Genomic DNA, 230,177 nt, shown 5'->3' on the forward strand with positions numbered 1-230,177 from the left:
AGACCTGTCAAACTACACCCCATGACTGAAGTAATTGAAAAGAAAATCCCGCGTATAGGTATGGTATCGCTAGGATGTCCCAAGGCCTTGACGGACTCCGAACTGATACTGACTCAGCTCAGTGCCGAGGGCTACCAAACATCCAAGACCTTCCAGGGTGCCGATCTGGTGATCGTCAACACCTGCGGCTTCATCGACGACGCCGTCAAGGAAAGCCTGGACACCATTGGTGAGGCGCTGGCCGAGAATGGCCGCGTCATCGTCACCGGGTGCCTGGGCGCCAAGACGGCCGATAACGGCGACAACATGGTGCGTCAGATGCACCCCAAGGTGTTGGCGGTAACCGGACCCCATGCGACACAAGAGGTCATGGATGCGGTGCACCTCAACCTGCCCAAGCCCCATGACCCGTTTGTCGATCTGATCCCCAATGCCTTTGGCGTGGCAGGCGTGAAGTTGACACCGCGCCACTACGCCTACCTGAAGATCAGCGAAGGCTGCAACCACCGCTGCACCTTCTGCATCATCCCGTCCATGCGGGGTGATTTGGTGTCGCGCCCCATTGGCGATGTGCTGACCGAAGCCCGTGCTTTGTTCGAAGGTGGCGTCAAAGAATTGCTGGTGATCAGCCAGGACACTTCAGCTTATGGTGTAGATGTGAAGTACCGCACAGGTTTTTGGGATGGCAAGCCCGTGAAGACGCGGATGCTGGAGTTGGTGCAGACCTTGGGCGAAATTGCTGAGCCCTATGGGGCCTGGGTGCGCTTGCACTATGTGTATCCCTACCCTAGCGTGAACGACATCGTGCCGCTGATGGCGACTGGGCGCGTATTGCCCTATCTGGATGTGCCTTTGCAGCACAGCCACCCCGATGTGCTTCGCCGCATGAAGCGGCCCGCCAGTGGCGAGAAAAATCTGGAACGCCTGCAGGCCTGGCGTGAAGTCTGTCCCGAGATCGTGGTGCGCAGTACCTTCATCGCGGGCTTCCCAGGCGAGACCGAAGAGGAGTTCTCGCATCTGCTGGATTTCATCCGAGAGGCGCAGATTGATCGCGCGGGTTGCTTTGCCTACAGCCCCGTCAATGGAGCCACTGCCAATGAGCTGCCGGGCATGTTGCCGGCAGAGGTTCGTGAGGAACGACGCGCGCGCTTCATGGCAGTAGCTGAGGAAGTGTCGATCGCCAAATTGCAGAAGCGTGTGGGCTCGACCATGCAGATTCTTGTGGATTCAGCGCCGGGCATGGGTAAAAAGGGCGGTGTAGGCAGAAGTTATGCCGATGCTCCCGAAATCGATGGTGTGGTGCGTTTGTTGCCACCCGAAAAAATCAGTAAGACATTGAAGGTGGGAGAGTTCACGAAGGCACGCATCGTGGCTGCACAAGGGCACGATCTGGTTGCCATGCCGATATGACACAGGGCTGCGGCCCTTTGTCTCGCGGGCAAAAAAAAGCCGCTGACATTCAGCGGCTTTTCATTAACTACATTGCTATAGTTGGTGCCCAGAAGAGGACTCGAACCTCCACGCCTCTCAGCGCTAGTACCTGAAACTAGTGCGTCTACCAATTCCGCCATCTGGGCATTTCAGGAAAGAGAGAAGTATATCAAAAATTTCAGCCAAAACAGCGGACTTCTTGATGAAGTTGAAGGAATTGTTCAAGGCCATCGCGATGGCCATGGATTTGTGTCCCGTGATGACGGGGCTCCAGACATCTATTTACCCCCGAATGAAATGCGCGCCGTTTTGCACAAGGACCGCGTCAAGGTTCGCATCGTGCGCAGTGATCGCAAGGGTAGGCCTGAGGGGCGTGTCGTAGAAATTCTTGAGCGATCAACCCAGCCCATCATTGGTCGACTGTTGCAAGAGAGCGGTGTCTGGTTGGTCGCACCAGAAGACAAGCGCTATGGGCACGATGTGCTCATTCCAAAAGGGGCTACCAGTGTGGCCAAGCCGGGGCAGGTGGTGGTTGTCGAACTGGTGGAACCACCGGCCCTCTTTGGGCAGCCAGTGGGGCGTATCAAGGAGGTGCTGGGCGAAGTGGATGACCCGGGCATGGAGATTGAAATTGCGGTGCGCAAGTTCAGCGTGCCCCACGAATTTTCCGAGGCCTGCATTGCGCTGGCGCGCACCTTGCCAGACAAAGTGCGCCCGCATGACAAGGTCGATCGCATTGACCTGACCGATGTGCCGTTGGTGACCATCGACGGTGAAGATGCGCGCGACTTCGATGATGCTGTGTACTGCGAGCCTACTAGCAAAGGGCGTGGCAAATCTGCGACCAAGGGTTGGCGTCTGTTGGTGGCCATTGCGGATGTCAGTCACTATGTAGAGACAGGATCTGCCATTGACGTGGATGCCTATGACCGTGCAACCAGCGTCTATTTCCCGCGGCGCGTCATTCCCATGTTGCCGGAGAAGCTGTCCAATGGGTTGTGCTCGTTAAACCCTGAGGCGGAGCGCCTGTGCATGGTGTGCGACATGTTTGTCAGCGCCGAAGGCGAGGTCAGTGCCTACCAGTTCTACCCTGCTGTGATGTGGAGCCATGCACGCTTCACGTATACCGAGGTAGCTGCTATTTTGGGTAACACCCGTGGCCCAGAGGCCATGAAACGCAAGGAGCGAGTAGGGGATCTGCTCAATCTGCATGGCGTTTACCAGGCGTTGCTCAAGTCTCGGCAAAAGCGTGGAGCGGTTGATTTTGAAACGACGGAGACTCAGATCGTGTGCGATGAAAACGGGCGCATCGAGAAGATCGTGCCCCGTACGCGCAATGTGGCGCACCGTGTCATTGAAGAGGCGATGCTGGCCGCCAATGTGTGCAGCGCAGACTTTATTGCCCAAAGCAAACACCCCGGTTTGTTCCGCGTGCACGAAGGGCCCACGCCCGAGAAGCGGGAGATCCTGCAGAACTATCTGAAGGTCACCGGCATTGGCATGACGATCAGTGACGATCCTGCGCCTGGCGAGTTTCAGGCTATTGCGGAAGCGACCAAGGACAGGCCAGATGCGCAGCAGATCCACTCCATGCTGTTGCGCTCCATGCAGCAGGCCATTTACACGCCGACCAATAGCGGGCATTTTGGTCTGGCCTATGGCGCCTATACCCATTTCACGAGTCCTATCCGCCGCTACCCGGATTTGTTGGTCCATAGAGTCATCAAATCCATTTTGGCCAAGACGCGTTACCAACTGCCGGCTCTGCCCACGCCAGGAGAGGCGCATGCCAAGCTTGCGCGCCGGTTGGAAAAAGGCGTGGCGTCTCGGGGTGCTCAAGCCAGTCAGCCGCCCAAGAAGACCAATGCCGAGAGCATGGCTTGGATAGCCGCGGGCTTGCATTGCAGTGCCAATGAACGCCGGGCCGATGAAGCGAGCCGCGATGTAGAAGCCTGGCTCAAGTGCAAATACATGAAGGAGCACTTGGGCGAGGAATATGGTGGTGTAGTCACTGCCGCCACCACGTTTGGTGTATTCGTCACCTTGGACGCCATGTACGTCGAAGGTTTGGTGCATATCACCGAGTTGGGTGGCGAGTACTTCCGCTTTGATGAAGCCCGCCAGGAACTGCGCGGTGAGCGCACTGGAACGCGCTACGCTATCGGCACACGGGTGCGCATCCAAGTCAGCCGCGTAGACCTGGACGGCCGAAAAATCGACTTCCGCTTGATACAGGATGGCGATGCTCTGGTATCCCGCGCGTTGGCGGACAAAGGTGCGGGGCGAGAAGCTAAGGCAAAGACCCGTGCGACCAAGAGCGATCGGTCGGAAGTGGTGGGCCAAATGCGCACCGCAAGTTTTATGGACGAACCGCGTAAACGTGCTGTTGGCAAATCCTCCAAGACATCCAAGTCCACTGGCAAGGGGGCTGTCTCCAACAAGAAGGCTCCTCGTAAGCGCCGTTGATGGTCGTGAGCCACTTGGCGGTGACCCCCAACTGAGGTTGCGCTATAGGGAGAGGGCTAAGGTTTGGGCAGTCAGGGTGTTCCTGGACGTCCATGTATCCGCGATTTGCCCATGTCGGTAGACGGATGCGCAGGCGCTATAAAAGGCGTCTGCGCCAACTGCCAGTTTTGCGCCAATCAGTCCAGCCAAGACATCACCACTGCCAGCCGTGGCGAGCCGAGGATTTCCGGTGGGGTTGATGCTTGGCAAAACGCTTGGTGCGGCTATGACGGTGCCGGAGCCTTTCAGTACCAGGGTGCAGTTCAATTGGTCTGCCAAGGTCTGGGCGGCGACCAGCCGATTGGCCTGGACTTCTGCGCTGCTACATTTCAGCAAGCGGGCGGCCTCCAAGGGGTGTGGCGTGAGGACCGTGCTGTGCGGCGCTCTTGTACGCAGTAGATGTTGCAGGGTATCGTCTCTGGCGATGGCATTCAGCGCATCGGCGTCCAGAACTAATTGGGCTGCCTGGCCGATGAGTCTTGCCAGATGCGCGGTGATGGCATCGCCACCACCACATCCGGCGACGATGGTCATGTTTTCGCAGACCAGCGCTGTTGGTGTGCGGAACATCAATTCCGTTTGGCAAATGTCCAATTGCGCTGCGGCTGAATCCAACAGCCCGACATACACGCGGCCGGCACCTCCTTGCAAAGCCGCCCGTGCAGCCAATAGGGCGGCCCCATGCATGCCGCTGCATCCTCCGACCACGCCGACGTCGCCGTAGCTGCCTTTGTGGGTGTTGTGCGCCCGTGCCGGAGCGTGGGGTTCGGCATTCAGTTGGGCGCAAGCGCCACTGGAATCGGTTGCCCCAAGCCTGTTGAGCCATATCTCGCCGCAGGCTGCACGCCCGTCCGCCGTGAACAAACCCGGTTTCAGTGTCAACAGGCTCAGCGTATGGCTTGCTCTTACATGGAGTGTTGGGGCCGCTCCAGTGTCTGCATCCAAGCCGGACGGCATGTCGACGGCCAGCACCGGAACTTGGCCTCCATTCATGCGCTCAATCCACTGCGCACATTGCTTTGACCAGGGGCGGATTCTGCCGATACCAAACAAAGCATCGATACACAAATCGTAGTCTTGGGGAATATCGGTGGCGAAATGCAATCCTGCCTCCGCAGCATTCTGTCTTGCAATGGCGGCATCCTGGGGTGGCTGGTTGGCGCTATCTAAGCAAGTAAGAATGGGATTTTTTCCCCACAGCTTGAGGTGCAGGGCTGCCTCGATACCATCGCCTCCGTTGTTTCCGGGGCCACAGGCGATCCATATGGTTCTGGCATGGGGTGCAACTGCCATCGCCAACTGTGCAACCGCAAGTCCAGCCCGTCGCATCAATGCATGGGGTGGCAAGTCTTGCGCGCAGGCCGCCTCGATGGCGCGCGATTGGGCGCTGGTAAACAGCGGGGCTTTGTTGGTGGTTCCTGCGCCAAGAGCCCCCAGTATGCACTCAGAATTCGTAGGTCTCTCCCTCGCGCGCCAAGCGAATGTCCATTCCATCCGTGATTGCAACGTTGGTCTTGAGTGCGTCTTGGAAGGCCTCCTCCAGTGCGTCGTCACTGCGGGTAGGCTCGTGGTGTGTGCAAAACAGCACTTTGGCATTGGCCTGTTTGGCTGTGGCGATGCTGGAGCTGAAAGTGCCATGCCCCCAGCCCACTTTGGAAGGGTACTCCGCGTCGGTATAAGAGCAATCGGCAATGAATACGTCCACGCCCCGAATGGCATCCAAGATGGTTGCGTTCTTGTCATCCACAAACTGCTGGTATTCGTCGTAGCCCTCGTCCCCGGGCTGGTAAATGTTGTACGGTGGTTCGTGGTCACCGGTAAAAAAAACCGATTTGCCATTGCTTTCGATTCGGTAGCCAAAGTCAATGACCGGATGATTGAGCATGCAGGGCGTGATCGTTGCGGAGCCGATTTGGTGCGACTCACCGGGGGTCAGGGTGACATATTCAATACGGGCCTTCATTTCCGCCTCCCGAACGGGGAAGAAGCTGTACTGCAGTTGCACGGACATCACCTGCTCAATGCCTTTGCCGGACACGGGGTCAAAGCCACCATGTAGGCGCAATGTATTGCCGGGGATGAAGTTCGGTATGAAGAAGGGCAAACCCTGGATATGGTCCCAATGGGAATGGGTGATCAGTACATTCGCGGTGACAGGAAGTTCGGCTAATAGGGTCTGCGACAAGGGAAAAATCCCGGTCCCGGCATCCAAAACAATGAGTTCGTTGTTGTCGGTGCGGATTTCTATGCAGGTCGTGTTGCCACCATAACGCACCGTTTTGGGGCCTGGCGAGGCGATGGATCCACGGACACCCCAAAATCTGACCTTCATGGTGACTCCTTCCTGCGCAAAAAATCTGGCCCCAGTCTAACAAGCACACCAGTGGCCTGGTGGACGTTTTGAGCTTCGTTCAGACACATTGTTAACGGAGCTTTACAGAGATTGGAGTCGGACAAGGGTGGATGCAAACTTACCGGCATGTTATACTCGACTGGCTTTGCTGATGGTGTTAGTACCGTTGGCGGGCAAATCGCAGATCCCGCCCCATCAAGGTGTTGCCCGTTCGGATAGCTTCTCTGTTATTCGTTTGGGTGATCAGTGGGCTGGGTCTTAGACCTAACCTTTGGAGTAATTTATGTCCGTAACTATGCGCGAAATGCTGGAAGCCGGCGTCCACTTTGGACACCAAACCCGCTTCTGGAACCCCAAGATGGCCCCGTTTATCTTCGGCCATCGCAACAAGATTCACATTATCAACCTGGAAAAGTCGCTGCCGATGTTCCAGGAGGCCGCCAAATTTGTGCGCCAACTGTCGGCCAAGCGTGGCACCATTTTGATGGTCGGTACCAAGCGCCAAGCCCGCGAAATCGTGGCAGAAGAAGCACAGCGCGCTGGCGTCCCCTTTGTGGACCAGCGTTGGTTGGGCGGTATGTTGACCAATTTCAAGACGGTCAAGACCTCCATCAAGCGTTTGAAGGAAATGAAGGCTCAGCAAGAAACTGGCCTGGACAGCATGAGCAAGAAAGAGCAGCTGATGTTTGCTCGCGAACTGCAAAAGCTGGAAAAAGACATCGGCGGTATCCAGGATATGGCTTCCTTGCCGGACGCAATTTTCGTCATCGACGTTGGCTATCACAAGATTGCCATCGCTGAAGCGCGCAAGCTGGGCATTCCTCTGATCGGTGTCGTGGACTCCAACCATTCGCCTGAAGGTATCGACTACGTGATCCCCGGCAATGACGACTCTTCCAAGGCCGTGACTTTGTACGCCCGTGGTATCGCCGACGCCATTTTGGAAGGCCGTGCCAACGCCGTTGACGATGTGGTCAAGGCTGTTTCCGCTGAGAGCGGCGACGAATTCGTTGAAGTGAGCGACGCTTCGGCCTGAAGTCGTCCCGCCTGAAAAAGGGGGGCTTCGTTGCCCCTTTTTTTTAGCCCTTTATTAAACTATTGAATTGATTACGGAGAAACAAAATGGCTGCTATTACCGCAAGCATGGTTGCTGAACTGCGTGGAAAAACCGATGCCCCCATGATGGAGTGCAAGAGGGCATTGACCGAAGCTGAAGGCGATATGGTCAAGGCGGAAGAGCTGTTGCGTGTGAAGCTGGGCACCAAGGCCGGTAAGGCTGCATCCCGCATCACAGCCGAAGGCGTGGTCGTGAGTTGCATGGAAGGCAACGTAGGCGCTCTGCTCGAAGTCAACTGCGAAACCGACTTCGTGACCAAGAATGACAGCTTCCTCGGAATGGCCAACGCGGCTGCCGCCTTGATTGCCAAGCACAACCCCGCTGATGTTGCGGCACTGGGTGCACTGGCTTACGAGCAAGATGGCTTCGGCCCCACACTGGAAGATGTGCGCAAAGGCCTGATCGGCAAGATCGGTGAAAACATGTCTTTCCGCCGCTTCAAGCGCTTTGCTAGCGGTGCGCAACTGGCGTCCTACCTGCACGGTACCCGCATTGGCGTGATGGTCGAGTTTGAAGGTGATGCAGTTGCAGCCAAAGACGTGGCAATGCACATTGCCGCCATGAAGCCTGTGGCGCTGACCAGCAACGATGTGCCTGCCGAGTTGGTGGATCGCGAGCGCTCGGTTGCTGCGGCCAAAGCTGCTGAAGATGCGGCTGTTGCCACCGCCGCCGGCAAGCCCGTGCAGTCTGCCGAGATCGTTGCCAAGCGCATCGAAGGTGGCGTGCAGAAGTACCTGAAGGAAGTTTCTCTGTTCAACCAGACTTTTGTCAAGAATGACAAGCTGACTGTTGAGCAAATGCTCAAGGCCGCCTCCACCAATGTCAAGGCGTTTACCATGTACGTGGTGGGTGAGGGCATTGAGAAGAAGGTGGATGACTTCGCCGCTGAAGTGGCTGCGCAAGTCGCGGCTGCGAAGCAAGCAGCTTAATCGGCTGCTGACCGCCCCCATCTGTCCATTCGCGAATACCGGAGTCACCCATGAGCCAAGAAAAGCCTGCTTACAAACGCATACTGCTGAAGTTGTCGGGCGAGGCCTTGATGGGTGATGACCAGTTTGGCATTAACCGCGACACGATTGTGCGCATGGTTGATGAAATCGCGGATGTGACGCGATTGGGTGTCGAGGTCGCCGTCGTGATCGGCGGCGGTAATATTTTTCGTGGCATTGCTGGCGGCTCGGTCGGTATGGATCGGGCCACGGCTGACTACATGGGCATGCTGGCCACGGTGATGAATGCCTTGGCTTTGGGTGACACCATGAACAAGGCGGGCTTGGTGGCCCGCGTGATGTCGGCCATCGGGATTGAACAAGTTGTTGAGCCCTATGTGCGCCCCAAGGCCTTGCAATATCTGGAAGAGGGCAAAGTTGTCATCTTTGCCGCAGGCACTGGCAATCCTTTTTTTACCACTGATACCGCAGCAGCACTGCGAGGCGCGGAAATAGGCGCCCAGATCGTGCTCAAGGCAACCAAGGTCGATGGCGTGTACACGGCCGATCCCAAAAAGGACCCCACGGCTACCCGTTATTCCAAGCTAACCTTCAACGATGCTATGTCGCAGAACCTGGGGATCATGGATGCGGCAGCCTTTGCACTGTGCCGTGATCAGAAGCTCCCCATCAAGGTGTTCTCGATATTCAAGCATGGTGCCCTGGAGCGTGTCGTGATGGGTGAGGACGAGGGCACTTTGGTACATGTCTGATGGTTTTTTGAACTTTGCAGTGGGTTTGACGATCTGAGGATGAACTATGGCAATTGACGAAATCAAAAAAACGCTAGATGGCAAGATGGACCAGTCCATCGCTGCACTGAAGAACAACCTGACAAAAATTCGTACTGGCCGCGCGAATCCTGCGTTGCTGGATACTGTGCAGGTGGACTATTACGGTTCCATGCTGCCCATTAGCCAAGTTGCCAACCTCTCTTTGCTGGATGCCCGCACCATTGGTGTTCAACCTTGGGAAAAGGGCATGGGCGCCAAGATTGAGAAGGCCATTCGCGAAAGCGACCTGGGCCTGAACCCCTCCAGCATGGGCGACCTGATTCGCGTGCCCATGCCCATGATGACCGAAGAGCGCCGCCGTGAGCTGACCAAAGTTGTTCGTGGTGAAGGCGAGAACGCCAAAATCGCCGTGCGCAACCTGCGACGCGATGCCAATGAAGCTGTGAAGAAACTGGTCAAAGACAAGCTGGCATCCGAGGATGACCAAAAGCGATCCGAGGCAGAAATCCAGAAGCTGACGGACCGGCACATTGCCGAAGTAGACCGTCTGGTGACATCCAAAGAAAACGACATCATGGCGGTTTAAACCCCATGGTGATGTAAACGATTGCCCCCATCCGTATGGCTGAACAGCTTAGCGTGCCACGCCATATTGCCATCGTGATGGACGGGAATGGGCGATGGGCATCCAAGCGTTTCATGCCGCGCATCGCGGGTCACAAGCAGGGGGTGGACGCGCTTAAACGCATCGTCAGCGCCTGCCCGAGTCGCAAGATTGAGACGCTGACGGTTTTCGCTTTCTCTTCGGAAAACTGGAATCGCCCTGCAGAAGAAGTCTCCGGCCTGATGGACATTTTGGCTCTAGCCATATCTCGGGAGGTCCCCAAGCTGCAGCGCGACGGCGTACGTTTACGCTTTGTGGGGGCTCGTGAGGGGCTGTCGGCTCGTGTCAAAGCCGGCCTGGAGCAGGCCGAAGCGGCAACCGCTGGCAATTCGGTGCTGTCTCTCAATGTCTGCTTCAACTATGGTGGCCGCTGGGACATTGCATCGGCTGCAGCGCGCTTGGCTGCAGAAGGAACTCCGATCACCGAAGCGTCCCTGTCTGCTGCGTTGTCCATGGCGCACTGTGCGGACCCCGACCTTGTGATCCGAACCGGCAACGAGAAGCGTTTGAGCAATTTCTTGCTGTGGCAGGCCGCCTATTCTGAGCTGTACTTCAGCGATGCCTTATGGCCAGACTTTGACGAGGCTGCCCTGGATGCTGCCTTGTCGGCCTACGCGTCGCGCGAACGTCGTTTCGGCAAGACCTCGGAACAGATCTCCGGCAATTCAGCCACGACTGCCTGAAAGGACAAGCCATGCTGAAGCAAAGAGTCATCACTGCGCTGCTGATGCTGGCCATCTTGTTGCCCGCCGTTTTCTACCCCATGCCACAAGCTTTCGCTGCGGTCACGGTCGTGTTGATCGCCGCCGCCGCGTGGGAATGGGCTCGTATGAACCAGATAGGGTCCGCGGCCTCGTTGGTTGTGGGCGGCCTCTGTGCCGCAGCCTGTCTGGCATCCTGGTACGGCGGGCTCCTGTACACCCCTCTGAAAACATTGTGGATCGTGGCAGGCGGCGCTTGGGTCATTCTCGGAGCCTGGCTTTTGTACCGCGGTGTCGGTGTGTGGGCTGGCGTGCCGCGCCTTTTGCGTTTGGTGGGCGGCGTGCTTGCGCTGTGGATCGCGTGGATGGCCGTGGTGCAGGCGCGCATCATGGGCATCAATTTTTTGTTTTCGGTGCTGGTATTGGTATGGGCCGCTGATATCTTCGCCTACTTCGCCGGCAGGGCCTTGGGCGGCCGCTTCTTCACTCGCAAGCTGGCGCCTTCCATCAGCCCTGGCAAGACTTGGGAAGGTGCCTGCGGTGGCATGCTGGGCGTGATCGTGTTTGCCCTGGTCTGGCGCTATTGCGACACAACGCTGTCGTTGGGAGCTGGAAGCCTCTACACACGACTGGGTACGGTTGGTCTCGCATTCATGGTGCTGGCCCTCTTGTTCTTGGCCACGATGAGCATCGTGGGGGATTTGGTGGAGTCCTTGTTCAAGCGCAGCGCCGGCATCAAGGACAGCAGCGGCTTGTTGCCTGGCCACGGCGGCGTGCTGGACCGCGTAGATGCTCTGTTGCCGATACTGCCACTGGCGATGATGTTCGCAAGTTTATGAAGTCTGAAAAAAGCAGAGTCGTTGTCTTGGGGTCTACCGGCTCCATCGGCGCCAATACGCTGGATGTCATCGAACGGCACCCGGAGCGGTTCGAAGTGTTTGCCCTGACGGCCTCGACCAGTGTCGATGTGATGCTGGCGCAATGCGTGCGGCACAAGCCTGCCTTCGCAGTCATGGCCAGTGAAGCCCATGGCAAGCAACTGCAGGACCGTTGCGCCGCCGAGGGTTTGGCGACTACCAAGGTACTGTGGGGGAGTGATGCCATTACCATGGTCGCGTCGCACGAAACGGCCGATGCGGTGATGGCGGCCATTGTCGGGGCCGCCGGATTGGCTTCTTGCCTCGCTGCAGCGCGGGCTGGCAAGCGTCTTCTATTGGCGAACAAAGAGGCGCTGGTGGTCGGTGGCCAGCTTTTCATGGATACGGTCGCGGCAGGTGGCGCCACCTTGCTGCCAATCGACAGTGAGCACTCTGCTGTATTCCAATCTCTGCCGCCCGATCCGCGCGACTGGGCTGCCCGCATTGACAAGATCATCTTGACTGCCTCGGGCGGGCCGTTCCGCACCCGCGATCCGTTGACGCTGCGCAGTGTGACGCCCGAAGAAGCCTGCGCCCATCCCAATTGGGTCATGGGGCGCAAGATATCGGTGGACTCCGCCACGATGATGAACAAGGCGCTGGAAGTCATCGAGGCCAAGTTCCTGTTCGGTGTGGCGCCCGATCAGATTCAGGTTGTGATCCACCCGCAAAGTGTGATCCATTCCATGGTGCAGTATGTCGACAATTCGGTCGTTGCCCAATTGGGCACACCAGACATGCGCGGACCCATTGCCTATGGCCTGTCTTGGCCGGAGCGTGTCACGTCGGGCGCTGCTGCATTGGATTTTTCCAATATGGTCGGCCTGAGCTTTGAGACCTTCGAATCCGTTGACCACAAAAAGCGGTATCCGGGGCTGGACCTTGCATGGCAAGTGTTGAAGGGGCCGGCAGGCAGTACTGCGGTTTTGAACGCCGCAAACGAAGTAGCCGTGGCCGCCTTTCTGGATCGCAAAATCCGCTTTGACCAAATCCACCACGTCAACCTGCATACATTGGAGGCGGTGACTCCGACAGCTCCGGCCTCATTGGATGACTTGTTGGCACTGGATCTGCAATCTCGGCATGCTGCCGAGCGGGTGATCGCGCAATTGCCGGCCTGAGTCCGGCGAACCTTGCCACTATGTCCTTTCTCGCTTTCATCGTCGCCATCGTTGTTTTGGTGGCTGTGCATGAGTTCGGACACTTTTCCGTTGCACGTTTGTGCGGCGTCAAGGTCATTCGATTCTCCATAGGGTTTGGTCCCCGTCTTTGGGGGTGGACTTCGCCAACCACGGGCACGGAATTCATCGTGGGAGCCTTGCCCCTGGGCGGGTATGTTCGGATGCTGGACGAGCGCGAGGGTGAAGTGGCGCTACACGAACGCGCACAGGCTTTCAACACCCAGCCCCTGCGCAGCAAGGCCGCCATCATTCTGGCTGGTCCCCTCGCCAATCTGGTGCTTGCAGTAGTCCTTTACTCCAGCGTCAACTGGACAGGCGTAGAGATGGCGCAGGCCATTGTTGGCAGGCCGCCCCAGGATTCCGTGATGGCGGTCGCGGGCTTTGCAGGTGGTGAGCACATCCAACGTGCGGGTTTCGAAGGCGAGGCACTCGAAGACATCGCTTCATTCGAAGGCTTTCGTTGGTGGCTGGCCCGCGCGGCCATAGAGCACCGCAATTTGCAGTTGGAGTTCACCGCAACGCAGAAAAGCAGCCCCCGTGCCGTGCTGCTGCCCTTGGCTGGCGTGGACGCCAGCAGCGCAGATGCCAAGTTGTTCCAAGCCATCGGCGCCATAGCGCCTTTGTCCCAGGCGCGCATTGGCAATCTGGTCCCCAATGGCGCGGCAGCGCAGGCGGAGTTGCGGGTCGGTGATGCGGTGTTGCGTGTGGATGAAGCTACCATTGTCGATAGCCTTCAGCTGTATGAACTGATCCGTGCCTCAGCCGCCCATGGAGCGCCGCGCCAACAGTCTTGGTTGGTTGAACGCAACGGTGCTCGCCTCAATATCCTGGTGACGCCCAAGCTGGAGCAAGACAAGGGCAAGCCCATTGGTCGCATCGGCGCCGCGATTGCCGCACCACCTGCAACGGCCATGGTGCGCTACGGATTGCTGGAGGGAGTGCAGCAGGCACTGGCCCGCACGTGGGAAACATCGACCCTGACATTGCGGGTCATGGGGCAGATCGTGATTGGGCAAGCGTCGCTCAGCAATGTCAGTGGCCCCATCGCGATTGCCGACTATGCGGGCAAATCGGCTGCCATGGGCTTTACACAGTTTCTCGTCTTTTTGGCCCTATTGAGCGTCAGTTTGGGCGTTCTCAATCTGCTGCCGGTGCCCGTCCTCGATGGGGGGCACCTGATGTATTATCTTTGGGAGGCACTTTCCGGCAAGCCGGTGTCGCAACTGTGGACCGAGCGCTTGCAAAAGTTGGGGTTGGTGGTCTTGCTGATGATGATGTCCGTCGCCGTTGTTAACGATGTGACGCGTTTGTTTCGGTGACCAACCGAAGCCAAGCTCAAATTTCCGGAATACTTAAATTGGTGAACATGCAATTCAATCGTACTTTTCTACGCCGCGCGTCTGCGGTAGCCGTTTCGCTTCTTTTTCTGCAAAACGCATGGGCAGTAGAGCCCTTCACCGTGAAAGACATCCGCGTGGAAGGCCTGCAGCGGGCCGAAGCCGGGACGATTTTCGCGTCCCTGCCGGTGCGTGTGGGCGACACTTACAGCGATGACAAGGCCGCGGCCTCGATCAAGGCCTTGTTTGGCCTGGGGCTGTTCAAGGACGTGCGCATCGACGTCAATGACGGCGTGCTGGTGGTGATTGTCGAAGAGCGCCCCACCATTGCGGATATCGATTTTGTGGGTACGAAGGAGTTCGACAAGGACGTTTTGAAGAAGGCTCTGCTGCAGATCGGCTTGGGCGATGGCCGACCTTTTGACAAAGCGCTGGTCGACAAGGCCGAGCAAGAACTCAAGCGCCAATACATCAACCGAAGCATGTATGCGTCCGAGGTGATCACCACGGTTACGCCGGTAGACCGCAACCGCGTGAACTTGAGCTTCTCGGTGCAAGAGGGCGAGCCTGCCCGCATCAGCGACATTCGTATCGTGGGCAACAAGGCTTTTTCGGAATCCACACTACGCGGCCTGTTTGATCTGGACACCGGTGGCTGGCTGAGCTGGTACACCAAGTCTGACCGTTATGCCCGCAACAAGCTGACGGCGGACATGGAAGCCTTGCGCTCCTACTACCTGGCTCGCGGCTATCTGGAGTTCAAAATTGACTCCACCCAAGTTGCCATTTCTCCGAACAAGCAAGACATCGCCATCACCATCAATGTGACCGAAGGCGAGCAATTTGTCGTGTCCAAGGTCAATCTGCTGGGCAATTTCCTTGGCAAGGAATCCGAGTTCAAATCGCTGATTGGCATCCAGGTCGGCCAGCCCTATAACGCCGACCAAGTGACACAAACCACCAAGGCGTTCACCGACTACTTTGGCAATTTCGGTTACGCGTTTTCGCGGGTGGAACCCCGTACCGTCATCGACCGTGCGACCAACCGCGTGGAAATCACCTTGCAGGTCGACCCCTCGCGCCGCGTCTACGTGCGCCGCGTCAATGTGGCGGGCAATGACCGCACCCGTGACGAAGTCATCCGCCGCGAGTTCCGGCAATTGGAGGCCTCGTGGTACGACGGTGAAAAGATCAAGCAGTCCCGCAACCGCGTCGACCGTTTGGGCTATTTCAAAGAAGTCACGATGGATACGGCAGAAGTCCCCGGCTCCTTTGACCAAGTGGATTTGACCGTCACCGTGACGGAAAAACCCACCGGCAGTATCAGCCTGGGTGCAGGTATTTCCAGCGCCGATGGTCTGGGCGTGTCCTTTGGTTTCAAGCAGGACAATGCCTTTGGTTCCGGCAATTCGCTGGGTATCGAGGTGAACACCAGCAAGCAGAACCGCACGCTGGTTTTCAACACCACCAACCCCTACTTCACCGAGGATGGCGTGTCCCGCACCATCGACGTGTACCAACGCAATTCCAAGCCCTATGTGGACATCGATAGCTACGCCATCGAAACCACGGGCGGCAGCATTCGCTTTGGTGTGCCCTTCACTGAATACGACACCGTGTACTTCGGCCTGGGCATAGACCAGACCACTATCGTCACCGGCAATCTGTTGCCCGTTGTGTACCAGGACTTTGCCAATAAATTCGGCTTTACCAGCTATGCGGTGCCGCTCACCGTGGGTTGGGGGCGCGACACCCGCGACAGCGCCTTGGTGCCAACCGTGGGCAAGGTCATTCGGACCTCGGCCGAGTGGTCTATCGCGGGTGAGTTGAAATACATCCGTGGAACAGCGGGCTACCAGCAGTACATCCCGGTCACCAACAAGATCACGGCCGCGCTGAATGCGGAACTCTCAGTCGGCTCAGCCACCGGTGAAGGCACTTACCCGATTTTCAAGAACTTCTATTCGGGTGGTCTGGGGACCGTGCGCGGTTTCGAGCAGGGCAGTTTGACGACGGCTACGCAACGGGCCCTGGGTCTGACGGCAACCGGGGGTACCAAGAAAATCAACTTCAATGCCGAGTTGTTGTCCCCTCTGCCGGGTGGCGGCAAAGACAGAACCTTGCGCGTATACGCCTTTGCGGATGCCGGTGGCATCTATGGCCCGGACGAGAACATCCAACTCGGCGACATGCGCGCCTCGGTTGGCGTTGGCCTGAGTTGGATATCACCGGTAGGCCCACTGCGGCTCGCCTATGCCAATCCCGTCAAACAATTCGAAGGCGATAGAATCCAAAGACTGCAATTCCAGATCGGAAGCTCTTTCTAATGAATACTTTTAAACTGCGCTGGTTGCTTTCAGCGCTGCTGGCGGTCAGTGCCACCTGTGCTACCGCGCAAGACTTCAAGGTTGGCTACGTCAATACGCAGCGCATCACCACTGAGTCCACGCCTGCCAAGACGGCACAGTCCAAATTGGAGCAAGAGTTTTCCAAACGCCAAAAGGAATTGGTTGACCAGCAGGCTGCATTCAAGGCGTTTGGCGAGAAGTTTGAGCGCGACGCACCTACGCTGAGTGAAAGCCAGCGTGCGGCTCGGCAAAAAGAGGGCGCGGAGATGAGCCGTGACCTGCAGCGCCGCCAGCGCGAATTCCAGGAAGACTTGAATGGCCGCCGCAACGAGGAATTGCAACAGGTGCTTGACCGGGCGACCAAGGCAGTCAAACAAGTCGCAGATTCCGAGAAGTACGATGTCGTGGTTCAAGAAGTGGTTTATGTGAACACCAAACATGACATCACCGACAAGGTCCTCAAGATCCTCAACTCGGGTTCTAAATAAGACCCGGGCAACCGGGGCCGGGGTAGTATGAAGCTTGATCTGGCTTCCATCGTCGCCGCACTGGGCGGCGAATTGCATGGTGATGCGTCCGTCGAGATCACCGGCTTGGCTCCGCTGGAAACAGCGACGCCACAGCACTTAAGTTTTCTGAGCAATCCGCGTTACCAGCAGCAGTTGCTGGCTTCTCAGGCCGCCTGCGTGATTGTGGCGCCGGCCATGCAAGAGGCCGCGCGGTCGCGCGGCGCTTGCATCGTCACCGATAACCCCTACCTGTACTTCGCGAGGCTGACCCAGCTATGGAAGCGCGTGCGTGCTCCAGTTGCTGCCGCAGCAATCCACCCCAGTGCGGTCATCGACCCCGAGGCCCACGTCCACCCATCGGCTTCCATTGGCCCCTTGTGTGTCGTGGAGCGGGGTGCACGCATCGGTGCCGACACCGTGCTCAAGTCCCGCGTGACGGTAAGCGAGGATTGCGTGATCGGCGCACGCTGTATCCTGCACTCTGGCGTGGTCATCGGTGCGGACGGATTTGGCTTTGCCCCCAACGGCGACGCCTGGGAAAAGATTGAACAGCTGGGCGCCGTCGTCATCGGCAATGATGTGGAAATCGGTGCCAACACCTGCATAGACCGCGGTGCCTTGCAAGACACGGTGATTGAAGACGGCGTCAAGCTCGACAACCTGATCCAGATCGGCCACAACGTGCGCGTGGGGCGCAACACGGCCATGGCCGGCTGTGTGGGGGTGGCAGGCAGTGCCACCATTGGCGAGCATTGCACGGTGGGTGGTGGTGCCATCATCCTGGGCCATTTGACGCTGGCTGCCAACGTCAATATTTCCGCCGCAACCCTGGTCACCAAATCGATCCTGAAGCCAGGCCACTACACTGGCATCTTTCCGCTGGATGACAACGCAACCTGGGAGCGCAATGCCGCCGCCTTGAAGCAATTGCACAGCCTGCGCGATCGCATAAAAATTTTGGAAAAAGAGACAAAAAAATGATGGACATCCACCAAATTCTCAAAAAACTCCCGCACCGCTACCCGTTCCTGCTGGTTGATCGCGTGTTGGAGCTGGACAAGGGTAAAACCATCAAGGCTTTGAAAAACGTCACGATGAACGAGCCCTTCTTTGAGGGACACTTCCCGCACCGCCCAGTGATGCCTGGGGTGCTGATGCTCGAAGCCCTGGCCCAGGCCGCGGCCCTGCTGTCCTTTGACGCGCTGGACGTCGAACCCGATGCCAACATGATCTACTACTTCGCCGGCATTGACGGTGCCCGCTTCAAGCGCCCGGTGGAGCCTGGCGACCAGCTGATACTGGAAGCGGAATTGCTGCGCATGAAGGCCGGCATCTTCAAGTTCAAGACCCGTGCCACGGTGGACGGTGAGCTGGCAGTCGAGGCCGAGCTCACCTGCGCCGTGCGCAACATCGCCTGAACCCGCAAGCAAGGCAAGCTGCTGTGAGCTTCATCCACCACACCGCCATCGTCGACCCTGCGGCCCAACTGGACAGCAGCGTCACCGTAGGCCCCTACAGCATCATCGGGCCGCACGTGCGCATCGGTGCCGGCACCACGGTGGGGCCGCACTGCGTCATTGAGGGCCATACGACGATTGGCTGCGACAACCGCATCTTCCAGTTCAACTCGCTGGGTGCCATACCGCAAGACAAGAAATACGGTGGTGAGCCCTGTGAACTGCGCATTGGCGACCGCAACACCATCCGCGAGTTCTGCACTTTCAACATCGGCTCCCCCGGTGATGCCTTTGTGACCAGTATCGGCAACGACAACTGGATCATGGCCTACGTGCACATCGCACACGACTGCCAGCTGGGCAACCAGATCACCATGGCCAACAACACCACACTGGCGGGCCATGTGCATGTGGGCGACTGGGCCACGGTAGGCGGCCTGACCGGCGTGCTGCAGCGCATGCGCATTGGCGCCCATGCCATGGTCGGATTCGCCAGCCATGTGGGCAAGGATGTGCCGCCCTTCATGGTGGTGGATGGCAATCCGCTGGCCGTGCGCGCGGTGAACCTGGTCGGCCTGCGCCGCCGCGATTTCTCGGCCGAGCGCATTGCCGCCATCCGCGAAATGCACAAATTGATTTACCGCCAGGGCAAAACCCTGGACGAAGCGCGCACGGCTATCCAGGCCCTGGCGGCATCCACACCCGAGGCTGCCGCAGACGTGGCACTCATGGACGATTTCCTGGCCACGTCCGCCAGCGGCATCGCGCGTTGACCATGCCAGCCCCGCAAGTAGCCATGGTGGCCGGCGAGGCTTCCGGCGACTTGCTCGCCGGCTTGGTGCTGGACGGCTTGCGCGCCCGCTGGCCCGATCTGCAGTCCAGCGGCATCGGCGGCCCGCAGATGATCCATCGCGGCTTCCAGGCCCACTGGCCCAGCGAGCGTTTGGCCGTGCACGGTTACAGCATCGAAGTCTTCAAGCGTGTGGCCGGGCTGCTGCGCATCCGCAAGCAACTGCGCGAGCGCCTGCTGCAAGAACGTCCCGGCGTATTCATCGGCGTAGACGCGCCGGATTTCAACCTGGGCCTGGAAGCGGCGCTGAAGGCCCAAGGCGTGCCCACCGTGCACTTCGTCTGCCCGTCGATCTGGGCCTGGCGCGCCGAGCGGGTGGAGAAGATACGCCGCGCCGCCGACCATGTGCTGTGCATCTTCCCGTTCGAGCCGGAGCTACTGGCCCAGCATGGCATTGCCGCCACCTATGTAGGCCATCCGCTGGCCAATGTAATCCCGCTGGAGCCAGACCGTGCAGCGGCCCGCCAGAAGCTGGGTCTGGCGCAGGAGTCCCGCGTGGTGGCCATACTGCCGGGCAGCCGCAAGTCGGAGGTCGAGTACCTGGCCCTTAGGTTCTTTCAGGCTGCAGCCCTCATGCAGCAAGCGCATCCTGCTATGCAATTTGTAGTGCCTGCCGTGCCTACACTGCGCGCACGTATTGAAGCACTGGCGGCCGAGGCCGGCATGGCGGGCCGCATCCAGATCGTGGCTGGGCAGTCGCACACGGTGCTGGCGGCCTGCGACGCCACGCTGATCGCCAGCGGCACGGCTACGCTGGAAGCCGCGCTGTTCAAGCGGCCCATGGTCATCGCCTACAACATGCACTGGCTGTCGTGGAAGCTGATGAAGCGCAAGCAACTGCAGCCCTGGGTGGGGTTGCCCAATATCCTGAGCGGTGAGTTTGTGGTGCCGGAGCTGTTGCAGGACCAGGCTACCCCGCAAGCCCTGAGTGACGCCATGCTGCAGTGGTTTGACGCCATGGACCGCGAGCCTGCGAAAATCCAGGCTTTACAACACCGTTTCCTAACGCTGCACCAAACCCTGCAGCGCGACACCTCTACTTTGGCAACCGATGCGATCGAAAAAATTCTTGCACGCTGAGCAGGTTGCGCTCGCGTGGGACACACCGGGCCTGATGGCCGGCGTGGACGAGGCCGGGCGCGGCCCATTGGCCGGACCCGTGGTGGCCGCCGCCGTGATACTGGACGAGCGCAACCCGATCGAGGGCTTGGCCGACTCCAAGGTGCTGACCGCACGCCGGCGCGAGCAACTGTTTGACGAAATCCGCGCTAAGGCCCTGTGCTGTTCCATCGCCCAGGCCAGCGTTGACGAGATCGACCAGATCAATATCCTGCAGGCCACGATGCTGGCCATGCGCAGGGCGGTCGAAGGCCTGCGCCTCAAGCCCGTGCTGGTGCTGGTGGATGGCAACCGCCTGCCGGTGCTGAGCATGCGGGCTGAGGCCATTGTCAAGGGTGACAGCAAGGTGGCGGCTATCTCTGCCGCCTCCATCCTGGCCAAGGTCACGCGTGACCGCTGGTGCGCCGAACTGGATGCCCAGTACCCGCATTACGGCTTTGCCGGCCACAAGGGCTACGGCACGGCCGAGCACCTGCAAGCCCTGCAGGCCCATGGCGCCTGCCCGGAGCACCGCAAGACCTTCAGCCCGGTCGCCAAGGTGCTGGCGTGTGCCTGAAGGCCCCGTTGTGAGCCAGCCCACACCCATCACCTCACGCGAGAACCCGCTGCTCAAGGAGCTGCGCAAGGTCGCCCAGGACAACACCGCCTACCGCAAGGCCGGGCGCTTCTGGGTCGAGGGCGACCACCTGTGCAGCGCCGCGCTGCAACGGGGGTTGAAGCCTGCCGTGGCGGTGTTCACTGAAGAGTACTGGTCGCTAGCCCCCGTAAACTATGCGCAGGCAGCTATCAAAAGTATAGTAATTCCGACGCCACTCTTTCGGGAGCTGAGTGGTCTGGAGTCGCCCGCCGGCGTTGGCTTTGTGCTAGACCTGCCGGCCGAAGCCGCTGTTCTGCCCGCCGCGGCAAGCGTGATACTGGACCGCGTGCAGGATGCCGGCAACGTCGGCTCCATCCTGCGCAGCGCCGGTGCTTTCGGTTTCCGGCAAGTGCTGGCGCTCAAGGGCAGTGCCGCCCTGTGGTCGCCCAAGGTGCTGCGCGCCGGCATGGGTGCCCACTTTGGGCTGCACCTGGTGGAAGGTCTGGAGCTGCACGATCTGCAGGCCCTGCAAGTGCCCATCGTCGTCACCAGTTCCCACCAAGGGGACTTCATCCACGCGCTACGCCTGCCCAATGCCTGCGCCTGGGCCTTTGGCCACGAAGGCCAGGGCGTAGGTGCTGAGCTGATGGCGCAGGCCGCCCTGCACGCACGCATCGCCCAGCCCGGTGGTGAGGAGTCGCTCAATGTGGCTGCCGCTGCGGCCATTTGCCTGCATGCCAGCAGCTTGGCATCTGCCTGACCTGGCGACCGGGCCTACAGACCCGCAGTCAGCTTAGCCCAACGTCCGTCGGCCTTCATGGTTTTGACGGTTGCATCGATCCTGGGCACATAGGCTACCCACTTCTTGTTCAGCACATGCACCAATTGGGATGCAGCCAGGGGTTGATCCAGAGTCTTGAGCGTGCCCGCGAACTCGGGAAACCCGGACAACGGCGTGGCCGACGTAACCAGCGCCACGTCAAAGCGCCCCAAGGCCAGCATCTGGTACATCTGCACGGTGGAGTTTGCGGCGGCGGCCTCCAGGCCCAGCCTGGCGACCAGGCCTTCGGCGATCTTGGTGCCGCGGTACAGGCCCAGCCTATAAGTCTTCAGGTCGGCTGGTTTCAGTTTATTGACTTTGAAGTCTTGGCGGACCACGGCCAGCAACTGCAGTTCCAGCAGCGGTTCCTTGGTCTCTACGACGTTCTGGTAACCGGCCGTGCCGCCTACCACCCGGGCCAAATCTGCATCGATGATGCCGTTTTCCACGCTCTTGAGTGAGCGCTCGGGCGGCAGCAGCACAAACTCCACCTGTATGCCCATCTCTTTGTAGACCGCTGCGATGGCCGGCTCGAAACCCCTGGCGCCCTCCAGCGTACCCACGCGCATGACCTGCTGAGCCTGGGCCACACTGCTGGCGCCGGCCAACAGGCCTATGGCAATGCCCATGACGAGCCTGTGCATACCCACGTGTTCCCCCTGCGCTTGGTGAGCATCCAGCATAGGCCCAAGCCGGTCCTGCGTCAAAGGGGCAGCGCAGCCGCTAGTCCACCCACACCGGAAAATAGCCCAACTGGTCCTGCACCGCGGCGTCATGGGCTGGCACGATCTCCACCGCCGGTTCGGCGCGCACACAGGCCGCCAGCCGCTCGATCTGCTCCCCAACCTGCGCTGGCGCTTCGTCCGCGTTGCGCGAGACCAGTGGCTTGGCCAACTGTGCGTCGACCGCGCGCTTGAGCCACACCGTATCACCCACAAACAGCAGCTTGCGGCCCCTGCCGGTAGTAACCATCAGGCCCACCGATCCCGGCGTGTGGCCGGGCATGGCGATCAACACGGCGCTGCGGTCACCATACACATCATGGCTGTGCGCAAAGCCGCACATTGGCCGGGGACTGAATGCAATGTCTTTCCAGTGCGCCGCCTGCTCCCGCACCTGGGTAGGGAACACAGCCGGCGGCCGGGCCTGTGTGGCGAATGCGCGTTCGGCGGGGGCCACCCAGACCTCGGCCTCCGGGAAGTCGGCAATGCCACTGGCGTGGTCCCAATGGATGTGGGACAGCACGATGGCCTGCGGTCGCAAGGCTGCAGGCAATTGCCGGGCGGCAGGCCGCAGGTTCTGGTAGCCCAGCAGCGGCCATTGGCGAAACAACCAGTTCAGATTGGCTTGGCGCTCGGCCTCCACGGTGGCACTCAGTCCGGCATCGAACATCAGGCGCTTGGCCGGATGCAGCGGATGCTCGACCAGCACCGCCACATGGTTCAGCATCAGCAGGTTGGACCAGTCGCCGCCGGCCACCAGCATGGCCTCGCGCACGGGGGCCTCGGCTGTCTTGATGAGGGTGATTCGCACGCCGGTGCCCTCGGCATGGGCCGTGTCGCCGAGCAGGGCGCAGACCAGCAACGCGGTGGAAAACACCTTCATGGATTCACAGACTCCGGCAAGGCCTGGCGCGGGGCCTGCAGCGCCAGCGTGCGGGCCACTATCGCATCGCGCAACCGCACTGGCAAGGCCTGCATCAGCACCGCATCGCGCCAGAAGCTGTGGTGCAAGGCATAGCGGGCTTTGGGCTGGGGGTGTTGCAAGGCATGGGTGATGGTGTGCACCACACGCTCCAGCGGCACGCCCGTGCGCGTGGCTTCCTGGCTCAGCGCCAGGAACCGCCGCAGCGGCTCCTGGTACAGGGGCAGAGACGGCGGTTTTTGCAAATCGCGGTGGATGTGGGCTGCCATCGGCGTGTGCACCAGCCCGGGCGCGATGACGACCACGTCGATACCCAGCGGCTTGAACTCCATGCGCATGGCTGTGGACAGAGCCTCGACGCCAAACTTGCTGGCCGAGTAGGCGCCGGTAAACGGCATGGTGCGCCGTCCACTGGCGGAACTGATGTTGATGATGCGCCCGGGCGGTCCCTGGCGCTCAGGATCGCTGCCCAGCAGTGGAAGAAAGGCCTGTGTGCAGGCATGCAAGCCCACCAGATTGACCGCCAGCACGTCGCTGAAGATGCTGGCGCTCAGGTCCGCCAGCGGGCCATTGGTGATGATGCCGGCGCAGTTCAGCAGTCCGGCCAGGCGCTGCGTGCCCAATGCCTGCCCCAGTTGTGTGGCGGCATCGGCCAGGCTCTTCACGTCGCGCACGTCCATCAGCACGGGCGTAAAACCAGGCCCCAGTGCGGCTTGCAGTTGTACGGCCTCTTGGTCCAGCAGCACGCCGCCCCACACCTGGTAGCCCTGTGCCAGCAGGTGCTCGGTGGTGGCCCGGCCAATGCCAGAGGCCGCACCGGTGACCAGCACGGTGCGGGGGGCTGCAGCGCTTGCGGTCACACCCACTCCCGCGGCACGTGGCGGCCCAGGGCGCTCTTGGGCAAGGCCAAGAGCATCAGCAGCCCAGACAGCACCAGGGCGCCGCTCAGCAGATACAGGCTCAGCGTGAAGCCGCCGGTGGCTGTCTTGATGTAGCCCACCACGGCTGGTGCCACCACGCCTGCGCAGCCGCCCATCGTGGTGATCAGTGCAATGCCGGCTGCCGCGGCGCTCCTGGACAAAAACTGCCCCGGCACTGCCCACAGAATGGCAAAGGCGCTGGAGATGCCCGCTGCCGCCAGCGACAGGCAGGCCAGCGCCAGCCCTACGTCCCGCATGAACAAGGGCGTCAGCGACAGGCCTATGGCCCCGGCCACCGCACTGGCCGCAAAGTGCCAGCGCCGCTCTCCGCTGTTGTCCGAATGGTGGCCGACGATGATGGTGGCCATGATGCCCAGTGCGGCTGGAATCACCGAGTAGATGCCGATCTCCATCACCGAGAGCCCCATGGACTGCATCAACGTGGGCTGCCAGAACGACAGCGCGTAGATGCCCAGTATCACGAGGAAGGACATGAAACCCAGCAGCCAGACCCGGCCATCGCGCAGCGCGCTGCCCGACGTCTCAGTCAGGCCCGTGCCATTGGCCTGTTGCTCGGCCTGCAGCAACTGCTGTACACGTGCCTTCTCGGCATCGTTGAGCCAGGCGGCCTGCGCCGGCGCATTGGCCAGCCAGTAGTAGGCCGCCAACCCCAAGCCCACGCTGGGCAAGCCCTCTACCAAGAACAGCCATTGCCAACCTTTGAGTGACAAGAAGCCGTCCAGGTAAGTCATCGTCAAGCCCGCCACTGGCCCGGCCACGATGGGCGCCGCGCTGTAGCCCATGAAGAACAGGGCCGTCACCTGGGCCCGCCGTTGCGATGGAAACCACAGCGTCAGGTAGAACAGCACACCCGGCGCAAAGCCGGCCTCGAACACGCCGATCAGAAAGCGCACCACATAGAACTGCGTGGGCGTGCTGACAAACACCATCGACGCCGAGGCCAGGCCCCACAGGCCCATGATGCGCAGCAGCGTGGTGCGCACACCAATGCGGGCCAGCCACAAATTGCTGGGCACCTCGAACAGCGCATAGCCGATGAAGAAGATGCCCGCGCCTAGGCCAAACACGGCGTCCGAGAAGCCCAGCTGGCCTTTCATCTGCAGCTGCGCGTAGCCCACATTGGTGCGGTCCAGGTAGTTGAAGACGTAGCAGGCAAACAGCAGCGGAACCAGGCGCCAGGTGATCTTGCGGAATAACGCGTCGTCCGCCGCGGCGGTGGCCTGGGCGGTGATGGAGGATGTTTTCATGGTTGTGATGTCCTCGTTCAGCGGGGCGTGGGTGTGCCAGATGCGGTTCCAAAGGCGGTCTCGCCCCACAGCAGGCTGCTGGGCGCGCCGGGGAACAGCCAGTAGGGCGTGCATTCGGCCGATGGCACGACGTTGCTGAAGCCGTGGGTGGCAGAGGTGCCGGCAATGGTTTTTTCCAGCACCATGGACAGGTACTGGTCCACACTGCTTTCCTGCGTGTTGCCGTTCAATACGACCTCGGACCCGGTCGCCCTGGCATAACGGCGTATGCCGTTGTGGCGCGATTGCTCGGGCGACCAGCTGTCGGCCGACACACCGTTTTCGCTGCTGACGCGTATGCCGTCCGGCGTGCGGTAGACCAGCGAATGGTTGCCCTCGGTGTGGCCGGGCGTGTGCACCAGGGCCAGGCCAGGCCCCAGCTGGATGCTGCCGGCAAAGGGGATGACACGGCTGGGCGCCACGCCGTCCATGCCCTGCGGGCAGTACCAGTCGGCCTGGCTCGGTAGCAGACCCTGCACGCTGGCCATCTCCTGCTGGTGCACCAGCAGTTTGGCATTGGGCAGCAGGCCGGGTGTGCTGGCATTGCCCAGCCAGCGCCGCAGGTTTTGCGTGTGCAGGTGGTCGTAGCTGATGTAGTCCACGTGCTCCGGCGCTATGCCGCACTGCGCCAGCGCCTGCAGCACCGTGCCGTAGACCGGGGCAATGGTGTTGTGAAGGAACTTCGGCGTCTGGTCGCTCAGGCGCTTGAAATAGGGCGTCTCGCTGCCCGTCTCAAAGTCTGCAGGGGTGAACAGCAGCGTGCGCAGCTGGCCGGCAAAGTCGTCAAACTGGATGACGACCACGCGGGCCAGCAAATGCACCATGTGCGGCTTGAGTAGCTGCTGCGAATACACACCGGTGAACGCAAACCAGGCCGGGTAGGGGATGCGCAGCAGGTTGAAGCTGCGGGCAAAGCGCACCACCGGCTCATCCAGCAGACGTTCGTGGAATTGCTGGCCCTGGCGGCGCAGCGCGCGCAGCCGGTCTTGGGGGTAGGGCGCCGCACGGGCACCGTCAAAGTCGGTGATGGGCAAAAAGCCCAGCGCCGGGTGGGCAGCCGCGTTCATGCTTCAGGCCGCCTGGGCTTCGGGTGTTGGCTGTGCTGCTGTTTGCCCGCCCAGCAATCCACCCACGATGGCCGGCAGTGCCTGGGGTGGTACGCCGACCAGCAGTTGTTTGATCATCGTCAGCGAGTCGAAGTAGACGCGCTCGCAAACCAGGTTTTCTGCGCTGTCGAAGATGAACAGCGCAACCATGCGGGTGCGGAAGGTGTTGCCGGTTGGGGGCAGGTTCTTCAGCGGCCCCTTGTGCGTGCCCAGCAGCCAGAATTCCACGATGACGGAATCGGCCGCATGGCGCAACTGGATGATCTCGTGGCGCTGGTCGGGAAAGGCCTTGCGCGTCTCGGCGTAGTAGCCGCGTACGGTGTCGTTGCCGTCGTGCACCTCGCCGGTGGGGATCAGTTCGTAGTGCGGGTGGGGGAAGGTGCTGAGCACGGCGTCAAAATCTTGCCGGGTTTCGTCGGCAAAGTGGTCGAGCACGATTTTTTCGCGGCGGGCTTGTTGCGGTGTGGTGGCTGTGGTGGCGGTCATGGTCTGGGTTCCTTCGTCGGTTATTTGGAATCGGGGCTGGGCAGTGCACCAGTGGCTGTACTGTCCCGGAGACGGCGCGCGCAGACTGTCCACTGTTGGCAATTGCCACCCCGTGTAAACCCTTGGCGGTGTCTGCGTATGCTGTGGGCATGAGCCATCTGCAAGCCAGCCAAACACCGCCTGATGACCCCAGCGACCACCTGCGTCTGCCCCAGGGTGTGCAAGACCAACTGCTGGAAGTCGCCCACCGCCGTACGCTGGCGCCGGGCGACTCGCTGTTCCTCAAGGGCTCGTCACCCGACGCGCTGTTTGGCGTGGTGCGCGGCGCCCTGCGTGTCAGCGTGGTGGCGGCCAACGGGCGCGAGGCAGTGATCGCCATGCTGGAGGCCGGCCACTGGTTTGGCGAGGTGTCGCTGTTGGTGGGGCAGGAGCGCGTCTACGACACCTATGCGGTGGAGACCACCGATATGGCCGTGGTAGCCGCCAGCGATTTCCACCACCTCATCGCCACCCGGCCCGAGGTCCACATGGCCTTCACCAAGCTGGTCTGCCAGCGCCTGCGCCATGCGCTGGTGTGGATAGACGACGCCATCCTGATGCCGCTGCCCGTGCGCCTGGCCCACCGCCTGCTGACGCTGGATGCGCGTGCGGATGCTGCCAACGCCGGCCAGGCCAGCGCATTGGGCGTGTCGCAGGAGGATCTGGCCTTCATGCTGGGCGTGTCGCGCCAGAGCGTGAACCGCCAGCTCAAGATCTGGGAAGAGCAGGGCGCCCTGCGGGTGGACTACCGCCGCATCGTGCTGCTGAACCGGGCGCTGCTGCAGAACCAGGTGGCGCAGGGCGGGTGAGTCTATGTCGAGGTGCTATGGTATTGGTAGCGGTATGCGTAGATTTGACGGGGGCTAGGTGGATTTTTTCTTATGTCAATACACGCTCGTATCTTGGGCAGGCGGCATTGTCTCCGCGTATTGGAGATATTTGCATCGCACTTGCAATACAATAAATCCATGAAAACAGCCACACTTCCCCCCATCCGTGTAGCACCCGATTTCAGGACCGAACTGGAGGGCGTGCTTGAGCAAGGTGAATCGCTGTCGCAATTTGTCGAGAGCGCGGTTCGTGCGACGGTCGCCAAGCGCAAGAACCAGGCAGAGTTCGTCCGCCGTGGACTTGCCGCTATCGAAGCGACCCAGCGGGATGGCGGCGGGATTCCTGCTGCTGCGGTCGTTGGCCAGTTGGAAGCGAAGCTGGCCGCTGCCAAGCGGATCAAAGCCCAGCGGGGTGGATGACATACGCCGTTGTGTTCAGCCAAGAGGCTGCCGTTGACCTGGAGCAGCTGTTTGACTTTGCCATCCAACGCGAGCTGGACAGCGCTGCGGGAGACCTGGACATACCCGACGGGGCGCTGCAGGCGATCAAGGATGGCCTAGCCTTTCTGGAAACCTCGCCGTTTGCCTGCCGCAAGGCCGCCAATAATCCCTTTCTGCGCGAGCTGGTGATTCCGTTTGGCAGCACGGGCTATGTGGCGTTGTTTGAAATTGTCGACAGCCACACCGTCATCATTGGTGCCATCCGCCATCAACGCGAAGATGATTACCACTAACCCATCTTACAGACGGTGGTTCGCTAAATACTACCAATTCGATAGCGGTGTACGTATATTCCACGAGGGCTAACGTGAATTAGCCCTCGCAAGCTTCTCATAAAACCCCAAAAAGGGTATTTTTTGGGCTTCGTTAACCCCCGGCCCCTTCACCGGGCCACCGCCGCGCCCAGTGTTACTTTTGCACCGGCGCCTTCATCGCATCCAGCTTGGCCTGCAGATCGGCCAGTATCTTGGCGGCGGCTTCCTTGCGCCAGGGGTCGGTCTGCTTGGCTGCCACGGGCTGCATGGCCATGACCTGCGCGGTCAGCAGGGCCTGATCCGGGGGCACAGCCACGTCGGGGGTGACGCCCGTGCCTTCCCAGTTGGTCTTGGTGACGGGATTGATGGCGCGCCCGGTGGGGATGAAGATGCCCACGCGGTCGGCCAGCTTGAACACGCCGCCGGGGTTGGCACCACCGCCGGTGGTGGCGCCCACGATGGTGGCGCGCTTGAGCACCTTGAGGTTGTTGGTGAACTCCTCGCCCGCCGAGAAGGTGCGCTCGCTGGTCAGCACGTAAACCGGTTTGCTGGCACCGAAACGCTTGCCGGGCACCCAGGCATGCGTCCAGTACTGCTGGGTCTGGCCGCTCCAGCGGTAGTACAGGTCGTTCAGGTGCACGGGCTCGCCCGCGTCAAACAGGTAGCTGGTGACCAAGGCCACCGTGGCCGGGTCGCCACCCCGGTTGGCGCGCAGGTCGATGATCAACGCCTCGCTGTCGGCCACCAGCGTCATCGCCGCGGCCAGCGCCTCGCCGCTGTAGGCAATGTCCGCGAAGCCGTTCAGCGCCAGGTAAGCGATGTTGGCGGGCAGGCGCTCGAACTTCTCCACGCCGAAATTGAACAACCGGGCCGTGGCCAGCTCTTTTTCACGCTCGGCGGCGCTGGGCTTGGTCGTGGCCTGCTCGGCGAGCGGAACGTCCTCGGGCAGGGTGTCGGAAAAGAGGCGCACGCGGACGTGCTTGTCGTGGCTGACTTCCTGCAGATGCGCGGTCAGACGGTCGCAGAAGGCGTTGGCGGTGGTGTCGTTGTTGTATGCACCGCGTTTGTCATGCGCGAGCACTGCCGCCACCATCTTCTGTGCCACATCCGGGAATACGTAGCTGGCGTGCATCTTGGGTGCCAGCGCGGCGATGACCTGGGCGCGCAGCGCGGCGTCTATTGGCATGTCGGGGCGCGTCGGGGCGCTGCTGGCGGCCGGCTGTGTGGCCGGCGCCGTGGACGCAGGGGGCGCAGTCTGGGCCAACGCAGCGGCGGAACTGCACAGCAGCGCCACCAGGACGGCGCAGGCGCTTAAGGGATACAACGGATAAGGCATGGCGGATGCACCTTTCATGGGTATGTTTTTCCAGTGGCATTGTAGGGAGCGAGCTACCTATTTTTCCGCGTTTAGTTGCTATGATTTATCAATATGACATTGGAAAAATCGGCCATTGATAAAATTGACAGAGATATCGTCGATCTGCTGCGACGCGACGCCCGCTTGAGCTACCGCGAGCTGGGCGAAAAGGTGCACCTCAGCGCCAATAGCGTGGCCGAGCGGGTGCGCCGCTTGGTGCAAAGCCAGGTGCTGCAGGCCTTTTGCGCCAAGGTGGATTTGGCTGCCTTGGGCCTGCCCTTGCAGGCGCTGGTAGATGTGAAGATGGCGCGCGAAACCTCGGCCGCACGCTTTGAAGAGGCCATCGCCGCCATCCCCGGCATCCAGGAGGCCACGCTGATGACCGGCTCCTACGACTACATGCTGCGCGTAGCCTGCCGCGACCAGGCAGACCTGGTGCGGCTGATGGAGGCGCTGCGCGAAAAGGCGGGTGTGCAAGACACCACCAGCCGTGTCATCCTGCGCCAGGTGGATATGCACGCGCCCTTGTAGCGGCAGCTTGCAACAAGGTGCTGGCGCCGTGCAGATGTCGGTCGTGACGGACAGCACAAGCCCTTGATTTCATTGGGATTTTGGCGAAGGCGGTGCCGGGTGTCGGCAAACGCCGACTTGGGGCTGCCCGCGTTTGCACCTAAGTCCTTGATTTCATTGGGTTCTGTGGCTGGCACGCATCTTGGAAAGATGGTTGGGTCTGAGTACCGATTGCGCCAAGGCCTTCGCACTCCGCGTTGAACCGATCCCCTGCGCAGCCCGACTCAGCAAGGCATTTGATCCAAGCACCCCACACAACAGCATCTGACCAGGAGCAAGCCTATGAACACCCAGAAAGCCACCACCACCCTGCTGCACCTTGCCGCTGCATGCGCCACCCTGTGCGCTGCCATGGGCAACGCCCATGCCGCACAACCCGCGGCCGGCGGCGCCAACCAGGCTCCTGTGGGTGTGATCCAACGACCTATCAGCATGGCGCCGCCCCCCGGAATGCTGAGCACGCTGGCTGCGACCCCCAATACCGTGGACGTGAAGAAAACGGTGCAATTCAAACTGGGCGGCGCCGGCTTTTGCAAGGTGACGATTGCGTATGGAGACGGCAGCGCGAACGACAGGGAGGGCAGCCTGCCATTCACCATCGACTATGCCTACCAGACTTATACGATGCTGTCGTATGAAAGCATGAAGACCTATTCGGCCAAGGTGACACCGCACGGCAATTGCAAATCCAGCACGCCACTGCAAGTGGACGTGACGGTCAAAAACCCCGACGTCGGCCCCAATTCTGGCAACAACGGCCCTGTCATCAAGGCCACGCCGGTGGGCGTGAAGGGAGCCCTGGTAGACCCCGGCAACCGGGACGCCACCGGCAAGTAGACGACCATCACCTGCACAGGAGACACACCATGCTTCACAAGCCCTCGACAACCACACCATCAGCCCCCTCATCAACCCCCTTGCGCGTGCTCGGCACGTCCTTGCTCGCCTCCGTGATCGGCTGCACCGCAGCGCATGCGCAGACCCCACCCGCGCAGGGCGCGAGCGCGGCCGACAAGGACCGGGTTGCGCCTGCTTCAGCCACCATCAACAACCCGCTCGCCGGAAAGTCTGCGGAGGCCGATGCCAAATCGCCGGGCTGGATGCGGGCGCAAGAACAAGCGGGCAAGAATGACCTGTCCGGCAAGTCCATGGAGTCCAGCAAGAAGGCGCCCGGGGCAAACCGCTCCCAGGAGATGTCGGCCAAGAACCCCGGTTCGGGCAAATCGATGGAGTCTGCGCAAAAGCAACCAGGATCGGACAAGAGCCAGGAGCAGTTGAGCAAGGCCCCATTGCCCAACAAGGGTAGCCTGGATCAAAAGGTGCAAGCCGAACCCTCCCCGAGCGATGCCAAACGCCAATTGGCCCTGGCCCATCTGGCGTCCCGCGGCCAGGCCTAGCTAGGGTTGACCATGCGATTCTTCTGCATCAGCCAACCTTGGCTGGAGGCCACCAACGCGGTGCTGGCAAAAGCCTGCGCGGCGCGCGGCATCGAGATGGTTCTGGTGTCTCCCCAGACCTATTGCTGCGAGCCCGGCAGCGGGCCGGCCTGGGGCGATCTGCTGTACCGCGCCGCGACCGATGCGCCATCCGATCGGCTGGAGAAGCTGCTGTGGCACCCCGGCGTGGCCGCCTTCTATGAGCAGCCGCACTTTGAATGCCTGTACCAGGGCATCTTGTTCCAAAAGAACGGCATTGCCATGCCGCGCACCGTGCACGCTGTCTCGCGCGACCGGGCAACCCTGCTGCGCCAGCTTGCTCCGCTGGGCGAATTTCCACTCATTGTCAAAGCCGGCGGACACGAGGGCGGTAACGGGGTGATGCGGGTGGATAGCCAGGCGGCACTGTTTTCCCTCTTGGACCACATTGGCGACGCGCCCCAGGTCATGGCGTATTTCGAGCACGTGGTGGCCTACCGCCTGATCGTGGTGGGCGACCAGGTCATTGCCACCGAGGCCCGCTACAGCGGCCCCGGCGACTTCCGCACCAACAGCGCGGGCTGCGGTTCCTTGGGTGCCGTTACCGCGCCGCCGCAGGCCGTGCAGATGGCCTTGAAGGCGGCCCGGTTGATGCGTGTGGAGTTTGGCGGTGTCGACATCCTCGAAAACGAAAACCATGAGCTGGTTTTGGCGGAGCTGAACTTCCCCTGCTACTTTGCCGACCAGCAGCACGCATCGGGTATCGACATTGCCGGCGCGATGATCGACCACCTGATCGTCAAGGCGCACCGGCTTGGCGGTGGCAACATCGCCCAGGCCATGGCAGAACCCGATAGGTGTCTGGAGGCAGGCTAGGTTTCACACCCTGGGCTGGCGCTGGCGCGAGGCGTTCTATGGGTAGGATTTTTCTGCTGCAGAATGCTATAGATGTTGTAGCGTACTGTCTATATCCGACGAGGGCTAGTGGCTGATTTTACTGGAAGCCATCCGAAACAAACCCAAATAAGGTATTTTGAGGGGCTACCCACCTGCTTCCTGAGCCATCCACTCCGCCCAGTAGTCAATGCAGGCCCGTATCTTGGGCAGACGGTGCCGCTCTTGCAGGATCACGGCATAGATGGGGATGCGGGGGCTGACGAAGTATTCCTGCAGGATGGGCACCAGTCGGCCTTGGCGAATCAAGGGCAGGGCGGACAGGTCGTGGATGCGTGCTATGCCCACGCCCTGCAGTGCCAGGCTGACCAGGAAGGCGGTGTTGTCGGCCCGCGTATGGCCGTTGATCTGCCATTCGGCTGGGCCTTTGGCGTCTCTTTCCTGCGGATCGGTCCAGGCCCAACGGTTCAGCGTCGGGCTGGCGCTATTGCTTAGCAGGCGGTGGTTTTCCAAGTCGCGCGGGTGGCTGGGCGTGCCATAGGTGCGCAGGTAGTCGGGTGACGCACACACCGTGCGGCCAAAGAAGCCGATCTGGCGGGCCACCACGGTCTCGCTTTGGGGGTTGCCGCTGCGCAGCGCGATGTCAAAGCCGTCGCGCGCCATGTCGGCGATGCGGTCGTCCGCGCTGATGTCCAGGTGCAGATGGGGGTAGCGCTGGTACAGGCCGTTCAGGCTGGGCGCGATCATGCACTCGGCCATCAGCGGGCTGGCCGTGACGCGCACCCAGCCGCTGGGGCCGCTGAGCTTGCCGGTGAGCTCGCTGTCCAGCTCGGCCGTGGTGTCCAGCAAGCGACGGCCGTAGCCCAGAAAAGTATCGCCCTCGTCGGTCAGGCTCAGGCCGTGGGTGGTGCGGTGCAGCAGGCGCACGCCGCAGGCCGCCTCCAGCCGGGCCAGGGCGCGGGTCACCTGGCTGACCGGCACATTGCGCTCGCGGGCGGCGGCGGACAGGGTGCCCAGTTCGGCAATGCGGGCGAAGAGGGCGACGTCGTCTAGTTGGATTTGCATGGCGGCATTGTGGGTTGGTTTTGCAAAAAACGCAAAACCATAAGTGAATTTATGCCGTTTCCCAATGTTGGAATGATCAATAAAGTTCGTTCCATAGCAACCAACCAGGACATCACCATGTACCCCACCACCCAACTCAGCGCCGCCCAACGGGCCGATCTGCATTTGCAGGCGCGCCGCCGGGCCCAGCAACTGCGCCGCGAGGCCAGCACCGCCCTGTGGCAAGCCGTCTTCCGCCAAACCGCCGGTGTACTGCGGGCCATGCAGCAGCGCCTCTTCTACCTCGCTCGCCATCCCCACCGTCACCATTCATCAGGAGTCTGAACATGCCCACCTTGCAACTCCAAGTAGCCCCTTTGTTGAACCCTGCGCACTACCGCGCTCTGGCCCATGCGCTAACCCAATTGACTGCCCAGCACCTGGGCAAACGGCCGGATGTGACGGCAGTCGTCATCGACGACCTGCCCGCCGCCCGCTGGTACGTGGGCGGCCGCGATGTGGAGCGGGCCACGGCCTTGCTGGAAATCACCATCACCGCCGGCACCAATACAGCGGCTGAGAAAGAGGCCTTCATCGCCGCCGCCTACGCCGAGCTGGAGCGACAACTGGGCCATGGCCGCCCGCTGGAAGAGGCCAGCTATGTGCTTGTGCGCGAACTGCCCGCCTCCGATTGGGGCTATGGTGGCAGCACCCAGGCTGCGCGCAAACAGCAGAGGGCGCAGCAGGCCTTGGGCATCCTATAAAGTCGCGGTACGCGGTGGCTTCCGAACGGTGGCCACTTCTTGTTGAAGTGACTGCTGAGGGAGCACGATGGGCTTAGCCTTTTTTTCACGCATGGCATGTGTTGCCGGTCTGCTGGTCTCGGGGCTGGCCTGCGCCCAGGGTGCAGCCCAGACCATCTGGATACCGATGCAGGAGGCGAGCCCCTCTGGCCAACACGAGATCAAGCTGGAGGCCACGCTGTACAAACCGGCGGGAGACGGCCCCTTTGCCACGGTCGTTTTCAACCACGGCTCCAGCGGTGGCCCCATCCCCGCGGACTACACGGAAAAAGCCGCGGGTCTGGGCGGCTTTCTCAGTGCCAAGGGCGTTGCGCTGCTCGTCCCCATGCGCCGGGGCCGGGGCAAATCCGAAGGCCGCAACGCAGAAGAGCCTTCGCCCTGCACGGTGGAAGCCGCCAAGCAGGGCATCGCCTATGCCTCCGCCGCGCTGGATGCCGCCTTGGGTTACCTGCGCCAGCAGCCCTGGGCCGCGCCAGACAAGCTGGTGCTGGCCGGCCATTCTCGCGGTGGCATTTTGTCGCTGGCCTATGCGGCTGAGCACCCCGGGGTGGCGCTTGGTGCCATCAACTTCTCTGGTGGATGGAAGAACGACAACTGTGGCGCCGTGGACATCAACCTTGCTCTGTTCGAGGCGGCGGGCCGCGCTTCCTCCAACAAACCGCCCAGCCTCTTTCTCTATGCCCAGGGTGATGGCTTTTATGCCGACGCCTCCATGCAAAAGTATGCCGAGGTGTTTCGCTCAGCCGGCGGGAATGTCGATTTCAAGTTCTACCAGATCAGCCCATTGAACGGCCATCTGTTGTTCCAGCGGGCACGTTCTGTGTGGGAAGTGGATGTAGGCCGCTTCCTGGAGCAGGTCGGCGTGCTTTCACGCACGCAGCCGCAGTGAATGGCCTAGCCTGCAATATTGCCCTGTTTCAGTCGTCTTTTGCTCTGGATTTTGAACAATAATGGCCTCGACTATTCGGAGGCCATATGGGATTGCGTCTTAAATTTAATCTGGTGCTTATCGTGGTGTTCTTGGCTGGTTTTGCGGCCGCCGGCTTCATCTCGCGCCAGCTCTTGCAGGAGAACGCACGCGAGGAAGTGCTGCGCAATGCCCGGCTGATGATGGACACGGCGCTGGCCGTGCGCTCCTACACCGTGGAGCAGATCAAGCCGCACCTGGACCCGCGCCTGGAGGAGGTCTTCTTGCCGCAGACCGTACCCGCTTTCGCCGCCACCGAAACCCTGGCCCATATCCAGAAAAAATACCGCGACTACGCCTACAAAGAAGCCACGCTGAACCCCACCAACCCGCGTGACCGCAGCACCGACTGGGAAAGCGACCTGGTCCAGCAATTCCGCCAGAATCCCGAGACCAAGGAACTGATCTCCGAGCGTGACAGCGCCACCGGTCGCTTGCTCTACATCTCCAAGCCCATACAGATCAGCAACCCAGCCTGCCTGCGCTGCCACAGCGAGCCCTCGGCCGCGCCCGCGACCATGATCAAGATCTACGGCGAGGCCAACGGCTTTGGCTGGAAGCACAACGAAATCATCGGCGCCCAGGTGGTGACCGTGCCCATGAACATCCCGGTTGCCAATGCCGACCGCGCGCTGAAGACCTTCATGGCCTCGCTGGCGGCGGTGTTCGTCGTGTTCTTCATCGTGTTGAATGTGATGCTGAGCTGGTTCATCATCCGCCCCATCCGCCGCATGTCGCTGGCGGCCGATCAGGTGAGCACGGGCAATTTTGAAGTGCCCGAATTTGCCGAGGGTGGCAAGGACGAGGTCGCCATCCTGGGCAGCTCGTTCAACCGCCTGCGCCGCAGCATCGAGAAGGCCATGCAGATGATCGAGCGCGACGCCTGAGCCACTACCCAATGACGCAAACCCCAGACCCCAGTTCACCGCCGCCCAAGCGAAAGGCCGGATCGTCCTCCGACATGGCGGCGTTGCAGCCTGGGCAGACCATTCTGGAGTACCAGATCGAGAAGGTGTTGGGTGGTGGCGGCTTCGGCATCACCTATCTGGCGCACGACGTCAATCTGCAACTGCCGGTCGCTATCAAGGAGTATTTCCCGGCCGATCTGGCCGTGCGCGGTGCCGACCATTCGGTGCGTATGCGCTCCAGCGACAGCGCGCCCCAGTTTGAATGGGGGCTGGAGCGCTTCATCGACGAGGCGCGGGCCCTGGCCTCGTTTCGCCACCCCAACATCGTGCGGGTGCTGCGGTACTTCAAGGAGCACGGCACGGCCTATATCGTCATGGAGTACGAGTCGGGTGACCCGCTGAAGCACTGGCTGGCCGCCCACCCGGGCCTGAGCCAGCAAAGCCTGCTGCAAATCGTCTACCCGCTGCTCGACGGCCTGGAGGCCGTGCACAAGCTCAACTTCCTGCACCGCGACATCAAACCCGACAACATCTACATGCGGGCCGACGGCACGCCGGTGCTGCTGGACTTTGGCGCCGCGCGCCGTGTGACCGGCGGGCAGGATATGACCAATATCGTTAGCCCCGGCTTTGCTCCGTTTGAGCAGTACCACAGCAAGGGCAACCAAGGGCCGTGGACCGACCTGTATTCGCTGGGTGCGGTGATGTACTGGATGACCACGGGCCGCAAGCCGCTGGAGGCCGCATCGCGCGTGCGCGTAGACGACATGCCCAAGGCCTATGGCCATGCCAATGTCGAGGTGTTTGGCGATGCGCTCTTGCGCGCCATCGACTGGGCCTTGACGCCCGATGAGACCCAGCGCCCGCAAAATGTGGCCGCCTTCCGCAAGGTGCTGCAAGAGGCGCAGCGTGCCGGTTCGCACGAACTGCAAGCCGGCGCCACACAGCGCCTGGCCGTGGGCACAGCCCATTCCAGCGACTCCGTGCTGGCTTTTGTGGCCCATTCACAGTCGGTGCCGGTCAGCAATGCCGAGGCCATGCGCAAGAACGTGCTGGGCACCATCATGTTCATGGATCTGGTGTCGTATTCGACCTATTCGCTGGACCAGCAGGTACATATCAAGGCGCTGTTCAACGAACTCATCGGCAAGGCCATTGCGGGGGTCAAGGAGTCCTCGCGCATCATGCTCGACACGGGTGACGGTGCGGCCATCTGCTTTTTGGGCGACCCCGAAGAGGCGCTGCAGTCGGCGCTGCTGATGCGCGACCTGCTGGTGCAGAAGTACGGCAAGAAGCTGTCCATGCGTGTGGGCCTACACCTGGGGCCCATCCGCATGATGATGGACATCAACAACCGCGTGAATGTGGTGGGCGACGGTATCAACGTGGCGCAGCGGGTCATGGACTTCTCCAAGCCCAACGTCATCGTGGTGTCACGGGCCTATTACGATGTGATCTCGCAAATCAGTGACAACGCGGCCAGCCTGTTCAACTACCTGGGCCCGCATACCGACAAGCACCAACGTATCCACGAGCTTTATGTAGTGGTAGACCGCTCGGTGCAGGCAGCCCAGCCGGGTGCGCTGGCCGACATTGCGTTTGAACCCACGCGCACCGTGACACCGGCCGAGCTGATCACGCCCGACGCTGCGCTGGAGATTGAAACCGCCTTGGCCCGCACCATTGGCCCCTTGGCCCATGTGCTGGTGAAGAAGGCCTTGCCTCGCGCCACCGATGCCCAGAGCCTGCGCGATGCGCTGGCCGTGTCCATCCCTGACGCTCTGGCGCGCGACGCCTTTTTGCGTGCGCATTCGCTGAGCCGCCCGCTGTCGGTGCCGGTCAGCGGCACCTCGGGCTTTGCCCGCAGCGGTGTCAGCCGCCCGTCCGAATTGCGTTCGGAGCCGCGGTCCGAGCTTCGTTCTGAGCTACGCTCCGAAGTCCGGGCCGATGCCCGCTCCGAGTCCATGAAAGTGCTGGCCGTCAACGCCGAACAGCAGGCCGTGCTGGAGAAGGCCCTGGGCATGTACCTAGGTCCGCTGGCCAAGACCCTGGTGCGCCGCGAAGTGGCCCGCCAGCTCACGTTCAACACACTGCTGCAGGCCCTGGCCGACCATATCGACAAGCCGGACGAAAAGGCCAAGTTCATCGCCAACGCCAAGAAGCTGACGGGCGCGGGCTGACTGGCGGGGCGGCTACTGGCTCAGCGCCTCGGTTGCAATTTTCTGGAGTTGGCCCGTCTTCTTCATGGTGGCAATGATCTTGTTGAATTTGGCCAGCGTGTCGGTCTGGTGCGTGCTCTTGTTGAAGGCCAGATAGGTCGGGTTCTCAAACAGGTAGTGAGGGCTTTTCTGCACGTCAACCCATTTACCGGCTTTCAGCAATGCGGCGCCAGCTTCGTCAATGGCCAGCACCGCGTCTATGCGCCTAGCCGCCAGTTTCTGGAAATTTTGCGCATCGCCCGCCACCTCTTCCACGGTGACCTGCCCGTCCTTCACGGCCTTGTCAAAGGCGTCGCCATAGCTCCAGCCGCGCACGACCCCCACCCGCTTGCCGACCAGGGAATCCACACCGGCAAATTCCACGGGACTGGCCTTGTGGAAGTAGACCGCCATCTTTTCCACAAAGATGGCTTCGCTGAAATCGTACTTTTTGAGGCGCTCTTCGTTCTTGTAGATGCCGCCCACGCCGAGCTTGGCGTCGTCGATGTCTGCAATGCAGCGCTTCCATGGCCGGGCGTCTAAAGTGGCATGGACGTTTGCCGCGTGCAGGGCCGCCGCAATGAGGGCAGGGTACAGGCCGACTGCTTTGCCATCCACCAAGGACATGAAAGGCGGGTTGGCGGTGTCCACACAGACGATGGCCGGAGCGTCGGCACCGTGCGCCTGGAGCGATGCCGCAAGGGCCAGCAACGTTACACATTTTTTTACGTTGAACGGCATGGCTGCTTTCCGAATGGATTGAGAATCAGGCATTCACTTTCTTGGCGCTTGTGGTTTTAGTTCCATTGTGCGCCCAAGCCCACCCTTTGACATGCAAACCCACCGTTCCAACGGCCTCGACAATCTGCGCGCCCTGGCCATCGCGCTGGTCTTTATGTACCACTACATGGTCTTCGTGTCGCGTGAGGACACCTTTGGTTGGGCCAGCAGCGTGGGCTGGGTGGGGGTGGACTTGTTCTTTGTACTCAGCGGCTATTTGATTGGAAACCAGCTCTTTGCTGGCTTGAAAGGGCAGCGCGAGCTGTCGCTGTCCCGCTTCTATGCCCGCCGGGCCCTGCGGACCTGGCCGGTCTATTGGCTGGTGTTGGCGGCGTTCTTCATTTTTCCCGCTGCCATGGGGGGCAGGACGCCACCGCCGTTGTGGCAGTTTTTGACCTTTACACAGAACTACCAACTGCAGCCGGGCACCGCGTTTTCGCACGCCTGGTCATTGTGCATTGAAGAGCAGTTTTACCTAGTGCTGCCTTTGGTCGTGTTGATCGGCATGAAGGTGGGCAGTCGCAGGGTTCAGGCCTGGTTGCTGCTGCTGGCCCTGTTGGCGCTGGGTATTGGGGCGCGTTGGGTGCTGTGGAATGAATACGGGCTGGAGTCCACGGGCAAGATCAGCGGCTATTACCCCAATGTCTATTACGCAACCCTCGGGCGCTTTGACGAATTTTTGCCCGGTATCGCCGTTGCGTTACTGAAGAACTACCACCCCGTGCTGTGGCAGCGCCTGATGGCGCGTGGTGCGGCGCTGTTTGGAGTCGGCGTGGCGGCAACGCTGGCTGTTTTGTACGGCGTGCTGAACCACTACGAAATACAGGGCTATGGCTACCCCTTCTTCATGAGCGTGTTCGGGTACTCTCTGGTGGCGGGTGCGTTTTCATTGCTGGTGGCCTCGGCCTTGAGCGAGCATTCTCCGTTGCAGCGCGTCCGTATCCCCGGGGCGTACGCGATTGCGCTGTGGTCGTATTCCATCTACCTGACGCACAAGCCGGTTGGCTTTATTTTGAAGACCTATCTGGCGCCCTATGCTTTGCCGCAACCCGTGCTGGTATTTGTGATCACCGCTGCCAGCATTGCCGTCGGCGCCTTGCTGTATCGCCTGGTCGAACTGCCCTTCATGCAGTTGCGCGACCGCGGTGTGCCCAGCCTGTTCCGCCCGGCGCCGGTGTATCCGCATGCACAAAAGGCATAAGAGAGGGAAGGCCGCTCGGCATCACCCGCTATAATGAGAGGCTTTCCAGAAAACTGCCGTCCCAAGCGCATTTCAAGCACCTTTCCCAACCAACAAAAAGCCGCCAAGAATTGTTCTTGAGCTCGCTTGGGCGTACCCGTAACCCACTCGGAGAACCCAGTGCTTTTGTCTCTCAAGGGAACCACCCCCCCCGCCATCCTGGCGCTCGCAGACGGCACGGTCTATATTGGCAATTCCATTGGAGCCCCTGGCTCCACCGTCGGTGAGGTCGTGTTCAATACGTCCATGACCGGCTACCAGGAGATCCTGACCGATCCCAGCTATTGCCAGCAGATCGTTACCCTCACTTACCCCCACATCGGCAACTACGGCACCAACCCCGAAGACATCGAGTCCGACAAGGTCCATGCCGCCGGCCTGATCATCCGTGATCTGCCCATGGTAGCCTCCAACTTCCGCAGCACCGCGTCGTTGAGCGAATACCTGGTGCAAGCCGGTACGGTGGCCATTGCCAACATCGATAGCCGCCAGCTGACACGCCAACTGCGCACCCAGGGCGCGCAAAACGGCTGCATCCTGGCGCTGGCTGCCGGTGAGGTCGTCACCACCGCACTGGTGGACAAGGCGATTGCCGCGGCCAAGGCCGCACCGGCCATGTCGGGTCTGGACCTGGCCAAGGTCGTCTCCGCATCCGAAACCACACAATGGACCGAGGCTGAGTGGACACTGGGCAAGGGCTACGGCCAGCAGACGGCTCCGCGCTTCCACGTGGTCGCCTATGACTTTGGCGTCAAGAAAAATATCTTGCGCATGCTGGCCGAACGTGGCTGTAAGGTCACCGTGGTGCCTGCACAAACGCCGGCGGCTGAGGTACTGAAGCACCAGCCTGATGGCATTTTCTTGAGCAACGGCCCTGGCGACCCCGAGCCCTGCGACTACGCCATCGCGGCCACGCGCACGCTGATCGACTCCGGCATCCCCACCTTTGGCATTTGCCTGGGCCACCAGATACTGGCGCTGGCCTCGGGTGCCAAGACCTTCAAGATGAAATTTGGCCACCACGGTGCCAACCATCCGGTCAAGGACCTGGACAGCGGGCGCGTCTCCATCACCAGCCAGAACCACGGTTTTGCGGTCGATGAAAAGACGCTGCCTGCCAACCTGCGTGCCACCCACATTAGCCTGTTCGACAACACGCTGCAAGGGCTGGAGCGCACCGACAAGCCCGCGTTCTGCTTCCAGGGTCACCCCGAGGCATCGCCCGGACCGCACGACATCGGCTACTTGTTTGACCGCTTCATCACCATGATGGAAAAGGCGAAGGGCTAACTGGCATGAGCTTCTACGGTGTCACCGACTTGTGGACCTATGTGATGGGGGCCATCGGCATCATCTTGCTGCCCGGCCCTAATTCGCTGTTTGTCCTGTCGGTGGCAACCGTGCGCGGCGTCAAAGCCGGTTACCAGGGCGCTCTGGGCGTGTTTGTGGGCGACACCATTTTGCTGTTGCTGACGGCGTTGGGCGCTGCCAGCCTGCTGCGCGGCAACCCCACGGTGTTCATGGTCGTCAAATATGTCGGCGCGGCTTATCTGGCTTGGCTGGGCGTCAACCTGGTCTGGGCCGCTATTCAGAAATGGCGCAGTGCGGATGTACCGGCGGTGCAGGCCGTGGCCGAGACACCGGCCAATCTTGCAAACCCGTTCAAACGGGCGCTGGTCATCAGCCTGCTGAACCCCAAGGCGATCCTGTTCTTGCTGTCGTTCTTCGTGCAGTTCATTGACCCGGACTACGAGACGCCGGCCGTGCCGTTTTTGATACTGAGTGCCATCGTCATGGCCTTCAGTGCCCTGTATTTGTCCGCGCTGATTTTTGCCGGCGCCCGCCTGGCCCAACTGTTTCGCGCCCGCAAGCGCCTGTCTGGCGCGCTGTCCAGTTCGGTGGGCGGACTGTTTTTGTGGTTTGGGGCCAAGCTGGCCACAGCTAGCTTGAACTGATCGAGCCCGAATTGATTGAATGAAAAAGTAAAGAGCAGAGTAGAAAAATGCCAAAACGTACCGACATCCAAAGCATCCTTATCATCGGCGCCGGCCCCATCATCATTGGTCAGGCCTGTGAGTTCGACTACTCCGGCGTGCAGGCCTGCAAGGCCCTGCGCGAAGAGGGCTACCGCGTTATCCTGATCAACAGCAATCCTGCGACGATCATGACCGACCCGGCCACGGCGGATGTGACCTATATCGAGCCCATCACCTGGCAAACGGTCGAGAAAATCATCGCCAAGGAAAAACCCGACGCCATCCTGCCCACTATGGGCGGTCAGACCGCGCTGAACTGCGCGCTCGATTTGTGGCACAACGGCGTGCTGGCCAAGTACACGGGTGCTGCCACCGGCAAGCCGGTGGAGCTGATCGGCGCCACGCCCGAGGCCATCGACAAGGCCGAGGACCGTTTGAAGTTCAAGGACGCGATGACCAAGATCGGTCTGGGCTCCGCCCGCTCCGGCATTGCACACAGCATGGCCGAAGCCTGGGATGTGCAGAAGAGTGTGGGCTTTCCCACCGTCATCCGCCCCAGCTTCACATTGGGTGGCACCGGCGGCGGCATTGCCTACAACCCCGAAGAATTTGAAGTCATCTGCAAGCGCGGCCTGGAAGCCTCGCCGACCAACGAGCTGCTGATCGAAGAATCGCTGCTGGGCTGGAAAGAGTACGAGATGGAAGTGGTGCGCGACAAGGCGGACAACTGCATCATCGTGTGTTCCATCGAAAATCTGGACCCCATGGGCGTGCACACCGGCGACTCCATCACCGTGGCACCGGCGCAGACGCTGACGGACAAGGAGTACCAGATCCTGCGCAACGCCTCCCTGGCCGTGCTGCGTGAGATTGGTGTGGACACCGGTGGCTCGAACGTGCAGTTCTCCATCAACCCGGTCGACGGTCGCATGATCGTCATCGAGATGAATCCGCGTGTGTCGCGTTCGTCCGCTTTGGCCTCCAAGGCCACCGGTTTCCCCATCGCCAAGATTGCCGCCAAGCTGGCAGTCGGCTTCACGCTGGACGAACTGCGCAACGACATCACCGGCGGTGCAACGCCTGCGTCGTTCGAACCCAGCATCGACTACGTGGTCACCAAGATCCCACGTTTCGCATTCGAAAAATTCCCCGCCGCCGACAGCCGCCTGACCACGCAGATGAAGAGCGTGGGCGAGGTCATGGCCATGGGCCGCACCTTCCAGGAATCCTTCCAGAAAGCCCTGCGTGGCCTGGAAGTGGGCGTGGACGGCCTGAACGAAAAAACCCAAGACCGCGAAGTGCTGGAAAAGGAGCTGGGCGAGCCCGGCCCCGAGCGCATCTGGTACGTGGGCGACGCGTTTGCCCAGGGCATGAGCGTGGACGAAGTGTTTGCGCTGACCAAGATCGACCGTTGGTTCCTGGTGCAGATCGAACAGATCGTCAAGATCGAACTGGAAATCGAACGCCTGCCCCAGCCAGCCAGCGGCACGGCCTTCGACAAGATCGACGCCGCCACGCTGCGCAGCCTGAAGCAAAAGGGCTTCTCGGACCGCCGTCTGGCCAAGCAGTTCAAGACAACCGACAAGGTGGTGCGCGAGAAGCGCCGCGCCCTGGGCGTGCGCCCTGTCTACAAGCGTGTGGACACCTGCGCGGCCGAGTTTGGCACCAACACCGCCTACATGTACTCCACCTACGAGTCCGAAGGTGCAGAGTGCGAAGCCGAACCCACGAACAACAAGAAGATCATGGTATTGGGCGGTGGCCCCAACCGCATTGGCCAGGGCATCGAGTTTGACTACTGCTGCGTGCACGCCGCGCTGGCCATGCGCGAAGACGGTTACGAAACCATCATGGTCAACTGCAACCCCGAGACCGTGTCCACCGACTATGACACGTCGGACCGCCTCTACTTCGAGCCGCTGACGCTGGAAGACGTGCTGGAAATTGTCGACAAGGAAAAGCCGGTTGGCGTCATCGTGCAATACGGCGGCCAGACGCCGCTGAAGCTGGCACTGGGCCTGGAGGCCAATGGCGTGCCCATCATCGGCACCACACCCGACATGATCGACGCGGCCGAAGACCGTGAGCGCTTCCAGAAGCTGCTGCATGAACTGAAGCTGCGCCAGCCACCAAACGCCACAGCCCGTGCTGAACCCGAAGCGCTGGAGAAAGCCGCTGCGCTGGGCTATCCGCTGGTCGTGCGCCCCAGCTACGTGCTGGGCGGCCGCGCCATGGAGATCGTCCACGAGCAGCGCGACCTGGAGCGCTATATGCGCGAAGCGGTCAAGGTGTCCAACGACAGCCCGGTACTACTGGACCGCTTCCTGAACGATGCCATTGAATGCGATGTGGATTGCGTGCGCGATGCTTCCGGTGCCACCTTCATCGGCGGTGTCATGGAACACATCGAACAAGCTGGCGTGCACAGCGGCGACTCCGCATGCTCGCTGCCGCCGTACAGCCTGAGCGCGGCCACCGTGGCCGAGATCAAGCGCCAGACGGCTGCCATGGCCACCGCGCTGAACGTGGTGGGTCTGATGAACGTGCAGTTCGCCATCCAGCAGGTTGACGGCAAGGACATCATCTATGTGCTGGAAGTGAACCCCCGCGCATCGCGCACCGTGCCCTTTGTGTCCAAAGCCACTGGCATCCAGCTGGCCAAGGTCGCGGCACGCTGCATGGCCGGCCAGACTCTGGCTAGCCAGGGCATCACCAAGGAAGTCACGCCGCCGTATTTCAGCGTCAAGGAGGCCGTGTTCCCCTTCGTCAAGTTCCCCGGCGTGGACACCATCCTCGGCCCCGAGATGAAATCCACTGGAGAAGTGATGGGCGTGGGCAAGACGTTTGGGGAGGCCTTCGTCAAATCCCAACTGGGCGCTGGCGCCAAGCTGCCGCGTTCGGGAAAGGCCTTTATCTCGGTCAAGCAGAGCGACAAGCCCCGTGTTGTGGAGGTGGCGCGTAAGCTGACCGATATGGGTTTCTCGCTGGTGGCCACCAAGGGCACGGCTGCCGCTATCAACGCGGCCGGTGTCAGTTGCTCGGTCGTCAACAAGGTCGCCGAGGGCCGCCCTCACATCGTGGACATGATCAAGAATGAGCCCTTGGCGATGGTCATCAACACCGTGGAAGAGCGCCGCAACGCGATCGCCGATTCGCGCCAGATCCGTACTAGCGCACTGCTGGCCCGCATCACCACTTACACCACGATCGCGGGTGCCGAGGCCGCGGTGGAGGGTATGAAGTACCTGGACCAGTTGGATGTGATCTCGGTACAGGAAATGCACGCACAACTGCAGGACTAGTTTCTCTTAGCAAGAGTTGGCATAATCTCACTTAGTTCAAAAGGACAGTGCAGCGTAGAAGCGTTGCGCTGTCCTTGTCGCTTATAGGGGCCGGTTTCGGCCTTTGTTGTTTACCTAGCCCACAGATTTTTACCATGGCAACCTATCCCATCACCAAGCGCGGCGCTGAAATGCTCAAGGCCGAGCTGCACAAACTCAAGACTGTGGAGCGCCCCTCGGTCATTCAGGCCATTGCCGAAGCGCGTGCCCAGGGTGACCTGAGCGAAAACGCCGACTACGACGCTGCCAAGGAGCGTCAGGGTTTCATTGAAGGCCGTATCCAGGAGGTCGAGGGCAAGCTATCCGCAGCCCAGGTCATTGACCCATCATCCATCCATGCCGATGGCCGCGTAGTCTTTGGCGCCACCGTGGAGCTGGAAGATGAGGACACCGGCGACCGTGTCAAGTACCAGATCGTCGGTGAAGACGAGGCCGACCTCAAGCTGGGCCTGATCAACATCAGCAGCCCGATCGCCCGTGCACTGATCGGCAAGGAGGAGGGCGACACCGCCGTGGTGCAGGCCCCAGGTGGCGAACGCGCCTACGAGGTCATGGCCGTTCACTACATCTGACCTGTAGCGGGCCAACAAGCAAACATATGCGCCACTTGCCGGTTTGGGCTGCAGCCACCTGGTGGGGCAGCCTCAGCACCCTGGGCTTCTTCGTCGTGCCCATGCTGTTCATGCATCTGCCTACGCCCGCCATGGCCGGCGCGATGGCCGCTAAATTGTTTACCGCGCAGACCGTCATTTCCACTGTCTGTGGCTTGGTCCTGTTGATGCTCTTTCGATCCGATAAGGCGCTAGCCCCCGTGGAAATTGCACAGTCTGCTACGCTTTTTGTAGTGGGCGGGGTGCTGATGGCGCTACTGGTGGAGTTTGGCGTGGCCCCGCACATCATCGCCCGCGACAACCTGGCCCTGTGGCACGGGGTGGGCACGGGGATGTATGTGGTGCAGTGGCTATGCGCCGCCGTGGTGTTTGGCAAGCTGGCCAAACGATAGCTGCCAAGGGGAAGGCAGTTCTCGCAGCCCCTTCAATCAGTTGAGGACAGAGCTACGCTTCGCTCCGGTCTGTCCCGCAAGGTCTCAGGTCTGGCTGCGTTTCTTCACGCTGACCTGTGGCTTGGGCTTGGCCCGCTTCACATTGCCGCCGGCCGTCAGGCGCTGGTTGCCCAGCACGCGCAGTGTTTTGATCTCGGGCTTTTGACCTGCCCGCTTGCTGTACTTCAGCACCTTGAAATCACGGGGTCCGGCCATGCGGTCTTCGTCAACCACTTTTTCTTTTTCGACCTTGGGCCGCCACAGCACCAGCAGTTTGCCGATGTGCTGAATCGGCGCGGCGCTGAGTTCTTCGGCCAAGGACTGGAACATCTCCTCACGGGCGACGCGGTCGTCCGAGAAGACGCGGACCTTGATGAGGCCGTGCGCATTCAGCGCGGCGTTGATCTCTTTTTTGACATTGGCGGTCAAACCATCGTTACCCACCATGACCACAGGGTCCAAGTGGTGCGCATCGGCACGGTGATCTTTGCGCTGGGCAGGGGTCAGTTGAATTAGGGGCATACCTGTATTATCGGTTGAACGGAAACCCGGCGGTAGAGCCGTCGATTCAGAAAGCACCCATGAAAACCAAAGCCGGCAGCAAAAAGGTCAACAAGGCCTGGCTGCACGACCATATCAACGACCCCTACGTCAAGCTGGCGAACAAGGAAGGCTATCGCGCCCGCGCCGCCTACAAGCTCAAGGAAATCGACGAAACCCTGGGCCTGATCAAGCCGGGCTACCTCGTTGTCGACCTGGGCTGCACACCCGGTGCCTGGAGCCAGTATGTGCGCCGTCGCCTGTCACCCACCGGCGCGGCCGCAGGCGAGTTGAACGGCGCCATCATTGGCCTGGACCTGCTGCCTATGGAGCCTATCGAAGGTGTAACTTTCATCCAGGGCGACTTCCGCGAGGCGGAGGTTCTGAGCCAGCTGGAACAGGCCCTGCAGGGTCGCCAAGCGGATGTGGTGGTCTCCGACATGGCGCCCAATCTATCGGGCATCTCGTCGGCGGACGCCGCGCGGGTCGAGCATTTGATCGAATTGGCCATTGATTTTGCGCAAAACCACATGAAACCCCAGGGTGCGCTGGTGGCCAAAGTCTTCCATGGCGCCAGCTACAACGACGTGGTGCAGCACTTCAAGGCGGCCTTTGTGCAGGTCAAAACCCTCAAGCCCAAGGCCTCGCGTGACCGCTCGTCGGAAACTTTTTTGATCGGTATTGGTCTCAAAAAATAGGCGGGTTGGGTTCCAACCTACACCGGTCGCCTACGACACAAGCGTTACATAAGCTTGCGGTATCTAGGGCATAAAACGATGAAAATCCGCATTGCGCATCTTGAAACGCCTAAAATGCGACTCAGATACGCATAGTGTCCTTGTCTGTGCCCTATTGGAGCTTCGCTTGAATAATCAGTGGTTTTCGAAAATTGCAGTGTGGTTGGTGATTGGCCTGGTGCTATTCACCGTGTTCAAGAGCTTTGACAAGAGTGGTGTCGCCGGTGCCAGCGCGATCGGGTATTCCGATTTCCTGGAAGAAGTGCGTAACAAGCACATCAAGACGGCGCTGATCCAAGACAGCCCCGCCGGGACCGAAATCCTGGCCGTCACCACCGACGAACGCAAGGTCCGCACCACAGCTACCTATCTGGACAAGGGCCTGATTGGTGACCTGATCAACAACAATGTCAAGTTCGACGTCAAGCCCCGCGAAGAAAGCTCCCTGCTGACCACGCTTTTGGTGAGCTGGGGCCCCATGCTGCTGCTGGTGGGGGTCTGGATCTACTTCATGCGCCAGATGCAGGGCGGCGGCAAGGGTGGGGCGTTCAGCTTTGGCAAGAGCAAGGCCCGCTTGCTGGACGAGAACACCAACACCGTCACCTTTGCCGATGTGGCGGGCTGTGATGAGGCCAAGGAAGAAGTCAAGGAAGTTGTCGACTTCCTGAAAGACCCTGCCAAATTCCAGAAATTGGGTGGCCGCATTCCCCGCGGTTTGCTGCTGGTCGGCCCCCCGGGAACCGGTAAAACCCTGCTGGCCAAATCCATTGCCGGCGAAGCCAAAGTGCCGTTCTTCAGCATTTCGGGCTCCGATTTTGTGGAAATGTTTGTCGGTGTGGGCGCATCCCGTGTGCGCGACATGTTCGACAACGCCAAGAAAAACGCACCCTGCATCATCTTCATCGACGAAATCGACGCCGTGGGTCGCCAGCGTGGCGCCGGCCTGGGTGGCGGTAATGACGAACGTGAACAGACGCTGAACCAGATGCTGGTGGAGATGGATGGTTTCGAAACCAATCTGGGCGTCATCGTCGTGGCGGCTACCAACCGTCCCGATATCCTGGATTCCGCGCTGTTGCGTCCCGGCCGTTTCGACCGCCAGGTCTACGTGACCCTGCCCGATATCCGTGGCCGTGAGCAGATTCTGGCCGTGCACATGCGCAAGGTTCCGTTGGGCCAAGACGTCAGCGCCAATGTGATCGCCCGCGGCACGCCCGGCATGTCGGGTGCCGACCTGGCCAACCTGTGCAACGAAGCTGCGCTGATGGCCGCGCGCCGCAACGCCCGTGTGGTGGAGATGCAGGACTTTGAAAAGGCCAAGGACAAGATCTTCATGGGCCCTGAGCGCAAGAGCATGGTCATGCCGGAAGAAGAGCGCCGCAACACCGCCTACCACGAGTCCGGCCACGCGCTGATCGGCAAGATCCTGCCCAAGTGTGATCCCGTGCACAAGGTCACCATCATCCCCCGTGGCCGCGCCCTGGGCGTGACGATGAGCCTGCCCGAGCACGACCGCTACAGCCACGACAAGGAATTCATGCTCAACCAGATCAGCATGCTGTTTGGTGGCCGCATTGCGGAAGAGGTGTTCATGAAGCAGATGACCACCGGCGCCAGTAACGACTTCGAGCGTGCCACCCACATCGCCCGCGACATGGTGATGAAGTACGGCATGACCGACGCACTAGGCCCCATGGTCTATGCGGAGGACGAGGGCGAGGTCTTCCTGGGCCGCTCGGTGACGCGCACTAACAATGTGTCGGGCTCGACGATGCTGAAGATCGAAACCGAAATTCGCCGCATCATTGACGAACAGTACAGCTTGGCACGCCGCCTGATCGAAGAGCACAGCGACAAGATGCACGCCATGGCCAAGGCCCTGCTGGAATGGGAGACCATAGACGCTGAGCAGATCAACGACATCATGGCCGGCAAGGAGCCGCGTCCGCCCAAGGATTGGACGCCACGCACCCCCAACTCTGGCAGTGGCGGCAGTGGCGGTGCTCCAGCCGTGGCGGCAGACCCAACGCCTACCGCAGCCTGATGCACGACGGCAAAACCTAAGCAGAGACGGGGCCTTGTGCCCCGTTTTCGCATGGTTGAGATTCCCGCGAGAGAGAGTCGAGACGGAGTACAAGAACATCATGCAATGGCAAACCCGCCGCTTTCTGATCCATCTGGATACGCCCAAGGTCATGGGCATTGTCAATGTCACACCGGATTCGTTTTCTGATGGTGGCCAGCATGCCAGCCGCGACGCGGCCATGGCCCACTGTGAACGCTTGATCAGGGACGGCGCCGACATCCTGGATATAGGCGGTGAATCCACGCGTCCCGGCGCGCTGGAACTGCCGGCAGACGAAGAGCTGGAGCGGGTGCTGCCCATCATCGAGCATGCCGTCACGCTGGGCGTGCCGGTCTCGGTGGACACCTACAAGCCCCAGGTCATGCGGGCCGCGCTGGACCTGGGTGCCGACATCATCAACGATGTGTGGGCGCTGCGCTGGTCCGGCGATCCCGGTGGCCGCACCGGTGTCGACGTGATCCGCGAACAAACCCATTGCGGCGTCTGCCTGATGCACATGCACCGAGATCCGCAAACCATGCAGGTCGCTCCCATGGAAGGTGCAGTGATGCCGCAGGTGCTATCGTTTTTGGAGCAACGTGCGCAGCATCTACGAGGGCTGGGCGTTGATCCTTCTCGCATCTGCATCGATCCCGGTATCGGCTTTGGCAAGACCGTACAGCAGAACTTTGCATTGCTGGCGCAACAGGCCGCGTTACTGCCCATGGGCTATCCGGTGATGGCGGGCTGGTCGCGCAAGTCGTCGTTGGCGGCGGTAACCCAGCGCTCGCTGTCTGCCGTGGCCACGCTGGATGTCCGCGACCGCATGGTGCCCAGCGTGACGGCTGCGCTGCTGGCCGTGCAAAACGGCGCCCACATCGTACGCGTGCACGATGTCAAGGAGACGGTGCAGGCGCTCAAGGTATTCGATGCCATGCAGCAGCAATGCTGATGGTGGTTTGAGATTTCAGGAAATTCCCCAACATGACAAGAAAATATTTCGGCACCGACGGTATTCGCGGCACAGTCGGCCAAGCTCCCATAACCCCCGATTTTGTGATGCGCTTGGCCCACGCGGTGGGCCGCGTGCTCAAGCGCTCCGAAGCCCGCCCCACGGTGCTGATCGGCAAAGACACGCGCATTTCCGGTTACATGCTGGAGAGCGCCTTGGAAAGCGGCCTCAATTCCGCCGGTGTAGACGTGGTGCTGCTGGGCCCGCTGCCCACACCTGGCGTGGCGTATCTCACTCGCGCGCAGCGCGCCTCGCTGGGCGTGGTCATCAGCGCCAGCCACAACCCCTTCGCCGACAACGGCATCAAGTTCTTCAGCGCCCAGGGCACGAAACTGTCGGACGATTGGGAGCTTGCGGTCGAAGCCGCACTGGAAGAGCCGCCCGCCTGGGCCGACTCGGCTTCGCTGGGCAAGACCCGCCGCCTGGATGACGCGGCTGGCCGCTACATCGAGTTCTGCAAGAGCACCTTTGCCAATGACCTGACCTTGAAGGGCATGAAGATCGTCGTGGATGCAGCCCACGGCGCGGCCTACCATATCGCGCCCAAGGTCTTCCACGAACTGGGTGCTGAGGTGGTCGCTATCGGCTGCGCGCCCGATGGCCTTAACATCAACCACGAAGTGGGCGCCACGCATCCGCAGGCTCTGGTTGAAGCCGTCAAGGCCCACCATGCCCACTTTGGCGTGGCCTTGGATGGCGATGCGGATCGCCTGCAGGTCGTCGATGCCAATGGCCGCCTCTACAACGGCGACGAGTTGTTGTATTTGATGACCGATGAACGCCTGGGCCGGGACGAGCACGTGCCCGGCGTTGTCGGCACGCTGATGACCAATATGGCGGTGGAAGTAGCGCTCAAGGCCCGTGGTGTGCAGTTTGTGCGCGCCAAGGTGGGTGACCGCTACGTGCTCGAAGAACTGGAAAAGCACAAATGGATATTGGGCGGCGAGGGCTCCGGCCACTTGCTGGCGCTCGACAAGCACACTACCGGTGACGGCCTGATTTCGGCACTGCAAGTGTTGCAGGCCCTGCAGCGCAGCGGTAAGACCATGGCCCAGTTGTTGGCCCAGGTGACGCTGTTCCCGCAGACGCTGATCAATGTGCGCCTCAAGCCCGGCCAGGACTGGAGGGCCAATACCCGCATGGAGCAGGAAAGCCGCACTGTCGAAGCCGAATTGGGTGACACCGGCCGCGTGCTGATACGTGCCAGCGGTACCGAGCCCTTGGTGCGCGTCATGGTCGAGGCCCGCGACGCCGTGCAGGCCAAGGCCTGTGCCCAGCGCATTGCCGACACATTGGCCAGTTAAACCCCAGAAGTGAAGACATGTCCGACACGATGACGATGGCGACGACTGCCACCACTTCACCTGCACCCGGCGCGATCCGGGTGCTGCGTGCCGACTATGCCAACGCCGTCCACGCCCAGGCGCTGATGGAGATGATGGAGGCCTATGCCCACGACCCCGCAGGCGGTGGCCATGGCCTCAGCGACTTTGTGCGGGACAACCTCGTCACCGAGCTGGCGGCCCGCCCCCATGCCTATAGCGTGCTGGCCTTTGATGGCGAACAGGCCGTGGGCCTGGTCAATTGCCTGGAGGGCTTCTCCAGCTTCGCCTGCCGCCCCCTGGTCAATGTGCACGATGTGGCCGTGCGGGCCAGTCACCGGGGCCAGAAAATCGCCGAAAAGATGCTGGCCCTCGCTGAATCCCTGGCGCTGGAGCGCGGCGCCTGCAAACTGACGCTGGAAGTGCTCTCGGGCAATGGCGGCGCCATCAAACTCTACCAGCGCATCGGTTTTGCCAACTACCAGCTTGACCCCTCCATGGGCCACGCGCAGTTCATGCAGAAGTGGCTCCGCTAAGGCCCTAGCAATTACAGGGGGTAGCGTCTAGGTCTGGCACCCACATGACCGGCGCAAAGCCACCGCCTGCCGTGCGGAAGTTGGTGGTCTGGCCGCTGTAGGTGCGTGCCGCCAGCAGTTGCACACGCCCCGCATAGCTATAGGCCCGCAGGTCGAACTTGAGCTCGGTGGCGGCGTCGCCCACCTGCATTGCGCGCACGGGTGGTGGCACCAGGGCCTGGGCAATGTAGTCGCCTTGCAGAATTTGCTCCCACACCTTGTGGGCGAGCTTGTCACCGCGGTAGACGGCGCGGGCGCCAAAGCCCTCCAGCGGTTTGAAGAACAATTGTTTGCGCTGGGCCCACAGGGCGGCCGCGTTGTCGGCACCTACCCGTTCACAGCCTGGTACCGTGGCCAGCAGGGTCTGCAGGTCGACCGCACCCACACCCAAGGCCTGCAGCGCGGCAGGCTGTCCCAAAGTGACCAGGTGCTGTTTGTTGGCCCGCAGCGCATGCGCACGCGGGTGGGGGGTGACGGCCACCCGGTCTTCGGTGTAGGCCTGTGCTAGTGCGGCATGGGCGGGGGCTGACAGCGCGAAGTCGGTCAGCCGGTTGTAGACCAGGTCGATGGCCAGCGCGCCGCAGGTCAGCACGCCGTCACGCAGCACCAGCTGGGACCCGTCCGCTACCACGGCCTCAATGCCATGGCGTTGGAACAACTCGGCAAACAAGGCGAACTCGGGCGCAAGGTACTGGCTTTGCGGCGCCTCATCCACGATGGCCACGCTGCGCAAGGGGCTTGGGGCCTGGCCGCGCGCGCGGTTGAAGAGGTCCCACTCGGCCTGGAACATGGCCACAAAATCGTCCTCCAGCGTGGCCATGTCGCGGTAGGCGTTGAACAAGGGGTTCATCAGGCCGCAGCACACGGCCTGGGCACGCAGCAGTATGGCGTTGAGCATGGCGCCGCCCGCATTGGTATTGATCTCGATGAGCTGAGGGCCCTGTGGCGTGAGGTGAAAGTCGTAGCCCATGAAGACCCCCAGCGGACCGTGGTCCGCCTGCGCAATTGCACTGGCGGTGGGCAACACCTGCTCTGCCCAGGTGGACAGAGACAGTGTGCGCTCCAGTGCGGCCACGGCGTTCTGCACGGCCCGCACGGTGGCCTGTGCGGCAAATACGGCGGTGCCCGAGAACAGATGCGGGTGGCTCTCGGTCAGCGTGCTCGCAAACGCGCGTAGACCCGCGTCGCGCCCCAGTTCGCGGCGCAACTGCTCGGCGTCCAGCGTCTGGCAACGGCAGCCCTGGTTCAGCGCGTCGGCCAGCGTGCGAATGGGGGGTTCTGCGAGCAGCATGGGGTATGGCTCTCAGACACGCTGGCCCTGGGCGTTGATGACCACCTCGCCGTCTTCCTTGGTGAAGGGGCCTTGCTGGGCTTGGGGCAGGATGTCCAGCACCAGCTCGGACGGACGGCACAGGCGCGTGCCCAACGGGGTTTCCACGATGGGGCGGTTGATGAGGATCGGATGGGCCAGCATGAAGTCCAGCAGTTCCCCGTCTGTCCATTTGGGGTTGGCCAAGTCCAGCTCGGCATAGGGCGTGCCCTTCTCACGCAACAGCGCGCGTGGGCTGGTGCCCATGGCCGCCAGCAGTTGCTGCAGGCGCTCTTTGGTCGGCGGGCTCTGCAGGTATTCGATGACCAGGGGCTCTTCGCCGCTGTTGCGGATCAGGGCCAAGGTATTGCGTGAGGTGCCGCAGGCGGGGTTGTGGAAGATGGTGATGGTCATACAGCAGGAACTTTCTTGGTAGAGAGTGCATTCGCCAAGGCCACGCCCAGCACGGCACCCACGCATTGCGCCAACACAAAGCCGATGGCGCTGGCCGGCGCAATGCCGGCAAAGGTGTCGCTGAACATGCGGCCCATGACGGCAGCGGGGTTGGCAAACGAGGTGCTGGCGGTAAACCAGTAGGCTGCACCGATGTAGCAGGCCACCAGTGCCGAGGCCTTGCCCTCGGGTGCACGCAGGATGGTGAACAGCAGGCCGCCAGTGGCCACGGCTTCTGCGATCCACTGACCCCATCCGCCGCGCAGGTGTTGGCTGGCGTGCAGCAGCGGAAGCTCGAACATGGCATTGGCCAGCGCCGCACCCGCTACGGCACCCAGTAGTTGTGATGCTATGAAAAGCGTAGCTACCCGCGCAGCATTCTCGGGGGCTAGCTGCCGCTTTGACCACATGGTGAGTGTTACCAGCGGATTGAAATGCGCGCCGCTGACGGGGCCTAGCGTTTCAATCAGCACGAAGAGTGCAAAGACCGTGGCCAGGGTATTGGCCAGCAGGGCGACGCCATCGTTGCCGCCGCTGATGCGTTGGGCCATGGTGCCGGAGCCGATCACGGCGCATAGCAGGGCGGCGGTGCCGGCAAACTCGGCCAGCAGGCGCTTGGCCAATGGGGGCGGGGTTGTGTGATTCATGGGTTGTTAGCAGTTGCTGCAGCCAGAAGTAGCCGGGGTCACCGCACAGGCTTCACCCTGGCAGCAATGCTCGGTCAGATAGGCCAGCAGGCGGTTCATGTGGCCGAAGTCGGCGCGGTAGATCAGGTTGCGCCCGCGCGATTCGCTGGTGACCAGTTGTGCGTGGGCCAGCTCCTTCAGGTGAAACGACAGGGCGCTGGGCGCCAGGCCCAGGGCCTCGGCGATGGCGCCGGGGGTCAGGCCTTCGGGGCCAACTACTACCAGGGCGCGGAAGGCGCGCAGGCGTTGGGCCTGGGCCAGCGCGGCCAGCGCTTTCACAGCCAAGGCCTCATCCAAAGACTGGGCTTCAGGTGAAATGTCGATATTCATATTTCAATAATACTTGAAATATTGAAGTGATTCCAATTGCTGGCCTATTTTTCGCCAGAAGTGGTTAGACTGGTCGGTAAATCCTGGCTTGGGGTGCTGTGCAGAACCAAGCCCCCGCAGTCCCGAGGTCCAATGAAGACGCCTAGCGACACCCGGCAGCCTATCGCGCTCGTTGAAGACGATCCTTTGACGGGCTCGGTCATCGTGCAAATGCTGGCGCAATACGGACAGCCCGCCACCCTGTATGACGGTGGCCTGGGTCTGCTCAAAAGTGCAGCCCTACAAACCTATCGCGTCATCGTTCTGGACCTGTCCCTGCCCGACATCGACGGCTTCGAACTGGTACAAAAACTGGCAGACCGCGTGCCCCAGGCCTCGCTGGTGCTGATGACAGGCCGCGGTACTGCCACGCTGGAGAGCGCGCGCATGGTGGCTGAGGGATTTGGCATGCACGTCGTGGGCGCGCTGAACAAACCCTTCTCGCATCTGGAGCTGTGTCTGGCCCTGGGGCTGGACGAGCCCGGGGTGCCCTAGGGCCTGCTCACTCTAGTCGTACCAACCCTTCAGCGCATCTGCATGCAGCTTGGCGCGCAGATCGCCGGTAGGCATCCAGCGCGCATGGCTGCAGGCCGCACGCGACAGAAAGTCCAGCAGCGACAAATGGCGGCGCAGCACCCGGTGCTGGCGGTGCGCGATCAGTGGGTTGAAGATGCCCTTCAGCGAAAACATCTGGCGCGGATTCTTCTTGATCCACAGCCACGAGCCCATCTCCAAGGTCAAGGGCAAAAAAATGCGCTCCGGGTCGGCGCACGCTTCCAGGTACAGGTAGTCCCACACATCGCCATGGGCCAGGTACTGCAAGCTTTGCGGCTCAAAAACATAAGGGTGGTGGCTGTAGGTCTGCAGAAACACCTCTTTGAGCGCCTGCATCTCGGCCAGGTGGGCAATCGGTTTGTGGGTGTGGGCGTAGGGCAGCCAGATGCGGTCGCTGGCGCCAAAACCCGAATGGCAGTCCAGCGCCATGCTGAAGGGGCGTGCCATCAGTTCGCTGCGCACTGTGTCGCACAGCGCCATGTTCTCGGCCTCCATCGGCGCATCGGCCCGGCCGCGGTACCAGGGCAGGCTGGCACTGATGCGCTGGCCGCCCACCATGAAGGGCACCTTGTCCACGGCATCCACTGGCGCGTTGCGCATCAGGTCTATGCCCTGCGGGTTGGCCCGCGTGCCCATCAGCATGCCGCCGGGGTTGACGATGGGCATGAACAGCAGCCGTACCGATTCCAGTTGGCTGTGCAGCGTGGCGTCCCACTGCAGGCGCATTACCAGGCTGTGCAGGAAGGCGATCACCACCTCAGCGCCAATGCGCTCCAGGCCATGCACGCCGCCAAAAAAACCGATGGCCGGCACGTCCGTGCTGGGGTTGCCCAGGCCAATGGCGTACACCGGCAAGCTCGCTCCCGTCGGTAGGTTGACGCTGTGTGCCACCTTTACCTGCAGGTGGGGTGCGCCCAAGTCCAATATGCGCTCCAAGGCTTCCAGTTCGGGCAGATGGGTGGCTTGCACTTGGGCTAGGGTAGAGATGGGGGTAGGGGGGCAGGGCAGGCACCGAGCATAGCCCGCAAAAGCTGCGCTATTGGGATGGCACAGCAGAGCCCAGGGCTATGGCAGCCCTGACGTAAAACTGTCACACACCGACGGTAGCCTTGAGGCCTGCTTCAACACCGCAATAGAAGGAGGCCACCATGATCTGGAAACTCTTGGGCTTGCAGAAAAAGCTGGACGCTTTGTTTGACGACGGATGGGTCAACCTGGGGCTGCCCAATGCACGCCACAGCGCGCTGGCCGCCGCGGTCCTCGCCGCCACAGCCACACAGAAGGGCTGACGCCATGCGCCGCCTGGCCGTATGGAGCAGCCTCGCCTGGGGCATGGTCGAGCTGCTAGCCCTGCAGCGTTCGCGCTACCAGACCTGGAGGCAGCGCGGCTGAACCCCTTGCACCGCCGGTTCCGGGCCGGTGTAAACCCCAGTCGTCACCCGTGGTGCTTTTATTTTGATAGCACTATACGCATATTCCACGAGGGCTAGCGGCAAATTTTCCTTGCAGCTGTGGTGAATAACCCTATTTTGGGTATTAATTGGGCCTGCTACGGCAAAAGCCGTATCCCAAAGGCGCCGGGACGGCGTATATTGCGAGCCTATAGCCCTTGTTTTTAGGCCATCGTCCAAAGGTCCCGCCATGTTCTTGCCCGGCTTGCGCGCTGTGTGCTGGAGTCTGTGCTTGCTGCTGTTGGCAGGCACAGCCGCCCAGGCCGACACCCCCGCGGTGGTGCGCATAGGCTCCTGGGACCGCAAGACCGATCAGATGGTGCATGCGGCCGAGGCCATCCTGACCCAAGCCTATGCCGAACTCAAACAGCCCGTGGAATTTGTCGAACTGCCGGTGCGCCGTGCCCTGGCGCAGATGCTCAGCGGCGACATTGACGGCAACGCCTACCGCATCGCCAACCTGGCCGAGGAGCAGCCCACGCTGTTTCGCGTGGAGCCTGCGTTGGGCATGACCGAAATCCGCGCCTACGTGGTCAACCCCGAATTCAAGGCTGCCAACTGGAGCCAGCTCGCAGGTTTGCGGGTGGCCTACCAGCGCGGCGCGCTGATCGTGGAGCGCAACCTGCCGCCCAGCAGCCAGCGCCTGGAAGGCAGCAATATTGCGGAGCAGTTCCGCATGCTGGGCCGGGGCATGGCCGACGTGGTGCTGATCGTGGAGCCCGCGCAGAACAAGCCCCAGGCCTTGGCCAAACCGGTGGGTGCCTCGCGCACCGACACCGCGCTCGAGATCATCCCCTTGCACCACTACCTGCTGGGCAGCCACCGCGAGTTGGGCTTGCGCCTGAACGCCGTGCTGGCGCGCATGCTGGCCAGTGGCGAGCTGCAGGCCATACGCACCAAAGCCCTGAGCGCAGCGGAGTGATCCGGGCCACCCGTAAGGCTGGCCCATCGCATGTTTTGCATTAGCACAGCCGGAGTGCTTGGGCGCATAATTTATGGGAGTTGACGAAGATCAAGGCCAGCCTGCAGTGTGGGCCGGCACAATCGCGAAAAGACGTCGTTTGGAAGGTTGGCCCAGCCCATGCTCGGCTGAATGGATAACGGCCGGGTCGGGCACATCGACCAAGGAGCAGTCATGGCACCAGACAGGCCTGCAAGGATCTTGATCGTGGACGACGCGCCAGACAACCTGGCGCTTCTGGGCGACGTGCTGAGCCCAAGCTACCAAGTGATGGTCGCAAACTCCGGGGCACGTGCTTTGCAGCTCGCAGCCCAGGCGCCTGCCCCTGACCTGGTGCTGCTCGATGTGATGATGCCTGCCATGGACGGCTACGAGGTCTTTGCCCACCTGCGCGACAACCCGGCCACCAAGGGCATTCCTGTCATCTTCGTCACCGGCATGAACAGCATGGATGATGAATTGCACGGACTGGACAGCGGGGCCGTGGACTACATCACCAAACCTGTCGTACCCCCCGTTTTATTGGCCCGGGTGCGCACCCAACTGGAGCTCAAGCAGGCCCGTGACTGGCTGAGTGACCAAAACCTTTATCTCGAGAACGAAGTGGCCAAGCGCATGGCCGAGAACATGCTGATTCAAGAGGTCAGCATCCGTGCGTTGGCGCGCCTGGCCGAAACGCGCGACCCCGAAACCGGCAATCACATTCTGCGTACCCAGGGCTACGTCCTTGAATTGGCGCAGGCGCTGCGGTCGCACCCCCGGTTTGCCGCCATCCTGACGGATCGCTACATTGATCTGCTGGCTCGGTCAGCACCATTGCACGATATCGGCAAGGTGGGTGTCCCGGACCATGTGCTGCTCAAACCCGGCCCATTGACGGCGGATGAATGGGGCGTCATGAAGACCCACGCCCAGATTGGCAGAGAGGCCATTGCGCACGCCGAAGAAGATGCCACCCATACCGTGGAGTTTTTGTCATTGGCCAAAGAGATAGCCGGTGGCCACCACGAGAAGTGGGATGGGACCGGCTATCCGGCCGGCCTCAGCGGCGATGCCATTCCGGTGTCGGCACGCATCATGGCGGTGGCGGACGTGTTTGACGCGTTGATCTCCGTGCGGTGTTACAAGAAGGCCATGCCCTATGCGCAGGCGCGCACCATTATTGTTGAGGGGCGGGGGCTGCACTTTGATCCCGACATTGTGGACGCCTTTGTCGCCATTTTTGACCGTCTGTGCGCCATCGCCGACCGGCACAGCGACGCCGCCGAAGCGACGGTGCCATGAGCAGGCGATTTGCAATCGCACTCTCTTTGCCCTTGGTGGCCCTGGGCTTGCAGTGGATCTTGTGGCCGTGGTTGACGCCATTCGTGTGGTTCCTGTTTTTCCCAGCGGTCTTTTTTAGCGCCCGCATCGGTGGGCTGGCCGGTGGCATCGCCAGCACGCTGCTCAGCAGTGCACTGGCGTGGTACTTTTTCTTGCCGCCGCAACTGAGCTGGAAGCTGGCTCGGACTGAGTACCTCTACTCAGTGCTGCTTTTTTGGGTCATGGGATATCTGTTCAGCGTGGCCGAAGAACGTCTGCGCCGGGCCAAGCGATCGGCCAGCGCGGCCAGGGCAAATGCCCACGCTGCCAACTCGGCATCCGAGCAACTGCGTGCGGAGACGCAAGACCTGGAGCGGGCCAAAGCCGAATTGCAGCGGTTCGAGCACATAGTCTCCACCACGCGAGAGATGCTGTGTTTCATCGACCAGGAGAGGCGCTATGTGGTGGCCAATGCCGCGTATGCGGCGATGTTGGAGCGCGATTGCGCGGACCTGCCCGGCAAGCGGGTCGTAGATGTCATTGGGGAGGCGAGCTATGCGCTGATCGCAAGCCATCTGGACAAGGCGATGGCCGGTGAAGCGCAGCACTTCGTCGTGAAGCCCACGCTCCCCAATGGCAAAAGTCTGGTTGTGGAAGCCCAATACCAACCCTACCGCGACCAAAACGGGGTGCAGGGCGTGGTTGTTGCGTTGCGTGACATTACGGCAGTCAGGGATTCAGAGGCCGCCGTCAAACGTGATGAAGAGCGTCTGCGTCTGGCGCTGGATGCCAGCAACCATGGGCTGTGGGATTGGGACCTGGGCAGTGGGTTGGCCTACCTGTCACCACGCCACTACGAATTGACCGGCCACAGAGCGCAAGATGTGACGCCCAACCTCGATTTTTTTCTAAGCACGGTGCATCCAGACGACAGAGCGCATGTCATGCAAGAGGTGCAGGATCACTTGCAGGGAAAGACCCCGGCCTGTGATTCGGAGTACCGCATGGTCACTCCCCTGGGGCAGATTCGTTGGATCGTCGGGCGAAGCCAGGTGGTGGAGCGTGATGCGCGTGGTGCACCCCTGCGCATGGTCGGCACCATTGCCGACATCACCGAGCGCAAAGCCAATGAGACGGCTCTGCGCCAGCAGGCCGAAGAACTGGTACAGAGCAATGCCGAACTGCAACGCTTCAACCGGGCATCGGTAGGGCGGGAACTGGACATGATTGCGCTCAAGCAGCAGGTCAACACGTTGTCGCGGGAGCTTGGAAGATCGCCCCCGTACGCTTTGGCATTCATGACCCAAGCGGAAACTTCTGTTCCAGCAGACAGGCTGTGACTGAATCTGCCAGCATGTCCAAACCAGATGCACAGGGTGCTGCAGGAAAGCTCTCTCTCCACGCTTTTCTCACGCGTTTGATCTGGCTTTGTTTGGCCCCCTTGGTTGTGCTGGCGAGCTATCTGGCCGTCAAAGAGGTGCAGGAAATACAAGGCGAGCATGACCGCGATGCCAATATCCTGATGTCAAGCTTCGCGGTATCGATTGATCAGGATTTGCAAGCGCGTATCAATGGCCTGCAAATGCTGGCGGATCCACCCTCTGATAGTGAGCCCGCCCGGCGCAGCATCTTGTACAAGGAAGCGCAGGCATTTCTCAGAAGCTTTGGCAGCCATGTCGTCCTGGCGGACAAGGACATGCACATGTTGTTCAATACACGCCTGCCGCTAGGGACAGCGCTGCCGCCGCTACCCGTGCCCAAGGGCAGGGCTGCTGCGCCCCTGGCCCTGCAAACCGGCAAACCCGCGGTGGGTGATAGTTTCATAGGACCTGTAACAGCCCAACCACTCGTGGCCGTTGCCGTGCCGGTATTGCGCGATGGGCCCACCCAATACCTGATTCTGACCACTTTCGAGGCGGGTCAATTCGAACGGCATTTCAACGCGCTGAACCTTCCCAAAGACTGGACGATTACGCTGTTGGATGGCATGGGTGGGGTGATTGCAAGACGTGGCTCAGCCCAAGCCCCTCTGAGGACTGGTTCGCAGAGGGCGCTTGGCGTCAAACGCTTCCAGGTTCAATCCCAAGTCGCACCCTGGTCGGTGGAGTTGGATATTCCATCCAGCATTTACTACGCATCGATACGGGCCGCGAGTATGGAGGCCGCTTTTGCCGTGTTGTGCGTCACTCTGGCGGGCGCCATCGGTGGCATGCTGGCCAGCCGCCGTTTGGGGCATTCCCTGGCTTCGTTGGCACAACCTGCCAAGCCCGGTGCGCCTGCGCCACGTATTGTGGAGATCGCCGCGTTGCGTCAGTTGCTCGACCAAGAGGCAACGACGCGAGACAGAGCCGAATCCAAGCTTGTAGAAAGTGTTGCGCTTTACCAGCACACGCTGGATAGCATGTTTGAAGGCTGCCAAATCATTGGTCTCGATTGGCGCTACCAATACCTCAATGCAGCCGCCTTGCAGCAAAACAATCTGCCGAAAGAGGCCATGTTGGGACGCACCATGATGGAGGTCTATCCTGGTCTCGAGCAAACCGAAATATTTGCCGTCTTGCAGCGCTGCATGCAGGAGCGAACTGCACAACACACACAGACGGAATTCAAATTTCCCGATGGCAGGCAGCGGTGGTTTGATGTCAACATATTGCCGGCGCCTGATGGTATCGCCATCTACAGCATCGACATTACCGCGCACAGGCAGGCCGACAAAGCCTTGCGTGAAAGCCAGCATGCGGCCCTGCAGGAACAGCGGCGAGCCCAGTTGGCGGCGTTGAATTTGATGGAGGACGCCGTTGCGGCGCGCGCGCGGGCGGAGGCGGCCAATACCGCGCTGCGTGAGTTGTCGCTGGCGGTGGAGCAGAGCCCGGAGAGCATCATCATCAGCAATATCAAGGGCATGGTCGAGTACGTCAACCAGGCATTTGTCAACAACAGCGGCTATCAACGAGAAGAGGTTGTCGGCACGGAGTTCCACCTATTGCGGTCCCAAAAGACATCGGAGCAAAGCATGCTGGACATGCGTCGTGCTCTGGAGGCGGGGCAGACCTGGAAAGGCGAAATCGTCAACCTGCGCAAGGACGGCTCCGAATATGTGCAGTTCGCCATCGTCAGCCCTCTGCGCCAGGAAGATGGGCGCATCACCCACTACGTCGCGGTCAAGGAGGACATTACCGAGAAGAAGCGCGTGGGCCTGGAGCTGGACCAGTACCGCCACCACCTGGAAGAACTGGTGGCCAGCCGCACAACCGAGCTCGAAGCGGCCCGTGTGCAGGCAGACAGCGCAAACCGGGCCAAGAGCGCTTTCCTGGCCAATATGAGCCACGAAATCCGCACGCCGATGAATGCCATCATTGGCCTGACCTGGTTGTTGCGCCAGGACCAGCCCACCGCGGCCCAAAGCAGCCGCCTGGACAAGATCGACGACGCAGCGCAGCACTTGCTCAGCATCATCAATGACATTTTGGATCTTTCGAAGATCGAAGCCGGCCGTCTGGAATTGGAACAGTCCGATTTTGCGTTGGGCTCGGTGTTGGACAATGTGCACAGCCTGATTGCGGAGCAAGCCAGCGCCAAGGGGTTGGAGGTCTCCGTGGAAGGGGATGCGTTACCGCTGCGCCTACGCGGCGACCCGATGCGACTGCGCCAGGCGCTGCTGAACTTTGCCGGCAATGCGGTCAAATTTACCGAGCGAGGGCGCATTGCACTACGTGTTTGCCTGGAGAGTGAATCCACGGCCGGCTTGGTGATCCGCTTTGAGGTGCAAGACACGGGCATCGGTATTGCCGAGGACAAATTGCCAACACTGTTTGAATCGTTCACACAGCTCGATCCCTCCACCACCCGCCGTTTCGGCGGCACGGGCCTGGGCCTGGCGATCACCCGGCGCCTGGCGGAAAGGATGGGCGGGCAGGCGGGTGGCAGCAGCACCTTGGGGCAGGGCAGTACCTTCTGGTTCACCGCCCTGCTGCAGCGGGGGCAGGCTGCACCAGTCCAGCAGGCTATCTCCGCCCGTGAAGATGCCGCCGAAGCCTTGCGGCAAAACTTCAGTGGCGCGCGTATTTTGCTGGTGGAGGACAACCCCATCAACCGCGAGGTCGCGTTGGAGGTTTTGCAACTGGCCGGCCTGGCTGTCGACACGGCGGAAAACGGCCAGATTGCCGTGGACAAAGTGCAGGCACTGCGCTTTGATCTGGTCCTGATGGATGTGCAGATGCCGGTGATGGATGGCATGGCCGCCACGCGTGCGATCCGTGCGTTGCCAGCGCTGGATCGGCTTCCCATTCTGGCCATGACTGCCAATGCATTTGATGATGACCGCCGTGACTGCCTGGCAGCTGGCATGGATGACTTTGTAGCCAAGCCCGTGGTGCCGGCCGATTTGTACGGAGCCCTGCTGCGCTGGCTATCAGCCCGTACATCGGAAAGTGGGAATGCCGAACAGCCGGCGCAAGGGGGCACGCAGCACAACGGGCGAACCGAGTCTGCGCCAAGTCCTCCATCGCCAACATCATTGGCCGGCATACCGAGTCTGGATGCCGCCTTTGGGCTCAAGCTGATGGGGGGAGATGCGGCCAAGTACCAGAATCTGCTGCGTTTGTTTGTAGACACACATGGCGGGGATATGCAGCGCGCCATGCGGTGTCTGGAGCACGATCAAGCCGCCGATCTGCGTTATATCGCCCATGGTTTGAAAAGCGCCGCAGCCAGTGTGGGCGCGCGTGCCGTTGCCGATTTGGCAACCGAGTTGGACAGGCTATTGCATGCAGGTGCCCCATTGGCTGACTGCATGCCTGTCGTTGCACGCTGCGACAGTGAAATGCGCAGGCTGCTGAACGCCATTCAGTCTTTGCCGGAACCTGGGGGGGCGCCTGCGCGAGGGCCGGATGGCCAAGGCTTGCAGAAGATTCCCCTGGAGGAGTTGCTCGCGCAGCTCAGTGCAGGTCAGCTATCGGCGGCTCGCTTGGCGAGAGACTTCAAGGTGCCACTGCGTGCCCGCCTAGGCCCGCAGTATCCGGAGTTTGAACGCCGTATCAACCAGTTTGATTTCGAGGCTGCACTGGCCTTGCTCAAACCATTGCAATCGACCTGAAAAGGCCCTCAGTGCATGCCGGCAGGCAGTTGGCTCAGAAATTGGGCATACAAGCGCGCTGAGTCCTTTGGTGCCTCCATCATCGGCAAGTGCCCCACGCCAGGCAGCACATCGACCTGTGCCGCCTCTAGCCGCGTGCGCAGCACCTCGGCCCCCGAAGCGTGGAAGACCTGGTCATTGCCACCCCATAGCACCAGCGAGGGTTGCTGCAGGCCGGCGATGCGGCTGTCCAGCAGGTAGCGGTCTTGCAACTGGGTATTCCACAGCCGTACATTGGAGTCGGCGTTGCGCACTGCATCGGCCTCTGCGGCATGCCAGATGGGGTAGGGCAGGAAGGGGCGCCGGGTAAATAGCAAACCTATCATTTGCTCAAACTCGGCTCCGTTGTGCGCAATCAGCGGTGTCTTGCCGACCGCGATCAATCCATCCATCGCACTGGGCTGCGGTGTGCGTATGCCATGCGGTGCGCCGATGAAGGCGACGCTGGCCACCCGCTCGGGATGTGCCATGGCAAACAGTGCAGCAATGGTGCCGCCCATGGAGTTGCCCGCCAGGTGAGCGCGTTGCACGCCCAACGCATCCAGCAGGGCCAAGAGATGTGCGGTCTGTGCGGCATAGTCGTAGGTCTGCTCGGGTAGCCGGCCGCTGGCGCCATAACCAGGCAGGTCGGGTGCGATGACGTGGTAGCGGCCAGTCAACGGGCGTGCAAAGTCCACCCAATGGTCTTTCTCGGCAAAAATGCCGTGCAGCAGCACGATGGTCTCGCTGCCACTGCCGCCTTCCAGGTAATGCACCTGGTGTGGGCCTATCGGGATGGTCTGTTCGGCAAGGCCCGACAGGGCACGGTTCGCATCCAGCAGCGGCTGCTTGAAGCGATCGGGGAAGCTGTAGCTGGCCACGGCCAGCGCGGACAGCAGCGACAGGACAACAAGTATTAAACCAAGGGCTATGCGTTTCAAAGAAAAAGTCTCCGGGTCAATGGGTCGGTGAGAATGCAAGGCTAAGTGAACCCTTTGTAGAAAACTTGTATGTTTAGGCTATGCGCATACGTGGCAATACTCTGACCCTGGGCGCCAACCGCGCCCTCTACCAAGGCGAGTTGCCCGCCACCGGCTGGCATTGCCACGCATCACCGGTGCTGTTGATGGGCCTGTCGGGGCGCTTCGCGGTGCAGTTGCCGCAGGGCCCGGTGCATACCTGCCATAGCGCGCTGATAGACACCGGCGTGGAGCATGTGTTCGACCCCTGCGGTGAAGAGGTCGCGCTGGTGTACCTGGAGCCCGACTCGGCCGAGGCCCGCAGCCTGCGCCCGCACTTTGCGGTCCAGGGAGGTGTGGTGTTTGACGCCGCCGTGCCGGCGCAGGCCCGCAGCACCATGGACGCCTATTTGCGCAACTTCGATCTGCAATCTTTGTTGCTCCTGGATTGCCAAGCGGTCGCGCCTATCGATGCCCGCGTGGCACGCAGCCTGCGGGCCTTGCGTCAGCTGGGCGATACGGCACCGGGGCGCGATGTGGCGGCCGCGGCTGCCCATTTGTCGGCCTCACGCTTCAACCACCTGTTCCGCGCGGAGATGGGGGTCAGTTTCCGCAGCTACCGTGTGTGGTCGCAGGTTCGCGCGGCAATGGCGGCTTTGGGTAGCAACCCCACACTGACGCGTGCAGCGCTGGACGCGGGCTTTGTGGACTCATCTCACTTCAGCCGCATGTTCCGCCAGACTTTCGGCATGACGCCTTCCAGTGTGTTGAAGCCCTTGCGCGAGATTGCGCTCGTTTAAGCGTTGGGCTTACTTGGGCGCTATCGCACCGCCCGCGGGCCAGTCGGTATTGCCTATGCGTTTGAGCGTCATCTCAAAGAAGCGCGCCGGTTCCTTGTTGGGGACCATCTGGTCGCCCACCTCGTGCCAGGTGCCGTCTTTGATGGTGGCGGTGTAGCGGATCGTCATATTGGGGCCTGCGGGAATGGTCCAGACAAAACCGTCTGCCGTGGGGGTCAGCGCAAAGTCTCCGACACGACCCTGGGCATGTGAATGCATGGTGTAGGCCTGGGTGGCCGCGTTGTACGAAATGGTGCCGAAGGAATTGAAAGTGGGTTTGCCGTCGGCCTCATAGCCTTTGCCTTCGATGACCTTGACCGATCCATCCAGAAACGGCCCGATGCGTTCGGTTTGCGTGATCGTATGCTTCTCGCCCGACGGCAACAGCGTCCACGCCGGGCCGCGCCACATGCCGTCCATAGAGGCCAGTGGTGCCATGGCTTCGCGCTGGGCGGCAATCGCGGCTGCAGGGTCGTATTTGCCTTGGGCCAGCGCGCTGGATGCTGCCAGTGCAAGGCTCAGGCCCGCACCAGCAAGCAGGGATAGTTTGCGGTTGTTCATTGAAAACCTTTCAGATGGTCCTGGTCTGGATTGTCCCGAGGTCGCCACCTGGTGGTTATGCAGAGTTTCCCTAGGTCTCGATGCCACCGGCTATGCGCGTCCGCGCGGCAACCAGTTCATCCATAATGCAAGCACACCGCCACCACAATCAGCATCCCCCATGACCGGAGACCGGACTGCTTTTCTCCTGTATGCGAACAACCGGTTCCGTTATCGCGTCTGGCTGTTGCTGTGCGGCCTGCTCCTGTGGGTTGGCCAGGCCTGCGCCAGTGACCAGGTGCTGGATGCCAGCCCCATAGCCAAAACCCCGGTTTCATTGACCGAATACCTTGCTATCTTGGAGGACAGTAGCCTGGCCTTGGGCATTGACGATGTGCAAAAGCCCGAGTTTGCTGCACGCTTCAAGAGCGCCACGGCTTCGGGTGAATCCCTGAACTTTGCCTACACCACGTCGACCATCTGGTTGCGCTTGCACTTACAGAACAGCGCCGACGCGCCCATCGCACGGATGCTGGAGATTGCCTACCCCTTGCTATCCAGCGTGGCGTTCTACCAGCCCCTGGGTGATCAAGGCTACCAGGCGGTGCAAACCGGCTACGCCCGGCCCTTTGCCGAGCGCCCGCATGCCAGCCGGTATTTTGTGCTGCCCGTCGCGTTGCCGGCCCATGCCGACCAGATTGTGTATGTGCGCATTGCATCGCCCAACTCCATCAATCTGCCCATCCGGTTGTGGGAGCCCCAGGCCTTCCATGCGCACGAGCGGGCCGACTATGTGTTCCAGGCCCTGTACTTCGGCAGCGCGATAGCCATCATTCTGTACAACCTGATGCTGTTCGTCGCCCTGCGCGATACCAGTTATTTGCTCTACGTGGTGTCCGCGGCTTTCAGCGCCTTGACCGTTGCAGCCTTTGTTGGCATTGGCCCCGAATACCTGTGGGGAGACAGCCCCGGGCTGACGATGCGGGCGACCAATATTTCGTTGGCGATTGCGTTGACCGCGTTCCTGTTGTTCACGCGGCGCATGTTGCACACGGCGCAGCGGGTGCCCCGGCTGGATAGGTTTCTGATGCTGTTCGCCATACTCAATGCGATATTCCCCGTGTTGCTGGTGCTGTGGTTTGAACAATTTGCCCGCTTGTTCGTCATCAACTACGCGGTCACCGCCTTGCTGCTACTGGCCAGTGGCGCCGTATGTGCGGTCAAACGCGAGCGCAGCGCCTATTACTTCATGGCTGCCTTTGTCGTGGTGCTGCTGGCCTTGGCCCTGCTGTCCATGCGCCAGTTGGGCATCGTGCCGACCAACTCCCTGACCACGTCGGGCGCGCAGATCGGCTCGGCGCTGGAAATGCTGCTGCTGTCCTTTGCGCTGGCGGACCGCTACAACGTCATACGCCGTGAAAAGGAAGCAGCCCAGCAGCGCCTGGTCGAGACCCTGAGAACTTCAGAGGCCATGCTGGAACAGCGGGTAGCGGAGCGCACCCAAGAGCTGCAGGTACTGAACCTGAAACTCGAAACACTCAGCACTACCGACGCCCTGACCGGGATTGCCAACCGGCGCCACTTTGACAAGCTGCTGGCCAATGAATGGTTGCGCTGCACACGCCTGGCGCAGCCCATAGCCTTGGCCATGGTGGACATTGATTGGTTCAAGAAATACAACGACTGCTACGGCCATCAGGCAGGGGACGAGTGCCTGCGCAATTTCTCCAGGATCTTGGCCGCCACGGTGTGCCGCACGGGTGATCTGGTGGCCCGTTACGGTGGTGAGGAATTTGTATTCTTTGCCCCCGCCACCGATGCCGAGGGCGCGTTGAACATGGCCAACAAGGTCTGCGAAGAGTTGCAAACTGCCTCGCTCCCCCATGCATTCTCCGACTACGGGTGCGTCACCGCCAGCATTGGTGTCGCCGTCATGGTGCCGCGTGAGGGGCAAGAGCCTAGTGCGCTGATCCAGGCCGCTGACGAATCGCTGTACCTGGCCAAGAAGCAGGGACGTAATCGGGCGGTGCTGGCGTCTATGGTTGTTTGACAATTTGCGCAGTGGTGTCGTCGGGTTGGCTTCGTTCCGCCCAATGCTCCTTGACCTCCAGCACCTCCGGCAGGTGGGCCAGGAACCGCGTGACCAAGTCGGGATCGAAATGGGTGCCGCTGCTGGACTTCATGTATTCCAGCGTTCTGTCCACCGTCCAGGCGTCCTTGTAAGGGCGCTCGCTGGTCAGGGCATCAAACACATCGGCGATGGCCACGATGCGGCCTTCGTACGGGATATCCGTGCCGCGCAGGCCATTGGGGTAGCCGCTGCCGTCCCATTTCTCATGGTGCGACAGCGCGATGCGGTGCGCCAGTTGCAGCAGGCCGGGTTCGTGTTCACCAATGATGTCACCGCCGATGGCCGGGTGTCGGCGCATGGTGTCCCATTCGTCGGGGGTTAGCGGGCCTTTCTTTTGCAGGATGGCGTCGGGGATACCGATTTTCCCGACGTCGTGCATGGGCGCGGCATGCAGCATGTCTTCGGCCTGTGCTGCGGTGAAGCCGGCCGCGAGCGACAGGATTTTGGAGAAATGGCTCATGCGGATGACGTGCAGACCGGTCTCGTTGTCCTTGTACTCGGCGGCCATGCCCAGGCGTTGCACGATCTGCAAGCGTGTCTGCGTGAGCTCCTCGACCCGCACCAGCGACAAATGGGTGCGCACCCGGGCCTTGACGATCAGCGGGCTAACCGGCTTGGTGATGTAGTCCACGGCACCCAGGTCAAAGCCCTTGGCCTCGTCTCGGATGTCGACCAGCGTGGTCACGAAGATCACGGGTATGGCCGCAGTGCGTGCATCGCGCTTCAGGGCCGCGCAGGCTTCGTAGCCGGTCATGTTGGGCATCATGATGTCCAGCAGGATCAGGTCGGGGTGCTCACGCTGCGCCAGCGCCAAGCCCCGTTGCGCGTCCTTGGCGAACAGCAGGCGGTAGTCATCTTGCAGAATATGGCGCAACACCTCGAGATTCGAGGCTTCGTCGTCGACCACCAGTATTTTGGGGCGGCTGTCTGGGGTGCTCGTCATGGTTGTACCTCGTTGGCGCGGGAGTCCAGGCGCACCACCAGGGCGTGCAGCAAAGCCTGTGCGTGTTCGAAATCAAAGCGTTGGATAGCGGCTTCCAGGGCCTGCGCCTGCGGGGCCTGCTGGCTGGCGCGCAGCAGTTGACCCAGCTGTTGCAGCGCAGCCGCATCCAACTCTCCGCGCCCCAGAGCGTCGATGGCCGTCATGGCCAGCGGCCGCAGGTTTTGAGGAGCTGGTGTGCTGCCGACCGGGGCTTGTGTCTCAGTGGCGTCGTTTGGCAGGTCTTGCAAATTTTGTGCAACTTCTGCCAAAGCCTGGCCCAGCGGTTCCAGCAAGGCCCGCGCTTGGTAGATGCGCTGTGCCAGCAGCGCGCTCTCCAGCTGCAGTGACAACTGGTGCAAGGCGCGTAGTGCCAGATTGCCGCAGGTGCCGCGCAGCCGGTGCACCAACTGCACGGCCGCAGCCTGGTTGGCCTCTTGCAGGTAGGCGTCCAACTGTTCTGCCACCTGCTGGTTCTCTTCGAGGAAGCGTTGTATGGCCAAGGCCAGGGCCCGGGTGTTCCCCCACAGCGCAATGCCCTGTGGCCAATCAATCGCCGGAAAGACGCCGGGCGTGGTGGTGCCAGCCAGATCACCCAGCGCCGCGTGCCGGCTGTGGGGGCCATGTTCCAGCATGTTGGCGATTTCTGCCATCAGCAGACCCAGATCCAGCGGTTTGGACACGAAGCCATCCATGCCCACCTCTTGTGCGGCGTGCTTATCCTGTTCCTGCACGCCGGCGGTCAGCGCGATGATGGGGGTACTCAGCAGGCCCTGCTCTTGTTCGTAGGCCCGTATGCGGCGCGTGGCCTCCAGCCCATCCACCTGCGGCATTTGCACGTCCATCAACACGATGTCGAATTCGTCCGCAGTGAAGGCCTGCACGGCCTGCTGGCCGTCACGGGCGACGACGATCTGGTGCCCCTGTTGGCCCAGGGCTATCTTCAACAATTCCACGTTTTGCGCCACGTCATCGGCGACCAGGATGCGCAGCGGCCGCAGGTGTACGGTGTCGCCGGCCTGCGGTATCTGCACCGCCTCACCCGGCACCAGGGGCAACAGCACGTGGAATACGCTGCCCACGCCCACCTGGCTTTCCACATCGATGCGGCCCGCCATCAATTCCACCAGTTGGCGTGCAATGGTCGTGCCCAGACCGGTGCCACCGAAGCGACGGCTCATGGAGGCGTCGGCCTGGGCGAATGGATGGAAGATCTTTTCCAGCCGGTCCGCCGGTATGCCTATGCCGCTGTCGTGCACCGCAAAGTGCACTTGGCCCTGGTCGGGAAATACCGCCAGCCGCACGCTGCCGTACTCGGTGAACTTGATGGCATTGCCCAACAGATTGATCAGCACCTGCCGGATACGCAACGCGTCACCGCTGAAAAACTCGGGCAAGTCCGGATGGAAATCGGTGGAGAGGCCCAGACCCTTGGCCTGCGCGGCCAGGCGTAGGGAGTCGGCTGCCTGGTCCACCACCAGTTTCAGCGAAAAGTCCTTCAGCTCCAGTTCAACCGCACCTTTTTCCAGCTTGGCGGTATCCAGTATGTCGTTGAGCAGGCCCAAGAGCGAGCGGGCGGAGTTGCGCACCGTCGTCAAGTGGCGCTGCTGCATGGCGTCGAGCACGGTATTCATCAGCAGGTCGGTGAAGCCGATGATGGCGTTCATCGGTGTGCGGATCTCGTGGCTCATATTGGCAAGGAATGTGGTCTTGGAGGCCGCCGCTGTTTCTGCGCGGTCCTTGGCCTCACGCAAGGCCTCCTGCATTTCGCGCTGTTCGCTGATGTCGGTGATGAAAGCCACATACAAGGTCTGCCCCGGCAGCACCACGCGCCCAATGGCCACGCGTATCGGCAGCGGCGTGCCGTCCTTGCGCACCGTCATCACCTCACGGCTGGCGCTGCCCACATAGGGCCGGCCCTGGCGCGGGTGGCTGCTGTTGCCACGGGCGGCTTCGCGCTCGGAGAACAGCAGGTCTATGTTCTTGCCGATCACCTCGGCGGGCTGCCAGCCGAACACCCGCTGGGCGGCTGGGTTGAAGGTCTGGATGACGCCCTGGGCATCGAAAGTCACCAGGCCATCGGCCGCAGTGTCGACGATGGAGCGCAGGCGCGATTCGCTGGCCTGCATCAGCAGATACAACTGGCGGTAGCGCAGCAGGCCATTGGCCGCCGCCACAAAAATGGTCAGGGCCACGGTGATCAACGATACTGCCAGCGCCACAAACGTGGTTTGCGAGGCTTGGGTGCCGACCACGGTGTCGGGGGTTCCGACAAAGCGCGCCGCGGCCATGCCGGTGTAGTGCATGCCGGCAATGGCCAAGCCCATGACAACCCCGCTGACGACGATGGTCCAGCCGCCCGACAGTCTGCTGCGCAGGCCCACCAGGCCAAAGCGTATCCACAGCGCCAGCATCGCCAGTACCACGGCCACAACGATGGACAGCGCAAAAAACCAGGGGTCGTAGCGCAAGAGCGGTGCCATCTGCATGGCTGCCATGCCGCTGTAGTGCATGGCACCTATGCCTGCGCCCACCAGCACACCGCCGATCAGCAGTTGCAGACCGGTCATGCGGGGTCGGGCTAGCAACTGCAGCGCCACCCAGGACGCGCCCAGGCTGGGCAGCATGGACAGCATCGTGATCATGGGGTCGTAGGCGACCGAGGTGCAGAGCTGGAATGCCAGCATGCCAATGAAGTGCATGGACCAGATGCCACCCCCCAATGCCGCCGACCCGGTGATGATGGCCACCTGCTTGTGCAGCGTACGGTCACTGAGTTTGGCCATGCCGGCAATCTGCAAGGCCATGCCGGACGCAAAACAGGCAATTACCACCGACAGCGCGACCAGCCACGGGTTGTAGGTACCGTACAGGAACAGGCTGGGATCGACGGAGTCGATAAAGAACCGATTCAGGTCAAGCATGGCATAGCGTACCCATGACTGGGCACAAATTCAACTGCCGCCTCCAGTGGGAGCGCCTGTCCCTGCGCCTAGCCCCGAGGTTCAAGCGCGGTTCGGCGCCTTGCTCAACGGGCTTGGCCCTGGCCGGCCGCAACGCCGCGTAGAAACTCCACAAGGCCTGGGGCCACCGGCAGTCGGGCCGTGATGGCCAGCGCCTGCAGCACATCCCGCGTCAACCCCATGTCGGCCTGCAAGCGGCTGGCCTGCACATGCCAGTGCTTGGCGCGCCGCTTGGGCAGCAGCGGGCGCAGGGCCTCAATGCCATAGCGCAGGCGCTTGGCCAGGATGCGGGCGCGGTGGGCGCTGTCGGGGTTTTGCGCCTGGGCCAGGGCTTTCTTCAACTGGCTGTGCCAGTGTTTGATGTGGCGGCGGGCCCAGTCTTGGAGGCTGTGCTTGGGGTTGGCCTGTGTTGAATGGGCCTGATCCGCCAATTCGATTTCCAGCCAGCGTGTGGTGGCCAGCAAGGCCGTGCCTACCGCTGGTTCGCACAGTGCAGCATGCAGCACATCGCGTTGCTGGTCGGCGGCTTCAGCCAGGGTCTGCTCCATGGCGCGCCAATGGGCCTGGCGCGTGCGGTCGCCGTCGGTGTAGGCATTGGCCAGCATGGGCAGGGTCTGCTGGCTGGCCACTTCCAGGTCGCGCAGGGCGCCCAGCGCGTCCAGCAACGGCCACAAGGCTTGCTGTTGTTCGGCCGGCAGGCTGGTGCCGGCCACCTTGCCGAACAGCTTCAGGCCCGTCTTGAAACGCCGCCAGCCGATGCGGGCCTGGTGCACCAGCTCGGGGTCGTCGCTGTGCAGCAAGGCGTTGAGGTTGGCCGTACAGTGGGCGAAGGCCTCGCGCAGCATGCGCTGGGCGGCATCCTCCACGGGCAGGTCGGCCACCAGGGCGGGAGGGCGCGCGGCCTGGGGCGCATGCAGTGCGTTGCGGGCCAGTGCGTAGCCGCGCTGGGCCTTGCTGACGCCCAGCGGCAGCGTCGCAACCGTGCGGGCAATTTGCTCGGCTACGCGAAACAGAGCAGGGGGATCGCCCGCCAGCAGTTCCAATTCCAGCTCGCAAATGGGGGCGGTCTTGCCGTCCGCGATGACGTGGCCTATGTCCAAAGCTACTTCCACGGCGCTGCCATCGCGGTGGCGCACCGTCCAGATGGTGCGGGTGAAGGCGGTGGTGAAACAGGGCGCCAAGGTGGGGTACAGCCTGCCGTCGGTGTCCAGCGTGGCCCAGGGGGTGGCGGCCAGTGCTGTGGCGTCGAGTTGGGCACCGGGTACCGCGGTCTCCCACTCGCCGCGTTGGCTCAGCGCCGATTCGCTGCTGCCACCCATCTTCAGGGTTTGCAACCACTGGGGTGCGGTCGGGTTGCCCACGCGGCGCAACCGCAGCGCCACGCGCTGCTGCTGCAGGGCTTGCTCAGGGGTGTCGTAGTAGACGTTGTGCAATTGCTGCTGCACCGCCTTGCGCCGGGCCAACAGCGGGACCTTGGCCAGACGGGCCGCCAGGTCATCAGGGTCGGTGGTGGGCAGGGCTAGCTTGAGTTCGATTTCCATGGGTTTGCAGGTGTTGGGCTGTCAAATGGCTGGTAGTTGCTATATTTTGTGTAGCGATATGCGCTTATTCGACGAGGGCTACAGCCTGATTTTCTATATGAGGCCTGCTAAAAAACCCGATTTGGGGTTTTATCGCTTAACCCTCAGCCCATTCTAGGGCTTGGACGTGCCGCAGACAGGGCAGCCGGCGCCCAGGGATTTGTCACACAACTGCCATCAAACTGACGTGTGTGCGTCATCTGCGCCTTTCAGAATTCGCCGCATAACAAGCACGATGGAGAGAGCGCTATGGGAAAGCATCTGAATGCAGCGGTGGAGTTTGGCAAGTCGCTTGCCAGTTCCGCCATCCGCCCCCGCTTTGAGTTCGAGCAGCAGTGCCTGCGCATTCTGCGTTGCACGGCGCTGGCGCTGGCCAATAGCCCCGGCGGCCTGCGCTTCAAGGCGGGCACCCAGCCCTGGCTGGACGCACTGTCCGAACGGCGCGAACGTCTGACGATGTCGGTGCAACACGGAGGCTGAACACCATGGCAGAACATTTTGGTATCGAACTGTCACACACCGGCACTGCGCCGCAGGAAGCCAACAACAACACGCTGGGCGGCAATCGGCCGGCCAGTGCACCGGTCGCTCCGCAGCAATTGGCCATCAAGGTCTTTTGGGCCCAGCACCAGGACGAAGTGCGCGCAGCGCAAAAGCTGCGCTACGACATCTTTGCCGGTGAAATGGGCGCTCGCCTGAACACCACGCTGCCAGGCCACGACATCGACCTGTTTGACAACTTTTGCGAGCACTTGCTGGTGTGCGACGAGGTCACGGGCCAGGTGATTGGCACCTACCGCGTGTTGACTCCGGTGCAGGCCCAGCGTGTGGGCAGCACCTACAGCGACACCGAGTTCGACCTGACCCGCCTGCGGTCCTTGCGCGATCGCATGGTGGAGCTGGGCCGCAGTTGCGTGCACAAGGACTACCGCCATGGCGGCGTCATCATGGCGCTGTGGGGGGCCTTGGGTGCCTTCATGGTGCGCAACCAGTTGGACACGATGATTGGCTGTGCCAGCATCCCCATGCTGCACAACGGCGTGGTCAGTGGCGACTTGGCAGCCAGCATCTGGCGCAAGGTGCAGGCCACGCACCTGGCACCGATTGAATACCATGTGCGTCCCCGATTGCCGCTGCCCATCGAGCAGCTGGACGCATCGCTGGACGTGGAGCCGCCGGCGTTGATCAAGGGCTATCTGCGCCTGGGTGCCAAGGTACTGGGTCCGCCGGCCTGGGACCCGGACTTCAACTCGGCTGACCTGCCCATGCTGATGCGCATTGGGGATCTGCCCGCGCGCTACCGCAAACACTTTCTGGAGTCCTGATGCGAACCGGCCCGGACGCCTTTGCTCCGCTGGCGCGGGGCATGCTGAGTGGTGCGCACGCGGACCTCGCGGACGATGACGACGACCACAAGCACGGCCGCCGCTACCGGGCTATTTTTGTATCAGACATCCACCTGGGCACGGCCGGTTGCCAGGCGCAGGCCCTGTTGAGTTTTCTGAAAGCCCACCCCAGCGATTGCCTCTACCTGGTGGGCGACATCATCGACGGTTGGCAACTGCGCCGGCGCTGGTACTGGCCCCAGTCGCACAACGACGTGGTGCAGAAGCTGCTGCGCCGGGCGCGCAAGGGATGCAAGGTGGTTTTCATCCCAGGCAACCATGACGAGTTTGCGCGGGGCTTCCTGGGCCATGAGTTTGGCGGTATCGAGGTGCGCGAAGACGCGGTACATGTCACCGCCGATGGCAAACGCCTGTGGGTCACGCATGGCGACCACTTTGACGGCGTGATCCAGTGCGCCAAATGGCTGGCCTTCCTGGGTGACAATTTGTACGAGCTGACGCTCAGGCTCAACCGCCACCTCAACAGCCTGCGCGTGCGCATGGGCTTGCCTTACTGGTCCTTGTCGGCCTACCTGAAGCAAAAGGTCAAGACGGCACTCAACTACGTGACCGACTTCGAAGTGGCCGTGGCCAATGCCGCCCGCTCGCTGGGGCATGACGGCGTGGTGTGCGGACACATCCACCGCGCCGAGATGCGCGACATCAACGGCACGCTGTATTGCAACGATGGCGATTGGGTGGAGAGCCGCAGCGCCCTGGTCGAGCACATGGATGGCCGCCTGGAACTGCTGTACTGGAATGCCGAGCAAAGCAGCACGGTGCTGGTGCATGCTGCGCAGGAGGTGCCTGCATGAAGTTGGCGCTGGTGACGGACGCCTGGAGCCCCCAGGTCAACGGCGTGGTGACAACTCTGGTGGAGCTGGTGCGCGAGATGGAGGGCATGGGCCACCAGGTCGAGGTCATACACCCTGGGCTGTTCGATACCCGACCCTGCCCGGGCTATGCCGGAATTGACCTGGCGGTGCGGCCTCAAAAGGCGCTGACGCGCAGGCTGGACGCGATTGGTGCGGATGCGATCCACCTGGCCACCGAAGGCCCGCTGGGCTGGGCCGCGCGGCGCTATTGCCTGCGGCGCAAACTGGCGTTTACGACGGCCTTTCACACCCGCTTCCCCGAGATTTTGAAGGCGGCCATCAAACTGCCGCTATGGATAGGCTACGCGCTGTTCCGGCATTTTCACAGGCCGTCATCGGGCGTGTTGGTGCCCACCGAGAACGTGCTGCGCCTGTTGCAGGGGCGGGGTTTTTGCAATCTGCGCAGTTGGACCCATGGCGTGGACATGCGCCTGTTCCAGTACCAGGAGCAGCCCCAGGTCTATGCGCCCCTGGGCGTGCTGGCCCGGCCAGTATCGCTGTTCGTCGGGCGGGTCTCGTACGAGAAGAACATAGCCGCCTTCTTGCAGATGGACGTGCCGGGCACCAAGATCGTGTGTGGTGTAGGGCCGCTGGAGGCGGGCCTGCGCGAGCGTTACCCCCATGTACGCTGGCTGGGCGTGCTGCCCCGCGACGAACTGGCCCAGGTCTACGCTGCAGCCGATGTGTTCGTCATGCCCAGCCGCTCCGAAACCTTTGGCTTGGTGATGTTGGAGGCCATGGCCTGCGGCACACCGGTCGCGGCCTACCCGGTCGATGGGCCGACCGAGGTGGTGGGTGAGCCCGCATGCGGCGGGGCCTTGGACGCGGATCTGGCCAGCGCCTGGTACCAAGCCTTGAGCATTCCACGCCACGCGGCCCGCGCGCGGGCGCAGGTCTTCAGTTGGGCCTATGCTGCGCAATTGTTTACCGGGCATTTGGTCTCCGCCCGCAAGGGCATCCCCCTGGAAACGGACCGGGTTGTTCACAGTACCGTCACACAACTGTCATCAAACTCGTAAACAATTCTTCACTGTTGTGTCATAGTGAAGCTGAATCTATGTTGTCCTTTCTTCGCAGTCCCAGCTTGCCAACCGCCTTGAAGGTGCCCGACAAGGCGCCAGAGCTGCTGGACCGCGACCACAGCATCCTGGCTTTCAATGAGCGGGTGCTGGATTGGGCCGTGCGCGAAGATGTGCCCCTGTTGGAGCGCTTGCGTTACCTGTGCATCGTGTCGTCCAACCTGGACGAATTCTTCGAGGTGCGGGCCGAACCCCATGTGATTGCCATGCAGGCCGGGGACCGCAAGGGCGCGTTTTCCGTCAATTCGTTCGAGCGCTTGGCCGCTTCGCTGCATGACATCGTGGGCCGCCAATACGCGCTGTACAACGAAAAACTGATGCCGGCCTTTGAGCGCCAGGGCATCAAGATCGTGTCGCACGGCGATCGCAACCCGGCCCAGCGCCACTGGGTCAAGCAGTATTTTGAGCGCGAGGTACGCCCGCTGTTGATACCGGTGGGATTGGACCCATCTCACCCCTTTCCGCAGGTGGCCAACAAGTCGTTGAATTTCATAGTCCGCCTGTCCGGGCGTGATGCCTTTGGGCGTGAGAACGAGATCGCTATCGTCAAGGTGCCCCGCGTGCTGCCGCGCATGATACGCATGCCGGCCAAGGTGGCAGGTGGGCGCACGCTGTTTGTGTCACTGTCCAGCGTCATCCGTGCCCATTTGTCGGAGCTGTTCCAAGGGCGGCATGTGGGGCAGTTCTCGCAGTTTCGGGTCACGCGCCACTCCGATCTGGCGGTGGACGAGGAAGACGTGCAGAACCTGCGCATGGCCCTGCGCCAGGGTCTGGTGCACCGCCACTACGGCCAGGCCGTGCGCTTGGAAGTGTCGGCGGGCTGCTCCGAGCATTTATCCGACTTTTTGCTGCAGCAGTTCGATTTGCCGGCCAAGGCTTTGTACCGGGTGCAAGGCCCGGTGAACTTGGTACGCCTGACCCAATTGATTGATCTGGCTGACCGGCCGGACTTGTGCTTTGCGCCTTACAAGCCGTCATACCCGGCACAGATGAACTCCAATCTGACGGTGTTTGACCAGCTCAAGCGTGGTGACATCCTGATCCACCAGCCCTTCGAGAGCTTTGACGGTGTGCTGGACTTTTTGCGCGAAGCGGTGAATGACCCGCAAGTACTGGCCATCAAGCAGACCATCTACCGCACCGGACCTAATTCCGAGCTGATGGACCTGCTACGCGAAGCCGTGCGCAAGGGCAAGGAAGTGACCGTGGTCGTGGAGTTGAAGGCTCGCTTTGATGAAGAGGCCAATATCAACTGGGCCGAGATGCTGGAGTCCATCGGTGCCCAAGTGCTATACGGCGTGGTGGGGTTGAAAACCCATGCCAAGATGATGCTGATCACGCGCAGCGAGGGCAAAGTACTCAAACGCTATGGTCATCTATCCACCGGCAACTACAACCCCCGCACCGCGCGCTTGTACACCGATGTCAGCCACCTCACGGCCGACCCGGTGTTGACCACCGACATGGAGCACGTGTTTGTGCACCTGGCCAGCCAAAGCAAGCTGCCGCCCTTGCGCAAGCTGTGGTTCGCACCCTTCCATCTGCACCGCAATTTGATCGACCGCATCGATGCGCTGGGCTTGGCGGCAGGGCGGGGCGCAGATACGCGCATCGTTATCAAGATGAATGCGCTGACCGATGACGCGCTGATCCAAAGCCTGATGCGTGCCGGTCGCAAGGGTGTGAAGATTGACCTGATCGTGCGCGGCGCCTGCATGCTGCCGGCCCAGGTTCCCGGTCACACCGACAATATCCGCGTGCGTTCGGTCATTGGCCGTTTTCTGGAGCATTCGCGGGTCTTCTACTTCCGCGAGGGGCAGGACGACGAGTTGTATCTCTCCAGCGCTGACTGGATGAACCGGAACATGGTGCGCCGCGTAGAGCTGGCCTGGCCGGTGACCGATGCCGTGCAGCGCCAGCGCCTGGTGGACGAATGCCTGGTGGCCTACCTGCACGATGGTGTGGACGCCTGGGACTTGGGGCCGGATGGCAAATACACCCGCAGCCACAGTGACGGCAAGACGCCGGCGCACGGCGCCCAGGCTGCGTTGATGGCGCGCTATGCCGAAGCCGGCAAGGCGCAGGTTGGATAGGCCATGGACCTGATTCTGTGGCGGCATGCAGAGGCAACGGAGGCGGTAGGCGCCGACGACGATATGGCCCGCATGCTGACACCGCGCGGCGAAAAGCAGGCGGCCCGCATGGCAGCCTGGCTGGACCGCCAGTTGCCCGATGGTGCCCGCATCTGGGTCAGCCCCGCGCGGCGTACCGAGCAAACCGCCCATGCACTGGGCCGTAAATTCCGGTTCAGCCCTGCGCTAAGCCCCATGGCCAGCCCCGCGCAACTGCTAGAGCTGGTGCAATGGCCCCACGCGAAGGGGTGCTTGCTGGTGGTAGGGCACCAGCCCACGCTGGGCCAAACGATTGCCAGCCTGCTGGGCCTCAGCGCCAGCGAATGCAGCGTCAAGAAGGGCGCGCTGTGGTGGCTGCGCTACCGCGAACGCGAAACCGGTGGGCAGACCGTGGTGGTGACAGTGCAATCACCTGAGGTGCTGTAGGCCGCCCCGCGAAGGGCGGCATCTGCAGTTTTGGTCAGGCGGCCTTGGGCTTGGCGGGGCGGCCGGTCTTCAGGCTGGGCACGGCTTTCAAAGCAGCCAGGAAGGCGGTGTCTTGCAGAGCCGCAATGGCCTTGATGCCGGCGCGCAGCAGCTCGGTTTTCTTGGCAGGGCTGCCCAGTTTGGCGGCACGCAACTTCAGTGTGTCCAGGACGGCGTATTCGGCCTTGGGGAAGGTGAAGCTGTCGCGAACCATCTTGGGCTTCTTGGCTTTGACGGGTTTGGCCGGCGCCGCTTTCGCCGAAGGTTTGGCTGCGGGTTTTGCAACGGGCTTGCTGGCCGACTTGGCGCTTGTGGGTGCTGCGGTCTTCTTGGCCGGCGCTGCGGCAGCCTTCACCGTAGTGGCCTTGCTGGTGCTCTTTGCTAACGCCTTGCTTGCTGGTTTAGAAGGGGATTTTGCGACAGCAGGTTTGGTTGCAACAGCAACAGCTTTTTCGACAACGGTCATAGATTGAATTTCCTTTTTATATAAACGGTATATACAGTTTATATGGTTAGCCGAAAATCGTCAATTTTCACTAACCAACCTTCACCCCACGAGCGCCAGGAGTCTGGGCGGTTATGCGTTCTGCGCAGGTAAAGGAGGAGCCCGAAGGGCGGGGCGGAACCTGGAAGCTGGGGAGCAGAACGTATAGCCGCCCAGACTCCCTCCCAGAGGAAAGGGCGGCGCGGTCTATGGCGTCGCAGGTGTTTCGTTCTGCACCAATTGGATCCGCCGTTGCAGGGCAGCGGCAGCAGCCGTGTCTCCGGCCAGCGTGGCCCGTTTGGCCTGCACACCCAGCCAGGCCAGCAGCGGCCTGCGCCACCCTTGGGCCGAGGCCGCATCTACCGCCTGCTGAATTGTGGCCGGGTTGGCCCTGCCTGTTTGCAGCAGTGCGCCTGCTGCGACCAGCAAGGACAGGGGGTCTTCAATGCCTTGCAGGGGCTTGCCGTCATCCGCACCGCGGTTGGCGGCCGCCTGTTGGCTTGTGGGCAACAGCGGAATCTGGCCAGGGGCCAATTGCCCGTGCAGGTAGTCCGCGTAGGCGCGTTGAGCCGCGTTGGCGTCGGGGCGCAGGGCTTCAAATCGGGCGCACGGCTCGAACACCAGGCTAGCTACCTGTGCCGCGCAATGCAGCAACTCTGCGTTGGCAATCAGGTCGGCCCGGCCGGTGCTGGAGAGCTGTGCCCGTGCACGGGCCAGCTCGGCCTGCTCGACGCGGGTATTGCCTTGCAGGTAGGCGGCCACGGAGCGGTCCATGGCGGCCTTGGCTTCGAGTTGCCAGTCGGGTGCCTTGGGTGTGTTGGAGCAGGCCTGCAAAAGGCTTGCGGCCAGCGTCAGACAGATGGCCGCGCGCGTGTGGCGAGAGTGAGGGGCGTGAGACATGGTCATGGCAGTTGGAGTTCGGTGCTGCGTGCAAACGGCCATTTGCGGTTGATCTCGTTGACCAACCCATCGATCTTGCGCAGGCTGGTTTCCACATCGGCGCGCAGCACGCCCAGGTCGGCCGTGGCGTCCTTGGCATTGGCACTGATGGCTTGGGCATTTTGCAGCACGGTGTCCACCTTCTTCAGGCTTTCGCGCGCATCGCCCAACAGGGCATTGAGTTGCACTACGGTGGCGCGGGCCTCGGGCAGCACCCCCTTGCTGCCGAATACCTGGGTGTCGGTCTTGACGGCCATGCCATCGAGCTTGGCCAAAAGTGCATTGGTGCGGTCCAGCGTGTTGGCAATCTTCTTCGCATCCTGCTCATTGCCGAACAGCACACCCAATGCGCCCTGTGGGCCGTTGAGTTTGCCCGTCAGGGTCTGCAGATTGCCCAAGCTGGCATGGACGGCGCCACCTGCACCGACCAGGGTGTTGAGGTTTTCAATCAGTTCCTTGGTGGCTGAGATGACCTTGGGGATCTCCGCACTGACATCGCCCTGCAGCACGGTGCGCACTGCGCCGTCCGGCAGGGGTGGGTCGTCCAGCAAGCCGGTATAGGCGCGGATATTGGGCGCACCCACGACACCGCGCACCAGCGTGAATACACTGCTGGTGCGCAGCCAGTGGGCATCCTTCTGGGCCACATCGACCAGGATGCGCACCTTGCCGGTTTCCGACAATTCGATGTTGCGGACCCGCCCGATCGGAAAGCCGGAGAAGGTGAGGTCCATGCCAATGACGACGCCCTCGGAGTCGTCGGCCATCAGCACCAGGCGCTGTGTGGCGTCAAAGGCGCCGCGGGCGTACATCACAAAGAGCACGGAGCTGCATACCAGCACCAGCATGAAGACCATCAGCAGCCGGGCTTTGAATTCCAGGTTGCTAGCGGATACAGGAGGCGGGGACTCGGGTGCGTTCATGGGGGTAGGCTTGCAATCAGTAGTAGTTTCCGACCAGGGAGAGCATCTCGATCAACAGTATCACGGTGAACATGCGGACCAGGCCACGCATCTCGGCACTGGTGCGCACGGTGCTGGCACGTGTGCCCTTGGTGTCCGTCATGCCCACCAGGGCCGATGTCATGGGGATCAGCGACACGGTCAGGCAAAACAGCACAATCTTCAGCACAAAAATCAGCGTGACCGCCGGACTGAAAACCTGGCCAAACATACGCGTGAAGTGGGCCAGGCCCGATGTGGTGAAGCCGTAGCTGGTCAGGTAGGCCACACACAGAGCCACCACACTGCTTAGCGCGGCCAGCGTGGTGCCGGCAAACAGGCCGGCCACCACCCGGGGCGGTACCTCGCGTTGCGTGGTGGCCAGCCGGTGCTGCGGCGAAGTGTCGAATTGGCCGTTGGCATGCATGGCAAGCAGCTCGGCCCCGTCGGGAATGGTGCAGCGCAGGGCGACAAAGAGTGCAGCCGTCAGCGGGATCAATTCCAGCACCAGTACGCGAATGACGACCTGCAAGGCGTATTGGGTGAGGCCGTAGCTATGGGCCGTGACCACGACAATGCGGGTGAGGATCATGGTGGCCAGCGCGCACACCACCGTAAAGCCCAGCAGTATGGGGGCCGTGTTGACATACATGTGGCGCACCAGAATGGCCCGGTTGGCGGCCGAATAGCTGCTGGGGGACAAGGCCAGCACCAGGATACCGGCTCCCAGGTGCAACAGGCCTACCCACTCCACGGCCGCGCGTTGGATTGCTTGACCCGTCTGCGCCAGCCAGCGTTGCAGGTAAACCGTTAGGTACATGCGGCCATGATAACGGCGGGTCTGGCTGTCGGCGCCGCCGTGTGTGTTACCAGATTTAACAGCCCAGGACCTGCAGGGACCACGGTGTTTTTTGCCAAGCCTGGGCCTCTTCGCGCAGCAGGTAGGCGGACTGGGGAAAGGCCTCGGCCCAACCGGCGCGGCAGGTCAATTGCATGCTGGTGCCTTGCGGGTCCAGGCGCTCTAGCACCATGCCTGCCATGTCCGGGTCGCGCCGGGCGTGGCACAGGATGACGGCCAGGCGCAGCGCCATCAACTGGGCCAGCAAGTCGGTATCGGACAAGGTCGCTTCCAGCTTGCGCAGCTTGCCCCGATGGCCCAGCACCAGTAGGCTCAGGCGGTGCATTTCGGACAAGGAGAAGCCCATCGCGTCCGCGTGGTCCAGGATATAGGCGCCATGCTTGTGGTAATCACTGTGCGAAATGTGGCTGCCGATCTCGTGCAGTTGGGCTGCCCAGCGCAGCTTGCGCAGATGGCGGCCACCGTCGGTAGGGGGCACGCCGGTGGAGCCCATCAGCTGCCCAAACAATTGCGTGGCCACACGGCCCACGCGCTCACCGTGCACGCCGTCGACGCCAAACTTGGTGGACAGGCGCTGCACGGTCTTGACGCGCAGGTCGTCGGTCTGGTGGGTGGCACCTAGCAGGTCGCAGATCAGGCCGTGGCGCAAGCCACCGGCCGCCTGGTGCAGGGTGTGGATGCCCAGCAGGCTGAAGAGGGCGCGCATGATGCTGACGCCGCCGCCAATGATGGCCTTGCGGTCCTCGCGCATGCCGGCCAGCTTCAAGCGGTCAGCGCTTTGGGCCAGCAGCAGCTTGTCGAGCAGCCAATCCAGGCCGTCCTGCGTCACGGTACCTGCAGGCCAGCCCGAGGCGACCAGCACGTCGGCAATGGCGCCCACCGTACCGGCCGAGCCATAGGCCATCTCCCAGCGGTCGGGGTGGTAGGCGTCCAGCGCCTCATCCAGCACGGCCTTGGCGGCGATCTCGGCGGTGGCGAAGGATTTTTTGGAAAACTGCCCGTCCGGAAAATAGCGGGTGGACCAGGCGATGCTGCCCACCCGGAAAGACTCCATGACCAGCGGATTGGCGCCCTGGCCCAGAATGAGTTCGGTGGAGCGCCCGCCGATGTCGATGACGATGCGCCGTTCTTCGGACTGTGGCAGCATCTGTGCCACGCCCTGGTAGATCAAGCGCGCTTCTTCCCGGCCCGAGATCACATTGATCGGGAAGCCCAGTATGGTGTTGGCACGCTGCAAAAAATCGTCGCGGTTGCGGGCTTCGCGCAGGGTTTGGGTGGCAACGGCCCGAACCTCCTGGGGCTTGAAGCCGGCCAGGCGCTCGCCAAAACGGGCCAGGCAATCCCAGCCGCTTTGCATGGCCTGGGGTGTCAGGCGGCGGTCGTCATCAAGGCCGCCACCCTGGCGCACGGTCTCTTTCAGGTACTCGGTACGCTGGAAGACGCCGTGTTCTACACGCCCGATTTCGAGTCTAAAACTATTGGACCCCAAATCCACGGCGGCCAGGCGATTTCCCATTTGCATCAGTATTGTTCGGTAAAGGATGGAACGACCGCCAGAGCATAGCACCGGCCCTGGGCCGGCTGCGGCGCGCCCCTAAAGGATACGGGCCTCAACCGACCAGGCGACCGTCCACAGAAATCATGCTCTGGGTTACGTAGGCGCCGCCGCGGTTGCGGATGTCCGGCGCGATGCGAAAGCCCGCCAGGTCCACTGTGCTGCGGCGTGCGAAGGCCTGCAGGGCGTTGGCGCGGTTGATGCTGCCATCCACGCTCTGCAGCACTTCGTGTGTGTAGCGCGCGGAGACATAGCCCGCCAGGCTCAACGGTGTGGGCGGCTCGTCAAAGAAACGGCTCAGCGCCGCGCGGTAGGCCCGGACGATGGGCAGACTGGCATTGACCATGGGCACCACCTGGGTGGCGATCATCGGCGTGAAGCGCGACATGCCCATTTGCTGGATGCTTTGCAGGTTCACGTCTGACATCGCGATGATGTAACGCTGCGCAGCCTGTTTCTCCACGCCCTGCGAGAAGCGCACCAGCTCTGGCGTGCCGCCCACGAACAGCAAGACGCGTGGGCTGTCCACCTTCAAAGACTGGGCCAGATCCCGCAAGTCGCCGGACGTGGTGTAGGAAACGATGCCCAAGTTCAGCGCACTGGCGATCTGTTGCAGGTCGTTCTTGTAGGCAGCGTGCTCAGCCGCCGAGCCATAGACGGCGCCTACCTGGGTGATACCCATCACCGACAGCGACTTGATGGCATGGGCGATCTGCTCCTGGCGCGACGCAAAGATCGGGAAGGTATTGGCCGCGGTCGTGGCTTCCACGTTTTGCAGCCAAGGGGCCACGTGGGCCAGATCCGGCAGTTCACGACCCAACAGGCTGGCGATTTGCGATGCCGTCCTGTCGCCGGCCGTGCCGAACAAGGCTACGCAATGGGATTCACCCCTCAGCGTGTCCACCGCCGAACGCAGGCTGGTAGTAGAACCGTCCACCTCGATGACCAGATGCTTGACCGCCGCACCTTGCAGGCCGCCGCGGCTGTTGATTTCTTGCCAGGCGGCACGGGAACCCACCAGAAAGTCTTTGGTCACGTCGATCTGGCTGGTCGAGGTGTCAACAATCTGGGCCACCGAGAGGGCACGCCCGCTCTTGGACGGCTGGGCCCATAAGGGCGTTGCACAAGCCAGCGACAGGCTGGCCAGATTGCGGAGGGCGCCTCGGCGGCCGGGGTTGGAGAGGGCGTTCATGGTCATGGGCCTTTTGTGAGCGGGGCGGGCGAGCGCCCACCATGCTATGGATGTGATAGCTGTTCACGCAATGCCGACAAGGGCTGGCGTGTGTTTTTATGCGATGGCCGGTGGCGGGGATGCCACCGAATGGGGGCTGTTGCGGTCCGCGGTCTTACTTCTTGGGAGGCAGCAAGACGGTGTCGATGGTGTGGACCACGCCATTGGTGGCGCCCAGGTCGGCGACGACGACGGCGGCGTTCTCGATGGTGACGAATTCACCGGCCTTGGACAGGGCCACGTTCGAGCCGTTCAGGGTCTTGGCATTGCTGTTTTTGATTTCGACCGCCATCAGCTTGCCGGTGGTCACGTGGTAGTTCAGCAGATCCTTTAGCTTTTCCGGGTGCTTGTTCAGGTCATCCAAGGTAGCCGCAGGCAGTGCCTTGAACGCTTCGTTGGTGGGGGCGAACACGGTGTAGGGGCCACCGGTCTTCAGGGTTTCGGTGAGGCCGCCTTGGGCCACCAGGCTGTTGAAGGTGCTCAACGACGGATTGCCCGCCACGCTGTCGGCCAGGTTCACGGGGGTTGCCGTGGTAGCGCAGCCACCCATGGCCAGCGTAATGGCGGCCAGCAAAGCGGTGCGGCGGAGGGTTGCGAAGACGTTGGTTTGTGACATGGTGATGGGTTCCGTTGGTTGAAAAGAAAGGCTGTAGCGTAGAAATCTTTTGTGACTGTCATGTGACAAATTGGCGAAAGTTTGGCTACATACCCCCGTGCAAACCTGCTGGGGAGGGGGTTTCAAAAACCCAAGATATGTCACAGACTTGTCATAAAAACTTCTTAAAGTCCTTTCATTCCTCAATCCACCGAATAAAGGTTACCCATGCGAATCGTCTCCAAACTGCCGCTTTTGTCCTTGACCCTGGCCACCACATTGGGCTTTGCCGGTGCGGTGGGTGCGCAGGAAGTCACCGGTGCAGGCGCTACATTCCCCGCGCCTGTCTACTCCAAGTGGGCGGCTGAATACAACAAGGCCACTGGCGTGAAGGTGAACTACCAGTCCATCGGTTCGGGTGGTGGCATCAAGCAGATCGACTCCAAGACGGTGGATTTCGGTGCGTCTGACATGCCCCAGACCGACGAGGTGCTGAAGTCGAAGGGCCAAATGCAGTTCCCCACCGTGATGGGCGGCGTGGTGCCCATCATCAACGTCAAGGGCATCAATCCTGGCGAACTCAAGCTGACCGGCCAACTGCTGGGTGACATCTACCTGGGCAAGGTGGCTCGCTGGAACGACCCCGCCATCAAGGCGCTGAACCCAACGCTAAATCTTCCCGATGCCGCCATCGCTCAAGTGCGCCGCGCAGACGGTTCGGGCACCACCTTCATCTTCACGAACTACCTGAGCAAGGTCAATGCCGAGTGGAAGACCAAGGTCGGTGAGGGTACCGCCGTGAACTGGCCCGTGGGCGCCGGTGGCAAGGGCAATGAGGGGGTCGCCGCCTTCGTGTCCCGCCTGCCCAATTCCATGGGCTATGTGGAGTACTCTTATGTCAAGCAAAACAAGATGTCTTACGCCCTGGTGCAAAACGCTGCCGGCAATTTTGTGAAGCCTGAAGACGACACCTTCAAGGCTGCTGCTGCCGGCGCCGACTGGGCCAAGTCCTTTTACCAGATTCTGACCAACCAGCCTGGCAAGGATGCATGGCCCATCTCCGGCGCCACCTTCATCCTGATGCACACCAAGCAAGACAAGCCCGCTAACGCGACCGAAGTGCTGAAGTTTTTCAGCTGGGCGTACAAGAACGGCGACAAGACAGCCGCCGACCTGGACTATGTACCCATGCCCAAGCCCGTGATCGCCGCGATTGAAAAGTCCTGGGGCGAGATCAAAGACGGTGCTGGCAAGCCCGTAGCGTTCAAGTAAGCCGTTTTGGACGCAGCAGAGCAGGGATTGACGAGGCAAACTACCATGTCAACTACACTTGTGCACAGCGACTTTCCCTCCAATCCCACCGCCAGTGAGCCGGCTCGTGCAATGACCCAACCTCCACCTACCAAGAGGGCTCGATCGGGCCCCTGGGCCGATTTCGTCTTTGGTTTGTTGGCCAAGGGTGCGGCGTTTGTCACCTTGGGCATGCTGCTGGCGATTCTGCTGTCGCTGACCATCAGCGCTTGGCCGGCCATACACAAGTACGGGCTGGGCTTTCTGACCAGCACCACGTGGGACCCGGTCAAAGAGGAGTTTGGTGGCCTAGTAATGATCTATGGCACGCTGGCGACCTCGGTGATTGCACTGCTGATTGCCGTGCCGGTGAGTTTTGGTATCGCCTTGTTCCTGACCGAACTGTCGCCCGCCTGGCTCAAGCGTCCGCTGGGCACAGCGATTGAGTTGCTGGCGGCAGTGCCGTCCATCGTCTACGGCATGTGGGGTCTGCTGGTCTTTGGGCCGGTGCTGGCGACTTATGTGCAGCAACCCATGCAGGCGGCTTTCTCCGGCGTGCCCTACCTGGGGGCCTTTGTCTCCGGACCACCGGTGGGTATTGGTATTTTGTCGGCGGGCGTCATCCTGGCCATCATGATCATTCCGTTTATTGCGGCGGTGATGCGCGATGTGTTTGAAGTCACACCGGCGCTGCTGAAAGAGTCCGCCTATGGATTGGGTGCTACGACCTGGGAGGTTGTTTCCAAGGTCGTGTTGCCCTACACCAAGACGGGTGTGATCGGCGGCATCATGCTGGGCCTGGGGCGTGCGATCGGAGAGACCATGGCCGTGACCTTTGTCATCGGCAACTTCAACCAACTGGATTCGCTGAGCCTGTTTCAAGCGGCCAACAGCATCACGTCGGCCCTGGCCAATGAGTTTGCCGAAGCCGGCGAGGGTCTGCACCAAGCCTCGTTGATGTACCTGGGCTTGGTGCTGTTCTTCATCACCTTTGTCATCTTGTCGCTGTCCAAACTATTGCTCGCACAACTGCGTAAAAACGAAGGAGCGCGGACATGAGCGCGACCGCATTGCAGCTCAAGGCTGCCAAGTTTGCGCGCCGTAAGCGCGTGAACCAACTGGCAACCAGCCTGGCACTGATCGCCATGGCCTTTGGCCTGTTCTGGTTGTTCTGGATCCTGTGGGAGACGATTCGCCTGGGCCTGGGCGGCCTGTCGGTCGCCACGTTCACGCAGATGACGCCTCCGCCCAATGACGAAGGTGGTCTGGCCAACGCGATCTACGGTTCTTTCGTGATGGTGGCCCTGGCTACTGGGTTGGGAACTCCGGTGGGTGTGATGGCAGGCATTTACCTGGCCGAGTTTGATTCCAAGAGTTGGCTGGCCTCGGTGACCCGCTTCGTCAATGACATCCTGCTGTCCGCACCATCCATCGTGATCGGCCTGTTCGTTTACGCCGTGGTGGTGTCGCGCTTCAAGTCCTTCTCGGGTTATGCCGGTGTGGTCGCGCTGTCTCTGCTGGTGATTCCGGTGGTTATTCGCACCACTGAGAACATGCTGCAACTGGTGCCCGCTGGCCTGCGTGAAGCCGCCTACGCGTTGGGTGCGCCCAAGTGGAAGGTCATCTTGAGCATTACGCTCAAGGCTGCGCGAACCGGCGTCATCACCGGCGTACTGCTGGCCGTAGCCCGTATTGCCGGTGAGACCGCGCCCTTGCTGTTCACCGCCTTGAGCAACCAGTTCTGGACCTCTTCCTTGAGTGAGCCCATGGCCAGCCTGCCGGTGACCATTTTCAAGTTCGCCATGAGCCCCTACGAAAACTGGCAAAAACTGGCCTGGGCCGGCGTCTTCATCATCACCGCAGCGGTATTGGGCTTGAACATTCTGGCGCGGGTGCTGACCCGTTCCAAAGCGTGAACCCCGTTGCAGCCAACCCATCAAAGAACATTCCATGCTGAATACATCCACTGCACCCGAGAAGACAAAAATCGCCGTCAAGGATCTGAACTTCTATTACGGCAAGTTCCACGCCCTCAAAGGCATCAATCTGGAGATCCCCGAGAACAAGGTGACCGCGTTCATCGGTCCTTCGGGCTGTGGCAAGTCCACGTTGTTGCGCGTGTTCAACCGCATGTTTGAGTTGTATCCCGAGCAGCGCGCCGAGGGCCAGATCATGCTAGACGGCGAAAACCTGCTGACCAGCAAGGAAGACGTGGCCCTGCTGCGCGCCAAGGTGGGTATGGTGTTCCAGAAGCCCACGCCGTTTCCCATGTCCATCTTCGACAACATAGCCTTTGGCGTGAAGTTGTTCGAATCGCTGAACACCAGCGATATGGAAGAGCGGGTTGAATGGGCGCTGCGTAAATCCGCTTTGTGGAACGAGGTCAAAGACAAACTGCACCAAAGTGGCTCCAGCCTGTCGGGCGGCCAGCAGCAGCGCCTGTGCATTGCGCGCGGCATTGCGATCAAACCCGAGGTGCTGTTGTTGGACGAGCCCTGCTCGGCGTTGGACCCTATCTCCACCGCCAAGGTGGAAGAGCTGATTGTGGAACTGAAGAGCGACTACACCGTGGTCATCGTGACCCACAACATGCAGCAGGCCGCGCGTTGCAGCGACTACACCGCCTATATGTACCTGGGCGACCTGGTGGAATTCGGGGCAACGGAACAAATGTTCTTCAAGCCCACACGCAAAGAGACAGAAGACTACATCACCGGCCGATTCGGTTGAACAGAAAGAGACCTATGGTTGACAAACACTTATCAACGCAATTCGATAGCGAACTGACCTCTGTCTCGTCCCAGGTCATGGAGTTGGGCGGTCTGGTGGAGTCGCAAATCCGCCGCGCCATCTATGCCCTGTCGCAGTTCAGCGTGGAGGTCGCCGACGAGGTCTCGGCCAACGAGGCACGCGTCAATGCCATGGAGATCGAGATCGACCGCGATCTGTCTTCCATCATCGCCCGGCGCCAGCCCACGGCCCGTGACCTGCGCCTGTTGATTGCTATTTCCAAGACCACAGCCAACCTGGAGCGGGTGGGGGATGAGGCCGAGAAGATCGCCCGCATGGTGCGCTCCATCATCCAAAGCGGTTCGCCCCGTGCCTTGCCATCGCTGGAATTGCGCGTAGCGGCCGATCTGGCCTCGGGCCTGCTGAACAAGGCCCTGGATGCCTTTGCCCGCCTGGACGTGGCTGCTGCAGTGGCCATCCTGAAAGAAGACGACCTGATCGATGCCGAGTTTGATGGCTTTGTGCGCAAGCTCATCACCTACATGATGGAAGACCCGCGCATGATCTCGCCGAGCCTGGACCTGTTGTTCCTGGCCAAGGCGATTGAGCGCATTGGCGACCATTCCAAGAACATCGCCGAGTTCATCATCTACGTGGTCAAGGGCGAAGATGTGCGCCACACGACGATGGAAAAAATTGAATCGGTGGTCAAGTAAATGAGTTTTGTTGCTGTGCACGCCATGCAATCGGTGCCTGCCACAAGCTTGCGGGAGATGCCATGAGAAACATGCCCTCGGTACTGGTGGTAGAAGACGAGTCGGCCATTGCCGAACTGATTGCCGTCAATCTGCGGCACAACGGCTTTCGCCCCATCTGGGCCAGCGACAGCGTCACCGCGCAACGGGATCTGGACGCTGGTTTGCCGGACCTGATCCTTCTGGATTGGATGCTGCCTGGGGAGAGCGGTCTGGTATTGGCCAAACGTTGGCGCGCAGACCCGCGCACGCAGTCGGTTCCCCTGATCATGTTGACCGCGCGCGGTGACGAGGCCGACCGGGTCGCAGGCCTGGATGCCGGCGCCGATGACTACATCGCCAAGCCCTTTTCCACCAAGGAATTGCTGGCTCGAATCCGTGCCGTGCTACGGCGCCGTACGCCTGAACAGGCGGGCGAGGTGATCACGATTGGCGCCTTGGTATTGGACCCAGCGACACACCGTGTGTCGTTTGAAGACAAACCCCTGAAGTTGGGGCCCACGGAGTTCAAACTGTTGCACTACCTGATGGGCCATGCTGAGCGCGTGCACAGCCGTGCCCAGTTGCTGGACAAGGTGTGGGGTGACCATGTGTACATCGAAGAACGTACGGTGGATGTGCACGTCAAGCGCCTGCGCGAAGCGTTGACCACAGCCGGTCCCATGGTGGAGACCGTTCGCGGGGCGGGCTACCGCCTGACCGCGACGCCGGCAACACCCGTGTTGACCGCTGCGGCGGAAAAAGCCAGCGCCTAGTCCGCGGCTCTTCTTTTCTCTCGTTTGCGGGTTATCGTTAGGGCATGTATTGGCGTTTGTTGTCTTTGGTACTGTGCCAAGCGGTTGCTGCGGGCATAGGGTGGCTGATCGCGCCTAAGGGTGATGAATGGCAGATGACGCTGGCCACGATATTGGCCGGTAGCTACCTGTGGTTTGTGCTGGACAGCGTGCGCGGCTTGCGCCTACTGCGCTGGCTGCGTGTGGGGGCGACCGAAGATTTGGCAATCGGCAACGGCTTGTGGGGTGAGGCGCATGACCGCATACGCCGTATGCTGAAGGCCAGTAACCGGCTGACGGTGGAAAGTGAAAGTCGCCTCAAAGACTTTCTGGCGGCTCTGCAGGCCTCGCCAAACGGCGTGGTCTTGCTGGATTCAGCAACCCGCATCGAGTGGTTCAATCAGACTGCGGCCGACCACTTCGGTTTTGATACGCGGCGCGATTTGCTGCAGCATTTTGGCAACCTTGTGCGCGACCCTGGCTTTGCGGCTTATCTGGCGTCGCGCGACTTCCTGCATGGGGTAACGATGCCGGGGCGAGACAGCAGCAGCTCCAAGCCCGTGACCTTGTCGGTGAACTTGCACCCCTATGGCGATGGTCGCATGCTGCTGCTGTCGCGTGATATCACGGCGGTGGAGCAGGCGGAAGCCATGCGGCGCGATTTTGTGGCCAATGTGTCGCATGAAATCCGTACCCCGCTGACGGTGTTGGCGGGCTTTGTTGAGACTTTGCAAACTCTGCCGTTGAACGACCAGGACCGCCAGCGCTACCTGGGCTTGATGTCGCAACAGGCCACGCGCATGCAGACCCTGGTCAGTGATTTGCTGACGCTGTCCCGTCTGGAGGGCAGTCCGTTGCCGTCGGCCCATGAATGGGTGTCGGGCGATGCGCTGATGCAGCAGTGTGAGCAGGATGCCAAGGACTTGTCGCATTTGCTGTGGACGCAGTCACATGATCTGCGATTTGAGCATGCGCAGGGTTGTGAAATTGCGGGCTCGGCGTTGGAGTTGCATAGCGCCATGTCCAATCTGATTGGCAATGCCATCCGCTACACGCCTGCGCAGCGCCGTATTGACGTGGGCTTCAAGACCATGCCGGAGGGCGGCGTGGTGTTTTATGTCAAGGACCAGGGGCCAGGTATTGCCCAAGAGCACATACCGCGGCTGACCGAACGCTTTTACCGCGTGGATCGCAGCCGCTCTCGCGAAACCGGCGGTACGGGATTGGGGCTGGCCATCGTGAAGCATGTGGCCCAACGCCACGGTGCCGAGTTGTCTATCGAGAGCCAGCCCGGCAAGGGCTCTACTTTTTCGCTGACGTTTCCGCCACAACGGGTTCGCTCGGCGCTGGAAGTGCCGGCACTGCACTGACTTCGGACGCCTGGCGCTTAAACAGCAACACGGATTCCCCGCTATTGGCCGGGTGCTGAATCAGCGTCTGCTGGGCCCATACATCGGGGTCGATGCCGGGCGGTGCGGACAGATCAGGCAGGGGTTCCACTAACAACCAAGGGCATTGGGCGTCTTTGTGCATGGGTGTCAACTCTAGTTTGCCGTAGAACTGAAAGGCAGCAATCTGGCCTTGGCCCAGACCCAGCGCTTCTACGCAGCCGGGTGTCGTCAGTTGCGCCTGCGTACGCTGCACCAGCACGTTGTAGCTTTGGGCATAGTTGAGTGGCGGCATCAAGAGCGTCATCGACAACAGCCAACCCAAGGTGGCACCGCCAGCGGGCAGCACCAGGCTCTTCCAGATGGCGGCGCGATGGCGCCCCACACGCCATTGCACCAAGGCGCCCCAGGCGAGGGTGGCTACGGCTGCGAGTGCAAATGTCGGCAGTGAAAAGCTGGCTACAAACCCCGGGGCCAGGCGGGCCATATTGGCGGCGGGCTGGGCGGGAACACCGGTCTGCATCGCGATCCAGACCACCCACACAATGAAGGCGCAGCCGGAAAAAAACAGCAGCGTGAACCAGTCGATCAAGGCTGTCACCTGGCGTTTCATCGTAGGCAGGGCAAAGGCTGCCAGCGTTGCCAGTGCCGGCAGAGCGAGCAGCAACGTGCGGTCTGAAGAGCCAGTCAGCAATGTGGCCACCACGCACACGCCGACAAACCAAGTGGGCAGCGCAATGTGCCGACTGATGCGGCGGCTGAACAACTGGTAGCGCCAGCGCCAAAGGGTCCACAGGGTCAGCGGCCAGGCGGGCCATGTGAACCACACCAGCAACTGGATGTAGCCATTCCAATCGGCCCACTGCGCTTGCGGCCACTGCAACTTCCAGCGCAGCAAGCCCAGAGCCATGGCCAGCGCGGCGCTAACCAATGTGGCCAGAACGATGGCGATGCTTTCGCGGACAACGCGGCGGTTGCGGGCCGTGTCTTGCGTGTCAGCGGTGTGGTCCACGGAATGCAGCAACGCACTGCCCAAGCCAAACAGGATGGCCAGGCTGGGCGCACCGGATAGTGACAGGCCGATCAGCCCCAGTGCCGCCGCGATGGCCGGAACCTTGCGCCGGTAGGGCAGTGCCCCCATCGCATAAAAGAACAGCGCCGAGAAGCCCAACTGAGCCAATGCCGGGGTCGTCTCATGGGCCAGCTGGCCCAGCCCCAGGCAGGCGATAAAGGCCAGCAAGCCACCGTCCGCCATGGCCCGTGCATAGTCGGCGGGCAGGGCTTCGCCGCCAAAGGCGAACGGGACCGGCTGGGCCAATGGATTACGGGCGAGATAGTAGGTGCCATACCAGGTAGCGAGCATGGCAAGGCCTAGCAGCAGCACAAAGGGGATGCGCGCCACGAAGTCGAGGGCGACCCCAGCGGGTGCCAGTTGCATGGCCCAGGCCCCTAGCCAGTAGGGCAGCAGGGCCGGGTTGTCATTGGGCAGTCCAATCAAGCTGGGGGCCAGCCAATCGGAGCTGCCTTGCACCAACTCAGCCATGAACCCCAGGGCCGCCATGTCCTCGCTCTTCCAAGCATCTCGGCCCAAGAAGCCTGGCAGCACATAGGCGCAGCACAGCAGCAGCAAGGCCCAACGCGGAAAACGCCGGGCGCCGGCCTGGGTGACGATGGCGGGGTTGGGGTGGTTCACGGATTCAAAAGGGAAAGAAAAAAGCAGCGCGGAAATCCGGGCTGCTTTTTGGGTGACAGTTCAGGCCAAAACCTGAAGTCGAATTACTTGGCGGCGGCTGTTTTGCCGAAGCGGTTGCGGAACTTCTCAACGCGGCCACCCATGTTATCCACGGATTTTTGTGTGCCGGTGTAGAAGGGGTGCGATTCGCTGGTGGTGTCCAACTTGATCCAGGGCAGCTCGCGGCCGTCTTCCATCTTGATCATTTCCTTGGCGTTGGCGCAGGAACGTGTCACAAACTTGAAGCCGTTGGACATGTCCTGGAAGCACACTTCGCGGTAATTGGGGTGAATGCCGTCTTTCATAACTCTTCCTCAATATGCGGGAGCCGGACCAGCCAATCTGGACTACTTTCCGCAGAAAACCTCGGATTATACAAGTAAATCAAGCACTTGCACTACGTTCGGCGCCGCGCAGAAGCAGAACGTGGGGGCAACAAATTTCCCGCCGGGCCGCCCCAAGGGAAATTAGCCCCCTTGGGGGGTAGCGACCCGCGCAGCGGCGGAGCGTGGGGGCTATAAATTGTTTAGCCGCCCCGGCGCATCATGTCGAAGAACTCGCCATTGGTCTTGGTTGCCTTCATCTGCTTCAAGACCATTTCCATCGCCTCGATTTCGTCCATGTTGTACAGGAACTGGCGCAGGATGCGGGTTTTTTGCAGAATTTCGGGTTGCAACAGCAACTCTTCGCGGCGTGTGCCGCTGCGGTTGAGCTGGATGGCGGGGAACACGCGCTTTTCGTACAGGCGGCGGTCCAGGTGGATTTCGCTGTTGCCGGTGCCTTTGAATTCTTCAAAGATCACTTCGTCCATGCGGCTACCGGTGTCGATCAGCGCAGTGGCGATGATGGTCAGCGAACCGCCTTCTTCCACATTGCGGGCAGCACCCAGGAAACGCTTGGGGCGTTGCAGGGCGTTGGCGTCCACACCGCCGGTCAGCACCTTGCCGGAGCTGGGCACCACGTTGTTGTAGGCGCGGGCCAGACGGGTGATGGAGTCCAGCAGGATCACCACATCTTGCTTCAGTTCGACCAGGCGCTTGGCGCGCTCGATCACCATTTCGGCCACGTGCACGTGGCGGGCGGCCGGCTCGTCGAAAGTGGAGGCAATCACCTCGCCCTTGACGGTGCGCTGCATTTCGGTCACTTCTTCAGGGCGCTCATCCACCAGCAACACCATCATGTGGCTCTTGGGGTAGTTGGCGCTGATGGCGTGGGCGATGTGCTGCATCAGCATGGTCTTGCCGCTCTTGGGCGGTGCGACCAGCAGAGCGCGCTGGCCTTTGCCGATGGGGGCAATGATGTCGATGATGCGGCCGGTGATGTTTTCTTCGTTCTTGACGTCGCGTTCCAGGCGCATCTGCTCCTTGGGGAACAGGGGCGTCAAGTTTTCGAACATCACCTTGTGCTTGTTCTCCTCGGGGCCACCGCCATTGACCTTGTCCAGCTTGTTCAGTGCGAAGTAACGTTCACCATCCTTGGGTGTGCGCACTTCGCCTTCGATCATGTCGCCGGTGTGCAGGTTAAAGCGGCGCACCTGGCTGGGGCTGATGTAGATGTCGTCGGTGCTGGCGGTGAAGCTGGTGTCGGGGCTGCGCAAAAAGCCAAAACCGTCGGGCAGGATTTCCAGCACGCCATCCGCAATGATCTGTTCACCCGCGCGGGCCCGCTTCTTGATGATCGCAAACATCAGCTCTTGTTTGCGCATGCGGCCGGTGTTTTCGATCTCAAGCTCTTCGGCTTGCTTGAGGACTTCGGACACGTGCAGTGCCTTGAGTTCGTTTAAGTGCATGGAATGGGTCCCGTAGGGGAAATGACCGAGAAGTTCGGAGTAATCAGAAGAGAGAAATTCAGGGGGAGGGGGGTGAGGCAAGACCTGTCACTTGGCCTCAATGTTCTTAGCCCGGGAGCGGGACCAGCCCTTGTGGGTTGCTGGTAAACGATTGGAATTATGACAGGAAAAAAAGCGACCGCGGAATATTTACCCCCACGCTCCGCCGCTCCGCGGGTCGCTGCCCCCCGAGGGGACTAATTTCCCTTGGGGCGGCCCGGCGGGAAATTGCTTCTCGCCGATTGGGGCACGGCACGTTTATGCCAGTTGCTGGTCAATGAATGCAACCAATTGGGCCTTGCTCAAGGCGCCCACCTTGGTGGCGGCCAGTTGGCCGTCTTTGAACAGCATCAGTGTGGGGATGCCGCGGATACCGAACTTGGCCGGGATTTCGCGGTTTTCGTCCACATTCATTTTGGCAATATTGAGCTTGCCTTCGTAGGACGTGGAGACTTCGTCCAGAATCGGGGCAATCATTTTGCAAGGACCGCACCATTCGGCCCAATAGTCCACCAGAATGGGTTGTGCCGACTGCAGCACATCCGCCTCGAAGGTGGCGTCGGTTACGTGTTTGATCAGGTCGCTGGCCATGGGGGTTCCTTTGCGAGTTGGCGATACGTCTAAAGTTGCGGCATTGTGACAGAAACCAAGACCCAGCCAGGCACACGCTGCCTATGACCAGCATAGTGAAAATTGATTCTCCAGCCTCTGTAGTGGCCGATCCCGGGCAGGACCATCCCGCCCTGCGCCTGTGGACCGAAGCGGTCCACGGCCTGCTGCCGCGCATCCACGCCGCCATGCGGCAACGCGGTGCCCACGCGGCCCGCACCCTTGTGTTGCTGCCCTATGCACAACTGCGCCCCCTGGCCGCGCGCATGTGGGTGCAGCAGTTCCCCGATGGCTTTGCCCCCCAATTCGAAACCACACAAAACTGGAGCACCAGCATGGGCTGGCCCCGGCCCGGCGCGACCGATATTGCTTTTGATATGGCCCAGGACACGCTGACGGCCTCCGCGTTATTGCGCAGCGCCGGGCTGGGCCCGCAGCAAGAGGCCTTGGCAGGCCTGTTGGTGCAAGCCGCGCAGCAATTGGCCCCGTTGGCCGCGGCGCGCGCGCCGCACCACCGTACGGAATGGGCACAGGAGGCGCGCTATGCCGCCGCACTGGGCATGGAGGGTCCGGCGCTGGCCTTGGAGGCCGCCATAGCCCGTATCGCCGTGGAATGGGCTGCCCAATCGGCCTATGCCAGCGATCTGCTATTTGATGCCAATGTGCAGTCGGGGGTGGACTGCTTGCTAGTCGTGCAAGGCCTGGCCGCGGACCCCATGCTGCCCGCCTTGCATCAGTGCTGGGGCGAGCGCATGGCCAGCATGCCGCTGGCGCAGAGCGTACCGTCGTCAACCGCTGCGGACCTGGGCAGTATGGCCTGGCATGCCTGCAGCGATGCCGAGGACGAGGCCCAGCGCACGGCCGCCTGTGCCATCGCCCATATTGCGGCCGGCCGCTATCCAGTGGCCTTGGTCTCGTCGGACCGCGCCCTGACACGCAGGGTGCGCTCCATGCTGGAGAGCGTGGATGTGCAAATACGCGATGAAAACGGATGGAAACTCTCCACCAGCGCTGCGGGCGCCCAATTGATGGCCTTGCTGAAGGGGGCGGTGTGGAATGCCTCCAGCGATGCGGTGCTGGCCTGGCTCAAAACCGCGCCGGCCTTTGCGGCGCCCTTGGTCTCCGAATTGGAGGCCGCGGTACGTCGCGACCAGACCAAGGACTGGCGCAGTGTGCCCCATGGGTCAGCGGTGAAACAGTCGGCCAATTGCCTGCAGTGCCACACCGTTGCCAATGCACTGCGCGATGGCTTGCAAGGCAGCCGCACTCTGGTGGCTTGGCTTCATGCGTTACGCGGTGCTTTGCAAGCCGGCGGCCTGTGGGATGGCCTGCAGACGGATGAGGCGGGTGCCGCGATGCTGGCCGCGCTGCGGCTGGCAGGGCCAGCCCAGCAGTCGTGGGAGGTGTTGTCGCAGCAGGCGCTGTGGGCTGCACGGCGCATGGATTTGACCGAGTTCACGCAGTGGGTCAACCAGGCGCTGGAGGGTGCCAGCTTCCAGCCACCGTACCCACTGCACGAGCAACTCGTCATCTTGCCGATGAGCCAGATGCTGGGGCGTCCCTTTGCCGCCGTCGTCTTGGCCGGTTGCGACGAAGTGCGTCTGAATCCCTCACCCGAGCCGCCGGGTGGCTGGACGGCCGCCCAGCGCGCCGCGCTGGGCATGCCCTCGCGGGACGACTTGCAAGCCGCGACCCAGGCAGCCTGGCAACATGCGCTGCAAACCCCGTTTTGCGACGTACTGTGGCGCTGCAGCGATGACACTGGTGAAACCCTGCTGCCCAGCGTGCTGGTCCAGCAGGTGCAGTTGGTCCGTGGCGAGACTGCATTGGCGCCGGACCCGCGGCCGGTCCGCGCCATTGCGCCCGCGCCGGTGCCCCCTCCGCAACCCGTGGGCCAATTACTGCCCGTGGCCCATTTGTCGGCCAGTGCTTACGAGGATCTGCGCAATTGCCCCTACCGGTTTTTTGCCTTGCGCCAGCTCGGTCTGCAGTCGGCGGATGAGCTGGACGGCGAGGTCGACAAGCGGGACTTCGGCAACTGGCTCCACGAGGTGCTGAAGCGCTTCCATGAGGCTTTGGCACCGCGCAACCACCCAGACCCCGCGGTCAAACGGCAATTGCTGGAAGACGCCAGTGTGGCGACTACCGAATCCATGGGTTTGGGGGACGGCGAATTTCTACCCTTCGCCGCCGCCTGGCCCACGGTGCGCGACGGCTATTTGCGCTGGCTGGAACGCCATGAGGCCAGCGGTGCCACATTCAACAGTGCCGAGGTGGCGCAGACCCAGCGTGTGGGCCCGGTCAAGTTGCTGGGGCGTATTGACCGCATAGACCATATGGCCGACGGATCGGTGCTGGTACTGGACTACAAAACCGAATCGGCCGCCAAAACCGCAAGCCGTATCAAAGACCCGCTGGAAGACACCCAACTGGCCTTTTACGCCGCGCTGCTGCCGCAAGACACGCTGCAAGCTGCGTATGTGAACGTTGGTGAAAAAGATGGCACGAAATCCTACGTCCAACCCGAGGTCGTGGAGGCGCGGGATGCCTTGATCGCTGGCATCGTCGTGGATATGGAACGAATAACCCAAGGTGCAGCGCTGCCCGCTTTGGGCGAAGGCACAAGCTGCGATTTTTGCCAAGCCCGGGGCCTGTGCCGCAAGGACTTCTGGACATGATGCAAGCAGCTGCTTTTGAACATAACGGCGCCTTAGTCGAGCGGGGTCGCTTCTATGCCATTGCGTGCGACCCGCGGCGCAGCGTCGCGGTGGAGGCCTGCGCCGGCGCGGGCAAGACCTGGATGCTGGTGTCCCGCATCGTGCGTGCGCTGCTGGAGGGCTGTGCCCCGCACGAGGTACTGGCCATTACCTTCACCAAGAAGGCCGCCGGCGAAATGCGACAACGCCTGCAGGAATGGCTGCTGCACTTCTCGCAGCAAACGGATGCTGAATTACGCCAGGAACTGCTCCACCGCGGCCTGACGCAGGAGCCCAGCGCGGCTCAATTGCAGACCCTGCGCGGCCTGCACCAGGCCCTGTTGTTGACCGGGCGGCCGGTGCAGATTCGCACCTTCCACAGTTGGTTCGCCGCATTGTTGCGCAGTGCTCCCCTGCAGGCCCTGGGCGATCTGGGTCTGCCCAGCCAGTACGAGTTGCTGGAGAACGACGCCAAGGCCGTGGCCCTGGTCTGGCCACGCTTCCAGTCCGTCGTCGCGCATGACGCCACGGCACGGCAAGACTATCTGGACGAGGTCGCCGCCCATGGCCGTCACCAGACCCACAAGGCGCTGGAGGCCGCGCTGTCCAAGCGCGTGGAGTTCGCGCTGGCCGACGAGCATGGCGTGGTCGACGCCTCGGTACTGCACTTCGCGGAGCAGTTTCCCGACTTTGCGGGCTGGGATGCGCCCTTTGCGCGCCTGCAGTCACCCCCTGTGCGCAGCCTGCTGCTGGACGCCGCCAAACTGCTGGACGCATCCACGCTGAAGACCTGTCTGGAAGGGGCTACCGCGCTGGAGCAGGCCGTCACGGCCGCCGACCCGACCGCGGTGCAGGATGCCTTGCTGACCAAGTCCGGCACGCCGCGCAAGTTCAGCGACAAGCTCAGCGGCATAGAGACCGTGCGCCAAGCCCAAGAACTGGTGTTACAGGTGCTGGCAGCCCAGGCCCAGCATGAAGCCTGGCTGCACCAGCAGCGCATGGCCCGCCTGACCCGTTTGCTGGTCGTGGAATACGCCCAGCTCAAGCGCGAGCGTGGCTGGATCGACATGGGCGACCTGGAGCGCTCCGCCTTGGCGCTGATGGCCGACCCTGTGCTCAGCGGCTGGGTGCAGGAGCGGCTGGATGCCCGCGTGCGCCATCTGCTGATCGATGAATTTCAAGACACCAACCCGCTGCAGTGGCAGGCCTTGAGCGCCTGGCTGTCCAGCTACGCCGGTGCGGGCAATGCGCCTAGTGTCTTTCTGGTGGGTGATCCCAAGCAAAGCATCTACCGCTTCCGCCGCGCGGAGCCGCAGGTGTTCAAGGCGGCGCAGCGCTTTGTGGCCGAGGGCCTGGGCGGTGACTTGCTGAGCTGCGACCATACACGGCGCAATGCACCGGCCATCATCGGCTTGGTCAACGCAGTCATGGGGCAGGCCCAGGCGAATGCGGAGTTTGATGGCTTCCGCGCCCACAGCACGGAGTCGAAGGAGGCGGGCACCATCGTCAAGCTGCCGCGCATTGCACGGCAAGGCGTGGCCGAGGCAGTAGCCGGGGAGGGGGCTGCCTCAGAACCCGCCGAAACGCTGCCCGACACGGCAACGGGCTGGCGCGATTCCCTGACCACGCCCCGCGTGGTCGCCGAAGAAACCCGCAAGACGCTGGAGTGCCGCCAGGCCGCCCAATGGCTGGCCCAGCAGATGCAGACCCAGGGTTTGCAAGCGCAAGACATCATGGTGTTGGCCCGCAAGCGCGAACGCCTGGGGCTGATGCAGGCCGAGCTGGTGGCTTTGGGCATACCCGCCCAGCAGCCCGAGAAAAATGATCTGGCCGAGATGCCCGAGGTACAGGACATCGTGGCCCTGCTTGACGCCCTGGTCTCGCCGGCGCATGACCTGTCCTTGGCGCGGGCATTGAAGTCCCCCCTGTTTGGCGTGGCGGACGATGACCTGGTGCAACTGGTGTTGCGCCAGCGGGCATTGCTGGCCGCGGCACGCGCCAGTGCGCAGGCGGCTTTGTTTGATGAAGAAGGGGCTCCGGCCGAACCTACCGCAGCACCGGCCAAGCCCAGTTGGTTCCAGGTCTTGCAGCAGGGGCAAGGGCTGCCTCCCGCGCTGGCCCCGCTGGGTGCGGTCCTGGCACGCTGGAAAACCTGGGTAGACAGCCTGCCACCCCACGATGCGCTCAGCGCCATCTACCACGATGGCGACGTGCTAGCCCGCTTTGCGGCTGCCGCACCACCCAACCAGCGCGATGCGGTGCTGGCCAATGTGCGGGCGTTGCTGTCGGCGTCCTTGCAGGTGGATGGCGGGCGTTATGTCACGGCCTACGCCCTGGTGCGGGCCCTGCGTGCGGGCGGCATACCGGCGCCGGTGCGGGCGGACACCCACGCGGTGCGCTTGCTGACCGTGCACGGAGCCAAGGGACTGGAGGCGCCGCTGGTCTTGTTGCTGGACACCGATGGCGAGGCTTTGAAAGCCCAGACCATGGGCGTGCTCGTGGACTGGCCGGGCGAGGCCGCCTATCCCCAGCGCTTTGTCTACCTGGCCAGCGAATCCAAGCCCCCGGCCTGTGTGGCCGAGGTGCTGGCCATCGAGCAGGCCGCGCGCAAGCGCGAGGAGCTCAATGCCTTGTATGTGGCCCTGACCCGCACCCAGCACACGCTGGTGCTGTCCAGCCTGGAGCCCCATATCGCCAACGCCGCCAGCTGGTGGCAGCGCCTGCAAGACCATGCCACCGACGCGCCTTGGCTACAAGAAACTGCCGGAACCCTTGCCGGCCCAGCCGATGTTGAGCAACCGGTTTTCAGTCTGAGCGTTTTGCCAAATATGCCGCTAGCCCTCGTAAAGTTTGCACGGAGTGCTACCAATTTCGAAGCAAACGACAAATCGCAAAGCGAAACTGATAGTCTGGACAGCCGCATAGGCCAGGCCATGCACCGCCTGCTGGAGCGCTACCGGCCTGGTGCAGCTGCGCCCGGCCACGCGCCGCAATGGCCCGATGCCTTGTGCAACAGCGTGGCACAGGAGTTCGCGCTGGAGGCTGCGCAGTTCGCCACCGCGCGTGCCATGGCCGAGCGCATCCTGCAAGGCGAGGGGGCCTGGGCCTGGGATGCGGACCAACTGGCCTGGCAGGGCAACGAGGTCGGCCTGGTGCACCAGGGCCGCCTGCTGCGCCTGGACCGCCTGGTGCTGCGCAAAGGCGATGGGGCTGCCGGATCGGATGGGGGACAATGGTGGGTGTTGGACTACAAATCTGCGGTCCAACCCCAATTGCAGGCCGAACTGCGCGCCCAGTTGCTGGACTACCAGGCCGCGGTGGCCAAGGCCTATGGCGGACAGTCTGTCCGCGCCGCTTTCCTGACCGCCCACGGCACCTTGATTGAATTAGAAACCCCATGAATGTTGATACCCCCATGCCGTCGCAACCCTCTGACACCGCTTTGCCGGTTGTCGTCATCGGCGGTGGCCCCGCTGGCCTGATGGCCGCTCAGGTGCTCAGCGAAGCGGGCTTGGCCGTGCACCTGTTCGACGCCATGCCCTCGGTGGGCCGCAAATTCCTGCTGGCGGGCAAGGGCGGCCTGAATTTGACCCACTCCGAAGGCCTGCAAGCCTTTGTCGGCCGCTATGGCGCGCGCGCGTCCACCATGGAAGGCCTGTTGCACGACCTGGACCCGGCCGCCGTGCGGGCCTGGGCGGCAGGTTTGGGCATCGAAACCTTCGTCGGATCTTCCGGCCGCGTGTTCCCCAAGGATATGAAGGCTGCGCCGCTGCTGCGCGCATGGCTGCAGCGGTTGCGCCATCCTTCTGGCGACGGCCCAGGCGTGCAATTTCACATGCGCCACCGTTGGACCGGATGGACAAACGATTCCCGCCTGGCATTCGACTCCCCGCAAGGCCCGGTGCAGGTCCAGGCGGCAGCGGTCGTGCTGGCGCTGGGCGGTGCCAGCTGGGCTCGGCTGGGGTCGGATGGCGCCTGGGTGCCCTTGCTGGCCGCGCGGGGTGTGCAGGTAGTGCCGCTGTTGCCCGCCAATTGCGGCTTTGATGTCCAGGGTGGCTGGAGCGAACATTTCTCCAGCCGCTTTGCGGGCCAGCCCTTCAAGTCGGTGGCCATTGCAGTGCAGACCGCACAGGGCACGGCATTTGCGCGTAAGGGTGAATTCGTGGCCACAGCCACGGGCGTGGAGGGCAGCCTGGTCTATGCCGCATCCAGCCTGCTGCGGGACACCGTCCTGCGCGACGGCAGCGTCACCTTCCACCTGGATTTGCTGCCTGATATGAGTGCGGAGAAGGTGCTGGCCGAAGTGCGGCACCCGCGCGGCTCGCGTTCGCTGTCCAGCCACCTCAAGAGCCGCCTGCACATCGACGGCATCAAGGCCGCTATCTTGTACGAACGGCTGTCCAAGGAAGCCATGGCGGACCCGGCCCAGTTGGCCGCCGCCATCAAGGCTCTGCCCATCACCCTGGCCGCTGCCCGCCCCGTGGACGAGGCCATCAGCACTGCCGGTGGCGTGCCGTTTGAAGCGCTGGCGCCCGGGTTGATGCTGAATTCGTTGCCCGGCGTGTTTTGCGCCGGTGAGATGCTGGACTGGGAGGCACCCACCGGCGGCTACCTGCTGCAGGCCTGCTTGGCTACGGGGCACCGCGCTGGGCAGGCTGCTGCCAGGTACCTCTTGGCCAAATAGAGCCCTAGCCCTCGCGAAATATGCGTGTTGCGCTACTAATTACATAGCGCTTGCAAAGTTGCAGTCTCGGGTCTACGCTTGAAGCAGTTTCGCACTGCAGGCGGCACCATGATCAATGCACTCAACGGTTCCCTGGACGCATCGGCCCACGTACTGGACTCGGCGGTTGGCCGCATGGGATCGGGTCTGCGCATCAATTCTGCGCGCGACGATGCTGCTGGATTGCAGATAGGCAGCCGCATGTCGGCCCAAATCAGCGGCCTGGCCCAAGCGCTCAACAACCTGGGTGACGGCAGTTCGCTGGCGCAGACAGCGGCGGGATCGCTGGGCCAGATTTCCTCGGCTTTGCAGCAGATGCGCGAATTGGCGGTGCAGGCGGCCAACGGCACGAACAGCCCCGCGGACCGGCAGGCGCTGCAGGCGCAGTTCGCCCAGTTGGCTGGCGGTATAGACACCACGGCCCAACAAACGCAATTCAACGGGCAGAAGCTGCTGGATGGCACACTCAACACCAACCTGCAGTCCGGCCCCAATGCCGGCGACACGACAGCGCTGCAGCTTGCCGATGCAACCGCCGCAGGCCTTGGGGTCAACACCTTGGACATCTCTACGCCAGGCGGCAGCAGCACGGCCTTGACCGCCATCGACCAAGCCCTGCAGCAGGTCAGCAGCCAGCAGGCAGGCACGGGGGCGCTGCAATCCAGCCTGGAATCCACCAGCGCCAGTCTGCTGACGGCGCACACCAACACCAGTGCCTCGCTGGGGCGCCTGAGCGACGCCGACTACGCGCAGGAAAGCGCCAACGCGGCCAGTGCCAACGTGCGCCAGACGGCCGCGCTCAAGGCGGTGGCGCAGTACAACGCCCACCAGGCGAACGTGCTGAGCCTGTTGCCCACGCAAAAATAGAAAAAGGGGAAGTTGACGAGCCTTGACCCCAGCACTAGCTCCACAGTTAGGGCTGCTTGGTTCCCCACCTGACCCGGTTGGCCGCTTCACCATGTGGGAAGGCCCGTCAGCTTGAATTGTAGCCGCATGCAAAAGGCCTTTTCCTCAGGCGGGGCACAAACGGCTCAGAGCCTGGGTGGCAGAGCGTTCTGCGCAGGTAAAGGCGGAGCCCGCGCAGCGGGCGGGGGACACGGAGCAGAACGCTCTGCCACCCAGGCGCCTACAAAGGCGTTGGCGACGTGGGGTGCGGCTTGCCGGACGAAAAGCGGAAGCTATTGCGCCCGGCGTCCTTGGCTTGGTACATCGCCCGATCAGCGCGGGCCATCAATTCGCCTGCCGTACGCCCGTCTTCGGGGTACAGGCTGATGCCGATGCTGAAGCCGATCTGCAGCTCCTGGCCCCTATGCAGTATCGGGGAACGCACGCTCTCCAGCAGCTTTTCGGCGACATTGGCAATGTCTTCGCGCTGCGCGGGGTTGTCCAGCAGCACGACAAATTCGTCCCCGCCCATGCGGGCAATGGCGTCGACCTTGCGCATCGTGGCCACCATGCGCAGTGCTACGATCTTCAGCAGTGCGTCTCCGCCGTCGTGGCCCCAGCGGTCATTGATGCTCTTGAAGTTGTCCACGTCGATGAAGAACAGCGCAAAGCGTTCGCCGCTGCGCTGCGAGCGCGACAAGGCCTGCTCCAGCCGCTCTTGGAAGGCGCGGCGGTTAGGCAGTCCCGTCAGCACATCATGCCGAGCCATGTGCTCCAAATCCTGGCGGTTTTCCTGCAGATCGTCGATTTGCTGGCGTATTTCATTCTGCATCTGCTGGAAGCTGCGGGCCAGCACGCCAATCTCGTCGCGCCGCTGCAGGGCCAGCGTCTGTGACGGGACCGGCTGGTGGCTATGGGCGAAGCCTTGCACGGCGGTGCTCATTGCATTGATGGGGCGCGTCACGGCGCGGGCCACCAGAGTGGCGATCACCACACAGACCAGACACAGGCCTATGACCAGTTGCAGCACGACGGCGCCCAGTTTGTCAGCTTGCTCCAGCACGCCAGACAGGGGTTGAGCCAGACCCAGAATGAAACTGTCTTCGTCATTGCTGACCTTGGCCGCGCGGCCCACAAAGGAGGCGACCATGGGTGCCCCTGCATAGCGGCCGTCGCGGGCCTCGACCATGGCATGGCTGAGCTTGCCAGTCACCAGGTCGTCGGTGGCGGCGAACTCGTCTTGCACCAGCACGCGGCGGCCTTTGTCGAAACCAAAGGTCTGTGTGGAGTCGGGGTGTATCAGGTAGTCGCCTTTGCCATTGGCCAGGTAAAGCAGGTAGTCCTGTGGCAGGTCGGCGGCCAGCGTTGCAAAAACGCTGTTGAGGTCGACATTGATGACGACCGTCCCCTTGGCCTGGCCTGTGCCATCGACCACGGGCATGGCCAGAATCACCGAGGGCTGGTCCAGGCCGGCATGGGCGCCGCGTTCGTGGTTGATGACCACCCGTGACAAATACGTGGCGCCCGCCGTCAGCTTGAGTGCACCCGACACATAGGGAAAGTGCCCCTTCTCCTGCAGGTCGTCGCCCCGCACGCGCAGGATACGGTCGCCCTCGCGGTCCACGCGCACGCGCTCCAGGCCGTTATCGCTGGCCGAAATCAGCCGGATCTGAAAATACGAGGGGTTGGCCCGCATCATGGTCTCGAACACGGCGGCCAGTTGGTCCTCGGGGGCGCTGGCGCCAGAGACCACGGCCGCCAGTGCAGCCGGGTGGCTGCTGAGCACCTGCAAATTGCGCGACACTTCTTCGCGGTTCAGCGTGACCCGTCTGGCCAGCACCATGGTGGTGGTCAACAGCTCGGACTTGGCGGATTGCACCAGCAGGTCGCGGCTGGCCTGGTAGGCATAGAAACCCGTTAGGCCCGCGGCCAGCATGCTGACCCCCGCCAGCAGCAGGCCCAGCTTGAGCGCGATGCCAAATTTCATGGTGCCAAGACCTTGCTGGCGCGGTAACCGGCCACGATGCGCTCCCACAGCGCCGTGCGGCGGTCCACGTTTTCAACCGGTTCCAGCCACACCATGCGGTCCTGGGGGCGCAGGTAGGGTGATTCGGACGTGGTGTTGGCCAGGCCCTGGCGCGTCAGCAGTGCGTGACCGGCCTGGGGTTCCAGAAAGTAGTTGATCCAGGCCTCTGCCAGCTTGGTGTTTTTGGCACCGCGGGTGATGGCCCAGCAATCCAGCCAGGCCAGGGCGCCCTCCTTGGGTACGACGTAGCCCACGTCCACGCCGGCTTTCTTCAGCAACTGCAGCTGTTGCGAGCCGTAATTGGCAAACATCAGTGCCGAGTGCCCGTTCTTGAACATCTCTACCGACTCTTCGGGTTGGGTGTAAAAGCCCTGGGCGTTGCGCCGCAGCGCGATCAACTGGTCCACGGCTGCTGGCCATGCCTTGGTGTCGATGCGGTAGGGCGTGGCATCACCCAGGGCCTGGGCCGCCAGCGAGAAATTATGTGAGGCCCCGTTGTAGAGCAGCACCTTGCCGCGGTAGCGTGGGTCCCACAGCGCCTGGATGGAGGTGGGGGGCTGCTTGACCTGCTGGCGGTCAAAAATCAGGCCCATCTCGGCATAGGTATAGGGGATGGCAAACGCCTTGTCGCCATGGACCAGGCCCGGTATGCCCTTGAGATCCCGAAAGCGCGGCAACTGGCTGGCGGTGTTGTTGATATTGGCGGCGTTGACGGGAACCGCCAAGCCAGCCTGAATATAGCGCTGCAATTCTGCCGTGTTGACGGCAAATACGTCGAAATCGGTGGCCTTGTTCTTGTTGAGCCTTTGCCACATCACGTCGTCGGAGTCTATGAATGTGACTTCCACCTTGCTGCCTGTGCGCTGTTCAAAGGCTTTGACCAGATCTGGGTCGGCATAGCCCGGCCAGGTCAGCACCCGCAAGCTTTCCTGGGCTTGGGCGGCCAAGCCCATGCAAGCAGCGGCCAGAGCCCAGGCCAGGCCGCGCAGCAGGCGTGCGCAACGGCGGGTGGTGAAGAGTGCCATGTTGCTTATATCGGCAGGCGATGAATAGGCTTTCAGTCTAGCGCAGGATCTGGCGCAGGCGGTGTGGCTTGGCCAAAAGAACGGGGCGCCGCGCCCTTTAGAATCAGAGCATGTCCTATCTCGTGCTCGCCCGCAAGTACCGCTCTCGCAATTTTTCCGAGATGGTGGGGCAAGACCATGTGGTGCAAGCCTTGACCAACGCGCTGACCACCCAGCGGCTGCACCACGCCTACCTGTTCACCGGCACGCGGGGCGTGGGCAAGACCACGGTGTCGCGCATTTTGGCCAAGTCGCTGAACTGCCAGGGGCCGGACGGGAATGGTGGAATCACTGCCAGCCCCTGTGGAGTATGCCAAGCGTGCTCTGATATCGATAGCGGTCGTTTTGTCGACTACACCGAGCTGGACGCCGCCAGCAACCGCGGCGTGGACGAAGTGCAGGCCCTGCTGGAGCAGGCGGTCTACAAACCGGTGCAGGGGCGCTTCAAGGTCTTCATGATCGACGAGGTCCACATGCTGACCAACACGGCCTTCAACGCCATGTTGAAGACGCTGGAGGAGCCGCCCGAGTATTTGAAGTTTGTGTTGGCCACGACCGATCCGCAAAAGGTGCCGGTGACCGTGCTCTCCCGCTGCCTGCAGTTCAACCTGCGGCCCATGGCACCCGAGACCATACGCGAGCATCTGACGTTCGTGCTGGGCCAGGAGAACGTGGCCTCCGAGTCGCAAGCCCTGCGCCTGCTGGCCCGCGCAGCGCGTGGCTCCATGCGTGACGCCCTGAGCTTGACCGACCAGGCCATTGCCTTTGGCTCGGGCCAGTTGCAAGAAGCGACGGTGCGCCAGATGCTGGGCAGCGTGGACCGCTCCTACGTGTTTCGTTTGATCGAGGCGCTGGCCACCGGCGACGGAAAGACCGTCGTGGAAACCTCGGAAACTCTGCGTCTTAACGGCCTGAGCGCTGCTTCCACGCTGGAAGAAATGTCCACCGTGTTGCAGCGCATGGCTGTGGTCCAGGCCATGGGGGATGTTCCAGCGGCGAACGACGACGGCGACCCCGAGGCCCAGGACACCGCCCGTCTGGCCGCGCTGATGCCTGCCGACGAGACCCAACTGCTCTACAGCATCTGCCTGCACGGTCGCGCCGACCTGGGGCTGGCGCCCGACGAGTACGCGGCGCTGACCATGGTGCTGTTGCGCCTGCTGGCCTTCAAACCCCAGGGCGCGCTGGCCACGGCGGAAAAAAAAACTCTAAATAAGCCTGCACCGACGGCCGCCGCCGTTCCGAAACCTGCTCCGGCACCTGCCGCCGGTGGTGTGGCCACCCGGTCTCCGGTCGTGCCCGCGGTGGCCACTCCTGTTTCGCCCCCTCTTGCCAAGGCACCCGCTGTGCAACCCTGGGAAGACGAGCCCGTCGTAGCAGTGGACATGGCGCCAAGTGGCAGCGCCATACCTATGCCGACGCCAGCCCCTCCACCCGGCCAGGTCTTGCCCGTGCGCGAGAGCGCTCGACCCAATGCCCACTCGGACGCGGATGACGACGGCAGGCCGGATCTGCCAGATGACTATGTGCCAGATATGGCTCGAGCCCTCGTCGAACGTACACCATCTGCTACCAAAATCGTAGCAGTCCCTGTGCGCACGCAGGTGGAGTCACGCTCGGACGTGGCCGCACAGCAGGCGCCGCACCCACTGGTGCCGACCGAAGAGGGTGATTTCTGGCATGCCACGGTGCAGCAACTGATCAAGGCCGAGGCCATCAACGCCCTGGTGCGGGAGCTGGCGCTGCAATCGCAATTGGTGGCACGCGACACCGACCAGTGGATCTTGCGCGTGGAACGCGAATCGCTGAACCAGCCCGGTGCCCGCGATCGGTTGACTGCCGCACTGAAAGGGGCGGGGCATGATGTGAAACTGGTCGTGGAGATCGGCCGCGTCAATGACTGCCCGGCGCGGCGCAACGCCCAGGCATCGGCCGAGAAGCAATTGGCCGCCGAAAAGATTATTTTTGACGATCCCTTCGTGCAAAGCATGATGCGCGACTTTGGCGCGAAAATCGTGCCCGGTTCCATCAAGCCGCTATGACGATGGAAGACAGCGGACGGCCCCCCGATTCGCTGATTGCATAATTTCGAAACCCAAAAGGAAAACCATGTTCAACAAAGGACAACTCGCCGGCCTGATGAAGCAAGCCCAGGCGATGCAAGAAAACATGAAGAAGGCCCAGGACGAGCTGGGCCTGATCGAGGTCACCGGTGAGTCCGGCGCCGGCTTGGTCAAGGTCACGATGACTTGCAAGCACGATGTCAAGCGCATCACCATTGACCCCAGCCTGCTGGCTGACGACAAGGACATGCTGGAAGACCTGGTGGCCGCCGCCTTCAACGCCGCCGTGCGCAAGGCCGAAGAGACATCCAACGAGAAAATGGGCAAGCTGACCGCGGGTATGCCTGGTTTGCCAGGTGGCATGAAGTTCCCATTCTGATTTACTGACGCGTGTCGGACACCCATTCGCTGGACAACCTGGTCCAGGCACTCAAGCGCCTGCCGGGCGTGGGCATCAAGTCGGCCCAGCGCATGGCCTTTCACCTGCTGCAACACGACCGCGGGGGGGCACAGGCACTGGCGCGCGCGCTGGAGCAGGCCGTGGGGCAGGTGCGGCATTGCGAACGCTGCCATACCTTCACCGAAGGCGATGTCTGTTCCACCTGCCTGGACAGCCAGCGCGACCGCAGCAAGCTCTGCGTGGTGGAGACCCCGGCGGACCAGTCCGCACTGGAGCGCACCGGTGCCTACAGGGGCCTGTACTTCGTGCTGATGGGCAAGCTCAGCCCGCTGGACGGAGTAGGCCCGCACGACATTGGCCTGAAGAAGCTGTTTGACCGCGCGCTCGATGGCGAGGTGCAGGAGGTGATCCTGGCCACCAACTTCACCGCCGAGGGCGAGGCCACGGCCCATGTCATCAGCGAGGCGTTGAAGGCCCGCGGCCTGGGCGTGACTCGCCTGGCCCGTGGTGTGCCCGCCGGCAGCGAGCTGGAGTACGTGGACTTGGGCACCATTGCGCATGCCCTCGTTGATCGGCGTTAGCCATATGGCCCCCACGCACCACCGCTACACGGGTCGCTGCCCCCCATGGGGGCCGTCGTCGCCTTGGGGCGGCTCGGCGGCGACGTGATTCCATACCTCCAACTTTCTTCGCTATGCAACACATCCATTTCACATTGGCCTACTGGTGCCTGCTGGTCGCAGCCCTGCTGCCGATAGCCTGCGCCTGGCTGGCCAAGGCTGGCATGCTGGGCAAGCCCCGCCGCGAAGGCGGCTTTGACAACACCAACCCCCGCAATTGGCTAGCCCGGCAAAAGGACTGGCGTGCCCGTGCCAACGCGGCCCAGGCCAATAGTTTTGAAGCCCTGCCGCTGTTCATGTCGGCGGTCATCATTGCCCACCAGCTAGGTGCTCACCAAGGGTGGCTGGACATCTTGGCCTTTATGTTTGTCGTGCTGCGCATCCTATACATCATGATGTACGTGGCCGACATGCCCAGGGCCCGCAGCACCGTGTGGGCGATCGCCCTGGCCGTCAATATCGGCATTCTGTTCATCGGCTACCGCTAGGTTCGCGGCGGCGCCTTCACATCCAAAGAGGTTTTGGCTTAGCGCTTGGCCCGGCGCGTTGGCGCGGCCCGGCTGCTGGTGGCTACACGCCGCACGGGCGCATTCTTGCTGTGTGAGGCGGTGCGCGTGCCGGCACTGGTGCGCTTGGCCTGCGACAGCGGCAGGAAGACCACCACTTGCTGGCCCGCCTTGAAGTTGGCTGACTGGGCCACCTTGTTCCACTGGGCCACCTGGTCGGCATTGACCTTGTATTTGCGGGCAATGCTGGCAACAGTCTCACCCTTGGCAGCCCGAACGGTGCTGCGCTTGAGTACCACCTCGGGAGCCAGCGAGAGCTGTCCGTTGTCGGCCACGGTGACGGCCACGTCCTGCTTGATGGAGTCGGTGCGGGGCACCAGCAGCGACGACCCCGCCTTGATGACGACCTTGGGCGGGATGGCGTTGACGGATCGGAAATCGGTTTCACTCATGCCCACGCGCTTGGCGGCATCGGCCGGGCGCATCGTCGTGGGGGCGACCCATACCGTCCAACTGGCCAAGCGGTTGCCGGCATAGGACTCCAGATTGCTCTGGAACACTTCTGCGTTGTCCCAGGGCAGCAAGACCTGGGGCGTGCCGGCTGCCATGATGACAGGGCGGTTGATGGAGGGATTCAGCGCCTTGAAGTCGTCCAACGGCACCTCGGCCAGCTTGGCGGCCAATACGACGTCGATGTCGCGGTGGATGGTGACGGACTGGAAGTAGGGGTGGTTTTCAATCAGCGGCAGCTTGGAGTTGAAGGCGGAAGGGTTGGACACAATGTTCTTGACCGCTTGCAGCTTGGGCACATACAGCCTGGTTTCCATCGGCATGGTCAGGTCCATATAGCCGGTGGGCTGGCCAATACGCTGGTTCTTGGTAATGGCGCGGCCGACGCTGCCCTGGCCCCAGTTGTAAGCCGCCAGCGCCAGGTGCCAATCGCCAAACATGCCATAGAGTTTTTGCAGGTAGTCCAGCGCGGCGCGGGTGGAGGCCAGCACATCGCGCCGGTCGTCGCGAAACGCGTTTTGCTTGAGTTCAAAGTATTTGCCGGTGGCCGGCATGAACTGCCACATGCCGGCGGCCTTGGCGCTGGACACGGCTTGTGGATTGAACGCGCTTTCAATAAAGGGCAGCAAGGCCAGCTCGGTTGGCATATTGCGCAGCTCCAGTTCCTCGACGATGTGGAACATGTACTTTTTGGAGCGCTCGGTCATGCGGAAGATGTAGTCGGGGCGCGTGGCATACCACTGCTCGCGGTCGTGCACCAGATCGTTATCCAGGTCGGGCATGGCGTAGCCGCGGCGTATGCGGTCCCATAGATCCACCGGCGGCGACAAGGGCGTGACAGCGCGCGACCCCGCCTCTTGGGCGTACAGCGGCGCAAAGGGCGGGTGCGCGTTCGATGGGCTGGTGCCGTAGTTGGGCTGTTTCTGTGGGGCCGGGCGGGTGCCTATTTCGCGGCTGGTTTGCAAGCTGATGCCGGTGGCGTCGGAGACAGGTGGTTTTTCTTGTGGCGCCTGGGAGGTGGTTGCGCAGCCGGTCAGCCATAGCAGGGCCACGAGGCCCCAGATTTTCAGATGAGTCATCGGTATTGGTTTTTCCATTGGCGCAGCGTGGCAAATGCCCCGTCGCGTGCCAGCGCATCGGCATCAAAGCGTTGTGCCGACGCACGGATGGTCGGCTGCTCGCTGCGCAAAAAAGGGTTGATCTGGCGCTCGGTTGCAATCGTGGAGGGCAGTGTGGGCAGGCTTTGCCTGCGCAGTGCCTGGCACTGGGTCTGGTAGGCCAGGAGTTGCAGGTTGTCGGGTTCGACTTCGACTGCAAATTTCAGATTGCTCAAAGTGTATTCGTGGGTGCAGCATACGCGGCTGTTGCCGGGCAGTGCGGCCAGCGTCTGCAAAGAGGTCAGCATTTGCTCGGGCGTGCCTTCAAACAGGCGGCCACAACCGCCGCTGAACAGCGTGTCGCCGCAGAACAGGATCGGGGCTTGGCCTGGCACATCGCAAAAGTACGCAATATGGCCCGCCGTATGGCCGGGCACGTCCAGCACCTGAAAGTGCAAACCCAGCAGATCAACGCTGTCACCACCCTGGAGACGCTGCAAGGGTTCGGGCATGGCTTCATAAGCCGGGCCAAACACGCTGGCACCGGTGGCATTGCGCAATACATCGACGCCGCCCGTGTGGTCGGCATGGTGGTGCGTGACTAAAATGCCCTGCAATTGCATGCCTTCGCTTTGCAAAGCCGCCAGCACCGGTTGTGCGTCGCCGGGGTCCACCACCAGCGCCCTGTGTCCATCGTGGAGCATCCAGATGTAGTTGTCGTCAAAAGCGGGCAGCGGTATTAACTTCATGAGCAAACAAAGTATAGCGATGCACGATTGGTTCCAAACCCCGGCCGGGCGCTACCTGTTGGACTGGGAGCGTACCCGGGTCGACGCAGCGGTGGTCGACATGTTTGGCTACCACGCCTTGCAGTTGGGCGTGCCCGAGCTGGACGGCCTGCACACCAACCGCATGCCGCACCAATGGCTGGCCTGCGAACAGCCCCCGGTCGAAGACGGAGCACCCGTCAAGCAAGCCGCCGTGCTCTGCGATTTTTCTGCATTACCCTTCCCAGCGGCCAGCCTGGACCTGGTGGTGCTGCCCCATAGCCTGGAGTTCAGCGCCGACCCCCACAACACGCTGCGCGAGGTTGAGCGCGTGCTGGTGCCTGAGGGGCGTATCGTCATCTGCGGCCTGAACCCTGCCAGCCTGTGGGGCCTGCGCCAAAGGCGTGGCCATTTGTACCGGCGCATGGGCTTTGGCCAATTGTTCCTGCCCGACGGCGGCGAATTCATTGGTTACTGGCGGTTGCGTGATTGGTTGCGCCTGCTGGGCTTTGAGGTGGAGATCGGGGAGTTTGGCTGCTACAGGCCCGGTGTGGCGAGCGACAAGTGGTTGCAGCGCTTTGCCTGGATGGACTGGGCTGGCGCCCGCTGGTGGCCGATTTTTGGCGCTGCGTACTTTGTGGTGGCCGTCAAGCGGGTGCGGGGCGCCCGTCTGCTGGGGCCGGCCTGGAAGACTGTGGCGGCCAATCCACGCAAATCGGTGTCGGTGGCCAACCGCAGCCACGACACGACAATGGATACATGAAGCACACGGAGACACGCGTTTTGAATGAAGTAGTGATATACACGGACGGTGCCTGCAAAGGTAACCCGGGACCGGGGGGCTGGGGCGTTTTATTACGCTCGCCCGACGGCACTGAGAAAGAACTGTTTGGCGGTGAGCTGGGTACCACCAACAACCGCATGGAGATGATGGCCGTGATACAGGCCTTGCAGGCGCTCAAGCGCCCCTGTACCGTGACCTTGCATCTGGACAGCCAATACGTGCTCAAAGGCATTACCGAATGGCTGGCCGGCTGGAAGGCGAAGGGCTGGAAGACGGCAGCCAAGGAACCGGTCAAGAATGTGGACCTGTGGCAGCAATTGGACCAATTGGTGTCGCAGAAGGGGCATGCCATTGATTGGCGCTGGGTCAAGGGGCACGCGGGCGACGTGGGCAACGAGCGGGCGGACGCGCTTGCCAACCGCGGCGTGGAGACGGCCCTGGGACGGTGAAGGCCTGGGTCTTAAAGTTATGCAAAGTTGGCGCCCGGCGGGCTGGCGGTTGATATGCGACGCCGATAATCTGACACAACCATGAACAAGCAATTTCTGTCTATTCCTTTGTCGTTGGGGGCTGCCGCAGCCCTTGGGTTGTTGGTGGGCTGTGGCAACAAGGCCGATTCCGGCCCTGCGCCGGCTGCCAACGCCGCCAGCGTACCCGCAGCCCGTGCGGCCGGCGCACCGGTTTCGGTCACCACGGCGCTGGCCACCCAGCGCAATCTGGATGTGACGCTGGAGGCCATCGGTACGGTAACTCCGCTGGCCAGCGTGGACGTCAAGCCCCAGATCAATAGCGTGGTGACCCAGGTGCATGTCAAGGAGGGGCAGTTCGTCAAGGCCGGCGAACTGCTGTTTACGCTGGACGCCCGGCCCGACGAGGCCAATGTGGCCAAGGTGCGGGCCCAGATGGTCAAGGACCAAGCCGTGCTGGACGATGCGCAGCGACAGCTCACGCGCAGCAAGGATTTGCTGGCCAAGAATTTTGTGTCACAAGGTGCTGTCGACACGGCCCAGGCCCAGGTGGATTCCCAACTGGCCAACCTGGCGGCGGATCGCGCGGCGTTGGAGGCGGCGCAGTTGGCACTGTCGTACAACAATGTGCGTGCGGCGGGTGCCGGCCGCCTGGGCGCCGTCAACATCTACCCCGGTACGGCAGTACAAGCCAGCCAGACGGTACTGGGGACCATCACCCAACTGGATCCCATCAACATCAGCTTCAACCTCCCGCAAAGCAATTTGAACGCGGTATTGGAGGGGCTGAAGTCGGGCGGTGCCGCGGTCAGCGCTACGTTGCCGGACGCCAAGAGCGAGCTCAAGGGCCGCTTGCAGTTTGTTGACAACACGGTGGACGCGGCTACCGGCACGGTCAAAGTCAAGGCGCGCTTTGACAATGCAGACGCTCGGCTGTGGCCCGGTGCCTTCGTCAAGGTGGCTCTGGTTTCGCAGACATTGAAAGACGCCGTGGTCATCCCTACGGCCGCCATCATCCAAAGCACGCGCGGCTCCATTGTGTACATCACCGACAAGGGTGTTGCGGCTTTGCGCCCCGTCAAGGTCGTGGCAGCGCAGGGTGAAGACTCCGCGGTGACCGGTCTTGCAAAGGGCGACAAAGTGGTCTTGGAAGGCCGCCAAAACCTGCGCCCGGATACACCGGTGGTTGAGCGCGCACCCGGTGGCGCCCCCGCCGCACGCCTACCCGCATCTGCCGCGTCGGCCGCACCATGAACCTCTCCGAGCTCTTCATCCGCCGTCCGGTGATGACGGTCCTGCTGAACCTGGCCATTGTGCTGGCTGGCGTCATTGCCTACCGCAGCATTCCGGTGGCGGCTTTGCCGAGCTATGACACGCCAGTGATCAACGTGGGCGCGTCGCTGCCCGGTGCCAATCCCGAGACCATGGCGACATCGGTGGCCCTGCCGCTGGAAAAGCAGTTCCAGACCATTCCGGGTCTGGCTGTCATCAGCTCCACCAGCACACTGGGCAACACATCCTTGACGCTGGAGTTTGAAGAAGGGCGCAACATTGACGGGGCTGCGTTGGACGTGCAGGCAGCCCTGTTGCGGGCCCAGCGGTCCCTGCCGCAGGACATGACACAGCTGCCGGCCTACCGCAAAGTCAACCCGGCCGATGCGCCTATCCTGCTGGTAGCGCTGACTTCGCCATCCATGCCTTTGTCCGATTTGCAGGACTATGCCGAGCATTTGATCTCGCCCACGTTGTCGACGATTGACGGCGTGGCCCAGGTCAATATCTTTGGTTCCAAGCGTTTTGCCGTGCGTGTGCGGGTGTTGCCCGAGGCCCTGGCCGCGCGCAATATCAGCCTGGAGGAATTATCCAGCGCGCTGCGCCTGGCCAACGTCAACACGCCGGTGGGCACGCTGGAGGGGAGCAAGCAACTGTTGACTCTGCAGGCGAACAAGCAGTTGCGCAATGCAGCCGAATTTTCCGAGTTGATCGTTGCCAGCCGCAATGGCATCACCGTGCGTTTGAAAGACGTGGCGAATGTCGAGGACAGTGTCGAGACCGTCAAGTCCTACGCCAACCTCAACGGTGAGGCTTCCATCACGCTGGCGATTCTGCGCCAGCCCGGTGCCAACACCGTGCGCGTCGTGGACGCGGTCAAGCAGGCCCTGCCCAAGCTCAGGGAGCAGATGCCGCAGTCGGTCAATATGACCTCAGTCAACGACCGCTCCGTGTCGGTGCGCGACGCGCTGCACGATGTATCGCTGACGCTCCTGGGCACGATTGCGCTGGTGGTGCTGGTGATTTTTCTGTTCTTGCGGCGATTTGTGGCTACGGCCATACCCACTTTGTCGTTGCCCGTGTCACTGATCGGGGCGGTGGCCTTGCTGTGGGGTTTGAAGTACAGCCTGGACAACGTGTCGCTGTTGGGCCTGACGCTGGCCGTGGGCCTGGTGGTGGACGACGCCATTGTGATGCTGGAAAACATCATGCGCCACGTGGAGAATGGTGAGGAGCCGTTCAATGCGGCTCTGCGCGGATCGCGCGAGGTGGGGTTCACCATCATCTCGATCTCCACATCGCTGATCGCCGTCTTTATACCTATCTTCTTCATGCCCGGCGTCATCGGACTCTTGTTCCATGAATTTGCCGTGGTGGTGGGGTTGGCAATTCTGGTGTCGGCTTTCGTGTCATTGACCTTGGTGCCCATGTTGTCCAGCCGCTTCCTGAGTGAAGAGCCCCATGGCAAGCAACACAGCTTCCTGATCAATCTGTTTGAGCGCGGCTTCAATGCCACTTTGAGCGCTTACAGCCGTTCGCTGGATTTGGCCCTGTCGCATCGCAAGACCGTGCTGGGAATCGCCATTGCAACTTTTCTGGCAACGGGCTGGCTGTTTAACGTCATTCCCAAAGGCTTCTTTCCCGAAGAGGATATTGGCCAGATCACGGTGACCACCGAGGCGGCGGAAGACACCTCCTTTGCCGAAATGGTGCGCCTGCAAGAGCGTGCGGCGGCGGCCATCCGTGCCGATGCCAATGTGTTTGCCGTCAGCTCCTTCAATGGTGGCAGCGGTGCCCAGAACTCGGGCCGCATGTTCATCACGCTCAAGCCCCGCGACCAACGTCAGCCGATGAAGCAGGTGGTGGAAGGGCTGCGGCGCAAGCTGCGTGATGTGTCGGGCATCAGCGTGTTCATGCGTCCCATCCAGAATCTGCAGCTGGGCGGCAGGCCCAGCAAGGCGCAGTACCAATACATCTTGCAAAGCGTGCGGGCCGATGAGCTCAACGACTGGGCCGTGAAGCTGCAAGAGAAATTGCGTGGCGATCCCCTGTTCCGCGATGTAACCAGCGATGCCCAGTTGCGCGGGCTGCAGGCGCAGCTCAACATCGACCGCGACCGCGCCAATGCGCTGGGCATCTCGATAGACGCCATCCGTACAGCACTCTTTGGTGCCTTTGGCGAACGCCAGGTGTCGACCATTTACCTGCCCACCGACAGCTACCAGGTCATTCTGGAGTTGGCGCCGCAGGCCCGCTTGGACGAGAGCGCCATCAACAACATCTATGTGCGCGCCTCCACGGGTGCCCTGGTGCCTCTGGCTTCGTTCACCAAGGTGAGCCGGACCGTGGGACCAACCTCCATTAACCATGTGGGGCAATTGCAGGCTGTCACGATATCGTTCAATCTGGCGCCGGGCGCCGCCCTGGGCGATGCTACGGCCCGGATCGACAAGGCCCGCGATCAGATCAACCTGCCCAGCTCGGTCATCACCAGCTACGGTGGTGAGGCGGCAGTGTTCAAAAGCTCGCAGGGCAACCAGGCTGTGCTGATTGTCTCGGCGCTGTTGGTGATTTATGTGCTGCTGGGCGTGCTGTACGAGAGCTATATCCACCCGCTCACCATTCTGGCGGGTTTGCCATCTGCGGCGGTGGGAGCCTTGGCCACGCTGATGCTGTTTGGCCAGGACCTGACGGTGATTGCGATGATCGGTATTCTGCTGCTGATCGGTATCGTGAAGAAGAACGCCATCATGATGATCGATTTCGCGCTGGATGCCCAGCGCCACCATGGCATGACACCGGAGCAGGCAATCCGCGAGGCCTGTGTGCTGCGCTTCAGGCCCATCATGATGACCACGCTGGCGGCGCTGATGGGTGCTCTGCCGATTGCGTTGGGCTTGGGTGCCGGTGCCGAATTGCGCCAGCCGCTGGGGCTTGCCGTGGTGGGTGGTCTGGTGTTTTCCCAGGCGGTGACCTTGTACATCACGCCGGTCATCTACCTGGCGCTGGACCGGTTCAGTGGCCAGGGTCCGCTGACAACGCCCGAGACCCAGGCCTCGCAGGCCTAGGGCCTCAGCCGCCGATGTAGCTCATCTCGACGCGGCGCACCGCTGCGCCCGTCTCGCTGGCCAGAGCGCTGCGCAGTTCCGAATAGCGGTCGCTGCGTGCGCTCCAGATGCGGGCGATGGCGTCGGCCAGGTTCTGGTCGCCGGCATCGCTTCGGACAATGCTGCGCAGGTCATAACCCTGGCTTGCGAACAAGCACAGGTACAGTTGCCCCTCTGTGGACAGGCGCGCCCGGTTGCAGTCGCCGCAAAATGCCTGGGTTACGCTGCTGATGACACCAATTTCCCCGGCCTGCGCGTCGTGCGCACCCTTGGTATCGGCATAACCCCAGCGCTGTGCTGTTTCGCCCGGTTGCGAAGCCTCCAGCGCCAGCAATGGCAGCTCGGTCTGTACGCGCGCAATGACCTCGGCCGAAGGCATCACGTCATTCATGCGCCAGCCATTGGTTGCGCCCACATCCATGAATTCGATGAAGCGCAGCGCCATGCCGCTGCTCTTGAAGTGATGGGCCATGGGCAGGATTTCCTGGTCATTGGTGCCACGCTTGACCACCATATTGACCTTGATTGGCCCTAGGCCCACACGCTGGGCGGCATCCAGTCCGTTCAAGACCTCCGATACCGGGAAGTCCACATCGTTCATGCGGCGAAAGATGGCGTCGTCCAGCGCGTCCAGGCTGACGGTCACGCGTCGCAGGCCGGCGTCTTTCAAGCTTTGCGCCTTGCGGGCCAGCAGGGCACCGTTGGTTGTCAGTGTCAGGTCCAGCGGCTGGCCCTGGGGCGTGCGTAGCACCGCCAGTTTCTCTATCAAGACCTCGATGTTCTTACGCAGCAAAGGCTCGCCGCCGGTCAGTCGGATCTTCTGGACGCCCTGGCCTACAAACTGCTGCGCGATGCGCACAATCTCTTCGAAACTCAACAAGGAGGCATGGGGCAGGTAAGCGTAGTCCTTGTCAAAAATCTCCTTGGGCATGCAGTAGCCGCAACGGAAGTTGCAGCGGTCGGTCACGCTGATGCGCAGGTCGCGTAGCGGGCGGCCCAGGCTGTCGATCAGTTGTCCCTGGACGGCAGTGTTGCTGACTAGGCCGGACATGCCAGGTATAGGCAGCCCGGAGGTGCGTAGATCGCGCAGCGGAAGCACTTTGGGACTAAAACGTTCAGACATGGTGCCATTGTCCCTCGTTGGCGTCTAGTTGGCTGTCGCCCATGAAAAAAGCCCGCCAGAGCGGGCTTTTTGGGGAGCAGTGGGGCTCAGCCGCCGTGCACTTTCATCACCAGCGGCACGATCAGCAGGGCCACGATGTTGATGATCTTGATCAGCGGGTTGACAGCTGGGCCGGCCGTGTCCTTGTAAGGGTCGCCCACGGTGTCACCGGTCACTGCGGCCTTGTGGGCTTCGGAGCCCTTGCCGCCGTGGTGGCCGTCTTCGATGTATTTCTTGGCATTGTCCCAGGCACCGCCGCCGGTGCACATGGAGATCGCCACAAAAAGGCCGGTCACGATTGTGCCCATCAGCAGGCCACCCAGTGCAGCCGGGCCTAATGCCAGGCCGACGATGATGGGAACGACAACTGGCAACAGGCTGGGGATCATCATTTCCTTGATGGCTGCGCTGGTCAGCATGTCTACTGCCGTGTCGTACTCGGGCTTGCCGGTGCCGTCCATGATGCCCTTGATGGTCTGGAACTGGCGGCGTACCTCTACCACCACGCTACCGGCTGCGCGGCCCACTGCCTCCATGGCCATGGCGCCAAACAGGTAGGGGATCAGGCCGCCAATGAACAGGCCAATGATGACCTTGGGGTCACTCAGATCGAACTTGACGTGGGCGCCCAGGCCTTCGAGCTTGTGGGTGTAGTCGGCAAATAGCACCAGTGCGGCCAAGCCAGCGGAGCCGATTGCATAGCCTTTGGTCACGGCCTTGGTGGTGTTGCCCACAGCGTCCAGTGGGTCGGTGATGTCGCGTACGCTGCTGGGCAGTTCGCTCATTTCGGCAATGCCGCCGGCGTTATCGGTAATGGGGCCGTAGGCGTCCAAAGCCACCACGATACCGGCCATGCTCAGCATGGAAGTCGCCGCCACGGCGATGCCATAGAGTCCACCCAGGCTGAAGGCTGTATAGATGGCCACGCAGACAAAGATCACAGGCCATGCGGTGGAGCGCATGGAGACGCCCAGGCCAGCAATGATGTTGGTACCGTGGCCGGTGGTGGATGCCTGGGCAATGTGCTGCACCGGTGCGTATTGCGTGCCGGTGTAGTACTCGGTGATCCAGACCAAGGCGCCGGTCAACACCAGGCCCACGGTGCAGGCGCCAAACAGGTTGCCGGCGGTGATCACATGCCCATCGGTCAGCGTGACAGCGGCGGGGAACAGGGCCTGTGTGACGAAGTAGAAGGCGCCCAGCGACAACACGCCGGCAATCGCCAGACCCTTGTACAGCGCGGGCATCACGTTCTTCATGCCGGGCGAAGCCTTGACAAAGAAGCAACCAATGATGGAGGCGACAATGGATACCGCGCCCAATGCCAGGGGATACAAAACGGCGTTAGCCCCCGCCACGCCTGCGAGTAGTGCTCCCAAGACCATAGTAGCGATCAGCGTCACCGCATAGGTCTCGAACAGGTCGGCTGCCATGCCGGCGCAGTCACCCACGTTATCGCCCACATTGTCGGCGATAACGGCGGGGTTGCGGGGGTCATCCTCGGGGATTCCGGCTTCCACCTTGCCCACCAGGTCGGCGCCCACGTCAGCGCCCTTGGTGAAGATGCCACCACCCAAGCGGGCGAAGATGGAAATCAGCGATGAACCAAACGCAAAACCAATAAGCGGGTTGAGTTTGGCAGCGGTCACAGCGCCATCGGGTACCAGGAACCAGTAGAAAGCGGTCACGCCCAGCAGGCCTAGACCCACGACAAGCATCCCGGTGATGGCGCCGCCTCGGAAGGCGACGTCCAGCGCCGGGCCAATACCCTTGGTGGCCGCTTGCGCGGTGCGCACATTGGCGCGTACCGACACATTCATGCCGATGAAGCCACAAGCACCCGATAGCACAGCGCCAACGACGAAACCAATGGCACTGAGGCCGTCTAGAAATACACCGATCAGGATGGCCAACACCACGCCAACCACGGCGATGGTCTTGTACTGGCGAGCGAGGTAAGCCGCTGCGCCAGTCTGGATGGCGGCAGCAATCTCTTGCATGCGTGCATTGCCAGCGTCTTGGGAAAGTATCCAGCTACGGGCCCAAAAACCGTACACGACGGCGATCAGTCCACAGCCAAGCGCCAGAATCAGCGCCGAGTTGCCTGTCATAAACATCTCCTCTATTGTTGTTTCGCGAAGGAGGAGGCAACAACGCTAGTGGTGCCTCCACTGCGTTGCTTCCTCTAAGCTCCAGCCCAACAGAGCGTCACGGAGATGATTGGCCAACGGGCGGACTGTAACGTGAAAAAAAGACGTTTTTGTGATTCGCAAGAGGCGAGTCAGTAAAATGAGGGTAAATACCAACCGGTAATTACCCTTTTTTACGTAGCCCAGAGAGTCCCCATGTCCCTTGATAAAGTCACCCCCGGTAAAAACGCACCCGAGTCCTTCAACGTGATCATCGAGATCCCTATGAATGCAGACCCGGTCAAATACGAGGTGGACAAAGACAGCGGCGCCATTTTTGTGGATCGCTTCATGAGCACCGCCATGCATTACCCCACCAACTACGGTTACGTGCCCAAGACCATCTCCGGTGATGGCGACCCGGTGGACGTGTTGGTGATTACCCCCGTGCCCCTGATTCCTGGTGTGGTGGTGACCTGCCGCGCCATCGGCATCCTGAAAATGGAAGACGAAGCCGGCGAAGACGGCAAGGTCCTTGCTGTGCCGGTGGACAAGAAGTGCTCGCTGTACACCCAGTGGCAAAAGCCCGAAGACCTGAACCCCCTGCGCCTAAAGACCATCTCCCACTTCTTTGAGCATTACAAGGATCTGGAAGAAGGCAAGTGGGTCAAGGTGCTGGGCTGGGAAGGCCCCGAAGCAGCCAAGAAGGAAATCGTGGACGGCATCGCCAACTACAACAAGCAGTCAGCCTGATGACCTGAACCCAACAGCTGTCGCGGCGGCTGCGGCTGTTGGTTTACTTTCTGCACAAAGCGCTGTTAACGGCGTGTATGATCTTTAACGAAGGGCCCGCGTTGCCAGCGAAGGTCGGCCTGTAGCGTTAAGGAGATAAGCATGCAGACATCACCCAGTTCGCCGTCCTTCGATCCCAAAGCCAAGCAAGCTGCTGCCACCACGGTAGATTCGGGCCAGTACCTGACCTTGCGTCTGGGTACTGAGGATTACGCCATCGACATCATGCGCGTGCAGGAAATTCGGTCCTACGAAGAACCCACCCGCATGGCCAATTCCCCGAGCTTCATCAAAGGGGTCGTCAATCTGCGTGGGGTCATTGTCCCCATCGTGGACTTGCGCATGAAGCTCAATATCGCCAAGGTGGATTACACCGAGTTCACGGTGGTCATCATCCTCAATGTCAAGGGCGCGGTGACCGGTGCGGTGGTAGACGCGGTCTCCGATGTGGTGACGCTGGACTCCAAGATGATCAAACCCGCGCCACAGTTTGAATCGGCGATTGACTCGCGGTTCATACTCGGCATCGCCAATGTCGGCGAGCGCATGTTGATCGTCATGAATATGGAAACCCTGCTCAGCAACGCTGAGCTGGGCATGGTCGCCTAGCCAATTGGGCTTCGTATTCCCCAAAAGCCGCGCTAGGTCGCGGCTTTTTTCTTGCGCGTCTTTTTGGCTGCGGGTGCGGTGTCAATCCCCAGCGCCGCCTCCAATTCCGTGATGGCGTTCTGCGTGTAATCCAGCATGCGCTGCAGGGCGGGCACCGATCGGCGGCAGGCGATGTAGCCAAAGCCCAGGTTGTCACCATAGCCACTGATCGTGATGTTCATCGCCAGGTAGTGGTTGGGTATGGACACCGGATACGCCTCATCCAAGCGCGCGCCATTGAGGTACAGCGTGTCCTTGGGGCCGGGCACGTTGGAAATGACGAGGTTGAACAAAGGATGTTTCTCCGCCGTGCCGGTGACGATGCCTACACCCAGCGGCGAAATGGATGTGATGCCGTGGGCCATCTTCTGCAGGCGCGGCATCTTGGTCAGGCGTTCCTTGGCGTGGGTGGTCGACTCCACAATGCGCTTGAGCCGCTTCAACGGATCGGCAATGTGGGTGGCCAGGCCGGCCAGCAAGAGCGAGACCTGGTTGCCACCCAGATTGGTCTCCCCATGCAAGGAAACCGGCACCATGGCCACCAGGGGTTTCTTGGGTAGCTTGTGCTGCGCCAGCAGGTACTCGCGCAGGGCACCGGCGCAGATGGCCAGTGTGACGTCGTTGACCGTTGCGCCGGCGGCCTCGCCAATCCGTTTGAAGCGGGCCAGCGAATACGATTGCGACGCAAACCGGCGCGAACCCGAGATTTCCACATTGAAGGGTGTGGGTGGGGCTTGGAAGGGTAGAGCGCCCACCGTCTCTTCGTCGGAGGAGCGCATGATGTCCCACAGGCCGCTGCCAATACCCGGCAAGATGTCCTTGCCCGCCTTGGCGGCGTTCCCCAGTTGTTCCAGCAGACCCGGCGGCTTGGATTTGGCGCGGGAAGTGGGGTGCTGGCCAAAGGGCATGGCCCATAGCGGCGCCTTGATTTCCGCAGGGTTCAGGCACATGGCATTGGCCGCCATGCGTGCACCTGTCACACCATCGATCAGCGCATGGTGCATCTTGGCATAGGTGGCAAAGCGGCCCCCCGGCAAACCTTCGATCACATAGGTTTCCCACAGGGGCCGGTTGCGGTCCAGCAGGTTGCCGTGCAGGCGGGACACCAGCGCCAGCAGCTCGCGAATGCGGCCCGGCTGGGGCAGTGCCAGATGGCGCAGGTGGTAGTCCAGCTCAAACTCCGTGTCCTCTTCCCAGTACCACAGCCCCATACGCAAGACCGGGCGCAGATTGAAGGGCGCGATGGCCTGTGGGTACTCGTTCCACTGCGCCAGCAATTTGCTGACATAGTCAGGCCCGGAGCCGGGCGGTGGCGTGTAGATGTTCAGGCCCGCCACATGCATGGGCTGGTTGCGGGTTTCCATCCACAGAAATGCGGAATCGGTTGGGCTTAGTGCTTGCATGGTCCAAATGTCCTTGGGAGATCAGCCATTGTGCGCGAACGCTCGCGAAGCCCAAACCGAGGCCGGGGGTAGCCGGTCACCTGCGTGACGCCTCTCTTAAGCGGGGACGGACGCCGCTTGGCCCACCACGGAGAAACGCTCCGTATTGTCGTGCAGCCATTGCACGGAGTGAGACAGGTCCTGCTGGCGCGGATGAAAACTCGGGGACTTGTAGGCCCGCCAGGCCGCCGCGTTGCCGCGGACCATGCCGTCCTTGGCCAGCAACAGCTTGGCAGCGCTGCGCCAGGTGCTCCATTGGAAGAGGCTGCCGTCGTGCCACAGGTTGCGGATGGTTTGCCGGGTGATGTCCAGCGCAAAGATCCAGGTGATGTAGCGCAACAGGCGTAAACGCCACTGTTCGCTGCCCTGCAGGGCCTTGTACAGATCAAAGGCCGTGCTGCAGTGCTCGGCCTCTTCCGCGGCATGCCACAGCCACAGTGTCTGCAGCCGGGTTTCTGCGCCTTGCAAGGCCTCGGGGTGACGGAACATCCAGTCAGCAAATATCGCGGTCAAGTGTTCGGTGGCCGCCGTGGCTGCTACGTGGATGCGCACGTCCAGGTGGGCGCCGTTGCGCACGCGCCGCGCGGCACGCTGCTCCAAGGCATTGACAAAGCCCTGCTTCTGCAAATGGCCGTTGAACAACGCGTGGATGCGCCGGTGGGTAGCCTCCTGGCCCACGAAGCCTTGGATTTCGGCAGCAAAGGGTTGGCGCTGCTCCTCGGGCAAGGCCTTCAATCCGGCCCGTACCGAATCCATGAAGTATTGCTCGCCCACCGGAAAGCTCATCGACAGCGCGTTGAAGAACGCGGACCGGAAGGCATCGCCCCCATTCCAGCGTGGAGGAATGGGAACGCTCAGGTCGATCAACAGCCGGCGTACTACCAAGTCAGTCATGTCGTTGCTCCTTTTTTCGCAGGGCGTGTGGGCGAGAGCGTTAGCCCGTTTGCGGATGGACCGCCAGGCCGTCCAATTGCGTGCCTACCCACTCCAGAACCGAACGGTCCAGGCACATCTGCAGATGCCCGATGCCTTCAAAAACCTGGGGCTCCAAGCCCGGCAAAACCTGGGCTCGTTGGGGATAGACAATGCCGTCCTGGGGCGTCAGCGCGACGCGGAAGCGCTCGCGCAGCGCGGCGTTCTCATTTGCGGCCAAGTCCGCCAACCAGGAGCTTTGCCACACCATCTGCTTGCCGTTGGTGGTTCGTGTCTTGGGTGCTATCTGTGTGCCCATATGGGGTGTGCCCAGCGTTAGCACCCGCGCTGCCCGCTGCGGGCCATACAAGCGCATCCATGCCCGTATCGCCAGGCCGCCCATGCTGTGGCCGACCAGAGCCACCTGGGTGGCGCCGGTGTGCAGGCAGATGGCATCGACTGCCTCTTCAATGGTATGGGCGTAATTGTCTATCGACGTAAACAGCGGCTCCAGGTTGACCGCCAACACGGCGTGGCCCTGTTTGCGCAGTCTGCGGGCCAGTTTGCCCCAGATGCGGTGGTTGCACAGGTAGCCGTGCACCAGTACCACCGGTATCTGCTGTACGGAACTGCCCGTGGCGGGCAGCAGCTTGGGCTGGCCAAAAGTCCAGGGCTGACGCAGCAAGAAAATCACGATGCTGGCCCAAAACTCGCCCCAGACAGAGCGCAGCCAGGGCGCTGCAGGCTCATCCTGGGCCTTGGACTTTAGGGCCGTCACCCAACTAACCAGGTAGGTGCCGAGTAGCGGCGCCAAGAGGGCGCCTATCAAGGCGCTCCACTGCGTGGTGCCGGCGAACAGGAATAGCAAATAGCCTATGCCGGCACCCAGTACGAGTTGGAACAGGATCAAGCGGCGAAGCAAATGGGCAAGCACAGAGGTTTCTTTCTAAGCGTTATGGCAGACCAGGGTATGCCGGGCGGGTTCCACCCGATCCTTTTCCGTTTCGTAGTCACCGGTCAGAACCCGCATCAGCAAAAAGCCGTGCTTGGATGGACTGACGACAACCTGGGCTGCGGGCGCACCAGCGGGCGTTTGGAGGGCAGCATCCTGCGCCGACACCAACCACAGGTTCACCGGCTTGCCGGCGGCCTTGCGGTCGTTGACGACATAGAAATTGTCGCTGTTGGCGCCGTACAGGGCAATGGACCAGTAAGACAGCAGGCCGGGGTCGGCGCTGATGTGCACCGGCCCTTTGGTCACGTCGTAAACGCAGACCGAGTACAGCAGGTCCGGGCTGGGCATCACCACGGTTCGCACCTTGGCGCTGACAGGGGGTGGAAAGCTGGCCTGGTTGTGCGCATCCGTGGCCAGCGCGCGCGACCCGTCCATCAACAACTTCATGATGAGATAGGGCGCCGACCACACGGCCAGCACGTGCACGAGTACCGCTGTGGTCAAAAGGGGCAGGGCGCGGCGCAGCCATCCACGCTTTTGTTGGGCAGGTTGTTGCGTCATGCGCAGTCTCCCACGCGGGTGATGCTGGGTGCTGCTAGCGACGCAGGGTTGGTTTGCAAAGCCGGGCTGGGGTTGTACAGGCGCAGTGTCAGCACCATGCCCCGGTCACCATTGGCCGCCAGCCAATGTGTGCCCGCATACTCTGTGCTGCCGGCGGTCAGGGCAAAGCGGCCTTGGGCGTCCAGCTTGGCGGTGCTGCCATTGAGGCTGTGGTGGCCTACGTCGGTGTCGAACAAGAACATGTCGTCGGCATAGGCGGTCACGCTCCACCAGCGGGCCTGCGGTGGCGTTCCGGTGACGCGGTAGTTGCAGCGGGAGCGCAAAGGGCTGCCGGTATCGTCTTGCGCGGCGACGAAATACATGGTCTCACTGCGGTCCAGCGCCAGCAGCGCATTGAGTGCAATGCTGGCGCGGGTGTACATGTCCGCGTCCTGGCTACCCGCTTGCAGGTTGGCCCGCCAGGCACCGGCTTGCACAGAGTTGTGCATCCATGGTGCCTTCTTCAGCACCCACCAGGCCGAACCCAGGCCGACGGCCACCGCGCCTGCATATAAGACGGCGGCAGTGGCAATGCTTTGGAGTCGTGAAGGGAGTCGCCCACCCATCATGCCGCTACCGTCCTGGATTTGGCGCGCAGGCGCTTGCCGATGCCGGTCAGCCACGCTGACGCGCGGCTGGGCGCCAGGCGGAACAGAAAATCCATGAACCGGGCGTCGGAGCCAATCAACACCCGGGTCTCGCCGCTGGCAATGGCCCTCAGGATGATTTCGGCAGCCTGCTCGGGCGAGGTGCGGGCCATTCGCGTGAAGCCCTCCCGCAGCTTCTGGTCGCTGTCGGCCACCATGCTGGAGTCGGTGATGCGGGCCGTGTTGGCAATATTGGTGCGTATGCCACCGGGGTGCACGCACAGCACCGAGACCGGGCTGCCGCGCAGCTCCTCGCGCAGTGCGTCACTGAAGCCGCGCACGGCCGCCTTGGAAGCGTTGTAGATGCTTTGCGTGGGCAAGGACACCATCGCAAAAATGCTGGACACATTGACCAACACCGCCACCGGTCGCGTGCGCAACTGTGGCAAAAAGGCCCGGCAGCCATGGACCACGCCCCAGAAGTTGATGTTCATCAGCCATTGGGCATCCGGCGTGGCAAGCCGCTCCACCGGGGCGATCAGGCTGACGCCCGCGTTGTTGATCACCACATCGGCGGCGCCCAGCTTGGCCTGGGTTTGCGCGGCCAGCGTGTGGATGGCGGCCTCATTGCCGGTGTCCGTAACTTCCCAATGGCAGTCGCAGCCCTGGCTGCGTAGCTTGCTGGCCAGGGCTTCCAGGCCCGCGGCATCAATGTCCGCCAGCATCAGCCGCGCGCCACGCCCTGCCAGGTTCGTTGCCAAGGCGGCGCCTATGCCCGAGGCAGCGCCGGTGATAACAATGACTTTTCCTTGGAAACCGAACATAGGCAGGTGGGCTTTCTTCAGTATTGCGGTTGGTGCTTTCGGATCGCCGCTTTCACGGTTTCGCCAAGTGTAAACCCAGAACCATACAGTTGTGTCAAGTTTGCAGCGCGCGCCTCAAATTCTTCAATGCCCATCCCATAAATGAATTGCATGGCGCCGCCTGTCCAGGCCGGGAATCCGATACCGAAGATGGAGCCGATATTGGCGTCGTGCACGCTGGTGAGCACGCCCTCGGCCAGGCAGCGTGCCGTCTCGACGGCTTGGCGGTACAGCAGGCGGTCCTTGAGGTCGGTGATGTCCCACTGTGCGTCGGGTTTCTCGAACAGATCCTTGAGCTTGGGCCACAGAAATTTTTTGGCGCCTTTCTCGGCCGGGTATTCGTAGAAGCCACCACCACCGGCGCGGCCGGGCCGCTCGTGCTTGCGCACCATGTCGGCCACCAGCAGTTCGCCGGGGGAGGGGGTGTAGGTCTTGCCCTCAGCCTCGAAGTCGGCACGGGTCTGGTCCATGACATGCAGACTCAGCGTCAGCGCGGTCTCGTCCAGCACGGCCAGGGGGCCGACGGGCATGCCGCACTGGATGCCAGCGTTTTCGACGGCCGCAGCGGGTATGCCTTCGCCAACCATGGCCACGCCTTCCATGACAAAGGTGCCAAACACCCGACTGGTGAAGAAACCGCGCGAGTCGTTGACAACGATGGGCATCTTGCCGATGGCCTGCACGTAGTCAAAGGCGCGGGCCACCGTCTCGTCGTTTGTCTGTTTGCCGCGGATGATCTCCACCAGCTTCATCTTGTCCACCGGGCTGAAGAAGTGGATGCCGATGAATTTCTCGGGCGCCGCACTGGCGGTGGCCAGGCCGCTGATCGGCAGGGTCGAGGTGTTGGAGGCAAAAAAGCCGCCGGTTGCCAGCAGCGGCTCGGATTCCTTGGTCACACGGGCCTTGAGCTCGCGGTTTTCGAACACCGCCTCGATGATCAGGTCGCAGTCTTTCAGGTCGGCGACCGCACCGGTGGTGTGGATGCGGTCCAGTACGGTCTTTTGTTCTTCGACCGTCATGCGACCCTTGTCGACGCGGGCCTGGGTCAGTTTGGCGGTGTAGCCCTTGCCTTGGTCGGCTTTCTCCTGGCTCACGTCCTTCAACACGGTGGCGATACCCTTGGTTGCCTGGGCGTAGGCAATGCCTGCGCCCATCATGCCGGCGCCCAGCAGGCCCACCTTGGCCGGCTTGAAGCGCGGCACATCTTTGGGCCGGCTCTGGCCGCTCTTGATGGCGTTGAGGTTGAAGAAGAAGGTGTTGATCATGGCCCGTGCATTGGTGCCCGTCATCAGCTTGGCAAGCGCGCGGCTTTCGATGCGCAGCGCGGTGTCCAGGTCCACCTGCAAGCCTTCGACCATGCAGGCCATGATGGCCTCGGGCGCAGGGTAGAGGCCGCGGGTCTGCTTCTTGATCATGGCTGGGGCCACGGGCAGCATCTGCGCCACCGCGGGGTTGGATGGCAGGCCGCCGGGCACCTTGTAGCCCTTGGCTTCCCAGAGGTGCTGGGCCGTGGGGTTGGCGGCTATCCAGGTCAGGGCCTTGGCCTTCATCTCGGCGGCGGCGTTCTCACCGGGGGCGACCAGGTCGTGCACCAGTCCCAAGCCCTTGGCGTCGGCCGGCGAGAACAGCTTGCCTTCAACCAGGTAGGGCTGCGCACCCATCAGGCCCAGGTGGCGTGTCATCTTGGTCACACCACTGGCGCCGGGTAGCAGGCCCAGCGTCACCTCGGGCAGACCGAGCTGGATCTTCTTGTCGTCGATGGCGATGCGGTGGTGGCCCACCAGCGCCACTTCCCAACCGCCGCCCAGTGCCGTGCCATTGATCAGGCTGACCACAGGCTTACCCAAGGCTTCGATGGTGCGGAAGTTTTTCTTCAGGCGCTCGATCTCTGTGTAGATGGTGGGAGCGTCCGAGGGCTTGAGGCGCATCGCGCCCTTGAGGTCGGCGCCGGCAAAGAAGGTGGACTTGGCGGAGGTCAGCAGCATGCCGCGGATAGCGTCCTTGTCCTTGAGGATTTGCTCGGCCAATACCGTCATGTCCTCCTGCCACTGCAGGCACATGGTGTTGACGGGGGAGTTGGGCTCGTCGAAGGTGATGGTGGCGATTCCATCTACCAGGGAATATTGGATGGTTTTCATGATGCTATGTATTTCAGAGCAGGTTGTGTATATTTTACGAGGGCTAGCGACCAATTTGCTTAAAGGCGTTCCACGATGGTGGCAATCCCCATGCCGCCACCCACGCACAGGGTTGCCAGGCCGTAACGCAGCTTGTGGCGGTGCAGCTCGTCGATCAGCGTGCCCAAGATCATGGCGCCGGTGGCGCCCAGCGGGTGGCCCATGGCGATGGCGCCGCCGTTCACGTTGACCTTGTCGTGCGGAACCTTCATCTCTTTCATGAAGCGCATCACCACGGCGGCAAAGGCTTCGTTCACTTCGAACAGGTCGATGTCGTCCACCGTCAGCCCCGCCTTGGCCAGTGCCTTGCGGGTGGCGGGCATGGGGCCGGTCAGCATGATGGTGGGGTCGGCACCGCTCAGTGCCGTGGCCACGATGCGTGCGCGCGGTGTCAGCTTGTGTGCCTTGGCAGCCGCCTCGTTGCCAATCAGCACGGCGGCCGCGCCATCAACGATGCCAGACGAGTTGCCGGCATGGTGCACGTGGTGGATGCGCTCTACGTGCGGGTAGCGGGTCAGCGCGACTTGGTCAAAGCCCATGCCGCCCATCTGCTCGAACGAGGCCTTCAGGCCGGCCAGGCCTTCCAGCGTGGTGTTGGGCTTGATGAACTCGTCCTTGGCCAGTATCACTTGGCCTAGGCTGTCCCTGACGGGGATGACGGACTGGTCAAAGTAGCCTGCTGCCTGTGCCTTGGTGGCGCGGCGCTGCGACTCCAGCGCAAAGGCATCCACATCGGCGCGGCTGAAGCCTTCCAGCGTGGCGATCAGGTCGGCGCCAATGCCCTGGGGCACAAAGGCGGTTTGGGAATTGGTCTCGGGGTCCATGGCCCAGGCACCGCCGTCGGAGCCAATCGGCACACGGCTCATGCTTTCCACGCCACCGGCCACGACCAGGTCTTCCCAGCCCGAGCGCACCTTTTGTGCGGCCATGTTGACGGCCTCCAGGCCCGAGGCGCAGAAGCGATTGATTTGCACGCCAGCGGCCTGGAAATCCCAGCCCGCCTTCAGCGCCGCCACCTTGGGTATCACCGAGCCCTGGTCGCCTACGGGCGACACCACGCCCATGACCACGTCGTCGACCAGCGCGGTGTCGAACTGGTGGCGTTGCTGTAGGTCGGTCAGCAGGCCGGCCAGCAGACTGACGGGCTTGACCTCGTGCAGGCTGCCGTCTTTCTTGCCCTTGCCGCGCGGGGTGCGGATGGCGTCAAATACAAATGCTTCCGTCATGGTGGTAGTTCTCCGGTTCAAGTGGATGTAGTCGTCAAAAAGGGTGCGGTGGCTTGCCGCACCTGTTCGTGGAACCAGGTCAGCGCCATTTCGGCGCGGCCTACGGTGATGTGGGTGTTGGCCTCGGTCTTCAGCCCGCGCTGGATGCCGATGGCGCAGTGGATGTCTTCCTTCTGGAACACGCCTTGCTCGATCAGCTGGAAGGTTTTTTCCCAGTGCGGCACCCAGTCGGGTGTGGTCTTGTCCGCGGGGATCAGCATGCGGTGCGTCCAGCGCAGTGTCTCCGGCCCGGTGGGTACGACGCTGATCAGGCTCAGGTAGTCGGGGTGGAAGATGGTCACTGTGTTGGGAAAAATCACCTGGCTCGTGGTGGCCAGCTGGCTCAGCGCGTCCACCGAGGTCGGCGCCTGGCTGTCGGGCTGCTGGGCCCATTCCTGCGCCAGACGACGCGCCACCAGCGAGTGGATGTGGGGCCCAAAGCGCTCGGCCGACGTGACGCTGTCGGCAAAGAAGGGGTATATCGTCTTCTGGTGCAGCACGCGGATGTGGTACGACTCCAGGAAGGCGTCGATGATCAGCTTCCAGTTGGCGGGGTACTCGGCCTCTATGGTGCGGAAGTGCTGCAGCTTGTCTATGCCGTAAAAGGGTAGCTCATCGTTCAAACCACCCAGGTATGCATCCAGGTCCAACGTGCTCTTGGCGTCGGGCACCACCCAGATGAGGCCATGGCGCTCGGCGCAGGGCACACGCACCAGGTCGCGTGCGCCCTTGGCGCAGTTGTCAAAAGCTTCGGCATGCAGCATGTGGCGCAGGCTGCCGTCCAGCCGGTAGGTCCAACCGTGGTAGGGGCAGACCACGCTGTTGCGCGTCTGGGCAGAGCCGGCTTCCAGCATGCGCATGCCGCGGTGGCGGCACACGTTCAGAAAGCAGCGTAGCGTGCCGTCGGCGTCGCGGCTCAGCAGTAGAGGTACACCAAAGGCATCGTGGGCCAGGGCCTGTCCGGGAGCCAGCTCGCTGCTGTGTGCTGCTATCAGCGGCAGGGGCTTGAACAGGGCCTGCAACTCGGCCTGCCAGACCTCGGGCGAGAAATAACGCTCCACCGGTATGCGCATTTCGGCGTCGGTGTTGGCCTTCCATTCCGGCTGGCCGCTGGTGAACTGGCCGCGCACGCGCTCCAGCAGCGCCGCGGTGGCAGGTGGCAGGCCCAAAGGCGCGGAAGCACTGCCGGGTACCGTGGCGGCAGGCGTGTCGAAACCAGGTGCTGTGTTTTGCATGGAAATTGCAGTATATTCTTTTTGCCAAGCAAATGCTTTGTAAAATTCAAAGATTACAAAACCCAAGGTGCACCATGATTGATAGAACCCTTTTCTCTTCCGACCACGAATCCTTTCGTGACAGTTTCCGCCGCTTTGTAGAGAAGGAGATCGCCCCTTTCCATGCCGAGTGGGAAGAGCAGGGCTATGTGGACCGCGCGGTGTGGACCAAGGCCGGTGAGAACGGCTTCTTGTGCATGAGCATGCCCGAGGAGTACGGCGGCTCCGAAGCCGACAAGCTGTACTCGGTGATCCAGTTCGAAGAGATTGCCCGCGCTGGTTGCACTGGCATCGGCTACAGCCTGCACAGCGAAATCGTCGCACCCTACATCCTGCACTACGGCACGGCTGAGCAGAAGGCACGCTACCTGCCCAGGATGGCCACCGGCGAAATGATTGGCGCCATTGCGATGAGCGAGCCTGCCGCTGGCTCGGACCTGCAGGGCATCAAGGCCACGGCCATCCAGCAGGCCGACGGCAGCTACCTGCTGAACGGCAGCAAGACCTTCATCACCAATGGCTGGCACGCGGATGTGGTGGTCGTCGTAGCCAAGACCAACCCTGCTGCTGGTGGCAAAGGCACCAGCCTGCTGCTGGTAGAGCGCGGCATGCCCGGCTTTTCGGTAGGCAAGCGGCTGAAGAAGATGGGCATGAAGGCCCAGGACACGTCCGAGTTGTTTTTTGACAATGTGCGCGTGCCGGCCGAGAACCTGCTGGGCGGCGCGGCCTATGAAAACAAGGGCTTTATCTGCCTGATGGAACAACTACCGTGGGAGCGTTTGCAGATCGCCATTTCCGCCGTGGCATCGGCACAGGCGGCGATTGACTGGACGGTGGATTACGTCAAGGAACGCAAAGTCTTTGGCCAGCCCGTGGCATCGTTCCAGAACACCCGTTTCACACTGGCCGAACTGCAGACCGAGGTGCAGGTGGCGCGCGTGTTTGTTGACAAATGTTGCGAACTGATCTGCCAGGACAAACTGGATACCGCCACGGCCAGCATGGCCAAGTACTGGACTACGGACCTGCAGTGCAAGGTCATGGACGAATGCGTGCAGCTGTTCGGTGGTTATGGCTATATGTGGGAATACCCCATCACCCGCGCCTACGCCGACGCACGCGTGCAGCGCATCTACGGTGGCACCAACGAGATCATGAAAGAGGTCATCACCCGGTCCATGGGGCTGGGTGGCAAGTAGGCCGCTGCGCCCAGCTTATTTGGGCTTGTAGGGCTGGAAGATCTTGCCCAGCTCGCCGCTCTTGGCCAGCTTGTCCAACGCGGCGGTCAGTTTGTCTTTCAGCCCGGCGGGGGCCTTTTTGGAGACGATGAAGAAGCGGCCTTCGGTCGTCAACTGGGCAGGCAAGAGCTTGACCTTGTCGCCCAGGTTGTCGCGCTTGATCTCGTCGACCAGTGCAAAGTCATTGTGCAGGATGAAGCGCCCCCGGCCTGCGACCAGTTTTTGCAGATTTTGTGAGGTATCTTTGGCGGCGGAGTCCACCTTGATGCCGGCCTGCGCCGATGCCATCTCGGCCTGCACGGTCTGGGTAACGGTCAGCACAACGGCGTCGGCCCCCAGTTTGCGGATGTCGTCAAAGCCTTTGACATCGGCCGTCTCCTCTTTGCGGGCGGCCAACACCAAGTGGGTGGTGTAGATCGGGATGTCGATGACGTCAAACTTCTCCTTGCGGTCCTTGGTGGCTGCCAGGCCGCAAATGACGTCCAGGGAGCCGTCCAGCAGCAAAGACTCGGTGCGGGGCAGGGGGGTAAAGCTGGTCAGGGCCGGAAACTTCAGATCGGGATCGGTTTTCTCCAGCGCCTTGAAGATGTCTATGCACAGGCCGGTGACGGCGCTACCCTCCTTGATGAACTTGGGCTGGCTGTCCTGCGCCGCGGTGCGGACTTCCAGCGCATGTGCTGCCGACACGGATAGGGCGGCCAGGAAAACGACGCGCGCCAGTGTCTTCATAGTGAATCCGTGCATGGATTGATCTCCCCGGGAATGTGATGGATTGAGCACCCAATGTGCACCAGTTCGGTGAAGCCGTCAATCGGGGTTCTGCATGGGGTTGCAGGCCTGCGCTGGCGGCATGCGGTGCCTACCGAAATTGAAAAATTTGTTCCCGCATTTGCCAGGAACGCGCTACATTGTTCACCGCCCATCAACTCAACTCGGAGAGACAAAAATGGATCCTGTGGTGCACTTTGAAATTCCCTACGACAACAAGACACGCATGGCCGCCTTCTACGAAAAAGCCTTTGGCTGGAAAACCCAAGCGCTCGGAGAAGAGATGGGAGGCTATGTGTTGGCGACGACAGCCGAAGACATGGAGGGGGGGGCGCCCGTTCCTGGCACGATCAACGGCGGATTTTTTCCAAAGAAGGCTGGCGCCCCACAGCAACTGCCCTCCGTTGTGATCGCCGTAGAGAACATTGCGGATGCCATTGCCAATGTTGGCAAGGCCGGAGGCAAGGTGCTGGGCGAGCCCATGGAGATCCCTGGGGTAGGCAAGTACGTGTCGTTCAACGACACCGAGGGCAACCGCATCAGCATGCTGCAAGCCGCCCCCAAGGCGTAAAGTTTTTTCTTTACAGCACGGTCTGCCGAACCGCGTGCTCCCAGCGTTCCATCAAGTCCTTGGCGCGCTCGGGGGCCAGGGTCGGCAAGAAGCGGCGTTCTGAACGCCATAGACCGCTCAATTCCTCTGTGCTCTTGTAGACACCCACGGTAAGCCCCGCCAGATAGGCGGCCCCCAGGGCTGTGGTCTCTATGACCGCCGGGCGCACAACCGGAATACCCAGCAGATCCGCCTGGAACTGCATCAGCAAGTCATTGACGCAGGCCCCACCGTCCACCCGTAACTCAGCCACCGCGGCCCCACCGGCTTGCACCGCATCGCGGCTCATGGCCTGCAACAGCGCGGCACTTTGGTAAGCAATGCTTTCCAGTGCGGCGCGGGCGATATGGGCCACCGTGCTGCCCCGCGTCAGGCCCGTGATCGTGCCCCGCGCTTCGGGCTTCCAGTACGGTGCCCCCAGGCCGGTGAAGGCGGGTACCACCATGACGCCGCCCGAATCGGGCACGCTCTGGGCCAGTTCCTGCACCTCGCCGCTGGCCTTGATGGCATGCAGGCCGTCGCGCAGCCACTGCACCACTGCGCCGCCTACGAAAACGCTGCCTTCGATTGCGAACTCGGTTTTGTTCGTCGTCTGCGCCGCACTGGTGGTGATCAGCCCGTTGTGCGAAGTCTGGAAGTTGTGCCCGGTGTGCATCAGCATGAAGCAGCCCGTGCCATAGGTGTTTTTCACCATGCCCGCCTTGAAGCAGGCCTGACCAAACAGCGCGCTTTGCTGGTCGCCGGCCACGCCACCAATCGGGATGGCATGGCCCAGTAGCTCGGGCGCCACCTCACCATAGGCTGCGCTGGAGGGCTTCACCGTGGGCAGCAGGCTGGGTGGAATGTCCAGCGCCGCCAGCAGTTCGGCATCCCATTCGTTGGTGTGGACATTGAACAGCATGGTGCGCGACGCGTTGCTGACATCGGTGGCATGCACGGCGCCTTGGGTCAGGCGCCAGATCAGCCAACAGTCCACGGTGCCGAATGCCAACTCGCCGTTCTGCGCCAATTGCCGCGCGCCGGCCACGTGGTCCAGTATCCACTTGAGCTTGGTGCCGGAGAAATAGGCATCGACCAGCAGCCCGGTCTTGGCCTGAATCGTGGCAGCCAACCCGCGCTCGCGCAGTTCCAGGCAAGTGGGCTCGGCCCGCCGGTCCTGCCACACAATGGCGTGGTGCAAGGGCAGACCGGTGCGCCGGTTCCATACCACTGTGGTCTCACGCTGGTTGGTGATGCCCAGGGCGCGTACCTGGTGGGCCGCTATGCCGGCCTTGGCCAGGGCATCGCGCGCGGTGGCCAACTGTGTGCGCCAGATCTCCTCTGGGTCATGCTCCACCCAGCCCGGCTGGGGGTAAATCTGTGTCAACTCTTGCTGGGCTTGCGCGAGGACATGGCCCTCGGCGTCAAAAACGATGCTGCGTGAACTGGAGGTGCCTTGGTCCAAGGCAAGCAGGTAGGTCATGGGTTTTCCTGGAGAGAGGGGTCGGCCGCCATCGTAGACGCCACGGTGTAGCGCACCTGTGCATCGGCCAGCAACGCGGGAAATGGGTCCGGCGGATTTTCGTCGGTAAACAGGCGGTCGATTTGCGACAAGTTGGCCACCTCCACCATGGCCGGGCGGTTGAACTTGCTGCTGTCGGCCGCCACCCAGACCTCGCGCGCATGCGCAATGATGGTTTGCGACACCTTGACCTCACGGAAGTCGAAGTCGCGCAGCGTGCCGTCAGCCTCGATGCCGGATATGCCGATCAGCGCAATGTCTACCTTGAACTGGCGGATGAAGTCGACGGCGGCTTCACCGACGATGCCCTGGTCGCGCCCGCGCACCACGCCGCCGACCACGATGACTTCGCTGTTGGTGTTGGCGCTCAGGATGCTGGCCACGTTGAGGTTGTTGGTTATGACCCGCAAGCCCGAGTGCCCGAGCAGCGCGCGGGCAATGGCTTCGGTGGTCGTTCCAATGTTCAGTATCAGCGAGCAATCGTTGGGCACTGCTGCAGCCACATGGCGTGCGATACGGGCCTTGCCATCGGCATTGAGGTTCTCGCGCTGCTTGTGGGCGATGTTTTCAATCGTGGAGCCGGGCACCCGTACGCCGCCGTGGAAGCGCGCCAGCAGGCCCTCGTCGGCCAGGCGCTGCACATCACGGCGTACTGTTTGCAGGGTTACGCCCAGTGTTTCCGCCAAGCGCTCAACGGAAACCGTGCCATGGGTCTGTACATAGGCCAGCAATTCAAGCAGTCGGGGGTGTCGGTTCACTTCTGTTCCTTTGTCCTTTTCAGGCCGTGGCGGCATCTTAAAACGAACTCAAACGAATTAAACTAGGGTAATTACCGATAAAAAACGAACTTAAAAGAATAACAATTGCCAAATTCGAATATTCGACGAAAACCCAGAAATAGAAGGTGGCGTGATGCAGTTGAGCCTTGAGGGCATCCACAAAAAGGTAGGACCACAGATGTGGCTGCACAACATGAATATTGCCCCACAGAGTGGCGCAGTCACGGTCTTGCTAGGGGCTACCCAGGCCGGCAAGACCAGCCTGATGCGCATCATGGCGGGGCTGGATGTACCCACCTCCGGCCGGGTCACGGTGGATGGCAAGGACGTGGTGGGTGTGCCGGTGCGTGCGCGCAACGTCGCCATGGTGTACCAGCAGTTCATCAACTACCCATCCATGAAGGTGCGCGACAACATTGCGTCGCCCTTGAAGTTGCGCGGTGAAAGCAATGTCGACCAGCGCGTGCGACAGCTTGCCGAGAAACTGCATATTGACATGTTTCTGGACCGTTTGCCGTCGGAACTCTCGGGCGGCCAGCAACAGCGTGTGGCACTGGCCCGTGCCTTGGCAAAGGGTGCGCCCTTGATGCTGTTGGATGAACCTCTGGTCAATCTGGACTACAAGCTGCGCGAGGAACTGCGCGATGAGTTGAGCGCCCTGTTCGCGGCCGGTGATTCCACCGTGGTCTATGCCACGACCGAGCCGGGCGAAGCCCTGCTGCTCGGGGGCTACACGGCGGTCCTGGATGAAGGTGAGTTGCTGCAATATGGCCCCACGGCCGAGGTCTTCCACAAGCCGGCTTCCCTGCGGGTGGCGCGCGCCTTCAGCGATCCACCGATGAATCTGCTGGCCGCCACGGCCACGGCCGACGGTGTGCGGCTGGACGGCGGGCCCTTGCTGACGCGCACGCTGTCATCGCAATCCACGCCCAAATTGACCGTGGGTCTGCGCGCCAGTGCGGTGCGCGTGCAGCCCCAGCCGGGCGATGTGGCGCTGCCCGGTACCGTGGAGTTGGCAGAAATCTCAGGCTCTGACACCTTTGTCCACGTGCATACCTTGGTCGGTGAGTTGGTGGCCCAACTCACCGGTGTGCATTACTTTGAATTGGGGACTGCGTTGAGTTTGCACTTCGATCCCGCGCAATCCTATGTGTTTGATGCCGCGGGCATGCTGGTCTTGTCGCCGGTACGCGGCGGGGGACGCTGATATGGCACGCATTGAACTCGATCTGGCCCACGCCTATCGGCCCAACCCCCAGCAGGACAGCGACTATGCCTTGCTGCCGCTGAAAATGACTTTTGCGGATGGTGGTGCCTATGCTTTGCTGGGTCCGTCGGGCTGCGGCAAGACCACACTGTTGAACATCATGTCGGGCCTGGTGACACCGTCCCAGGGCACGGTGCGCTTTGACGGACGTGACGTGACGAACGAGACGCCGCAACAGCGCAATATTGCGCAGGTGTTCCAGTTCCCCGTCATTTACGACACGATGACGGTGGCCGAGAACCTGGCCTTTCCGCTGCGCAACCGCAAGATGCCCAAGGCGCAAATCGACAAGCGCGTGGGCGAGATTGCCGAGATGCTGGAGATGAGTGGGCAGCTCAACCAGCGGGCCGCGGGCCTGGCCGCCGATGCCAAGCAAAAGATTTCCCTGGGCCGCGGTCTGGTGCGCCCCGATGTGTCGGCCGTGCTGTTTGACGAGCCACTGACCGTCATCGACCCGCATCTGAAGTGGCAATTGCGGCGCAAGCTCAAGCAGATCCACCACGAGTTGAAGCTGACCTTGATCTATGTCACGCACGACCAGGTGGAGGCGTTGACCTTTGCCGACCAGGTGGTGGTCATGACGCGGGGCCGAGCCGTGCAAGTGGGCTCGCCCGCAGACTTGTTCGAACGCCCCAGCCACACCTTCGTGGGGCACTTCATTGGCTCACCCGGCATGAACTTTCTGCCTGCGCAGGTGCAGGTCGATGGCCTGCGCGTCGCCGACAAGACGCTGGCCCTGCCGTCTGGCCGCGCGCTGCCAACCGGGGACATCAAGCTGGGCATACGGCCTGAATACCTGGGGCTGACCCAGGCCAACACTGAAGGGGCCTTGGCCGTGCGCGTGTCGCGCGTGCAAGACGTGGGCACCCATGTGATGCTGAGTGCGGACTTTGCCGGCACCACGCTGAAGGCGCGCCTCTCTACCGATGCCGCACAACTGGCGGTGGGTGACACCGTATGGCTGCAGGTCATGGGTGAGCACACCTGCTTCTACAAGAACGAGGAGATACTGGTATGAGCACCACCGTAAAACCGGTTAACCAGAAGGCCTGGTTTTTGATACTACCCGTGCTGCTGTGCGTGGCCTTCTCCGCCATCCTGCCGCTGATGACGGTGGTGAACTATTCGGTGCAGGACATCATCTCGCCCGAGCGCCGTGTCTTCGTGGGCACCGAATGGTTCGCAGCCATCATGCGCGATGAGGAACTGCACGGTGCGCTGCTGCGGCAATTGACATATTCCTTCTCCGTGTTGGCTGTTGAATTGCCGCTGGGTATCCTGCTGGCCCTGTCCATGCCATCCCAGGGCTGGAAGTCATCGGCGGTGCTGGTCATCGTATCGCTGTCCTTGCTGATTCCGTGGAACGTCGTGGGCACCATCTGGCAAATCTTCGGCCGTGCCGACATCGGGCTGATGGGCGCAGCCTTGCAAGGCCTGGGTATTGACTACAGCTACACCGGCAATCCCACGCATGCCTGGTTGACCGTACTGCTGATGGATGTGTGGCACTGGACGCCGTTGGTCGCACTGCTGGGCTATGCCGGCCTGCGCTCCATCCCTGACGCCTACTACCAGGCGGCCAGCATTGACGGCGCCAGCAAGCTCGATGTGTTCCGCTACGTGCAACTGCCCAAGATGCGCGGCGTGTTGATGATTGCCGTGCTGCTGCGCTTCATGGACAGTTTCATGATCTATACCGAGCCCTTTGTGCTGACCGGTGGTGGGCCCGGCAATGCCACGACCTTCCTGTCGCAGTTCCTGACGCAGAAAGCCGTGGGCCAGTTTGACCTGGGTCCGGCGGCGGCGTTCTCGTTGATCTACTTCCTGATCATCCTGTTGCTGTGTTTTATTTTGTACAACTGGATGCAACGCGTAGGCACCCAGGAGAAGGAGGGTGGCCATGAATAAGCCGAAATTTCAAAAGCGCACGCTGTTCCTGCTGTGCTACATCGTCTTTGCGCTCTTGCCCATCTACTGGATGGTCAATATGTCGTTCAAGACCAACCAGGAGATCGTGGCCGGTTTCTCATTGTTCCCAGAGCACTTCACGTGGGCCAACTACGCGACGATCTTCACGGATTCTTCGTGGTACTCGGGCTACATCAACAGCCTGATCTATGTGGCCATCAACACGGTGATCTCGTTGACCGTGGCACTGCCCGCAGCCTACGCGTTCTCTCGCTACAGCTTCCTGGGCGACAAGCATGTGTTCTTCTGGTTGCTGACCAACCGCATGACGCCGCCCGCGGTGTTCTTGTTGCCGTTCTTCCAGCTCTACACCACGGTCGGGCTGATGGATACCCACGTGGCCGTTGCCCTGGCCCACCTGTTGTTCAACGTGCCACTGGCGGTGTGGATTCTGGAAGGTTTCATGAGTGGTATCCCACGCGAGATTGACGAGACCGCCTATATCGACGGTTATTCCTTCCCCGCGTTTTTCGTCAAGATCTTTTTGCCGCTGATCAAGGCCGGCGTGGGTGTGGCTGCCTTCTTCTGCTTCATGTTCAGTTGGGTGGAGCTGCTATTGGCCCGCACGTTGACCAGTGTCAATGCCAAGCCCATTGTGGCCATCATGACCCGCACCGTGTCGGCATCGGGCATGGACTGGGCCACGCTGGCCGCTGCCGGTGTGTTGACCATCGTGCCCGGCGCCATCGTGATCTGGTTTGTGCGCAACTACATCGCCAAGGGCTTTGCGATGGGCCGCGTCTAAGCGCCCCGCAATTGACCAAACGAGAGGGAATAGAGCATGTTTGAATGGATGGCTTGGACCACACCCGTGGCCGTATTTTTCAGTTGCATCGTGCTGATGCTGGTCTGCATGACGGTGTGGGAAATCAAATCTCCCACCAGCCTGCGCCGCGGCTTTTTGCCCATGGAAACCACCCGTGGTGATCGTCTCTTTATTGGCCTGCTGACGGCCGCCTATGTCAACCTGAGCTTTGTGGGCCTAAGCGGCAAGCTCGTCGAGTGGATGGGCCTGCAAAGCGAGCCCTCCATCTGGTTCAGTTTTGTACTGTCCATGGTTCTGCTTGTGGTGATCATGCGCAAGGGCTAGTGGCGCAAGAAAGAGTGAGTATGCAAGGTTCGGCTTGTTTCCCCCTGGAGCCGTATACGCCTTCTATAAACAGGGGTTGTTTCGACCTGAGGAGTTAGACAATGAAATTAAGGTATTCGGTATTGGCGGTCGCACTCGCCTGCGCGGTGGGCAGCCAAGCTTGGGCTGACGAAGCCGCAGCGAAGAAATGGATCGATGAAGAATTCCAGCCTTCGACCTTGTCCAAAGCCCAGCAGACTGCCGAGCTCAAGTGGTTCATCGACGCTGCAGCAAAACTCAAGGCCAAGGGTGTCAAAGAGATCAGCACCGTGTCGGAAACCCTGACCACGCACAGCTACGAAGCCAAGACCCTGGCCAAGGCGTTTGAAGAGATCACCGGCATCAAGGTCAAGCACGATGTCATTCAAGAAGGCGACGTGGTCGAGAAGCTGCAGACCTCCATGCAGTCCGGCAAGTCCATCTATGACGGCTGGATTTCTGACTCTGACCTGATCGGAACCCACTACCGTTACGGCAAGATCCTGAACCTGACCGACTACATGACTGGTGCCGGCAAAGAATGGACCAACCCGGGCCTGGATGTCAAAGACTTCATTGGCACCAGCTTCACGACGGCACCCGATGGCAAGATGTACCAATTGCCTGACCAGCAATTCGCCAACTTGTACTGGTTCCGTGCCGACCTGTTTGCCAAGCCCGAACTGAAGGAAAAGTTCAAGGCCAAGTATGGCTATGAACTGGGCGTGCCATTGAACTGGAGCGCTTATGAAGACATCGCCGAATTCTTCACCAATGATGTGAAGATGGTCGATGGCAAGCCCATCTATGGTCACATGGACTACGGCAAAAAAGACCCATCGTTGGGCTGGCGTTTCACCGATGCCTGGTTGTCGATGGCTGGTACGGCGGATATCGGCATCCCCAACGGCAAGCCTGTTGACGAGTGGGGCATTCGCGCATCGGCTGACGGTTGCAACCCGCAGGGTGCTTCCGTGGCACGCGGTGGCGCGACCAATTCGCCCGCAGCGGTTTACGCGTTGACCAAGTACATCGACTGGATGAAGAAGTATTCGCCCAAGGAAGCCATCGGCATGACCTTCGGCGAAGCCGGCCCCGTGCCAGCCCAGGGCCAGATCGCCCAGCAGATCTTCTGGTACACCGCCTTCACGGCCGACATGGTCAAGCCAGGTCTGCCCGTGGTGAATGCCGATGGCACACCCAAGTGGCGCATGGCCCCTGGACCCAATGGCCCGTACTGGAAGCAAGGCATGCAAAACGGCTACCAGGACGTGGGCTCATGGACTTTCTTCAAGGACCACAACCCTGACCAAGTGGCTGCGGCCTGGCTCTATGCCCAGTTTGTAACCAGCAAGACCGTGTCGCTGAAGAAGTCCACGGTCGGCTTGACCTTCATCCGCGACAGCGACATCCGCTCCAACGCCATGACACAGATGGCGCCCAAGCTGGGTGGTCTGGTGGAGTTCTACCGCAGCCCCGCACGCGTGGCCTGGACACCTACCGGAACCAACGTGCCTGACTATCCGAAGCTGGCACAGCTCTGGTGGAAGAACGTGGCCGTGGCAGTCACAGGTGAAAAAACACCCCAGGCCGCCATGGACAACCTGGCCAACGAAATGGACGACGTGATGGGCCGCCTGGAGCGGGCCGGCATGGCACATTGCCCGCCCAAGCTCAATCCAAAGGGCGACCCCAACAAATGGCTGAGTGACAAGGGTGCTCCATGGAAGAAGTTGGACAACGAAAAGCCGAAGGGTGAAACCATTGCCTATGACACGCTGATCAACGCGTGGAAGAACGGCAAGACACGCTGATTCGTTTACCAAAACTTTAATGCTCTAAAGGTCGGCCGTGTGAGCACATTTGCCACACGGCCTTTTTCCTACCGCAATGCCTATGTCCACCACACCCATGCAAGCCCAAGCAACCCGACGTGACGCGCTGATCGCACAACTGGCGCAGGGGCGGCCGTATGACATCGCCATCGTCGGCGGCGGTGCCACGGGCCTGGGCGTGGCCTTGGACGCCGCAGCGCGGGGCTTTAGCGTAGTGCTGGTCGAGTCGCACGACTTTGCCAAAGGCACCTCATCCCGGGCGACCAAGCTGGTCCATGGCGGCGTGCGCTACCTGGCCCAAGGCAATATCTCGCTGGTGCGCGAGGCCCTGCACGAGCGCACAACCCTGCTGAACAACGCGCCCCACTTGGCGCAACCTCTGCCTTTCATCATGCCGTCTTATAAGTGGTGGGAAACCCCCTTTTACGGCATAGGGCTCAAGATGTACGACGCGCTGGCTGGCAAAGCCGGCCTGGGCAAGACCGAATTTCTGAACCGCAATGCCACCTTGCGCTACCTGCCCACCGCACGCCCCGAAGGGCTGCAAGGCGGCGTCAAATATTGGGACGGCCAGTTCAACGACGCCCGGCTGGCCTTGGCCCTGGCCCGCACCGCGGCGTCTCATGGTGCGCTGCTGGTGAACTACTGCCGCGCAGCCCATCTGTTGTATGCGGATGGCAAAGTAACGGGCCTGGTCTGCGACGACACGCTGACCGGCAAGCAATACACCATCAACGCCCGCTGCGTGGTCAATGCCACCGGCGTCTGGGTCGACGAGCTGCGCCAAAAGGACGGTGCCGCCAGCGGCGCCCACAGCAAACGGGCGACCAAGCCCATGGTGACCCCAAGCCAGGGCGTGCACATCGTCGTGGACCGGTCGTTTCTGGACAGCGATGTGGCCTTGATGGTGCCCAAGACGGCCGATGGCCGGGTGCTGTTTGCCGTGCCCTGGTTGGGCAAGGTGATACTGGGTACCACCGACACGCCGCGCAACGACCTGGCGCGGGAGCCCATGCCGTTCAAGGAGGAGGTGGAGTTCATCCTCAACGAATCGGCCCGCTACCTGCGCAAGGCGCCCACCCGTGCCGATGTGAAAAGTGTATGGGTCGGCCTGCGGCCCCTGGTCAAGCCGCAGGACGACGATGGTGACAACACCAAGGGCATCAGCCGCGAACACACGGTCATGGTCAGCCGCAGCGGCATGGTGACCGTGACCGGTGGCAAGTGGACCACCTACCGCGCCATGGCCGAGGACGTGCTGGATGCCTGTGCCGACAAGGGCTTACTGGAGAAGCGCGCCAAGGGCGTGACCACCCATTTGAAGCTCGTGGGGGCCGACATACCCGCAGCGCTGATCCAGTCGATCTGCATGCCACCGGGTCTGCACTCCTATGGAGGAGAGCAGGCCACGGTGTTGGCCATGCCGGGCGCAAACAACGTGTTGTGCGAGGGCCTGACCGAAGGCATGGTGCGCTTTGCGGCGCGCTACGAGTACGCCATCACGGTCGAGGACATGCTGGCCCGCCGCTCGCGCTTGCTGTTTCTGGACGCCCAATTGGCTGGCAGTCTGGCCGCCACGGTGGGTGCCATCCTGCAACAGGAAACGGGCCTGGACCCTGAGGTCAAGGCCTTTGAGACTCTGGCCCAGCACTACCTGCAACTGCCTGTCTGACGCCCGCTTGGGCTGCCGCTGTATGCGGCTTTATACCCCTTGACGGGCTCGCGCAATTGCCGGACGATGCGCCGAAGACGTGGCTCGCACGTGCTGCCGTTGGAAGAACAATTAAGGAGACACAAGCGTGAAAATCTTTACACGTCTGGCGCTTTTGGGCGGCATCCTGTCTGCGCTGTTGCTGGTCATAGGCTGCCTGGGTTTGTATGGCATAGGGGCCAGCAACGAGGCCTTGCGCACCGTGTACGAAGACCGCACCGTGCCCGCAGGTCAGTTGGGCGAAATCAGTGCCAAGCTGATCAGCAACCAACTGGCCTTGTCCGCGGCGCTGATCACCCCCACACCCGAAGTCATTGCATCCAGCACGGCCACGGTGGATGCCAACATCGCCGCCATCTCCAAGCTGTGGGCTTCTTACACCTCCATCAAGCTGTCGGACGAAGAGCAAAAACTGGCCAAGGCCTTCGTAGACGATAGAAAGAAGTTTGAAGAAGGCCTGCAGCCGGCCTTGGTGGCCCTGCGTGCCAATGACGTCATCGAAGGCCAGAACATCCTGGTCAACAAGATTCCGCCGCTCTACGCACCGGTCAAAAAGGGTGTTGACGCCTTGAGCCAGTTGCAGGTGGATGGCGCCAAGAAAGAATTTGGCGATGCATCGGCCCGCTATGCCACCTTCAAGCTGGTATCGCTGGTGGCCATTGTCGGTGGCTTGGCATTTGCGGGCATTTTTGGCCTGGTAACCTTGCGCACCATCACCGGCCAACTGGGGGCCGAGCCGGCTGAGGCCGCAGCGCTGGCCCAAAGCGTGGGCGAGGGCGACCTCACCACCTCCGTGCATCTGAAGTATGGTGACAGCGTCAGCCTGATGGCCCAACTCAAGGCCATGCAGGACAACCTGACCCAGGTGGTCACCAATGTGCGCAATGGTTCCGAAGGCGTGGCCACCGCCAGCGCAGAGATCGCCCAAGGCAACCAGGACCTGAGCGCCCGCACCGAGCAGCAGGCCAGCGCGCTGGAGAAGACCGCATCCAGCATGTCGGAGTTGAGCTCTACCGTCAAACAAAACGCCGACAGCGCCCGCCAGGCCAACCAGTTGGCGATGAATGCCAGCACCGTGGCCGTCAAGGGTGGCGAGGTCGTGACCCAAGTCGTGGAGACCATGAAGGGCATCAACGAGTCCAGCCGCAAGATATCGGACATCATCAGCGTGATCGATGGCATCGCGTTCCAGACCAATATCCTGGCGCTCAACGCCGCCGTCGAGGCCGCAAGGGCAGGGGAGCAGGGCCGGGGTTTCGCCGTCGTTGCAAGTGAGGTGCGGTCCTTGGCCGGACGATCGGCCGAGGCTGCCAAGGAAATCAAGTACCTGATCAACGCCAGTGTTGAGCGCGTCGAGCATGGCAGTGCACTGGTCGACCAAGCTGGGGTGACGATGACCGAGGTGGTGACCAGCATCCAGCGCGTGACCGACATCATGGGCGAAATCAGCGCGGCCAGTTCCGAGCAAAGTGTGGGCGTGGCCCAGGTGGGCGAAGCGGTGGCACAGATGGACCAGGCCACGCAGCAGAATGCGGCGCTGGTCGAGCAGATGGCGGCGGCGGCCAGCAGCCTCAAGTCGCAGGCCCACGACCTGGTGGGCACCGTGGCCGTGTTCAAGTTGGCCCATGGCATGGGCGCCCCATCGCACGGGAGTGCATTCCAATCTCCACCGGTCAGCATGACGGTCGCAACGGCCAGGCCGCCCAGCCTGGCACCCGGTAGAAGGCCTGCACTGGCAGGGCCAAATTAACCCACCAGCCAGCGCACCAGTTTCTGCGAACAAACGAAGGAGCTCCTTTGTATGCGTAGCAAAACGAAACACTACCCAGGGGGCGAAACGCAGAGGCACTGGGCACTGTCATGGGTGCTGCTCGTGGCATGCGCGCCGGCTTACGCGCAAGTCGGCTCGGCCGAAGTCATAACCCGACTGCAAAAAGAGTTCAGCCCCACCACACTGAGTAGCGAGGCGCAACGCAAAGAATTTGAGTGGTTTGCCAGCGCCGCCAAGCCCTTTGGCGGCATGAAGATCTTCGTAGTATCCGAGACGCTGGACACGCACAAATATGAATCCGACGTCATTGCCAAGGCTTTCACCGAGTTGACCGGCATCCAGGTGGTGCATGAGGTGACGGGTGAAGACGACGTCGTCAAGAAGATCGAAACCCAGGTGCGCACCGGCCTGCATCTGTATGACGCGTACGTGAACGACAGCGACCTGATCGGCTGGCACTACCGCACGCAAAGGGTGGTCAACCTGACCGACTACATGGCGGGGGAGGGCAAGGCCGTCACATTGCCCACGCTGGATGTGGACGACTTCATCGGCAAGAGCTTCACCACCGGGCCCGATGGCAAGCTCTACCAGTTGCCAGACCAGCAGTTCGCGAATCTCTACTGGTACCGCAAGGACTGGTTCGATCGGCCCGACCTGCAGAAGAAATTCAAAGAGATCTACGGCTACAAGCTCGATGTGCCGGTCAACTGGTCGGCCTATGAAGACATTGCCGAATTCTTCACCGTGCATGTCAAGGAGCTGGACGGTAAAAAAGTCTATGGCCATATGGACTACGGCCGCAAAGACCCATCGCTGGGCTGGCGCTTTTCCGACTCCTGGCTGTCCATGGCCGGCGCCGGTGACAAGGGCCTGCCCACCGGCAAGCCGGTGGATGATTGGGGCATACGGGTGGAGGGCTGCAACCCGGTGGGTGCCTCGGTGGAGCGCGGCGGCGACATGAATGGCGCGGCCGCGGTCTACTCGGTCAACAAGTTCATCGAATGGCTGGACAAATACGCGCCGCCCGAGGCCAAGCAGATGGACTTTGGCACCGCGGGCTCGGTGCCGGCCCAGGGCCAGATTGCGCAGCAGATCTTCTGGTACCTGGCCTTTGCAGCATCTATGAACAAGCCCGGCTTGCCGGTCACCAATGCGGACGGCACACCCAAATGGCGCGTGGCGCCTTCACCGCACGGCGCCTATTGGCGTGCCGGCATGAAGCTGGGCTACCAGGATGCCGGCTCGTGGACGCTGGTCAAGGGCACGCCGCCCAACAACATGAAGGCCGCATGGCTGTATGCGCAGTTTGCGGTGTCCAAGTCGGTGTCCTTGAAGAAGACCCTGGTGGGCTTGACGCCGATACGGGCCTCCGACATCGACTCCAAGGCCATGACCGATGCGGCGCCAAAGCTGGGCGGCCTAGTGGAGTTCTACCGCAGCTCGGCCCGCAAGCTGTGGACACCCACCTTCACCAATGTGCCCGACTACCCCAATATGGCACCGTTGTGGTGGACGAATATCGGTGCGGCGATACGGGGCGAGGTGCCGGTGCAAAAGGCGCTGGACACCATGGCCCAGCAGGCCGATGACATCATGGCCAGCCTGCAGAAGAAAGGCATGGCCAAGTGCGCGCCCAAGCTCAACCCCAAGCTGCCGCCCAGCTATTGGCATGCCAAGGGCACGGCCCCTTTCCCTAAGCTGGTCAACGAAAAACCCCAAGCGGAGACCTGGAGCTATGAAGAAAGCCTTAAGCATTCTTGGTAGCTGCTGCTGTCTGCTGCTGTGCGCTACTGCGCAGGCGCAGCCCAAGCCCTATACGCTGGAGTTTCCCGAGGACCAGCCCTTCGCCTGGAGCGAGAACGGTAAGTTCTTTGGCGTAGCCGTGAATGTGGTGACCAAGCTCTTCGATACGGCCAAGTTGGGCTACAAGCTGCAGTCATCCCCGCTGGCCCGGGGCATGGCCGATGCTCGCAGTAACGAGGCCGTCTGCGTGTTCCCAGTGCAGCGGGCGCAGAGCATCGAGGCGGAATACCAGTGGATCAGCCCCATCTACATCACCACCTCGGGCCTGTTCGTTGCGCCGGGTGCGACCGAGCAGTTCGTGGTCCTGAGCGATGCCAAGAAGCTGGTCGTGGGCGCGGTGCGGGGCAGTGGCGATGCCGAATACCTCAAATCCTTTGGCTTCAACGTGGAAGAGGTCAGCAGTCAGGAGCAAAACGTGGAGAAGCTGCTGCGCAAACGCATACCGGTATGGGCCACCGACGTGCTGTCGGCCAAATACTTCACACAAAAGACCAACACAAAGGAGCGCATGCCCAAGGAGGCACTGACCTTTCGGCGGTCCCTGGCCTCGCTGGCCTGCAATACCAAAATGCCAGCCACCGATGTGGCCGCCTTGCAGAGCGCGTTGGACGCCATGATCCGGGATGGCAGCCTGCAGAGGATGACCTCGGAGGTCAATTAATACCCTATTTGGGTTTATTGGCGAGGCTCGCAATTGAAATATGGCTGTAGCCCTCGTCGGATATGAATTGTGTGCTATTGAAATGATAGTTATTGTGAATGCAGCCGAATATGCAACTAGGCCCCCCAATTACTTGACCGCCACAGTCACATGCGCCTGAATCTTGCCCGCCACCGGCCCTGTGCCATGGCGACTGGCGATAGCCTCTGTAGCGCGGTCCATCACCAACGGCATCAGGCTGGCGTCGCGTGCCTCAATCTCGTTGCGTAGTGGCGTGCCCTGGCAATAGGCGGTGGCAACGTCCCGTGCCGAGGGTGCGCGGCTGGTCTTCTCGGCGGTGTTGGTCTCAACGGTGGCGAACCCCGCGTGGTTCAAATCCGCACGGATCACGGCAACGTCGTGGTAGCCATGTGGCGTGCGGGCGAGAAATCGGGGTGGGTCATGTGGAAACACCGTGGCGACGGCATTCGTCACCTCGTCGGCAAAGGCGTTTTCTCCGATGCGATCCCACACGCTGAAGATAAAGCGCCCACCCGGCCGCAGCACGCGCAGCGCCTCGGCGTAGCCGGCAACCCGGTCGGGAAAGAACATTGCGCCGAACTGGCAGAACACCACGTCAAACGCGGCGTCCTCAAAGGGCAGGGCGAGCGCGTCGGCCTGTCGCCATGCGATGCGGTTGTCAGCTCCCTGCCGCGTAGCGGCATAGTCAAGCATGGGCTGGTTGAGATCGGTCACCGTATAACGCGCGTCTGGCTTTAGCTTGGGTGCAAGCAAACGCGTGACCACGCCACTACCGGCAGCCGTCTCCAGCACCGCACCGGGTGAAGAAGTGGCGACAAGCTCCGCCAGATCCACGGCATAGGCCTCGAAGATCAGGGGGACCATCAGCGTGTCGTAGAACTTCGGGATGGAGCCCGCGAACAACTTGTCGCCCTCTGCCATAAGACCCTCCCCTCTGTTGAAAGATATGCCAAGCCTATACTGCAAAACCAAAATTGCAAATGGGGATTGCGATGGCCTTGTCTGAGCAAATTCCTGTGAAGTGCGGGCTGGGTGCCAAGTCCACCGGCACTGAAGCCATTGCTGATTCGACCTGGCGGGCAAGGTAGCTGTTGTCCCTGTTTTCTCTCTGGATCCGAGGCGAGTGAAACCCTCCACTTACACTTGCGTTCATGAAGTATTTAATCGCGCTTACCTCCACCATTGCGGCCCTGATGCTTTCAGGCTGCGGCACTTCTGCAATCTTGGATAAAACCGCCAAAGATCCAGGAGAGCTTGAGTCGATCGTGATATTCAAGGTGAGTCCCGCAAACTACAGACTTCTGTTTTTTCCCGGTACCACTACCAATGGCAGATTCAAGCAGAACGCATTTCTTGGGGCCGAAATAAATGGAATGCCCAAGGACGGATATGTCGTCGCCAAGGTAAAGACTGGTCAGACTTTAGGCCTCACCAACGTAGTTGAAAAAAAGGGTGACACCTCCATTGGTGGCACAACATTCAGAGCCTGTGGCGGTGCCAAAGCCTTGGTGTTTGATGTGCCCAAAACACGGGTTGCGTATCTAACGGACATTGACTATGAACGCGTCGGAAACAAAGTCTCAATTCAATACCGCCATGATCTGGAAGCGGCTGTCAGGCACATACGTTCAAACTATCCAGAAATAAAAGCAGACATTCAACCGCTCGAATTTCAGATACTTCCGGCAGACTTGGACTGCGGGGGCGGTACAGTGATTATTCCAATCTACATCAAAAAGTAATTCGGCGGGCCAGTAGTGGTCGTTGGCCAATGGGCTTTACGGTATCTATTGCCTTGAACTTTGCCCTTTCCTCTCTCATGAAGCGCACCTTAACCTCCATGGTGGCGGCCTCGGTAGCCGCTTGTGTTCTCGCCGCAGATCCTCCCGCGGTACAAAAGACGTCGGGCAACACATCTGTCAATGCTTTGCGTGAGGAATACGATAGGGCAACCGCGCCATACGTAGCCCAAGCCAAGAGGTCTTATCCCGAGGCGAAGCGACGATTTCTTGCTGGCCTTCCGAAGGGCCACTTGTTCTTCGTCACCACACGACTGTTTGACAAGGACGGCACAGAGGACCCCTTCATCGAAGTACAGGACATTCAAAACGGCCAGATCAGCGGGAAGATCGGGAGCGAGATCGTGCGGGTAAGCGGGTACAAGCGCGGTGATCCCATCGCATTTCCTGAAACGGCTGTGATCGACTGGACCATTACGAGGCCTGATGGCAAGGATGAGGGAAACGTTGTCGGTCACTTCCTTCGCACTTGGCGGCCAAAGTTGCCTGCGTCGCCTTGATTCACGTTTGCGCCCCTCGGTCTGCGAGCCTTTGAACATGAGCATCACCCACATCTGCATTGCCCGCCACGGAGAGACCGACTGGAACAAGCGCGGCGTGCTGCAGGGCTGGCTGGACGTGCCGATCAACGCACTGGGCCGTGAGCAGGCCCATGCGCTCGGGACGAGTCTGGTGGATGCAGGATTCGACGCGGTGTGGTCCAGCCCGTTGGCGCGCTCGCGCGAGACTGCAGAGATCGTTTGCGCTGTGCTGGGCTTGCCCGCGCCGTTGTGCCATGAAGGCCTGAAGGAAAAACACTTTGGCGCCGTGCAGGGCATTCCCAAGAACGAATTGGCCGAACTCAACCCCGCCCTGCTGGAGCAAATTCTGCGCCGCAACCCGGCCGCCGAATTCGCCGGGGGTGAGACTCTGGACGAGTTTGCGGATCGCGTGTTGGAGGCTTTCAACGATATCGGAGCCCACCACCGCGGCGGGCGGATACTGGTGGTGACCCACGGATGGGTCATGGATGTGGTGACGCGTCACATTAATGGACTTGCGCGCCATGCCGTGCTACACATCAAACGAAAGAATGGGGAATGTGTCTGGGTGGAGGCGGGGCAAGAACTGCGGGCACTGCCGATTCAGCGTGTCGACATGCCATAGCGCTTGGCCATGCGGTCCATATCACCGCTGCTCTGCAGCCGCGCAATCGCTTTATCAACCTCTGCCAGGGACAGGCGAGACGAGCGCCCGATGGCGCAATGCGTGGGCGTGACAGAGTAAGCGGAGCGCGACACGTCAAACTCGCTGCGCGCATTCGGGTTGTCGTTGAAGTAGCCTTCTATTTCTCCCTCGGACGTGATCAGCAGATCCGCCATCTTGACGTCCAGTGACCGGAACTGCAGGGCTACCTTGCTCTGGTCCACCCGCACCGCCTTGCCGGCATCGATCAAGGATTGCAAGGCCGGGTAGTGGTAGCCCAGTTGCAAGGCCACGCGCTTGCCTTCAAACTCCCAATTGGGGGCGCTACCCATGCGCCCGCCCTTGGGCGCCACCACACGCTCAATTTGCGGCAGCATGGCCATAGACCACGCCAGCTTATCCGGCTGTTCTGCCCAACTGGGGTTGAAGTAACACAGCATCTCGATCTGACCCTGAATCAAGGCGGGCTCAACCCTGCGCCGGGGCAGGGGCACCGCAACCACGTCCAAGCTCAACTGCCGCGCAATGGCCTCACCCAGTTCAATCAGCAGGCCACTATGCGGTGTGCCGCCAGAGCCCGCCACGAAAAAAGGGTAGCCCATGGACTCGAACACGCCATAACGTAAGGGCGGTGGCTGTTGTTGTGCAAATGCTGCTGCGGCCGCTCCAAACCCCAGGGCCGTCACTAGTACCCGACGAACGAAGACCAGGCTCTTGAAGCCGAAAGCACAGCGTGTCATGGGCGGATTGTCAGTGAAATATTCATCGCTGTCAGCCCCCTTTTCGCCAGGCTTTCCGGTCTATCGCAAGGCAACCAGAATTACACTGATCACGAGCCCAGACAGCAGAACCAAGTACCCAATTCCGACTATGGATCCAAAGGCAAGGGCATCGCACTGGCAACCGTCGCAATCAGCCCACACACGAAGGGCCCGACTAAGAAGATGGGTGCAGGCTTGGTCGGGGGCTCACGCTGCCTCCCCAAAGCGATGGCATAGGCCTTGCCAAACAGTAGGGTGGGCCTGCACTTGCAGACCATGATGGCGGCTTCCGGATGGGGTATGCAATGCGGGTTGGGTGATGAGGGTATTTCGGAAGGCGATATATGGCGTTCGGTAAGGCTTTGATCTGGTCCTGTCCAGTTGCGGCCTTCTCACAATGACTGCTTTGGAGTAGTGCCGTTGGCGACCACTTTGGCGATACCGCAGTAGAAATCACACGCAGCCGTTAGCCGAACCGCTCTGCATGAGACGGGAGGGCCAACCGATGCGGACCAGCAGGCCATCCGGCCCGCACACCCCAACTTCGTAGAGACCCCACTCGCGGTGACGCAGGACACCCCCTGGACGGATGATGAGGTCGTCCACCCGCGCGGCGATGGCATCCACCTCCGGCGTGCGGATAAATACGCCGAACGGGTTGTGCTCTGCAGGCACCCTCCAAGGGCCGCTCCCCGCCTGTGTCAGGTGCACTTCGCAATCCCAGCCAGTCATGATGATGTAGCCGGCGTCGCCACCTGTACGCTGAAAGCCCAAGCGCTCCCAGAACGGCAGGGCGGCAGCCAAATCGTTGCTCGGCACGATGGCGAACGCGCCTGTGGTGACAGGGATGGGCATGCGGCACTCCGGTTGATTGCGTTTTGAAGAACCGGGCCACTGTAGCGTAAGTCCTGCCCGGGAATCGGGCTTGTTTAGAGGGATTTACGCGCCAGCACTGAAGGCCTTGGCCTAAGAGTAAGGCAGTAGTGCCTTAGCAGCTTCGATGCGTAAATGCATTTCTATAGATTGGTCGTTCATGACCTCTGTCAGGAAGCGCTTGGCGTCTGAATCGCTGTGTTTGGTGGATGGTGGCGCCACCACGGGAGTGCTGGATTGATGGGTTGCCGAGATTCGTTCGGCATCGGAAATAACCTGATCAAAGATCGCCTCAAACACCGACGCCTTGATAGATTCAAGCGGTGCAAGAACGTTGGCCTGCGCTTCAACCCTTGGGGACACATCCAGTCCTGGCGAGTCGGCGAATATGGCTGCCAGATCAGGGGCAACAAAAGCTGACCATAGTCCAGTGCTTGGCTGCAGAGCGGGTACCAACGGGGCATGCCGAGTTTCTGTGGGCAGCAAACTGATGCGTTCCGGCGCGATATCACTCAGAAAGCGTTGGCGCAGGGAATCCAAGAAGAACGACGCCTCCGCCGCAGTAACTGGTTCACCCAGAGAGAACCACAGCTGGTAACCGTCATTTCCCGTTACCGCAATCGCCGGAGGCGGTAAATCCAGGTCGCTCTGTACACGTTGCCAAACTGTGGATACAACGGACCAGTCTGCAGGGCGAGCGAGTTCTATCACCATTGCACGTACACGCCCGTCCACGGTCATTAAGCTTGGTGCGACGGCTGTAGCATCGTCAACAAAGTACAAGCGATGGAATTCAGTTTCGAGTGGGTTCATTCGGGGAATATACCGTGCGCCCCACGCGTAAGCTTGCCTTCCCCCCCGCTGCGATTGGGCCGTTGCGGTCCGCTAAGCTAGTACGCTAGGTCTCTCCCGTGAAGCATTCAGTCCCTGCCATTCACACCGAGGCGTCACCCCCCATCCCCGTATCCCCCAATATCCCCAGCGCCTTCTCCGAAAACGCAATCCACTGTGCCTCTTGCAGAATGCCCGCGCTCAGCACCAGGTGCTGCAGTTGCTGCTTGCGCGAGCCATCTTCCGCCACGTTCGCAAAGTCGCGGGCTTCGATGGTCTGGTACAGGGCCAGCTTTTGTTTGTGCAGCTCCATGCGGCGGCGGATGTCGTCGGCCAGGCCGGTGGGGCCTAGCACGGCCTCGGCGCGCAGGCGCACCATGAACTCGTCGCGCACGGGCTTGGGGTCTTGCTGCTCGGCCACCCAGCGTTGCAGCTCTTTGCGCCCGGTGGGCAACACGCGGTAGACGCGCTTGCGGCCGCGGCCACTCTCGGGCGGCAGCGATTCCACCCAGCCGGCTTCTTCCAGGCGGCCCAGTTCGCGATAAATCTGCTGGTGGGTGGCGTGCCAGAAGTAGCCTATGGAGCGGTCGAAGCGGCCGGCCAGGTCGGAGCCGGAAGAGGGTTGTTCGACCAAGGCCGTGAGTAGGGCGTGGGGTAGGGACATATGGGCTTGAGGGTAGCAAACCCATTTTATGCAACCAGTTGCATAAACGGTAAGTTTCTGCGTAGAATTGTGCAACCAGTTGCATAAAGGAGCTTTCATGTCCGCTTACCCCAATCTGCTCGCGCCCCTAGACCTGGGCTTTACCACCCTCAAGAACCGGGTCCTGATGGGTTCCATGCACGTGGGTCTGGAAGAGGTGCCCAATGGCTTTGAGCGCATGGCTGCTTTCTACGCCGAGCGGGCGCGGGGTGGTGTGGGCCTGATCGTGACCGGCGGCATTGCCCCCAACGAGCGCGGCCGCCCCATGAAGGGTGGCGCGATGCTGACGACCGAGGCCGAGGCTGTCCACCACCGCGTCGTGACAGATGCCGTGCACAAAGAGGGTGGCAAGATCGCCATGCAGATCCTGCACTTTGGCCGCTACTCCTATCAGAAGGACCTGGTCGCGCCTAGCGCACTGCAGGCGCCCATCAACCCCTTCACGCCCCACGCGCTGAGCACTGAAGAGGTAGAGCAGACCATTGACGACTTCGCCCGCTGCGCCGGCCTGGCCCAGGTGGCGGGCTATGACGGCGTGGAGATCATGGGCTCTGAGGGCTACCTGATCAACGAATTCATTGCGGCGCGTACCAACCACCGTGACGACGAGTGGGGCGGCAGCTATGCCAGCCGCATCCGCTTCCCGGTGGAGATCGTGCGCCGGGTGCGCGAAAAGGTGGGGTCCAACTTCATCATCATCTACCGCCTCTCCGCGCTAGACCTGGTGGAGGGCGGCTCCACGCTGGACGAAGTAGTGCAACTGGCCCAGGCCATCGAAGCAGCTGGCGCCACCATCATCAACACCGGCATCGGCTGGCACGAGGCGCGCATCCCCACCATCGCCACCAAGGTGCCGCGCGCGGCCTATGCCTGGGTCACGCAGCGCCTGATGGGCTCGGTGAAGATTCCGCTGGTGGCCACCAACCGCATCAACACGCCCGAGGTGGCCGAGCAGTTGTTGGCTGATGGCTTTTGCAACATGGTGTCGATGGCGCGCCCCTTCCTGGCCGACCCCGACTTCGTGCGCAAGGCGGCCGAGGGCCGTGCCGACGAGATCAACACCTGCATTGGCTGCAACCAGGCCTGCCTGGACCACACCTTTGGCGGCAAGATCACGTCCTGCCTGGTCAACCCCCGCGCCTGCCACGAGACCGAGCTGGTGATTGCGCCCGCGGCCAAACCCAAGCGCATTGCTGTGGTGGGCGCCGGCCCGGCCGGCCTGAGCTTTGCCACCACCGCCGCCGAGCGTGGCCATAGCGTCGAACTGTTTGATGCAGCCAGCGAGATTGGCGGCCAGTTCAACATCGCCAAGAAGGTGCCGGGCAAGGAAGAGTTCTACGAGACGCTGCGTTATTTCGACCGCCAGCTGAAGCTGCGCGGCGTCAAGCTGTCGCTCAACACCCGCGTGACCGCCGAGGCCTTGAAGGCCGGTGGCTTTGACGAAGTGGTGTTGGCCACCGGTGTGATCCCGCGCACGCCCGACATTGAAGGCGTGGACCACCCCAAGGTCATGGGCTATCTGGATGTGCTGCGCGATGGCAAAGACGTGGGCCGCTCCGTGGCCGTCATCGGAGCCGGCGGTATTGGTTTTGATGTATCGGAATACCTGACCCACTCGGGCACCAGCGCCAGCGTGGATGCGCCCAAGTTTTATGCCGAATGGGGCATTGACACGGGCTACGCCCAGGCCGGTGGCATCGCGCAGCCGCATGTGGAGGTGCCCCCGCGCAAGGTGCACCTGCTGCAACGCAAGGTCAGCAAAGTGGGCGACCAATTGGGCAAGACCACGGGCTGGATCCACCGCACCGGGCTCAAGGCCAAGCGCGTGGGCATGACCCCCGGCGTGCAGTACCAGAAGATCGACGATGCCGGATTGCACATCCGCGTGGGTGACCAGGACCAGGTGGTGTCTGCTGACACCATCGTGCTGTGTGCCGGTCAGGAGCCCCAGCGCGAGCTGTATGGTGCGCTGCAGGCCGCGGGCTGCTCGGTGCACCTGATTGGCGGTGCCGATGTGGCTGCCGAGCTGGACGCCAAGCGCGCTATCAACCAGGGCACCCGCCTGGCTGCCGCGATTTGATTTTTCCCCAACCCCAGATTTCCCCCAAACCGGAGCATTCCATGCACCCAGCACCCAGCCAGTTGAAACCCGCCGTCGCCGCATCCCTTGCCAAGTGGCACGCCATGGTGGCCAGCGGTAACTTGCAAGACCTGCCCAGCATTGTTCACCCTGACGCGGTATTCCGCTCGCCGATGGCAATCCATCCCTACCAGCCCGCGGCCGCGCTGATCCTGGCGTTGAGCACCGTGATCCAGGTGTTCCAGGACTTCACCTACCACCGCCAATTGGCGTCGGAAGACGGTCTGAACGCCGTGCTCGAGTTCAGTGCCCGCGTGGGCGACAAGCAGCTCAAGGGCATAGACCTGGTGCGCTTTGACGAGGAGGGCAAGATCGTGGAATTCGAGGTCATGGTCCGCCCCCTGAGCGGCCTGCAGGCCCTGGGTGCGGAGATGGGCACACGGTTGGCGGAGAAGATGCCGGCGTTCAAGGTCAAGGCCTGAGGGAGCGGGTGTAGGGCCTATTCGACGTTCAGGGTGTACGTAACAGCCTGCAGCATGCTGGGCAAGGCACCGCCAAAGTTGAGAGTGTGCAATTGCGTTTGCACTGCATCCCGCAGTCGGTCTATAGTGCAATGGCCGACTTCAGTAGCAGCCAGAGTCAAGGAGCAGCACCATGGCCATCCAACATGCCGTTTCCGGAGAACCCGTCAGCGTCTTGCCACCCGCCAATGCGCCGGGCGAGCGGCAGACGGTGGCGCTTTTCAAGACCAATGAACTCGAAGTGATGCGCGTCGTGCTGTCCAAGGGCAAGTCCATGCCCGCGCATAAGGTGGCGGGTGACATCACGGTGCAGTGCCTGGAGGGCTCCATCCGCTTCCACAGCGAGGGCAAGGACCAGGTGCTAGCGGCGGGTGACATGCTGTACCTGGCCGGTGGCGTGGTGCACAGCCTCACCGCCATCGAAGATGCCTGCGCATTGGTCCACATCGTGCTGAGGAAGTAGGCGAATGACGATGCTGCGATCCCTCACAGCCTATGGGAGCAGGGCGGTGGTGGCTGCCTTGGCCGCGTTCACGTGCCATATGCCGTCTTATGCGCAGCCTGCTGCAGCCGATACGACCAACCCCGCCTTTGACGCCGAGCTGGCCAAGCAACTAGGGGCTGACGAGCGTGGCATGCGCACCTATGTGCTGGTGGTGCTGAAGACCGGTCCCAACAAGGTGCCCGCCGGTCCCGAGCGGGACGCAATGTTCAAAGGCCATTTCGCCAATATGGCCCGCCTGGCGGCCGATAAGAAGCTCGCGTTGGCAGGCCCCTTTGACGGTGTGGATGGCTGGCGCGGCCTGTTCATTTTTGCGGTGGCCGATATCGAAGAAGCCAAGGCCCTGGTCGCCACAGACCCGGTGGTCATCCAAGGCGAGATGGTGGCCGAGTACCACAAGTACTATGGCTCAGCGGGCGTGATGGCGATCAACGACATCCACAAAAAGCTGGGCAAGAAAAGCTTCTAGTCTGCCTTGCTGCAGCGCTCAGGGAAGCGCTTCAAGAACTCACACTGCTTTTTGCGCATGAACAGGGCGATGGCCTGTGCGCGGGCTGGGCCTTCTGCCACGCCGTAATTGGGCCGTGTGCAGTGGTCCGGATTGGCGGGGCATACACCGCCGGTGTTCAGGGCCTCCAGCTTGGTTTCGGCTTGCTGCATTGGCTGCACCATGGGCATTGGTGCGGGCGCTGCCGGGTTACCCTTCGTCACCTTCACCGCGGTGTCGCCCTTGTCGCATTGGGTGGCGTCTGCGTACTTGATGCCGTCGGGCGTGGTGCAGTTCCAGAAATAGTCATTGGCCGCCAGGGCCGGCCCAGCGGTGGTAGCCAGGACCAGAATGAGTGCGATACAGCGGACGGCAAGGTTCATGTTCGTTTCCAAGTGGGTGGCATGGTCACTGCAAACTATACGGCAGCCGCCGTGCATCCCGGTTGCCACTGTATGGATAACTTTTCCCAAGGTTTACATCCACTTAACCCAAGGATGGTGTGATGCAGTGCATCCGACGGCCACACTCAAACATTGACGGGAGAAGATTCCATGGCACCAAGCTTTCCAGCCTTCGCATCCCAACGCCTGGCCTTGGCCGTGCTGACGCTGTGTGCATCCCTGAGTGCCCACGCTGCCGACAGCTTTGACCCTGCGACCAATTTGCTGACCATGGCATCGGTCTCCGTGGCCGGCACCCCGTACAGCAATGTTTCCGTCACCTTGAACTCCTACGTCCTGCTGGGCGTGGATGGTGGCACGTCGGTGGCCGACAGCTTTGACCCCGCCAGCAATCTGCTGACCCTAGGTGCCGTGTTGTACCAAGGCGCCACCTACAACAATGTGCGCGCCACCATCAATGCCTATACGCTGCAGAGCGCCACCCGCAGCACCACGTCACCGGGCGGCCCCAGCCTGGACCAGCGCGTGACAGCAGCTACCGCCACGGCACAGAGCGGCAGCAACCATTGCGCCACGGTCGCGCCGTTCTATTGGGAGATAGGTGACAAGAATGGCGCGCAGGCATCGGGCTCGGTCCCGGTGGCCGGTGGCAGCCCGGTCTATACCGCCAGCAGCCTGATGAGTATTGCCTCGGCCTCCAAGTGGTTGTATGGCTCTTATGTGGCGCAGAAGCGGGGCGGTGCGCTTAGTGACAGCGATATCAAATTCCTGAGCTTCCGCAGTGGCTACACCAACTTTTCTTCATGCCTGCCGGGTCAGACCGTTGGCAGTTGCGCCGCCTTTTTGACCAATGGCGTGCACTCCAATCTGACCGATGGCCGGTTCTACTATGACGGCGGCCACATGCAAAACCACGCTAACCTGGACGGCCTGGGTGGCTTGGACAACGCCGGTCTGGCTGCCGAGGTGCGTTCACAAATCGGCACCGATATTGGTCTGGAGTATTCCCAACCGCAGCCCGCTGGCGGCGTTGTCAGCAGTGCCAGCAACTACGCGCGCTTCCTGCGCAAGCTGCTCAATGGCAACCTGGCCATGGCCGGCCTGCTGGGCAGTAATGCGGTGTGCACCAATCCCACGACCTGCCCCTTGGGCCAGGCGGTCAGCACGCCTATCCCGACCAATGAAAGCTGGCATTACTCCATTGGGCACTGGGTGGAAGACGACCCAGTGGTGGGTGATGGTGCCTTCAGCAGTCCCGGCGCCTTTGGCTTCTACCCCTGGATAGACGCTAGCCGCAGCACATACGGCATCCTGGCCCGCAGGGTGGACTCGGGCGCCTATGATTCCGTCCAGTGTGGGCGGCAGATACGCAAGGCCTGGGCGACCGCCGTGCAGCAGTAGCCAGTGTTTTGGCAGCGGCGCGGTTTTAGAAAATAGGCCGCTAGCCCTCGAATATATTGCACATGCTGCTATCAATTTAGGAATGCATGGTATGCGCCGGTCTGGAGCCTGCCGTCGTTCGCAGCGAAGCCGGGTCTGGCTGGCTCCCCAATACTTTGGTGATAAAGAATTCGTGTATCCCTTTTCGCAATTCGTCCACCTGGTCGAATTCGATGTAGGTCACGTCGCACAAGTCGTCCAGCTCCCGGATCAGGGTGGTCTTGATGGGGGCCTGCTTCCACACCAGGAACAGCATGGGCGTGCACTTGCCCTTGAAGATGTGGTAGCCCATTTCAAACGCGCTGCTCTCGCTCATGCCGACCCGGATATTGATGAACGCGTCGGCTTGGTCCAGCAGCGCAAGCCGGTGGTCGCGGAAGTTCTTCGGGGTGAAGGGCATGTGCATTTTCCGTTCGAACGACTGCTTGAACGTGGCGGCGCTCTCGGCCTCCTTGCCCGTCAGGTAGTTGAATGCATAGGGGGCGCCGTCGGCGTTGGCAATCAATTCCATGATGTCGGCGATCATGCGTTGCTGTTCCTGGTCGGACTCGGTAAACGGTTGGCGGATGAACAGATTGACGAGTGGCGCACCCGGCTTGCGTTCCAGGCGCCGCAGACGCCGTTCGGGCAACTGGGTGGCCGCAGCCGCCAGATCCTCCATACTCGGAATGGTGCGTGCCGCCTGCTCTTTGGCGCGTAGCACGGCATCGGTCTTGGGCACCGACTGGTGCAGGGTCTGCAAGGCCTGCACCTCGGTGGCGTCGATGTAGCGCATGGCCTCCAGCGCGGCATCCGCGCCCGAGATCGTGGTGTACACCGTGGCACCGGCTTTTTGCGCCGCGACGCGAATCGGCTTGGAGGCAAAGACGGCCGCACGCTTCTCATCCACGGTCAGAATGACCAGCCCGATGTCCTTCTTGGCCAGTAGGTCCAGCGCCTCCGCGTCTTCCAGGGCCCGGACCTCAATGTCGGCGGCGCGCATGATGGCAGCTGTGACCGGGCTGGCATACACGCTGTAGCCACGCGCGCTCAACTGGCGCGCGATCGCAATCGCCCGCGGCTGGTCGCCCTTTTTGACGCGCATGTAGGCGCATCCGGTAGGTTTCAGGTGGATGCCGGCGGCCAACTGCGATCGGTAGTAGGCGTCGCCAAACGTGGCTCCGGCCCCCATGACCTCGCCAGTGGATTTCATCTCGGGGCCCAAAATGGTGTCGACGCCGGGGAATTTGGCGAATGGGAATACCGCTTCCTTGACGCTGAAGTGCGGTGGCACCACTTCGTCGTGGACGCGTTGGCTGTCCAGTGACTGGCCGACCATGCAGCGGGCCGCGATCTTGGCCAAGGGCAGGCCGGTTGCTTTAGACACAAATGGTACGGTGCGCGATGCGCGCGGATTGACCTCCAGCACGTAGACAACGTCCTGGTACCGGCCATCTACCTTCTGGCGCTGCACCGCGAATTGCACGTTCATCAGACCGACCACGTTCAAGCCCTTGGCCATCAGCGCGGTCTGGCGTTTCAACTCGTCAATGGTTGCTTGTCCCAAGGAATAGGGCGGCAGCGAGCAGGCCGAGTCGCCCGAATGGATGCCGGCTTGCTCGATGTGCTCCATCACGCCGCCGATGAGTGTGCGCTGCCCGTCCGACAGGCAATCCACATCGACCTCAATGGCGTCGTTCAAGAAGCGGTCCAACAGCACCGGCGAGTCATGCGACACCTTGACCGCCTCACGCATGTAGCGCTCCAGATCCACTTGCTCATGGACGATTTCCATGGCTCGCCCGCCCAGCACATAGGAGGGGCGCACCACCAGCGGGTAACCCACTTCGTCGGCCATGCGCACCGCGTCGTGCTCGGTGCGCGCGGTGCGGTTTTCGGGTTGGCGCAAACCCAAGGTGTGCAGCAATTTCTGGAAGCGTTCGCGGTCTTCCGCCGCGTCTATCATGTCGGGCGAGGTGCCGATGATGGGCACGTCATTGGCCATCAGGTCCAAGGCCAGCTTCAATGGCGTTTGTCCGCCAAACTGCACAATCACACCGACCGGTCTTTCCAGGTGCACGATCTCGAGCACGTCTTCCAGCGTGACGGATTCGAAGTACAGCCGGTCCGAGGTGTCGAAATCGGTAGACACCGTCTCCGGGTTGCAGTTGACCATGATGGTCTCGTACCCGTCCTCGCGCATCGCCAGTGCGGCATGCACGCAGCAGTAGTCGAACTCTATGCCTTGCCCGATGCGGTTGGGGCCGCCGCCCAGCACCAGGATCTTCTTCTTGTTGGTCGGCTTGGACTCGCACTCCTGGTCGTATGTGGAGTACATGTAGGCGGTGTTGGTGGCGAATTCGCCGGCACAGGTATCGACCCGCTTGTACACCGGGCGAAGGCCCCAGGCGTGGCGGCGCTTGCGCACCGCGGTTTCGGTGGTCTTGAGCAGGGTAGCCAGCCGACGGTCACCAAAGCCTTGCTGTTTGAGTTGGTACAGCAGTGGTTTGTCAACGGCCTCCAGTGTTTGTGTTTCCAGCCACAACTCGGTTTCAACAATGTCCTGGATCTGAACCAAGAACCAGGGGTCAATATGGGTCAGCGCATGCACTTCTTCCAGCGTGAAGCCGTGCGCGAACGCGTCGCCCACATACCAGATGCGGTCAGGCCCGGGCGACTTGAGCTGCTCGGCGATCACTGCCGGACCGGTGATCTTGCGGCGCAGGCCATCGGCACCCACTTCCAGCCCACGCAGGGCTTTCTGGAACGATTCCTGGAAGGTGCGGCCCATGGCCATGACCTCACCGACTGATTTCATCTGGGTCGTCAGGCGGTCGTCGGCGGTAGGGAACTTCTCGAATGCAAAGCGCGGGATCTTGGTGACGACGTAGTCAATGGACGGTTCGAACGAGGCAGGCGTGGCGCCGCCGGTGATCTCGTTGCGCAGCTCGTCCAGTGTGAAGCCCACCGCCAGCTTGGCGGCGACGCGCGCAATCGGAAAACCAGTGGCCTTGGACGCCAGCGCCGACGAGCGTGACACACGTGGATTCATCTCGATGACGACCATGCGGCCATCGACCGGGTTGACCGCGAACTGTACGTTGGAGCCACCGGTGTCCACACCGATCTCGCGCAGGACCGCCAGGCTGGCGTTGCGCATGATCTGGTATTCCTTGTCGGTCAGTGTCTGGGCCGGGGCCACAGTGATGGAGTCGCCGGTGTGCACGCCCATGGGGTCCAGGTTTTCGATGGAGCAGACGATGATGCAGTTGTCCGCCTTGTCGCGCACCACTTCCATCTCGAATTCTTTCCAACCCAGCAGCGACTCTTCGATGAGCAATTCGTTGGTCGGCGAGAGTTCCAGGCCGCGCGTGCAGATGGTGTGGAACTGCTCCACATCATGGGCGATGCCGCCGCCGCTGCCGCCCATCGTGAAGGAGGGACGGATGACCGTGGGAAAGCCCAACTCCTGCTGTGCGGCCCAGGCTTCGGCCATGGTGTGTGCAATGCCGGAGCGTGCCGACCCCAGGCCAATCCGGGTCATCGCGGCTTTGAACTTGGACCGGTCTTCGGCCTTGTCGATGGCTTCTGGCGTGGCGCCTATGAGCTCCACACCATACTTTTTCAGCACCCCCCGGTTGTGCAGGTCCAGCGCGCAATTCAGTGCGGTCTGGCCACCCATGGTCGGCAAAATGGCGTCCGGCCGTTCCTTGGCCAGGATGCGCTCCACCACGCTCCACGTGATGGGCTCGATGTAGGTGGCATCGGCCATCCCCGGGTCGGTCATGATGGTGGCCGGATTGCTGTTGACCAGGATCACCCGGTAACCCTCTTCACGCAGCGCCTTGCAGGCCTGCGCCCCCGAGTAGTCAAACTCGCAGGCCTGGCCGATGACAATGGGACCGGCGCCTATGATCAAAATGCTGTGGATGTCACTGCGTTTAGGCATGTTTCATACTCCCCATCATCCCCACGAAGCGGTCAAACAGTTGGCCAATGTCATGCGGGCCGGGCGAGGCTTCCGGGTGGCCCTGAAAACAGAAGGCCGGTTTGTCGGTGCGGGCAAAGCCCTGCAAGGATCCGTCGAACAGCGATACATGCGTGACCCGGCAGTTCGATGGCAGTGACGCCGGGTCCACCGCGAAGCCATGGTTTTGCGAGGTGATCATCACCTTGCGCGTGTGGACGTCCTGTACCGGGTGGTTGGCGCCGTGGTGGCCGAATTTCATCTTCAGCGTCTTGGCGCCCGAGGCCAAGGCCATGATTTGGTGGCCCAGGCAAATGCCAAAGGTCGGTATGCCGCGATCTATTAACTCCCGACTGGCTTCAATCGCATAGGCACACGGGGCCGGATCGCCAGGACCGTTTGACAGGAAGATGCCGTCAGGCTTCAGCGCCAGGGCATCGGCCGCGCTGGCCTGCGCCGGCAGCACGGTCACCTGGCATCCCCGCTCGGCCAACATGCGCAAGATGTTGCGCTTGACGCCGTAGTCATAGGCCACGACATGGCAGTGGGGCGCACCCTGGTCGACATAGCCACGCCCTAATTGCCATTCGCTCTGGGTCCATTGATAGGCTTCTTGGGTGGACACGACTTTCGCCAAATCCAGGCCGTTCAAGCCGGGAAAGGCCCGGGCCAAAGCCAATGCCTGGCCGGCGTCATCTCCGGCCAGAATGGCACCGCTTTGTGCTCCACCCTCGCGCAAGATGCGTGTCAGCATGCGGGTGTCAATGCCGGCGATGGCAACGATGCCTTGCTCCTTCAGATAGCCGTGCAGACTCTGTGTCGAGCGGAAGTTGGACGCCAACATGGGTAGATCCTTGATGATCAGCCCCGCAGCGTAGACCTTGTCGGACTCGACGTCCTCGGTATTGACGCCCGTGTTGCCCACATGCGGATAGGTCAGCGTGACGATCTGCCGCGTGTAGCTGGGGTCGGTCAATATCTCCTGGTAGCCGGTCATCGCGGTGTTGAACACCACCTCGCCGCTGGTGTGGCCGTCCGCGCCAATGGACAGGCCCTGGAAGATGGTGCCATCGGCCAGTGCCAGGATGGCGGGCGGGTGCAGACGACCGGGCCGTCGCAGTGGTCGGTTTGTCATTGTCATTGTGTCTCCTCCCAGAGAAAGCGCGCACTGACGCCATACCAGTCCGGCGCGCGCGGACTGTAACTTGCAGCGGGTGACTCTTTTGCGCCTATGCGCTCAGGGCAAATGGCTCGGGCCGCACAGCCAATGTCCTGGGCTTGGGCGCAGGGCTGCTGGGCACCTGTACGGGTGCGATTGACGGCCTGGCGGATGGACTCCCCACGCCGTGGTTTTCATTCAGTTTGAAGATGCTGACCAACTGCACCAGATTCTTCGCCTGCTCTTCGAGCGAATTGGCCGCGGATGTGGCTTGTTGAACCAGCGCAGCATTTTGTTGCGTTGCAATGTCCATCTCGCCGATGGCGTGGTTGACATGGTCGATGCCGTCACTTTGCTCCTTGCTGGCCATCGAAATCTCACCAATGATGCTGGTGACACGTTTGACGCTGGTGACGATTTCTTCCATGGTCGAACCCGCCTGGTCCACCAACTGGCTGCCATGCTCGACCTTCTCGACCGAGTCGGCGATCAGTGTCTTGATTTCCTTGGCCGCACTGGCAGAGCGTTGGGCCAGACTCCGGACCTCGGTTGCCACGACCGCGAAGCCGCGCCCCTGCTCGCCGGCGCGGGCGGCTTCGACCGCAGCATTCAGGGCCAGAATATTGGTCTGAAAAGCGATGCCATCAATGACGCCGATGATGTCGACAATCTTCTTGGCAGACGCGTTGATGGACCCCATGGTGGAGACCACTTGCGAAACCACCGCCCCGCCTTTGCCGGCAATCTCGGCGGCAGACAGTGCCAACGCATTGGCTTGCACCGCATTGCCGCCGTTTTGGCGCACGGTGCCGGTCAGTTCTTCCATCGAGGCGGCGGTGACCTGCAAGGAGCTGGATTGCTGCTCGGTTCTTCGGAATAGGTCATGGTTACCCGAGGCAATCTGGTCCGACGCATCGTGAATGGTGTGTGTCGACGCACGCACGTCTTGCACGATGTGCGCCAGGCTGGCATTCATGTCACGCAGGGCTCCTATGAGTTGTCCAAACTCATTGCGCGAATGCACTTCTATGCGTGCGGTCAGATCGCCCTCGGCCACCCGTTGTGCGATGCCGATGGCCTGCTGCAAGGGCAGCGTGATACCACGCACCAGCACGACTCCGGTCGCAACACCGACGACCATGGCCAGAATCAGGACGGCCACGCTGAGGTAACTGGTCTGGGTGATGTCCGCACTGACCATGTCTCCGTTGGTCTTGGCTCGCTTGCCCAAAAACTCGGTCAAGGCTTTCAAGTCGCTATCGGACACGCGGTACGTGGGGTTGACGCTTTTGATCAACACCGACTCACCGTCGTCCCACTGGTCTTTCTGTATGGCGGCGCTGGCCGCGGCAACAGCGTTGACGCCCAAGCTGCCGCTCTTGGCAAACCACTCGTCGGCCAGTTTGCGTTCCTCTGGGGACGTGATGGTGGCTGTGTACTGGGCCCACAGCTGGTTGATCTCTTCCGTGGTGTCGGCCATGGCCTTGAAATGCACCGTCAGCGGGTGGTCGTGCAGCTTGGCCCATTCCATCACCGGGTTGTGTTGCAGCGCCTGCAGTATCTGGCTGCGGTTCACTTCCATCTTGAACCGGATTTTTTCCACCGTGGCCGCGACCTTGACGTCTTTCAGCGTGGTGTTTTGAAGGATGGCCGCCGTATGGTTCGTGCTGTAGATGCCCAGGCCCCCATTTACCAGCAGCAGTGCGATGAGCAAGCCCAAAGCGAGAATGATCAGTGTCCTGATCTTGATGTTGTTCAACATTACCTACTCCCCCTGAAACCGAGTCGTAAAAATTCTTCTCTCCGCCTTCTGTGGGTGGAGTTCAATTAACCAACGACGGATCGAATAGTAGGTGGATTATTGGATCGGTTGCAGCACTTTTCGTGACAGTCGAAATAGCATCCGATCGAATGGTCCTTTATGGCATACCAGACAGAAAATGTTGCAGACCAGAATAGGATCGATTGCCGGGTTTGTCAATGCATTTTCGGCAGCATGCTTGTGCAAGCGCGGTTGCACAGTAGAAAGGCACTACGCCGCAGATGTCTTTTTCGCCTCTGCCAACAAGGCATCAATCTGTGCATCCTTCTCCCGCCACAACTGCTGCACCCATTGCGAGAAGGCCTCGCGAAAGGCTGGGTCCTGGGCGTAGTCACCGGTCATCAGATGCTTGGGGATGGGCAGGCTGCGCACCCGCACGATCACCCGGCGCAGCTTGCCGCGCAAAAAGTCGCTGAAGCTGATGGGGCCGTCGGGGTAGACGATGGTCACGTCCAACAGGGCCTGGAACTTGTCGCCCATCGCATTGAGCGCCATCGCCATGCCACCGGCCTTGGGCTTGAGCAGGTGGCGGTAAGGCGACTGCTGCTTGGCGTGCTTGGCAGGGGTAAAGCGCGTGCCCTCCAGGAAGTTCATGACGCTGGTGGGGATCAGCGCGTATTTCTCGCAGGCCTTGCGGGTGGTCTCCTGGTCCTTGCCGCGCATCTCGGGGTGTTTTTTCAAATATTCCTCGGTGTGGCGGCGCATGAAAGGGAACTCCAGCGCCCACCAGGCCAGGCCCATGACTGGCACCCAGATCAACTGCTGCTTCAGAAAGAATTTCAACAGTGGTATGCGCCGGTTCAGCAAATGCTGCAGCACCAGGATATCCACCCACGACTGGTGGTTGCTGTTGACCATGTACCAGCTGTGCGGGTCCAGCCCCTCCAAGCCCTGCACGTCCCAGGTGGTGCGCTGGGTCAGGCGCATCCAGGCGCTGTTGCCCCAGATCCAGTTTTCGGCAATACCCAGCAAGATGGGGTCTATGCGCAGGCGCACGGCCTTGAACGGCAGTATCAGCTTCAGCGAAGAGAACACCAGCAATATGGGCACCCAGAACAGCGCATTGAGCGCCATCAGCAGGGTCGCAATGGTGAACCGTAGTGGGGATGGGAGGAAGGAGAGCATGGGGTGTCGGTGTTGGCGTTAGGGTCTGCGGAGGTATGCTATGAATACGGTAGCGACATGATTATGTTTGGCGAGGGCTAGCGGCCTTTTTCTCGAAAGAAGCATAGCGTGTTGCGGCCCTGGGCCTTGGCCTCGTACATGGCCATGTCGGCCTGCTTGAGCAGCTCGGTACCCGCAACGGCATGGCCCAGGAACAGCGTGGCGCCTATGCTGGGCGTGATCGAGTGCATCACGCCCTTGAGACGGTAGGGCTCGTTCAGGCTGGACAGAATCTTGTGTCCCACGGTGCTGGTGTGCAGCTTGGCGTCTTCCGGGTCGACACTCTGGTTCTGGATCAGCACGACGAATTCATCGCCGCCCAGGCGCGCCACGGTGTCGATGGCGCGTATGCATTGCAGCAGGCGCTGGGCTACTTCTTGCAGCATCAGGTCGCCCACATCGTGGCCGTAGGTGTCGTTCAGGTCCTTGAACTTGTCCAGGTCCAGGAACAGCACGGCGCCATGCGTGCTGTTGCGTTGGCTGGCTGCCAATGCGGTCTCCAGCCGGTCGTTCAACAGGCGCCGGTTGGGCAGGCCGGTCAGCGTGTCGTGGAAGGCCAGGTGCTCAATCGCCTGCTCGGCCAGCTTGCGCTCGGTGATATTGCGGGCAATCGCAATGAGGCGTGCTTCTTCGCCTACCGGCGTGGGCTTGCGAACCACCGACAGCTCAAACCACTGCTTGCCATGGGCCAACTGCAGGCTGTAGTGCTTGCCCGCCGAGCGGCCGGTGTCCATGGCCTCCCGCAATGCGGACAAGAAGATGTCGGCCGCCTCCTGCGGCAGCACCTCTGTGACCAGCTTGTTGATCTGCTGGGCGGCGGGTTGTACCAGCTCCTGTGTATCGTGGCTGTGGATGACGCGGTAATGCCCGTCGCTGCTGAATTCAAACACCAGGTCGGGCAGGGCCTTGAGCGTGGCTTGTAGCTCAGACTGGGTGGCCAGTAGCTCGTTTTCGACCAGCTTGCGCTTGGAGATGTCCATCAGCGTGCCGACCATGCGCAGTGGTTTGCCAGCTTCGCTAAATTGCACCACCTTGCCACGGTTGCCCATCCAGACCCAGTGGCCGTCGGTGTGGCGGGCGCGGTACTCGGCCTCGTAGGCGGGCAGGGCGCCGCTCAGGTGGGCGCGCATGGCGTCTAGCGTGCCGGGCAGGTCGTCGGGGTGTATCAGGTGGCCCCAGGCCCGGCCGTGGCGGCTCTCGGCGGCATCGCGGCCCAGCATGGCGCAGGAGCGCTCGTCCAGGTAGTAACCTTTCTCTATGCTGAGGTCGTGGTCCCAGCGGCCCAGGTCGGCGCCCATCAGGGCCAGCTCCAGTTGCTCGGTGGCATCACGCAGCTGGGCCTCGGTGTCCTTGCGGGCCTGGATATTGCGGCCCATGCCCAGCACGCCGATGATCTGTCCGTCGGCCCCGCGCATCGGGGTCTTGATGACCTCGTAGATGGTGGGGTCGGTGTGCGTGGGCGAGGGCATGGAGCCTTCCAGTGCCAGCGATTGGCCGGTCTCGATGACGATGCTGTCGGCACCCACGAAATCCTGGGCAGCTTCTGCGCCAAACCAATGGGCGTCGTCGGTGCCGATGATCTGGTCGGTGGTGGTGCCTACGTGTTCGGCAAAGGCGCCGTTGCAAGCCAGGTGTATGCCCCGGGTATCCTTGAGCCAGACCCGGTCGGGTATGGTCTCCAGCACATTGCGCAGCAGGTTTTCGCTGTGCTGCAGGGACAGCGTGGCGGTGCGCTCGCGCGTGATGTCTTCGATGGTGCCTTCGATGTACAGCGTGTTGCCCTGGGCGTCGCGCACCAGGTGGGCATGTTCGCGCACCCAGATGCGCTCGCCGGTCTTGAGCCGGTAGGTCTCGGACACGAAATCGGTCACCTGGCCCTGGGCTTCCAGAATGTCGCGGAACTGCTGGCGTCGGCCGGGCTGCACGTAAGAGTCTGCGCCCAGGGTGCGCGGATAGGCCAGGCATTCGGCCTCATCTGCGAAGCCATTGAGGCGCGCCAACGCCGCATTGAGGCGCACGATGGTTCCGCCCGCGTCGGAACGGTAGGCCCCGATGGGCAGGAGGTCAAACAGCGTGGATAAGTCGTGGTGGATGGCCAAACTGCACGCTCCTGCCTCGCTTACTTGAGGCTACCCGCCAGGAATTGCTGCAGCCGTTCGCTCTTGGGCGCGGCCAGCACCGTGGCGGGGTGGCCTTGCTCTTCGATGCGACCTTGGTGCAAAAAGATCAAGTGCTTGGACACCTCGCGGGCAAAGCCCATTTCGTGGGTCACCACGACCATGGTGCGGCCCTCTTGCGCCAGGTTTTGCATGACTTTCAGCACCTCGGACACCAGTTCGGGGTCCAGCGCGCTGGTGGGTTCGTCAAAGAGCATGACCTCGGGCTCCATGGCCAGTGCCCGGGCTATGGCCACGCGCTGCTGCTGGCCGCCGCTCAGGTGGGCGGGGTAGCTGTCTTCCTTGCCGGGCAGGCCCACTTTGGCCAGGTATTTGCGGGCGGTTTCTATGGCCTGGTCCTTGGGCACACCCAATACGTGCACAGGGGCCTCGATGATGTTTTGCAGCACCGTCATATGGGCCCACAAATTGAAGTGCTGGAACACCATGGCCAGCTTGGTGCGCAAACGGGCCAGTTGTTTGGGGTCGGCAGCGCCCAGTTCGCCATTGGCTTGTTTGGTCAGGTTCAGCGTTTCACCGGCTACCGCAATGCTGCCCTCGTGCGGTTTTTCCAGCAGGTTGATGCAGCGCAGAAAGGTACTCTTGCCCGAACCGGAGCTGCCAATGATGCTGATGACGTCGCCTGCATGGGCCGAGAGCGAAACGCCCTTGAGCACCTCATTGCTGCCAAAGCGTTTGTGGATGTTGTCAACCTGGAGTTTGAGCGGCTGTGGCGTCGTCATGGAGGAGAAATTGGAAAAGGTAAGAGGGGAGCGGTGTGGGTGGGTGTCAGGCACCCAGCAGTTCACCGGTTTTGAAGGCAACGGCGCCGGCAATCTTGCCCAGCTCGCCGCCCGTGGTCACATAGCGGTCGCGCACGCGGGCATATAGCAGGCCCGCGACACCCGCGAGCACGCGCTGGCTGCGGTTGGCAATGGGGTCAATGACCTCGGCCACCAGGTCTCCGACTTGCAGCATTTGCCCGACTTCGGCAGCAAAGACCACCACACCGGCGCAGGGGGCGTTCAGGGTTTCTGACCCAGCCAAGGGTGTGGCCTGGCAGCGCGCGGGCGGCACGGTCGGCGCTTGCGTAGCGGCTACCACCTGCAGGTGCTGCAGGTAGGCGAGCAGGGCCTGCGCATCGGGCTGCGCCAGTGTGTGGCTCACATCGGTCTCACCACGCAACTCAATGGTGGTGCTGCAGCAGCCCTGAGGCATTGGGGCCGGGTTGCCGGCCGCGGCCAGGTTTTCGGCCAGGCGCCACCAGATGCCGGACAGGCATTCGTCAAACGGACCGCTGCCCGAGTTCTTGGCCAGCAGGATGGCCTGGCATTGCAGGAAGCGGGTCAGGGGTTCGAACTGCGGCCAGCAGGCTTCTTCGGTGTAGAAGTGCATCACGGACTCGCAGTCGCAGTGCAGGTCCAGCACGTAGTCGGCGTCGTACGACAGTGACAGCAGACGGTGGCGCAGGCTCTGCAATTCGGTGTCGGGCTTCCAGTCTTGCTGCAGGTACTGGCCTATGGCACGGCGCACCGTGGCCACATTGGCCTGTGCATCAGCCGTCAAGCGGTCCTGGATGACCGGCCACACCACGGCAGCAAGGTCCGGGTAGTAGCGATTGAAGTTTTCGGATGTATCCAGGTCAAAGCGGCCCATGGGTTTGTGGTCCACGCGCTGGGCCAAGCCCAAGGGGTTGGCCACAGGGACCAACACCACCTCGCCCAATATCTGGTCGGCCGCATCGGCCGCTTCCAATAGCGCGCGCAGGTGGTGGGCCACCAGCATGCCGGGCAGTTCTTCGGCATGCAGGCTGGCCTGTATGTAGACCTTGGGGCCACGCCCCGGTGTGCCGAAGTGGAAGCTGCTCAGCGTCTTGTAGCTGCCCAGGCTGGGCGACAACAGAGGATGGTCTAGGCGTTGCATGTTCGGGTCTGGTGCTAGTGTCAGTGGGTGCGCGGCGCCAGGTAGGCCAGCAAATGCCGTTCGCTGAATTTGAAGAGCCCAATCAGGCAGAACGAGGCCACCAGGTAGATGGCGGCGGCGGCCAGATAGGCCTCAAACGGCAAGTAGTAGGTGGCGTAGATGCTGCTGGCGGCGGCGGTCACATCCACCAAAGAGGGCACGGCGCTGGCCAGGCTGGTAGCGTGCAGCATCATGACCACTTCGTTGCTGTAGGCGGGCAGGGTGCGGCGCAGTGCGCTGGGCAGCACGATGCGCAGCATTAGCTTGAAGCGGCTCATGCCATAGGCCTGGGCCGCTTCGATTTCGCCAGCGCTGGTTTCGCGGATCGCACCAGCCAGCATCTCGGCGGTGTAGCCGGCCGTGTTCAACGCAAAGGACAGCAGTGCGCAGAAGAAGGGCTCCTTGAAATGCGTCCAGGGCCACACGGTGTCCCAGCGGGCCTGGATCCATTCCAATTGGGCCAGCCCGTAGTAGATCAGGTAGACCTGGATCAGCAGCGGCGTGCCGCGTATCACATAGGTATAGGCACCTACTAGCCAGCGCATCGGTGCCCAGGGGCCGGTCAGCAACAGTGCAAAGACCAGCGCCATGACGGCGCCCACGGCCAGCGACGCAAACAGCAGCGTCAGCGTAGTGGCTATGCCGGTGCCAAACAGCGCGATGTTTTGCGCCTCAAACAAAACGGAAAAATTCATTTACAGCGTTCCCCGCTTGGCACCCAGGCTGAAGCGGGCGTTCAGCCGGCGCAGCACAAACAGCGAAACCGTGGTGTAGACCAGAAACAGCCCTGCCGTGAACAGGAAGAACATGAACGGCGAGCGCGTGGCCGCACTGGCTTGCTTGGCGGCGTAGGTCATTTCCTGCAGGCCGATCAGGCTGACCAGGGCCGTGGCCTTGATCAGCACCAACCAGTTGTTGGTGAAGCCGGGCAGGGCGTAGCGCACCATTTGCGGCGCGGTGATGCGTACAAAAGTCTGGGTGCGGCCCATGCCAAACGCCCAGGCAGCTTCGGCCTGGCCCTTGGGTATGGACAGCAGGGCGCCGCGGAAGGTCTCGGTCATGTAGGCGCCGTAGATGAAGCCCAGCGTCAGCACACCAGCTACCAGTGGGTTGATGTCCACCGTGGCCTCGCTGCCCATCCATTCCAGCGCATTGTTGATGCCAATGGTGCCGCCATAAAAGATCAGCAACATCAGCACCAGATCAGGGATACCGCGGATGACGGTGGTGTAGGCGGTGGCCAGTCCCACCCAGACGCGCCGGCCGGAGAGCTTGGCGCCGGCACCTAGCAGGCCTAGCACTATGGACACCAGCAGCGCCGCTATCGACACCCCCACCGTCAGCACCGCGCCCTGCAGAATGGCAGATACGTAGGCGTTCATGCTTGAACAGGTTCGCGTGGCGGTGGCTTACTTGCCGTAGACGTCGAACTTGAAGTACTTGTCGTTGATCTTCTTGTAGACGCCATTGCCGCGCAGCGCCTTGATGGCGGCGTTCAGCTCGGTCTTCAGCGCGTCCTGGCCCTTGCGCAGGCCAATGCCGGCGCCATAACCAAAGTATTTGGGGATGGTCAATTCTTCGCCCTTGAGCTCATAGTCCTTGCCCTCGGGCTTGCTCAGGAAACCGCCGGTCACCTCCACATGGTCGGCCACGGTGCCATCCAGGCGGCCGGCACGGATGTCCAGGTAGACCTGGTCTTGGGCGTCATACGAAACCACGTCCACGCCGACGGTCTTGAGCTCGCCCAGCGCGTACTTCTCTTGAACGCTGGCCTTCAACACGCCAATCTTCTTGCCCTTCAGCGAGGCGGGGCCAGCGTATTTGAAGTCTTTCTTGGTGACGATGCGGGTGGGGGTGTTGTAGTACTTGTCGGTGAAGTCGATCTGCTTCATGCGGTCATCGGTGATGGACATGGAGCTGATGATGACGTCGTATTTGCGTGCCATCAGGCCCGGGATCATGCTGTCCCAGCCCTGTTCCACGAACACGCATTTGCGCTTGATCTGCTCGCACAGGGCGTTGGCAATGTCCACGTCAAAACCGGCTGGCTTGCCGTCCACCTTGTAGGTGAAGGGCTCATAAGTGGGGTCAATGGCGACTTTCAGGTCCTTGCCCTGGGCAAAAGACGCGGTGCCCAAGGCCCCCAAAACGATGGCCAGCAGTAGTTTCTTCATGGATGCATCCTCGGAAAAGCAAAATTTCATTCTACGGGCTGCGCCTGGCCAAATTCGCGGTGGTTTACACCAACTGCCCACTTTCTGTGCAGTGTTACGTGTAAAACCTTAAAATAGCGGGTTACCCCGAAAGCACCATGAACGCCCCAGTCGACGTCTCCTTTTTCGCGCGCGCCGCCAAGCCGCTGACCAGCTACCGCAAGTACTGGGCCGCCCGCTTCGGCACAGCGCCCTTCCTGCCCATGAGTCGGGCCGAAATGGAGAAGCTCGGCTGGGACAGCTGCGACATCATCATCGTCACCGGCGATGCCTATGTGGACCACCCCAGTTTCGGAATGTCGGTGATTGGCCGCATGCTGGAGGCCCAGGGCTTTCGCGTGGGCATCATCGCCCAGCCCGATTGGTCCAGCGCCGACGCTTTCAAGGCGCTGGGCAAGCCAAACCTGTTCTGGGGCGTGACGAGCGGCAACATGGATTCCATGATCAACCGCTACACGGCCGACCGCAAGATTCGCAGCGACGATGCCTACACCCCCGGTGACGTGGGCGGCAAACGACCCGACCGCGCGGCCATCGTCTACAGCCAGCGCTGCCGCGAAGCCTTCAAGGACGTGCCCATTGTGCTGGGCGGCATCGAAGGCAGCCTGCGCCGCATCGCCCATTACGACTATTGGAGCGACAAGGTGCGCCGCAGTGTGGTGGTGGACGCCAAGTGCGATCTGCTGCTGTACGGCAATGCTGAGCGCGCCATCGTCGAAATCGCCCACCGCTTGGCGGCCAAGGAGCCGGTCGAAAAAATCACCGATGTGCGCGGCACCGCCTTTGTTCGCCGCCCGGATGATGAGACGGGCAAGGGCTGGATCGAGATCAATTCCACCAGCGTGGACGAGCCGGGCCGGGTCGAGTCGCACATCAACCCTTACATGACCACATCCGAGCAGGCGGCCGGCCAGGGCAGCACCTGCGCGAAAGAGGATGCCGAGAAGGATGTCGCCAGCGGTGCTATAAAAAACGAAGCGGGTGATTCAGTTCTGACGAGGGCTACAGGCCAAAATGGCATAAGCGTTCCCGTCAACGACAGCATCAAGCCCCTGACTTTCGTACCCAATCCAGCGCTGCACGGCCTGGGCAAATACAAGGTGCCGCCGCGTGAACGCTCGGTCATCCGCCTGCCGAGCTACGAGCAGGTCAAGAGCGACCCCATTCTCTACGCCCACGCCAACCGCGTGTTGCACCTGGAGACCAATCCGGGCAATGCCCGTTCCCTGGTGCAGGCCCACGGCGAGGGCGTGACCGCGCGCGATGTGTGGATCAACCCACCCCCCATTCCGCTGACCACTGCCGAGATGGATTTCGTGTTCGACCTGCCGTATGCGCGCAGCCCGCATCCGCTGTATGCGGACGAGAACGGCAGCCACGACCATGCCACCAAGATCCCAGCCTGGGAGATGATCCGCTTCTCGGTCAACATCATGCGTGGCTGCTTTGGCGGCTGCACCTTTTGCTCGATCACCGAGCACGAAGGCCGCATCATCCAGAGCCGCTCGGAAGAATCCATCATCAAAGAGGTGGAAGACATTCGCGACAAGGTCAAGGGCTTCACCGGCACCATCTCCGACCTGGGCGGCCCCACGGCCAATATGTACCGCCTGGGCTGCCGCAGCCCCGAGATCGAAGCGGCCTGCCGCAAGCCCAGCTGCGTCTACCCCGGCATCTGCCAGAACCTGACCACCGACCATGGCCCGCTGATCAAGATCTACCGCCGTGCCCGTGCGCTGCGCGGTGTCAAAAAGATTTTGATCGGTTCCGGTCTGCGCTACGACCTGGCCGTCAAGAGCCCCGAATACGTCAAGGAACTGGTGCAGCACCACGTGGGCGGCTACCTGAAGATTGCGCCCGAGCACACCGAGCAGGGCCCGCTGACCAAGATGATGAAGCCGGGCATTGGCAGCTACGACCGGTTCAAGACGCTGTTCGAGAAATTCAGCGCCGAAGCCGGCAAGAAGCAGTTCCTGATTCCCTACTTCATCGCCGCCCACCCGGGCACCACCGATGAAGACATGATGAACCTGGCGATCTGGCTGAAGAAGAATGGTTTCCGCGCCGACCAGGTGCAGACCTTCTACCCCAGCCCCATGGCCACGGCCACGGCCATGTACCACTCAGGCCGCAACACGCTCAAGCGCGTGCACCGCACGGCCGAGAGCGAAGACGAAACCGTGGACATCGTCCGTGGCGAAAAGCGCCGCCGCCTGCACAAGGCCTTCTTGCGCTACCACGACCCGAACAACTGGCCGCTGTTGCGCGAGGCCCTGAAGGCCATGGGCCGCGCCGACCTAGTGGGCAACGGCAAGCACCACCTGATCCCCACCTTCCAACCTTTGGGGGATGGCGGTTACCAGAGCGCGCGCAAGAAGAATTCGACCGCCGCACCTGCCAAGCCGGTGAAACCGACCAAGGGCTTGATCCTGACCCGTCACACCGGCCTGCCACCGCGTGACAACGGAGCAGGGCGGCAGACGGTCAAGCCGACAACACGCAAGCCTCGTTAGGGCAAGCGTATGGGACCAGGCCCGGCGATTAGTCCGGGTTCTTGGTGGACCGTGTGATGGTGTAGCCCAGGAAGTCGCGTGCCTTCTTGATGTTGGCGAGATAGCTCGTCATGTTCTGTGGCTCTATGGCATCTGACAACGTGCGATAGCGGTCCACCATGGTCAGGCGTCCGGGTTCGACGCTGGAGTCACTTTGGTATTCGAAGACCGCATCGGTTACCTTGGTGTTTGCTCCCTTCAATGCCCATTGTTTGGGGACCAGAAAGTAGGTCGTTTGGCTGATATCCACCGGGTGGGCCAAGGCCATGGGTTCCGTGCGCACGGTGTTTTGCGGTATCTTCAGCAGTTCGTGGATGTCGGGGATGGCAGCATAGCTCTCTGCCCGGTCTTCTCGGGCCGTCTTCCAGAAATCGGGGATGACGTAGTACTCGGTCATGACCAATTGGTTGGTTGTCTTGTTGTCCTGGACTTCAAAAGGGCGCACCAATTGAATGCCGGTGTAGTAGCGCGCGAAATAGTTGGTCAGTTTCTGTTGCAAGTTTTCTGACGATTCCTTGGCCAGTGTGCTGCGCATGCGTTCTGCGCTTCCGCCCTCCAGGTAGCTGGTCACTGTGAAGGGCACCGGCTTTTGCCAGCCTGCGCTGCTGTCAAACACTGCCAACACCTTGCGGGTATAGGTTGTCGCCGGCCCCGACCCCATGGCGGTCAGGCCTTGCTGAGCGGGGTCCAATACCATGGCAAAACCAAAGTTGGCTTGCGAAATATCGCGAATGCCACCCTGTTGTGGCGGCAGTGTGGGATCCAGCCAATAAGTCTTGTCACCGAGCTTGGCATGGACGATGACATGGTCAAAGGCGCCTGGCGAGGCTTGCATGTCTGCAATGCCGCGCCGTTTTTTGCTGTTGACCAAGGCGGCGTGGGCATCTATGCCCAGTGCCTTCAGCAAGGTGAGCGTCAGCAGCGTCTTGTCCTTGCAGTCGCCGAATCGACGGGACAGCACCACATCTGGTGGGCTGGGAGCGTGGGAGCCCGGGCCTACTTCTACGCCCATATAGCGCACATTTTTCTGTACGTAACGCAGAGCTTCAACCGCCTGGTCCTCTATGGTGCTGAAGGTGTGGCCAATTCGGTCCACTTCGGCCGTAAGCTCCTTGGGCAATTGGGCAGGAGTCTTGTACAAAGGGGCTCCCCATTGCGCCACGGCGTTCCAGTCTTTGAAGTCGCTCCATTGCACATTGGAGAGGGGGTCATACCAGGCTGGAGTGTCTTCCCGGTAACGCACCGCTGCGACGTCCTTGAGGTTCCACTCGCGCTCCTCCATGCCGCCGAGGGCCCGGACCGTGGCCTGTTGTTGCATGTTGAGCAGTTTGATCTCTGGCTCTCTGCCGGGTTCGGTCAACAACCGGGCATATACCTGTTGCACTGGGACGCCCCATTGGAGATCGAAGCGACCGTAGTGGCGATTCCCAAACACCGGGTTGCTGCCACTTACCGAATACGCATACTCCACCACATCACCAACGCGCACGTCCTCGAGAAAGAGATTGGCTGTTTTGGTGCCATCAAAGATCAACTGTTCCAGCGAGCTTTCCCGCTGCAGAATCTTGATCGCCGCGGGCGCCAGCTTGGGCAGAATTTTGTCGCCTCGCCGGACGTTGACGGCATGCAGGACCAACGTCTGGTAGGAGGGGTCGAAGCGGATTTCGATGTTGGAAGTGCTTTCCAATCCGCTATCGTTCACGATCTTGGTCGCGATATGGCTGTAGGACTGCTTGGTCTTCCCTTTAACCTGGACCTGCCGATCCACCAGCAAATAGGAAACGCCACCACTGATTTGCTGGGCGGAGGGCTCCGTCTGCAGGTCTGGCACAACGGGGGTGACCCAACTGGGGGCTTTGTCGATCTTGTATTCGGTTTTGACCGGAGCTGTTGCGCCAAAAACCGTGAAGCTTGTTGTCAGGAGCAGGGCTGCAACATGCAGCTGCCGGAAAGAGATTGCCATATGTGTCCTCAATCTGTGGAGTAGTCCAATGTTTCGCGTCTTGGCCGGTTCACGGGGTTGTCGCTTTGTCTAGTGCTGTCAGGAATGCGCCCGGGACGGCCATGTCCCGCGCCAACTGTTTGGCGCGGCTGACATCTCTTTCGCTCATGGCCGCTTCCAGTGCCGTTTGTTGCGGACTCAGCAAACGGTCCATGCCGGTGTCGCCTGATCGTGCAATGGCGTACAAGGCGTATGCAGCTACAAAGCTCTGGCGCACAAAGATGCCCTTTCGGTAGGTGTCGGCCAGACGGGCCTGCGCTATAGTGCGGCCCTTTTCTGCCGCGAGGCGGCTGAATTTCAAACCTTGCTCGGTATTGGCGGGCAGACCCAGGCCGACCATGTAGATAGTGCCCAGCTCTTCCAGGGCGGCGGCGCTGCCTTGTGCGATTGCGCGTTGGTACCACGTGAGGGCTTCGTCCGTATTCTTGTTGCGCAACAGAAAGCGTGCCAGCACCACTTGCGATTCACTGCTCCCGGATGCCGCGTCCAGCCTATACGGTTTGGAAGCCTCTGCCAGTGCCCGCTTGGAGTCCTCCATGCAGCAGTCTGGGTACAGGCGCATATTGCCGGGGTCTGCATGTTGCAGGTTGTTTGCCGCTTGCTTTCTCCATTTCTGGGCTGCTTGCGCGTCGGGTGGTACGCCGTCGGCGAATTCGTAGGCGCTCGCCAAAGATTCCTGTGCAGCGGCCGAGCCTTGTTCTGCGGCAAGTTGGAACCAGCGCACGGCTTGGGCGCTGTCCTTGGGCACGCCCCAGCCGTTTGCATAGGCCGTGCCCAGAGCAAATTGGGCAGCGGGAGTTTTCTTCTCGGCGGCAATGTTCCACCAGTGCAAGGCGCGGCTGTGATCCCTGGCGACACCAAATCCTCCGGAATACAACGCCCCCATGCCGACCTGGGCGTGGGCATTTCCAACCGCAGCCCCTAAAGTGAACCAGCGAAGGGCCTCGGCATACATTTTTTTGGAAAAATAGAAACCGCCCAAGAACGCGTAAGCCTTTTCCTGGCCTTGTGCTGCGGCCTTCAACAACCAACGTTCGGCAACCGCATCGTCTTTCGCGGCGAACATCCCTTGGTAGTGCAGCAGACCCAATGCGGCCTGTGAGCCTGCATGGCCGGCGTTCGCGCCGGTTTGAATCCAATACGACAACTTAGCCCCATCGTAAGGAACGTCAAGATTTCCTGAATACAGCGTGATCAAAAGCTCGGTCGCCGTTGTGTCCCCTTGGGAGTGGGCTTGCTCCCATATGCGAACCGCCTCGTTGACATCGCGGGGGACGCCCAGACCACAGGCATACAACAGCCCAAGCCACGGTTCAGTTTTTGCCTGATTGCCGCGAGATTTGTCCCGGAGTGACGCCAACTTTTCTTCGGCCAGCGCCTCACCGGTTTTCAAGCCCATGCGGGACCGGGCCTCGCTGCAGTTGAATCCCTCCGCAGCATGGGATGCCATCGCGATGCCCAGCAAAGCGATTGCCACACATTTCTTCATTGAATACCACCCTTTTCTGCGGATGGATTCTAGGGCTCTACGCCGAGAAGGGTGTGTTCCTCGTCAAATATGCGGATGCAGCTATTAAGTTGATAGCGATTGTCGGAGAAGCAACTCCGACGCCTGACTGCGCCCAGGGTTAAAGCCATTCACCGCATGGTCTGAGGCATAGCCCATGGACACGCCGCAGATCAGCTTGTAGGGCTTGGGTATGTTAAAGGCATGGCGTACCGGACCCGCCCAGGTGGCCAAGGCCCCTTGGGCGCACGTGCCAAGGCCGTGGGCATGGGCGGACAGCATCAGCGTCTGCACATAAATGCCGGCGTCCAACACTGAGAACTCACGCAGGCCGCTGTGCACAAACACGAAGATGGCGGTTGGGGCGCCAAAGAATTCAAAGTTCTTGCGCATCTGCGCTTCCCGTGCCGCATGGTCCTTGCGGCCAATGCGCAGCAGCTCGTACAGGCCGTGGCCGGTGGCGCGGCGGCGGGGTTGCAGGTCTTGTGGATATTCGAAGTTGGTGACGAAGTCGCCATCGGGCAGGCCATCGCGCGTGACCAGCAGTTTGAGCTTGCCCAGCCAGCCGCCGCGCTGTGCGGCCATGCCTTTGTCGAAGCGGGTGGACAGTTCCGCTTGCAGCCGGTCGCGCACCGAGCCAGTGGCAATGGCGATGCGGTAAGGCTGGGTATTGGACCAACTGGGCGAAGCATTGGCATCGGCCAGCACCGCGTCCAGCGCAGCCTGGGGAATGGGCGTGGGCAAGAAGTCGCGCACGCTGCGGCGGCCGTGCACCAGGGTGGAGAAGGCTTGCGCGGCAGGGATGGTAAGCGCCATGGATTTCAGGCGTGCAGGGCGCTTGCAATCGGTTTTCGGTACTCACCAAACCAGCGCAGCGCGTCTTCCCACAGAGGCTGGGCCGCGCGGCGGAAGTAGCCCATGTGACCAATAGCACCCAGGCCGCGGGTGTTGGGAGCGATGTCCACCGCCTGCAGATTGGTGTAGCGGTAGCCGGCCATGAAGGCATCGCGCGATGCGGGTGGTGCCCACAGGTCGTCTGTGGCGTTGGCGGCGACGATGGGCGTGGTCACATCGTCAAACAGGTCTTGCACCTGTGCGCCCATGGTCGGGTCGTCGAAGAAGTAGCGGGGGTAGCTGCACCAGTGCTTCCAGTCCTTGTAGACACCCATTGGCAGGTCCTCGCCCATGCCCAGCTTGCTCCAGGGCAGATAGCCCTTCCACCATGTCATCAGCGGGCCGAGGAAGCGCCACATCACCTGCACCTTCAACTGCTCCAGCGCGGGCATCCAGCCGTGCCAGCCGGCGCCGGTAGCAAAGGTGTAGAAGCGGGCCACCTTGCGGTGGTTGGGCAGCAGGCCAAAGGCATGGCCGCCGAAGGAGTGGCCGATCATGAACAGCGGCACCGTGTCGCTGGCCATGGCATCCACCGCAGCGCTCAGGTCGTGGCGCGCCCAGTCCAGGTAGTGCATGCGAAAGCCGCGTAGCGTTGCCGGCTTGGACAGGCCTATGCCACGGTAGTCCAGCGTCAGCGTGGTGTAACCCTGGCTGGCCGCGAAGGTGGCGAAGTTGCGGTAGAAGCCCTGCGGCACCCCGGTGGCACCGCCAACGACCAAGTTCCCGCGCAGTGGGGCCGTGGCCGCGTAGCGCAGTGCGGTGATGGCATAGCCGTCTGCCGTGCGAAGGGTGAGGGTTTCGGGTTGGGGGGACTGGGAAGTGGTCATGGTGCTCTCCAGAAAAAACAGTCGTGCTCAGCGCGCGGCAGCCGGAAGGCTCAGGCGAACGAGGTCTAAAAGGGCTTTTGACGTGGCCTGCATGGCGTCCACGTTGCCGGCCACGCGGGCTTGCACCAGGGCACCTTCGTAGGCCGACACCGTGAGCGCGGCCAGGCTGTGGGCGCGGGCTTCATCGATCCCGGCCTGTTGCAGGGTATGACCCAGGCGTTCGCGGATGGCGGCAAAGCCGGTGGCCAGGGTCTGGCGGATGGCGATGTCGTCGGGGGCGGACTCCAGCGCGATGGTGGCCAGCGGGCAGCCGCGTTCGTAGCCGCTGACGGCCAATGCCTTTTGCGCCGATGTCATCCAGGCCTCCAGCGCCTGTACCACGTCGGGATAGCGCTGCGTCAGCTTGTCCAGGCCTGTGGTGATCTGCGCGATGACGGCCTCGATGCTCGCCACGGCCAGTTCGGCCTTGCCGCCGGGGAAATGGTGGTACAGCACGCCCTTGGGTGCCTGGGCCACATCCAGCAATTCCTTGAGGCCCACGCCGTGGTAGCCCTTGTGGCGCAGGGCGTCTTGCATGGCGGCGATCAGGCGCTCGCGGGTGCCTGGCGGGTTGGTTGGGGATGCGTCGGTTGAGGTGGGCATGGCTTGAATTCTATAGACCGGTCGGTCTATTGTCAAGCCATGCCTGACCTCCATATCGCCGAACCCTTGTGGGGCCGGCGTGGGGCTTAGCCGCTAAGGCGGCTAGCTGGTCTTCCCATTGGAGGTATTCTGGCCACGCGCGGACTCCAGAATCTTGACCTCCCGCAGCTCTTCGGCGTTGAAGTTGGTTTGCTCCAAGCGCTCTATCGCCGTGGCCTTGGCTTCGGCGCTCAGCGCTGTTTGGCGCAGCACACCGTCTTTGGCGTCACGGTAGTTCTGCAGGCGCTGTGTCCATGCGGCTTGCTCCTGGTCGATGGCGGCGAGGCGGTTGGCTTCTGCTTGGCCATAGAGTTCGGTCCGCAGGTTGTGGATGGCCTCTTCGTTGCCACCCTGCGCCTGCAACGCCACTATGCGCTGGTTCAGCATCGCCTCTTTGCGTTCCTGCTGAACCCGTTCGCGCTTTTCCGTCGGCAGCAGCTGCTCGGCCTGTGCGATCTGCGCCTCCCGGTCCGCCGCACTCAAAGAGGCGTTGCTTTCCGCTTCGAGCCGTTTGATGGTGTAGGCGTCATATGCCTCGTCGTCCTTGAAGAAGACGTCGGCCACCTCTGCCCCCAGAAACTGGCGCCGGGCCGCCATGCGCTGGTTCATCGCCGCCTTGACATCGCTAACCGTTGCGATGAGGTCTTCGCTCTGGTTGCCGGTGAACACGCGGTCTTGTGGTGGTGCGAAGCGGGTCAGCCCTTGCTTGTAGGCCAAGTAGGCGCGCAGGATGTCCAGCGCCTCTTGGGCGGCGGCCTCGGGCAGCGTGCCCCTCAGGTACTCGGCGATCCGCGCCAGCGAGGTGGGCAGGCCCTCCTCGGTGTGCGAGGATAGGAAGAACTCGAACAGTGCGGCCAGGTCGCGCGAGACGACCAGCTTGCCGTTTGCGTTGGCCATGATGTTCCAGTTGACACGCAAGCCCGTCAGCGAGTTTGGAAGGCGGCCGTATTGGGACACGGCCTCGTATTCCTCCAGCGTGCTGAACCGCAGGATGCGGCCGCCTGCAGCGGGCGGAAGGTCCAGCCTCGCTTTGACGAAGTCGCCGTTGGCCGCCGTGGAGCCCCAGTGCGGCGGGGTTGGGGCTGTCTGTGCCGGCACATCCTTGGCAAAGTGCTTGAGGGCTCCGCCTAGTCCCATGATGACCAGCGCGCCCACGTAAACGCGTTGCTTCGCGTTCATGGCTCAGCGTCCAGCCAGCATCAAGCGGTTGGCGTGGGCGCGGTACACCGCTACTGGGTCGGCAGCGCCCCAGCCTAGGAGCCCCAAGGTCTGGTTTTGCTCGTCGACGTGGTTCCACCAGTAGCTGTCGGAAATGGTCTTGCCAAAGCGGGCGCTGGAGACCGGGATGAAAGAGTCCGCATCGCCGGTGTAGCCATACCAATTGCCGAATTTGCGTATCACCAGCAAGGCCCAGTCCGCCGGATCGGTGACGATGGGGAAGCCCGGTGCGGTGAAGGTGTCGTTGTGGGTGTTGCCCGTGAACGAGTAGAACAGGATGGCATTGGGGTCGGTCATCGGTTTCTCGGCGCCCAAGCCGTTGCCAGCCCATTTGCCCAGGGCCGTGGCGTCTGCACCGTATTGCTTGGTGCCATAGCTACCGCCCACTGGCACGCCCGCGCTGGGGTACTTGGTGTTGAACTGCTTCATGCCGGCCTGGGTGAAGTCGTTGAGCACGCCATTGGCGTTTTGCTGGAACAACCAATCCAAACGGCCGCTGAACAGCGCCACCACGCTACCGGCCACGTTGATGCCAGCAATGGCCGCCATCAGCACGGGCTTGGGCAGGGTGACCGCGTAGTCGGGCATAGGCGTGCCGTAGTGAGGGCCGGCTACGGTGGTCAGCGAGGCGATGTTGTCCTGCATCAAGCTGGCTGCCACGCGGGAGGTAGTGGCGCCGTGGCTGTGGGCGATGATGTTGACCTTGTGGGCGGGGGTCAGCGTGGTCACGCCATAGTGGGTCTTCAGAATGCGGGTGAGTTCGCTCTTCAGCGCCACGCCGCGTTCTTCGGTCGACATCCAAGCCGAGAGGGAGACGTTGTAGGTCTTCTGCCCGCCCGAGTAGTCGCGTATACCGTCGGCCACCTTGTAGAAATACTCGACCGAGCCGAACAGGGTGTCGAAGCCCATCACGCCCGGTACCAGCACGATGGGGTACTTGGTCTTGGTATCGCCGTTGACCCATGCGTGGGCCGTGCCCGTGGCGGATAGCAGCAGGCACAGGGCCAGCGCCGCCGACAACAGTCTGGAAATGAATGGATTGCGCACTTTCTCTTCTCCTTGTCTTGTGAATGAATTTGCAAAACGAGGGACACGCGCCCAGGGCTGCGCCACCATGCAGCCCGCGCGCGAAGCGAGGAGCCGGTGCAATGGCTGGATGACCTGGCGATGCGAGTCCGATTGAATCAATCAGATTGCGACGGTCTTGGTGCGGGTCGTCGTGTGACTCCCGACGCGGGCCGCGTTTGACGGCAGACAGGGAGGTCGTAAATAGCACGGTCGTGCTATTTACGAATAATAGAGCGCTGTCACCTAGGCGTCACGCTGGTAAACCCGCGTACGCCCAGGGGCATTTGTAAGAACTTGTTGCTGAAGTGCTGCTAGGTGGACTGCAGCGTATGCAGGGGAATGTCTTTCTCGGTGGCCAACCGGTCCAATTGCTGGCGCGTTTGCGTCAGCAAGAAGCTGGCCACCGCCGCATGGGTTTCGGGGGCAAACATGGCCATGATGTTGGACACCTTCAATCCCACGGCATTGGCCAAGGCCGCTGCAAAGTGTGGCTCCAGCGCGGCGACGGCCACACGGCCGTCTTTGCACGGGTAGACGCGGTATCCCGCATGGCCGCCACCCACCGCCGCACCGGGTGTCGTCAGCCCCCAGGTGCGCGGCAGGGCTAGGTAACCGGCAGCGTTCGACAGCGCGATGTCAAAGCGCACGCCTTTACCTTTTTGCAACTGCAGCAGGCGGGCCTGCAGCACGGCTTCGGACGCCATCAACGAGCCGCCCATATCGGCGTATAGCGTGGGTGGCAGGTCCAGGCCGCCGACCAGATTGTTTTCGGCGAGGTAGGTCAGGTCGTGGCCGGGTTCTTCGGCCCGCGCCCCAGGAGCACCAAAAATGGCGACCAGGGAAAGCGTAGGGTAGAGCTTGTGCAATGACTTCCACTCAAGCCCCAGCTTTTGTAGAGCCGAGGGGCGAAACGAGGTCAGCAGCACATCCGCCTTGGCCAGCTCGCGGTGCAGGGCCTTCTGACCTTTTTCGGACTTCAAATCCACTTGGGCGACGCGCATGCCTTGGTGCAGCGTGTCATAAGCCTTGCGGTTGTACAGCCCCATAGGGTCGCCCGATGTGCCTTTGGGGGCTGTGGGGTGGGCGGGCGGCTCCAGCTTGACGCAGGTAGCGCCCATCTGCTGGCAGCGCATTAGCGCTGCGGGGCCTGGCAGGTTCAATGCCAAGCTGAGGATGCGGACGCCTTTGAGGGGCATCAAGGGCTTAGGAGCAGAAGGTTTGGACGACGTTGACGTGGGCGTAGCCATGGGAGGTGCGTGATCACAAAAAGGGTGTGCTGGCGGGGCAGCGGGCTGTAGCCCATGATAATGGTGCCAACCGCTTGGCCTTTGCGCTATGGCGACATTTCCTGACGCATGAGGTAGTTCCTTGTCCCCCAATGACCAACTTGACTTTGCGTTTGTCGCAGAGCTTCCCACCAAACCAGTGGTTCCAAAGAAGCGCGCGCCACGCGGCAAGATTGCCGCCGTCGCCGCTCCGCGCCTGGCGCCAGTCTTTATTACCCCTGATCCTCCGTTCCCGACGGATGCTGCCGCTGCGAGGGAGTCCGCAGACACTGAATCAATGGCCGCCGCGCTAGACGCCCACCCTGACTACAGGGTCATGCGCCGCCTGCGCCCCCGCTTGGAGTGGCCTGCCATCGGAGAAGGGCGGGGCGTATGCCGCGTCGTTGTCCTGGATACTGAAACGACCGGCTTGGAGCACAGCCGGGACAAGATCATGGAGCTGGCGCTGCTGCGGGTGGATGTGGATCTGGAAACTGGCTTGCCGGTCGGTGGGGTTCAGGTTTATGACGGGCTCGAAGATCCGGGCATGCCCATACCCAAGGAAGTGCAGGAGATCACCGGTATCACCCCCGCCATGGTGCAGGGCCAGCGATTGGACGAGGAGCGCATTGCAAGCCTGCTGGATGGCGTGGACTTGGTGATTGCGCACAACGCGGGCTTTGACCGCCCATTTGCCGAAATGCGTATGGAACAGTTCCGAGGCCTGGCCTGGGCCTGCTCGTTCGCAGACATTCCCTGGAAGGCGCAGGGGCGGCGCTCATCCAAGCTGGAAAGCCTGGCGCAGGACATGGGGTGGTTCTACGACGCCCACCGGGCCGAGATGGATTGCCATGCGCTGCTCGCGGTGCTGGCCGCGCGCTTGCCTCAGCTGCCGCACACCGGGCTGGCGCACCTCATCGAACAAGCCCATAGGCCCAGCTACCGCCTGATGGCCACCCACGCCCCCTTCGACGCCAAAGACAAACTCAAGGCCCGCGGCTACCGCTGGGGCGCCGAGCAAAAAGTGTGGCACACGCGGGTGGGCGATAGCAAGGCCCTGCAGGCGGAATTTGATTGGCTGAAGGAGCATGCCTACCACCAGCGTTCTGCCGTGGTGCAGTTTGAGAAGCTTGACGCCCTGGTGCGCTATTCGAACCGGGAGGGTGAGTTGTTGCACCACCAGTTGTGAAACGGTGAGTCTGTAGATGACAACAGCACAAGCGCAGGGCAGGGCGCTGGTCGGCGTGCAAGTCGGCCAAGCCCGCAAAGTGATGATCGCCGGGCGTTCCATCCTGACGGCCATCCACAAGGAGGGTCTTACAGGCCCGGTAGCCGTGCAACCGCTGGGATTGAAGGGTGATGAGCAGGCCGACCCGTCAGTGCACGGTGGCCTGGATAAAGCCGTCTACGCCTATCCGAGTGAACACTATGCCTTCTGGCGCCAGCAACGCCTGCAGGCCGGCGTGACCGGCATCGACGACGCGCTGCCTTTGGGCTCCATGGGTGAGAGCCTGACGCTAAGTGGCTTGCTGGAGGCAGATGTGTGGGTGGGAGACATTTTGCGCTTTGCCGACTGCGTGCTGCGGGTTCAACAGCCCCGCGAGCCCTGCTACAAGTTCAACGCAGCCATGGGTTTCAATACCGCCGTCAAGGCCATGGCGCAGAGCGGTTTCTGCGGTTTTTATCTGTCGGTGGACACGCCCGGATCGGTTCAGATGGGCGAGTCATTTGAGCTGGTGCCGGGGCCACGGCAGATGGGCATTGGGCAGCGCTTCCAGGCCAAAATGTTCAAGCACATGCGCTAAAGCGCGAGAGGCCGTTGCGCCCGTCATACCTTCAGGTGCGGTGACCCAAGAGTCGGGCGGGCAAGTACAGAATGGCCTTGATCAGGGCAAACACCGCCCCGACCCCGATACCCACCAAAGCCAGAGGCAGTGAAATCAGCCAGACTATGGGTAAAACGATCAGCGCCAGCAGTGCCAAGGGCCAGCTCAAGGTAAACAGGATGAACCAACCCACGATAAACAGGAGTAGCTTCACGGCAGTCGCTCCAAAGACTTAGATGCGGTGGCCGACGATGGTGACGGTTTCCAGCACCGCCACATTGCCAGCCTGGGCGCTTTGGGCCAGCGAAGCGGCTGTGGCCACACTGTCGAACTTCATCAGCATGCTGCCATTGACGGCGACGGCCATCAACACGGCAAAGGCGAAACCGGCCAAACGGGATGTGCGATTTGAGGCTGTGAACATTTTGATCTCTCCAGATTCGGACCACTGCGGCCCGTTGAAGAGAATGTATTTCCGCCAGAAACCCATTGCACCCGGTTTGTGACGAACTGCATTTCTGCGTGATACCTAGGGTAAATACCGTGATGAACGGCAAGCACCAGCCGCCCCAACTCAGTGCCCAAACTCCTGCCGGGGCCTTGTTTTGTGAAAAACCAGCGGCACGCCTTCTGCCAGCGCACCCGCATGCTCCTTCTTGGCCTGGTTTAACACCGAGGTCTTGATCTTGCCCACCACGTGCATTTCGCAGGGTTTGCAGTCAAAGCGCAGCGTCAGCTTTTCCTTGCCGTTGATCAGTTGCAGGGGCTCAGCCTTGACTTGCCCTTGCACGCCGACCACGCCCTTGGCCTGCTTGGGGCACAGGCTTAAAGAGAAGCGCACGCAGTGCTTGGTGATCATCAGGCTGACTTCACCCAGCTCCTGGTTGTCCTCATACGCTGCGTCAATGACCTTGACGCCGTGCTTGGCGTAAAAGGCGTGGGCCTGTTGGTTGTGCACATTGGCCAGGTAGCTCAGACTGTCTTGCGGATAGGGTGCGGGCGGCTCAACGGGTGTTGCGCGGGGCAGGCGCTGCAGGGCCCTGGCCCGCGTGGCTTCCAAGGCTTCCACAGCCTCGCGGCGCAGGGTGTTGAGGGTAGAGGCTGGAATAAACTGGCCGCTAGCCCTCGTCAAATCTACGTCAAGCGCTTCAAATATGGTAGCGCCGAGTTTTTCGATCTGGCTGCGGTTGTTGGTGTCGGCAACGGCAGCATCCTTCGCGCGCTCAGCGGGCAGGGTGGTGCGGGCGGTGCCCAGGCAGCCGTCTTCGTCGGTGTAGGTGAGGGTGATGCCTTGGGCCGTGGCGGCCAGAGCGGCCCAGACACCGATGCGCCGGTCGCTGGATTTCTTCTCCAGCACGCGCACCCAGTCCACATCGCGGTTGCGATTGACCTCCAGTCCCTTGCGCAGATCCTTCAAGCTGGCGATGGCGTCCTTAGGGAACACGCGCCAGCGGCCCCTGGCCGCGTTGACCGCCTCGGCGCGGTTGATGGCCAAGCCTACCAGTTCCTTTTGCAGGTCGTAGTAGCACAGGCCATCCCCGTTGTGCAGGGCCAAGGTCCTGTCGCTCAACTCCAGCTCCACCCAGTTGGGGCCGACCTGGGTCACATAACCGATGGCCTGGCCCGGGTTCTTGGGTGAGTCGAAGGCGCCGATGTCATCCTTGCGGCCCTGCACAAAGTAGTCGGTGAACTCGCGGTTGAAGTTCTGGTTGGGGTCGGGCGTGAAGGTGAAGGTGGTGGTGCCGCTGCTGGCGCGGGACAGCGGTTGGTCCGAATATTGGCGTACCTCGATCAGTTCGTCCAGCAGCTTGCGGTAGTGGGCGGTGATGTTCTTCACATAGCCCATGTCCTTGTAGCGACCTTCGATCTTGAAGCTGCGGATACCGGCGTCCACCAAGGCCGCCAGGTTGTCGCTCTGGTTGTTGTCCTTCATGGACAGCACATGCTTGTCATGCGCCACGAACCGGCCCTTGTCGTCCACCACCTGGTAGGGCAGGCGGCAGGCCTGGCTGCATTCGCCGCGGTTGGCGCTGCGTCCGGTGTGGGCGTGGCTGATGTAGCACTGGCCACTGTAGGCCACGCACAATGCGCCGTGCACGAAAAACTCCAGCGTGCAACGCTCGGGGTCGGTCTGGGCGCGGACGGCGGCGATCTGCTTGAGCGTCAGTTCCCGTGCCAGCACGATCTGCGACAAACCCGCGTCCTGCAGAAAACGGGCCTTCTCGGGGGTGCGGATATCCGTCTGGGTGCTGGCATGCAGCTGGATGGGCGGCATATCGATTCCCAGCAGGCCCATGTCCTGGATGATCAGCGCATCCGCACCGGCCTCATACAACTGCCATGCCAGCTTGCGCGCGCCTTCCAGCTCGTCATCGCGCAGGATGGTGTTCATCGTGACGAAGATGCGGCTGTTGAAGCGGTGGGCATGGCGCACCAGGCGCGCAATGTCGGCCACGCTGTTGTCGGCGCTGGAGCGTGCACCGAAGGACGGGCCGCCAATGTAGACGGCGTCGGCACCGTGGTTGACGGCCTCAATGCCGATGTCGGCATCGCGTGCGGGGGCCAGGAGTTCGAGTTGGTGGTCGAGCAGAGACATAGACCCCAATTATCCCAAATGACTGGTTAGGCGGCAAAGCGGCCGCCCGGTACTAGGCCTGTACGGTGAGCTGGGTCTGCGTGCCCAGGCCATCAATGCCCAGGTGCATGGTCTGGCCGGAGCGCAGAAACACTGGCGGTTTCTGTCCCATGCCGACACCGGGAGGCGTGCCGGTCGAGATCACATCGCCACTCTGCAAGCTCATGAAGCGGCTCAGGTAGCTGATCAGGAAGGGCACCTGGTAGACCATGGTGGCGGTCGATCCGTCCTGGTAGCGCTTGCCGTCCACCTCCAGCCACATGCGCAGGGCCTGCGGGTCGGGGATTTCGTCGGCAGTCACCAGCCAGGGCCCCAAGGGGCCGAAGGTGTCGCAGCCCTTGCCCTTGTCCCAGGTACCGCTGCGCTCCAACTGGTATTCGCGTTCCGATATGTCGTTCACGATGCAGTAGCCCGCCACGTGGGCCATGGCGTCGGCTTCGGCGATATAACGGCCACCCTGGCCTATGACCACGCCCAGTTCCACTTCCCAATCGGTTTTGATCGAACCGCGCGGGATTTGCACGGCATCGTCCGGGCCGCAGATAGCGCTGGTCCATTTGTTGAATACCACGGGCTCTGGCGGCACCTGCATGCCAGCCTCGGCAGCATGGTCGGAATAGTTCAGGCCTATGCAGATCAGTTTGCCGGTACGGGCCACGCAGGGGCCCAGGCGCAGGTCTTGTTGCGGTGTGCCCTGCACCAGGGGCAGGGCATTCAGATCCAGGGCCTTCAGCTTGGCCAATTGGCTGGGCAATAGCGCGTCGCCCGCCAGATCGGGGATGACCTCGGACAGGTCGCGGACACGGCCTGCCGCGTCCAGCGCGCCGGGTTTTTCGTGGCCTGCCGGCCCATAGCGAAGGAGTTTCATATTGCTGGCCTCGGTTTGTTTCAGAAAAAGTGAAAAGTACGCATCCCCAATGAGAAAACGCGGCCTAGGCCGCGTTTTCTCTCTGCACTATGGCGATGTCGCCACCCTGCGCAATGCTTACTCGATGCGAGCCTTGGCGCGCAGTTCGGCTTGGAATTTGCCGATCTTCTGCTGTTGCAGCTGTTGAGCGATCTGGGGCTTCACGTCTTCGTACTTGGGCAACTGAGCATCACGGATGTCGTCCAAACGGATGATGTGGTAGCCAAACTGGGTCTTGACCGGTGTGTCGGTCATCTTGCCCTTGCTCAGGCTGGACAGCGCTTCGGCGAATTCCTTCACGTAGTTGCTGGGGTTGGCCCAATCCAGGTCACCACCCTTGGCGCCGGAGCCTGGGTCCTTGGACTTGGCCTTGGCGATTTCATCAAACTTGCCGCCTTTTTTCAGCTTGGCGATGATGGCCTTGGCTTCGTCTTCGGTTTCCACCAGGATGTGGCGGGCCTTGAATTCCTTGCCGGAGTTCTGGTGGGCGAACTTGTCGTACTCAGCCTTGGTTTCTTCGTCAGTGACGGGGTTCTTCTTCTGGTAGTCGGCGAACAGTTCGCGGATCAGGATGGCCTGACGGGCCAGTTCGATCTGGGTCTTGAAGTCTTCGGTGGCGTCCAGGCCGCGCACTTGGGCTTCTTGCATGAAGATTTCGCGGGCAATGACTTCTTCCTTCAACTGGGGTTGCATGTCGGGCGAGACTGGACGACCAGAGCGCTTCATTTGCTCTTCCAGCGCTTCAACGCGGGACTTGGGAATGGCCTTGCCATTGACGATGGCCACGTTTTGGGCCATGGCCGCGGGCGCCAACGCTGCCAACAGGGTAGCGGTCGCCAGCGCGGACAAAACTTGCTTCTTCATGCGTTTTCCTTCAGGGATACAAAAAAGGGATGCCAAAAAGGCGTGTCAAACGGGAGTGGTGTTTGGCGGGTTTTCAGTCTCAATGGCCAGGGCATGCAGGCCTTGGGCAATGAAATCTTGCAGCGCATCATACACAAGCCGGTGACGGGCCACCCGGCTGAGACCTGTAAACAAATGTGAAGCGACCCGAACCCGGAAGTGTGTGCCGAAGCCCGTGTCATTGGCGCCAGCGTGCCCGGCATGCTGGTAGCTCTCGTCCAAAACCTCCAGGCGGGTGGGGTTCAGTCGCTCTTGCAGGCGCAGCGTTATGGCATCTGCCGTGGGCATCACACCATTCATTGTTCGGATTCCTCGGGTGGCAGGTGCTTAAACATATACACCACTTGACCCATGACAAACACAAAGGTTCCGCCAACGCTCCACAGTTTGAAGTTGACCCAGTCGCCGGTGCTGTAGTTCAGCACCACATAAGAGTTCAGCAAGGCCATGACGACAAAAAACAGAATCCAGGCCAGGTTGACATGGTCCCAGACCGCGTCTGGCAGCGGGAATTTATCCGCCAAGCCAATCTTGGTCAGGTTTTTCTTTTTGACCCAAGTCATGAAAGCAAAGACGATGGCCGACAACGCATAGAGAACGGTGGGTTTCCACTTGATGAACTCTTCATTGCGCAGTATCAGTGTGACAGCGCCAAAGCCCAGAATCATCGTGAGGGCGGTTTTCTGCATGCCGGTCAAGTGCCGGTACAGCGCAAACAGCATGGCAGCGGCGATTGCACTGGTGCCCATCAGCACCGCGGTGGCCGTGTAAATATCCCAAACCTTGTACGCAATGACGAAACAGATGATGGGGAAAAAATCAAGAAGTGTGCTCATTTGGGGCTGAAGTGTAACGAGGCCGAATTCATGCAATAGCGCAAACCCGTCTCGGTGGGGCCGTCGTCAAACAGGTGGCCCAGGTGGGCGCCGCAGTGGCCGCACAGGGCCTCGGTGCGCACCATGCCCAGGCTGCGGTCGCTGCGGGTGGCCACGGCACCCTCGGCGATGGCCTGGTCGAAGCTGGGCCAGCCGCAACCGGCGTCAAACTTGGTGTCGGATGTGAACAGCGGCGTGTCGCAGCAGATGCAGACGTAGGTGCCGTTCTTGTAGTTGTCGGCGTACTTGCCGGTGAACGGGCGTTCGGTGGCGGCCTGGCGGGTCACTTCAAAGGCGCGGGGCTCTGCCCCCTTTTCGGCCAGCAGGGCCTTCCACTCGGCGTCGGTCTTGGTAATGGGGTAGGTCATGGTTTGCCTCTTTTGCGGGTTTCGATCCGGAAGATGGGGTTTTGTTCAGGAACTGCAACTGATGGAAATACTGCTGGCCCAGTCTGGTGGAAAGCCGGCAAAGGACTCCAGGGCCGGGTGCTCGTCAAACGGACGCTCCAGCACCTGCAGCAATTGTGCAACGACCGAGAAATCCTTGGCTTTGGCCGCCTGGATGGCCAATTCGCCCAGGTGGTTGCGCAGCACGTATTTGGGATTGCTCGTCAACATCAAATTGGCCGCTAGCCCCCGTGGAATATGTGTGAGTCGCTCTGAATACCGTAGCAACCAGGCATCAATACCGTCGCGGTCCAGGAACAGGTCGCGCACGGTGTCATCCTGCACGCCGGGATTCTCCTCCCGGTTTTTGACCCAATGGCTCAGGCGGCGCCAGAAGATGCTGTAGTCCACGCGGTCGGCGGCCATCAGGCGCAGCAGGTCGTCGGCCAGTTCGCGTTGGCCGTTTTGCACCTCCGCAAAGCCCAGCTTGGCTCCCATGCAGGCGTCCACGGCTGCGGGGTAGGTGGTTTTGTAGGTTTCCAGGGCTGCAATGGTCAGATCCTGGTCTTCTATCAGCGGTAGCAGGGCTTGGCCCAGGCAGTACAGGTTCCAGTAGGCGACGTTGGGCTGCTTGTAGAAGGCGTAGCGGCCCTGGTGGTCGGAATGGTTACAGATGTGGCCCGGGTCAAAGGCATCCAGAAACTGGAAGGGGCCGTAGTCAATCGTCAGGCCCAGGATGCTCATGTTGTCGGTGTTCATGACGCCATGGCAAAAGCCGACCGCTTGCCACTGCGCAACCATCTTCGCCGTGCGCTCGGTCACCGCCTGCAGGAAGTTGGCGTAGGCATTGCCGTTCAGGCGGGTGTCGGTGCGGCACTGGGGATAGAACCGGTCGATCACGTAGTCAGCCAGCTGGCGCAACTGGGGGTGCAGATCGTGGTGGCAGAAATGCTCGAAATGCCCAAAGCGTATGAAGCTGGGCGCCAGGCGCGTGACGACGGCGGCGGTTTCGGGCTGTTCACGGTATACGGGGTGGTCTGAGCCCATCACGCTGAGGGCCCGTGTGGTCGGGATGCCCAGCCCATGCATGGCTTCGCTGCACAGGAACTCACGGATGCTGGAGCGCAGCACGGCTCGGCCATCGCCCATGCGGGAGTAGGGCGTCAGGCCCGCGCCCTTGAGCTGGATTTCCTGGGACTGGGGTCCGTCACCGGGTGGTGGCGTCACCTCGCCCAACATCACGGCCCGGCCGTCGCCCAATTGCCCGGCCCAGACACCAAACTGGTGACCGCTGTAGACGGTTGATAGAGGGTGCGACCCGGATGCGGTCAGGTTGCCGATCAGGATGTTTTGCCAGGTTTGCGATTGCAGAGCCTCGGGCGTCAGCCCCACAAGCGCAGCAGCAGAGGCGCTTTGGCCCACCAGATAGGGCTCCGCCACAGGCTGGGTGGCCATGGGGGAATAGAAGTCGGGGCCGAGGGCGGCAAAGCTATTGGTCCATTGCCAGCCAGGGGGCAGGCCGCTCGGGCCGGGAGAAGTGTCTTGCATGGCGCTATTGTCTGGCAGCCGGTGAAACCCGCCCCAGACAAGGGTAAGTCCTAGGCTGGCCGGCGCCCCAAAGCCAGTGATTTGGCCATGTTCGGATACCCCTTCTATGGGGCTTGCTTCCTAGAATTTTTTCACCTCAGGGGCTTCGGCCTCTGTGGCATCACCCCACCAAAAAAAGGAGACAAGCATGACGGTGTTTTTACGTTCGGTGCGTGCGGTATGGCTTGTTGCATGCCTTGCCGCCACCGCCACCCAGGCCTGGGCGGCCTACAACCAGAGCCTGACCCGCACATTGGATGCGGGTCAGATCTACGGCAAGGTCGACGCCAACAACAGCCACGCTTTTCTGGGCATTCCGTACGCGCAGCCACCGGTAGGCAGCCTGCGCTGGCGTGCGCCCCAGGCGCCAACGCCCTGGAGCGGCGCACGGGCTGCCACCAGCCTGCCACCCATGTGCGCCCAGGTGGGCAGTTTCTTCGGCGAGCCGGACCCGGCCACCTTTGACCAGCCGGTTGGCAGCGAAGACTGCCTGTATGTGAATGTGTGGCGCCCCAACTCCAGTGCCGACAACCTACCGGTCTTCTATTGGATACACGGTGGCAGCAACATCAAGGGCTCGGCACGTGAGCCGCTGTACAACGGTGCCTACCTGGCCAACAAGGCCAATATGGTCGTGGTGACGGTGCAGTACCGCCTGGGCATGCTGGGCTGGCTCAACCACCCTGCGCTCAAGACCGGCAACGCCAAGGACGATTCGGGCAACTTCGCAACGCTGGACTTGGTGCGCGGGCTGGACTGGGTGCAGACCAATATCCGCGCCTTTGGCGGCAACCCGGACCAGGTGACTATTGCCGGCCAGTCGGCGGGGTGCATCAACACCTGGGGCCTGCTGCAGTCGCCACTGGCCGGTGGCAAGTTTCACCGCGCCCTGTGCATGTCGGGCATTCCCAATGGCTACCCGGCGGCGGTGGGTACGCTGGCAGCGGAGTCCTTGATCGACCAACTGCTGGTGGACAACGGCAGTGCCTCCACGCTGGCCCAAGCCACGGCGCAGCGCCTGGCCATGGGCAGTGCCCAGATCAGCACCCTGCTGCGCAATGCCAGCGCCGCGCAGATCATGAAGTTGACGCCGTCGCCGGTCGTTCCCGGCCACTTTACCGACGGCACCGTCATTCGTGCCGGCGGCTTGTTGGACCTGGTGGCCGGCAATTACAACCGCGTACCACTGATGATTGGCAGCACGCACGACGAGGGTTCCTACTTTGCCTATTCCTTTGGCATGGGCAAGCCCAATGCGCAAGAGTTTTGGCAGTTATCCAACTACGCCGCGCCCGGCAGCGTCACGGTCAACGACCTGATCAAGCCGGAGTTCCAGCCCATCTTTACGCAAACCCATGAGGCGATTACCTACGCGCTGGACCTGACCATCGACAACACCGTGCGCCTATTGCGCCTGAGCAGCGGCGCGGGGGCCCTGTACCGCTACAACTTCAATTGGCGTGACACGCCGACACCGTGGAAGAGCACCTTCGGTGCCTTCCACGGCATCGACGTGGCCCTGCTGTTTGGCAACTACGTGGTCAATGAGCCTAACTTCATGCACTTTGCGTGGAGCGCAGCGAACGCGACGACCCGGCAGAACCTGTCAGACCGGTTCATCAAGCATGTGTCCACCTTCGCCCGCACCGGCAAGCCGAGCCAACTGTTTGATGGACAGACAACGTGGAACGACTGGACCAATTTCACCTGCGGCCTGCTGTGCCCCAAGCGCATGGTGTTTGACAATGCTTCGTATATGTCGGGCGACGACTACCTGTTCTTCTGGCCGCGCTACCAACTGCTGTCGCAGCAGCAAAAGGACTATGTGTGGAAGACCATTGACTTCAACGCCTTGCCATCCAATGTGGACCCGTTCCGCGACGGGCCCCACTGAGGGTCAAGCACCGCCGTCGGTGCCGCTGCCAGCAGGCCTGTCCAACTGCTGGCGGTACTGGCTGGGCGACAGGCCGAACCAGCGCTTGCAGGCGCGAAACAGGTTGCCTTCGTCGGCAAAGCCCAGCAGGTCCGCAACCTCGCTGAGTGCGTAGCGCTCTTCGGCCAGGTACTTGCAGGCCAGTTCACGGCGCTGGGCTTCCAGCAATTGCTGAAACGTGGTTTGCTCATCGGACAGGCGGCGCTGCAAGGTGCGGTCGGACAGCGATAGGCGGGCTGCAATGTCTTCCCGCCGAGGCTCACCTTGGCTGATGCAGTGCAGGATTTCTTCGCGCACGCGGTGGCTTGTGCTGGTGGCTCCCAGATCCTGCAGACGGTCGTCTATGACCCGCTCGTGCAAGGCATGCAGCGATGCGTTGTGGGAGGGGAGCCGTGCGTCCAAGTCGGTTTGGGGCAACAGCAAACGGGTCGCAGGCTGGTTGAATCGCACCGGGCATTCAAATGCCTGCTGGTAGGGCAGGGCATCCTGGGGTTCGGGGAATGTGAACTCGGCGGCCAACGCTTGCACGTTGCGCCGCGTAACCCAGCGGGCCAGAGTGAGCAGTGTTAGCAGGCCATACTCCTGCCGCTGCCGGGGCACGCGGCGCCGGTTGCCCACATGGCCCAGTACGAGCCAACTGCCCAGGTTGCGCTCAGGCAGCAATTCAAAGGTAGCAGCGTCCGACACCAGGGCCATTTGGTGCGCCAGTTGTTCCAGTCCCGTGCGCAGGTTGGGGCAGGTCAGCATGGCGTGGCCCACGATGTCGAAGTTCGCATGCTTGGCAGGCAAGTCGCGCAGCAGCCCCAGGGTTGGATTGCCCGACGCAGCAACCGCTTGCTCCCACAATTCGGATACTTGGTCGGCACTGAAGCGGGCCTGCGGGTCATCGAGTTGCGCTATGTGCAGGCCCGCGGACTGGAAGAGCCGCGGCACATCTACCCCCTGCGACGCGAACATGCTGGCAATGCCCTTGAGCCAGGTCGAAGAACTTGTGCGTTCCATGGAGGGACCGGTAGGCCTTGCAATCAGGGGTTTTGCAATTGCGTTAGTGCACCGTCGTCCAGTATCTTGATGCGGTTCATGGACAGGCTGATCACCCCTTGCTCCTGCAGGGCGTTGAGCACCCGGTTGGCGGTTTGGCGTGACATACCCGCCAGGTTGGCGAGTTCATCCTGCGTGAGATCCAACTGGCGGGTGCGGCTCCAAAAAAGGCGGCTCAACGACAGGGCGATGCGCTGCTCCGGGCTGCGGGTGCGTCCCGCTTCGATCATGGCCATGGCCTGCGACAGGCGCAGGTTCAGGCAGGCCACCACGCACTGGTTGAATGCCAGATTGGACGACCGCAACTGGTGAAAAGCAGCGCTGGGCAGGCACAGCAACTCGGTGTCGCGCAAAGCGACGACTTGGTAGCGGCGCATTTCGTTCTTTAAGGCCGCACCTTCGCCAAACCATTCTCCGGCGGCGACTCCAAGGAAGTCGGAGCGTCGTCCTGCCACCGCGGGGGCAGAGATGCGAATCAGGCCACGCAGCACGCCATACCAGCCCTGGGTGCGCTCATTGGCCTGCAGTATGGTTTTGCCACGCGCTGCCGACAGCGTGAAGACTTGACTTTCCAGTGCGTCCTGTTCGTCGCCGGGCAGGGCGGTAAACCAGGCTTGTGACTGCAGAAAGCTGCGAACCGGACTCTGTGTGGAAGGGAACATCAGCTAGTGCAGCGCCATCGCAGATGCATGGCTGGTGCCGGCCAGAGCCCTGCGGTATTCCCCCGGAGGCACACCAAACCAGCGTTTGCAGGCACGGAAAAAATTGCTTTGGTCGCCAAAACCCAGCAGATCGGCCATGGCAGCCAGCGGCAGTCTTTCTTGCGCCAGGTATTTGCGGGCCAACTCGCAGCGGACTTCGTCCAGCAGTTGCTGGAACGAGGTCTCTTCTGCGCGCAGGCGGCGCTGCAGCGTGCGGTCCGTCAAAGCGAGCAGGGAGGCAATGTCTTCGCGGCGTGGCTCGCCCTGGTTCAGGCGTTGCATGATGATCTCGCGCACTTTGTTGCTGACCGTGGTGTTGCCCAGGTGGCTGAGCTGTTCGTCCATGAGCCGCTCATGCAGCGCCAGCATGGTTGGGCTGCGCGACGGCAGCGGCGTGGCCAGATCGGCGCCAGCCAGCAGCATGCGGGTGATGGGTTGGCCAAAGCGCAGCGGGCAATCAAAGGCCTTGCGGTAGGGCAACTCGCACTCGGGTGGCGGAAACATGAACTCAACCGCCAGGGGTTGCAGATCGCGGCGCGTCAGCCAGTTGCACAGGATCAGCAGGCTCAGCATGGCGTGCTCCTGGCGCTGCCGCGGCACGCGCAAGGTGTTGCCTATGTGGCTGATGGTCAGCCAACTGTCGGGCCGCTCTGGCCCCAGCTCTATGGTCGTGGCATCGGAAATCAGTGCCAGGTAGCGGGACAGGCTGTCCAGGCCTCCGCGCAAGTCGTGGCTGGACAACATGGCATGGCCCAGCACGTCAAAGTTCACGTAGCGGGCCACCAGTTCGCGGTCAATGCCCAAGGCCGGATTGCCCGAAGCCTGAATGGCCTGGTCCCACAAGCGGATGACCGCATCAGCCCCCACGCGGGCCCCGGGTTTGTCGAATGTGGTGCTGTCAATGTCGGCACTGCGCATCAAGCGCTGCACGTCGAGCCCCTGGGACGCAAACATCTCCAGCACGCCTTTGACCCAGGTGGCGGAACTACTGCGATTCATTGAAAAAATGGCTCTCCAAAGTCACTAGATTGGATGCGTTAAGACAGTCATCCAGATGCATGCGGTTTTTAGAATTCTTGCACCGCACCAACGCAATGCGAGCCTACGATTTCAAAGTATTTCGCCAGGTTTTGCAAGCTGCGGCTTACCCTATAAGGAGACACAAAAATGCAAGCTGGATTCAGAGCGCTGTTGGCATCTGGTGTGACTTTAGCCGCACTGGTGAGCGCCTGTGGCGGGGGAACGATGGTGGTTACCGATTCGGCGTTGAGCCGTACTACCAGCTATGGTGCCGTGCTGGGCAGCGACGACTCTGCCAGCAATGGAACCTATGCGTGGAAAGGCATTCCCTTTGCCAAACCCCCAGTGGGTGCGCTACGCTGGAAAGCGCCTGTGGAACCCGACGCCTGGCAGGGGCAGCGGGTGACGCAAAGCTTTGGCAATGCCTGCTTGCAAAACGGGCGCATCTATGGCCCCGGCGTCAACAACCGCTACGACAGCAGCATCGCCACCACGCTGAACACGCCGGTGGGCCAAGAGGATTGTTTGACGCTGAACATATGGCGGCCTGCCAATGACAGTACCAATCTGCCAGTCATCGTATTTGTCTATGGAGGCAGCAACATCTCGGGCTATACAGCCGACCCGGTGTATGACGGCGCGGCCTTGGCCAAGGCGGCCAACGCGGTGGTTGTGACGACCAATTACCGGCTGGGCATTCTGGGATTCATGAACCTGCCGCAATTGAAGACTGGAGCGCCGGCCGACGCGGCATCCGATTCAGGCAACTTCGCACTGCTGGACATTGTGCAGGCACTCCGATTTGTGCGTAACAACGCCGCCGCCTTTGGCGGTGCGGCCGATAACGTGACGCTGATGGGGCAATCGGCTGGGGCCATCAACACCTGGGCGTTGATGGCGTCCCCGTTGGCAGCGGGCCTGTTCCACAAAGCGGTGCCTGTCAGCGGTGGCATCTCCTTGGCCAGCAACCTTCCGGCTGGCATGTTGCCCACCTTGAACCCTGCGAGCACTTATTTGGCACAAGCCAATGGCTTGCTGGTCAAGTTGCTGATCGCCGATGGCAAGGCTGGCGATGCGGCAGCGGCCAGCGCCTATATCGCAACACAAAGCAGCGCACAGATCGCCGACTACCTGCGGTCCAAATCCGGCGGCACGATACTGTCCACGCTGTTGCTCAATGGCCTGACCGGCTCCGGGCCTATACCCGATGGTCTGGTGTTACCCGTGGACCCCATCGCCGCCATGGCCGCGGGGCGCTACAACAAGGTGCCTGTGCTGGCTGGCAACACGGCTGACGAAGGCAAGCTGTTCGCGCCTTTTCTCACTTTGCTGGGCGGAAAAAATGGCAACAAGATCAGCGATGCCGAGCGCTTTGGGCTGATGGCGAATTTCAATCCAGACTTGCCCACGACCTTGACAGCGGCCGATGTCCTGGATGCGTCTTACCTGCCTGTGGATACACCGGTCACCGGCTTCAATGCCAAGACTGCGCTGTTGGGCAACGTGTTCACATCACCCAGCCGCGACAACGTGCTCAACACCCTGGCTACCCAACAGCCGAACATGGTGTGGCACTACCAGTTCAACTGGGCGCAGGAGCCGGCGCCGTGGAACGATGTGTACGGCGCGGCCCATGCCTTTGACCTACCATTCCTGTTCGGCACCTTCGGTCCCTCGGTGTTTTCCAATGCGGTCAATAGCAATGCCAACAGAGCGGGGCGGCTGGCATTGTCTGCCGCCATGATGGCGAGCCTGGGCAGCTTCGCACGCACCGGAAATCCGAATAGCAGCGCACTGCAGACCACCTGGCAACCTTGGCCCAAGAGGCTGATCTTTGATGCCACCTTGACGCAAGCCCGCATTGCGTCGGCACCTTGAACTGAGCATGACGGACCGGTGTCGTCCAGACGACACCATTTGCGCGGGGCGGTTTGCGCCAGCACACTCACGCCCGTCGTTAGTCGCGCACGAACACATACAACAAGAGGAGATGGTCATGGCGATTGCATCGCGGTATTTTTCCCGGCTGCTGGGTTTGGCTTTGTGCGTTCTGTTGCTGCAAAGCGCCCACGCGGCCGAGCCGGGCGTTACCGATAGCGAAATCCTGCTGGGGCAACCGCTGGGGCTCAGTGGCCCTTTGGCCGAAATCGCGCCTGACATCGTGAACGCGACCAAGGTCTTGTTCGACAGCGTCAACGAAAAAGGCGGCGTCCATGGACGCAAGATTCGCACCCTGACGATGGACGACGCTTATGTGGTGACCAACACCGTCAAGGTCGTAGGCCACATGATCGAAAAGGAGCCGGTCTTTGCGCTGATGAACATGACCGGAACCTCCAATGTCGCGGCCGCACTGCCCTTGCTGGAGAAAGAGACTCCGCCGCTGCCACTGATTGCACCTTTTACCGGCGCCGAGTTGATACGCGCACCGGCTATTGACCATGTGTTCAATATCCGCGCCAGCTATGGGGACGAGGTGGAGAAGATCGTGCAACACCTGGCTACCCTGGGCGCGCAACGCATCGCCGTGCTGTGGAGCAACAATGGCTTTGGCAAGGATGGGCTCGCGGGTGTGCAAAAGGCTTTGGAGAAGCGCGGCATGAAGCTGTATGCCGACGCACCGATTGAGCAGAACGCGTCGGACACCGACAAGGCCGTGACTGCGCTGTATGACCGACGCCCCGAAGCCATCATCATGATCACGGCTGGCGCACCCACGGTCAGCTTCGTCAAGGGCTATAACAAGGTGCGCAAGGGCATGCACTTCTACGCGCTGTCGGTCATGGGCAGCCAGGCCACGCTGCGCGCGCTAGGAGCGGATGGTGTGGGCGTTGTGGTGACCAGTGTGGTGCCGTTTCCGTGGGATGTAACCCACCCCTTGGCGCGGGAGTACCGCAGCATGATGCAAAAGGCGGGCTATACCAATTTGTCATTCCTGGGCTTTGAAAGCTTCATCAATGCCAAGGTTGTGGTCGAAGGTCTGCGTCTAGCCGGCAAAGACCTCAACCGTACGCGATTTGTGAATGCACTGGCCAGTATCAAGCGCCTGGATCTTGGTGGTTTTGTCGTGGGTTTCGGCAAGGACTCGCGCCAGGGATCTCGCTACGTCGGCCTTACCATCGTCAGCCCCGGCGAGAAGTTCACCAAGTAGATAAATGCTGTCGCCTAGGCATTAACCGCACTGTATTTTCAATAACAAACCACTATGATGATTTCCAGTATCCACTGTCTCAAGGAGTATCCATGTTAGGGTTAATGCAAAGCCAGCAACTGCTGATTTCGTCGCTGATCGAGTTCGCTGAGCGCCACCACAGCGAGGCAGAAGTGGTCTCGCGCCGGGTGGAGGGCGATATCCACCGCTGCACCTACAAAGACGTGGCCATACGCGCCCGCCAGGTGGCCAATGCATTGGATGCCATGCAGCTGGCGTTCAGCGACCGCGTGGCTACCCTGGCCTGGAACGGCTACCGCCATCTGGAGCTGTACTTTGGTGTCAGCGGCTCGGGCCGCGTGCTGCATACGCTGAACCCCCGCTTGCACCCCGAGCAGATCGCCTGGATTGCCAACCACGCCGAAGACCAGGTCCTGTGCTTTGACCTGACCTTCCTACCCATCATCAAGGCCATGCACAGCCATTGCAAGACGGTCAAGCACTTCATCGCGCTGTGCGATGCCGACAAGCTGCCAACGGACAGTGGCATTCCCGGCCTGCAAAGTTACGAGGCCTGGATTGGCGCCCAGCCCACCAGCTACAAGTGGCCCGAGTTTGATGAAAACTCTGCCTCCAGCATGTGCTACACCAGCGGAACCACGGGAAATCCCAAGGCGGCGCTGTACAGCCACCGTTCCACCATGCTGCACGCCTTGGCTGGTGCGCTGCCTGACGCCCTGAGCATGAGTGCCCGCGACTGCGTGCTGCCTGTGGTGCCCATGTTCCATGTCAATGCCTGGGGCCTGCCGTACTCCGCCGCCATGACCGGTGCCAAGCTAGTGTTCCCTGGTCCGGCGATGGATGGCAAGTCGATTTTCGAATTGATCGAATCCGAGCAGGTGAGCTTTGCCGCTGGCGTGCCCACGGTGTGGCAGATGATGCTGGCCCATATGCAGGCCGGCAATCTGCGCTTTTCCACACTCAAGCGTACGGTTATTGGCGGTTCGGCCTGCCCACCAGCCATGATCACCGCTTTCAATGACGTTTATGGCGTCGAAGTGCTGCATGCCTGGGGCATGACTGAGATGTCGCCCCTGGGTACCGTGTGCACGCTGAAGAACAAGCACTTGCCCATGGACAGCGCCGACAAGATGAAGGTCCGCCTCAAGCAGGGCCGTGGCATCTTTGGTGTGGACATGAAAATCGTGGACGACACCGGTAAGGAACTGCCTTGGGACGGCAAAGCCTATGGCGATCTACTGGTCAAGGGCCCCTGGGTCATCAATGAATACTTCAAAGGCGAGGGCGGTGGCTCTCCGCTGGTTGACGGCTGGTTCCCCACCGGCGATGTGGCCACGATAGACCCCGACGGCTATATGCAGATCACCGACCGCAGCAAGGACGTCATCAAGTCGGGCGGCGAATGGATCAGTTCCATCGACGTGGAAAACGTCGCCATGGCGCACCCCGCCGTGGCGATGGCAGCCTGCATCGGCATGAAGCACCCCAAATGGGACGAGCGCCCCATCGTCGCGGTCGTCAAGAAGCCGGGGCAAGAGGTCACGCGCGACGAATTGATTGCGTTTTACGAAGGCAAGACCGCCAAGTGGCAGATTCCGGACGATGTGGTTTTTGTCGACGCCATTCCCTTGGGTGGCACCGGCAAGATGCAGAAGACCAAGCTGCGCGAATTGCTCAAGGATTACAAGCTGCCAGGCACCTGAAGCCCGGCGTCCCCGAGGCCTCTCAGTCACCAAGGTGATACGGTCTAGGGGAAACCCTCGCGTTGCAGTGCAGTAATTCTTGTACTCTCACTTTAGTATTTTTCCAAGGAGACACGTTATGAAGTTTGGTCTGAAATTGGTCGCTGCTTCGGTCGCGCTGGTCTGCGCCCAAGGGGCTTTTGCCCAAAGCGGCGAGACGGTTAAATTGGTCAGAATTGATCCCCTGACGGGCTTACTCGGCCCCGTGGGTGTCAACCAGGACAAGAGCTACAAGTTCTTCGCGGAAAAGTTTAGTGGCGCAGGCAACCCCGCTGGCGTCAAATTTGAATTCACCACCATTGACAACAAGCTCAGCCCCACGGAAAGCTTGAATGCACTAAAGGCCGCCATTGACCAGGGCGCGCGCTACATCGTGCAGGGCAATGGCTCTTCCGTCGCTTTGGCGCTGTCTGACGCAGTGGCCAAGTACAACGAGCGCAACCCCGGCAAAGAGGTGCTGTACCTCAATGACTCTGCTGTGGACCCAGACCTGACCAATAGCAAATGCAGCTACTGGCACTTCCGCTTTGATGCGGATACCTCGATGAAGATGGAAGCCATGTCCAGCTTCATGAAGGACCAGAAGGACATCCAGAAGGTTTACATCCTGGGCCAGAACTATTCCCACGGCGTGCAGGTTGCCAAGTTTGCCAAGGAAACCTTGGCCCGTAAGCGCCCCGACATCCAAATCGTGGGTGAAGACCTGCACCCCTTGGCCCAGGTGCGTGACTTTGCGCCCTACATCGCCAAGATCAAGGCATCGGGTGCCGACACCGTTATCACCGGCAACTGGGGTTCTGACTTGTCCTTGCTGATCAAGGCAGCCAATGAGAATGGCTACACCGGCAAGTTCTACACCTACTATGCAGGCGTCACCGGCACGCCGACTGCCCTGGGCACCAATGGTGCGGGCCGCGTCTACCAGATCGCCTACAGCCACTACAACATGGGCGGCCAGATGGACAAGTGGATGAAAGAGTTCCATGACAAGTACAACGACGACTTCTTCACGGGTTCCGTGATCCGCGTGTACCAGACCCTGGGTGCCGCCATGGCCAAGGCCAAATCCACCGATCCGCTCAAGGTCGCAGCTGCCATGGAAGGCCTGAAGGTCGCCAGCTTCAACGGCGAAGTGGAAATGCGCAAGACCGACCACCAATTGCAGCAGCCGCTGTACATGGCGGTCTGGCAAAAGGCGGACAAGAAGTACCCCTACAGCCCCGAAAACACCGGCATGACCTTGGCCCCCGTCAAGGAGTTCCCGAACTATGTGTCGAGCACACCCACCAGTTGCGCGATGAAGCGTCCCTAACCCCTTTTTTGAGGGCGCTTAGAAAACAGGAGCCCGAGCGGGTTTGCCGCATCGGGCTTTTTTTCTGTCAACGACGATAAAGGCTTGTCGACAATGGAGTTCTTCATCATCTCAATGCTCAACGGGCTGAGCTACGGCCTGTTGCTGTTCATGCTGAGTTCAGGGCTTACGCTCATCTTCAGCATGATGGGCGTATTGAATTTTGCGCATGCCAGCTTCTACATGCTGGGCGCGTATGTGGGTTACACAGTGTCGCGCTTCGTTGGTTTCTGGCCGGCGTTGGTGATCGCGCCTATTGTGGTCGGCGCCTTGGGTGCGCTGTTCGAGCGCCTGTGCTTGCGCAAGGTGCACAAGTACGGCCATGTGCCAGAGCTGATGATCACCTTCGGCCTGTCCTATGTGATCCTGGAGTTGGTGCAACTGATCTGGGGGCGCATTGCGCTGGAGTTCCAACCGCCTGCGGCCTTGCAAGGCCCGGCATTCACGCTGATCAACCACTCCGTCAACGGCCTGAGCTTGCTGTGGGGCGCTGCGCCCATGGATATGTGCAACGCGGCCGATGCGGCCATACGCGTCGTGTGCTCGCCATTCCCAGCCACACGGGGTTTCATGATGCTGGTGGCCTTGATCATGCTGATGGCGGTGTGGCTGTTGCTGACACGCACCCGCATCGGCCTGGTCATCCAGTCCGCGTTGACCCACCCGGAAGCGGTGGAGGCCTTGGGCCACAACGTGCCGCGTATCTTCATGCTGGTGTTCGGCGCGGGTGCCGCACTGGCCGGGCTGGCTGGTGTCATTGGCGGCAGCACCTTCCTGACCGAGCCTGCCATGGCGGCCACCGTGGGATCGGTGATCTTTGTGGTGGTGGTGGTCGGTGGCATGGGCTCGCTGTCGGGCGCGTTCCTGGCGTCAGTGCTGATTGGTGTGATACAGACCTTTGCTATCGCGTTTGACTTTTCGGTTGGCTCGGTGGCTCAGCAGATGGGCATTCAATTGGGGGACGCCGCGCGCAACAACTCGTTCGTGAAGCTGACCCTGTCGCAGGTTGCGCCCATCTTGCCCTACCTGTTCCTGGTGCTGATTCTGATTTTCCGGCCCAAAGGCCTCTTGGGTACACGGGAGGGCTGAGCCATGACGACGATGAACAATACAAAGCCGTTCAATATGGGACGTTGGATCATTTGGAGCCTGTTTGCGCTGGTGCTGGCCGTGGCGCCCCTCGTGTTCAGCGGCGGTTTGGGCCTGACCGTGCTGTCGCAAATGGGCATTGCCATCATTGCCTGCCTGTCCTACAACATGCTATTGGGTCAGGGCGGCATGTTGAGCTTCGGCCATGCGGTGTATACGGGCCTGGGTTCCTTTCTGGCTATCCATGCGCTCAATGCCATTGCCAGCGGAGCCCTGCCTATTCCGGTATCGGCCATTCCCCTGGTGGGTGGAGTTGCGGGCATGGGCTTTGCGGCGCTGTTTGGCTATGTGACCACACGCAAGTCCGGCACCACCTTCGCGATGATCACGCTGGGGCTGGGTGAGCTGGTGTTTGCAATGTCGCTGATGATCCCCGAGTTCTTTGGCGGGGAGGGCGGTGTGTCGGGCAATCGGGTCATCGGCAGCCCGGTCATGGGTATCAGTTACGGCCCAGCTATCCAGGTCTACTACCTGATCGCGGTCTACACCTTCATCTCGGTTGTGGCGATGTTCGCGTTTACCGGCACGCCGCTGGGGCGCATGCTCAACGCCGTTCGCGACAACCCGGAGCGGGTTGAATTTGTGGGCTACAACACGCAGCGCATCCGCTACACGGCCTTCATCATTGCGGGCTTTTTCGCTGGTATTTCGGGTGGCTTGGGTGCGCTGAACTTTGAAATCGTCACGGCCGAGGTGGTGCATGCTGCACGCTCGGGGGCCTACCTGTTGTTCACCTTCCTGGGTGGTGCAACTTTCTTCTTCGGACCCATCATCGGCGGGATTCTGATGGTGCTGGCCGTTGTGCTGTTCAGTGAGTTCACCAAGGCCTGGTTGCTGTACCTGGGCTTGATCTTTTTGTTCATGGTGATGTATGCGCCCGGTGGTATCGCGAGCTTGGTCATGATGAACCTGCGGATTGCGATGTTTGGCCGTCTGCGCGAGCTGGCACTGAACTACCTGGCTCTGGCCGTGACCGCGGTGATCGCGTTGACCGGTGCGGCGGCCATGGTGGAGATGATCTACCACCTGCAACTCAACGCATCACAGGGGCCGGACATTGGATTTATGGGCCGGCAGTTGAACACCACGGCATGGGAGACCTGGCTGGGGGCGGTTGTGATCTTTGGCATCGGCCTGGTACTGTTTGAACAGGCTCGCCGACAGTTTGCGCGTAAGTGGGAGGCCATCCAGGCCTTCATTGAAAAGCAAGTGAACAAGGAGGACGCGCAATGACCGCAGCAACCGGAGATTCTTTCGCGCTGGAACTGAAGGATTTGCGCAAGAGCTTTGGCAAGACCGAGATCATCCGCGGCGTAAACCTGGCCGTGCGCCACGGTGAGCGGGTAGCCGTCATCGGACCCAATGGCGCCGGCAAGTCCACGCTGTTCAACCTGATCAGCGGCCGCTTTGGCGCCAGCAGTGGTGACGTGCTGCTCAATGGCACGGTCATCAACGGCATGAAGCCCTACGAGATCAATCGCCTGGGCCTCTCCCGCAGCTTCCAGATCACAAACATCTTCCCCAAGCTGAGCGTGTTTGAGAACCTGCGTTGCAGCGTGCTGTGGAGCATGGGCTACAAGTACAGCTTCTTCCGCTTCCTGTCCAGCTTGCACGATGCCAACGCGCGGGCCAACGAGCTGCTGCACATGATCCAGCTCGACAAGAAACACGACGTGCTGGCGATGAACCTGACCTATGCCGAACAGCGCGCGCTGGAGATCGGCATCACCATCGGTGGCGGCGCCAACGTGATTCTGTTGGACGAGCCCACGGCTGGCATGAGCAAGAGCGAAACCACGCGCTTCATATCCCTGATCAAGCAGGTGACCGAAGGCAAGACCCTGCTGACGGTGGAGCATGACATGGGGGTGGTGTTCGGCTTGGCCGACAAGATTGCCGTGGTGGTCTATGGCGAGGTCATCGCCTTTGATACGCCCGATGCAGTACGGGCTAACCCAAAAGTGCAGGAGGCCTATCTGGGCTCCGCAGTGGCAGACGCACAGGCAGGAGGACACTGAGACCATGAGCCCCCACGTTCGTCACTTTGTGTACTCACTGCCCCCCATGGGGGCCCAGCCCTCCTTGGGGCGGCCCTACGGAGGTCTGTCATGCTGAAAGTATCCAATTTACACGCCTACTACGGCAAGAGCCATGTCCTGCACGGTGTGGACATGCAAGTCAACGCTGGTGAAATCGTGGCCCTGCTGGGTCGCAACGGTTCGGGGCGCTCCACAACGGCCAAGGCCATCATGGGCCTCGTCGACTGCCAGGGCTCATCCCTCTGGAAGGGCCAGGAGTCGTTGGGTAAGAAGACGTTTGAAATCGCCCACCTGGGTCTGGGCTATGTGCCTGAGAGCCGTGACATCTTCCCCAAGCTCACCGTGCACCAGAACTTGCTGCTGGGTCAAAAGCGTGGCCAGAAGAACCCGCGGTGGTCATTTGACGACATGTACAAAATGTTCCCCCGCCTCAAAGAGCGCGAGCACACCGAGGCGGGCGTGCTGTCGGGTGGCGAACAGCAGATGCTGACGCTGTGCCGCACGCTGATGGGCGACCCGGATCTCATCATCATCGACGAGCCCACCGAAGGCTTGGCGCCCAAGATCGTGGAGCTGGTGGCCGAATACCTGAAGGAGCTGCGCAAGCGGGGTATATCGGTTTTGCTGATCGAGCAGAAGCTGACGATTGCCATGCAGATTTCAGACCGCTGCCTGGTCATGGGGCACGGCAGCATCGTGTTTGAGGGCACGCCCGAAGAGTTGCGCGCCAACAGCGAGGTCCGCAAGGAGTGGCTGGAGGTGTAAGCCTCTTCTCTCTTCTTTCCTCTTTTGTCCCAACAGTGACAAGCCCGCTTCCAATACCCGTAAAAGCCCCTACAATTTAAAACGAACGACCGTTCTATTTTGAATGTTCAACCATCTACCCTGAGGAATGCAAGCATGACCGCCCAATACCAAGTCCATGGTGACGTCGCCATCATTACCCTCGACAACCCGCCCGTCAACGGCCTGGGTCTGTCCACCCGCCAAGGTATCGCTGACGGCATGGCCAAGGCCAATGCGGATGCGGCGGTCAAGTCCATCATCATCACGGGCGCAGGCAAGGCCTTCTCGGGTGGTGCGGACATCAAGGAGTTCGGCAAGCCTACGGCCCTGCAAGAGCCCAACCTGATCAGCGTGATCAGCGTGCTGGAAAACTCCGCCAAGCCCGTCATTGCAGCCATCCACACCGTGGCCATGGGCGGTGGTCTGGAGCTGGCTTTGGGTTGCCACTACCGCATCGCGGCACCCGGCACCAGTGTGGCCCTGCCAGAAGTCAAGCTGGGTCTGCTGCCCGGTGCTGGCGGCACGCAGCGTCTGCCCCGCGTGCTGGGCGTAGAGGCTGCACTGAACATCATCGTCAGCGGCGAACCCATCAAGAGCGAAATGCTGGCCATGTTGCCCGGCCAAAAGCTGTTCGACAAGATGGCAACGTCTGCCGAAAGCCTGGCCGAAGAAGCGCTGGCTTACGCCCGCTCCGTGGCCGATGTGCGCCCATTGCCCCTGGTGCGCGACCTGAAGTGCAAACACCCCCAAGGCGATGCCTACTTCCAGTTTGCCCGAAACATGGTCAACGGCATGTCCAAGAACTTCCCAGCGCCCGCCAAGTGTGTGGACGCGGTCGAAGCGGCTACCAAGAAGAAGTTTGACGAAGGCATGGCGGTTGAGCGCGAGATCTTCATCAACCTGATGTGGACGGCAGAAAGCAAGTCTTTGCGCCACCTCTTCCTGGCTGAGCGTGCTGCGTCCAAGATCCCCGATGTGCCATCCGACACACCGCAGCGCGAGATCAAATCCATCGCTGTCATCGGCGCTGGCACCATGGGTGGCGGCATTGCGATGAACTTCCTGAACGCGGGCATCCCCGTCAAGATGCTGGAAATGAAGCAAGAAGCGCTGGACCGTGGCGTGGCCACCATCCGCAAGAATTACGAAGCCCAGGTCAAGAAGGGCAAGCTCAAGCAGGACAAATACGACCAGCGCATGAGCCTGCTCTCCACCACGCTGAGCTACGACGACCTGACCGGCACCGACATGGTCATCGAAGCCGTGTTTGAAGAAATCGGCGTCAAGGAAGCCGTGTTCAAGGAACTGGACCGCGTCATGAAGCCCGGCGCCATTCTGGCCTCCAACACCTCCACGCTGGACGTGGACAAGATTGCTTCCTTCACCAAGCGTCCGCAAGACGTGGTCGGCCTGCATTTCTTCAGCCCCGCCAACGTCATGAAGCTGCTGGAAGTGGTGCGCGGAAAAGAAACCGCCAAGGACGTCATGGCCACCGTGATGACGGTCGCCAAGAAGATCCGCAAGACGGCAGTTGTGTCCGGCGTGTGCGACGGCTTTATTGGCAACCGCATGATCGAACAGTATGGCCGCCAAGGCGGCTTCTTGTTGGACGAAGGCTGCACCCCAGCCCAGGTCGACAAGGCCATGGAAAAGTTTGGCATGGCCATGGGCCCGTTCCGTATGGGCGACTTGGCTGGCAACGACATTGGCTGGGCCATCCGCAAGCGCCGCTACCAGGAAAAGCCAGACATGAAATACAGCAAGACTGCAGACTTGCTGTGCGAAAAAGGCCGCTTTGGCCAGAAGGTGGGCAAGGGCTGGTACGACTACGTCGAAGGCAAACGCGACGCGGTGCCTAACGCCGAAGTGGTAGCCATGATTGAAGAGCACCGCAAGAGCCTGGGTATCACACCCCGCAAGATTTCGGATGAAGAAATCGTGCAACGCCTGGTGTTCAGCTTGGTCAACGAAGCGGCCCACATTCTGGAAGAAGGCATTGCCAACAAGGCCAGCGACATCGACATCGTCTACATCTTTGGCTACGGCTTCCCCGCACACCGCGGCGGCCCCATGAACTACGCCGACCAGGTGGGCCTGTTCAATGTGGTGCAAGCAATGAACCGCTTTGCGCAGAACCCGCTGGACGATGCCAAATTCTGGAAGCCGGCGCCCCTGTTGGCCAAGCTGGCGGCGGAAGGGAAGTCCTTCAACTAAGAAGGAAGCTGCGTGATCAAAAGGACTCTTTTGGGTGTGTTGGCCATCGTGCTGCTATTGGCAGCCGCGGTGACCATCAACACGCTGCGCAAAGGCTCGCGCCAGATGGAGGTCGCGCCACTGGCTGCAATCTCCGTGGACGAAGCCGGCGCCGCTGCGCGTCTGGGCGAGGCGGTGCGCTTGCGCACCATTTCGTCGCGGGATGACGCTGCGCTGAATGCCGAGCAGTTCAAGCAATTCCACGCCTTGCTGGAAGCCAAGTTCCCCAAGGTCCACGCCGCGCTCAAGCGCGAAGTGATCGCCGATCTCAGCCTGCTCTACACCTGGGAAGGCAGCAACCCCAAGGCAGAACCCATCCTGTTCCTGGCCCACCAGGACGTGGTGCCTATCGCACCGGGTACGGAGGGCGATTGGCAGGTGCCGCCTTTCTCGGGTGAGGTCAAGGACGGCTTTGTGTGGGGCCGCGGCTCCTGGGACGACAAGGGCAACCTGATGTCCCAACTGGAGGCTGTGGAGATGCTGCTGGCTTCCGGCTACAAGCCGGAGCGCACCGTGTACTTTGCTTTTGGTGCCGACGAAGAAGTCAGCGGCCTGCGCGGAGCATCCAAGATCGCTGCCGTGCTGACCGAGCGCAAGGTGCACCTGGGCTTTGTCATCGACGAAGGTCTGCTGGTACTCGAAGGAGTGATGCCTGGCGTTGCCAAGCCCACTGCCTTGATCGGGGTCGCCGAGAAGGGCTATATGTCTGTGGTGCTGAAGATGTCGGCCACGCCAGGCCACTCGTCGGTGCCACCGAAGAAGGGGACCAGCGCCATCGCCATGATGAGCGCCGCCTTGAAGCGTCTGGACGACGAGCAACTGCCCGGTGGCTTGCGCGGTGTGGCCGGTGAGATGTTTGACACCATGGCACCCGAGATGGGTGGCTTCTCCCGCGTAGCCCTGTCCAACCTGTGGCTGTTTGGCCCGTTGGTGCAAAAGCAGTTGGAAGCAACGCCCAGCACCAACGCCATGATGCGTACCACCACGGCACTGACCATCGTCAACGCGGGCAACAAGGAAAACGTGTTGCCCGGGCGGGCCGAGGCCACGGTCAATTTCCGCATACTGCCCGGTGACACCAAGGAGCAAGTGCTGGACCATGTGCGCGACCAAGTGACGCAGGCGGTGGGGGGCGCAGACAAGTTTGAACTGTTTGCGCTGCCCGGCGCGGTAAATGCGTCCAAGGTAGCGCCTACGGATTCGGCCCAGTACAAGCTGCTGAACAAGACCGTGCGCGAGGTGTTCCCGGATGCGCTGGTGTCTCCTGGCCTGATGGTGGCGGCGACTGACTCCATCCACTACGGCGCCATCAGTGACCACATCTTCAAGTTCTCGCCCATACGCGCCAATGCGGAAGACCTCAAGCGGTTCCATGGCACCAACGAACGCCTGGCCAGCAAGAACTACGCAGATGCGATCCGTTTTTACCACCGACTGCTGAGCGAAGCCGCCAAGGCCGCACAGCCCTGATCAATCCCCATTTTTTTGATGAAGAAGAGGAATCCAACATGACTTCCGCAGTGATCGTATCGACCGCCCGCACACCCTTGGCCAAGAGCTGGAAGGGTTCCTTCAACATGACGCATGGCGCCACGCTGGGTGGCCACGCTGTGGAGCATGCCATCCAGCGCGCCGGCATTGACGCAGGCGAGGTGGACGACGTCATCATGGGCTGCGCCACACCCGAGGGTGCTACCGGCTCCAACATCGCGCGCCAGATCGCGCTGCGCGCCGGTTGCCCCGTCACCGTGTCGGGCATGACCATCAACCGCTTCTGCTCATCCGGCCTGCAAACCATTGCGACCGCGGCCCAGCGCATCATCGCCAACGAAGGCGACATCTATGTGGCCGGCGGCGTGGAAGCCATCTCCTGCGTGCAGCAAGAGATGAACCTGCACATGATCACCGACCCCTGGCTGGTCAAGAACAAGCCCGAGATTTACTGGAACATGCTGCAGACGGCCGAAAACGTGGCCAAGCGCTACAACATCAGCCGCGAAGCCATGGACGAATACGGTGCAGCCAGCCAGCAAAAGGCTGCTGCTGCCTTGGAAAAAGGCTTGTTCAAGGACGAGATCGCCCCCATTACCGTGACCATGGGCGTGGCCGACAAGGTCATGGGCTTGATGACCAAGCAGGTCACTGTCAGCGATGACGAAGGCATTCGCGCCGGCACCACGTATGACGGCATCAAGGGCCTGCGCTCCGCCGTTCCCGGCGGCTTGGTGTCTGCCGGCAATGCCAGCCAGTTCTCCGACGGCGGCGGTGCGGTTGTTGTCATGCACGAAAAGCTCGCCGAGCAAAAGGGCTTGAAACCCCTGGGCCGTTTCCTGGGCTTTGCCGTGGCCGGCTGCGAGCCGGACGAAATGGGCATTGGCCCCGTGTTCGCCATCCCCAAGGTCTTGAAGCGTCTGGGTCTGTCGGTCAGTGATATCGACCTGTGGGAACTGAACGAAGCCTTCGCTGTGCAGGTGATCTACTGCCGCGACAAGCTGGGCATTCCCGCCGACAAACTCAACGTCAACGGCGGCGCCATCGCCGTGGGCCACCCCTACGGTGTCAGCGGCCAGCGCCTGACCGGCCACGCCCTGATCGAAGGCAAACGCCGCGGCGCCAAGCGCGTCTGTGTGACCATGTGTATTGGTGGCGGCATGGGCGCTGCCGGGGTTTTTGAAGTGCTGTAAGCCCAGCATTCGATCTCTAGGCATCTGCCCCTGGCGTTTCGGCGCCAGGGGCATTTTTTTGCTCGGTACGCGCGCGCACAGACTGGGCGGTGAAAGTGTGATGCTATTGGAAACGTAGCGGTCTAAATAGAGTGGACGAGGGCTAGCGGCCTTTTTTTCATATGGGTATGCCGCAGAAAGCCACCAAAGAGCCGTTCCGGGTGCTGAGCACAAAGGTGAGGAGTAGGGCGCTGCTGCCGTGTGCGCCTAACTTTACGCTTGCGTAACACAGCGGTGCGAAGACTTTGGTGTAATTCAACGCAATGTCCCATGGCTTCCCGAATGCCTGCTTATGAACCCACCCTCCACCTACCAGAACCATCCCGCATTGCGGCACCATGCCTTTCCGACAGCCGCTTGCCGCCAGTCGGGCCTTGCCAAACCGGCGGTGATCACAGGGGTCTTGATGTTGGCTGCGGCCGCTGCCTGGTGGGCGTGGTCTTCCAGGGGGAGTGCTGACGGCACCGGCGCGGCAGGTGACCCCGCCCGTGCCGCCAGCGCACCCGCATCCGGTGGACGTGGCGGTGGTGGTGGCGGAGGAGGAGGGCGTTTTGGTGGCGGTGCCAACCGCAAACAGCCCATCAGCGTGGCTGCGGTACGCAAGCAGGATGTGCGGGTCAGCGTCAGCGCCATTGGCAATATCACCGCTGCGAACACTGCCGTGGTGCGCGCCAAAGTCAGCGGCGAGCTGAAGGCCATTTACTTTAAGGAAGGTCAGACCGTCAAAGCCGGCGCCGTGTTGGCCGAGATTGATCCGCGGCCTTACCAGATTGCCCTGGCCCAGGCCCAGGGCACGCTGACGCGGGACCAGGCGCAACTGGCCAACGCCAAGATCGACCTGGCCCGCTACCGCGACCTGCTGGCCAAGGACGCGGCCCCCAAGCAGCAGACTGACACCCAGCAAGCGCTGGTGGCCCAACTGGAGGGTACGGTGATGAGCGACCAGGCGCAGGTCGACAACGCCAAGCTGCAACTCTCGTACACGCGCGTGGTGGCCCCCATCTCGGGCCTGGTCGGTCTGAAGCAGGTGGACCTTGGCAACAATGTGCAGCCCAGCGACGCCAACGGCCTGCTCAGCATTGCGCAGACGCGCCCGGTCAATGTGGTGTTCTCGGTGCCGGACGTGCAGTTGCCATTGATCTTGCGGCAATTGAAGGCCGACAAAGGCCTGCCAGTGGAGGCTTGGGACCGCGACCAAAAGAACAAGCTGGCCGACGGCAAGCTGGCCAGCACTGACAACGCGATCGATAGCGCCACGGGCACGATCAAACTCAAGGCCCAGTTCGCCAATGCCAAGGACGAGTTGTTCCCCAACCAGTTTGTCAACGTGCGCCTGCAGGTGGACAACATCGAGGACACGTTGGCCGTGCCCAGTGCTGCCGTGTTGCGAGGTGCACAGGGCACCTATGTGTACCTGGTGAATGCGGATAGCACCGTCACCGTGCGCCGCGTGCGCGCGGGTGCCAACGACGGCGATTGGGTCAGTGTGCAGGGCGATTTGAAAGCCGGTGACCAGGTTGTTACCGACGGTGCCGACCGCCTGCGCGAAGGCGCCCAGGTCGAGGTCGTAGTGCCTTCCGCTGGCGCGCGCGGCGAGGGCGGTGGCCGCCGCCGCAACGGTGGCGGTGCCAGTGCCGATGCACCAGCCGGCAGCGCTTCCGGCGCAGCTTCGGCGTCCGAGCATGGTGGTAAGCGCCGCGCGGCCTCCAGCGCTGGCGAAGACACAGCAGCCAAGGGGCCGGCTGCCGCATCCGCAACCGCTGCACCTAACGCGCCTTCGGCCGCCGCCGCAGAAGACCCTCCGTGGATGAGCCGCTTGCCGCCCGAAATGGCGGCCAAGGTCCGCGCCATGAGTCCCGACGAGCGCGCCGCCTGGATACAGAAGCGGCGTGAGGAGCGGGCCAAGGCCGCTGGCAATAATTAACCCACTGACGGCTCTGCCCCCATGAACCCGTCACGCATCTTTATCGAACGCCCGATTGCCACATCGTTGATGATGCTGGCCATCCTGCTGTCGGGCCTGCTGGCTTACCGGCTGCTGCCGCTGTCGGCCTTGCCCGAGGTGGACTACCCCACGATCCAGGTCACGGCCCTGTACCCCGGTGCCAGCCCGGACGTGGTGGCCTCCAGCATCACCGCGCCCATGGAGCGCCAGTTCGGCCAGATGCCGGGCCTGGAGCAGATGTCGTCCACCAGCTCCGGTGGCGCATCGGTCATCACGCTGCGGTTTGCGCTGTCCCTGTCGCTGGACGTGGCCGAGCAAGAGGTGCAGGCCGCCATCAATGCCGGCGGTAACCTGCTGCCTAGCGACATGCCCATGCCGCCCACTTACAGCAAGGTCAACCCGGCCGATGCGCCGGTCATGACCATTGCCATCACTTCGCCGTCGTTGCCGGTGATCCGCGTGCACGATCTGGTCGAGAGCCGCCTGGCGCAGAAGATCTCGCAGGTGCCGGGTGTCGGACTGGTGTCGATTGCCGGTGGGCGCCGACCGGCCGTGCGCATACAGGCCAATCCCAAGGCCCTGGCGGCGTTGGGCATGTCGTTGGAAGACGTGCGCTCGGCCATTGGCAGCGCCAATGTGAATCAGGCCAAGGGCAGCTTTGACGGCGCCGCTCGCGCATCGACCATTGATGCCAATGACCAGTTGAAGGCGGCCGCTGATTACAACAACCTGGTCATCGCCTTCAAGGCCGGCAAGCCGGTGCGCCTGCGCGATGTCGCCAACATTGTGGACGATGCGGAAAACCTGCGCCTGGCCGCCTGGGCGGATCTGTCGCCCGGCGTGATCCTGAACGTGCAGCGCCAGCCCGGCGCCAATGTGATCGAGACCGTGAACCGCGTCAAGGCCTTGCTGCCGCAGTTGCAGGCCAGCCTGCCCGCGTCCATCGATGTGCGTGTATTGAGCGACCGCACGGTGACCATACGCGCCTCCGTCGACGACGTGGAGGTGGAGTTGCTGTTGGCCATTGCGCTGGTGGTGGCGGTGATCTTTGTGTTCCTGCGCAGTGTGTCGGCCACGCTGATCCCCGCAGTGGCGGTGCCCCTGTCCCTGGTTGGCACCTTTGGTGTGATGTACCTGGCGGGCTTTTCCATCAACAACCTGACGCTGATGGCGCTGACCATCTCCACCGGCTTTGTGGTGGACGACGCTATTGTGATGATCGAGAACATCGCCCGCTATGTGGAGGCGGGCGAGGCGCCGCTGGCCGCCGCTTTCAAAGGCTCCAAGCAGATTGGTTTCACCATCATCTCGCTGACCATCTCGCTGATCGCGGTGTTGATACCGCTGCTGTTCATGGGTGATGTGGTGGGGCGCCTGTTCCACGAATTTGCGATCACGCTGGCCGTGTCCATTCTGATCTCGGCCTTTGTGTCGCTGACGCTGACGCCCATGATGTGCGCCCGTCTGCTCAAGCACACGCCCGAGGAAAGCCATGGCCGCCTGTACCAGACGGTGGGCAAAACCTTTGACAGGACGATTGCTGAATACGGCCGCATGCTGAACTGGGTGCTGGACCGGCAAGCGCTGACACTGATCGTGTTTGCTGTGACGCTGGTGTTGACCGGGCTGCTGTACCTGGTGGTGCCCAAGGGCTTCTTCCCCGTGCAAGACACGGGCCAGATACAGGCCATCACCGAGGTCTCGCAATCCACATCCTTCGCCGCTATGGCCCAGCACCAGCAGGCGCTGGCCGAGGCCATTCTGAAAGACCCGGCGGTGGAGTCGCTGTCGTCCTTCATCGGGGTGGACGGTGCCAACGCGACCCTGAACGCCGGGCGCATGCTGATCAGCCTCAAGCCGCTGGATGTGCGCCGCCTGTCGGCCAGCGATGTGATACGCCGGCTCTCTAGCGTCACCGACAACATGCCCGGTATTTCGCTCTACATGCAGCCGGTGCAGGATTTGACGATTGAGGACCGCATCTCCAAGACGCAGTACCAGTTCACGCTCAGTTCACCGGACCAGGCCGAGCTATCGAAGGCTACGGCGCGCCTGCTGGAGCGCCTGCGGGCCTTGCCCCAACTGTCCGACGTGGCCAGCGACCTGCAAAACGAAGGTTTGCAGGCCTATGTGGACATTGACCGCGACGCGGCAGGGCGCTTTGGCGTCAGTGTGGCGGCGATTGATTCCGCGCTGTACAACGCCTTTGGCCAGCGCCTGATCTCCACGATCTTTACGCAGTCCAACCAGTACCGCGTGGTGCTGGAGGTGGACCCGCAGTTCAAGAAGGGCATAGAAGGCGTGGGCAGCTTGTATGTGCCGGGCACAGGCGGCGTGCAGGTGCCGCTGTCGTCCGTGGCCACGGTGACCGAGCGGGCTGCGCCGTTGGCGGTCAATCACGTGGCGCAGTTTCCGGCTAGCACCATTTCGTTCAACTTGCCACCTGGTGTGTCGCTGGGTGAAGCCGTCAGCGCCATCAAGGCCGAAGAGAAACAGCTGGCCTTGCCCGCCAGTGTAGAGACCAGCTTCCAGGGTGCGGCGCTGGCCTTCCAGGCCTCGCTGACCAACACCTTGTTGTTGATATTGGCGGCGGTCATCACCATGTACATCGTGCTGGGTGTGCTGTACGAGAGCTATATCCACCCGCTGACCATTCTGTCCACGCTGCCATCCGCAGGCCTGGGTGCGTTGCTGGCCCTGCTGGCCTTTCGGTTGGACATGGGCGTCATTGCCATCATCGGCATCGTGCTGTTGATCGGTATCGTGAAGAAGAACGCCATCATGATGATCGACTTCGCGCTGGACGCGCAGCGCGAGGAGGGCATGGCGCCGCGCGATGCCATCTACCAGGCCTGCCTGTTGCGCTTCCGCCCCATCTTGATGACGACGCTGGCCGCACTGTTTGGCGCGTTGCCCCTAATGCTGGGTGGTGGCATGGGCAGCGAGCTGCGCCACCCACTGGGCGTGGTTATGGTGGGCGGTCTGATCGTCAGCCAGTTGCTGACGCTGTTCACGACACCGGTTATCTACCTGGGTTTTGTCAGGTTGGCCGACCGTTTCCGCCGCAAGGGCGACGGTAAACCCGATACGGCCCCAACCGGCAGTGAGGCATGAACCTGTCCGCTCCGTTCATCCACCGACCGGTAGCCACCACGCTGCTGTCGATTGGCCTGGCGTTGGCGGGCGCCATTGCATTCTCTTTGCTGCCCATTGCGCCCCTGCCGCAGGTGGACTTTCCCACGATATCAGTATCGGCCTCTTTACCTGGTGCCAGCCCCGATACCATGGCCGCAACCGTGGCCACGCCGCTGGAGCGCGCGCTGGGCAGCATCGCCGGTGTCAACGAGATCACGTCGTCGTCGTCGCTGGGCAGTTCGCGCATCACGCTGCAGTTTGATCTGAACCGCGATATCGACGGCGCTGCACGCGATGTGCAGGCCGCCATCAATGCGGCCCGCTCCATGCTGCCGACCGGCATGCCCAGCAACCCGACCTACCGCAGGGTCAACCCGGCCGACGCGCCGGTCATGATCATTGCGCTGACATCGGACACGCTGACGCGCGGCCAGATGTACGACGCGGCAAGCACGGTGCTGGCGCAGCGCCTGTCGCAGGTGGAAGGTATTGGCCAGGTGACGATAGGCGGTGGTGCCTTGCCCGCTGTGCGTATCGAGCTGGACCCGAATCGCCTGGCCGCCAATGGCATTGCCTTGGACAGCATACGGGCGGCGGTGACCGGTACCAACGCCAACCGGCCCAAGGGTTCGGTCGAAGACGAGCGCCGCTACTGGCAGATTGGTGCCAATGACCAGGCGCGCACAGCGGCTGACTTTGCGCCACTCGTTGTCAGCTTCCGCAGTGGCGCTGCCGTGCGCCTGCGCGATGTGGCCGAGGTCGTCGATTCGGTGCAGGACGTGCGCAACTATGGCACTTCCAACGGCCGGCCGGCCGTGCTGCTGATACTGACCAAAGCGCCGGGTGCCAACATCATCGAGGCCGTGGACCGGGTGCGTGCATTGCTGCCGCAACTGAGCGCTTCCATCCCCGCCGCCATCAACACCGAGGTGGTGATGGACCGCACGCCCACGATTCGGGCCTCCATCAAAGAAGTCGAGCGTGCACTGCTGATCTCGTTTGGCCTGGTCATCGTGGTGGTCTATGCCTTCTTGCGCAGCGTGCGCGCGGCGCTGTTGCCCAGCGTGGCCGTGCCCTTGTCGCTGGCCGGCACCTTTGGGGCCATGTATTTGATCGGCTACAGCGTGGACAACTTGTCGCTGATGGCGATGACGGTGGCCACCGGCTTTGTGGTGGACGACGCCATCGTGGTGCTGGAAAACATCACCCGCCACATGGAGCATGGCAAGTCGCCACTGCAGGCGGCGCTGGCCGGTGCGCGCGAGATTGGTTTTACCGTGGTGTCCATCAGCCTGTCCTTGATCGCGGCCTTCATTCCCATCCTGTTCATGGGCGGCATCATCGGGCGGTTGTTTCGCGAATTCTCGGTCGTGCTGTCGGTGGCCATTTTGGTGTCTATGCTGGTGTCGTTGACCACCACGCCGATGATGGCGGCCCTGCTGCTGCGCCCGCGGGTGGTGGACAAGACGCCGGGCCGCTTCGCCCGGTTGGCTGCGGCTCTCCAGAGCAAGGTGCAGTCTGCTTACCGCCGCAGCCTGCGCTGGACGCTGCGCCACCAGCCGGTCGCCTTGTTGGCGCTGGCCGCAGTCATAGGGGTCAATGTCTACCTCTACACGGCCATCCCCAAGGGCTTCTTTCCGCAGCAGGACACCGGGCGCCTGGGTGGCAACGTGCAGGCCGACCAGGGCATCTCGTTCCAGGCCATGCAGAAGAAACTGGACAACTTCATGGCCGTGGTGCAGGCCGACCCGGCGGTGGATACGGTCACCGGCTTTACCGGTGGCGGCCAGCGCAACACGGCCAATATGTTTATCTCGCTCAAACCCCTGGGTGAGCGCAAGGAATCGGCCGACCAGGTGATAGCGCGTCTGCGGGTCAAGCTCAGCCATGAGCCGGGTGCCAATCTGTTTCTCAACGCCCAGCAGGACATCCGCATCGGCGGGCGCCAGGCCAATGCGCAATACCAGTACACGCTGCAGGCCGATGACCTGAATGACCTGCGCACCTGGGAGCCGCGCATCCGCCAGCGGCTGGCCGAACTCCCCGAGCTGGCCGACGTCAACAGCGACCAGCAGGACAAGGGCGTGCAGACATCCCTGGTCATAGACCGGGACGCCGTGGCCCGCCTGGGCTTGACCATGAGCACGATTGACAACACACTGAACAACGCCTTTGGCCAGCGCCAGGTGGGCGTCATCTACAACCCGTTGAACCAGTACCGCGTGGTCATGGAGTTGGCGCCCAGCTACCTGCAAAGCCCCGATGGCCTGAAGAATCTGTTTTTCACATCCAACACCGGTGGCCAGATACCCCTGTCGGCCTTTGCCCGCATAGAGCCCACGACCACGCCGCTGGCCGTGAACCACCAGAGCGGCACACCAGCATCCACCATCAGCTTCAACCTGCCCGAGGGTGTATCGCTGTCGCAAGCCACCGAGGCGGTGAACAGCGCCGTGCTGGGCCTGGGCGTTCCGGTATCCGTGCGGGGGCGCTTCCAGGGTGCGGCCAATGCCTTTCAGTCGTCACTGGGCAGCCAGCCGCTGCTGATACTGGCCGCCATCATTGCCATCTACCTGGTGTTGGGCATGCTGTACGAGAGCCTGATCCACCCCATCACCATCCTGTCCACACTGCCGTCTGCGGGTGTGGGGGCCCTGCTGGCGCTGATGATGTTCAACACCCAGTTCACCATCATTGCCTTCATTGGTGTGGTGCTGTTGATCGGCATCGTCAAAAAGAACGCCATCATGATGATCGACTTCGCCATTGCCCGCCAAAGCGCGGCCCAGCAGCACGGCCGCACGCTGGGCGCCGGTGCGGCCATCTACCGCGCTTGCCAGTTGCGCGTGCGCCCCATCTTGATGACGACGATGGCGGCCATCTTTGGTGCCATTCCATTGGCACTGGGCACGGGTGACGGCGCCGAGTTGCGCCAACCGCTGGGCATTGCCATTGTGGGTGGACTGGTGCTGAGCCAGTTGCTGACGCTGTACACCACACCGGTGGTCTTTGTCTGCATGGACCGCCTGCGCCGGCGCAAACGCAAAGCTGCCACTGCACAGCCAGCCCCCCATTCCACACCTGATGGTGCGCCCAACCTTGCCTGAGCCCTTGACGAACATGTTTGCCTTCTCACTGCCACCTTTGTCGAAGCCCCGGTTGGTGCACTGGGTCTGCCTATCTGCCTTGCCCATGGTCTTGCTGGTGTCCGGCTGCGCGGTCACCGCGGTAGACCCACCTGCGCCCGCAGCGGCCCCGGCCCAATTCAAGGAGACCGGCTTGTGGCAACGTGCGGCAGGCGTGCAAGCGGCTACCGTACCCGATGACTGGTGGAAGCTCTTCAATGACCCGGTGCTGGATGCGCTGGAGGGGCAACTGGTGCTGGGCAACGAAAACCTCAAGGCGGCAATCGCCCAGGTGGCGCAGGCCCGTGCCAGCCTGGACGCCAGCCGCGCAGCACAATGGCCCACGCTGGGGGCAGGGCTGTCTGCCACGCGCAGCGTCAGCCCCAGCGGTGCGTCCACCAGCAACCCCAATGCCAACACGGGGCCGAATGACAGCGTCAGCCTGAGCGCCAATGCCAGCTGGGAGATTGATCTGTGGGGTCGTTTGGCTCAGGCCAGCAGCGCCAGTGAGGCCCGCTTGCAAGCCAGTGTGGACGACCTGGCGGCCGCTCGGCTGTCGGCCCAGGCGCTGCTGGCGCAGAGCTACTTCTCCATGCGCACCTTCGAGGCCCAACAGGCCTTGTACGAGCGCAATCTGGCCGCCTATACCCGCTCACTGAGCTTGACACAGGCGCGGTATGACGCAGGCGTGGTGGGCCGCACCGATGTGCTGCAGGCCCAGACCCAGCTCAAGACCGCCCAGGCCCAATTGGCCGAGGCCGTGGCGC

The 230,177-nt window shown here is 61.6% G+C and carries 201 protein-coding genes, 1 tRNA gene, 1 other RNA gene and 1 pseudogene (1 of these 204 running past the window's edge); 115 read left to right on the forward strand and 89 right to left on the reverse strand.

The window, feature by feature from the left end:
- The first annotated feature begins 21 nt into the window (after positions 1-21).
- A complete protein-coding gene (gene rimO / locus AC07OO_RS22835; protein ID WP_495084458.1) occupies positions 22-1,410 on the forward strand; it encodes a 30S ribosomal protein S12 methylthiotransferase RimO in 1,389 nt (462 codons plus the stop codon).
- A gap of 82 nt (positions 1,411-1,492) precedes the next feature.
- On the opposite strand, the gene AC07OO_RS22840 is transcribed toward rimO, so the two are convergent.
- Positions 1,493-1,577: transfer RNA gene (locus tag AC07OO_RS22840), tRNA-Leu, on the reverse strand.
- A 22-nt stretch (positions 1,578-1,599) separates the two neighbouring features.
- Between AC07OO_RS22840 and rnr the strand changes: the two genes are divergently transcribed.
- On the forward strand, positions 1,600-3,897 hold the full coding sequence (gene rnr, locus AC07OO_RS22845) for a ribonuclease R (RefSeq protein ID WP_495084724.1): 2,298 nt from the start codon (positions 1,600-1,602) through the stop codon (positions 3,895-3,897).
- A gap of 42 nt (positions 3,898-3,939) precedes the next feature.
- On the opposite strand, the gene AC07OO_RS22850 is transcribed toward rnr, so the two are convergent.
- Positions 3,940-5,430: an NAD(P)H-hydrate dehydratase gene (locus tag AC07OO_RS22850; RefSeq protein ID WP_495084725.1), complete on the reverse strand. Its 1,491-nt coding sequence runs from the start codon at positions 5,428-5,430 to the stop codon at positions 3,940-3,942.
- Entirely contained in the window at positions 5,381-6,268 is an 888-nt protein-coding gene (locus AC07OO_RS22855; protein WP_495084459.1) for an MBL fold metallo-hydrolase, read from the reverse strand. The genes AC07OO_RS22850 and AC07OO_RS22855 overlap by 50 nt, the downstream gene beginning before the upstream one ends.
- A gap of 304 nt (positions 6,269-6,572) precedes the next feature.
- Here AC07OO_RS22855 and rpsB point away from each other — a divergent pair, with 304 nt between their 5' ends.
- The 16 genes from rpsB to AC07OO_RS22935 all read left to right on the forward strand — a co-directional run bounded on the left by rpsB (position 6,573) and on the right by AC07OO_RS22935 (position 21,549).
- Positions 6,573-7,325 (forward strand): 30S ribosomal protein S2, encoded by a 753-nt coding sequence (rpsB, locus tag AC07OO_RS22860; protein ID WP_495084460.1) that lies wholly within the window; start codon positions 6,573-6,575, stop codon positions 7,323-7,325.
- 86 nt (positions 7,326-7,411) lie between these two features.
- A complete protein-coding gene (gene tsf / locus AC07OO_RS22865) occupies positions 7,412-8,335 on the forward strand; it encodes a translation elongation factor Ts (protein WP_495084461.1) in 924 nt (307 codons plus the stop codon).
- Between the two features lie 50 nt (positions 8,336-8,385).
- Positions 8,386-9,108 carry a UMP kinase gene (pyrH, locus tag AC07OO_RS22870; RefSeq protein ID WP_495084462.1) on the forward strand — a complete coding sequence of 241 codons (723 nt, stop codon included), beginning with the start codon at positions 8,386-8,388 and terminating at the stop codon, positions 9,106-9,108.
- Positions 9,109-9,154: 46 nt separating this feature from the next.
- Complete coding sequence (frr, locus tag AC07OO_RS22875) at positions 9,155-9,715, forward strand: ribosome recycling factor (protein WP_495084463.1); 561 nt, start codon at positions 9,155-9,157, stop codon at positions 9,713-9,715.
- 35 nt (positions 9,716-9,750) lie between these two features.
- Positions 9,751-10,476, forward strand: coding sequence for a polyprenyl diphosphate synthase (gene uppS / locus AC07OO_RS22880; RefSeq protein ID WP_495084464.1), 726 nt, complete (start codon positions 9,751-9,753; stop codon positions 10,474-10,476).
- Between the two features lie 11 nt (positions 10,477-10,487).
- Positions 10,488-11,333: a phosphatidate cytidylyltransferase gene (locus tag AC07OO_RS22885; RefSeq protein ID WP_495084465.1), complete on the forward strand. Its 846-nt coding sequence runs from the start codon at positions 10,488-10,490 to the stop codon at positions 11,331-11,333.
- The gene (locus AC07OO_RS22890; protein WP_495084466.1) at positions 11,330-12,532 is read left to right on the forward strand and encodes a 1-deoxy-D-xylulose-5-phosphate reductoisomerase; all 1,203 of its coding nucleotides are present in this window, start codon (positions 11,330-11,332) and stop codon (positions 12,530-12,532) included. Before AC07OO_RS22885 ends, AC07OO_RS22890 begins: the two co-directional genes overlap by 4 nt.
- A 20-nt stretch (positions 12,533-12,552) precedes the next feature.
- Positions 12,553-13,911 (forward strand): RIP metalloprotease RseP, encoded by a 1,359-nt coding sequence (gene rseP, locus AC07OO_RS22895; RefSeq protein ID WP_495084467.1) that lies wholly within the window; start codon positions 12,553-12,555, stop codon positions 13,909-13,911.
- 41 nt (positions 13,912-13,952) lie between these two features.
- Positions 13,953-16,256: an outer membrane protein assembly factor BamA gene (gene bamA, locus AC07OO_RS22900; RefSeq protein WP_495084468.1), complete on the forward strand. Its 2,304-nt coding sequence runs from the start codon at positions 13,953-13,955 to the stop codon at positions 16,254-16,256.
- A complete protein-coding gene (locus AC07OO_RS22905) occupies positions 16,256-16,765 on the forward strand; it encodes an OmpH/Skp family outer membrane protein (RefSeq protein WP_495084469.1) in 510 nt (169 codons plus the stop codon). The genes bamA and AC07OO_RS22905 overlap by 1 nt, the downstream gene beginning before the upstream one ends.
- Positions 16,766-16,792: 27 nt before the next feature.
- Positions 16,793-17,767, forward strand: coding sequence for a UDP-3-O-(3-hydroxymyristoyl)glucosamine N-acyltransferase (gene lpxD / locus AC07OO_RS22910; RefSeq protein ID WP_495084470.1), 975 nt, complete (start codon positions 16,793-16,795; stop codon positions 17,765-17,767).
- Positions 17,764-18,204 (forward strand): 3-hydroxyacyl-ACP dehydratase FabZ, encoded by a 441-nt coding sequence (gene fabZ / locus AC07OO_RS22915; protein ID WP_495084471.1) that lies wholly within the window; start codon positions 17,764-17,766, stop codon positions 18,202-18,204. The genes lpxD and fabZ overlap by 4 nt, the downstream gene beginning before the upstream one ends.
- Positions 18,205-18,227: 23 nt before the next feature.
- Positions 18,228-19,016, forward strand: coding sequence for an acyl-ACP--UDP-N-acetylglucosamine O-acyltransferase (gene lpxA, locus AC07OO_RS22920; RefSeq protein ID WP_495084472.1), 789 nt, complete (start codon positions 18,228-18,230; stop codon positions 19,014-19,016).
- Positions 19,017-19,018: 2 nt separating this feature from the next.
- Complete coding sequence (gene lpxB / locus AC07OO_RS22925) at positions 19,019-20,173, forward strand: lipid-A-disaccharide synthase (protein ID WP_495084473.1); 1,155 nt, start codon at positions 19,019-19,021, stop codon at positions 20,171-20,173.
- Positions 20,145-20,768 carry a ribonuclease HII gene (gene rnhB / locus AC07OO_RS22930; RefSeq protein ID WP_495084474.1) on the forward strand — a complete coding sequence of 208 codons (624 nt, stop codon included), beginning with the start codon at positions 20,145-20,147 and terminating at the stop codon, positions 20,766-20,768. Before lpxB ends, rnhB begins: the two co-directional genes overlap by 29 nt.
- Before the next feature lie 10 nt (positions 20,769-20,778).
- Entirely contained in the window at positions 20,779-21,549 is a 771-nt protein-coding gene (locus AC07OO_RS22935) for a TrmH family RNA methyltransferase (protein WP_495084475.1), read from the forward strand.
- Positions 21,550-21,563: 14 nt separating this feature from the next.
- Here AC07OO_RS22935 and AC07OO_RS22940 read toward each other — a convergent pair whose 3' ends face one another.
- The 6 genes from AC07OO_RS22940 to AC07OO_RS22965 all read right to left on the reverse strand — a co-directional run bounded on the left by AC07OO_RS22940 (position 21,564) and on the right by AC07OO_RS22965 (position 27,072).
- The gene (locus AC07OO_RS22940) at positions 21,564-22,253 is read right to left on the reverse strand and encodes a substrate-binding periplasmic protein (RefSeq protein ID WP_495084476.1); all 690 of its coding nucleotides are present in this window, start codon (positions 22,251-22,253) and stop codon (positions 21,564-21,566) included.
- Between the two features lie 79 nt (positions 22,254-22,332).
- Positions 22,333-23,214: an MBL fold metallo-hydrolase gene (locus AC07OO_RS22945; protein ID WP_495084477.1), complete on the reverse strand. Its 882-nt coding sequence runs from the start codon at positions 23,212-23,214 to the stop codon at positions 22,333-22,335.
- Complete coding sequence (locus AC07OO_RS22950) at positions 23,211-24,113, reverse strand: SDR family NAD(P)-dependent oxidoreductase (protein ID WP_495084478.1); 903 nt, start codon at positions 24,111-24,113, stop codon at positions 23,211-23,213. The genes AC07OO_RS22945 and AC07OO_RS22950 overlap by 4 nt, the downstream gene beginning before the upstream one ends.
- On the reverse strand, positions 24,110-25,441 hold the full coding sequence (locus AC07OO_RS22955) for an MFS transporter (protein WP_495084479.1): 1,332 nt from the start codon (positions 25,439-25,441) through the stop codon (positions 24,110-24,112). The genes AC07OO_RS22950 and AC07OO_RS22955 overlap by 4 nt, the downstream gene beginning before the upstream one ends.
- Before the next feature lie 17 nt (positions 25,442-25,458).
- Positions 25,459-26,547, reverse strand: coding sequence for an MBL fold metallo-hydrolase (locus AC07OO_RS22960; RefSeq protein WP_495084480.1), 1,089 nt, complete (start codon positions 26,545-26,547; stop codon positions 25,459-25,461).
- A 3-nt stretch (positions 26,548-26,550) separates the two neighbouring features.
- Positions 26,551-27,072 carry an ester cyclase gene (locus AC07OO_RS22965; protein ID WP_495084481.1) on the reverse strand — a complete coding sequence of 174 codons (522 nt, stop codon included), beginning with the start codon at positions 27,070-27,072 and terminating at the stop codon, positions 26,551-26,553.
- 149 nt (positions 27,073-27,221) lie between these two features.
- Here AC07OO_RS22965 and AC07OO_RS22970 point away from each other — a divergent pair, with 149 nt between their 5' ends.
- The 3 genes from AC07OO_RS22970 (at position 27,222) to AC07OO_RS22980 (ending at position 28,675) form a co-directional block, all read left to right on the forward strand.
- Positions 27,222-27,920 (forward strand): Crp/Fnr family transcriptional regulator, encoded by a 699-nt coding sequence (locus tag AC07OO_RS22970; protein ID WP_495084482.1) that lies wholly within the window; start codon positions 27,222-27,224, stop codon positions 27,918-27,920.
- 159 nt (positions 27,921-28,079) lie between these two features.
- Positions 28,080-28,361: a YlcI/YnfO family protein gene (locus tag AC07OO_RS22975; protein WP_495084483.1), complete on the forward strand. Its 282-nt coding sequence runs from the start codon at positions 28,080-28,082 to the stop codon at positions 28,359-28,361.
- The gene (locus tag AC07OO_RS22980) at positions 28,358-28,675 is read left to right on the forward strand and encodes a type II toxin-antitoxin system RelE/ParE family toxin (RefSeq protein WP_495084484.1); all 318 of its coding nucleotides are present in this window, start codon (positions 28,358-28,360) and stop codon (positions 28,673-28,675) included. Before AC07OO_RS22975 ends, AC07OO_RS22980 begins: the two co-directional genes overlap by 4 nt.
- A gap of 175 nt (positions 28,676-28,850) precedes the next feature.
- Here the strand turns inward: AC07OO_RS22980 and AC07OO_RS22985 are convergent, their stop codons facing one another.
- Positions 28,851-30,050 (reverse strand): S41 family peptidase, encoded by a 1,200-nt coding sequence (locus tag AC07OO_RS22985; protein ID WP_495084485.1) that lies wholly within the window; start codon positions 30,048-30,050, stop codon positions 28,851-28,853.
- Positions 30,051-30,125: 75 nt separating this feature from the next.
- Here AC07OO_RS22985 and AC07OO_RS22990 point away from each other — a divergent pair, with 75 nt between their 5' ends.
- From AC07OO_RS22990 to AC07OO_RS23005, 4 genes are all read left to right on the forward strand, one after another.
- Positions 30,126-30,584, forward strand: a complete 459-nt coding sequence (locus AC07OO_RS22990) for an Lrp/AsnC family transcriptional regulator (protein ID WP_495084486.1) — start codon at positions 30,126-30,128, stop codon at positions 30,582-30,584.
- 321 nt (positions 30,585-30,905) lie between these two features.
- Positions 30,906-31,460, forward strand: coding sequence for a hypothetical protein (locus AC07OO_RS22995; protein WP_495084487.1), 555 nt, complete (start codon positions 30,906-30,908; stop codon positions 31,458-31,460).
- Positions 31,461-31,489: 29 nt separating this feature from the next.
- Positions 31,490-32,020 (forward strand): hypothetical protein, encoded by a 531-nt coding sequence (locus tag AC07OO_RS23000; protein ID WP_495084488.1) that lies wholly within the window; start codon positions 31,490-31,492, stop codon positions 32,018-32,020.
- Between the two features lie 12 nt (positions 32,021-32,032).
- Positions 32,033-32,914 (forward strand): ATP-grasp domain-containing protein, encoded by an 882-nt coding sequence (locus AC07OO_RS23005; protein ID WP_495084489.1) that lies wholly within the window; start codon positions 32,033-32,035, stop codon positions 32,912-32,914.
- Between the two features lie 165 nt (positions 32,915-33,079).
- Here AC07OO_RS23005 and AC07OO_RS23010 read toward each other — a convergent pair whose 3' ends face one another.
- The gene (locus AC07OO_RS23010) at positions 33,080-33,997 is read right to left on the reverse strand and encodes a LysR family transcriptional regulator (RefSeq protein ID WP_495084490.1); all 918 of its coding nucleotides are present in this window, start codon (positions 33,995-33,997) and stop codon (positions 33,080-33,082) included.
- Positions 33,998-34,114: 117 nt separating this feature from the next.
- Between AC07OO_RS23010 and AC07OO_RS23015 the strand changes: the two genes are divergently transcribed.
- The 5 genes from AC07OO_RS23015 to AC07OO_RS23035 all read left to right on the forward strand — a co-directional run bounded on the left by AC07OO_RS23015 (position 34,115) and on the right by AC07OO_RS23035 (position 38,834).
- Positions 34,115-34,321, forward strand: a complete 207-nt coding sequence (locus tag AC07OO_RS23015; protein WP_495084491.1) for a hypothetical protein — start codon at positions 34,115-34,117, stop codon at positions 34,319-34,321.
- A gap of 2 nt (positions 34,322-34,323) precedes the next feature.
- Positions 34,324-34,740: a tautomerase family protein gene (locus AC07OO_RS23020; RefSeq protein ID WP_495084492.1), complete on the forward strand. Its 417-nt coding sequence runs from the start codon at positions 34,324-34,326 to the stop codon at positions 34,738-34,740.
- A 67-nt stretch (positions 34,741-34,807) separates the two neighbouring features.
- A complete protein-coding gene (locus AC07OO_RS23025) occupies positions 34,808-35,668 on the forward strand; it encodes an alpha/beta hydrolase family protein (RefSeq protein WP_495084493.1) in 861 nt (286 codons plus the stop codon).
- A gap of 86 nt (positions 35,669-35,754) precedes the next feature.
- A complete protein-coding gene (locus AC07OO_RS23030; protein WP_495084494.1) occupies positions 35,755-36,633 on the forward strand; it encodes a Tll0287-like domain-containing protein in 879 nt (292 codons plus the stop codon).
- A gap of 11 nt (positions 36,634-36,644) precedes the next feature.
- Entirely contained in the window at positions 36,645-38,834 is a 2,190-nt protein-coding gene (locus tag AC07OO_RS23035; RefSeq protein WP_495084495.1) for a protein kinase domain-containing protein, read from the forward strand.
- A gap of 12 nt (positions 38,835-38,846) precedes the next feature.
- Here AC07OO_RS23035 and AC07OO_RS23040 read toward each other — a convergent pair whose 3' ends face one another.
- The gene (locus AC07OO_RS23040; RefSeq protein WP_495084496.1) at positions 38,847-39,593 is read right to left on the reverse strand and encodes a substrate-binding periplasmic protein; all 747 of its coding nucleotides are present in this window, start codon (positions 39,591-39,593) and stop codon (positions 38,847-38,849) included.
- 91 nt (positions 39,594-39,684) lie between these two features.
- Between AC07OO_RS23040 and AC07OO_RS23045 the strand changes: the two genes are divergently transcribed.
- The 6 genes from AC07OO_RS23045 to AC07OO_RS23070 all read left to right on the forward strand — a co-directional run bounded on the left by AC07OO_RS23045 (position 39,685) and on the right by AC07OO_RS23070 (position 47,192).
- Entirely contained in the window at positions 39,685-40,833 is a 1,149-nt protein-coding gene (locus tag AC07OO_RS23045; protein ID WP_495084497.1) for an acyltransferase family protein, read from the forward strand.
- A gap of 159 nt (positions 40,834-40,992) precedes the next feature.
- Positions 40,993-42,162 carry a glutamine-hydrolyzing carbamoyl-phosphate synthase small subunit gene (gene carA / locus AC07OO_RS23050; RefSeq protein ID WP_495084498.1) on the forward strand — a complete coding sequence of 390 codons (1,170 nt, stop codon included), beginning with the start codon at positions 40,993-40,995 and terminating at the stop codon, positions 42,160-42,162.
- Positions 42,163-42,167: 5 nt separating this feature from the next.
- Positions 42,168-42,827, forward strand: a complete 660-nt coding sequence (gene leuE, locus AC07OO_RS23055; RefSeq protein ID WP_495084499.1) for a leucine efflux protein LeuE — start codon at positions 42,168-42,170, stop codon at positions 42,825-42,827.
- A gap of 47 nt (positions 42,828-42,874) precedes the next feature.
- The gene (carB, locus tag AC07OO_RS23060) at positions 42,875-46,150 is read left to right on the forward strand and encodes a carbamoyl-phosphate synthase large subunit (protein WP_495084500.1); all 3,276 of its coding nucleotides are present in this window, start codon (positions 42,875-42,877) and stop codon (positions 46,148-46,150) included.
- 134 nt (positions 46,151-46,284) lie between these two features.
- A complete protein-coding gene (greA, locus tag AC07OO_RS23065; protein ID WP_495084501.1) occupies positions 46,285-46,761 on the forward strand; it encodes a transcription elongation factor GreA in 477 nt (158 codons plus the stop codon).
- Positions 46,762-46,787: 26 nt separating this feature from the next.
- Positions 46,788-47,192: a DUF4149 domain-containing protein gene (locus AC07OO_RS23070; protein WP_495084502.1), complete on the forward strand. Its 405-nt coding sequence runs from the start codon at positions 46,788-46,790 to the stop codon at positions 47,190-47,192.
- 84 nt (positions 47,193-47,276) lie between these two features.
- Here the strand turns inward: AC07OO_RS23070 and AC07OO_RS23075 are convergent, their stop codons facing one another.
- The gene (locus AC07OO_RS23075) at positions 47,277-47,753 is read right to left on the reverse strand and encodes a YhbY family RNA-binding protein (RefSeq protein WP_495084503.1); all 477 of its coding nucleotides are present in this window, start codon (positions 47,751-47,753) and stop codon (positions 47,277-47,279) included.
- A 59-nt stretch (positions 47,754-47,812) separates the two neighbouring features.
- On the opposite strand from AC07OO_RS23075, the gene AC07OO_RS23080 reads away from it, so the two are divergent.
- The 5 genes from AC07OO_RS23080 (at position 47,813) to AC07OO_RS23100 (ending at position 53,443) form a co-directional block, all read left to right on the forward strand.
- Positions 47,813-48,469, forward strand: coding sequence for an RlmE family RNA methyltransferase (locus tag AC07OO_RS23080; protein WP_495084504.1), 657 nt, complete (start codon positions 47,813-47,815; stop codon positions 48,467-48,469).
- Between the two features lie 166 nt (positions 48,470-48,635).
- Positions 48,636-50,552 (forward strand): ATP-dependent zinc metalloprotease FtsH, encoded by a 1,917-nt coding sequence (gene ftsH / locus AC07OO_RS23085; RefSeq protein ID WP_495084505.1) that lies wholly within the window; start codon positions 48,636-48,638, stop codon positions 50,550-50,552.
- Between the two features lie 100 nt (positions 50,553-50,652).
- On the forward strand, positions 50,653-51,525 hold the full coding sequence (gene folP / locus AC07OO_RS23090) for a dihydropteroate synthase (RefSeq protein WP_495084506.1): 873 nt from the start codon (positions 50,653-50,655) through the stop codon (positions 51,523-51,525).
- A gap of 32 nt (positions 51,526-51,557) precedes the next feature.
- The gene (gene glmM, locus AC07OO_RS23095) at positions 51,558-52,889 is read left to right on the forward strand and encodes a phosphoglucosamine mutase (RefSeq protein WP_495084507.1); all 1,332 of its coding nucleotides are present in this window, start codon (positions 51,558-51,560) and stop codon (positions 52,887-52,889) included.
- Positions 52,890-52,906: 17 nt separating this feature from the next.
- Positions 52,907-53,443: a GNAT family N-acetyltransferase gene (locus tag AC07OO_RS23100; protein WP_495084508.1), complete on the forward strand. Its 537-nt coding sequence runs from the start codon at positions 52,907-52,909 to the stop codon at positions 53,441-53,443.
- A gap of 4 nt (positions 53,444-53,447) precedes the next feature.
- Here AC07OO_RS23100 and AC07OO_RS23105 read toward each other — a convergent pair whose 3' ends face one another.
- From AC07OO_RS23105 to AC07OO_RS23120, 4 genes are read right to left on the reverse strand one after another with little or no spacing between them, the layout of a single operon-like run.
- On the reverse strand, positions 53,448-54,773 hold the full coding sequence (locus AC07OO_RS23105; protein WP_495084509.1) for an ATP-grasp domain-containing protein: 1,326 nt from the start codon (positions 54,771-54,773) through the stop codon (positions 53,448-53,450).
- 12 nt (positions 54,774-54,785) lie between these two features.
- The gene (gene arsC / locus AC07OO_RS23110) at positions 54,786-55,205 is read right to left on the reverse strand and encodes an arsenate reductase (glutaredoxin) (protein ID WP_495084510.1); all 420 of its coding nucleotides are present in this window, start codon (positions 55,203-55,205) and stop codon (positions 54,786-54,788) included.
- Positions 55,202-55,891: an aquaporin gene (locus AC07OO_RS23115; RefSeq protein ID WP_495084511.1), complete on the reverse strand. Its 690-nt coding sequence runs from the start codon at positions 55,889-55,891 to the stop codon at positions 55,202-55,204. The genes arsC and AC07OO_RS23115 overlap by 4 nt, the downstream gene beginning before the upstream one ends.
- Before the next feature lie 6 nt (positions 55,892-55,897).
- Positions 55,898-56,260, reverse strand: coding sequence for an ArsR/SmtB family transcription factor (locus AC07OO_RS23120; RefSeq protein WP_495084512.1), 363 nt, complete (start codon positions 56,258-56,260; stop codon positions 55,898-55,900).
- A gap of 132 nt (positions 56,261-56,392) precedes the next feature.
- Here AC07OO_RS23120 and AC07OO_RS23125 point away from each other — a divergent pair, with 132 nt between their 5' ends.
- Positions 56,393-56,794: a response regulator gene (locus tag AC07OO_RS23125; protein WP_495084513.1), complete on the forward strand. Its 402-nt coding sequence runs from the start codon at positions 56,393-56,395 to the stop codon at positions 56,792-56,794.
- A 12-nt stretch (positions 56,795-56,806) separates the two neighbouring features.
- Here AC07OO_RS23125 and AC07OO_RS23130 read toward each other — a convergent pair whose 3' ends face one another.
- The gene (locus tag AC07OO_RS23130) at positions 56,807-57,823 is read right to left on the reverse strand and encodes a M14 family zinc carboxypeptidase (protein WP_495084514.1); all 1,017 of its coding nucleotides are present in this window, start codon (positions 57,821-57,823) and stop codon (positions 56,807-56,809) included.
- 179 nt (positions 57,824-58,002) lie between these two features.
- On the opposite strand from AC07OO_RS23130, the gene AC07OO_RS23135 reads away from it, so the two are divergent.
- The 5 genes from AC07OO_RS23135 (at position 58,003) to AC07OO_RS23155 (ending at position 65,663) form a co-directional block, all read left to right on the forward strand.
- Positions 58,003-58,143, forward strand: a complete 141-nt coding sequence (locus tag AC07OO_RS23135; protein WP_495084515.1) for a hypothetical protein — start codon at positions 58,003-58,005, stop codon at positions 58,141-58,143.
- A gap of 352 nt (positions 58,144-58,495) precedes the next feature.
- Entirely contained in the window at positions 58,496-59,227 is a 732-nt protein-coding gene (locus tag AC07OO_RS23140) for a substrate-binding periplasmic protein (RefSeq protein ID WP_495084516.1), read from the forward strand.
- A gap of 213 nt (positions 59,228-59,440) precedes the next feature.
- On the forward strand, positions 59,441-60,550 hold the full coding sequence (locus AC07OO_RS23145; protein WP_495084517.1) for an HD-GYP domain-containing protein: 1,110 nt from the start codon (positions 59,441-59,443) through the stop codon (positions 60,548-60,550).
- The gene (locus AC07OO_RS23150; RefSeq protein ID WP_495084518.1) at positions 60,547-61,908 is read left to right on the forward strand and encodes a PAS domain-containing protein; all 1,362 of its coding nucleotides are present in this window, start codon (positions 60,547-60,549) and stop codon (positions 61,906-61,908) included. Before AC07OO_RS23145 ends, AC07OO_RS23150 begins: the two co-directional genes overlap by 4 nt.
- A gap of 14 nt (positions 61,909-61,922) precedes the next feature.
- Positions 61,923-65,663: a PAS domain-containing protein gene (locus AC07OO_RS23155; protein ID WP_495084519.1), complete on the forward strand. Its 3,741-nt coding sequence runs from the start codon at positions 61,923-61,925 to the stop codon at positions 65,661-65,663.
- Between the two features lie 8 nt (positions 65,664-65,671).
- Here AC07OO_RS23155 and AC07OO_RS23160 read toward each other — a convergent pair whose 3' ends face one another.
- Positions 65,672-66,622: an alpha/beta fold hydrolase gene (locus AC07OO_RS23160; RefSeq protein WP_495084520.1), complete on the reverse strand. Its 951-nt coding sequence runs from the start codon at positions 66,620-66,622 to the stop codon at positions 65,672-65,674.
- Between the two features lie 80 nt (positions 66,623-66,702).
- Between AC07OO_RS23160 and AC07OO_RS23165 the strand changes: the two genes are divergently transcribed.
- Positions 66,703-67,440, forward strand: coding sequence for an AraC family transcriptional regulator (locus tag AC07OO_RS23165; RefSeq protein WP_495084521.1), 738 nt, complete (start codon positions 66,703-66,705; stop codon positions 67,438-67,440).
- 9 nt (positions 67,441-67,449) lie between these two features.
- Here AC07OO_RS23165 and AC07OO_RS23170 read toward each other — a convergent pair whose 3' ends face one another.
- Positions 67,450-68,040, reverse strand: coding sequence for a DUF1579 domain-containing protein (locus AC07OO_RS23170; RefSeq protein ID WP_495084522.1), 591 nt, complete (start codon positions 68,038-68,040; stop codon positions 67,450-67,452).
- A 160-nt stretch (positions 68,041-68,200) separates the two neighbouring features.
- Here AC07OO_RS23170 and AC07OO_RS23175 point away from each other — a divergent pair, with 160 nt between their 5' ends.
- Positions 68,201-70,069: a diguanylate cyclase gene (locus AC07OO_RS23175; protein ID WP_495084523.1), complete on the forward strand. Its 1,869-nt coding sequence runs from the start codon at positions 68,201-68,203 to the stop codon at positions 70,067-70,069.
- On the opposite strand, the gene AC07OO_RS23180 is transcribed toward AC07OO_RS23175, so the two are convergent.
- From AC07OO_RS23180 to AC07OO_RS23190, 3 genes are all read right to left on the reverse strand, one after another.
- Complete coding sequence (locus tag AC07OO_RS23180) at positions 70,056-71,093, reverse strand: HD-GYP domain-containing protein (protein WP_495084524.1); 1,038 nt, start codon at positions 71,091-71,093, stop codon at positions 70,056-70,058. The two genes, AC07OO_RS23175 and AC07OO_RS23180, sit on opposite strands and share 14 nt — an antisense overlap.
- Positions 71,090-74,053: an MHYT domain-containing protein gene (locus AC07OO_RS23185; protein ID WP_495084525.1), complete on the reverse strand. Its 2,964-nt coding sequence runs from the start codon at positions 74,051-74,053 to the stop codon at positions 71,090-71,092. Before AC07OO_RS23185 ends, AC07OO_RS23180 begins: the two co-directional genes overlap by 4 nt.
- A gap of 104 nt (positions 74,054-74,157) precedes the next feature.
- Positions 74,158-75,633: a CYTH and CHAD domain-containing protein gene (locus AC07OO_RS23190; RefSeq protein WP_495084526.1), complete on the reverse strand. Its 1,476-nt coding sequence runs from the start codon at positions 75,631-75,633 to the stop codon at positions 74,158-74,160.
- A 288-nt stretch (positions 75,634-75,921) separates the two neighbouring features.
- On the opposite strand from AC07OO_RS23190, the gene AC07OO_RS23195 reads away from it, so the two are divergent.
- Genes AC07OO_RS23195 through AC07OO_RS23220 form a run of 6 tightly spaced genes read left to right on the forward strand, consistent with a single transcriptional unit; the run spans position 75,922 to position 81,569 of the window.
- Positions 75,922-76,152 (forward strand): hypothetical protein, encoded by a 231-nt coding sequence (locus AC07OO_RS23195; RefSeq protein ID WP_495084527.1) that lies wholly within the window; start codon positions 75,922-75,924, stop codon positions 76,150-76,152.
- A gap of 5 nt (positions 76,153-76,157) precedes the next feature.
- Positions 76,158-76,997, forward strand: a complete 840-nt coding sequence (locus AC07OO_RS23200) for a GNAT family N-acetyltransferase (protein WP_495084528.1) — start codon at positions 76,158-76,160, stop codon at positions 76,995-76,997.
- Positions 76,997-77,872: a UDP-2,3-diacylglucosamine diphosphatase gene (locus AC07OO_RS23205; RefSeq protein ID WP_495084529.1), complete on the forward strand. Its 876-nt coding sequence runs from the start codon at positions 76,997-76,999 to the stop codon at positions 77,870-77,872. The genes AC07OO_RS23200 and AC07OO_RS23205 overlap by 1 nt, the downstream gene beginning before the upstream one ends.
- The gene (locus AC07OO_RS23210) at positions 77,869-78,951 is read left to right on the forward strand and encodes a glycosyltransferase family 4 protein (protein WP_495084530.1); all 1,083 of its coding nucleotides are present in this window, start codon (positions 77,869-77,871) and stop codon (positions 78,949-78,951) included. The genes AC07OO_RS23205 and AC07OO_RS23210 overlap by 4 nt, the downstream gene beginning before the upstream one ends.
- 38 nt (positions 78,952-78,989) lie before the next feature.
- A complete protein-coding gene (gene ppk1, locus AC07OO_RS23215; RefSeq protein WP_495084531.1) occupies positions 78,990-81,104 on the forward strand; it encodes a polyphosphate kinase 1 in 2,115 nt (704 codons plus the stop codon).
- 3 nt (positions 81,105-81,107) lie between these two features.
- Entirely contained in the window at positions 81,108-81,569 is a 462-nt protein-coding gene (locus AC07OO_RS23220; RefSeq protein ID WP_495084532.1) for a SixA phosphatase family protein, read from the forward strand.
- A gap of 34 nt (positions 81,570-81,603) precedes the next feature.
- Here AC07OO_RS23220 and AC07OO_RS23225 read toward each other — a convergent pair whose 3' ends face one another.
- The 7 genes from AC07OO_RS23225 to AC07OO_RS23255 all read right to left on the reverse strand — a co-directional run bounded on the left by AC07OO_RS23225 (position 81,604) and on the right by AC07OO_RS23255 (position 88,233).
- Positions 81,604-81,963, reverse strand: a complete 360-nt coding sequence (locus tag AC07OO_RS23225) for a hypothetical protein (RefSeq protein ID WP_495084533.1) — start codon at positions 81,961-81,963, stop codon at positions 81,604-81,606.
- Positions 81,964-82,299: 336 nt separating this feature from the next.
- Complete coding sequence (locus AC07OO_RS23230; protein ID WP_495084534.1) at positions 82,300-82,992, reverse strand: hypothetical protein; 693 nt, start codon at positions 82,990-82,992, stop codon at positions 82,300-82,302.
- A 2-nt stretch (positions 82,993-82,994) separates the two neighbouring features.
- The gene (locus AC07OO_RS23235) at positions 82,995-83,954 is read right to left on the reverse strand and encodes an MlaD family protein (RefSeq protein ID WP_495084535.1); all 960 of its coding nucleotides are present in this window, start codon (positions 83,952-83,954) and stop codon (positions 82,995-82,997) included.
- 16 nt (positions 83,955-83,970) lie between these two features.
- Positions 83,971-84,792 (reverse strand): MlaE family ABC transporter permease, encoded by an 822-nt coding sequence (locus AC07OO_RS23240; RefSeq protein WP_495084536.1) that lies wholly within the window; start codon positions 84,790-84,792, stop codon positions 83,971-83,973.
- Between the two features lie 55 nt (positions 84,793-84,847).
- Complete coding sequence (locus AC07OO_RS23245) at positions 84,848-86,353, reverse strand: Ppx/GppA phosphatase family protein (RefSeq protein ID WP_495084537.1); 1,506 nt, start codon at positions 86,351-86,353, stop codon at positions 84,848-84,850.
- A gap of 88 nt (positions 86,354-86,441) precedes the next feature.
- Positions 86,442-87,578, reverse strand: a complete 1,137-nt coding sequence (locus AC07OO_RS23250) for an ABC transporter substrate-binding protein (RefSeq protein ID WP_495084538.1) — start codon at positions 87,576-87,578, stop codon at positions 86,442-86,444.
- A gap of 154 nt (positions 87,579-87,732) precedes the next feature.
- On the reverse strand, positions 87,733-88,233 hold the full coding sequence (locus AC07OO_RS23255) for a fasciclin domain-containing protein (RefSeq protein WP_495084539.1): 501 nt from the start codon (positions 88,231-88,233) through the stop codon (positions 87,733-87,735).
- 207 nt (positions 88,234-88,440) lie between these two features.
- Between AC07OO_RS23255 and pstS the strand changes: the two genes are divergently transcribed.
- The 7 genes from pstS to phoR all read left to right on the forward strand — a co-directional run bounded on the left by pstS (position 88,441) and on the right by phoR (position 95,130).
- Complete coding sequence (pstS, locus tag AC07OO_RS23260; RefSeq protein ID WP_495084540.1) at positions 88,441-89,484, forward strand: phosphate ABC transporter substrate-binding protein PstS; 1,044 nt, start codon at positions 88,441-88,443, stop codon at positions 89,482-89,484.
- Positions 89,485-89,529: 45 nt separating this feature from the next.
- Entirely contained in the window at positions 89,530-90,561 is a 1,032-nt protein-coding gene (pstC, locus tag AC07OO_RS23265) for a phosphate ABC transporter permease subunit PstC (RefSeq protein WP_495084541.1), read from the forward strand.
- Positions 90,558-91,418, forward strand: coding sequence for a phosphate ABC transporter permease PstA (gene pstA / locus AC07OO_RS23270; protein WP_495084542.1), 861 nt, complete (start codon positions 90,558-90,560; stop codon positions 91,416-91,418). Before pstC ends, pstA begins: the two co-directional genes overlap by 4 nt.
- Before the next feature lie 34 nt (positions 91,419-91,452).
- A complete protein-coding gene (pstB, locus tag AC07OO_RS23275) occupies positions 91,453-92,232 on the forward strand; it encodes a phosphate ABC transporter ATP-binding protein PstB (protein ID WP_495084543.1) in 780 nt (259 codons plus the stop codon).
- Between the two features lie 14 nt (positions 92,233-92,246).
- Positions 92,247-92,948 (forward strand): phosphate signaling complex protein PhoU, encoded by a 702-nt coding sequence (phoU, locus tag AC07OO_RS23280; RefSeq protein WP_495084544.1) that lies wholly within the window; start codon positions 92,247-92,249, stop codon positions 92,946-92,948.
- 62 nt (positions 92,949-93,010) lie between these two features.
- Entirely contained in the window at positions 93,011-93,742 is a 732-nt protein-coding gene (gene phoB / locus AC07OO_RS23285; protein ID WP_495084545.1) for a phosphate regulon transcriptional regulator PhoB, read from the forward strand.
- A gap of 44 nt (positions 93,743-93,786) precedes the next feature.
- A complete protein-coding gene (phoR, locus tag AC07OO_RS23290; RefSeq protein ID WP_495084546.1) occupies positions 93,787-95,130 on the forward strand; it encodes a phosphate regulon sensor histidine kinase PhoR in 1,344 nt (447 codons plus the stop codon).
- Here phoR and AC07OO_RS23295 read toward each other — a convergent pair.
- From AC07OO_RS23295 to trxA, 4 genes are all read right to left on the reverse strand, one after another.
- Positions 95,063-96,841, reverse strand: coding sequence for a hypothetical protein (locus AC07OO_RS23295; protein WP_495084547.1), 1,779 nt, complete (start codon positions 96,839-96,841; stop codon positions 95,063-95,065). The two genes, phoR and AC07OO_RS23295, sit on opposite strands and share 68 nt — an antisense overlap.
- Before the next feature lie 83 nt (positions 96,842-96,924).
- Complete coding sequence (locus AC07OO_RS23300) at positions 96,925-97,185, reverse strand: type B 50S ribosomal protein L31 (protein ID WP_495084548.1); 261 nt, start codon at positions 97,183-97,185, stop codon at positions 96,925-96,927.
- A gap of 221 nt (positions 97,186-97,406) precedes the next feature.
- A complete protein-coding gene (gene rho / locus AC07OO_RS23305; RefSeq protein WP_495084549.1) occupies positions 97,407-98,669 on the reverse strand; it encodes a transcription termination factor Rho in 1,263 nt (420 codons plus the stop codon).
- 297 nt (positions 98,670-98,966) lie between these two features.
- Positions 98,967-99,299 (reverse strand): thioredoxin TrxA, encoded by a 333-nt coding sequence (gene trxA / locus AC07OO_RS23310; RefSeq protein WP_495084550.1) that lies wholly within the window; start codon positions 99,297-99,299, stop codon positions 98,967-98,969.
- A gap of 83 nt (positions 99,300-99,382) precedes the next feature.
- Between trxA and AC07OO_RS23315 the strand changes: the two genes are divergently transcribed.
- From AC07OO_RS23315 to AC07OO_RS23330, 4 genes are all read left to right on the forward strand, one after another.
- Positions 99,383-101,995 (forward strand): PD-(D/E)XK nuclease family protein, encoded by a 2,613-nt coding sequence (locus AC07OO_RS23315; RefSeq protein WP_495084551.1) that lies wholly within the window; start codon positions 99,383-99,385, stop codon positions 101,993-101,995.
- Entirely contained in the window at positions 101,995-105,414 is a 3,420-nt protein-coding gene (locus AC07OO_RS23320) for a UvrD-helicase domain-containing protein (protein ID WP_495084726.1), read from the forward strand. The genes AC07OO_RS23315 and AC07OO_RS23320 overlap by 1 nt, the downstream gene beginning before the upstream one ends.
- A complete protein-coding gene (locus tag AC07OO_RS23325; protein ID WP_495084552.1) occupies positions 105,411-106,697 on the forward strand; it encodes a BaiN/RdsA family NAD(P)/FAD-dependent oxidoreductase in 1,287 nt (428 codons plus the stop codon). The genes AC07OO_RS23320 and AC07OO_RS23325 overlap by 4 nt, the downstream gene beginning before the upstream one ends.
- A 108-nt stretch (positions 106,698-106,805) precedes the next feature.
- On the forward strand, positions 106,806-107,603 hold the full coding sequence (locus AC07OO_RS23330; protein ID WP_495084553.1) for a flagellin N-terminal helical domain-containing protein: 798 nt from the start codon (positions 106,806-106,808) through the stop codon (positions 107,601-107,603).
- Positions 107,604-107,614: 11 nt separating this feature from the next.
- On the opposite strand, the gene ffs is transcribed toward AC07OO_RS23330, so the two are convergent.
- The 3 genes from ffs to AC07OO_RS23345 all read right to left on the reverse strand — a co-directional run bounded on the left by ffs (position 107,615) and on the right by AC07OO_RS23345 (position 110,672).
- An RNA gene (ffs, locus tag AC07OO_RS23335) (signal recognition particle sRNA small type) lies at positions 107,615-107,711 on the reverse strand.
- Between the two features lie 151 nt (positions 107,712-107,862).
- On the reverse strand, positions 107,863-109,608 hold the full coding sequence (locus AC07OO_RS23340; protein ID WP_495084554.1) for a diguanylate cyclase domain-containing protein: 1,746 nt from the start codon (positions 109,606-109,608) through the stop codon (positions 107,863-107,865).
- On the reverse strand, positions 109,605-110,672 hold the full coding sequence (locus AC07OO_RS23345) for an ABC transporter substrate-binding protein (RefSeq protein WP_495084555.1): 1,068 nt from the start codon (positions 110,670-110,672) through the stop codon (positions 109,605-109,607). The genes AC07OO_RS23340 and AC07OO_RS23345 overlap by 4 nt, the downstream gene beginning before the upstream one ends.
- A gap of 110 nt (positions 110,673-110,782) precedes the next feature.
- On the opposite strand from AC07OO_RS23345, the gene dnaX reads away from it, so the two are divergent.
- The 4 genes from dnaX (at position 110,783) to AC07OO_RS23365 (ending at position 114,282) form a co-directional block, all read left to right on the forward strand.
- Entirely contained in the window at positions 110,783-112,753 is a 1,971-nt protein-coding gene (gene dnaX, locus AC07OO_RS23350; RefSeq protein ID WP_495084556.1) for a DNA polymerase III subunit gamma/tau, read from the forward strand.
- Positions 112,754-112,820: 67 nt separating this feature from the next.
- Positions 112,821-113,153, forward strand: coding sequence for a YbaB/EbfC family nucleoid-associated protein (locus tag AC07OO_RS23355; RefSeq protein WP_495084557.1), 333 nt, complete (start codon positions 112,821-112,823; stop codon positions 113,151-113,153).
- Between the two features lie 11 nt (positions 113,154-113,164).
- The gene (recR, locus tag AC07OO_RS23360; protein ID WP_495084558.1) at positions 113,165-113,755 is read left to right on the forward strand and encodes a recombination mediator RecR; all 591 of its coding nucleotides are present in this window, start codon (positions 113,165-113,167) and stop codon (positions 113,753-113,755) included.
- A gap of 113 nt (positions 113,756-113,868) precedes the next feature.
- Positions 113,869-114,282 (forward strand): MAPEG family protein, encoded by a 414-nt coding sequence (locus AC07OO_RS23365; RefSeq protein WP_495084559.1) that lies wholly within the window; start codon positions 113,869-113,871, stop codon positions 114,280-114,282.
- Positions 114,283-114,320: 38 nt separating this feature from the next.
- Here the strand turns inward: AC07OO_RS23365 and AC07OO_RS23370 are convergent, their stop codons facing one another.
- On the reverse strand, positions 114,321-115,889 hold the full coding sequence (locus AC07OO_RS23370; RefSeq protein WP_495084560.1) for a transglycosylase SLT domain-containing protein: 1,569 nt from the start codon (positions 115,887-115,889) through the stop codon (positions 114,321-114,323).
- Positions 115,886-116,656 (reverse strand): hydroxyacylglutathione hydrolase, encoded by a 771-nt coding sequence (gloB, locus tag AC07OO_RS23375; protein WP_495084561.1) that lies wholly within the window; start codon positions 116,654-116,656, stop codon positions 115,886-115,888. Before gloB ends, AC07OO_RS23370 begins: the two co-directional genes overlap by 4 nt.
- 19 nt (positions 116,657-116,675) lie before the next feature.
- Between gloB and AC07OO_RS23380 the strand changes: the two genes are divergently transcribed.
- The 4 genes from AC07OO_RS23380 (at position 116,676) to AC07OO_RS23395 (ending at position 122,265) form a co-directional block, all read left to right on the forward strand.
- On the forward strand, positions 116,676-117,437 hold the full coding sequence (locus AC07OO_RS23380; protein ID WP_495084562.1) for a class I SAM-dependent methyltransferase: 762 nt from the start codon (positions 116,676-116,678) through the stop codon (positions 117,435-117,437).
- Between the two features lie 20 nt (positions 117,438-117,457).
- Complete coding sequence (gene rnhA / locus AC07OO_RS23385) at positions 117,458-117,907, forward strand: ribonuclease HI (protein ID WP_495084563.1); 450 nt, start codon at positions 117,458-117,460, stop codon at positions 117,905-117,907.
- A gap of 81 nt (positions 117,908-117,988) precedes the next feature.
- The gene (locus AC07OO_RS23390) at positions 117,989-119,179 is read left to right on the forward strand and encodes an efflux RND transporter periplasmic adaptor subunit (RefSeq protein ID WP_495084564.1); all 1,191 of its coding nucleotides are present in this window, start codon (positions 117,989-117,991) and stop codon (positions 119,177-119,179) included.
- Complete coding sequence (locus tag AC07OO_RS23395; protein ID WP_495084565.1) at positions 119,176-122,265, forward strand: efflux RND transporter permease subunit; 3,090 nt, start codon at positions 119,176-119,178, stop codon at positions 122,263-122,265. Before AC07OO_RS23390 ends, AC07OO_RS23395 begins: the two co-directional genes overlap by 4 nt.
- Positions 122,266-122,269: 4 nt before the next feature.
- Here the strand turns inward: AC07OO_RS23395 and moaA are convergent, their stop codons facing one another.
- Complete coding sequence (gene moaA / locus AC07OO_RS23400) at positions 122,270-123,427, reverse strand: GTP 3',8-cyclase MoaA (RefSeq protein WP_495084566.1); 1,158 nt, start codon at positions 123,425-123,427, stop codon at positions 122,270-122,272.
- Between the two features lie 86 nt (positions 123,428-123,513).
- Complete coding sequence (locus AC07OO_RS23405; protein WP_495084567.1) at positions 123,514-125,577, reverse strand: sodium-translocating pyrophosphatase; 2,064 nt, start codon at positions 125,575-125,577, stop codon at positions 123,514-123,516.
- 234 nt (positions 125,578-125,811) lie between these two features.
- Here AC07OO_RS23405 and ppa point away from each other — a divergent pair, with 234 nt between their 5' ends.
- Together ppa and AC07OO_RS23415 are read left to right on the forward strand one after the other, a co-directional pair.
- Positions 125,812-126,348 carry an inorganic diphosphatase gene (gene ppa / locus AC07OO_RS23410; protein ID WP_495084568.1) on the forward strand — a complete coding sequence of 179 codons (537 nt, stop codon included), beginning with the start codon at positions 125,812-125,814 and terminating at the stop codon, positions 126,346-126,348.
- Between the two features lie 141 nt (positions 126,349-126,489).
- Complete coding sequence (locus AC07OO_RS23415; RefSeq protein WP_495084569.1) at positions 126,490-126,996, forward strand: chemotaxis protein CheW; 507 nt, start codon at positions 126,490-126,492, stop codon at positions 126,994-126,996.
- A 32-nt stretch (positions 126,997-127,028) separates the two neighbouring features.
- Here the strand turns inward: AC07OO_RS23415 and AC07OO_RS23420 are convergent, their stop codons facing one another.
- The 9 genes from AC07OO_RS23420 to AC07OO_RS23460 form a co-directional block, all read right to left on the reverse strand.
- Positions 127,029-128,438, reverse strand: coding sequence for a WS/DGAT/MGAT family O-acyltransferase (locus tag AC07OO_RS23420; protein ID WP_495084570.1), 1,410 nt, complete (start codon positions 128,436-128,438; stop codon positions 127,029-127,031).
- A gap of 96 nt (positions 128,439-128,534) precedes the next feature.
- Positions 128,535-129,371 (reverse strand): metal-dependent hydrolase, encoded by an 837-nt coding sequence (locus AC07OO_RS23425; RefSeq protein ID WP_495084571.1) that lies wholly within the window; start codon positions 129,369-129,371, stop codon positions 128,535-128,537.
- A 40-nt stretch (positions 129,372-129,411) separates the two neighbouring features.
- On the reverse strand, positions 129,412-130,323 hold the full coding sequence (locus tag AC07OO_RS23430) for an esterase/lipase family protein (RefSeq protein ID WP_495084572.1): 912 nt from the start codon (positions 130,321-130,323) through the stop codon (positions 129,412-129,414).
- A gap of 12 nt (positions 130,324-130,335) precedes the next feature.
- The gene (locus AC07OO_RS23435; protein ID WP_495084573.1) at positions 130,336-130,905 is read right to left on the reverse strand and encodes a DUF1254 domain-containing protein; all 570 of its coding nucleotides are present in this window, start codon (positions 130,903-130,905) and stop codon (positions 130,336-130,338) included.
- Positions 130,902-131,513: a DUF1214 domain-containing protein gene (locus AC07OO_RS23440; RefSeq protein WP_495084574.1), complete on the reverse strand. Its 612-nt coding sequence runs from the start codon at positions 131,511-131,513 to the stop codon at positions 130,902-130,904. Before AC07OO_RS23440 ends, AC07OO_RS23435 begins: the two co-directional genes overlap by 4 nt.
- Positions 131,510-132,355: an SDR family NAD(P)-dependent oxidoreductase gene (locus AC07OO_RS23445; protein ID WP_495084575.1), complete on the reverse strand. Its 846-nt coding sequence runs from the start codon at positions 132,353-132,355 to the stop codon at positions 131,510-131,512. Before AC07OO_RS23445 ends, AC07OO_RS23440 begins: the two co-directional genes overlap by 4 nt.
- 17 nt (positions 132,356-132,372) lie before the next feature.
- Positions 132,373-134,532: a 3-hydroxyacyl-CoA dehydrogenase NAD-binding domain-containing protein gene (locus tag AC07OO_RS23450; RefSeq protein WP_495084576.1), complete on the reverse strand. Its 2,160-nt coding sequence runs from the start codon at positions 134,530-134,532 to the stop codon at positions 132,373-132,375.
- A 59-nt stretch (positions 134,533-134,591) separates the two neighbouring features.
- Positions 134,592-135,797: an acetyl-CoA C-acetyltransferase gene (locus tag AC07OO_RS23455; protein ID WP_495084577.1), complete on the reverse strand. Its 1,206-nt coding sequence runs from the start codon at positions 135,795-135,797 to the stop codon at positions 134,592-134,594.
- A gap of 17 nt (positions 135,798-135,814) precedes the next feature.
- On the reverse strand, positions 135,815-137,071 hold the full coding sequence (locus AC07OO_RS23460) for an aromatic ring-hydroxylating oxygenase subunit alpha (protein ID WP_495084578.1): 1,257 nt from the start codon (positions 137,069-137,071) through the stop codon (positions 135,815-135,817).
- A 74-nt stretch (positions 137,072-137,145) separates the two neighbouring features.
- Here AC07OO_RS23460 and AC07OO_RS23465 point away from each other — a divergent pair, with 74 nt between their 5' ends.
- The gene (locus tag AC07OO_RS23465; protein ID WP_495084579.1) at positions 137,146-138,309 is read left to right on the forward strand and encodes an acyl-CoA dehydrogenase family protein; all 1,164 of its coding nucleotides are present in this window, start codon (positions 137,146-137,148) and stop codon (positions 138,307-138,309) included.
- 15 nt (positions 138,310-138,324) lie between these two features.
- Here AC07OO_RS23465 and AC07OO_RS23470 read toward each other — a convergent pair whose 3' ends face one another.
- Positions 138,325-139,092 carry a substrate-binding periplasmic protein gene (locus AC07OO_RS23470; RefSeq protein WP_495084580.1) on the reverse strand — a complete coding sequence of 256 codons (768 nt, stop codon included), beginning with the start codon at positions 139,090-139,092 and terminating at the stop codon, positions 138,325-138,327.
- A gap of 202 nt (positions 139,093-139,294) precedes the next feature.
- Between AC07OO_RS23470 and AC07OO_RS23475 the strand changes: the two genes are divergently transcribed.
- Entirely contained in the window at positions 139,295-139,687 is a 393-nt protein-coding gene (locus AC07OO_RS23475; protein WP_495084581.1) for a VOC family protein, read from the forward strand.
- 10 nt (positions 139,688-139,697) lie between these two features.
- Here AC07OO_RS23475 and glpK read toward each other — a convergent pair whose 3' ends face one another.
- Both glpK and AC07OO_RS23485 read right to left on the reverse strand, forming a co-directional pair.
- Positions 139,698-141,188, reverse strand: a complete 1,491-nt coding sequence (gene glpK, locus AC07OO_RS23480; RefSeq protein ID WP_495084582.1) for a glycerol kinase GlpK — start codon at positions 141,186-141,188, stop codon at positions 139,698-139,700.
- Positions 141,185-141,985, reverse strand: a complete 801-nt coding sequence (locus AC07OO_RS23485; RefSeq protein ID WP_495084583.1) for a DeoR/GlpR family DNA-binding transcription regulator — start codon at positions 141,983-141,985, stop codon at positions 141,185-141,187. Before AC07OO_RS23485 ends, glpK begins: the two co-directional genes overlap by 4 nt.
- A gap of 154 nt (positions 141,986-142,139) precedes the next feature.
- On the opposite strand from AC07OO_RS23485, the gene AC07OO_RS23490 reads away from it, so the two are divergent.
- The 10 genes from AC07OO_RS23490 (at position 142,140) to AC07OO_RS23535 (ending at position 154,133) form a co-directional block, all read left to right on the forward strand.
- A complete protein-coding gene (locus AC07OO_RS23490) occupies positions 142,140-143,213 on the forward strand; it encodes an ABC transporter ATP-binding protein (protein ID WP_495084584.1) in 1,074 nt (357 codons plus the stop codon).
- A 1-nt stretch (position 143,214) separates the two neighbouring features.
- Complete coding sequence (locus AC07OO_RS23495; protein ID WP_495084585.1) at positions 143,215-144,291, forward strand: ABC transporter ATP-binding protein; 1,077 nt, start codon at positions 143,215-143,217, stop codon at positions 144,289-144,291.
- Entirely contained in the window at positions 144,288-145,181 is an 894-nt protein-coding gene (locus AC07OO_RS23500) for a carbohydrate ABC transporter permease (RefSeq protein WP_495084586.1), read from the forward strand. The genes AC07OO_RS23495 and AC07OO_RS23500 overlap by 4 nt, the downstream gene beginning before the upstream one ends.
- The gene (locus AC07OO_RS23505; protein ID WP_495084587.1) at positions 145,174-145,986 is read left to right on the forward strand and encodes a carbohydrate ABC transporter permease; all 813 of its coding nucleotides are present in this window, start codon (positions 145,174-145,176) and stop codon (positions 145,984-145,986) included. Before AC07OO_RS23500 ends, AC07OO_RS23505 begins: the two co-directional genes overlap by 8 nt.
- Positions 145,987-146,022: 36 nt before the next feature.
- Entirely contained in the window at positions 146,023-146,331 is a 309-nt protein-coding gene (locus AC07OO_RS23510) for a DUF2160 domain-containing protein (RefSeq protein WP_495084588.1), read from the forward strand.
- Between the two features lie 101 nt (positions 146,332-146,432).
- Positions 146,433-148,163 carry an ABC transporter substrate-binding protein gene (locus tag AC07OO_RS23515; protein ID WP_495084589.1) on the forward strand — a complete coding sequence of 577 codons (1,731 nt, stop codon included), beginning with the start codon at positions 146,433-146,435 and terminating at the stop codon, positions 148,161-148,163.
- Between the two features lie 82 nt (positions 148,164-148,245).
- Positions 148,246-149,856, forward strand: coding sequence for a glycerol-3-phosphate dehydrogenase/oxidase (locus tag AC07OO_RS23520; protein ID WP_495084590.1), 1,611 nt, complete (start codon positions 148,246-148,248; stop codon positions 149,854-149,856).
- Between the two features lie 127 nt (positions 149,857-149,983).
- Complete coding sequence (locus AC07OO_RS23525) at positions 149,984-151,645, forward strand: methyl-accepting chemotaxis protein (protein WP_495084591.1); 1,662 nt, start codon at positions 149,984-149,986, stop codon at positions 151,643-151,645.
- Between the two features lie 51 nt (positions 151,646-151,696).
- Positions 151,697-153,433: an ABC transporter substrate-binding protein gene (locus AC07OO_RS23530; protein WP_495084592.1), complete on the forward strand. Its 1,737-nt coding sequence runs from the start codon at positions 151,697-151,699 to the stop codon at positions 153,431-153,433.
- Positions 153,405-154,133, forward strand: a complete 729-nt coding sequence (locus AC07OO_RS23535) for a substrate-binding periplasmic protein (protein WP_495084593.1) — start codon at positions 153,405-153,407, stop codon at positions 154,131-154,133. Before AC07OO_RS23530 ends, AC07OO_RS23535 begins: the two co-directional genes overlap by 29 nt.
- Positions 154,134-154,262: 129 nt before the next feature.
- Here AC07OO_RS23535 and AC07OO_RS23540 read toward each other — a convergent pair whose 3' ends face one another.
- Entirely contained in the window at positions 154,263-155,075 is an 813-nt protein-coding gene (locus AC07OO_RS23540; RefSeq protein WP_495084594.1) for a class I SAM-dependent methyltransferase, read from the reverse strand.
- Positions 155,076-155,305: 230 nt separating this feature from the next.
- Here AC07OO_RS23540 and AC07OO_RS23545 point away from each other — a divergent pair, with 230 nt between their 5' ends.
- The 3 genes from AC07OO_RS23545 to AC07OO_RS23555 are packed head-to-tail and all read left to right on the forward strand — an operon-like array spanning position 155,306 to position 157,099.
- A complete protein-coding gene (locus AC07OO_RS23545; protein ID WP_495084595.1) occupies positions 155,306-155,896 on the forward strand; it encodes a hypothetical protein in 591 nt (196 codons plus the stop codon).
- Positions 155,897-155,949: 53 nt separating this feature from the next.
- Positions 155,950-156,453 (forward strand): hypothetical protein, encoded by a 504-nt coding sequence (locus AC07OO_RS23550; protein ID WP_495084596.1) that lies wholly within the window; start codon positions 155,950-155,952, stop codon positions 156,451-156,453.
- Positions 156,454-156,490: 37 nt separating this feature from the next.
- Positions 156,491-157,099 (forward strand): histidine phosphatase family protein, encoded by a 609-nt coding sequence (locus AC07OO_RS23555; protein ID WP_495084597.1) that lies wholly within the window; start codon positions 156,491-156,493, stop codon positions 157,097-157,099.
- Here AC07OO_RS23555 and AC07OO_RS23560 read toward each other — a convergent pair.
- The 4 genes from AC07OO_RS23560 to AC07OO_RS23575 all read right to left on the reverse strand — a co-directional run bounded on the left by AC07OO_RS23560 (position 157,078) and on the right by AC07OO_RS23575 (position 160,267).
- On the reverse strand, positions 157,078-157,878 hold the full coding sequence (locus AC07OO_RS23560) for a substrate-binding periplasmic protein (protein ID WP_495084598.1): 801 nt from the start codon (positions 157,876-157,878) through the stop codon (positions 157,078-157,080). The genes AC07OO_RS23555 and AC07OO_RS23560 overlap by 22 nt on opposite strands.
- A gap of 474 nt (positions 157,879-158,352) precedes the next feature.
- Positions 158,353-158,754 (reverse strand): VOC family protein, encoded by a 402-nt coding sequence (locus AC07OO_RS23565; RefSeq protein ID WP_495084599.1) that lies wholly within the window; start codon positions 158,752-158,754, stop codon positions 158,353-158,355.
- A gap of 111 nt (positions 158,755-158,865) precedes the next feature.
- The gene (locus AC07OO_RS23570; RefSeq protein WP_495084600.1) at positions 158,866-159,585 is read right to left on the reverse strand and encodes a hypothetical protein; all 720 of its coding nucleotides are present in this window, start codon (positions 159,583-159,585) and stop codon (positions 158,866-158,868) included.
- 121 nt (positions 159,586-159,706) lie between these two features.
- The gene (locus AC07OO_RS23575; RefSeq protein ID WP_495084601.1) at positions 159,707-160,267 is read right to left on the reverse strand and encodes a PadR family transcriptional regulator; all 561 of its coding nucleotides are present in this window, start codon (positions 160,265-160,267) and stop codon (positions 159,707-159,709) included.
- A gap of 97 nt (positions 160,268-160,364) precedes the next feature.
- Between AC07OO_RS23575 and AC07OO_RS23580 the strand changes: the two genes are divergently transcribed.
- From AC07OO_RS23580 to AC07OO_RS23595, 4 genes are all read left to right on the forward strand, one after another.
- Complete coding sequence (locus AC07OO_RS23580) at positions 160,365-162,386, forward strand: oxidoreductase (RefSeq protein ID WP_495084602.1); 2,022 nt, start codon at positions 160,365-160,367, stop codon at positions 162,384-162,386.
- 41 nt (positions 162,387-162,427) lie between these two features.
- The gene (locus AC07OO_RS23585; RefSeq protein ID WP_495084603.1) at positions 162,428-162,868 is read left to right on the forward strand and encodes a nuclear transport factor 2 family protein; all 441 of its coding nucleotides are present in this window, start codon (positions 162,428-162,430) and stop codon (positions 162,866-162,868) included.
- A gap of 172 nt (positions 162,869-163,040) precedes the next feature.
- Positions 163,041-163,370, forward strand: a complete 330-nt coding sequence (locus tag AC07OO_RS23590; RefSeq protein WP_495084604.1) for a cupin domain-containing protein — start codon at positions 163,041-163,043, stop codon at positions 163,368-163,370.
- A gap of 10 nt (positions 163,371-163,380) precedes the next feature.
- Positions 163,381-163,878 carry a YciI family protein gene (locus AC07OO_RS23595; protein ID WP_495084605.1) on the forward strand — a complete coding sequence of 166 codons (498 nt, stop codon included), beginning with the start codon at positions 163,381-163,383 and terminating at the stop codon, positions 163,876-163,878.
- Here AC07OO_RS23595 and AC07OO_RS23600 read toward each other — a convergent pair.
- Positions 163,875-164,279, reverse strand: a complete 405-nt coding sequence (locus AC07OO_RS23600; protein ID WP_495084606.1) for a hypothetical protein — start codon at positions 164,277-164,279, stop codon at positions 163,875-163,877. The two genes, AC07OO_RS23595 and AC07OO_RS23600, sit on opposite strands and share 4 nt — an antisense overlap.
- A gap of 171 nt (positions 164,280-164,450) precedes the next feature.
- Here AC07OO_RS23600 and AC07OO_RS23605 point away from each other — a divergent pair, with 171 nt between their 5' ends.
- Positions 164,451-165,701, forward strand: coding sequence for a hypothetical protein (locus AC07OO_RS23605; protein ID WP_495084607.1), 1,251 nt, complete (start codon positions 164,451-164,453; stop codon positions 165,699-165,701).
- 798 nt (positions 165,702-166,499) lie between these two features.
- On the opposite strand, the pseudogene carB (AC07OO_RS23610) reads toward AC07OO_RS23605, so the two are convergent.
- The 10 genes and pseudogenes from carB (AC07OO_RS23610) to AC07OO_RS23655 all read right to left on the reverse strand — a co-directional run.
- Positions 166,500-169,668 (reverse strand): annotated as a pseudogene (carB, locus tag AC07OO_RS23610) (carbamoyl-phosphate synthase large subunit); the annotation flags it as partial.
- On the reverse strand, positions 169,661-170,827 hold the full coding sequence (gene carA, locus AC07OO_RS23615; RefSeq protein WP_495084608.1) for a glutamine-hydrolyzing carbamoyl-phosphate synthase small subunit: 1,167 nt from the start codon (positions 170,825-170,827) through the stop codon (positions 169,661-169,663). The pseudogene carB (AC07OO_RS23610) and the gene carA (AC07OO_RS23615), both read right to left, overlap by 8 nt.
- Positions 170,828-170,915: 88 nt before the next feature.
- Entirely contained in the window at positions 170,916-172,607 is a 1,692-nt protein-coding gene (locus AC07OO_RS23620) for a methyl-accepting chemotaxis protein (protein WP_495084609.1), read from the reverse strand.
- 270 nt (positions 172,608-172,877) lie between these two features.
- Positions 172,878-173,792 (reverse strand): 1-acylglycerol-3-phosphate O-acyltransferase, YihG family, encoded by a 915-nt coding sequence (gene yihG, locus AC07OO_RS23625; protein WP_495084610.1) that lies wholly within the window; start codon positions 173,790-173,792, stop codon positions 172,878-172,880.
- A 77-nt stretch (positions 173,793-173,869) separates the two neighbouring features.
- Complete coding sequence (locus AC07OO_RS23630; RefSeq protein WP_495084611.1) at positions 173,870-175,930, reverse strand: sensor domain-containing protein; 2,061 nt, start codon at positions 175,928-175,930, stop codon at positions 173,870-173,872.
- 20 nt (positions 175,931-175,950) lie between these two features.
- A complete protein-coding gene (locus AC07OO_RS23635; RefSeq protein WP_495084612.1) occupies positions 175,951-176,730 on the reverse strand; it encodes an ABC transporter ATP-binding protein in 780 nt (259 codons plus the stop codon).
- Positions 176,731-176,776: 46 nt separating this feature from the next.
- A complete protein-coding gene (locus AC07OO_RS23640) occupies positions 176,777-177,910 on the reverse strand; it encodes a succinylglutamate desuccinylase/aspartoacylase family protein (protein ID WP_495084613.1) in 1,134 nt (377 codons plus the stop codon).
- Between the two features lie 20 nt (positions 177,911-177,930).
- Positions 177,931-178,644: an ABC transporter permease gene (locus tag AC07OO_RS23645; RefSeq protein ID WP_495084614.1), complete on the reverse strand. Its 714-nt coding sequence runs from the start codon at positions 178,642-178,644 to the stop codon at positions 177,931-177,933.
- A complete protein-coding gene (locus AC07OO_RS23650; protein ID WP_495084615.1) occupies positions 178,645-179,331 on the reverse strand; it encodes an ABC transporter permease in 687 nt (228 codons plus the stop codon).
- A gap of 27 nt (positions 179,332-179,358) precedes the next feature.
- Complete coding sequence (locus tag AC07OO_RS23655; RefSeq protein WP_495084616.1) at positions 179,359-180,123, reverse strand: transporter substrate-binding domain-containing protein; 765 nt, start codon at positions 180,121-180,123, stop codon at positions 179,359-179,361.
- 137 nt (positions 180,124-180,260) lie between these two features.
- Between AC07OO_RS23655 and AC07OO_RS23660 the strand changes: the two genes are divergently transcribed.
- Positions 180,261-182,675, forward strand: a complete 2,415-nt coding sequence (locus AC07OO_RS23660) for a YgiQ family radical SAM protein (RefSeq protein WP_495084617.1) — start codon at positions 180,261-180,263, stop codon at positions 182,673-182,675.
- A gap of 28 nt (positions 182,676-182,703) precedes the next feature.
- Here AC07OO_RS23660 and AC07OO_RS23665 read toward each other — a convergent pair whose 3' ends face one another.
- The 8 genes from AC07OO_RS23665 to AC07OO_RS23700 form a co-directional block, all read right to left on the reverse strand.
- The gene (locus AC07OO_RS23665) at positions 182,704-184,677 is read right to left on the reverse strand and encodes a DUF3857 domain-containing protein (RefSeq protein WP_495084618.1); all 1,974 of its coding nucleotides are present in this window, start codon (positions 184,675-184,677) and stop codon (positions 182,704-182,706) included.
- A 49-nt stretch (positions 184,678-184,726) separates the two neighbouring features.
- Positions 184,727-186,193, reverse strand: a complete 1,467-nt coding sequence (locus AC07OO_RS23670; RefSeq protein WP_495084619.1) for a tetratricopeptide repeat protein — start codon at positions 186,191-186,193, stop codon at positions 184,727-184,729.
- A 96-nt stretch (positions 186,194-186,289) separates the two neighbouring features.
- Entirely contained in the window at positions 186,290-187,039 is a 750-nt protein-coding gene (locus AC07OO_RS23675; protein ID WP_495084620.1) for a nitroreductase, read from the reverse strand.
- A 5-nt stretch (positions 187,040-187,044) separates the two neighbouring features.
- Entirely contained in the window at positions 187,045-187,944 is a 900-nt protein-coding gene (locus AC07OO_RS23680) for an alpha/beta hydrolase family protein (RefSeq protein ID WP_495084621.1), read from the reverse strand.
- A 27-nt stretch (positions 187,945-187,971) separates the two neighbouring features.
- Complete coding sequence (locus AC07OO_RS23685; RefSeq protein WP_495084622.1) at positions 187,972-188,586, reverse strand: TetR/AcrR family transcriptional regulator; 615 nt, start codon at positions 188,584-188,586, stop codon at positions 187,972-187,974.
- A 102-nt stretch (positions 188,587-188,688) separates the two neighbouring features.
- Positions 188,689-189,804 (reverse strand): lipase secretion chaperone, encoded by a 1,116-nt coding sequence (locus tag AC07OO_RS23690; protein ID WP_495084623.1) that lies wholly within the window; start codon positions 189,802-189,804, stop codon positions 188,689-188,691.
- Between the two features lie 3 nt (positions 189,805-189,807).
- Entirely contained in the window at positions 189,808-190,890 is a 1,083-nt protein-coding gene (locus tag AC07OO_RS23695) for an esterase/lipase family protein (protein ID WP_495084624.1), read from the reverse strand.
- Positions 190,891-191,222: 332 nt separating this feature from the next.
- A complete protein-coding gene (locus AC07OO_RS23700; RefSeq protein WP_495084625.1) occupies positions 191,223-192,158 on the reverse strand; it encodes a CoA transferase in 936 nt (311 codons plus the stop codon).
- A 178-nt stretch (positions 192,159-192,336) separates the two neighbouring features.
- Between AC07OO_RS23700 and AC07OO_RS23705 the strand changes: the two genes are divergently transcribed.
- Both AC07OO_RS23705 and AC07OO_RS23710 read left to right on the forward strand, forming a co-directional pair.
- The gene (locus AC07OO_RS23705) at positions 192,337-193,365 is read left to right on the forward strand and encodes a 3'-5' exonuclease (RefSeq protein ID WP_495084626.1); all 1,029 of its coding nucleotides are present in this window, start codon (positions 192,337-192,339) and stop codon (positions 193,363-193,365) included.
- Positions 193,366-193,381: 16 nt separating this feature from the next.
- Positions 193,382-193,981, forward strand: coding sequence for an MOSC domain-containing protein (locus tag AC07OO_RS23710; protein WP_495084627.1), 600 nt, complete (start codon positions 193,382-193,384; stop codon positions 193,979-193,981).
- Between the two features lie 31 nt (positions 193,982-194,012).
- On the opposite strand, the gene AC07OO_RS23715 is transcribed toward AC07OO_RS23710, so the two are convergent.
- The 9 genes from AC07OO_RS23715 to AC07OO_RS23755 form a co-directional block, all read right to left on the reverse strand.
- Positions 194,013-194,216, reverse strand: a complete 204-nt coding sequence (locus AC07OO_RS23715) for a hypothetical protein (protein WP_495084628.1) — start codon at positions 194,214-194,216, stop codon at positions 194,013-194,015.
- Between the two features lie 18 nt (positions 194,217-194,234).
- Entirely contained in the window at positions 194,235-194,426 is a 192-nt protein-coding gene (locus AC07OO_RS23720; protein WP_495084629.1) for a hypothetical protein, read from the reverse strand.
- 150 nt (positions 194,427-194,576) lie between these two features.
- The gene (locus AC07OO_RS23725) at positions 194,577-196,598 is read right to left on the reverse strand and encodes a peptidase U32 family protein (protein ID WP_495084630.1); all 2,022 of its coding nucleotides are present in this window, start codon (positions 196,596-196,598) and stop codon (positions 194,577-194,579) included.
- Positions 196,599-196,650: 52 nt separating this feature from the next.
- A complete protein-coding gene (locus AC07OO_RS23730; RefSeq protein WP_495084631.1) occupies positions 196,651-197,505 on the reverse strand; it encodes a fumarylacetoacetate hydrolase family protein in 855 nt (284 codons plus the stop codon).
- A gap of 117 nt (positions 197,506-197,622) precedes the next feature.
- Positions 197,623-198,408: a peptidylprolyl isomerase gene (locus AC07OO_RS23735; protein WP_495084632.1), complete on the reverse strand. Its 786-nt coding sequence runs from the start codon at positions 198,406-198,408 to the stop codon at positions 197,623-197,625.
- 45 nt (positions 198,409-198,453) lie between these two features.
- Positions 198,454-198,735, reverse strand: a complete 282-nt coding sequence (locus tag AC07OO_RS23740) for a BolA family protein (RefSeq protein ID WP_495084633.1) — start codon at positions 198,733-198,735, stop codon at positions 198,454-198,456.
- 8 nt (positions 198,736-198,743) lie between these two features.
- Complete coding sequence (locus AC07OO_RS23745; RefSeq protein ID WP_495084634.1) at positions 198,744-199,283, reverse strand: septation protein A; 540 nt, start codon at positions 199,281-199,283, stop codon at positions 198,744-198,746.
- Positions 199,280-199,690, reverse strand: coding sequence for a peptide-methionine (R)-S-oxide reductase MsrB (gene msrB, locus AC07OO_RS23750; RefSeq protein WP_495084635.1), 411 nt, complete (start codon positions 199,688-199,690; stop codon positions 199,280-199,282). Before msrB ends, AC07OO_RS23745 begins: the two co-directional genes overlap by 4 nt.
- Before the next feature lie 45 nt (positions 199,691-199,735).
- Complete coding sequence (locus AC07OO_RS23755) at positions 199,736-201,256, reverse strand: protein adenylyltransferase SelO (protein ID WP_495084636.1); 1,521 nt, start codon at positions 201,254-201,256, stop codon at positions 199,736-199,738.
- A 187-nt stretch (positions 201,257-201,443) separates the two neighbouring features.
- Between AC07OO_RS23755 and AC07OO_RS23760 the strand changes: the two genes are divergently transcribed.
- Positions 201,444-203,189, forward strand: coding sequence for a carboxylesterase/lipase family protein (locus AC07OO_RS23760; protein WP_495084637.1), 1,746 nt, complete (start codon positions 201,444-201,446; stop codon positions 203,187-203,189).
- A 3-nt stretch (positions 203,190-203,192) separates the two neighbouring features.
- Here AC07OO_RS23760 and AC07OO_RS23765 read toward each other — a convergent pair whose 3' ends face one another.
- The 3 genes from AC07OO_RS23765 to AC07OO_RS23775 are packed head-to-tail and all read right to left on the reverse strand — an operon-like array spanning position 203,193 to position 205,969.
- The gene (locus tag AC07OO_RS23765; RefSeq protein WP_495084638.1) at positions 203,193-204,230 is read right to left on the reverse strand and encodes an AraC family transcriptional regulator; all 1,038 of its coding nucleotides are present in this window, start codon (positions 204,228-204,230) and stop codon (positions 203,193-203,195) included.
- A 23-nt stretch (positions 204,231-204,253) separates the two neighbouring features.
- Positions 204,254-204,931 (reverse strand): Crp/Fnr family transcriptional regulator, encoded by a 678-nt coding sequence (locus tag AC07OO_RS23770; protein ID WP_495084639.1) that lies wholly within the window; start codon positions 204,929-204,931, stop codon positions 204,254-204,256.
- A gap of 3 nt (positions 204,932-204,934) precedes the next feature.
- A complete protein-coding gene (locus AC07OO_RS23775; RefSeq protein WP_495084640.1) occupies positions 204,935-205,969 on the reverse strand; it encodes an AraC family transcriptional regulator in 1,035 nt (344 codons plus the stop codon).
- A gap of 168 nt (positions 205,970-206,137) precedes the next feature.
- Here AC07OO_RS23775 and AC07OO_RS23780 point away from each other — a divergent pair, with 168 nt between their 5' ends.
- From AC07OO_RS23780 to AC07OO_RS23850, 15 genes are all read left to right on the forward strand, one after another.
- Entirely contained in the window at positions 206,138-207,868 is a 1,731-nt protein-coding gene (locus AC07OO_RS23780; RefSeq protein ID WP_495084641.1) for a carboxylesterase/lipase family protein, read from the forward strand.
- 118 nt (positions 207,869-207,986) lie between these two features.
- Positions 207,987-209,141: an ABC transporter substrate-binding protein gene (locus AC07OO_RS23785; RefSeq protein ID WP_495084642.1), complete on the forward strand. Its 1,155-nt coding sequence runs from the start codon at positions 207,987-207,989 to the stop codon at positions 209,139-209,141.
- Positions 209,142-209,233: 92 nt separating this feature from the next.
- Entirely contained in the window at positions 209,234-210,865 is a 1,632-nt protein-coding gene (locus tag AC07OO_RS23790) for a 3-(methylthio)propionyl-CoA ligase (RefSeq protein ID WP_495084643.1), read from the forward strand.
- Between the two features lie 118 nt (positions 210,866-210,983).
- Positions 210,984-212,216 (forward strand): branched-chain amino acid ABC transporter substrate-binding protein, encoded by a 1,233-nt coding sequence (locus AC07OO_RS23795; RefSeq protein WP_495084644.1) that lies wholly within the window; start codon positions 210,984-210,986, stop codon positions 212,214-212,216.
- Positions 212,217-212,309: 93 nt separating this feature from the next.
- Positions 212,310-213,344: a branched-chain amino acid ABC transporter permease gene (locus AC07OO_RS23800; RefSeq protein WP_495084727.1), complete on the forward strand. Its 1,035-nt coding sequence runs from the start codon at positions 212,310-212,312 to the stop codon at positions 213,342-213,344.
- Between the two features lie 3 nt (positions 213,345-213,347).
- Positions 213,348-214,637, forward strand: a complete 1,290-nt coding sequence (locus AC07OO_RS23805) for a branched-chain amino acid ABC transporter permease (RefSeq protein WP_495084645.1) — start codon at positions 213,348-213,350, stop codon at positions 214,635-214,637.
- On the forward strand, positions 214,634-215,422 hold the full coding sequence (locus tag AC07OO_RS23810) for an ABC transporter ATP-binding protein (protein WP_495084646.1): 789 nt from the start codon (positions 214,634-214,636) through the stop codon (positions 215,420-215,422). The genes AC07OO_RS23805 and AC07OO_RS23810 overlap by 4 nt, the downstream gene beginning before the upstream one ends.
- A 90-nt stretch (positions 215,423-215,512) precedes the next feature.
- Entirely contained in the window at positions 215,513-216,208 is a 696-nt protein-coding gene (locus AC07OO_RS23815; protein ID WP_495084647.1) for an ABC transporter ATP-binding protein, read from the forward strand.
- Positions 216,209-216,343: 135 nt separating this feature from the next.
- Positions 216,344-218,443 carry a 3-hydroxyacyl-CoA dehydrogenase NAD-binding domain-containing protein gene (locus tag AC07OO_RS23820; protein ID WP_495084648.1) on the forward strand — a complete coding sequence of 700 codons (2,100 nt, stop codon included), beginning with the start codon at positions 216,344-216,346 and terminating at the stop codon, positions 218,441-218,443.
- 12 nt (positions 218,444-218,455) lie between these two features.
- Complete coding sequence (locus AC07OO_RS23825; RefSeq protein WP_495084649.1) at positions 218,456-219,952, forward strand: M20 family peptidase; 1,497 nt, start codon at positions 218,456-218,458, stop codon at positions 219,950-219,952.
- 38 nt (positions 219,953-219,990) lie between these two features.
- Positions 219,991-221,166 (forward strand): acetyl-CoA C-acyltransferase, encoded by a 1,176-nt coding sequence (locus AC07OO_RS23830; RefSeq protein WP_495084650.1) that lies wholly within the window; start codon positions 219,991-219,993, stop codon positions 221,164-221,166.
- 331 nt (positions 221,167-221,497) lie between these two features.
- Positions 221,498-223,129, forward strand: a complete 1,632-nt coding sequence (locus AC07OO_RS23835) for an MdtA/MuxA family multidrug efflux RND transporter periplasmic adaptor subunit (RefSeq protein ID WP_495084651.1) — start codon at positions 221,498-221,500, stop codon at positions 223,127-223,129.
- Positions 223,130-223,150: 21 nt separating this feature from the next.
- Positions 223,151-226,264 carry an MdtB/MuxB family multidrug efflux RND transporter permease subunit gene (locus tag AC07OO_RS23840; RefSeq protein ID WP_495084652.1) on the forward strand — a complete coding sequence of 1,038 codons (3,114 nt, stop codon included), beginning with the start codon at positions 223,151-223,153 and terminating at the stop codon, positions 226,262-226,264.
- Entirely contained in the window at positions 226,261-229,392 is a 3,132-nt protein-coding gene (locus AC07OO_RS23845; protein WP_495084653.1) for a multidrug efflux RND transporter permease subunit, read from the forward strand. Before AC07OO_RS23840 ends, AC07OO_RS23845 begins: the two co-directional genes overlap by 4 nt.
- 85 nt (positions 229,393-229,477) lie before the next feature.
- Positions 229,478-230,177: the 5' portion of an efflux transporter outer membrane subunit gene (locus tag AC07OO_RS23850; RefSeq protein ID WP_495084728.1), read on the forward strand. The gene runs 680 nt beyond the window's last position; only the first 700 of its 1,380 coding nucleotides appear in the window; its start codon is at positions 229,478-229,480; its stop codon lies beyond the right edge, outside the window.

The sequence above is a fragment of the Rhodoferax sp. GW821-FHT07G04 genome (genome assembly GCF_059418585.1).

Bases quoted from the DNA above. Each gene is read 5' to 3' on its own strand.
- rimO (WP_495084458.1), top strand. From the start codon at position 22: ATGACTGAAGTAATTGAAAAGAAAATCCCGCGTATAGGTATGGTATCG.
- AC07OO_RS22850 (WP_495084725.1), bottom strand. From the start codon at position 5,430: ATGGAATGGACATTCGCTTGGCGCGCGAGGGAGAGACCTACGAATTCT.
- AC07OO_RS22855 (WP_495084459.1), bottom strand. From the start codon at position 6,268: ATGAAGGTCAGATTTTGGGGTGTCCGTGGATCCATCGCCTCGCCAGGC.
- rpsB (WP_495084460.1), top strand. From the start codon at position 6,573: ATGTCCGTAACTATGCGCGAAATGCTGGAAGCCGGCGTCCACTTTGGA.
- tsf (WP_495084461.1), top strand. From the start codon at position 7,412: ATGGCTGCTATTACCGCAAGCATGGTTGCTGAACTGCGTGGAAAAACC.
- pyrH (WP_495084462.1), top strand. From the start codon at position 8,386: ATGAGCCAAGAAAAGCCTGCTTACAAACGCATACTGCTGAAGTTGTCG.
- frr (WP_495084463.1), top strand. From the start codon at position 9,155: ATGGCAATTGACGAAATCAAAAAAACGCTAGATGGCAAGATGGACCAG.
- uppS (WP_495084464.1), top strand. From the start codon at position 9,751: ATGGCTGAACAGCTTAGCGTGCCACGCCATATTGCCATCGTGATGGAC.
- AC07OO_RS22885 (WP_495084465.1), top strand. From the start codon at position 10,488: ATGCTGAAGCAAAGAGTCATCACTGCGCTGCTGATGCTGGCCATCTTG.
- AC07OO_RS22890 (WP_495084466.1), top strand. From the start codon at position 11,330: ATGAAGTCTGAAAAAAGCAGAGTCGTTGTCTTGGGGTCTACCGGCTCC.
- rseP (WP_495084467.1), top strand. From the start codon at position 12,553: ATGTCCTTTCTCGCTTTCATCGTCGCCATCGTTGTTTTGGTGGCTGTG.
- AC07OO_RS22905 (WP_495084469.1), top strand. From the start codon at position 16,256: ATGAATACTTTTAAACTGCGCTGGTTGCTTTCAGCGCTGCTGGCGGTC.
- lpxD (WP_495084470.1), top strand. From the start codon at position 16,793: ATGAAGCTTGATCTGGCTTCCATCGTCGCCGCACTGGGCGGCGAATTG.
- fabZ (WP_495084471.1), top strand. From the start codon at position 17,764: ATGATGGACATCCACCAAATTCTCAAAAAACTCCCGCACCGCTACCCG.
- lpxB (WP_495084473.1), top strand. From the start codon at position 19,019: ATGCCAGCCCCGCAAGTAGCCATGGTGGCCGGCGAGGCTTCCGGCGAC.
- rnhB (WP_495084474.1), top strand. From the start codon at position 20,145: ATGCGATCGAAAAAATTCTTGCACGCTGAGCAGGTTGCGCTCGCGTGG.
- AC07OO_RS22940 (WP_495084476.1), bottom strand. From the start codon at position 22,253: ATGCACAGGCTCGTCATGGGCATTGCCATAGGCCTGTTGGCCGGCGCC.
- AC07OO_RS22945 (WP_495084477.1), bottom strand. From the start codon at position 23,214: ATGAAGGTGTTTTCCACCGCGTTGCTGGTCTGCGCCCTGCTCGGCGAC.
- AC07OO_RS22955 (WP_495084479.1), bottom strand. From the start codon at position 25,441: ATGAAAACATCCTCCATCACCGCCCAGGCCACCGCCGCGGCGGACGAC.
- AC07OO_RS22960 (WP_495084480.1), bottom strand. From the start codon at position 26,547: ATGAACGCGGCTGCCCACCCGGCGCTGGGCTTTTTGCCCATCACCGAC.
- AC07OO_RS22965 (WP_495084481.1), bottom strand. From the start codon at position 27,072: ATGACCGCCACCACAGCCACCACACCGCAACAAGCCCGCCGCGAAAAA.
- AC07OO_RS22970 (WP_495084482.1), top strand. From the start codon at position 27,222: ATGAGCCATCTGCAAGCCAGCCAAACACCGCCTGATGACCCCAGCGAC.
- AC07OO_RS22975 (WP_495084483.1), top strand. From the start codon at position 28,080: ATGAAAACAGCCACACTTCCCCCCATCCGTGTAGCACCCGATTTCAGG.
- AC07OO_RS22980 (WP_495084484.1), top strand. From the start codon at position 28,358: ATGACATACGCCGTTGTGTTCAGCCAAGAGGCTGCCGTTGACCTGGAG.
- AC07OO_RS22985 (WP_495084485.1), bottom strand. From the start codon at position 30,050: ATGAAAGGTGCATCCGCCATGCCTTATCCGTTGTATCCCTTAAGCGCC.
- AC07OO_RS22990 (WP_495084486.1), top strand. From the start codon at position 30,126: ATGACATTGGAAAAATCGGCCATTGATAAAATTGACAGAGATATCGTC.
- AC07OO_RS22995 (WP_495084487.1), top strand. From the start codon at position 30,906: ATGAACACCCAGAAAGCCACCACCACCCTGCTGCACCTTGCCGCTGCA.
- AC07OO_RS23000 (WP_495084488.1), top strand. From the start codon at position 31,490: ATGCTTCACAAGCCCTCGACAACCACACCATCAGCCCCCTCATCAACC.
- AC07OO_RS23005 (WP_495084489.1), top strand. From the start codon at position 32,033: ATGCGATTCTTCTGCATCAGCCAACCTTGGCTGGAGGCCACCAACGCG.
- AC07OO_RS23010 (WP_495084490.1), bottom strand. From the start codon at position 33,997: ATGCAAATCCAACTAGACGACGTCGCCCTCTTCGCCCGCATTGCCGAA.
- AC07OO_RS23015 (WP_495084491.1), top strand. From the start codon at position 34,115: ATGTACCCCACCACCCAACTCAGCGCCGCCCAACGGGCCGATCTGCAT.
- AC07OO_RS23020 (WP_495084492.1), top strand. From the start codon at position 34,324: ATGCCCACCTTGCAACTCCAAGTAGCCCCTTTGTTGAACCCTGCGCAC.
- AC07OO_RS23025 (WP_495084493.1), top strand. From the start codon at position 34,808: ATGGGCTTAGCCTTTTTTTCACGCATGGCATGTGTTGCCGGTCTGCTG.
- AC07OO_RS23030 (WP_495084494.1), top strand. From the start codon at position 35,755: ATGGGATTGCGTCTTAAATTTAATCTGGTGCTTATCGTGGTGTTCTTG.
- AC07OO_RS23035 (WP_495084495.1), top strand. From the start codon at position 36,645: ATGACGCAAACCCCAGACCCCAGTTCACCGCCGCCCAAGCGAAAGGCC.
- AC07OO_RS23040 (WP_495084496.1), bottom strand. From the start codon at position 39,593: ATGCCGTTCAACGTAAAAAAATGTGTAACGTTGCTGGCCCTTGCGGCA.
- AC07OO_RS23045 (WP_495084497.1), top strand. From the start codon at position 39,685: ATGCAAACCCACCGTTCCAACGGCCTCGACAATCTGCGCGCCCTGGCC.
- leuE (WP_495084499.1), top strand. From the start codon at position 42,168: ATGAGCTTCTACGGTGTCACCGACTTGTGGACCTATGTGATGGGGGCC.
- carB (WP_495084500.1), top strand. From the start codon at position 42,875: ATGCCAAAACGTACCGACATCCAAAGCATCCTTATCATCGGCGCCGGC.
- greA (WP_495084501.1), top strand. From the start codon at position 46,285: ATGGCAACCTATCCCATCACCAAGCGCGGCGCTGAAATGCTCAAGGCC.
- AC07OO_RS23070 (WP_495084502.1), top strand. From the start codon at position 46,788: ATGCGCCACTTGCCGGTTTGGGCTGCAGCCACCTGGTGGGGCAGCCTC.
- AC07OO_RS23075 (WP_495084503.1), bottom strand. From the start codon at position 47,753: ATGCCCCTAATTCAACTGACCCCTGCCCAGCGCAAAGATCACCGTGCC.
- AC07OO_RS23080 (WP_495084504.1), top strand. From the start codon at position 47,813: ATGAAAACCAAAGCCGGCAGCAAAAAGGTCAACAAGGCCTGGCTGCAC.
- folP (WP_495084506.1), top strand. From the start codon at position 50,653: ATGCAATGGCAAACCCGCCGCTTTCTGATCCATCTGGATACGCCCAAG.
- glmM (WP_495084507.1), top strand. From the start codon at position 51,558: ATGACAAGAAAATATTTCGGCACCGACGGTATTCGCGGCACAGTCGGC.
- AC07OO_RS23100 (WP_495084508.1), top strand. From the start codon at position 52,907: ATGTCCGACACGATGACGATGGCGACGACTGCCACCACTTCACCTGCA.
- AC07OO_RS23105 (WP_495084509.1), bottom strand. From the start codon at position 54,773: ATGCTGCTCGCAGAACCCCCCATTCGCACGCTGGCCGACGCGCTGAAC.
- arsC (WP_495084510.1), bottom strand. From the start codon at position 55,205: ATGACCATCACCATCTTCCACAACCCCGCCTGCGGCACCTCACGCAAT.
- AC07OO_RS23115 (WP_495084511.1), bottom strand. From the start codon at position 55,891: ATGAATCACACAACCCCGCCCCCATTGGCCAAGCGCCTGCTGGCCGAG.
- AC07OO_RS23120 (WP_495084512.1), bottom strand. From the start codon at position 56,260: ATGAATATCGACATTTCACCTGAAGCCCAGTCTTTGGATGAGGCCTTG.
- AC07OO_RS23125 (WP_495084513.1), top strand. From the start codon at position 56,393: ATGAAGACGCCTAGCGACACCCGGCAGCCTATCGCGCTCGTTGAAGAC.
- AC07OO_RS23135 (WP_495084515.1), top strand. From the start codon at position 58,003: ATGATCTGGAAACTCTTGGGCTTGCAGAAAAAGCTGGACGCTTTGTTT.
- AC07OO_RS23140 (WP_495084516.1), top strand. From the start codon at position 58,496: ATGTTCTTGCCCGGCTTGCGCGCTGTGTGCTGGAGTCTGTGCTTGCTG.
- AC07OO_RS23145 (WP_495084517.1), top strand. From the start codon at position 59,441: ATGGCACCAGACAGGCCTGCAAGGATCTTGATCGTGGACGACGCGCCA.
- AC07OO_RS23150 (WP_495084518.1), top strand. From the start codon at position 60,547: ATGAGCAGGCGATTTGCAATCGCACTCTCTTTGCCCTTGGTGGCCCTG.
- AC07OO_RS23155 (WP_495084519.1), top strand. From the start codon at position 61,923: ATGTCCAAACCAGATGCACAGGGTGCTGCAGGAAAGCTCTCTCTCCAC.
- AC07OO_RS23165 (WP_495084521.1), top strand. From the start codon at position 66,703: ATGCGCATACGTGGCAATACTCTGACCCTGGGCGCCAACCGCGCCCTC.
- AC07OO_RS23170 (WP_495084522.1), bottom strand. From the start codon at position 68,040: ATGAACAACCGCAAACTATCCCTGCTTGCTGGTGCGGGCCTGAGCCTT.
- AC07OO_RS23175 (WP_495084523.1), top strand. From the start codon at position 68,201: ATGACCGGAGACCGGACTGCTTTTCTCCTGTATGCGAACAACCGGTTC.
- AC07OO_RS23180 (WP_495084524.1), bottom strand. From the start codon at position 71,093: ATGACGAGCACCCCAGACAGCCGCCCCAAAATACTGGTGGTCGACGAC.
- AC07OO_RS23185 (WP_495084525.1), bottom strand. From the start codon at position 74,053: ATGCTTGACCTGAATCGGTTCTTTATCGACTCCGTCGATCCCAGCCTG.
- AC07OO_RS23190 (WP_495084526.1), bottom strand. From the start codon at position 75,633: ATGGAAATCGAACTCAAGCTAGCCCTGCCCACCACCGACCCTGATGAC.
- AC07OO_RS23195 (WP_495084527.1), top strand. From the start codon at position 75,922: ATGGGAAAGCATCTGAATGCAGCGGTGGAGTTTGGCAAGTCGCTTGCC.
- AC07OO_RS23200 (WP_495084528.1), top strand. From the start codon at position 76,158: ATGGCAGAACATTTTGGTATCGAACTGTCACACACCGGCACTGCGCCG.
- AC07OO_RS23205 (WP_495084529.1), top strand. From the start codon at position 76,997: ATGCGAACCGGCCCGGACGCCTTTGCTCCGCTGGCGCGGGGCATGCTG.
- AC07OO_RS23210 (WP_495084530.1), top strand. From the start codon at position 77,869: ATGAAGTTGGCGCTGGTGACGGACGCCTGGAGCCCCCAGGTCAACGGC.
- ppk1 (WP_495084531.1), top strand. From the start codon at position 78,990: ATGTTGTCCTTTCTTCGCAGTCCCAGCTTGCCAACCGCCTTGAAGGTG.
- AC07OO_RS23220 (WP_495084532.1), top strand. From the start codon at position 81,108: ATGGACCTGATTCTGTGGCGGCATGCAGAGGCAACGGAGGCGGTAGGC.
- AC07OO_RS23230 (WP_495084534.1), bottom strand. From the start codon at position 82,992: ATGTCTCACGCCCCTCACTCTCGCCACACGCGCGCGGCCATCTGTCTG.
- AC07OO_RS23235 (WP_495084535.1), bottom strand. From the start codon at position 83,954: ATGAACGCACCCGAGTCCCCGCCTCCTGTATCCGCTAGCAACCTGGAA.
- AC07OO_RS23240 (WP_495084536.1), bottom strand. From the start codon at position 84,792: ATGTACCTAACGGTTTACCTGCAACGCTGGCTGGCGCAGACGGGTCAA.
- AC07OO_RS23245 (WP_495084537.1), bottom strand. From the start codon at position 86,353: ATGCAAATGGGAAATCGCCTGGCCGCCGTGGATTTGGGGTCCAATAGT.
- AC07OO_RS23250 (WP_495084538.1), bottom strand. From the start codon at position 87,578: ATGAACGCCCTCTCCAACCCCGGCCGCCGAGGCGCCCTCCGCAATCTG.
- AC07OO_RS23255 (WP_495084539.1), bottom strand. From the start codon at position 88,233: ATGTCACAAACCAACGTCTTCGCAACCCTCCGCCGCACCGCTTTGCTG.
- pstS (WP_495084540.1), top strand. From the start codon at position 88,441: ATGCGAATCGTCTCCAAACTGCCGCTTTTGTCCTTGACCCTGGCCACC.
- pstC (WP_495084541.1), top strand. From the start codon at position 89,530: ATGTCAACTACACTTGTGCACAGCGACTTTCCCTCCAATCCCACCGCC.
- pstA (WP_495084542.1), top strand. From the start codon at position 90,558: ATGAGCGCGACCGCATTGCAGCTCAAGGCTGCCAAGTTTGCGCGCCGT.
- pstB (WP_495084543.1), top strand. From the start codon at position 91,453: ATGCTGAATACATCCACTGCACCCGAGAAGACAAAAATCGCCGTCAAG.
- phoU (WP_495084544.1), top strand. From the start codon at position 92,247: ATGGTTGACAAACACTTATCAACGCAATTCGATAGCGAACTGACCTCT.
- phoB (WP_495084545.1), top strand. From the start codon at position 93,011: ATGAGAAACATGCCCTCGGTACTGGTGGTAGAAGACGAGTCGGCCATT.
- phoR (WP_495084546.1), top strand. From the start codon at position 93,787: ATGTATTGGCGTTTGTTGTCTTTGGTACTGTGCCAAGCGGTTGCTGCG.
- AC07OO_RS23300 (WP_495084548.1), bottom strand. From the start codon at position 97,185: ATGAAAGACGGCATTCACCCCAATTACCGCGAAGTGTGCTTCCAGGAC.
- rho (WP_495084549.1), bottom strand. From the start codon at position 98,669: ATGCACTTAAACGAACTCAAGGCACTGCACGTGTCCGAAGTCCTCAAG.
- trxA (WP_495084550.1), bottom strand. From the start codon at position 99,299: ATGGCCAGCGACCTGATCAAACACGTAACCGACGCCACCTTCGAGGCG.
- AC07OO_RS23315 (WP_495084551.1), top strand. From the start codon at position 99,383: ATGACCAGCATAGTGAAAATTGATTCTCCAGCCTCTGTAGTGGCCGAT.
- AC07OO_RS23320 (WP_495084726.1), top strand. From the start codon at position 101,995: ATGCAAGCAGCTGCTTTTGAACATAACGGCGCCTTAGTCGAGCGGGGT.
- AC07OO_RS23325 (WP_495084552.1), top strand. From the start codon at position 105,411: ATGAATGTTGATACCCCCATGCCGTCGCAACCCTCTGACACCGCTTTG.
- AC07OO_RS23330 (WP_495084553.1), top strand. From the start codon at position 106,806: ATGATCAATGCACTCAACGGTTCCCTGGACGCATCGGCCCACGTACTG.
- AC07OO_RS23340 (WP_495084554.1), bottom strand. From the start codon at position 109,608: ATGAAATTTGGCATCGCGCTCAAGCTGGGCCTGCTGCTGGCGGGGGTC.
- AC07OO_RS23345 (WP_495084555.1), bottom strand. From the start codon at position 110,672: ATGGCACTCTTCACCACCCGCCGTTGCGCACGCCTGCTGCGCGGCCTG.
- dnaX (WP_495084556.1), top strand. From the start codon at position 110,783: ATGTCCTATCTCGTGCTCGCCCGCAAGTACCGCTCTCGCAATTTTTCC.
- AC07OO_RS23355 (WP_495084557.1), top strand. From the start codon at position 112,821: ATGTTCAACAAAGGACAACTCGCCGGCCTGATGAAGCAAGCCCAGGCG.
- AC07OO_RS23365 (WP_495084559.1), top strand. From the start codon at position 113,869: ATGCAACACATCCATTTCACATTGGCCTACTGGTGCCTGCTGGTCGCA.
- AC07OO_RS23370 (WP_495084560.1), bottom strand. From the start codon at position 115,889: ATGACTCATCTGAAAATCTGGGGCCTCGTGGCCCTGCTATGGCTGACC.
- gloB (WP_495084561.1), bottom strand. From the start codon at position 116,656: ATGAAGTTAATACCGCTGCCCGCTTTTGACGACAACTACATCTGGATG.
- AC07OO_RS23380 (WP_495084562.1), top strand. From the start codon at position 116,676: ATGCACGATTGGTTCCAAACCCCGGCCGGGCGCTACCTGTTGGACTGG.
- AC07OO_RS23390 (WP_495084564.1), top strand. From the start codon at position 117,989: ATGAACAAGCAATTTCTGTCTATTCCTTTGTCGTTGGGGGCTGCCGCA.
- AC07OO_RS23395 (WP_495084565.1), top strand. From the start codon at position 119,176: ATGAACCTCTCCGAGCTCTTCATCCGCCGTCCGGTGATGACGGTCCTG.
- moaA (WP_495084566.1), bottom strand. From the start codon at position 123,427: ATGTCTGAACGTTTTAGTCCCAAAGTGCTTCCGCTGCGCGATCTACGC.
- AC07OO_RS23405 (WP_495084567.1), bottom strand. From the start codon at position 125,577: ATGACAGGCAACTCGGCGCTGATTCTGGCGCTTGGCTGTGGACTGATC.
- ppa (WP_495084568.1), top strand. From the start codon at position 125,812: ATGTCCCTTGATAAAGTCACCCCCGGTAAAAACGCACCCGAGTCCTTC.
- AC07OO_RS23415 (WP_495084569.1), top strand. From the start codon at position 126,490: ATGCAGACATCACCCAGTTCGCCGTCCTTCGATCCCAAAGCCAAGCAA.
- AC07OO_RS23420 (WP_495084570.1), bottom strand. From the start codon at position 128,438: ATGCAAGCACTAAGCCCAACCGATTCCGCATTTCTGTGGATGGAAACC.
- AC07OO_RS23425 (WP_495084571.1), bottom strand. From the start codon at position 129,371: ATGACTGACTTGGTAGTACGCCGGCTGTTGATCGACCTGAGCGTTCCC.
- AC07OO_RS23435 (WP_495084573.1), bottom strand. From the start codon at position 130,905: ATGACGCAACAACCTGCCCAACAAAAGCGTGGATGGCTGCGCCGCGCC.
- AC07OO_RS23440 (WP_495084574.1), bottom strand. From the start codon at position 131,513: ATGATGGGTGGGCGACTCCCTTCACGACTCCAAAGCATTGCCACTGCC.
- AC07OO_RS23445 (WP_495084575.1), bottom strand. From the start codon at position 132,355: ATGTTCGGTTTCCAAGGAAAAGTCATTGTTATCACCGGCGCTGCCTCG.
- AC07OO_RS23450 (WP_495084576.1), bottom strand. From the start codon at position 134,532: ATGAAAACCATCCAATATTCCCTGGTAGATGGAATCGCCACCATCACC.
- AC07OO_RS23455 (WP_495084577.1), bottom strand. From the start codon at position 135,797: ATGACGGAAGCATTTGTATTTGACGCCATCCGCACCCCGCGCGGCAAG.
- AC07OO_RS23460 (WP_495084578.1), bottom strand. From the start codon at position 137,071: ATGCAAAACACAGCACCTGGTTTCGACACGCCTGCCGCCACGGTACCC.
- AC07OO_RS23465 (WP_495084579.1), top strand. From the start codon at position 137,146: ATGATTGATAGAACCCTTTTCTCTTCCGACCACGAATCCTTTCGTGAC.
- AC07OO_RS23470 (WP_495084580.1), bottom strand. From the start codon at position 139,092: ATGCACGGATTCACTATGAAGACACTGGCGCGCGTCGTTTTCCTGGCC.
- AC07OO_RS23475 (WP_495084581.1), top strand. From the start codon at position 139,295: ATGGATCCTGTGGTGCACTTTGAAATTCCCTACGACAACAAGACACGC.
- glpK (WP_495084582.1), bottom strand. From the start codon at position 141,188: ATGACCTACCTGCTTGCCTTGGACCAAGGCACCTCCAGTTCACGCAGC.
- AC07OO_RS23490 (WP_495084584.1), top strand. From the start codon at position 142,140: ATGCAGTTGAGCCTTGAGGGCATCCACAAAAAGGTAGGACCACAGATG.
- AC07OO_RS23495 (WP_495084585.1), top strand. From the start codon at position 143,215: ATGGCACGCATTGAACTCGATCTGGCCCACGCCTATCGGCCCAACCCC.
- AC07OO_RS23500 (WP_495084586.1), top strand. From the start codon at position 144,288: ATGAGCACCACCGTAAAACCGGTTAACCAGAAGGCCTGGTTTTTGATA.
- AC07OO_RS23505 (WP_495084587.1), top strand. From the start codon at position 145,174: ATGAATAAGCCGAAATTTCAAAAGCGCACGCTGTTCCTGCTGTGCTAC.
- AC07OO_RS23510 (WP_495084588.1), top strand. From the start codon at position 146,023: ATGTTTGAATGGATGGCTTGGACCACACCCGTGGCCGTATTTTTCAGT.
- AC07OO_RS23515 (WP_495084589.1), top strand. From the start codon at position 146,433: ATGAAATTAAGGTATTCGGTATTGGCGGTCGCACTCGCCTGCGCGGTG.
- AC07OO_RS23520 (WP_495084590.1), top strand. From the start codon at position 148,246: ATGTCCACCACACCCATGCAAGCCCAAGCAACCCGACGTGACGCGCTG.
- AC07OO_RS23530 (WP_495084592.1), top strand. From the start codon at position 151,697: ATGCGTAGCAAAACGAAACACTACCCAGGGGGCGAAACGCAGAGGCAC.
- AC07OO_RS23535 (WP_495084593.1), top strand. From the start codon at position 153,405: ATGAAGAAAGCCTTAAGCATTCTTGGTAGCTGCTGCTGTCTGCTGCTG.
- AC07OO_RS23540 (WP_495084594.1), bottom strand. From the start codon at position 155,075: ATGGCAGAGGGCGACAAGTTGTTCGCGGGCTCCATCCCGAAGTTCTAC.
- AC07OO_RS23545 (WP_495084595.1), top strand. From the start codon at position 155,306: ATGAAGTATTTAATCGCGCTTACCTCCACCATTGCGGCCCTGATGCTT.
- AC07OO_RS23555 (WP_495084597.1), top strand. From the start codon at position 156,491: ATGAGCATCACCCACATCTGCATTGCCCGCCACGGAGAGACCGACTGG.
- AC07OO_RS23560 (WP_495084598.1), bottom strand. From the start codon at position 157,878: ATGACACGCTGTGCTTTCGGCTTCAAGAGCCTGGTCTTCGTTCGTCGG.
- AC07OO_RS23565 (WP_495084599.1), bottom strand. From the start codon at position 158,754: ATGCCCATCCCTGTCACCACAGGCGCGTTCGCCATCGTGCCGAGCAAC.
- AC07OO_RS23570 (WP_495084600.1), bottom strand. From the start codon at position 159,585: ATGAACCCACTCGAAACTGAATTCCATCGCTTGTACTTTGTTGACGAT.
- AC07OO_RS23575 (WP_495084601.1), bottom strand. From the start codon at position 160,267: ATGTCCCTACCCCACGCCCTACTCACGGCCTTGGTCGAACAACCCTCT.
- AC07OO_RS23580 (WP_495084602.1), top strand. From the start codon at position 160,365: ATGTCCGCTTACCCCAATCTGCTCGCGCCCCTAGACCTGGGCTTTACC.
- AC07OO_RS23585 (WP_495084603.1), top strand. From the start codon at position 162,428: ATGCACCCAGCACCCAGCCAGTTGAAACCCGCCGTCGCCGCATCCCTT.
- AC07OO_RS23590 (WP_495084604.1), top strand. From the start codon at position 163,041: ATGGCCATCCAACATGCCGTTTCCGGAGAACCCGTCAGCGTCTTGCCA.
- AC07OO_RS23595 (WP_495084605.1), top strand. From the start codon at position 163,381: ATGCTGCGATCCCTCACAGCCTATGGGAGCAGGGCGGTGGTGGCTGCC.
- AC07OO_RS23600 (WP_495084606.1), bottom strand. From the start codon at position 164,279: ATGAACCTTGCCGTCCGCTGTATCGCACTCATTCTGGTCCTGGCTACC.
- AC07OO_RS23605 (WP_495084607.1), top strand. From the start codon at position 164,451: ATGGCACCAAGCTTTCCAGCCTTCGCATCCCAACGCCTGGCCTTGGCC.
- carA (WP_495084608.1), bottom strand. From the start codon at position 170,827: ATGACAATGACAAACCGACCACTGCGACGGCCCGGTCGTCTGCACCCG.
- AC07OO_RS23620 (WP_495084609.1), bottom strand. From the start codon at position 172,607: ATGTTGAACAACATCAAGATCAGGACACTGATCATTCTCGCTTTGGGC.
- yihG (WP_495084610.1), bottom strand. From the start codon at position 173,792: ATGCTCTCCTTCCTCCCATCCCCACTACGGTTCACCATTGCGACCCTG.
- AC07OO_RS23635 (WP_495084612.1), bottom strand. From the start codon at position 176,730: ATGACGACGCCACAGCCGCTCAAACTCCAGGTTGACAACATCCACAAA.
- AC07OO_RS23640 (WP_495084613.1), bottom strand. From the start codon at position 177,910: ATGCAACGCCTAGACCATCCTCTGTTGTCGCCCAGCCTGGGCAGCTAC.
- AC07OO_RS23645 (WP_495084614.1), bottom strand. From the start codon at position 178,644: ATGAATTTTTCCGTTTTGTTTGAGGCGCAAAACATCGCGCTGTTTGGC.
- AC07OO_RS23650 (WP_495084615.1), bottom strand. From the start codon at position 179,331: ATGAACGCCTACGTATCTGCCATTCTGCAGGGCGCGGTGCTGACGGTG.
- AC07OO_RS23655 (WP_495084616.1), bottom strand. From the start codon at position 180,123: ATGAAGAAACTACTGCTGGCCATCGTTTTGGGGGCCTTGGGCACCGCG.
- AC07OO_RS23660 (WP_495084617.1), top strand. From the start codon at position 180,261: ATGAACGCCCCAGTCGACGTCTCCTTTTTCGCGCGCGCCGCCAAGCCG.
- AC07OO_RS23665 (WP_495084618.1), bottom strand. From the start codon at position 184,677: ATGGCAATCTCTTTCCGGCAGCTGCATGTTGCAGCCCTGCTCCTGACA.
- AC07OO_RS23675 (WP_495084620.1), bottom strand. From the start codon at position 187,039: ATGGCGCTTACCATCCCTGCCGCGCAAGCCTTCTCCACCCTGGTGCAC.
- AC07OO_RS23680 (WP_495084621.1), bottom strand. From the start codon at position 187,944: ATGACCACTTCCCAGTCCCCCCAACCCGAAACCCTCACCCTTCGCACG.
- AC07OO_RS23685 (WP_495084622.1), bottom strand. From the start codon at position 188,586: ATGCCCACCTCAACCGACGCATCCCCAACCAACCCGCCAGGCACCCGC.
- AC07OO_RS23690 (WP_495084623.1), bottom strand. From the start codon at position 189,804: ATGAACGCGAAGCAACGCGTTTACGTGGGCGCGCTGGTCATCATGGGA.
- AC07OO_RS23700 (WP_495084625.1), bottom strand. From the start codon at position 192,158: ATGGCTACGCCCACGTCAACGTCGTCCAAACCTTCTGCTCCTAAGCCC.
- AC07OO_RS23710 (WP_495084627.1), top strand. From the start codon at position 193,382: ATGACAACAGCACAAGCGCAGGGCAGGGCGCTGGTCGGCGTGCAAGTC.
- AC07OO_RS23720 (WP_495084629.1), bottom strand. From the start codon at position 194,426: ATGTTCACAGCCTCAAATCGCACATCCCGTTTGGCCGGTTTCGCCTTT.
- AC07OO_RS23725 (WP_495084630.1), bottom strand. From the start codon at position 196,598: ATGTCTCTGCTCGACCACCAACTCGAACTCCTGGCCCCCGCACGCGAT.
- AC07OO_RS23730 (WP_495084631.1), bottom strand. From the start codon at position 197,505: ATGAAACTCCTTCGCTATGGGCCGGCAGGCCACGAAAAACCCGGCGCG.
- AC07OO_RS23735 (WP_495084632.1), bottom strand. From the start codon at position 198,408: ATGAAGAAGCAAGTTTTGTCCGCGCTGGCGACCGCTACCCTGTTGGCA.
- AC07OO_RS23740 (WP_495084633.1), bottom strand. From the start codon at position 198,735: ATGCCCACGGCAGATGCCATAACGCTGCGCCTGCAAGAGCGACTGAAC.
- AC07OO_RS23745 (WP_495084634.1), bottom strand. From the start codon at position 199,283: ATGAGCACACTTCTTGATTTTTTCCCCATCATCTGTTTCGTCATTGCG.
- msrB (WP_495084635.1), bottom strand. From the start codon at position 199,690: ATGACCTACCCCATTACCAAGACCGACGCCGAGTGGAAGGCCCTGCTG.
- AC07OO_RS23755 (WP_495084636.1), bottom strand. From the start codon at position 201,256: ATGCAAGACACTTCTCCCGGCCCGAGCGGCCTGCCCCCTGGCTGGCAA.
- AC07OO_RS23760 (WP_495084637.1), top strand. From the start codon at position 201,444: ATGACGGTGTTTTTACGTTCGGTGCGTGCGGTATGGCTTGTTGCATGC.
- AC07OO_RS23765 (WP_495084638.1), bottom strand. From the start codon at position 204,230: ATGGAACGCACAAGTTCTTCGACCTGGCTCAAGGGCATTGCCAGCATG.
- AC07OO_RS23770 (WP_495084639.1), bottom strand. From the start codon at position 204,931: ATGTTCCCTTCCACACAGAGTCCGGTTCGCAGCTTTCTGCAGTCACAA.
- AC07OO_RS23775 (WP_495084640.1), bottom strand. From the start codon at position 205,969: ATGAATCGCAGTAGTTCCGCCACCTGGGTCAAAGGCGTGCTGGAGATG.
- AC07OO_RS23780 (WP_495084641.1), top strand. From the start codon at position 206,138: ATGCAAGCTGGATTCAGAGCGCTGTTGGCATCTGGTGTGACTTTAGCC.
- AC07OO_RS23785 (WP_495084642.1), top strand. From the start codon at position 207,987: ATGGCGATTGCATCGCGGTATTTTTCCCGGCTGCTGGGTTTGGCTTTG.
- AC07OO_RS23790 (WP_495084643.1), top strand. From the start codon at position 209,234: ATGTTAGGGTTAATGCAAAGCCAGCAACTGCTGATTTCGTCGCTGATC.
- AC07OO_RS23795 (WP_495084644.1), top strand. From the start codon at position 210,984: ATGAAGTTTGGTCTGAAATTGGTCGCTGCTTCGGTCGCGCTGGTCTGC.
- AC07OO_RS23800 (WP_495084727.1), top strand. From the start codon at position 212,310: ATGGAGTTCTTCATCATCTCAATGCTCAACGGGCTGAGCTACGGCCTG.
- AC07OO_RS23805 (WP_495084645.1), top strand. From the start codon at position 213,348: ATGACGACGATGAACAATACAAAGCCGTTCAATATGGGACGTTGGATC.
- AC07OO_RS23810 (WP_495084646.1), top strand. From the start codon at position 214,634: ATGACCGCAGCAACCGGAGATTCTTTCGCGCTGGAACTGAAGGATTTG.
- AC07OO_RS23815 (WP_495084647.1), top strand. From the start codon at position 215,513: ATGCTGAAAGTATCCAATTTACACGCCTACTACGGCAAGAGCCATGTC.
- AC07OO_RS23820 (WP_495084648.1), top strand. From the start codon at position 216,344: ATGACCGCCCAATACCAAGTCCATGGTGACGTCGCCATCATTACCCTC.
- AC07OO_RS23830 (WP_495084650.1), top strand. From the start codon at position 219,991: ATGACTTCCGCAGTGATCGTATCGACCGCCCGCACACCCTTGGCCAAG.
- AC07OO_RS23835 (WP_495084651.1), top strand. From the start codon at position 221,498: ATGAACCCACCCTCCACCTACCAGAACCATCCCGCATTGCGGCACCAT.
- AC07OO_RS23840 (WP_495084652.1), top strand. From the start codon at position 223,151: ATGAACCCGTCACGCATCTTTATCGAACGCCCGATTGCCACATCGTTG.
- AC07OO_RS23845 (WP_495084653.1), top strand. From the start codon at position 226,261: ATGAACCTGTCCGCTCCGTTCATCCACCGACCGGTAGCCACCACGCTG.